The organism is Streptomyces sp. NPDC006384 (assembly GCF_042870695.1).
Lineage (GTDB): Bacteria > Actinomycetota > Actinomycetes > Streptomycetales > Streptomycetaceae > Streptomyces.
Genome location: NZ_JBIAHR010000003.1, coordinates 56,291 through 249,912, shown reverse-complemented (window position 1 = coordinate 249,912; position 193,622 = coordinate 56,291). Strand labels below are relative to the sequence as shown.

Sequence of the window (193,622 nt, the reverse complement as noted above, 5' to 3'; positions counted from 1 at the left end):
CAGGACGGGCCCGTCGTCCCCGTTCCCCGCCTGCTTGGAGTCCCGTACGGGGACGAGTCCGGGGAGGCCGTGGGCGACCTCGACGCAGTCGCCGCCGTCGCCGTTGCTGTAACTGCTCTTGTGCCAGCGTGCGGAGCCCAGGTCAGAGCCGTTGCCTGCCATGTCGACGGCCCTCAGCCGACGCGGTACTCGTCGACGAACGCCTGCCAGGCGCGGGGTCGGAAGAGCAGGACGGGCCCGTCGTCCCCGTTCCCCGCCTGCTTGGAGTCCCGTACGGGGACGAGTCCGGGGAGGCCGTGGGCGACCTCGACGCAGTCGCCGCCACTGCCGTTGCTGTAACTGCTGCTCCGCCAGTGGAGGCCGGTCAACTCAATCCCCTTGTTTGCCGCGTCGGTAGTCATCAGCCACTTCCTCGATCAGGGCGAGGGACGCCTCGGGTGGTAGGGCGGTGGCCCTGAGCCGATCGTACGACTTGCGGTACTCCCTCACGAGAGCCGGTTCGTCAATGGTGTCTCCGGTGTGCAGGGACTCGGTGTAGACGAGTGGCGGAGCGTCGGGAAAGGTCATCAGCTTTGCCGTGCCGAGCATGAACGGATGCGGTCGCCCGGTGTTCCACGGCAGCACTTGTGGAGTGATCCGCGGCCGACGCGCCAGTTCCGCGATGTGCTCCAACTGCTCGGCCATCTCCGCCGGAGGCAGGATGGGACGCCGGAGCAGCGACTCGTCGAGGATCACCCAGTACTCGGGCGTCGCTCCCTCGTCGTCCAAGAGGCGCCCTCGGGCCAGTCTGGCCTGGACCTTCTCCTCCGTTGTCCTGACGGACTCCAGAGGGTGCGTGGCGCGTACGACGGCATAGATGTACGGGCCGGTCTGGAGCAGTCCCGGGAAGAGCGTTGGGCACCATTCCTCGATGACGTCCGCGTGCCGCTCCGCCTCCAGCACCCGCTCGAAGTACTTGGCGTGACCCTTCCGGCGGGCCTTGTGCACGTCCTCGCAGCGTCGGGCGAAGAAGCCGTCGGTGCCGAGCATCCGGTCCACGTGCTCGGCGAGTTCGCGGGGCATGCGGCGCTCGCCGCGTTCGATCTCGCTGAGGTGGCTCAGCCCGTAGAAGCTTCCCTCCGCCAACTGGCCGAGGGTCAGGCCCGCTTGCTCGCGTTTCCAGCGCAGTTCCTTGCCGTAGAAGCTCGGGACGCTTTCCGACCCGTCGATGTCCTTGCGTCGCACGCCGCCCACCCGTCTTTCCGTTGCCGCGACTCCACCGGTACCGCGTCCGGTTCCGCGGGTCGCGGCCGGGAACGGTTTCCTCTTCCACGATAGGGAGGGCGGCTCCATGCTGTGACCGATTCGTCACCCAGAGCACGGAAGGTGTACGTCCATGCAGTCACCACCCCCTTCTCCCGAACCCGCCCCCACGGCCTACGACGTGACGCTCTGCGCCGAGGCCCTGCGCGACGCCCTGGCCGTCCACGGCATCACGCTGCCGTCCCTCCGCGTCGACCTGCCGGGCTTCGCGGGCGCGTACCGCCCGCCGGCCGGGCTGATCGCCCTGGGGAACTGCAACGTGGCGACGGCGCGGCGGCTGACGGAGGTTCTCCGGAAGGCGGCGGAGGGGTGAGCGGACGGGGCGAGGGCCTGACGGACCTCAGGATCGAGCTCCTGGCTCTGCCCAAGGCGGTGCCCGAACTGCGCCGGGCAGTCGGGGAGTACGTGGACGCCGGGGTGCGCGCCGAGGCGCAGCTCTGCGTGACGGAGCTGGTCGCGAACGTGGTGCGGCACGTGGGGGAGGGGACGCCGGTGCACGTGCGGGTGGCCGGGCGTACGCCGGGTGCGCCCACGCGCATCGAGGTCACCGACCCGGCGGCACATGTCCTGCCGGTGCTTCACCACGCCGGTGCGGAGGACGAGGCCGGGCGCGGGCTGTCGCTGGTGGACGCGGTGGCACGCAGGTGGGGTGTGGAGTGCGGGGGCGCGGGCGGGAAGACGGTGTGGTGCGAGGTGGTCGGGGCGGAGACCGGCGCCGTACGCGAGTGAGGCCGGGGATTCCCCCCGGCCTCGTCGGTGAAGCGCCCGCGTCAGGGCATGGGGTTCTCGAGCGTCACGACGACCGTGTCCTGCGGGGGCACGGGCATGTGGCTGTCGGCCAGTGCCGGGCTCGTGGCGGCGGCGGTGGCGCCGAGCACGAGGGCGACGGTGGCGAGCAGCTTCTTGGCGCGGGTCATTTCCAACTCCTGTGAGTTCGGAGGAAGTCCGGACAGGAGGTGAGAGCAGAGACGTCGAGTGCGTGTGTTCGAGCGCTTCGAACGTTTGGTGCCAGATGTTGGCCGGAAGTGATCACAGACATGCATCGGCCGCGGCGGCTCCCCCTCCGCGCCGCCGCGGCCGATCCCCGTGCGGGAAAAGGTCTACTTGCCGTCCAGGCCCAGGGCGGGCGGCGCGGGCATCGCGTTGTCCATCGTGGTGATGGCGTCCTTCGCGGGCGGAGTGGGCATCGCGTTGTCCATCGTGGTGATGGTCTCGCCCTGCGCCGGCGGAGTGGGCATCGCGTTGTCCAGAGTGGTGGCTTCCGTGTCCTTCTTCGGGTCGCTCATGGTCTGTGTTCCTTCGCTGCTGTGTCGGCTGGTGAGGAACACCCGCCCGGTAGCTCCCCCGCGGGCCGCCGGACGGGCGTTCGGAGCCGCACGATACTGGCAGGGCTCCTGGTCAGACCGTCTCCCCCTGCTGACGGTATGACAGGAAGAACAATGCACGAGGGAGATAAACGAATGCTGAACGCCTTCAGGACGCCGTGACCGGGGAAAGCAGCGCGCGAGCCTCGTCAGCCTCTGATGCACCGCACTGCTGAAAGAGATTGAGCGCATCTCGCCAGCAGGCTCTGGCCCGGTCCGCCTGGCCGAGCTCGGCAAGGGCGCGGCCGAGGAGCAACAGAACGTTCCCACGCATCCGGTCACCACCGATGCACCCCAGTGCCAAGGCCTGTTCGGCGTGCTGTGCCGCCTGCGCCGGACGCTGAGCGGACAAGTGCACCTGAGCGATACGGAAGTTGGTCGTGCCCTGCCAGAGGCGCTGTCGATGGACCTCGAAAATGCGCAGAGCGTCGGAGAACTGGCTGAGAGCCTCTGTGTGGCGGCCCGCACCGATCAGCGCTATGCCCAGGGTGAAGTGGCCGTTGGCGAGACGCATGGTCCGGCCGATGTCGAGCTGAGCGGTCAGACCTCTGTTCGCGATCGCCACCGCCTTCTCGGTGTTGCCCATGCCCAGATGTGCGCGGGAAAGGTTGCAGAGGCTGAGAGCTTCACCGGCACGGTTGCCGGCTGCCTGGTAGCCCTCGATGGCTTGCTCCAGGAAAATTCGCCCGTCCGCGTACCGGCCTTGATGCAGAGAGATGAGTCCCCGGTCGTTCGCGACCCAGCTGACGGCGGTAGTGTCCCGAGCCGACTCTGCGAGTGCCATGGCCAGCTCCGCTTGCTCGGCGGCCTGCTGGATGCGCCCGGACACCAGAAGCACGTTGGTGAGGGTCGTACGGGCTCTGCCCTCGGCACGTGGATCCCCACCGGCCCTGGTGGCGTCGCACATCGCCCTGGCCGTCGTCTCGTACTGGTGGGAATTCGCCCCGGACTCCGTCAGGTCCTTGGCCGCCCACAGCAGGTCCACCGCTCGCCGCAGCCTGTCCGTCCCGGCGGCCTGCCGTACGCACGCGAGCAGGGGAGCCGCCTCGCTGTACAGCCAGTCCAGGGCCGCCGAGCCCTCGGTGAACGTCAGCCCCGGGTGCTCGGTCGGCTCCAGGCCGTCCACCAACCGGTCCCCCGGGCGTTCGATCGCGTACACCGCCGCCGCCGTGGCCAGGTAGAAGTCCAGCAGCCTGGACAGCGCCGCGTCCCGTTCGGTCGGCGGGTGTTCGTCCCTCTCCGCGCATGCACGCGCGTAGAGGCGGACGAGGTCGTGGAAGCGGTAGCGTCCCGGTGCCGCCGACTCCAGCAGGGACGTGTCCACGAGGGACTCCAGCAGGTCCTCCGTCTCCTCCGCCGGCAGGTCCAGCACCGCCGCCGCGGCGGCGAGGGAGATGTCGGGGCCGTCGGCCAGTCCGAGGAGCCGGAAGGCACGGGCCTGGGCCGGTTCCAGTTGCCCGTAGCCCAGTTCGAACGTGGCCTTGACCGCGAGGTCGCCGGCCCGCAGCTCGTCCAGCCGGCGCCGCTCGTCCGCCAGTTTCGCCGCGAGGACGGACACCGTCCAGGTGCGCCGGGCCGCGAGGCGGGAGGCGGCGATGCGGATGGCCAGCGGCAGGAAGCCGCACGCCCCCACCACGTCCAGGGCCGCCTCCCGCTCCGCGGCGACCCGCTCCTCGCCCACGATCTTCGTGAAGAGGGTCAGCGCCTCCTCGGGGGACATCACGTCCAGGTCGACCAGATGCGCCCCGGCGAGGTCCACCATCCGCGCCCGGGACGTCACCAGCGCCGCGCACCCCTCCGTGCCGGGCAGCAGCGGGCGCACCTGGGCGGCGTCGCGGGCGTTGTCCAGCAGCACCAGGACGCGGCGGCCGTCCAGGACGGAGCGGTAGAGGGCGGCGCGCTCCTCCAGGGAGTCGGGGATGGCCGAGTCGGCCGTGCCCAGGGCGCGCAGGAAGGCGCCCAGCACCGTCTCCGGTTCCGCCGCCCGCGCGCCCGCGCCCTGGAGGTCGACGTAGAGCTGTCCGTCCGGGAAGGCGGCCCGCGCCCGGTGGGCGACGTGCACGGCGAGGGTGGTCTTGCCGACGCCGCCGATGCCGGCGAGGGCGGAGACGGCCATCACCCGGCCCTCGGCGCCCGACGCCGAGGCCAGCACCTCGCTCAGCTCCCGCACGAAGGACGCGCGTCCCGTGAAGTCCGGTACGGAGGCGGGGAGCTGGGCGGGGCGGACCGGGGGAGCGGCGGTCTCCGGGGCGGGGGCGGACGTCTCCGACAGGGCCGGGTCCGCCCGGAGGATGCGCTGTTGCAGCTCGCGCAGGCCGGGGCGCGGGTCGACGCCCAGCTCGTCGGCGAGCAGCCGCCGCGTGTCCGCGTACACGGCCAGCGCCTCGGCCTGGCGTCCGCTGCGGTACAGGGCGAGCATCAGCAGCTCCCGCAGCCGTTCGCGCAGCGGGTGCGCGGCGGTCAGCGCGGTCAGCTCCGAGACGGCCTCCGCGTGACAGCCCTGCTCCAGGTCCATGTCGAGCCGCGTCTCGACGAGTTGGAGCCGCCACTCCTCCAGCCGGACCCGCTGCGTATCGGCGTACGGGCCGGGGACGCCCGCCAGTGTCTCGCCGTCCCACAGCGCCAGCGCGCGCCGCAGCGTCTCACGGGCCCGGCACAGGTCGCCGGCGGCCCGCGCCTTCTCCGCCTCGGCGGCCAGGTCCTGGGCGAGCGACAGGTCCAGGGCCCCGCCGACCAGTCCCCGCACGGCGTACCCGCCCGACTCGCTGACCAGCACCCCGGGGTCCAGGATCTTCCGCAGCCGCGACGCGTACGTGCGCACCGCCGCCAGCGCCTGCGACGGCGGTTCCTCTCCCCACAGCGCGTCGATCAGCTCGGCCGCGGTGGCCGTACGGCCCTCGCGCAGCAACAGGGCGGCCAGCAGCGCGCGTTGCTGCGGGGAACCGGTGGGCAGCGGCTCGTCGCCGCGCCAGGCGCGCACCGGCCCGAGCACGCCGAACCGCAGCGCGGCCGGCGGCCCCGGTTCCGCCGCCACCGCGGAAAGCCGCTGCCCCGGAGCGCGCGGTCCACCGTCCATGCCGTCCCCCTAGACATCCTGAGCAACTACGCCAGTTTGCCCTGTGGACGGCGACCGCGTCAGCCGTCGGAGACGCCGATCACAGCACCCTCACCTCTCCGGGACCGCCCGCGCCGCCGGCGGCCCAGGAAGACCGAGGAGGTTCGGGGCATGGAGGGACGGAAACCGCCCGGTGGGGAGCGGGACGCGCGCCGTGCCCCGATCATGGCGCTCGTATGCTCGGAGGATGACGACTTCCGCGACCTCCGGAACCGGGCCCGACGACCCCACCGGCGCCGCCGGCCCGGCCGGTCCCACCGAGAACTCCCTGCGTCGCGCCCTCAAACGCGCCCGGGACGGTGTCGCCCTCGACGTCCGTGAGGCCGCGGTGCTGCTCCAGGCCCGCGGCGAGCACCTCGCCGACCTCACCGCGTCCGCCGCCCGGGTGCGCGACGCCGGCCTGGAGGCGGCGGGCCGCCCCGGCGTCATCACCTACTCGAAGAGCGTCTTCGTCCCGCTCACCCGCCTGTGCCGGGACAAGTGCCACTACTGCACCTTCGTCACCGTCCCCGGCAAGCTGCGCCGCGCCGGGCACGGGATGTTCATGTCGCCGGACGAGGTGCTGGACATCGCCCGCAAGGGCGCCGCCCTCGGCTGCAAGGAAGCCCTCATCACCCTCGGCGACAAGCCCGAGGACCGCTGGCCCGAGGCCCGCGAATGGCTCGACGCGCACGGCTACGACGACACGATCGCCTACGTCCGCGCGATCTCGATCCGCATCCTGGAGGAGACGGGCCTGCTGCCCCACCTCAACCCGGGCGTGCTGACCTGGACGGACTTCCAGCGCCTCAAGCCGGTCGCGCCCTCCATGGGCATGATGCTGGAGACGACCGCGACCCGCCTGTGGTCCGAGCCCGGCGGCCCCCACCACGGCTCCCCGGACAAGGAACCGGCCGTGCGCCTGCGCGTCCTGGAGGACGCCGGACGCTCCTCCGTCCCCTTCACCTCCGGCATCCTCATCGGCATCGGCGAGACCTACGAGGAGCGCGCCGAGTCGCTGTTCGCGCTGCGCAAGGTCTCCCGCGCCTACCACGGCGTCCAGGAGCTGATCATCCAGAACTTCCGCGCCAAGCCCGACACCGCGATGCGTGGCATGCCGGACGCGGAACTGGACGAGCTGGTCGCCACGGTGGCCGTCGCCCGGCACCTCATGGGCCCCGCCGCCAACATCCAGGCCCCGCCCAACCTGGTGGACGCCGAGTACGAGCGTCTGATCGCCGCCGGCATCGACGACTGGGGCGGCGTCTCCCCGCTCACCATCGACCACGTCAACCCCGAGCGTCCCTGGCCGCAGATCGAGGAACTCGCCGGCAGGTCCCGCGCGGCCGGCTTCGAACTGCGCGAACGCCTGTGCGTCTACCCCGAGTTCGTGCGGCGCGGCGAGCCCTGGCTGGACCCGCGCCTGCTGCCGCACGTCCGCGCGCTCGCCGACCCGGACACCGGCCTGGCCCGCGAGGACGCGGTGGTCGAGGGCCGCCCGTGGCAGGAGCCGGACGAGGCCTTCGAGGCGTCCGGCCGCACCGACCTGCACCGCACCATCGACACCGAGGGCCGCACCTCGGACCGCCGCGACGACTTCGACGAGGTGTACGGCGACTGGGGCGCCCTGCGCGAGGCGGCCGCCCCCGGCATGGCGCCGGAGCGCATCGACACCGACGTGCGCGCCGCGCTCGCCACGGCCGCCGACGACCCCACCAGGCTCACCGACGACGAGGCGCTGGCCCTCCTGCACGCCGACGGCCCCGCGCTGGACGCCCTGTGCAAGGTGGCCGACGACGTGCGCCGCTCGGCGGTCGGCGACGACGTGACGTACATCGTCACCCGCAACATCAACTTCACCAACGTCTGCTACACCGGCTGCCGCTTCTGCGCCTTCGCCCAGCGCCGCACGGACGCCGACGCCTACACCCTCTCCCTGGACCAGGTCGCCGACCGCGCCCAGCAGGCGTGGGAGGTCGGCGCGGTCGAGGTCTGCATGCAGGGCGGCATCCACCCCGACCTGCCCGGCACCGCGTACTTCGACATCGCGAGGGCGGTGAAGGCCCGCGTCCCCGGCATGCACGTGCACGCCTTCTCCCCGATGGAGGTCGTCAACGGCGCCACCCGCACCGGCATGCCGATCCGCGAGTGGCTCACCGCCGCGAAGGAGGCCGGCCTCGACTCCATTCCCGGCACCGCGGCGGAGATCCTCGACGACGAGGTCCGCTGGATCCTCACCAAGGGCAAGCTGCCGGCGGCCACCTGGATCGAGGTGATCGAGACCGCCCACGAACTGGGCATCCGGTCCAGCTCCACGATGATGTACGGCCACGTCGACCAGCCCCGCCACTGGCTCGGCCACCTGCGCACCCTCGCCGGCATCCAGCAGCGCACGGGCGGCTTCACGGAGTTCGTGACCCTGCCCTTCGTCCACACCAACGCGCCCGTCTACCTCGCGGGCATCGCCCGCCCCGGGCCGACCGTGCGGGACAACCGCGCGGTCACGGCGATGGCCCGCCTCCTGCTCCACCCCCACATCCCCAACATCCAGACGAGCTGGGTGAAACTGGGCACCGAGGGCGCGGCGGAGATGCTCCGCTCCGGGGCGAACGACCTCGGCGGCACGCTCATGGAGGAGACGATCTCCCGCATGGCGGGCTCCTCCTACGGCTCCTACAAGTCGGTCAAGGACCTGATCGCCGTCGCCGACGCGGCGGGCCGCCCGGCGAAGCCCCGCACCACCCTGTACGGCGAGGTCCCCGAGGAACGGCGGCGGGCGGCCGCGGCCTCCGACGGACACCTGCCGGAACTGCTGCCGGTGCTGGACTGACGATCTACAGGAGCTTCCGGCCGCCGGACCGCCCAGCCGGCCGCCGGACCGCCCAGCCGGCCGCCGGACCGCCCAGCCGGCCGCCGGACCGCCCAGCCGGCCGCCGGACCGTCCGACCGGCCGCCGGACCGAGGCACGGGCCGCTCACAGTACGATGATCGGACCCCCGGTGTGTCGGGGGATTCTCGTCACTGAGGAGATGTGTGCCCGTGCCTGCCCGACTGCCTTCGTGGGCCTGGGTCACCGGTCTGACCGCGGGCGCGGTCGTGGTGGTGACCGGACTGGCCGTACAGGCGGACGGCGGACCGCACCCGACCGCGGCGGCCGTCCGGCCCGCGGCCTCGGGGACCGGGGACGCCAAGCCCTCCCCGCAGGAGACGGCGGCCCCGCCCGCCGTACCGGACGGCTCCGGCACCGGGCGGCGCATCGTCTACTCCCTCGGCCAGAAGCGGGTCTGGCTGGTCGACGCCAGCGACACCACCCGGCGCTCCTTCACCGTCTGGCCGGGCACGGTCAGCCCCGACCCCGGCAGCTACACGATCGGCAGCCGCACCGAGGCGACGACCGGCTCGGACGGGGTCCAGGTGGAGAACATCGTCTACTTCGCCCTCGCGGACGGCATCTCGGTCGGCTTCTCCAACGCCGTCGACGGCTCCTCGCCCCCGCCGCCCGCCTCCGGCGCCAGGACCGGCGGCGTGCGGCTGCACAAGGCGGACGGCGCCGCCCTGTGGGCCTTCGGCATCAAGGGCACCACCGTCGTCGTGGTGAAGTGACCTACCGGGTCCCGTCGGCCGCGAAGTGGTCGACGAGCAGCACGACCCCGCTGAGCAGGAAGATCCGGGTCGCGGCGTCCAGCCCGTTCCACTGCTCGGACTGCCACATGGCGAACCACTCCCCGCCGATCCCGATGAACCCGGCCCCGAACAGCAGCATCACCATCAGCAGCCCGTACGTGGAGTACCGCCGCGCCCGTACGCGGTCACGCCGCACCCACAGCCAGGTCCCGTAGGCCAGCACGAGCGCGGCGGCGGTCTCCCAGACGATGATCAGCACGTACGCGGCGTCCTGCACCCACCGCGTGGTGATCGCCCGCCACATCAGGTCCTCGTCCCGGAACGTGGTGTCCATCGCGAGCACATGCCGGACGAACTGCTGGTTGGTGCCGAAGTCGGTGATGTTCCCGAAGGCGACGAGCGCCATGTAGAGGGTGACGGTGGCGGTCAGCGCGGCGGCCGTGACGGGCAGGGCGCGCGAGGTGATGGGGGTCGTCATGCGGTGTACTTCCCCACGCCGTAAGGGAGTTCAACGCCCGGCGGCTGTCCCCGTCCGGCCGGACGGGCCGTGTTCCCGGCCCTTTCCGGCCTCTTCCGTCTCCCGGAGCGGCCGTCCGCGTTCGGCTACTGTGCTGCGCGTCGTACATACGCGCGGTGCCGCGGGAGGTCGGGTGGGCGGGACAGCCGGTGGTGCCCTGTGGGGGCGGGCCGAGCAGCAGGACTTCCGGAGCCGGGTGCGCGGGACGCTGCTCGGCGCGGCCGTCGGGGACGCCTTCGGGGCACCCGTCGACGGGCTGGACCTCGACGCCATCGAGGAGGCGTACGGCCCCGGGGGCCCGGCCGGCCTCGTCCCCGCCCACGGTCGGCGCGGCGCGGTCACCCACCTCACGCAGCTCGCCCTGTTCTCCGTCGACGGCCTGATCCGCGCCCAGGTGCGGCGCGACACCGGGGCCTGGCACCCGCCGACCGACCTGCACCGGGCGTACCGGCGCTGGCTCGCCACCCAGCACGACTGGGGGCCGGACGAGCGCCGCGAGGACGACGGCTGGCTGGCCCGCGAGGAGTGGCTGTACGTCCGGCGCGACCCGCCGCGCTCGCTGATGCTCGGCCTCGGCGACGCCGTCATGGGGACGCCGGCCGCGCCCAGGAACCCGGGGGAGCGCGGGCCGGAGGCCGCCGCCCGGTCGGCGCCGTTCGGGCTGCTGGTCGGGTGGGAGCCGCAGCTGGTCGCCCAGCTCGCCGTGGAGTGCGCGGCGCAGACCCACGGCCACCCCGCCGGATACCTGGCGGCGGGCGCGTACGCCGTGCTCGTGCACGGGCTGGCGCGCGGGGAGAGCCCGGACCCGGCGGTGGAGCGGGCGCTCGCACTGCTCACCGCGTACCCCGGGCACGAGCCGGTCGCGGACGCGCTGCGGCACGCGCTGGGGGCGGTGCGGCAGGGGATACCGACGGCGGCCCGGGTCACGGAGCTGGCCGGCGGGGGCACGGCGGAGGGACAGGTGGCCGCCGCCGTGTACTGCCTCCTCGTCGCCGAGGACGTACGGCACGGGCTGCGGCTGGCCGTGAACCACGGCGGGCCCTCCGCCGCGACCGGCGCGCTGACCGGCGGGCTGCTCGGCGCCCTGCACGGGGAGACGGCCCTCCCGCCGGCCTGGCTGGCCGAGCTGGAGGGCCGTCCGACGATCCTGGAACTGGCCGACGACTTCGCCATGGAGATGACCCAGGGCCCCGCCCTTCACGGCCCGGACGGCTCGTCCCCCGGGTGGCTCGCCCGCTATCCGCGGTGCTGACGGCCCCGTCCGGCAACCGGATCCGCGTCCGGGAACCGCGCCGGGCCCGTGCCGGGGACACTGTCACACCGCTGTGACGGGAGTGTCCCCGTGAGGTGAGGGACGGTGGACGTGCCGGTCGCGCGGATGCGAGGGTGTGGGCGGAGGACCAAGGCCGACGAGGCGCCGCGCGGGCCTGTCCGCGGGCCGGCGCGCGGCGGCGTCGTCATCGTGGACGAGGGGGGCGTACTTCATGCTGGGTGGGCTCGGGGAGTCGGATCCGCGCCAGGTCGGCCCCTACCGGATCCTCGCCCGGCTCGGCACCGGCGGCATGGGCGAGGTGTACCTGGGCGCCGATACGCGTCCGGGGCCGGCCGGCGGGGAGCCGGAACTCGCGGCGGTGAAGGTGATCCGCGCCGACCTGGGCGGCGATCCGGCCCTGCGGGACCGGTTCCGCAAGGAGATCGCGACGGCGCGGACGGTCGAAGGCCGGTTCACCGCACGGCTGTTGTCCGCTGACATGGAGGCCACCGAGCCGTGGATGGCCACCGAGTACGTGGCCGGCCCGACCCTGGACCGCGCCGTCCGGGAGACCGGCCCGCTGCCTGTCGGGACGGTGCTCGACCTGGGGCTGGCCCTGGCCCGCGCCCTGCGCGGCATCCACCGGGCACGGGTCAGGCACCGGGACCTGAAACCGGCGAACGTCCTGCTCGGCGCCGACGGGCCCCGCGTCATCGACTTCGGCATCGCCCGTGACTTCGGCGCGAGCACGATGACCGCCACGGGCGCGATGGTGGGATCGCCCGGATACATGTCCCCCGAGCACGTCCTCGGCGGCAGCCACGTCGTCGCGGCGTCGGACGTCTTCTGCCTCGCCGCGGTGCTGTGCTTCGCGGCGACGGGCGAGACGCCCTTCGGGTCCGGGCCGGTGGCCGCCGTGCTCTACCGGATCTCGCAGGCCGACGCGGACCTCGGCGCGGTGCCCGGGCCGGTGCGCGACCTGATCGCCGACTGCCTGAGCGCCGACCCGTTCGCCCGGCCCGACGCGGTGGCGCTGGAGGCCCGTTTCAGGGCGGCGGTGCGGGAGGCGGGCGGAACGGACGACGGCACCGTGGTCTGGCCCCCCGCGGTGCGGTCCCTGGTGGACGCCTACGGGCAGGAGCTCGCCCGGGTCGTCGCGCATGCGGGACCGGTGCCCGGCCGGGCCCCCACCATGCCGGGCGCCTCGCCCGTCCACAGCGCGGAGACCGCCACCGGGCCACCGGCGCCGCCGGTCACCGCGCCGCCGCCGGGACGCCCGGGCGGGCCGTCCCGGCGGACGCTGGTGACGGTGATCGCCGTGGCCGCGGCGGTCGGGGTGCTCGGGGCGTTCGCGCTGCGCGCGGCGCAGAACTCGCAGGACCCGGACCGGCGGGAGGCCGGCGGGGGCGGTGCCTCGCCCACCGCTTCGGCGTCGGCCGCCGAAGCGGTCGAGAAACCCTCCGGACTCGGGGAGTACGGCGTCGACGGCACCCGGCACTTCCCGGCCGACCCGTCCGCCCGGCCCGAGGGCTGGCGGCCGTGGAACACCAAGCTGCCCGGACGCCCCCGGTACTGCGCGCTGAACCCGGAGATCCTGGTCTGCCGCACCGTGGACGGCGGCCTGGTCGCGGTGGGCGCGGCCGACGGCGAGCAGCGCTGGAAGGCGCCGTCGACCGCACCGGGGGAGAAGGCGGCCGAGACCCCGATGAACGGCACCCGGCTGCCCGGCGGCGCCAAGGAGCCGCTGATCCACGGGGACACGGTGGTCTCCTACGCGGGCGGCAAGGTGCGCGGCAGATCCGTGTCGGACGGGCGGCTCCGCTGGGAGCGGGCCCTGTCGGTGGGCGAAGTCACGAACCGGGCACCGCTGTTGGCGGGCGGCGGCGCGGTGTTCCTGACCGCCCACGACGAGAGCGGGGTCGTCGTGCACGCCTTCGACACGGAGACCGGCGCACCGCTGTGGCACCGGACCCTGTCCACCCGTACGGGGACCGGTTCGGCCGGCTCCCACTACATGGCGCTGGCCTACGCGGACGGCCGGGTCGTCGCCTCCACCGACAGCGGTGTGACGGGCTTCGACGCCCGGACCGGGGCGACCACGCACGCCGCCGTCGAAGGGGGGTGCGAGAACATCCGGGTGGTGGGCGAGCGGGTGCTGTGCAGCACCGGTACCAAGACGGTGGCGCTCGACACGAAGAAGTACGCCCCCGCGGGCACTCCTGCCTTCGATCCCCTCAACGACTGGCCGGGCGCCGAGTACGAGGGCGCCCACACCCTGGCGTGGGTGGACGGCACCACCCCCTACCGGCTCGAACAGCTCGGCACCCCGGGCAGCGTCGTCCTCCAGAAGAAGGGCGAGGCGCGCGCCCGCACGGTGGGCGGCAGGCCCCTGCCGGCCGGGGCACGCGCCTCGGCCGCGGTGATCGTCGGCAGCACGGCGGTGGTCGCGGACAACCGGTACCTGTACACCCTGCCGGTGGCCGGCGGGGACGGCGTGCGGTACGAGATCGAGCACGCTCCCGGGAACGGACTGAGGTGGCCGGGCGCGGAGTTCGGCATGGAGGAGTGGGAACCGCGCCTGATCTCCCTCGGCGGAGTCCTGTTCCTCGCCTTCCACGACGGCACCGTGCGCTCCTTCGAACTTCCGACGGCCTGACCCACCGCTTCCGACCGAACTGGAGTGCTTCCACGTGCTGCGCCCGCTCGACGCCCACGCCCCGTACGGCATCGGCTCCTACCGGCTGCTCGGCACGCTGGGGTCCGGGGGGATGGGCACGGTGCACCTGGCGTTGCCCGAGGGCGGCGGGCCCGGTGATCTGGTCGCGCTCAAGACGGTCCGCCGGGACCTGGAGCTCCAGCCGGACTTCCGGCTCCGGTTCCGCCGCGAGGCGCAGGCGGCGGGGGCGGTGCGCAGCCCCTACGTCTCCGCGCTCGTCGCCGCCGACCCGGACGCCGACCGGCCCTGGCTGGCCACCGAGTACGTGGTCGGACCCCCGCTCGACGAGGCCGTCTCCCGCGCGGGAACCCTGCCCGTGCCGGTGGTCAGGGAACTGGGTGCCGACCTGGCCCGCGGGCTGGCCGCCGTGCACGGGGCACGGCTCGTCCACCGCGACCTGAAACCGGCCAACGTCGTCCTGGGCGCCGCCGGGCCCCGGCTCATCGACTTCGGCATCGCGCAGGCCTACGACGCCACTGCGCTCACCGCGACGGGCATCATGGTCGGCTCCCCCGGCTTCATGTCGCCCGAACACGTCGCGGGCGACCGGTCGGTCACCGCCGCGTCGGACGTGTTCTGCCTCGGGGCGGTCCTGTGCTACGCCGCCACCGGGCAGGGCCCCTTCCACGACGACGAACTGGCCGCGGTCGTCCACCGCATCGCGCAGGGCCGGCCCGACCTGTCGCGGGTACCCGGCGAGTTGCGCGAGCTGATCGCCGCGTGCCTCCACCCAGATCCGGCCGAGCGGCCGACGACCACGCGCCTCGTCCGCGAGCTGGACCCGGCCGCCGCGAACGCCCGGCCCGGCGTCGCCCCCGAACCCCGCACCGCGCCCTTCCCGTGGCCGGCCGGGGTCGCCCGGCTGATCGGCGAGTACGAGATCACGGTGGGCAGGGCCCTGGCGGCGCCGCCCGCGCCCCGGCACGCGCCCGGACCGGCCGCCGCCCCTCCACCAGCAGGCACCCCGGAACCCGGTCCACCGCCCGCCGCGCCGTCCCCCTCCGGGCGGAAGGGCCGCCGACCGCGCCTGGCGGCGGGGGCCGGCTCGGTCGTCGTGGCAGGCGTGGTGACGGCCGTCCTGATCGCCACGCTCGGCGACGACGGCACCGGCGGAGGCGGGGGCGGAGCGGCGGGCACCGCCGCTCCGACGGGCGGCGCGGCGCCGCGGGTCTTCGTCAGCAGCGACATGAGCGACTTCGGGGCCGACGCGATGGACCGCTCGCACCTGTCCGCCGACTGGTCCCCCTGGACCGCGTCGTTCGAGAGCGACGGGACGCCGCGCGGCTGCCTGCTGATCGACACCGCCCTGGTGTGCAGGCTGCACCGGGACGGGGGCGGGATCGCCCTGGAGGCACGGGACGCGGGCGACGGAGGCCTGCTGTGGCGCTACCCGGCCGAGGGGGCGGCGCCGGCGGGCGCGGGCACGGCCGAGCCCGGGCTGGACGGGACGTACGCCTACGTCCCGGCGGACGAGTCGGGCGGTGTCACCGTGCTGCGGCTCAAGGACGGCGAGCCCGTGGCCGACGTGGGCGCGGAGAAGGGGTGGGTGCCGGTCAAGGCCCGCGCCCACGAGGGCCGGGTGTTCGTCGCCTACCGGGCGGGCGGTGACACGGGCGGTGCGCTGGTCCGCGCCTTCTCGGCCACGGGCGACCGCCGGCAGCTGTGGCGGCGGAGCGTCGACGGGGCCGACCCCCGTTCGCTGGAGATCGCCGGTGACGCCGTGCACCTGCGGGGCGGTGACCGGACCCTCGGGCTGGCCGCCGCGAACGGCCGGACCCTCGCCGAAGCCCCCGAACGCTGCGAGCCGCTCGGGCAGGGAGCCGGGCACCTGTCCTGCCCCTCCGGCGTCCGCGAGGGCGGGACACTGCGCAAGGTGACCGGCGGCCACCGGGGCGAGCGCCCGCTGGCGCTGAGCCGCACCGGGGTCCTGCTGTCCGGCAAGGAGGGAAAGGAGGGAGGCGCACCGGACGGCGCGGAGGCGGAACTGATCGCCCGGGACCTCGCCACGGGCCGGACGCTGTGGTCGCAGCCCTGGTCCGGGACGGGGACGGTGCGGGTCGCCGGGGACCGGCTGGTCGTGGCCGACGCGGAAGGCGTCAGCACGCCCGGCCTCGCCGACGGGGCCGGCCTGCTCCCCACCACGTTCAGCGGCTGGCCGCAGAGCGGGGACGGGCCGACCAGCACACTGGTCCACGGCGGTGCGGTCTTCGTCACCTTCGAGGACGGTTCCGTGGTCTCCACGTACGCCCCTTAGCGCCTGCCGGACAGGTGCTGAGGGGCGCACACGGGGACCGGGGCCCGCGGCGGGCGGCCGGAGCCGGCTCAGTCCGTGGACGACCGCGCCGTCCCCACCACACCTCCCGCCTCGCCCGCGGGCGCCGGGACCGCGGCCGCCGCGCCGGAGGAGTCGTCGTCGCCGTCCGTGTTGACCTTCTCGATGATCGCGAGCCGTTCCGGCGTGTCCTCCGGCCGGAGATAGCCGATCAGGACGTACAGGACGAGGGAGACCGCCAGCGGGATCGACACCTGGTACTCCAGCGGCACCCCGCCGTCCACGTTCCAGTGGATCGGGTAGTTGACCAGCCAGAAGGCGAGCAGGCCCAGCGCCCAGCTGGTGAGCGCGGCCGTCGGCCCGGAGCGGCGGAAGGGCCGCAGCAGTCCGAGCATCATCGGGATCGCGATCGGGCCCATCAGCCCGGCCACCCACTTGATGACGACGGTGATGATGTCCTTGAACGTCGGCGAGTCGACCTGGGTGGCCACCGCCATGGACAGCGCGAGGAAGACCACGGTGGTCAGGCGGGCCGCGAGCAGCCCGGACCGGGTGCCCCAGGCGCGGGCCCGCGCCGACAGCACCGGCGCCACGTCGCGGGTGAAGACGGCCGCGATGGCGTTGGCGTCCGAGGAGCACATGGCCATGGTGTGCGAGAAGAAGCCGACGATGACCAGGCCCAGCAGGCCGTGCGGCAGCAGCTGCTCGGTCATCAGCGCGTAGGAGTCGGAGCCGTCCGGCTTCTGCGACTCGACCAGCAGCGGCGACATCCACATCGGGAAGAACAGCACCAGCGGCCAGACCAGCCACAGCACCGCCGACAGCCGCGCGGAGCGGGTGGCCTCGCGGGCGTCGCTCGTGGCCATGTAGCGCTGGGCCTGGTTGAGCATGCCGCCGTTGTACTCGAAGAGCTTGATGAAGAGGTAGGCGAGCAGGAACACCGCCCCGTACGGGCCGACCAGCGGATCGGCGTGCCCCTGGAGTTCGGGTTCGTCCCAGACGCCGAAGAAGCCGCCGTGGTCGCCGAGCTCCATGACGACGGCCACGAACATCGCGACACCGGCCAGCAGTTGGATGACGAATTGGCCCAGCTCGGTCAGCGCGTCCGCCCACAGGCCGCCGATCGTGCAGTAGACGCCGGTGACGACGCCGGTGATCAGGATGCCCTGGTTGATGGAGATGCCGGTGAAGACCGACAGCAGCGTGGCGATGGCCGCCCACTTCGCCGCCACGTCCACGATCTTCAGCAGCATGCCGGACCAGGCCAGGGCCTGCTGGGTGGGCAGGTTGTAGCGGTTCTTCAGATACTCCAGGGGAGAGGCCACGTGCAGCCGGGAGCGCAGCCGGTTGATGCGCGGCGCGAACAGGGTGGCGCCGATCGCGATGCCGAGCGCGATGGGGAACGACCAGGTGACGAAGGACGTGACGCCGTAGGTGTAGGCGATGCCCGCGTACCCGGTGAACATCACCGCGCTGTAGCCCGACATGTGGTGCGAGATGCCGGACAGCCACCAGGGCATCTTGCCGCCGGCCGTGAAGAAGTCGCTGACGTTGTCCACGCGTTTGTGCGACCAGACGCCGATCGCCACCATCACGGCGAAGTAGCCGATGAGCACGGACCAGTCGAGACCGTTCATGTGCCCCCCTTCCGGGGTCCGCCTTGTGAACTCCGCTCAGCTGGTTGGCACTTCGTATGAGCGGGGAGAGGGCGAGGCGCGCCGTGAAGTGCCCGCTCATCGTGGTTGCGTCGGCGCGGGCACGACAAGAAAGCGGAGAGTCAAGAGCAGGTAAAAAGGTTCGGCTTGCTGACCTGCGTTCATCCACATGAACGGCGGGGAGGGGGCGGCCGCGCATGCGGGAGCCCGCCGGGAACGGCCGCCCCGGCGGGCTCCCGGCGGGCCCCGGCCGGTTCCCCGACCGGCCTCCCGGCCGGCTCTCCTACTCCTGCGTGTCCTGCAGCTCGTCCTCGAGCACGTCCTCGAGCCGGTCCCTGACCTGGCCCTCGAGCTGCTCCTGGAGCTCGTCCGGACACGTGGTGCCGCGCGGCACCGTGTACGGCGCCGCCAGCCGGTACGTACCCGCCTCGGGGGCGATCAGCACCGTCCACCTGTCGCCCTCGGTGGTCTCCTCGGTCTCCATCAGACAGCCGTGGGCGTTGTCGTACGTCTTGGGCGAACCCTCGGGACGGTTCTCGGAGGCCTTTGTCTCCTGCGGCGGCTCGAGCTTCCTGCCCTCGGCGTCGACGAGGCTCAGCCACGGCGAGTAGGGCATCCGGACCAGGACGGGGCCCGCCTTCTTCACGTCGATCGTCCACGCGCCCTGCTCGGCGCGCTGCACGACCGCGTCCGGCTCGGCCAGCGGGGACGGGTCGGTCACCTGGAACAGCTGCCAGTTGTCGTCGCCCCAGATCTGCTCCAGGTAGGGCAGACCCCGCTGCACCAGCTCCCGCTCCCGCTCACCGCCGTCGCCGTCCGGCTCGTCCTTGGGCAGCACCACGAAGTGCACCGCCCAGCGCCGCAGCCACTCGTGGTAGTTCGCCGAGTTGAGCGTGTCGTCGTAGAAGAGGGGGTTGCGCTTCATGTCGGCCTGACGGTTCCAGCCGCGGGCCAGATTCACGTACGGGGCGAGCGCCGAGGCCTCGCGGTGGGAACGGGCGGGCACGACCTCCACCCGGCCCTTGTCCGCGCCGACCTCCTGCAGCTCGTTGACGAGCGGCGCCAGCTCACGCGCCCAGGAGGCGGCCGGCGTGGTGTGGACGATGTCGTCCCCCGACTTGTAGCCGATCCAGCCGACGAAGCCGACGATCGTCACCACCAGCGCGTACCACTTGCGCGAGCGCGGCACCGTGAACGGCAGCGCCGCCACCAGCGCGGCACCGGCGAAGAGCATCGACAGACGCGTGATGTTGGAGCCGATCTGGGAGCTGATCAGCCAGACCAGCAGTACGGACAGCCCGTAGACCGCCGCCGTGATCCGCACCGTCTTCCACGCGGGCGGCACGAACACGAACACGAACCCCGCGTACAGCAGCGGCAGGACCGCCGAGCCGAAGGACATCGGCTGCGTGCCGGAGAACGGGAACAGCCAGGACGACAGCGCCACCACCGCGCTCGGCGCCAGCCCCAGCGCCCAGGCGCCCGGCCGCCGCTTCTGCAGGAACAGCGCCACCGCCACCAGGCCCACGAACAGACCCGACACCGGCGAGGCCATGGTGGACAGCGCGGCCAGCGGCGCCGCGCACAGCGCCTTCGCCCAGCGCCTGTGACGCCAGCGGTGCGGCCAGCAGAACACCGTGGCCACCGCGCCCAGCGCGAACATCGTGCCCAGCCCGAACGTCACCCGGCCCGAGACGGCGTTGGCCAGCAGCCCGAACAGGCCCGCGAGCGACGCCCACAGCGGATTGCGGACCACCCGGCTGCGGACCAGGATCAGCGTCAGCAGCCCGGCGGACAGCGTCCCCGCGATCATCATCGTGGTGCGGACACCGAGCACCGACATCAGATACGGCGACACCACGCTGTACGACACCGGGTGCATGCCGCCGTACCAGGCGAGGTTGTACGCCGAGTCCGGGTGCCGGCCGACGAACTCCGCCCACGCGTCCTGCGCCGCCAGGTCGCCGCCGCTGTTCGCGAAGGTGAAGAACCAGAGGATGTGGAGGAGCCCGGCCAGCGCGGTGACGGACAGCACGGGGTGGCGCAGCACGCGCTCGCGCACGGCCACGACGACGGCCCTCACCGCGGAGGACGCTTCCGGCTCGGCCCGCCCGGGATCACGGTCGCCGTCCGCCGGGCCGGACCCGTCCGCCCCGGCGTCCTTGCGGGGCGCGGGTACGTGTGGGCGCGGGCCGGTGTCCGGGCCCGGTCCGGTGTCGTCGGCGCGTCTCGGCTCCGCAGTGGCCACCTGAAGGCACTCCCCGTGTCCCGTCTCCTGCTTGCGGCCGCGTACGTCCCGTGCTCCTGACGACTCTCCACGGCCGCGTTTCCGCGACCCGGCGACCTGCCCCGTTTCGTGACGCTAACACGCACCCCGTCCGGCAGTCGCCGGACGGGGTGCGCGGTATGTGCCGACCTGTCCTGCCCGGGGTCAGCCGAGCCGGGTCAGCCGGGCCGTGAGACCGGGCTCCGCGAGGTCTTCCTGGAGGGCGACCGGTACCTCGACGGCGTCACCGCCGCTGCCGTCGCCGACGACGAGCGTACCGACCTCGGTGCCGGCCTTCGCCGTGTGCGGCACCGAACCGTCGCCGGGGCCGTCCAGCCGCAGCTTCACGGTCAGGCCGGACCAGCCGACGGCGGAGACGTCCTCGGTGGCGACCACCGGTGTGGTGCCGCCCAGACCGTCGTCGACGTGCCCGACGACATCGCCCTTGCGCACGAAGGTCTTCGAGGTGAGCGTGTCCTGCGCCGCCTCGATCAGCTTGCGCACGACGCCGGTGACCTCGTCGATGTTGGCGACGCCGTTCCGCCCGAACTGGCCGAGGGCCGCGCCGATGATCGTCCGGTTCTCGCCGCCGACGTTCTTCTCCGCGGCGAAGAGGATGTTGCCGCCGGCCGCGGTGGTGGTGCCGGTCTTGATGCCGATGGCCACGGTCGGAACGAGCCCGAAGTAGTTGTTCTGCTTCTCGCCGTTGAGGTCGACGTAGCTGGGCTGCTTGGAGATCTCCTTGAAGACCGGGTTCTCCATCGCGGCGCGGCCCAGCTTCACCAGGTCCTCGGCGGTGGAGACGGTCGTCTTGTCGAGGCCGCTGGGGTCCGTGTAGGTGGTGTTCTTCATCCCCAGCTCCTCGGCGGTCTTGTTCATCTTCGCGACGAACGCGTCCTCGGAGGCGCTGCCGGTGTCCCAGCGGGCCAGCAGCTTGGCGATGTTGTTGGCGGACGGCAGCATGACCGCCTGCAGTGCCTCGTACTCGGTGATCTTCTGTCCCTCGGAGACCCTCACCACCGACTCGTTCTCGGCCTTGCCGGTCTCGTAGTGCTTCTGCGCGGCCGCGTCGACGGTGATCTCCGGACCCTTCTCGCCCGGCTTCAGCGGGTGGTCGCGCAGGATCAGGTAGACCGTCATGACCTTGGCGATGCTGGCGATCGGCACGGGCTTCTGGTCGCCGGACGTGCCGAAGGTGCCGATGCCGTTGACGTCCATGGCCGCCTGCCCCTGACCGGGCCAGGGCATCGAGGGCTTGTCGCCCTCGAAGGAGAGGGTCTCCTGCGCGGTGAGGTGCAGCGTGGGCGCGGGCAGCGGGCGAACGGCCTGGACGATGCCGAACACGATCACCAGCAGCAGGACCAGCGGGGACCAGATCTTGACCCGGCGCACGGTCGTCCGCAGCGGGGTCTCCGGCGGCGGCGGGGTGTTCGTCAGCTCCGCCAGCAGGTCCAGCGGCGGCTTCGGCGGCAGCGGCTGCTGCGTGGTCCGCTCGGGGCCGATCTGCGGCACGGCCGCGGTGGCGTCGGCCGGGGTCGTACGGGGCTCCTCGGCGTCGGGCCGGGGGGACTGCGGGGACTGCGGGGACCGGGCGGGCAGCGCGGACGGAGAGGACTGCGCGGGGCCGGCGGGCGGTGCGGGCCGCGGAGGCTTGCGGGTCGCCGGGTCGTCCGGGTTCCGCAGCGCGACGAACTTGCTGGTGCGCTCGGACTCGCTCTCGGGCGCGGCCTTGCCGCTCGCCTTCCCCTCGCTCCCTTCGGCCTTCTTATCGGCCTTGTCAGCCTTGTCGGCCTTTTCGGTCTTGTCGCCCTCGTCCGTCTTCCGGTTCTTCGGGGCCGCGTCGCCCAGCTTCAGCATGGTCGTCGGCTGGTCGACGGCGGGCGCGGAGGGGCGCGGTGCCTTGAAGACGGCGGTGGGCTGGTCGACGGGGGTCTCGCCGGACTCGTCGGCGTCCTGGGCCTCGGGCTCGTCCTGTGCGGCAGGGGCGGGCTCGTCCTCGGCCGAGGGTGCCGCGCCCTCACGCCCGGGGCCGTCCGTGTCCTCGGCGGCGGGCGCGTCGGCGTCCTCGTCCGCGCGGGGCCGGTCGTCGTCGGCGTCGGCGGGGGCCTCGTCGACGCCCTCGGCGGCGTCCTGTGTCCCCTCCTGTGCCTCCGGCGTCTCCGGTGCGTCCACGGCGGCGTCGGCGTCCTCGCCGGACCGGGAAGCGGCGCTCCCGGCCTCGTGCCGGGTGTTCGCGGCCGCCCGCTCGTCCGCGGTCGCGACCCACGCCGCCACGGCCTCACGCAGCCGCCCGTCGCCGGACGTGTCCGACGGCTCCGCGGAGCGCTCCCCGGCGGACCCGTCCGCGCCGGCGTCACCCTCCGCGTCCGTCTCGTCGTCCGCCCCGGTGTCCGTGCCGGCATCCGCGCCGGTGTCCGCCGCCGGAACCGTCAGCACCCGGGTGGCCGTGTCCACACCCCCGTGGGACGTCGCCGCCCCGCCGGACTCCCCGGCCCCGGCGGAGGCCGCGGGCTTCGCGGCGTCGCGCGCCACCGCCAGCCGCGGATCACGCGCCTCGCTCGCCTCGGTCCTGGCCTCGGGAACCGGACCCGCGCTCCCCGACGTCGGTTCTTCCGACGACTCGCGCTGCTTCGACCTGTCGGGGGACTCGCCCGCCACCGATGCCTCCTCCATGCGCCGCACGTTCCGCGTGCGCTACCGAAACCATGTACCAGTGTCCTGTGTACGGGGGGAACCCACGCGGTAGACGAGAACGACATACCTACTGGTTCCACTACGAACCGGTCACGCACCCTCGACAGACCAATGTGAGAGGGGTCACCCTGTCTGTCATCCACGCGGGGAGGCATGGATGGGCAGGAGCCGCAGAACACTTCCGGAGGAGCTTCTGCTGCTGGCGTTGGACCCGACCACGGGTACCACCGCGCAGCCGCAGTCGCTCGACCTCGGTCTGGCCGGAGCACAGCTGGTGGAGCTGGCGCTGGCCGGACGAATAGCCCCAGACGGGGATCGTATCGCCGTGGTGGCCCCACGGCCGACCGGAGATCCGACACTGGACTGCGCGTTGGAGCTGCTGCGAAGGCGTGGCGCTCCCGTACGGGCGGTCCACTGGATAGGCGGGCCCCGGCTGGGGCTCCGCCAGACCTACCTCTCACATCTGGAACGGTGCGGCATGGTGCACGCCGTGGAAGGCCAGATGTGCGGAGTACTGCCGACGACTCGCTACCAGGCGACGGACACGGCGATCAGCCGGGAGATCAAGGCCCGGCTGGACTCGGCGATCCGCACCGGCGTACCGCCGGACCCGCGGACCGCGGCGCTCGCCGCGCTGGCCCACGCGGTCGGACTCGGCAAGCACCTCTACCCGGGCAACGAAGGACGCTCGTCGCGGTCCCGCCTGCGGGACCTCATCCGGCACGACCCCATGGGCGGCCTGGTGGCGCACGCGGTGATGGACGTCCAGAACGGTGCGGCGGCGCAGCCGCGCCGCAGCCCGGCGGCCGGCAGGCAGGCCGCGGGACCGGGGGCGAGGACCGCCCCGGAACCGGCCCGTGGCGTCCCGGCGCAGCCACGCCACGGGTCCATGGCGCGAGCGGCGGCCCACTGACCGACCGCACCCGCGCCACACGCGCCACCGGAACCGCACCACCGCAGCACCACACCGCGGCACCCGTACGACGCACCACCGCACCACGCACACGCACCACCGCACCGCCAGTCCCCGAGACCCGGTAACCGGGAGCCGCAGGGTCCGCGCGGGGCGGCGGGGCCGGCCGTACGTCCGGAACACCCGGACGGACACGGCACGGTCCCGCCGCCCCGCGCGGCCGCATGTGCGGATGTGACGGCAACGGACCCCAACCGTCCCCCGGGCGGCGGATATCGACCGTTTGCCAGCGGCGGAAAGCACCTTGGTGGCAGTCTGCTCAGCAGCAGATACGCAAAGTGGCAGGATGAGTCACGCAGCCGGAGGTGCACGTCCCGTGGCGTCCAATGTCAATCCCACCGTCAGGCGGCGCCGGCTGGGCCAGGAGCTGCGCAGGCTCCGTGAGCTCAAGGGCATGACGGCCGAGGAGGTGGCGGAGCGGCTGCTGGTCTCGCAGTCGAAGATCAGCCGCCTGGAGAACGGCCGGCGCAGCATCAGCCAGCGCGACGTCCGCGACCTGTGCGGGGTCTACGAGGTCGAGGACCAGCGGATCGTCGACTCGCTGATGCAGATGGCCAAGGACTCGCGCCAGCAGGGCTGGTGGCACGCCTTCGGGGACATCCCGTACAGCGTCTACATCGGCCTGGAGACCGACGCCGAGTCGCTGCGCACCTACGAACCCCAGATCATCACCGGCCTGTTGCAGACCCGTCCGTACGCCGAGGCGCTGATCCAGGGGGCGTTGCCCGAGACGTCGGTCGCCGACATCGAGAAGCGGGTCCAGGTCCGCATAAGGCGTCAGGAACGCATCACCACCGAGACCAACCCCCTGCGCCTGTGGGTCGTCCTCGACGAGGCGTCGCTGCACCGGGTGGTGGGCGGCAGGCAGGTGATGCGCGAACAGCTCGAGCACGTCGCCGAGATGTCGCAGCTGCCCCACATCACCGTGCAGGTGCTGCCGTACGACGTCGGGGCGCACCCCGGCATCAACGGCCAGTACTCCATCCTGGAGTTCACCGACACGGCCGACTCCAGCGTCGTGTACATCGAGGGCGTCACCAGCGACCTGTACCTGGAGAAGGCGCAGGACGTGCAGAAGTACACGGTGATGTACGAGCACCTGCGCGCCCAGGCCCTCAACGTGGAGCAGTCGCGTCAGCTCATCGAGGACACGGCGAAGAAGTACGCGCGCTGAGAAGTGGCGGGATGCTACACCCCGGTGCACCGGACCGGAGGCACCTGTGGAATATGCCATCCGGTCGGGTGAACGGCTTCTTCGGAGCGGAGAGCCAGCGAGTAGCGTCGATCACGCCAACGATCACACGACATTGGCGTACACCGTGCTGCGGGCGAACGTGCCCGCGGCGCGGCGACAGCAATCGGCAACTCGCCATCGGAGCAGACATGGCAATTCTTCAGGGCGCCACGGAATCTTGGACCAAGTCCTCCTACTCCGGAGGAAACGGCGCGTGCGTCGAGGTCAAGTCCCCGGTCGTGTCGGCGCTCGCCGTCCGCGACTCCAAGACCCCCGAGGGGCCGGTCCTGGCGTTCCCCGCGGACGCGTGGAACGCCTTCGTGACCTCGGTCAAGGAGTAACGACTCCGCGTACGACCGGACCGGTGCCGCCGGCCGGGCCCTCTCGTCCAGTTCGCCGACCTTGCCGAGAGGGCCCCGTCCACCCCGGCGGCACGGTCACCTCACCGGGAACGCCACGTCGCACACCGGGTCCTCCGGTCCGGCCGCGTCCCAGTCGGCGAAGTACACCTCACGGCACGGCCCGTCCACGGTCAGCCCTCTGGCGGCGATCCATGCCTCCACCGCCTCGAAGGCCGCCAGGATCTGCGGATGGGCCACCTGTGCCTTGGTGATCCGGGTGAAGGCCAGCCGCCGGGCCGGCTCCACCCGCACCCGTGTCTCCCACGCGCGTCCGTGCTCCTCCACCCACGCCCGCGCGGCCGCTTCGTCGGCGACCGGCACGCACGACTCCGCCGGACCGTCGCTCTCCATCGTCACCTCGGAGTGGTAGGCGACGAACGGCGCCGCCGTCACGCCCCCGCAGCCGCGGGCCGCCTCCTCCAGCCGCCCCAGCGAGGCACCGATCCACGTCGGCAGCTCGTCCGCCAGCGTGTGCCGCGTCTCGGTGATCAGCACCTGCCCGGGCACGTCCACCGTCTCGACCGCGAACTTCTCGTACACCTCGGAACTCCTTCCCGAAAGCCGTGCACGGAGGTACGCGGCGAGCGCCCGCTGTCCGGCGACCCGCGCCTCCACGTCCGCCCAGTACGCACCGAGCAGCGCGGCGGCGTCCGGGCCGTCGGCACGCACCACCTCGGCGATCTGGGCCAGCGGCATGTCCAGCTGCCGCAACAGGGCCACCAGCCGGGCGTGTTCGACCTGCCCGGCGCGGTAGTAGCGGTAACCGGTGACCTCGTCCACATGGGCGGGCGCCAGCAGGCCCAGACGGTCGTACAACCGCAGGGCCTTGGCCGACAGCCGGGCCCGCGCGGCGAACGCCCCGATGGTCAGCAACCCGTCGTCGCGTGCGTCGTCCACGTCGCCATCCTCCGTCACCGGGCGGCTCTTCCCGCCCGGCGACGACGAGGCTGGGCCCTGCCCCAGGGGGAAGGTCAACCGGCCCGTCCGGACAGACCGGTCAGCCGGCGAGGAGTTCCTCGACGGCCGCGACGACCTCCGCCGACTCCGGCTCGGTCTGCGGCGAGAAACGCGCCGCGACCTTGCCGTCCCGGCCGATCAGGAACTTCTCGAAGTTCCAGCGGACGTCCCCGCTGTGCCCCCCGGCGTCGGCGAAGCCGGTCAGGCGGTCGTACAGCGGATGCCGGTTCTCCCCGTTGACGTCCACCTTCTCGGTCATCGGGAAGGTCACCCCGTACCTCGCCGAGCAGAACTCGGCGATCTCCTCCGCGCTGCCGGGCTCCTGCCCCATGAACTGGTTGCACGGCACGCCGAGCACGATGAACCCCTGCTCCGCGTACCGCTCGTGCAGCCGTTCCAGGCCGGCGTACTGCGGGGTCAGCCCGCACTTGGAGGCCACGTTGACCACCAGCACGACCTTCCCGGCGTACCGGCCCAGACCGGCGTCCCCGCCCTGGAGGGCGCCGATTTCGACGTCGAGGGGGAGGCCGTCGTCACCGCGCGTGTTCTGTGAGCTCGTCATGGACGGATGCTAGTCCGGCGCCGTGCCTTCTCCGCCCGCCGCCTCGACGAGTGTCTCCCCGGCCGGCGTGCGCGAGTACAGCACCGACCGGCCCGCCCTCCCCCAGTGCTGAACGCCTGGGGCCCCCATCGCTCCACCAGCCCCGCGTCCAGCAGCACCCGCAGATGCCGTCCGACCGAACCGAGGCCCTGCCCGGTCACACCGACCAGCCGGCTGGTGCTCATGGGCGTGCCGAGCAGCGTCAGCACTCCCGCGAGGGCCGGCCCGAGCAGCGCGCCGAGGGCGGCGGGCACGCGCCGGGCCCCGCCGTCCGCGAGGGCGCCCGCGCACGGACAGACCGCCGCGTACCGCTCGGGCTCTTCCCACGACACCCAGCCGTGCCGCTGCGGAGCGACCGGCACGAGGATCAGCTCGGCGCCGGACAGCTCGCGGGGCGGGTACGGGTTCAGATTGATCTGGAGCCGGTTGTCGCCACGCCTGTGCCTGCTGCTCGCGACCGGCCTGCACGGCACGGCGGCCTGCCTCGCCCCGCGGCTGACCCGCCGCCCGCCACGCGCCGCCGGCCGCCCCTCCGTGCGGGCCACCTGGCGCGCCAACGCCCTGCTGTGGTCCGCCCGACCCCGCCGCCACGTCTACCTGGCCCTGTGGATCCCCAACGGCCTCGTCGTCGGCTGCGAGTCCCTCTACGTCTCCTACGACCCCCACGCCGCAGGCACCCTGTTCGCCTGCGCCGCGCTGGGCATGATCGCCGGGGACGTGACGGTCGGACGGCTGCTGCCGGCCCGGCTGCGCCCGCGCCTCCCTCGCGGTGACGTTCACCCTGACGGCGGCGAGCCGGCGGGACGCTCCCGACGGCGGCCTGCTGCCGACGCGGGCGGCGGTGCGGTCCGCGTAGGGACGGGGCCCGGGTGTCGTCAGTGGCTGTGGCCGGGCAGCCGGAACCGGTGGGGCCGGTGGGCCGCCTCGCGGGGACGGTCCGCCGTGTCCCCCATGGTGCCGGCGCGGTCCTCGCCCACCGGGCGGCCGGCCCGCTCGTCGCGCTCCGACGCGGCCCGCGCGGCGGCCGCCCGGTTCCCGCGCCGCTTCTTGCTGCGGTGACGCGCCAGCACCGCTCCGGCCGTCAGCATCCACAGGCCAAGGCCGAAGATCAGCGTCAGCGCGACACCGCCCAGGAACGCCCCGAGCGTGTTGATCGTGAACGGCTCGCTCCCCAGCAGGGACACCGTGTACTCGGGCCCGCCGGACAGGTTGTACGCGATCAGCAGACCCGCGAAGGCGGCGGCGCCCGCCATGAGCAGAAGACCCAGCAACACCATGGTTCTCACCTCGTCGTACGCCGTGCGGCGTGAGGGGATGTGCTCCGAACGGGTTACCAGAGAGCGAGGGTGATAAAACGCCGCATACTGCTCATGTCCGTACTTGCTCCGTACTCGCTCCCAGGGCATGGCGGGCGTGAGGGTGGCGGCGGATGGGTACTGGTGTCGAACCTTTCACCCGCACGAGGCAAAATCTGTCACGACCGATGTAGACATGCGTCAATGGCAGCGTTAATCTGTTGGCTGTACTCAAGAAGGTCAGTGAGGCGTGGCAGAGGCGAACTGCCCGCAGGATCCACAGGACAGAGGCCGGTATCGCAGTGAACCGGCCGGTGGTGTTACAACTCCCTCGGGGCCTTGGTGCCGTACGGCACCAAGGCCCCTCGACGCATTCCCCCATCAGAGGTGCAGATGACCGCAGAAACCCCGCTCGACCGTATCGACGACGACGACTACCCCGCCTACACCATGGGACGAGCGGCGGAGATGCTCGGCACCACGCCCGCTTTCCTGCGGGCCCTCGGCGAGGCCCGGCTGATCACGCCCCTGCGCTCGGAGGGCGGCCACCGCCGCTACTCCCGCTACCAGCTGCGTATCGCAGCCCGTGCCCGCGAGATGGTCGACCAGGGCACCTCCATCGAGGCGGCCTGCCGCATCATCATCCTGGAGGACCAGCTCGAAGAGGCCCTGCGCATCAACGAGGAACTGCGACGCGGCGACGTCGGGGCCGGCGCGTCCGGCACTTCCCGTACTTCTCGCACGTAATGCCACCGTCCCGGAGTGCCCAGGACGGGCCGCGCATAGAATTCGGACCCATGCCTAAGCCTGACGAGCTGATCGTTGACATCGCCACCCTCGTGGAGTCCGGGCGGAACAGTCGGATGTCCCTGACCGTGGTCACCGGAGGCGCCGTCATCACCGGCCGCCTGGCTCCCGAAGCCGTGTGGCGGCAGAGGGTGTCGGAGGTGCTGACGGACTCCTCCGACCTGAGCGAGTTCTCCGCCGTCTTCGACGCCCCCGTGAAGCAGGACGGACCGCCCACGCATCTGCACTTCCACGTCGCCCGGATCCTGCAGGGCACGGTGGGCATCCCGGAGACGGGCGGGATGTACCGGGTGGCGATCGAGGACGTCAGCGCCTGGACCGTCGGCGACTTCAGCTACTCCGACCACTGAGGACCACTGAACCGCCGCACCGCCGAACCGCCGCACCGCCGAGCAGCCGGCCGCCGTGCCGGGACGGCACGGCGAACGGTGAGGGCCCCGCAGGCGCATGCCTGCGGGGCCCTCACCGTTGCCGGCTCACCGGTGTTCCCGTCCCGCTCCGCCCGGGGAGACGCGTACACGGGAGCCCCGGGCCCTGCGGAAATCCGCCGGAGTGTGTCTACGCCCCCGCGGCCGCACGCAGGCCCCCGGACCGCCCGGCCGACGGGGAGACCGAGGCGGGACGGCGCCGCCCGCGCGAGGCGGAGCCGCGCTTCTTGACGCGTTCGGCCACCGGCGCGGTGATGACGACCGGGACACCGGAGGGGGCCTGGGCCCCGGTGATGCGCTGCAGGGCCTCGCCGCCGGCCCGGACCTGGGTGGTCTGCGGGACGATGCCGGCCGTCGCCATCAGGCGCGTCATGGCGCGCCGCTGGTTCGGGGTGACCAGGGTGACGACGCTGCCGGACTCGCCGGCGCGGGCGGTGCGGCCGCCGCGGTGCAGGTAGTCCTTGTGGTCGGTCGGCGGATCGACGTTGACGACCAGGTCGAGGCTGTCGACGTGGATGCCGCGCGCCGCGACGTTGGTCGCCACCAGCACACCGACGTGCCCGCTCTTGAACTGCGCGAGCGTGCGGGTGCGCTGCGGCTGCGACTTCCCTCCGTGCAGGGCGGCGGCCCGTACCCCGCTGTTCAGCAGGTGCTCGGTGAGGCGGTCGACGGCGTGCTTGGTGTCCAGGAACATGATCACGCGGCCGTCGCGCGCGGCGATCTCGGTGGTGGCCTCGTGCTTGTCGGCGCCGTGGACGTGGAGCACGTGGTGCTCCATCGTCGTCACCGCGCCCGCCGACGGATCGACGGAGTGCACGACGGGGTCGTTCAGGTACCGGCGCACGAGCAGATCGACGTTGCGGTCGAGCGTGGCCGAGAACAGCATGCGCTGCCCCTCGGGACGCACCTGGTCGAGCAGGTCGGTGACCTGGGGCATGAACCCCATGTCGGCCATCTGGTCCGCCTCGTCGAGAACGGTGGTCCCGACCTGGTCCAGCCGGCAGTCACCGCGCTCGATGAGGTCCTTGAGACGCCCGGGGGTGGCGACGACGATCTCGGCACCGCCGCGCAGCGCACTGGCCTGCCGGCCGATCGGCATCCCGCCCACCACCGTCGCCAGCCGCAGCTTCACGGAACGGGCGTACGGCGTGAGCGCGTCGGTGACCTGCTGCGCCAGCTCGCGCGTCGGTACGAGGACCAGCGTCAGCGGCTGCCGGGGCTCGGCGCGCCGCCCGGCCGTACGGGCCAGCAGGGCCAGCCCGAAGGCGAGGGTCTTGCCGGAACCGGTGCGGCCCCGGCCGAGGACGTCGCGGCCGGCGAGGGAGTTCGGCAGCGTCGCGGCCTGGATCGGGAACGGCACGGCCACGCCCTGCCGGCCGAGCTCGACGAGCAGCTCCGCGGGCATGTCGAGCTCGGCGAAGTCCGTCACCGCGGGCAGCGCCGGGGTGAGCGTGTGCGGGAGGGCGAACTCGCCCTGCGGTGCGGCGGGGCGCCGGCCACGGCCGCCACCGGCTCCGCCTCCGCCGGCGCGGAACGGCCTCGAAGGCGCCGTGCCGGTGCCGCGGGGGCTGCCGCCGCGGGCGCGGGCGGAACGTTCGTTCGTACGGGTGTGGTTCATGCGGAACCTTCCTCGATGCGGCACATATCAAGGAATTCCCGCAGCGGAAAGCGGCACGGAGAATTGCAAGAATGAGCCGAATGAAATGCGAAAGCGATCTGGCCGCCGATGGTCCGTGCGGGCGCAGACGCTGAAACGGGTGACGTGCGGGAGTGTGATATCCGGCCGCCCGGCCGTGCAGGCGCGGCCACGAAGGGACGTATGTGTCCACGTACCCCTGGTGAAAGGCCGGCCCCGTGTGCGGCGGTCCCCAAGAATCCCTGCCGGTCATCCCTGCCGGTCGTTCCTGCTTGCCGTCCGCAGGGGAAAACACTGCGGAACATGCACGCAGCTGGGGCCCGCACCCCAAAGGATGCGGGCCCCAGCTGCAGTTATGCGCGCCGGCGTCAGGCGAGAACGATGTTCTCGGCCGTCGGGCCCTTCTGGCCCTGCGCGATGTCGAAGTTGACCTTCTGGCCTTCGAGCAGCTCACGGAAGCCCTGGGCGGCGATGTTCGAGTAGTGGGCGAACACGTCGGGGCCGCCACCGTCCTGCTCGATGAAGCCGAAGCCCTTTTCCGCGTTGAACCACTTCACGGTACCAGCAGCCATGTCATTTCTCCTTCGGGGCAGTGCGTCGACATCCGCCTTGTGCGGACACCGTGTCGCCGCGATGATCAACCCGCCCGGAAAAAGACCGGAAATACACAATCGCTTCCGGCGGCACGGAGGCCGTCCGGGAGCGATTGAAGTTTCGGGAACCACAACTGCAACTGAGAACGACAGTAGCACGATGCGGCACCCGGTGCGGCGCTCGATGAGCAAGGAATAATTCCCCTCAGTCCGCTCCTGCAGGGAAACTGCCCACGCGTCCCGCCAAATTCTTACTCGGCGGATACAGATAGAGAAATAACCCCGTGTGCGGATCGCGCAGGACCACGTGGCACGAGGTCCTGCGCAGCGGCGGACAGAGCAGCGGCGAGCGGGAACGGCCCGGCAGCGGGCGAACGGCCCGGCGGCCGGGGGAACGGACCAGTGGCCGGGGGAACGGCCCGGTGTCCCTCCGCGTCGTTCCTCTCCGGGGGCGCGGCGGTCGTGTCCCGGGAAAGAGGGGACCGGATGCGCACCGACGGCTTCGCCGAGTGGGTCGGGCGGTTCGAGGACGAGCGTGAGCGCAGACGCGCCCAGGGCGATCCGGACTGGAGCCGGACCGCGACGCTCCATCCGGCGGTGTGGGCCGGCATCCAGCGCTTCCAGGTCGGCGAGGACGGTGACGGCGCCGACCTCGTCGGCAAGGCGGAACGGGCCGGCGACGCCGACTACACGCGGGCGGTCCGGCTCTTCGTCGCCGAGGAGCAGAACCACGCCCGTCTGCTCGCCCGGCTGCTGGCCGCGGGCGGCGTGCCGACCCTGACCGGCCACTGGAGTGACACGGCCTTCGTACGGCTCCGGCGCCTCATGGGCCTCCGTACGGAACTGCTGGTGCTGATGATCGCGGAAGTGGTGGCCCTGCGTTACTACCGGGCCCTGCGCGACGGCACCGACGACGCGCTCACCACGGACGTGGCGGGACGGATACTCGCCGACGAGCAACGCCACGTCCCGTTCCACTGCGAACGCCTGCACGCCTCCCTCGCGGAGCTGCCCCGCGCGATGCGCCGCCCGGTGATGACCCTGTGGCGCCTCCTGCTGCTCGCGGCCTCCCTCGTCGTCGCCACCGACCACGGCCCGGCACTGCGCAGGCTGCACGTCGGACGCCGGCGATTCGTGGCCGACGTCATGGCGTCGTCCCGCACGGTGGTCTCCGCGGTGCTGGCACCCCGCCCGGACACACGGACGAGCGCGGGCCTCCCTCCGGCCGGGCCATGAGCAGTGGCCGACGAGGGGCGAGCCCCGAAGCCCGTGACTCCGCAGGACGACCGCACTCCTGGAGTCCGCGGCTGCGGCACTCCGCCGCTGCCGCCCCTCACACCAGCTCCGTCTCCCACGGCTCGAAGGGCGGCTCGACCACGTAGCCGGGATCGCAGACCATGCGAACCCACTGGGCGGCGCGGTACTGGGCGTCGTCATGGTTGACGACCTCGCCCCGCTCGTCCACCCGCAGGACGTTGGCGAAGATCGCGAAGACCTGCTCCAGCGCCGAGCCGTAGGCCATGAGCTCCGGCTTGTAGTCGATGCCGTCCAGCAGCTCCACGTCGAGAGTGCCGTTGGCGAGGTAGAAGGCGAACAGACGGATCGACCCACGGACGTCTGCCGGCAGATGGTGTTCCATCAGCTCATGATCCCGGAGCGGGGGTGCGAAGTCACCGGTCCGGAAGATCGCCTGCGCACACCCGCTTGAGGAGTGCGATCCGAGCGCGGTCCGACTGTTGTCGTCGACCGGCGCGACGGCCGGCGGGATTCGCTGGTGTGTGTCCCCGTCCGACGGCGTTGATGTCAGCTGTGGACGATGGATGCCTTCTCGTCCGTGGCTCCGGCCAGACCGATCGGCGAAGGCCGTTCCCGGCCGCTACGGCTGAGGGTGTGCCGGCACAAGCCTTCAGCCGTTCAGGTGTCACCCTGTAGCACCGGGCGCTACCTTGGGTGATATGGGCGTTCAGCCTGAGATCACCCAACGGGATCTACGCAGCCGGTCCCGAGAGATCATGGATGCCATACAGGGCGGTCAGTCGTTCACCGTCACCCGCGACGGACATCCGATCGGCGAGCTCGTCCCGCTGCGTCGACGCCGTCGGTTCGTCTCCCGCCAGGAGTTCGCCGCGATGTCCAGGACCGCTCCCGGCATCGACCTGGACAGGTTCCGCGCCGATCAGGACGCCACGGCCGACGCCTACCTGGACGATCCCTATGACCGCTGACCGCCCGACGCATCAGCAGGGCCTCCTCGACACCAACATCATGATCCTGCGCCGCTGGGTGGCCCCGAGGAGCTACCGGACGAAATGGCGATCACCGTCGTCACCCTGGCCGAGTTGTCCGCCGGCCCGCACGAGGTGCGTCGCAACGACGAACAGAGCGGTTACGACGAACACGCCGAACGCGCCCGCAGGCTCGACGTCCTGCAACGCGCCGAGAACGAGTTCGATCCCATCCCCTTCGATGCCGAAGCGGCCCGCATCTACGGCCGTATCCGCGCCGCAGTGATCGGCGCCGGCCGCAAGCCACGTCGTCGGGTGGCCGACCTGATGATCGCTGCCATCGCCGTGGCTGAGAACCTTCCCCTCTTCACCGCCAACCCCGACGACTTCAAAGGCCTGGACGACCTTCTCACCGTCGTGCCGGTCACCCGCCCGAGGGTGCCCCACGAAGGCTGACGGCGGGGTGGTGCGGTGCGAGCACACCGGGCACGGCTGTGATCACACAGCAGGGCCGGCCCGAGGGACCAAGCCCTTCGAACCGGCCCTGCGCCGTGTGCCGTGTGCCGTGTGCCGTGTGCCCCGGCAGGATGCGAACCTGCGTCACCCGCTTCAGGAGATCCCTCCGGGTGGGGCTGTGACCTGGGGAAACGGTCACCGTTGAGTGCTTGACGTGGAGAAATACGCCTCGCCGGTTCTCACCCGTTCGCGGTACTTCCCGGCCTCATGTGTGCCGTAGATGTGCTGCGGACGGCCGGCGTTTCGGGATCGTCAGGGCAGGATCCCGGCCAGGCCGGCCGCCCTTCGGTCTGCCGACAGGCCGGTCCCACGGCTGCGGCAGGCGGTGTGGCTCTCGGAGGGCTGAGCGGACGGACCGGACGCCGTTAACCTGGGGCCGGTAGAAGCCCCGTCGCGACATTCGACACGGCGGGGCGGGCCGTGGAGGTCTGCGACACGGTCATGGCGGCCGACGCCTACGTCCTCTCCTGCCGACTCCCGGCAACCTGATCAGCGAGACCCAGCCAGGAGGGCATAAAGGCACGGTTCGATGACATGCGTAAACGCATCTCTTCGGCTTTTGCCGGTTCTCGGTGTTTCCCATCCTCACGTGTGCTGGATCTGTGTCGGCCCCGGCCGTCCTGGAATGTCTATCGAGTGAGTTTCGCCGGGTCGATGGTGAGGGGGAACGGCTCGTCGATCCGGACGGTCCGGCCCGGCAGGATGGTGGCCAGGTCACGGTAGCCCGGGCCATTGCGCACAGTGGTGTGGAGGGTAGGAGAGGGCTCCAGGTCGATGCGCCAGTAGTGATCGATACCGGCCGCGGCGTACAGGGCGGGCTTGAGTTTGCGGTCGGTGAGGCGGGTGGCCGGTGAGGCGATCTCGACGACGAGGAGCACGGCAGCGTTGTCGAGGACGACGCCCGCCTCGGCGGCTGCTTCGGCGTCCGCCACGACCAGGTCGAGGATGAGCAGGCCGTCGGGCACGCTGATGTTCACGGCTTCCAGGACCTCGACATCCGCACCGGCCTCTTCGGCGGCCTGCTCCAGCAGGGCGGCGAGACGGCGGGAAGCCCGCTGGTGGGGCACGCTGGGGGCGGGAGACATCAGCAGTGCCCCTCCGACGAGCTCGACCCGCTGATGCGTGTCCTCGCCGAGAGCGAGGACATCGTCCAGGGTCCAGGGGCCCACGTGGTCGTACGCGACACGCATGCCTCCACCCACCTTCCGATGCCTGTGACCATGGTGGCAGCTGCACGGCTTCATTCGCGCCCTGTCGCCAGTGCTTCGGCCGCCGCTGAAGAAAACCGGCCGAGTTCCACCGCCCCCGCCCTCTCAGGAGCGCGGGGTTGCTTGCGTGCCGGCCGACCTGAGGGAACGCCTTGATCGTTCAGGGGGTATTCAGGGGACGGAGCCGCGTAATAAAGGCGTATCCAGCCTGTCGGCAACACGTGGGCAGACTGGGAACAGTGGGCACAAGGAAGGCCCCGGACCGCATCTGACCTGCGGTTTCCGGGGCCTTTACCCTGGTCGGCCTGGTGCCCCCGGCAGGATTCGAACCTGCGACACCCGCTTTAGGAGAGCGGTGCTCTATCCCCTGAGCTACGAAGGCGGAGCGTGTTGCGTGGTGGCACGGTGCTGCTGTGTCACCGCGGACAGTGTAGCGGGTGACGTTGCCGGGGGAAGGCGGCCCGGGGGCCGGTCGTCCGTCGTCCGGTCCGGGCTCACCTGCGGGTGATGCGGACCTGGTGGTCGCCTTTCAGATTCGCGCCCGAGACCGTGATCCTGATGCCCCGGCGCGGGTCCTCGAAGGTCTCGCCGGGGGTGAAGGCGGCGTCCGAGAGTTCGGCGTGGACGTTGGGGCTGCGGGTGCAGCCTCCGCTGTCCCTGCGGGAGTCGTAGACCCTCACCGGGCCCATCCCGGTGTCCACGTCGGCGTCGATCCGGTAGATCAGCACGCCCTCGCGGCAGACGGCCTCGTCGTTGCCGTCGCGGGTGCGCAGCTCGACGGCGTAGCCGGTCTTCCCGTCGAGGGGGACGACGACGAGCTTGTCGCCGCCCTTGCGGGCCAGCGGCGTCAGTGTGTACTGCGTCGTGCCGGGCGCCGACGCGCAGTGCACCTGGGAGGGGTCCAGCCAGCCCAGCTTCCACTTGTGCCAGCCGAGCAGGTCGTTGTTGGCGCCCCAGTCCTCGCTCATGATGTCCCAGTGGCCGACCGCGCCGCCGCCCTCCTGGGTGTAGAGGTCGGGCAGGCCGAAGACGTGGCCGTTCTCGTGGGGCAGGACGCGGTAGCCGGTCTTCTCGTAGGAGCCGGAGCCGTCGTCCTGGCGGGAGTAGACGAAGGACGCGTTCGCCACCGGGACGCCGTCGGCGACCGGGGCCTCGGCGTTGCCGGCGAAGGTCACGGACAGCACGGTGTCCAGGGCGGAGGGGCCGGCGTTCGGGGTGACGAGCACGTTCAGCAGGTCGTACGCGCGGAAGTCCACCTCCGCGTCGGCCACCGACACCAGGTCCTTGACCAGTTCGCGGTAGCCGGGGTCGAAGGGGGCGCCGCGCTCTATGCCGTACTCGGCGAACGGCCTGGGCATGCGCAGCCAGTCGCGGACCGGTGTCTCGGGGCGGTAGTCGAGGCGGCCGTAGGAGCTGGTGCGGAACCACTGGCGGGTCTGCGGGAAGAACTCGGCGAAGCGGTCCATCGCGCTGCCCTCGCCGGGGGCGTCGGAGAAGTCGATCATCAGGTTGAGGGCGCGGACGGTGCCGGTGGAGCGGACGTAGCCGGGGGCGGTCGGGACGCCCTCCGACATCTGGATCTCGGAGCCGCCGCTGATCATGCAGGGGCCGTGGGCGGAGGAGCGGGACAGGGTGGCCGGGCCCGGGCCGGACGACGCGGTCTCGGGGGCGAGAGGGCCGGTGCCCGCCGAGGTGCTGACCGCGAGCGTCAGCAGGGCGACGGTGGCCAGCGCGGCCGGCCGGCGCGGGCGTATCCGACGGCTCGGCGGCTGCGCCTGCATGCGGACCTCCCGGGCCACGGCAGCCGCCGGTCACCGGCTGCACCCCTGCGATCACCCTGTGCCGGGGCGGGCGCGGACGCGCGTTGGAGCGGCCCGATCGTGGGTTTCCCGCGGGTAGCTCCCGGCGGGGTCCGGGGGAGCGGCATTCGCTCCGCGCCGCGGGGTACGGGCGGCCCCGGGCACCCCCCCCTGCGGATGTGACGCAGGTCACTGGGAAAGGTGGCGGTGGGGGAAATAACCGGGGAGCGTCTCCCCGTTTACCCCTGTGTCCGAGCGAAGCGGGGAGTCTCTCCCCGGATCGCGTCGGATCATGCCGGATCGTGGCAGCGGGCCTCTCAGGTCTCATACGTGCCACGCGCTTCACAGCTCTACAGCCCCACCGACGTGCCGACGGCACGGTCGGTCCCGTCCGTCCGAGGAGTACGCCGTGCAGACCGCCACCCCCGTACCGCGCAAGGTGACCCGGCCCCGCGCCGACGCCCTGCGCAACCGGGAGCGGATCGTCACCGCCGCCCGGGAGATGTTCGTCGAGCACGGTCCCGATGTGCCGCTCGACGAGATCGCCCGCCGGGCCGGCGTCGGCAACGCCACGGTGTACCGCAACTTCCCCGACCGGGACGCCCTCGTCCGCGAGGTCGTCTGCTCGGTCATGGACCGCACCGCACGGGCCGCCGAGCTCGCGCTCGCGGAGACCGGCGACGCGTTCGAGGCGCTGGAGCGCTTCGCGCACGCCGCCGCCGACGAGCGGATCAGCGCCCTGTGCCCGATGGTGAGCAGCACGTTCGACCAGCACCACCCCGACCTGGAGGCCGCGCGCGGCCGGGTGGAGCAGCTCGTCGCCGAGGTCATGGCACGGGCGACGGCGGCCGGACAGCTCCGCCCCGACGTGGGCGTGGGCGACCTGATGATCGCCGTGGCCCAGCTCAGCCGGCCCCCGGCCGGTACCGAGTGTCTGCGCGCCGACCGGTTCGTCCACCGCCATCTCCAGCTGTTCCTGGACGGGCTGCGGCCGCCCGCCCGCTCCGTCCTGCCGGGAACGGCCATGACCATGGAGGATCTCCGGCGCCCCTGCGACTAGTACGTACCGCGGCCGCGTGCTGCGACCGGTACGCGACCGCGTCCGGCGTCGGCGCCGGCCGCGTACACCGGTGCAAGAACCGGTGCCGGAGCCGGACTTGAACCGGCACCGGTGCGTTCCGGTGGCTTTCCAGGACCTTCCCGATCCGTTTCCCGACAACCCGACATCCGGACATCCGGGCGTCCGCCCGGCGGGCGAACGTCCCCGCGGCCGTCACCGTGGACGCGCCGTCCCTTTCGCTTTCTCTCTGCCGTTCTTCCGCTCTTCCGTTCTTCCGACAACAACGTCCCGAAGTGGGTATCTCCATGTCCGAAACAGCCGTCAAGGCTCCCGGCGTCCCGGACGCCGGCCGCTGGAAGGCGCTCGTCTTCATCGCGCTCGCCCAGTTGATGGTCGTTCTCGACTCGACCATCGTGAACATCGCCCTGCCCTCGGCGCAGCAGGACCTCGGCATCTCCGACGGCAACCGGCAGTGGGTCGTCACGGCCTACGCCCTCGCCTTCGGCGGTCTGCTGCTGTTCGGCGGCCGGATAGCCGACCTGTGGGGACGCAAGCGGACCTTCGTGCTCGGTCTGGCCGGTTTCGCCGCCGCCTCCGCGCTCGGCGGCGCGGCCACCAACGAGGCGATGATGTTCGGCTCCCGCGCCCTCCAGGGCGTGTTCGGCGCCCTGCTCGCGCCCGCCGCGCTGTCCCTGCTCGCCGTGATGTTCACGGACGCCAAGGAGCGCGCCAAGGCGTTCGGCATCTACGGCGCGATCGCCGGTGGCGGTGCGGCCGTCGGTCTGATCCTCGGCGGTTTCCTCACCGAGTACCTGAACTGGCGCTGGACCTTCTTCGTCAACGTGCCGTTCGCCGTCGTCGCCGCGGTCGGCGCGTACCTGGTCGTCCGTGAGCCCGAGGGCGGCCGCAACCGCTCCCCGCTCGACGTCCCCGGCGTGATCCTGTCCACCCTCGGCCTGGTCGCGCTCGTCTACGGCTTCACCCGCGCCGAGTCGGCCGGCTGGAGCGACGGCCTGACGATCGGCATGTTCGTCGGCTCGGTCGTGCTGCTGGCCGCCTTCGTACTGGTCGAGAGCCGGGTCAAGGCCCCGCTGCTGCCGCTGCGCGTGGTCACCGACCGCAGCCGCGGCGGTATCTACCTCTCGCTGGGCCTCGCCATCATCGGCATGTTCGGGCTGTTCCTCTTCCTGACCTACTACCTGCAGATCGTGAAGGGCTACTCGCCGGTGAAGACCGGCTTCGCCTTCATGCCCATGGTCGTGGGCATGATCACGGGCTCCACCCAGATCGGCGCCCGGCTGATGACCCGCGTCGCGCCCCGTCTGCTGATGGGCCCCGGCTTCCTGGTCGCCGCCGTCGGCATGCTGCTGCTGACGCAGCTGGAGGTCGGCACCTCCTACGCCGCGGTGCTGCTGCCCGGCATGCTGCTGCTCGGCCTCGGCATGGGTACGGCGTTCATGCCGGCCATGTCCCTGGCCACCCAGGGCGTCCAGCCGCGGGACTCGGGCGTGGCCTCCGCGATGGTCAACACCTCGCAGCAGGTGGGCGGCGCGATCGGCACGGCCCTGCTGAACACGATCGCCGCCTCGGCCACCACGTCCTACATCGCCGACCACATCGGCGGCGCGCGTGTCCGGTCCCAGCAGGAACTGGTCCGGCTGGAGGGCATGGTGCACGGTTACACCAGCGCCATCTGGTTCGCCGTCGGCATCCTCGTCGCCGCCGGCCTGATCGCGCTGACCTTCGTCAACGCCGGCCGTCCGGGCAGCACGCCCGTCACGGGGTCCGGTTCCGGCGAGGGCGCGGAGGACGAGCTGCCGGTGCCGGTCGTCGCCCACTGACACCGGCCGGTGACACCCCTCGGGACCTGAGCGCCACCCGCACCACCCGTGCGCAGGGGAGGGGACGCCCCGTACGCACGGTTCCCCGCGGACCTGCCCGGCCGCCTGAGCGACCCCGGTCCGCTCAGCGCAGCCAGGGCAGGTCCGCGCCCGCTCCGGCGGGCTGGAGACCCTCGGCGATGATCCGCATGATCTCGCCGAGGGACTTCTGCTGTTCGGGGGTGAGCCGGTCGAACACGGCCTGGCGCACGGCGTCCACGTGCCCCGGCGCGGTCCGCCTCAGGACCGCGTACCCCTCGTCCGTGAGCACCGCGAACTGGCCGCGCTTGTCGGACGGGCAGTTCTCGCGGCGGACCCAGCCGCTCTTCTCCAGGCGGGCGACCGCGTGCGAGAGACGGGAACGGGTGATCTTCGCGTGCTTGGCCAGTTCCGTCATCCGCAGGCGCCGCCGCGGGGACTCGGCGAGCTCGACCAGCAGCCCGTAGTAGACGTGCGGCATGCCCGCGTCGCGCTGGAGCTGACGGTCGAGGTGGTCCTCGAGGAGGGTGACGGCCTGGATGTAGGAGCGCCACACGAGCTGCTCCTCGTCGGTGAGCCAGCGGGGCTGGGGCTCCTCTGCGGGGGACGGGATGGGTGCCGTATTCATGTATTCCACCCTACGAGATGGTTTCTTGAAGGTTAAACAAAAAAGGTCCGTGGCAACCCCGGACCGGCGCATGCCGTCTTCAGGGTGGGGGGCGGGTGGGGGTCCCGGGCGGGGAGGTGGCGCCGGAAGTGACGGGCGTCTCACATGCGCAGGGGTGGCGGGGGTCGACGGGGGTGGGAGGGGCACCCGTGAATCCCGTTCTGACCTGGGTGTCCGCACGCCCCGTCGGCACCGGTTCTCCGTGTGTGGCGGGACAGGGTACTGCATGATCAGAAAAATCGGGGGGCGGGTTGGGAATTCTGTCCGGATTCCAGTCGTTGTTTCCATCGGATGCAGGGCACCCGAGGAGAGTCCCGAGGGAGTCCGGAGACGGATTCCGACCCAGCACAGACGGAGATCCGGAGACCCACCCCGCACAGTGCCGAACGTCCGCAGGACCGTCCGCTGAACCACTCATCGCAAGGGAGCACGCATGGCAACCCGTGCCGTCGCCCGTCGTAAGTCCGCCACCGGCGGGACGACCGACAGGGCAACCAGCGTCCGCGCAGGCGGCGGCGAGCTCGCCGACCGCGATCTGGTCGGCATGTACCTCGACGAGATCGCCCGGACGCCCCTGCTCGACGCCGCCAAGGAGGTCGAGCTGTCCCAGACCATCGAGGCGGGTGTGTTCGCACGGCAGGTCCTCGAAGGCTACGAGGAGACCGGGGCGGACGCCACCCGGGAGGAGCTCCAGGCACTGGTCGACGCGGGCGAGCGGGCGAAGGACGTCTTCATCCGTTCCAACCTCCGCCTGGTCGTCGCGGTCGCCCGCCGGTACCCGCGCAGCGGCCTGCCGCTCCTCGACCTGATCCAGGAGGGCAACGCCGGCCTGGTCCGCGCGGTCGAGAAGTTCGACTACCGCAAGGGTTTCAAGTTCTCCACGTACGCCACCTGGTGGATCCGCCAGGCCATCACCCGCTCCATCGCCGACCAGTCGCGCACCATCCGGCTGCCCGTCCACCTGGTGGAGGAGCTGGGCCGGATCCGGCGCGTGCAGCGCGAGTTCAACCGCGAGCACGGCCGTGAGCCGGAGCCCGCGGAGATCGCCGCCGAGCTCGGTTCCACGCCGGAGCGCGTCACCGACGTGCTCGACTGGGCCCGCGACCCCGTCTCGCTGAACATGGCGGTGGACGACGAGGGCGAGACCCAGTTCGGCGACCTGCTGGAGGACACCTCCGCCGTGTCGCCCGAGCAGTCCGTGATGACCCTGCTGCGCAGCGAGGAACTGGACGACCTGATCGGCCGCCTCGACCCGCGCACGGCCTCCATCATCAAGATGCGCTACGGCATCGACGACGGCCGCGAGCGCACCCTCACCGAGGTCGGCAAGGAGCACGGGCTCACCCGTGAGCGGATCCGGCAGATCGAGAAGCACGCGCTGCTGGAGCTGAAGAAGCTCGCCCGGGACACCGGCTTCGAGGCGGCGGCCTGACCGTCCCGGGTCCGGCGCGAACACGGCCGTACGACCCCGCATCAACCGGCGGAGTCCGGGAACAAGAATCCCGGACCCGGCGGTTCGGGCCCGGAACCCGGCCCGGACCGCGCACACTGGACCATGTCCCGACGCACTCCCCCCGGCGCCGGGACCTTCCCGAGCCGGGCTCGGCGCTCCTCCCCCCCCGGAGCGCCGGGCCCGGCTCTTGCCGTACCGGTGGCACGGGGTGCGGGGGCGGGGGAGTCCGGGCGGGCTACGCCGGTGGCTGTCCGGCCGCGCGGCCCAGGCGGGCTCCCAGCTCCGCCGCGCAGCGCACCAGCTCCGGTGGTTCCTGCACCCGGAACTCCACACCGAGCATGGCCAGCCGTACCGCCGTCCACTGCACCGCGTCCGACACGGTTGCGCGCAGGACGCAGGACTCCCCGTCGTCCAGCGGCTGCGGTGTCCCGAGCCAGCCCGGCAGCCGGGCCGCGACGGTGGCCGCCGGCGCGGCGAAGGTGACCACCAGCTCGTAGGACTCGGAACGCCGCTGCATCGACCGGCGCAGATACTCCGCCGCGCTCCCCGTCGGCAGTTCCCGCGGAGCGAACCGCGCCCCGGTCGCGAACGGCTCGCTCACCCGGTCCACCCGGAAGGTCCGCCAGTCGTCGCGGTCGAGGTCGTAGGCGACCAGGTACCAGCGCCGTCCCGTCGACACCAGCCGGTACGGCTCCGTCAGGCGCCGTGACTCGCTGCCGTCCCCGGCGCGGTAGGCGAACCGCAGCCGCTCCCGCCCGGCCACCGTGGAGGCCATGACGGTCAGCGTCTCGGGGGCGATGCTCGGCCCGTCCCCGCTGGTCAGCGGCGTGGTCGCGGCCTGGAGGGTGGTCACGCGGTGCCGCAGCCTGGACGGCAGCACCTGCTCCAGCTTGGCCAGCGCCCGCACCGACGCCTCGTCCAGCCCCTCCACCGCGTGGCCCGCCCCGGCGCGCAGGCCGACCGCGATGGCGACCGCCTCCTCGTCGTCGAGCACGAGCGGCGGCAGCGCCTTGCCCGCGACGAGCCGGTAGCCGCCCTCGGAACCCATGGTCGCCTGTACGGGATAGCCCAGGTCGCGCAGCCGTTCTATGTCCCGCCGGACCGTGCGGCGGGAGACCCCGAGCCGGTCGGCGAGCTCGCCGCCGGGCCATTCGCGGGGCGTCTGGAGGAGGGACAGGAGCGTCAGGAGCCGAGCCGGAGTGTCCGTCGTCATGCGTCCGAGGATGCCGCAGAACTAGGACACGAACCGTCCTACTGGGCGCATAGCTTGCCCGCATGACCTTCACGCAGACCTCGGACACCACCGTGGACCCGTCCCCGGGCCCGAACCCGAACCCGGACCCGGACCCGAACCCGGACCCGGACCTGGATCCGGCCCCGGGCCCGGACCGGCCCGCGGCGGCCGGCGACCGCCGGCGCTGGTTCGCCCTCGCGATCGTGATGACGGCGGCGTTCATGGACCTCGTCGACGTCACGATCGTCAACATCGCGATCCCGTCGATCCGGCACGGCGAGGGCGCCTCCTTCAGCCAGATCCAGTGGATCACCGCCGGTTACGCCCTCGCCTTCGCGGCCGGCCTGATCACCGGCGGACGGCTCGGCGACATCCACGGCCGCAAGCGGGTGTTCCTGATCGGCGTCGGCGGCTTCACCGTGGCGTCCGCGCTGTGCGGCCTCGCCGTGAACCCGGAGATGCTGGTCGCCTCCCGCCTCCTCCAGGGCGCCATGGCCGCGCTGATGGTGCCGCAGGTGCTGTCGATCGTGCACGCCACCTTCCCGGCGCACGAACGGGGCAAGGTGTTCGGGCTGTTCGGCGCGGTCGTCGGACTCGGTGCCGTGTCCGGGCCGCTGCTGGGCGCCCTGCTCACCGAGTGGAACCTCTTCGGGCTGGAATGGCGGCCCATCTTCCTGATCAACCTGCCGGTCGGCATCGCCGGCCTGATCCTCGGCAGCCGCTTCATCACCGAGTCCAGGGCCCCGCGCGCCCTCAGGCTGGACCTGGTCGGCGTCGCCCTGGTCACCCTCGGCCTGCTGATGCTGATCTACCCGCTGACCCGGGGCCGCGAGCTGGGCTGGCCGCTGTGGGGACACGTGTCGATGGCCGGCGCGTTCGTGGTCCTCGCGGTGCTGGTGGCGTACGAGCGGCGCAAGAGCGCGCGGGACGGGTCCCCGCTGGTCGAGCTGTCGCTGTTCCGGGTGAAGAGCTTCGCGGCGGGCATCGCCGTACAGACCGTCTTCGGGGTCGGGCTCGGCATCTTCTTCCTGGTGTGGACCCTGTACATGCAGGAGGGCCTCGGCTGGACCCCGTTGCGGGCCGGGCTGACGGGCGTGCCGTTCTCGGTCGCGGTGTCCGTGGCGGCGGGCGTGTCGGTGCAGAAGCTGGTCCCGCGCTTCGGGCGCAAGGTGCTCCAGGCGGGCGCGCTGGTGATGGCCACCGGGGTGCTGCTCTACATCTGGGAGGCCGGCCGGTACGGACCCGGCATCACGTCCTGGCAGATGGCGCTGCCCCTGGTCGTCATGGGCGCCGGCATGGGGCTGATCGTCGCCCCGCTGACGGACGCGGTGCTGTCCCAGGTGCCGCGCGAGCACGCCGGGGCCGCGTCCGGGCTGATCAACACCGTGCAGCAGATGGGCAACGCGCTCGGACTGGGCCTGGTGTCGGTGGTCTTCTTCGGCACGATGGACGACCACACGGCCGGACCGGCCGCCGGGGAGGCCGTCGGGACGGCCTACGCGGACGCCTTCCAGAACGCGCTGGGCTGGGTGGCCGCGGTGCTGGCCGCCATCTTCCTGCTGATGTTCGCCCTGCCCCGGCGGCCGGCCCGGCACGTGGAGGGCGCGGCGGCCGGGGAGGAGCCCGCGGAGGCGGAGAAGAGTCCCGCACTCGTCTGACGGCCGGGTGGCGCACGGCGGATGCGGGGACACGGGTGGGGCCCGGCGCTTCGGTGCCGGGCCCCACCCGCGTCCCGCCGCCTTCGGCGCCACTTCCCACGCGCATGCCCGTTCATGCCCGTTCCTGTCTGTTCGCTTCCGCTTTCCTGTTTACATTCCGGAAAACCGGGCGTAGCCTCCGGTGAAACCACATGTTCGGGCGCAAGCGGAGGTGAACAGGCATGTACGCACCGGAGCGGCAGCAGGAGATCCTCCGGCTCGCCCGGGACGGCGGCCGGGTGGACGTCGTGTCGCTGGCCGAGGAGTTCCAGGTGACGGCGGAGACCATCCGCCGCGACCTCAAGACCCTCGACCGCGCCGGCCTGCTCCGCCGGGTGCACGGGGGCGCGATCCCCGCCGGGCGCCTCGACTTCGAGCCGGACCTCGCCGAGCGCGAGTCCACGGCGGCCGGCGAGAAGGAGCGCATCGCCAGGGCGGCCCTCGCGGAGCTGCCCGCCGAGGGCACCGTCGTCCTCGACGCCGGTTCGACGGTGGCAGGCCTGGCCGCCGCCCTCCCGAGGGAGACACGGCTCACCGTCGTCACCCACAGCCTGCCCGTCGCGGCCCGCCTCGCCGACCACCCCGGCATCCAGCTCCACCTGGTCGGAGGGCGCGTGCGGCACCGTACGCGCGCCGCCGTGGACGCCTGGGCGCTGCGCGCGTACGGCGAGATCCGCGCCGACGTGGCCCTGGTGGCCGCCAACGGCTTCTCCGCCGAGCACGGCCTGACCACCCCCGACCTCGCCGAGGCCGCCGTCAAACGGGCCGCCGTCGCCGCCGCCCGGCGCGTGGTGCTGCTCGCCGACTCCTCCAAGCACGGCCAGGAGCACTTCGCCCGCTTCGCCGCCCTGAGCGACGTGGACCTGCTGATCACCGACAGCGGGCTGAGCCCCGACGACGCCGCCGCCATCGAGCACGGCGGCACGGAAGTAGTACGCGCATGATCCTCACGGTCACCCCCAACCCGTCCCTGGACCGCACCTACGAGGTCCCCTCCCTCGACCGCGGCGAGGTCGTCCGCGCCACCGGCGAACGCGTGGACCCGGGAGGCAAGGGCGTGAACGTCTCGCGCGCGGTCACCGCCGCCGGCCGGCGCACCGTCGCCGTGCTGCCCCTCGGCGGCGCCCCGGGCGCGCTCGTCGCCGACCTGCTCGACGCACAGGGCATCGAGGTCGCGCCGGTGCCGATCGCCGGGGCCACCCGCTCCAACATCGCGCTCGCCGAGGCCGACGGCGTCCTCACGAAGATCAACGCCCCCGGCCCCGAACTGACGCCGGCCGAACAGGAACTCCTCCTGGAGACCGTACGGCGCCAGTCGCGCGGCGCCGACTGGATCGCCTGCTGCGGCAGCCTGCCCCGCGGACTCGCCCCGTCCTGGTACGCCGCCCTGGTCGCCCGGGCGCACGCCGCCGGTGTCCGCATCGCCCTGGACACCTCCGGGCCCGCCCTGCGGGAGGCGCTGCGCGAGCGGCCCGACGTGGTCAAGCCGAACGCCGAGGAGCTCGCCGAGGCCGTCGGACGTCCCCTGACCACCGTCGGCGACGCCCTGAAGGCCGCCGAGGAACTGCGCGCACTGGGCGCCCGTGCCGTGCTCGCCAGCCTGGGCGCCGACGGCCAGCTGCTCGTGGACGACGCGGGCACCTGGTTCGGCGGCGCCCGCGTGGACGCCGTACGCAGCAACGTCGGCGCCGGTGACTCCTCGCTCGCCGGCTTCCTCGTCGCCGGCGGCGGCGGGCCGGACGCCCTCGCCTCCGCCGTCGCGCACGGCGCCGCGGCCGTCCGGCTCCCCGGCAGCGTCATGCCGACACCGGCCGACCTGGACCCGGCCGCGGTGACCGTCACGGCCGAGGTGCCGGTGGACCGCGCGCTGAGGGAGCCGGTGTCATGACCGGTCCGCGCGGCCTTTCCGCTTCCCGCCTCCGTACCCCCGTCTCCTCCCCCGTCCCCACCCTCGCCCGTCACTCCGTGTTCCGGGCGACACGCGAGCTAAGGAGCCCGCGATGAGCGACATGATCACCGCGGACCTGGTCGACCTCGACCTGTCCGCCGACACCAAGGAAGCGGCGGCCCGCGCCCTCGCCGAACGCATGGCGGCCCAGGGCCGGGTGACCGACCTGGAGGGCTTCCTCGCCGACGTCGCCGCCCGCGAGGCGCAGATGCCGACCGGCCTGGACGGCGGCATCGGCATCCCGCACTGCCGCAGCGAGCACGTCACCGAGCCGACCTTCGCCTTCGGCCGCAGCACGCCCGGCATCGACTTCGGCGCGGCGGACGGCCCGGCCGACCTGATCTTCCTGATCGCCGCTCCGGCGGGCGCCGACGACGCGCACCTGACGATCCTGTCCTCCCTGGCCCGGCAGCTGATGAACGCCGAGTTCACGGCCGCGCTCCGCTCGGTGGGCGACGCCGCGGCCGCCGCGGCGCTGATCCGCGGGGAGGAACCGGCCGCGGCCGGTGAGGGCACCACCGGCGAGGACGCCGTCGCCGAGGGCACCACAGGCGAGGGCGCCACCGGCGAGGACTTCGCCGGCGAGGACTCCGTGGCGGGCTCGGCGGCGGCCTCCGCCGAGCCCGCCACGGGCAGCACGGAGACCGGCGGGGCCGGCACCCCGGGCGACGGTGCGGCGGAGCCCGGGCGGCCCTTCCGCATCGTCGCCGTCACCTCCTGCCCCACCGGCATCGCCCACACCTACATGGCGGCCGAGTCGCTGGAGAACGCGGCCCGCGAGGCGGGCGTCGAACTCACCGTCGAGACCCAGGGATCGGCCGGCTTCACCCGGCTGGACCCGGCGGTGATCGAGGCGGCGGACGGCGTGATCTTCGCCCACGACGTGCCCGTGCGCGACAAGGACCGCTTCGCCGGGAAGCCCACCGTCGACACCGGCGTCAAGGCGGCCATCAACCGCCCCGGCGAACTGATCACCGAGGTCCGCGGAAAGGCGGCCCGAGGCGAGGTCACCACCGCCTCCCCGGGAGCGACGCCCGTCGAACGCGGCGGCGAATCCGGCGACGGTTACGGCACCAAGCTGCGCACCTGGCTGATGTCCGGCGTCAGTTACATGGTCCCGTTCGTCGCGGCGGGCGGTCTGCTCATCGCCCTCGGCTTCGCGATCGGCGGCTACGAGATCGACAAGGCGCCGTCGGTGATGGACCACTTCGTGTGGTCGCAGGCCGACAGCTGGGCGGCGCTGCTGTTCCAGATCGGCGGCGTGGCCTTCGGCTTCCTCGTCCCGGTCCTGGCCGGATACATCGCCTACGGCATGGCCGACCGGCCCGGTCTCGTCCCCGGGTTCGTCGGCGGTTCCATCGCGCTGACCATCAACGCGGGCTTCCTCGGCGGTCTGGCGGCCGGCCTGATCTCCGGTGCCGTGGTGATGGCGATCCAGCGGGCGCGGATACCGGCGGCGCTGCGCGGCATCATGCCGGTGGTGGTGATCCCGCTGATCTCCTCGGCGATCGTCGGATTCCTGATGTTCGTCGTCATCGGCAAGCCCATCGCGTCCGCGCAGAAGGCGATGACCGACTGGCTGAGCGGACTGTCCGGCACCAACGCCGTCCTGCTCGGCGCGCTGCTCGGCCTGATGATGTGCGTCGACCTCGGCGGCCCGGTCAACAAGGTCGCCTACGCCTTCGCCACCTCCGGCATCGCGGTCGCCGACCCCAGTGGTCCGGCGATGAAGATCATGGCGGCGGCCATGGCGGCCGGTATGGTCCCGCCACTGGCGATGGCCCTGGCCACGACCGTGCGCGGCCGGCTCTTCGACACCACCGAGCGTGAGAACGGCAAGGCGGCCTGGGTGCTGGGCGCGTCCTTCATCTCCGAGGGCGCGATCCCGTTCGCCGCCGCCGACCCGCTGCGGGTCATCCCCGCCTCGATGGCGGGCGGCGCGCTCACCGGCGCCCTGTCGATGGCCTTCGGCGCGACGCTGCGCGCCCCGCACGGCGGCGTCTTCGTGGTCCCGCTGGTGGGCAACCCGCTGCTCTACCTGGTCGCCGTCGCGGCCGGCGTGTGCGTCACCACGGCCCTGGTGATCGTCCTCAAGGGCCTGCGCGGGCAGGCGCCCGGAGCGACGGCCCCGGGTGCCGACGGCGCCGACGCGTCCGCCCCGGCCGCGGGAACGAAGCGGCCGGTGGCGGCCTGAGACGGCGCCGCCCCGCAGGCACCGTGCGACGCGGCCGGGCCGGGACCGACCAGGACCCCGCCCGGCCGCGGCATGTCCCCCCGGCCCGCGGCTCACTGCCCGCGGTGTGCGGCTCACGGCCCGCTGCCCGTTTGCCCGCTGCCCGTTTGCCCGCGGCTCGTGGTCCGGGCCGCCCGTACGTCAGGAGACCTGCGCGGCCCGGTCCTCCATGGCCCGGCGGGCCGCGTCCTCGTCGGCGTACACCTCGCACATGTGCCGCCCGTCGGGGGTGGCCGTGTGCTCGACCTCCCAGAGGGAGACCTCGACGCCGTCACCGAGCAGGAAGGCGTGCTCGTAGAGGGAGAAGCCGATCCCCGCCCGGCCCGTGCGGCAGGGGCTGCCGAAGGCCTGCGTGATCCGGTGCGCGGTCGCCGTGGCCAGCAGGGCGGCGGTGTCCGCCCCGGGCCGGTCCGTGTTCTCCGCGCGGCGCAGCAGCCGGCGGGCGTGGTCCGCCGCACCGCCCTGGACGTACGCGTGCCGGGGGGCGGGGTAGGGGACCGGGGACATCCGCACCTGCACCGGCAGTTCGAAGTCGGGCGTCTCCGGGGGCAGCGCCAGCCGGGCGGTGGCCGCGCGCAGCTCCTCCTCGTCGACGTACACCTCGTGCTGCGCCTCGCCGCCGGGAGCGGTGTTGTGCACGAGCTCCCAGAGTGTGAGCGCCGAACCGTCGGCGAGCAGCCAGGTGTGCCGGTACGTCTCGCGGTGCAGGCCCGCGCTGTGGTGCGCGGAGTGCAGCGAACCGTCGTACGCCAGCGCGCAGTCCAGCTGCCGTATCGTCTCGTCGGGCAGCTCGAACGAGTTCAGGGCGCGGCCGAGCAGCCGCATGAGGTGCTCCTCCGGAGACCCGGGGGACTCGGATGGTTCGTACGCTGCCGTGTCGTACGGAACGCTCAAGGTTTCTCCCGGCGTTGCTGCATGTCACCTTGTGGGTGCATACCGTAGCCCCTCGGTCGGACATCGTGTCCGGGAACCGGGAAAACGTACGCACGAAAAACGCGCGGGCCGCGCGAGGGGTTCCCGCGCGACCCGATGAACCGTCAGGAAGCCGTGGTCAAAGGGGTGCCGGCGCGGTCAGACAGCGCTGCCGGCGACCCACTCGCCCCAGCCCATGTTCCAGCCGTTGAGGCCGTTGTCGGGCTTGATGGTGTCGTCCGGGGAGTTCTTGACGATCACGAGGTCTCCGACGAGGGAGTTGTCGTAGAACCACTTGCCCGGTGTGTCGCCCCGGCCGCCCTGGACGTCCCGCAGACCTATGCAGCCGTGGCTGGTGCCCTGGGCGCCGAAGGGCGGGTTGCTCTTGCTGTACCAGTAGTTGCCGTGGATGAAGGTGCCGCTGGTGCTCAGCCGCATCGCGTGCGGCACGTCCGGGATGTCGTACTCGCCGCCGAAACCGACCGTCGAGCCGTCCATGTGCGTCTGCAGGGACTTCTCGGAGATCACCATCTGCCCGTTGTACGTCGGGTTCTCGGCGCTGCCCGCGGAGATCGGGACCGACTTGAGTGTCCTGCCGTCGCGTACGACCGTCATGGTCTGCGTGTCGACGTCGACCGTGGAGACCTGTGAACGGCCCACGGTGAAGGTGACGGTCTTCTTCTGCACGCCGAAGACGCCGTTCGCGCCCTCCACCCCGTCCAGGTCGATCTTCATCGTGACCTTGGAGCCGGCCTTCCAGTACTCCTCGGGACGGAAGTCGAGCCGCTGCGAGCCGAACCAGTGCCCGACCACCTTCTGCCCGCTGCTGGAGGTGACCGTGATGTGCGACTGCACGGCCTTCCTGTCGCTGATCTCCTTGTCGAACTTGAACGACACCGGCATGCCCACGCCCACCGTGGTGCCCTCGTCCGGGGTGTACGTGCCGATGAAGCTGTTGGCCGGGGAGACGGTGGTGAAGGTCGCGTCGGCCGCGGACGGCAGCCCGTTCGTGTCCTTCGCGCTCGCGCTGATCCGGTACTTCGTGCCGCGCTCCAGCTGCTCCTTCGGCTTCCAGCTCGTGCCGTCGGCGGACAGCGTCCCCGGTACGGACGCGCCCGTGCCCGCCACCGTCATCCGCACCTCGGTCAGCCTGCCGTCGGTGACCTTCACGCCGGTCGCGTTGATCGACGCGCCGGTCGAACCGTCCTTCGCGGAGATCACGACCTTCGCCGCGGAGGTCCTGACCGAGCCGGCGCCGTCCTTGCCGGCGCCGTCGCCCTCGGCGCCGGCGCTCGCGCTGCCGCCGCAGGCGGTGAGGGTGAGGGCACCGGCCACCAGGGCGGCACAGGCCACCAGTGCGCGTCGCGCTGACATGTCCGGCGTTGTCACGGGCTGCTCCAGGTTCGCATGAGGTGCTGTTCGCTTCAGCCCTGGAGAGGTGACGGGCGGCCGGCGAGGTTCCCACCGACCATCGGAAAAGCCGATCGGTGACAGAATCGCGACAAAGGCCCTCCCCCGACGAGCAGTTGCCCACCCCCGCCCCGTGCCCACCCCCGCCCGGTGCCTGCTCCGCCCGCGACTGCTGCGGCGGCGGCTGTGGCTCCCCGGCGCCCGTCCTCGCTACGGCACCCCGCCCTCGCCTCCGTACAGCTCACCGTAGGACGGCCACGTCCCGCCGGGTCCGTCCACCGGTACGGCGGCGCGCACCGCGCGCACGATCGCCCGGGTCACCACGTCCGCGCCCGCCGCCAGCACCTCGTTGAACCCGAGCGGCCGCCCCTCGTCCAGGGAACGGTCCCCGGTCGCCAGGGTGAAGACCGTGTCCCCGTCGTTGAGCAGATGCACCGGCCGTACGGCGCGTGCGATGCCGTCGTGCGCCGTGCCGGCGAGCTTCTGCGCCTGCGCCTTGGACAGGCCGGCGTCGGTGGCGACCACGGCGAGCGTGGTGTTGAGCGGGGGCGGTGCGTTCCGCGCCGCGGCCTCGGCGAGACGCCGCCGCGCCGCCTCGTGCACGTCCGCCGCCGGATACGCCACACGCCGTCCCTCGAACAACTCCCCGTACAGCACTCCCGTTTCCGGATTCACCGCCGAGCCCACCGCGTTGGCCACCACCAGCGCGGCCACCGTGATCCCCGAGTCCAGCACGGTGCTCGCGGTGCCGATCCCGCCCTTCAGGAGACCGACCACGGCCCCCGTGCCGGCCCCGACACAGCCCTCGGCCACGGGCGCGCCCGGCGCGCTCGCGTGGGCCGCCTCGACGGCAGCCCGGCCGGTGGCCGCGTCCGGCCTGGCCCGGAAGTCACCGCCGCGCCCCAGGTCGAAGACGCAGGCGGCGGGCACCACCGGCACCACGTGCGCCGGGTCCGGCCCGACGCGTACTCCGCGTCCCCGTTCCTCCAGCCAGGCCATCACACCGGACGCCGCGTCGAGCCCGTAGGCGCTGCCGCCGGTCAGCACCACCGCCTCGACCTCCCGCACCAGGTTGCGCGGATCGAGCGCGTCGGTCTCCTTGGTGCCGGGGCCTCCGCCGCGCACGTCCACCGCGGCGACCGCCCCGCCCTTTGGCGCCAGCACCACCGTCGTCCCCGTGAGCCACCCGCCGCCGGTGCGCGTCGCATGCCCGACGCGGATCCCGGGGACGTCCGTCAGTGCGTCGACAGTCATGGGTCTCCTCCGTGGAAGCTCCGCCGTTCACGGCGGGAAGGAGAGCCGTACCCTGGAGGGATGAGTACCACGCCCGCACCCGAGCCGCGCACGCCGAAGCCCGCGCTGGTCTTCGACGACCCGCTCGACCAGCAGTCCTCGGACGACACCGACCGTGGGTGGGGCGAGCGGCAGGAGAGCGACGGCGCGGCCGATCTGAAGCGCTTCCTGGACGAGAAGCCGCCCCACCACCTGTGAGCCGCGCCGGCGACCGTCCGTCGTCGGCGGTCCCGTCCCCCTACGAACGGTCGTGGCCCGCACCGCGCTGCGCCACCAGCGCGTCGCGGATCTCCTTGAGCACCTCCAGCTCGGACATCTCGACGACCTCCTGCGCGCCCTCCCGCGCCTTGCGGCGGGCCTCCTGGCGGGCCAGGTACCTGGACATGGGCAGCACCATCAGGAAGTAGACGACCGCCGCGGTGATCAGGAACGACAGGGTGGCGCCGAGCACCGAGCCCCACAGGATCCGGACGCCGGTCGCGCTGTCGCCGGTACCGGTGCACGGGCCCTTGAGACAGGAGCTGTAACTGTCCAGGTTCTGCGTGCCGAACGCGCCGACCAGCGGATTGATGATGCCCTTCACCACCGAGTTGACGATGTTGGTGAAGGCGGCGCCGATGACCACCGCGACCGCCAGATCGACGACGTTCCCGCGCATCAGGAAGGCCTTGAAGCCCTGCAGGACGCTCGATTCCCTCTTCTCGCTCACCTCGACGGCACTCCTCACATGAACAGGTTGTGGAACAAAACGCTCCGCAACCTATGCCGATGCCGGGCAGTGCTGTCCAATCCACTGACACCATCGAGGGACTTGACATTGTCAGCACAATGTCACCGCCAGCCGCGCCCGGCTTCCCGCGCCGACCAGCCGGTGCGCGGTCGAGGGCGGCACCGACAGCACGACCAGCGCCCCGGCACCCGGCGCCGCGGTCTCCGGCGCCGCGATTTCCGGTGCCGCCTCCGCCGGCTTCGGCACCTTCACCACCAGAGCACTTCGTGCGATCACCGACGCGTCGCCGCCCACGCCACCCGCCCCGTCCTCGGTCGCGACGACGTCGACCCGGTCGCCCGGCGCCAGCAGCCGCACCGTCGCGGCGTCGGCGATCCTTACGGGCGCCGCCACCGTCCGCGCGGCCGGCCGCTCACGCGCCCCGTCGGCCACCGGATGCCCGCGCGCCCGGCCGGCGCCCTGCGCGCCCGCGTCCCGGGCGCCCGGGAGCGGGCCCGCCGCCACCAGCGCCGCCGCGGTGACCGCGAGCCCGGCGGCCACGGCCCGCCGCCGCTGCCGCACCAGCCGGTGCAGCCCGTGACGTCCGCCGCGCACCCGCACCGGATCGAAGAGCGGCACCTCGCGGACGGGCGGCGTGTCGGCGCCGAGCGGAAGGGGGAAGGGAACGGCGGAACGGGACACGGTGACCACCACCTGTGACGGGGGAACGGCTTGCCCACCCACGATGGGGCCTCACGCCGTCTTCCGCCGGAGCCTGTGGACCACCGGCCGGTCGGGGAAAACCCCCTCACCCGAACGGGACGTTCCGCACACCCGCCCCGACGGCGCCCCGCACCGCCACGCCCCGCACCGCCACGCCCCGCCCCGCCGCGTCCGTGCCCCGCCGCGTCCGTGCCTGTTGCCCGTGCCCGTACCTGTTACGGCAGCGTGATCCCCGGATCCATCCCGCCCAGCGCCTGCCCGCACGGGCAGTCCCGCTCTTCGGTGGCCGGCAGCGCCGCCACCGCGTCGAAGAGCACGCCCCGCAGCCGGTCGACGTTGGCGGCGAAGACCCGCAGCACCTCCTCGTGCGAGACGCCCTCGCCGCTCCCGGCCCCGGCGTCGAGGTCGGTGACGAGGGTCAGGGAGGTGTAGCAGAGCTCCAGCTCACGGGCGAGCGCGGCCTCCGGATGGCCGGTCATGCCGACCACCGACCAGCCCTGCGCCCGGTGCCACAGCGATTCCGCGCGGGTCCCGAAACGCGGTCCCTCGACCACGACGAGGGTCCCGCCGTCCACCGGCTCCCACTCCCGGCCCCGCGCCGCCTTCAGCGCGGCGGCCCGCCCGGTGGGGCAGTACGGGTCGGCCAGCGACACGTGCACCACCTTGGGCACCGTGCCGTCCGGCAGCGGCATCCCGTCGAAGTACGTCGAGGGACGGGACCGCGTACGGTCGACGAACTGGTCCGGCACCAGCAGCGTGCCCGGCCCGTACTCGGGGCGCAGGCCGCCCACCGCGCAGGGACCGAGGACCTGGCGCACGCCGACCGAGCGCAGCGCCCACAGGTTGGCCCGGTAGTTGATCCGGTGCGGCGGCAGATGGTGGCCGCGTCCGTGCCGGGGGAGGAAGGCGACCCGCCGGCCGGCGACCTCGCCGAGGAAGAGGGAGTCACTGGGCGGCCCGTACGGGGTGTCCACCCGGACCTCGCTCACGTCGTCGAGGAAGGAGTAGAAACCGGAGCCGCCGATCACGCCGATCTCGGCGTCAGCCTTGTTCGCCATGGCCGCAGCCTAGCCGGGCCCGTACAACGCCGAGGACCCCGTCGTCGGACGACGACAGGGTCTCGGGGGAAGTCCTGGGAGCCTTACGCGGCGGTGCTGCTGGAGGCCGACGAAGCCGAGGACGACGAACCGGCGCTCGACGACGAGCCCGAGCCCGAGTCCGAGGACGACGACTTCGAGGACGACGCCGGCGAGCTGCTGGACGAGCTGCCGCGGCTGTCGTTGCGGTAGAAGCCGGAGCCCTTGAAGACGATGCCGACCGCGGAGAACACCTTCTTCAGGCGCCCCTGGCAGTTCGGGCACTCGGTCAGGGCGTCGTCGGTGAACTTCTGCACCGCCTCGAGGCCCTCGCCGCACTCGGTGCACTGGTACTGGTACGTCGGCACTGTCTTCCTCCTGGCACTCTCACTCGATGAGTGCTAACGACGCTCCATACTGACGTATTCCGCAGGATCAGTCCACTGCGGCGGACCCGCGGTGACCGACGCCACGTGCGGACGTGCCGCCGCCGGGCGGTGTCGCCAGCCGCGAGCGCAGGGCCACCAGCACCACCAGCGCGAGCACCGTGCCGCCCATCGGCACCAGGAATCCGGCGCCGTCCCAGAGGCGGTCCTCCAGCTGCCCGGCGATCGTGACGGCCGCCGCCTGGCCGAGCGCCACGGCGCCGGTCAGCCAGGTGAACGCCTCTGTGCGGGCGCCCGCCGGGACCAGGTCCTCGACCAGCGTGTAGCCGGTGACCAGGGCGGGTGCGACGCACACGCCGACGAGCAGGCCGAGGCCGGCCAGCAGGAGCAGCGAGTGCGCGGCCCACAGGCCGGAGGCGGTCAGGGCGAGGGCGGTGTAGCCGACGAGGAGGCGCCGCTGCGGGGACGCCTTCCAGGCGATGGCGCCGCAGGCCAGGCCGGAGAGCATGTTGCCCGCGGCGAAGACGCCGTACAGGACGCCGTTCATGCCGGGCTCGCCGACCGACTCGGTGAACGCGGCCAGCGAGACCTGCATGCCGCCGAAGACCGCACCGATACCCAGGAAGATCACCGCCAGTACGCGCACGCCGGGCACGCGCAGCGCCGGGACGTGCTCCGCGCGCTCGTGGCCGCCGTCACCGCCGCCGACCCGCGGCTGGGTGCCCTTCTGCGCGGCGAACAGCAGGCCGCCCACCAGGGTCAGCGCGGACTCGGTGACCAGGCCGGCGGCCGGGTCCACGCCCGTGCACAGGGCGGTCGCCACCAGCGGACCGAGGACGAAGGTCAGCTCGTCCGTGACGGACTCGAAGGCCGCGGCCGTGCTCATCAGCGGGGAGCCGCCCAGCTTCACGCCCCAGCGGGCGCGCACCATGGGCCCGATCTGCGGCACCGAGGCGCCGGTCGGCACGGCCGCCGCGAACAGCGTCCACAGGGGGGCGTCCGTGAGCGCGAGCGCGGTCAGGGCCAGGCCGGACGCGGTGTGCACCAGTACGCCGGGGAGCAGGACGGCACGCTGTCCGAAGCGGTCGGCGAGCCGCCCGCCGAAGGGGGCGAACAGGGCCATGGAGACACCGGTGACGGCGGCCACGGCGCCCGCGACGCCGTACGAGCCGGTGGTGTGCTGCACGAGCAGCACGAGGGAGATCGTCAGCATGGCGAACGGCTGGCGCGCGGCGAAGCCCGGCAGCAGGAACGTCCAGGCGCCGCGGGTGCGCAGCAGCTGCCCGTATCCGGGGCGGGAGGAGGCGGTCTTCCGCTTCCCCTCCGGCGACTTCTTCGAGGAGGTGACCGTGGATGCCACGGCCCGTGCCTTTCTGCCGCCTGGTGGCGCCGGTCCCGCGTCGTGGCTGTGGCCTTGCGGCCGTCGCCCCGTGACTGTCGCCGTGCGGCGGAGACCTCGTGGCCGACGCCACACGGCTGTCGCCGTGCGGGGCGCCGGGAGCGCCGAGAGCTGTCCTCTTGCGCGGACTGCGGTAGATACCGGGGCCCGCCTCACGGGGCGTTCCGGCCGCCATACGGTCGCGCCAGCTCTGCTTCAGGCAGAGTTGGTCCGATCAGATGCGGCCTTCATCCTACAGGCGACCACCGGGTCCGTGACCTGTGAGAGCGCACACCCGCCGCCCCTCTCACCCGCCCCTTCACCTGCCCTTCGTGCCCGTCCCCGTCCCCGTGGTGCCCAGCCAGCCGGCGAGCTTGCCGCCCTGGCCGACGGCGCGCAGCCGGGCCTCGGCCGCGTCCCGGACGGGGTCGGTGGCGACCACGAGGAGCTCGTCGCCGCGCCGCAGCCCCGTCGTCGGCAGCGGGACGAACGACTTCCCGTCCCGCACGACCAGGGTGACGGCGCTGCCGGCGGGCAGCCGCAGCTCGCTGACCTCGACGCCGTGCATCCGGGAGCCCTCGGGGATCGTGACGGACAGCAGGTGCCCGCGCAGCCGCTCCAGGGGCGCCGACTCGATGCCGAGGTCGGCGGCCTCGTCGCCCTTGCCCAGGTGCAGCTTGCGGGCCAGCCAGGGCAGCGTCGGGCCCTGGACCAGGGTGTAGACGGCGACCAGGACGAAGACGACGTTGAAGATCCGGCGGCTGCCCTCGACGCCCTCCACCATGGGGATGGTCGCCAGGACGATGGGCACGGCGCCGCGCAGCCCGGCCCAGGACATCAGGGCCTGTTCCTGCCAGGGCACCCGGAAGGGCAGCTGGCACAGCACGACGCTCAGCGGGCGGGCCACCATGGTCAGCACCAGTCCGATGACCAGCGCGGGGACGATGTCGTCGCCGAGCTCGTGCGGGGTGACCAGCAGGCCGAGCAGCACGAACATGCCGATCTGGGCGATCCAGCCGAGCCCGTCGGCGAAGCCGCGGGTGGCGGGCCAGTGCGGCAGCCGGGAGTTGCCCATGACCATCGAGGCCAGGTAGACGGCGAGGAAGCCGCTGCCGTGCGCCATGGCGCCGGCCGCGTAGGCGGCGACGGCGATGGCCATGACGGCGATCGGGTACAGACCGGAGGCGGGCAGCGCCACGTGCCGCAGCCCCCACGAGCCCAGCCAGCCCACCGCGACCCCGATGGCGGCGCCGATGGCCAGCTCCAGGGCGATCTCGCCGAGCAGCACGTACCAGTGCTCGATCGGGCCGGCCGTGGAGAAGGCGACGACGAGGATGACCACCGGGGCGTCGTTGAAGCCCGACTCGGCCTCCAGCGTGCCCGTGATGCGCGAGGGCAGCGGGATCCTGCGCAGTACGGAGAAGACGGCCGCCGCGTCCGTGGAGGACACCACCGCGCCGATGATCAGCGCCTGCCGCCACTCCAGCCCGGTCAGGTAGTGCGCGCCCGCGGCGGTCACCCCGACGCTCACCGCGACTCCGCCCAGCGCCAGCGCGGAGGCGGACGGCAGGACCGGCCCGATCTCCTTCCACTTCGTGCCCAGGCCGCCCTCGGCGAGGATCACGACGAGGGCCGCGTACCCGATGACCTGCACGAGTCCGGCGTTGTCGAAGTGGATGTGCCCGATGCCGTCCTGGCCCATGGCGATGCCGATGGCCAGATAGACGAGCAGGCTGGGGAGCCCGCTGCGCGAGGAGACGCGGACCGCCGCGACGGCGACGAGCAGGACGAGCGAGCAGACGAGCAGGAGCTGGTTGAGGTGGTGGACAGTCAGCGGCCGTTCCCTTCCCTGGCGCACGGGGCCCGCGCGCGTGAGGCACATGCGGGGCGTACGAGTACAAGGCTGCACGGCGCACGCGTACATGGCACACGAGGCCGCGGGACTCCACGGCCGACTACTTCGTTACCTTACCTAACTCTTGACGATTTCTTGACGCTCCCCTCGGCGGGATCGAACGTCCGTGCGCGGCGGTAGCCGACTCCGCGTCAAGGGGGAGTGGGCCCTGCGCCTACAGTTGCTCCAGCGCTCAGTACGAAGCACAGCCCGCCCCTGCCGCTCGTGTTAGGACAGCAAGGACAGCGATGCCCCCCACCAACACCGCCTCTTCGGGTCAGCAGCCCGGCAAGTCCGGCAGGAAGAAGGGGCGCAAAGCACGCCTTCTCGCCCTCGTGCTGGTGCTGGCCGTCATCGGCGGCCTCGCCTACGGGGCGTACTGGTCGATCAGCACTGTCCGCGCCTCCTTCCCGCAGACCAAGGGGTCCCTCACGCTCGAGGGCCTGTCGGGCCCGGTCGACGTCAAGCGCGACGGCTACGGCATCCCGCAGATCTACGCCTCCTCCGACGAGGACCTGTTCATGGCGCAGGGCTACGTCCAGGCGCAGGACCGGTTCTACGAGATGGACGTGCGCCGCCACATGACGTCGGGCCGCCTGTCGGAGATGTTCGGCAAGAGCCAGGTCGACAACGACGCGTTCCTGCGCACCCTGGGCTGGGACCGGGTGGCGAAGAAGGAGTACGACGAGAAGCTGTCGGACTCCACCAAGAAGTACCTCCAGGCGTACGCGAAGGGGGTCAACGCCTACCTGAAGGGCAAGGACGGCGCGGACATCTCCCTGGAGTACGCGGCGCTCGGCTTCACCAACGACTACAAGCCGCAGGAGTGGACGCCGGTCGACTCGGTGGCCTGGCTGAAGGCGATGGCCTGGGACCTGCGCGGCAACATGCAGGACGAGGTCGACCGCGCCCTGATGACCAGCCGCCTCGGCCCCGAGCAGATCGCCGACCTGTACCCGGCGTACCCCTACGACCGGAACAAGGCGATCGTCCAGGAGGGCCGGTACGACGAGGTCACCGAGACGTTCCAGGGCGGCGGCGACGGCTCCACGGACGGCAGCGGCACCGGCACGGGCATCGGCAGCGGGACCGGCGCGTCCGGCGCGGGCACCGGCACAGGCACAGGCACCGGCACCGGCAGCGGAAGTGCCCTGGAGAGCCAGCTCGCGGGCCTGCAGAACGTCCTGGACGACCTGCCCACCGCCGTCGGCGTCAACGGCAACGGCATCGGCTCCAACTCCTGGGTCGTCTCCGGCGAGCACACCATCACCGGCAAGCCCCTGCTGGCCAACGACCCGCACCTGTCGCCCTCGCTGCCCTCCGTCTGGTACCAGATGGGCCTGCACTGCCGCACCGTCTCCGCCAAGTGCCAGTACGACGTCTCCGGCTACACCTTCGCGGGCATGCCCGGCGTCGTCATCGGCCACAACCAGGACATCGCCTGGGGCCTGACCAACTCCGGCGCCGACGTCACCGACCTGTACCTGGAGAAGGTCACCGGCGACGGCTACCAGTACGACGGCAAGACCGTGCCCTTCAAGACCCGCGAGGAGACCATCGAGGTCGCCGGCAGCAGGTCCCGGACGATCGTCGTCCGCGAGACCAACAACGGGCCCCTGCTGTCCGACCGCGACGACGAGCTGGTGAAGACCGGCAGGAAGGCCACCGTCGACGCCGCGGCGCCCGACCGCGCCGACGGCTACGGCGTCGCCCTGCGCTGGACGGCGCTGGAGGCCGGCACCACGATGGACGCCGTCTTCGCGATCGACCGGGCCAAGGACTGGGACGGCTTCCGCGAGGCCGCGGCCCTGTTCGACGTGCCCTCCCAGAACCTGGTCTACGCCGACACCGAGGGCAACATCGGCTACACGCTGCCCGGCAGGATCCCGGTCCGCGCCAAGGGCCACGACGGCTCCGTCCCGGCGCCGGGCTGGGACTCCGACTACCGCTGGACCGGCGAGTACATCGACCAGGACGAACTGCCCCACGAGTACAACCCCGACCGCGGCTACATCGTCACCGCCAACCAGGCCGTGGTCGACGAGGACGAGTACCCGTACACCCTGACCACGGACTGGGGCTACGGCACCCGCAGCCAGCGGATCACCTCCCTGATCGAGCAGAAGATCAAGGACGGCGGCAAGCTCTCCACCGACGACATGCGCCAGATGCAGCTGGACAACAGCAGCGAGATGGCCAAGCTGCTGGTGCCCCAGCTGCTGAAGATCGACGTCGGCGACAAGGACGTCCGCGAGGCGCAGAAGCTGCTGGAGGGCTGGGACTACACCCAGGACGCCGACTCGGCCGCCGCCGCCTACTTCAACGCGGTCTGGCGCAACATCCTCAAGCTCGCCTTCGGCAACAAGCTGCCCAAGGAGCTGCGGGTCGAGGGCCAGTGCCTGTGGGTCGACCCGGTCAACACCACCAGGCCCGCCGACGAGGTCGGCAAGGTCTACGAGTGCGGTCAGCGCGACGCCGACCAGGCGCAGCCGGACGGCGGCGACCGCTGGTTCGAGGTCGTGCGCCGGCTGATGGACGACCCGAAGAGCGACTGGTGGACGACGCCCGCCAACGGCACCCGCAAGGGCGCCGACCACAACCGTGACGACCTGTTCGAGCGCGCCATGGTCGACGCCCGCTGGGAGCTGACCGCCAAGCTCGGCAAGGACATCGACTCCTGGAACTGGGGCCGGCTGCACCGCCTGTTCCTGAAGAACCAGACCATGGGTACCGAGGGCCCCGGCTTCCTGAAGTACGCCCTCAACCGCGGCCCGTGGAAGCTCAGCGGAGGTGAGGCGGCGGTCAACGCCACCGGCTGGAACGCGGCGGGCGGCTACGGGGTGGTCTGGGTGCCGTCCATGCGGATGGTGGTCAACCTCGGCGACCTCGACAAGTCGCGGTGGATCAACCTCACCGGCGCCTCCGGCCACGCCTACAACGACCACTACACCGACCAGACGGACAAGTGGGCCGAGGGCGAACTGCTGCCGTGGGCGTTCACGAAGAAGGCGGTCGACGACAGCACGAGCGACACCCTGGTGCTCAAGCCGTAGGACGGGCACCGGAGTACCGGAGTACCGGAGTACCGGAAAGAGGGAGCGGCCCCCACCCACACGTGGGGGCCGCTCCCTCTTTCCGGCATCCGCGGGCGTCAGCGGAACCTGTGCACCCCCGACGGCGTCACCACCGCGTCCACCGGCCGGTCGTGCGGCTCCGCGGGCACGTGCGCGACGACCTCCCGGTCGTACAGCAGCACCAGCAGCGCGGGCCGCGCGCCCGCCCGCTCCAGCCGGGCGAGGACCCGGTCGTAGGAACCGCCGCCGCGGCCCAGCCGCATGCCGCGCCCGTCGACCGCCAGCCCGGGCAGCAGCACGACGTCGGCGCCGGTCACCGCGTCCGGGCCCAGACGCCCGCCGGCGGGCTCCCACAGGGCCATCCGCCCGCCGTGCCGCACGCGCGCGAGAGAGTCCCCGCCGGTGTAGAGACCCCAGTCCAGGTCGTTGTCGGGCAGCAGCGCCGGCAGCAGCACCCGTACGCCCCGCGCGCACAGCGCGTCCAGGAGGGCGCGGGTGCCCGGCTCGGCGCCCACGGAGACGTACGCCGCCACCGTGCGCGCCCCCGCCACCTCCGGCAGCGCCAGCGCCCGCGCGGCGAGCGCCTCGCCCGCCGCGCGCACGTCGTCCGCCGCCAGACCGCCCCTCACCATGAGGAATTCCCGCCGCAGGGCCCGCTTGCCGGGCCCGTCGGCATGTTCGCCGAGCGTCAAATGTCACTCCTGTCCTGTTCTTGTCCGCTCATATGAGCGCAGGTGTTCCGGAGTCACAGATTCCTCCCAAAGCCACCGGATAGGGTGACCGCCATGACTCAGTCCCACCCCAGGATCAGCAAGGCTGTCATCCCCGCAGCCGGGCTCGGTACCCGGTTCCTGCCGGCGACCAAAGCCACTCCCAAGGAGATGCTGCCGGTCGTCGACAAGCCGGCGATCCAGTACGTGGTCGAAGAGGCCGTCTCCGCGGGCCTCGGCGACGTTCTCATGGTCACGGGCCGCAACAAGCGCCCCTTGGAGGACCACTTCGACCGCAACTACGAACTGGAGTCCGCCCTCCAGAAGAAGGGTGACGCGGACCGCCTGGCCAAGGTCCAGGAGTCCAGCGACCTGGCGATGATCCACTACGTCCGCCAGGGCGACCCCAAGGGCCTCGGCCACGCCGTGCTGTGCGCCGCCCCGCACGTCGGCGACGAGCCCTTCGCGGTCCTGCTCGGCGACGACCTGATCGACCCGCGCGACCCGCTGCTGCAGCGCATGATCGACGTGCAGCAGCAGTACGGCGGCAGCGTCATCGCCCTCATGGAGGTCGAGCCCGAGCAGATCCACCTCTACGGCTGCGCCGCCGTGGAGGCCACCGGGGACGCCGACGTCGTCAGGGTGAGCGGACTGGTCGAGAAGCCCGACCCCGCCGACGCCCCCTCCAGCTACGCCATCATCGGCCGCTACGTCCTCGACCCGCACGTCTTCGACATACTCCGCAAGACCGAGCCCGGCCGCGGCGGCGAGATCCAGCTCACCGACGCCCTCCAGCAGCTCGCCGAGGACGAGAAGGTCGGCGGCCCGGTGCACGGCGTCGTCTTCAAGGGCCGCCGCTACGACACCGGCGACCGCGGCGACTACCTGCGTGCCATCGTCCGGCTCGCGTGCGAACGTGAGGACCTGGGCCCCGACTTCCGGACCTGGCTCCGCAGTTACGTAGCCGAGGAGATGTAACGACGTTGAGCGGCACCGAGCACCGTGACACCGGTCACGACCACACCACCGCGGACTTCGGCCCCGACCGGCTGTGGTCGGTGCAGGAGCACCTGGACGACATCCTCGCCACCGTCCGGCCCCTGGAGCCCATCGAGCTGAACCTGCTCGACGCCCAGGGATGCGTCCTGGTCGACGACATCACGGTGCCGGTGTCGCTGCCGCCCTTCGACAACAGCTCCATGGACGGCTACGCGGTGCGGGTCGCCGACGTGGCGGGGGCGAGCGAGGAGTTCCCCGCCGTCCTCGAGGTCGTCGGCGACGTCGCCGCGGGCCGGACCGACCCGCCGTCCGTGGGCCCCGGCGAGGCCGCCCGCATCATGACCGGCGCCCCGCTGCCGCCCGGCGCCGAGACCGTCGTCCCCGTCGAGTGGACCGACGGCGGCCTCGGCGAGGGCCCGGTCACCGCGATGCGGGCCGCCGGCCTCACCCCCGAGGACGCCGGGGGCGCCGAGGGCCAGGTCCGTGTGTACCGGCCGGCCGCGGCGGGGGCGCACGTGCGCGCCGCGGGCAGCGACGTGAAGTCCGGCGACCGCGCCCTGGCGGCCGGCACGGTGCTCGGCCCGCCGCAGATCGCCCTGCTCGCCGCCATCGGCCGCGGCAGGGTCCGGGTACACCCGCGCCCGCGCGTCGTGGTGCTGTCCACCGGCAGCGAACTCGTCCAGCCCGACGAGGCGTTGGCCCACGGACAGATCTACGACTCCAACAGCTTCGCCCTCACCGCCGCCGCCCGCGACGCCGGCGCCATCGCCTACCGCGTGGGCGCCGTCGCCGACGACCCCGAGACGCTGCGGGACACCATCGAGGACCAGCTCGTCCGCGCCGACCTCATGGTCACCACCGGCGGTGTCAGCGTCGGGGCGTACGACGTGGTCAAGGAGGCCCTCGCCCACGTCGCCGACGAGGACGAGCCGGGCAGCGGCGTGGAGTTCCGCAGGCTCGCCATGCAGCCCGGCAAGCCCCAGGGCTTCGGCTCCGTCGGCCCCGACCACACCCCGCTGCTCGCCCTGCCGGGCAACCCGGTGTCGTCGTACGTCTCCTTCGAGCTGTTCGTGCGCCCCGTGATCCGCACCCTCATGGGCCTCACCGACGTCCACCGCCCCACCACCACCGCCACCCTCACCGCCGACAAGGCGCTGACCTCGCCGAAGGGCCGCCGGCAGTTCCTGCGCGGCTCCCTCGCCGACGGCTCGGTCACCCCGGTCGGCGGCGCCGGCTCCCACCTCGTGGCCGCCCTCGCGCACGCCGACGCGCTGATCGTCGTCCCCGAGGACGTCGAATCGGTCGAGCCCGGCACCGAGGTCGAGGTGGTCCTGCTCCGCTGACCCCGCCCGGATGGCGGTACCGTGTCGCGCACAGCAGGCCCGCGCGCCGCCCGCGCCGGGCCCGGACCGGGAGCGCCACACAGCATGAGCACGCAGGACCGACCCACCCAGGACGCCCAGGCCCCGCAGGACCGGCTGACGCACATCGACGAGGCGGGCGCCGCCCGGATGGTCGACGTGTCCGCCAAGGACGTGACCGCGCGCACCGCACGCGCGAGCGGACGCGTCCTGGTGGCGCCCCGCGTCGTCGAACTGCTGCGCGGCGAGGGCGTCCCCAAGGGCGACGCCCTCGCCACCGCCCGGATCGCGGGCATCATGGGTGCCAAACGCACCCCCGACCTGATCCCGCTCTGTCACCCCCTCGCGCTCTCCGGTGTGAAACTGGACCTGTCGGTCGCGGACGACGCCGTGGAGATCACCGCCACGGTGCGGACCACGGACCGCACGGGCGTCGAGATGGAGGCGCTCACCGCGGTCACCGTCGCCGCGCTCACCGTGATCGACATGGTCAAGGCGGTCGACAAGGGAGCGGTCATCACGGACGTGCGCGTGGAGGAGAAGACGGGCGGCAAGTCGGGCGACTGGAGCCGGACATGACACCGGACGCACCGACGGGCGGCGCCCCGCGCGCGCCGTACCGCGCCCTGGTCGTCACCGCCTCCAACCGGGCCGCCGCCGGGGTCTACGAGGACAGGGGCGGCCCGCTGGTCGCCGAGGGCCTGCGCCGCCTCGGCTTCGCGGTCGACGGCCCGCAGGTGGTTCCCGACGGCGACCCCGTCGAGGCGGCCCTGCGCGCGGGCGTCGAGGCGGGCTACGACGTGATCGTCACCACCGGCGGCACCGGCGTCTCGCCCACCGACCGCACCCCCGAGGCGACCCGGGCGGTGATCGGCCACGAGGTCCCCGGCATCGCCGAGGCCATCCGCGCCCACGGCCGCGACAAGGTGCCCACCGCGGCGCTCTCCCGGGGCCTGGCCGGGGTGGCGGGGCGGACGCTCATCGTCAACCTGCCGGGTTCCACCGGCGGCGTGAAGGACGGACTCGCGGTCCTGGAACCCCTGCTGGTCCACGCCGTGGACCAGCTCCGCGGCGGTGACCACCCCGGGCCCGGCAGCAGTGGGGGTGCGCGCTGAACGGCCCGTCCTGGCCCGTCGAGCTGGTGGACGGCGACATCGTCCTGAGGCCCATAAAGCTGCGCGACCAGCGGGCGTGGCGCGAGGTCAACCGGCGCAACCGCGACTGGCTGCGCCCCTGGGAGGCGACCGTCCCGCCGCCCGCGCCCGGCGGACCGCCCGCACAGCGGCCGACGTACCGCCAGATGGTCCGGCATCTGCGGTCCGAGGCCAACGCGGGCCGGATGCTGCCCTTCGTCATCGAGTACCAGGGGCGGCTGGCCGGCCAGTTGACGGTGGCCGGGATCACCTGGGGCTCCATGTGCTCCGGCCACGTCGGCTACTGGGTGGACGAGGCGGTGGCCGGGCGCGGGGTGGTGCCCACGGCGGTCGCGATGGCCGTCGACCACTGTTTCCGCACCGTCGGGCTGCACCGGGTCGAGGTCTGCATTCGCCCCGAGAACGGGCCCAGCCGCCGGGTCGTGGAGAAACTCGGATTCCGCGAGGAGGGACTCAGGCCGCGTTATCTCCACATCGACGGCGGCTGGCGCGACCATCTCGTGTTCGCCCTCACCGCGGAAGAGGTCCCGGAGGGTCTGCTGCGGCGCTGGCACCGGTCGCGCGAGCGGCCAGGCGGCCGGGAGCAGGCACGGGAGCGGAGCTCACGCGACATCCCGGGCAATCCGGCTCGGCCGGGCAACGGGAATTGAATAAACGTTCGAATTGCTCGGGGTGTGATCATATCGAAACGGGTAATTCGGTGATCTGGCGGTCGGGTGATCGCATCGGTCGTAAAAAAAGTTCGAAATATCAGCCAGATCGTGCGACACACCGGCCCAATTGGCGGATGGCCCCATCCAAACCCCTCTACCGTGTGAGGCGTGAGCAGCAGCGGCCTCATCTACGCAGTCATCGTCGGGGCCTGGGCCGCCTACTTGGTGCCGATGTGGCTCCGTAGGCAGGACGAGCTGAACGAAGCCCGTCCGACGGAACGCTTCAGCACCGCCATCCGGCTGCTGTCCGGACGGGCGGGCATGGAGCGCCGGTACGCCAAGGACCGGCGGACGCGCTCCGCCGGCGAGGCGGAGCCCGACACCGACGCCCCGGACGCCGTCACCGACTCGGTGGACGTCCGGGCGTTCGCCGTGTCCCAGACCCGCCGGCACCCCCGGCCGGCCGACACGGGGACGGACGTACGCCCGGACCGTGCCGCGTCCGGTCAGGACCCCGTGACCGGTCAGGACCCCGTGACCGGTCAGGACCCCGCGTCCGGCACCGCACCGGCCCGCAGGCAGGTGCCCCCCGCCCGGCGCGGCCCCGGCTCGGCCGCCGCCGCCCGCGCCCGGCGCACCAAGGTGCTCGCACGGCGCCGGCGCACCACCGTGGTCCTCTTCCTGGCCTTCACGCTCGGCTCCGTCGTCGCGGCGGTCGGCGGGCTGGCGTTCCTGTGGGCGCCCGGGGTGCCCGCCGTGCTGCTCAGCGCGTACATCGCCTACCTGCGGTCCCAGGAACGCCGCCGGTTCGCCTTCCACATGGACCGCCGCCAGGCCGAGGCCGCCGCGCGTCGGCTGCGCGAGCGCGACCGCCGTCCGCGACGGCGCGCCCCCGCCGACCTCACCGACGACCCCGACGCCGAGGAGCCGGACGAGGCACCCGACGCCGAACCCGACCCCGGCCTGTCCGCGCTCGCCGCGGACCGCCGCGCCCTGGTGGAGCAGACCGACCACGCCGAGTGGGTCGACCAGCAGCGCGAACGGCAGCGGCGCCCCGGCAAGGGCGACAGCTGGGACCCCGTGCCGGTGCCCCTGCCCACCTACGTGACCGCGCCGGTCGCCCCCCGTGCCACCTCCGACGTGGACCTCGCGACGCCCGACGCGTGGAGCTCGGCCCGCTCCAGCGCCGTCGCCCCGGGCCAGGAACCCACGGCGCCCCGGCCCGAACCCGACCGCGCCGCGGCCGACCGCGCCCCGTCCGGCGATGCCGAGGACCGGCAGGACACCCCCGGCCGCAGCGGCACCCGCCGCGCCGTGTCCGCCCGGCGCTCCCGCGAGCGGGGCCGCACACCGCTGTTCGACCAGTACGAGGACGGCGACCGTCCCCGCGCGGCCAACGAGTAGCGCGCCCGGTACCCGCCCCCCGTCCCGCCCCGCCCGGGCTCCGGGAAGGGATTTTTGAGCAGGCCGATCGGGGTGCTAAAGTTTCACTCGTTGCAAGGGCCTGTGGCGCAGTCCGGTAGCGCACCTCGTTCGCATCGAGGGGGCCAGGGGTTCAAATCCCCTCAGGTCCACGCAGCATGAAGCCCCTGTCGGTGATCACCGACAGGGGCTTCATCGTGTCCCCCGGAGCCCCGCCCCCCGCAGGGGCCGGGCATGCCGCCCGTGTGCGCCCTACGGGACCTGGAGGGCCTTCGCGTAGCAGAGGCTCTCCTCGTGGAAGCGGTAGTAGCCGAACTTCTCGCAGGGCTCGTAGCCGCTGGAGAGGTAGAGGGCGACGGCCTCCGGCTGCTTGGTGCCGGTCTCCAGGACCATGCGGGTCCGGCCGGCCGCGCGGGCGTCCTCCTCCAGGGCGGCCAGGATGCGCCGGGCCAGCCCCCGGCCGCGCATCTGCTCGATCACGAACATCCGCTTCAGTTCGGCGTCCCCGTCCCGGTTGCCCTCGTCGTTGGCGTCCTGACTGCGCCAGCCGCCGGAGGCGACCGGGACGCCGTTCTCGTCGTACGCGATCAGGTACAGGCCGTTCGGCGGCGCGAAGTCGGACGGGTCGAGGTGCGTGGCGTCGCCGCCGTCGCCGTAGCGGGCGTCGTACTCGGCCTGGACCTCGTCGTTCAGTTTCACGGCGTCGGGGTGGTCGAAGGGGACCCGGCGTATGTTCATTCTTCCTACCGTAAATCTATGCGCAATCCGGAGACGGACATCGTCCAGTGTGCCGGTATCGTGCGCTGATGCTCACCGTGACCTCCGTGAACGTGAACGGTCTGCGCGCCGCCGCGAAGAAGGGCTTCGTGGAATGGCTCGCGGGCACCTCCGCCGATGTGCTGTGCCTCCAGGAGGTGCGGGCCGAACCCCAGCAGCTGCCCGAGCACGTCCGCGCACCCGAGGGCTGGCACGTCACCCACGCCCCGGCCGCCGCCAAGGGCCGCGCCGGCGTCTCCCTCTACAGCCGCCGCGAACCCGACCGCGTCCGGGTCGGCTTCGGCTCCTCCGAGTTCGACTCCAGCGGCCGGTACGTCGAGGCCGACCTGCCCGGTGTGACGGTCGCCTCCCTCTACCTGCCCTCCGGCGAGGTCGGCACCGAACGCCAGGAGGAGAAGGTCCGCTTCATGGACGAGTTCCTCCCCTACCTCAAGGAGCTGCGCGAGCGCGCCGCCGCCGACGGCCGCGAGGTCGTCGTCTGCGGCGACTGGAACATCGCCCACCGCGAGGCCGACCTGAAGAACTGGCGAGCCAACCGGAAGAACTCCGGATTCCTGCCGGAGGAGAGGGAGTGGCTCGGCCGGGTCCTGGACCCGGCCGACGGCGGCTACGTGGACGTCGTACGCGCCCTGCACCCGGACGCCGAGGGCCCGTACTCGTGGTGGTCGTACCGGGGCCGGGCCTTCGACAACGACGCAGGCTGGAGGATCGACTACCACCTGGCCACCCCGGGGCTGGCCGCCGGGGCGGTCAAGGGGTACGTCGAGCGGGCCGCCACGCACGCCGAACGCTGGTCGGACCACGCGCCGGTGACCGTCGTCTACGGGCGCTGACCCCCGCCGGACCGCTTGTGCAGCCGGCGGTCCAGGGCGAGGGAGAGTTCCGCCTCCACCACGCTGCGGGCCAGGGGGCGCAGGCGGTGGAGGTCCTGCTCGGGGGCGTGGCGCAGGATCAGGTCGGTGAAGAGGGCGGCGAGGGCGTCGGCGTGCTCGCGGACGCGCCGGCCGGCGTCGAGGACCTCGGCGAGGGGGATGCCCTCGCGGACCAGGGCCGAGGAGACGTCCAGCAGGCGGCGGCTGATGTGGACGAGTTCGTCGCCGTCGGTGCCGAGGTAGCCCAGCTCCATCGCGGCGGCGAGGTTCTCCGGGGTGACCTCGCCCTCGAAGCGGGCGGCTAGCTCCTCGGGGGTGAGGCGGACCGGTGTCTCCTCGGTGGGCTCGCCGACGCCGAGCAGATCGCCGACGTCGCGGCCGTGCTCGAAGGCGTCGGCGAGTTCCGCGATGCCGGTGAGGGTGTGGCCGCGTTCCAGGAGGGCGGCGATGGTGCGCAGGCGGGCCAGGTGGTGGTCGTCGTACCAGGCGATGCGGCCCTCGCGGCGGGGTGGCGGGAGCAGTCTGCGCTCGCGGTAGAAGCGCAGGGTGCGCACCGTGATGCCGGCCAGGCGGGCCAGTTCCTCCATGCGGTACTCGCGCTTCTCGGTCACGCCCCGACCCTAAGTCGTACCATCGGTAACTTTCCCCCGCCCGCCCCCTACCCATCGGTACGGAGCTGTCCTACGCTCCCACCGTGCCAGTGTTCACTGGCAGGGTTCTAGGCGACGCGTGGAGGCTTCTTCGATGGCCGAGCACGAGCAGGTTCGAGAACACGTGCGGGTGGCGGTGGTCGGGTCCGGCTTCGGCGGGCTGGGCGCCGCGGTGCGGCTGCGGCGCGAGGGGATCACCGACTTCGTCGTCCTGGAGCGGGCGGGGAGCGTCGGGGGGACCTGGCGCGACAACAGCTACCCCGGGTGCGCCTGCGACGTGCCGTCCCACCTGTACTCCTTCTCCTTCGCGCCCAATCCGGACTGGCCCCGCACCTTCTCCGGACAGGAGCACATCCGGGCCTACCTGGAGCACGTGACCGACACCTTCGGGCTGCGCCCCCACATCCGCTTCGACTCGGAGGTGAAGCGGATGACGTGGGACGGCGGGCAACTGCGGTGGGAGATCGAGACGGTGGGCGGGAATCTCACCGCCGACGTCGTCGTCTCCGCGACCGGGCCGCTGTCCGACCCGAAGGTGCCGGACATCCCGGGGCTGGACTCCTTCCCCGGCAAGGTCTTCCACTCCGCCCGCTGGGACCACGGGTACGACCTCACCGGCAAGCGCGTCGCCGTGATCGGCACCGGTGCCTCCGCCATCCAGATCGTGCCGTCGATCCAGCCGAAGGCCGGCCGCCTCACCCTCTTCCAGCGCACCCCGGCCTGGGTGATGCCCCGCATGGACCGGGCGATCAGCGGCGCCGAACGCGCCCTGCACCGGGCGCTGCCCGTCACCACCAGGCTGCGCCGCGGGCTGCTGTGGGGCATCCGGGAACTCCAGGTGCAGGCCTTCACCAAGCACCCGGACGAACTGGGCTTCGTCGAGCAGATCGCCAGGCGCAACATGACGTCGGCCATCAAGGACCCGGCCCTGCGCGCCAAGCTCACCCCCGACTACCGCATCGGCTGCAAGCGGATCCTGCTGTCGAGCGAGTACTACCCGGCGCTCGCCCGGCCGAACGTGGACGTCGTCGCGAGCGGGCTCGGCGAGGTGCGCGGCTCCACCCTCGTCGCCGCCGACGGCACCGAGGCCGAGGCCGACGTGATCGTCTTCGGCACCGGTTTCCACGTCACCGACATGCCCATCGCCGAACGGGTCGTGGGCGCCGACGGGCGGACCCTCGCGGAGTCCTGGAAGGGCGGCATGGAGGCCCTGCGGGGCGCCTCGGCGGCCGGCTTCCCCAACTTCATGACGGTCATCGGGCCCAACACCGGCCTCGGGAACTCCTCGATGATCCTCATGATCGAGTCCCAGCTGAACTATCTGGCCGACTATCTGCGCCAGTTGGACGTCCTCGGCGGCAGGGTCGCCCTGGACGCCCGGCCCGCCGCGGTGCGGGCCTGGAACGACCGGGTGCAGGAGCGCATGAAGCGCACCGTGTGGAACACCGGCGGCTGCACCAGCTGGTACCTGGACGCCCAGGGCCGCAACACCACCGTCTGGCCCGGCACGACCGCCGAGTTCCGGCGGGCGACGCGGCGGGTGGACCTCGCCGAGTACGAGGTGCTGCGCGCGCCCGCGGTCCGCGAGGTCCCGGCCGGCCGGGGCGCGGAGGCCGGCGCGTGAGCCGTCCCGGTCACGCCCCCGTACCCGCGATGTCCCCCATGTCCGCCGCGTCCGTGAGGGCGCACGCCGTACACGTCGAGGAGAACGCATGAGCAGGGTGAGCCTGGAAGGACGGGTCGCCGTCGTCACCGGGGCGGCGCGGGGCGTCGGGGAGCTGCTGGCCCGCAAGCTGTCCGCGCGCGGCGTGAAGGTGGCGCTGGTGGGGCTGGAGCCGGACGGGCTGAAGCAGGTCGCGGCCCGGCTGCACACCGACAGCGAGGTCTGGCACGCCGACGTCACCGACCACGAGGCGATGGCCCGGGTCGCCGGCGAGGTCGAGGAGCGGTTCGGCAGGGTCGACATCGTCGTCGCCAACGCCGGTGTCGCCACCGGCGGACCGTTCGCCGACTCCGACCCGGTCTCCTGGCGGCGGGTCATCGAGGTCAACCTGATCGGCTCGGCGGTGACGGCCCGCGTCTTCCTGCCGGCGCTGATGCGCCACCGCGGCTACCTGCTCCAGATAGCGTCCCTGGCCGCGATCACGCCCGCGCCGATGATGACCGCATACTGCGCCTCCAAGTCGGGCGTGGAGGCGTACGCGCACAGTCTGCGCGCCGAGGTCGGCCACCGGGGGGTGAAGGTCGGCGTCGGCTATCTGTCCTGGACCGACACGGACATGGTGCGCGGCGCCGACCAGGACGACGTCATGCGGGAGTTGAGGCAGCGGCTGCCGTGGCCGTCGAACAAGACGTACCCGCTGGGTCCGGCCGTGGACCGGCTGGTGGAGGGCATCGAGCGCCGGGCGGGCCACGTGTACGGGCAGTGGTGGCTGCGCGGCATGCAGGGGGTGCGCGGGTACCTGCCGGGCCTCATCGGCACCGTCGGCCGACGGGAGGTGCGGCGCTTCGCGGACCGGCTGGACGGCATGCGTACGGGCCTGGTCGGCGCGGGCGGAGCCGCCGACGAACAGCACCGGACGACGGTCGCCACGGAGCGTCACTGATCGACATGCGCAGGGTCACCGCCCGTGTGAATCTGATCGGGCCCGGCCGATCCGGCCGGCCCGAAACACCACAGGAGTGAACCCACATGGGTATCAAGGACCAGTTCCAGGACAAGGCCGAGCGCATGCAGCAGCAGGGCAAGCAGCGTGCCGAGCAGGGCAAGCAGCGCGCCGAGCAGGCCAAGGACCAGATGCAGGACCGCGACCGCCGCCGCGACGCCGACGAGTCGGACCCGGCCTCGCGCCGCCGCGACGCCGACGAGCGCTTCGAGAGCAGCTACGACGCCTGACGCGTCGCCGCCGCACCGGGAAGGCGCCCTCCGTACGACGGAGGGCGCCTTCTGCGTGCGCCGGTACCCGTGCCGGCGCGGGGCGTCACGCCCGCGGTGGCAGGGGCGGCCGGGAGCGGTCCGGTACGTCGTCGTAACCGGGCGGTGTCGCCGGCGGTTCGGTCTCCAGCAGTTCGAGCGCGAGCCGTACGGCCTCGTCCAGTACGGGGTAGCGGCCCTCGGCCCAGTCCAGCGGGGTGCGCAGCACCTCCACGTCGGGGTCGACGCCGTGGTTCTCCACGGACCAGCCGTACGCGTCGAACCAGGCCGCGTTCATCGGCACCGTGATCACCGTGCCGTCGCCCAGGCGGTGCCGGCCGGTCATGCCGACCACTCCGCCCCAGGTGCGCTGGCCGACCACCGGACCGAGCCTCAGCAGCTTGAAGGCGGCGGTGATCATGTCGCCGTCGGAGGAGGTCGCCTCGTCCGCGAGCGCCACCACCGGGCCGCGCGGCGCGTTGGAGGTGTACGACACCGGCTGCGCGTCGCGGGTCAGGTCCCAGCCGAGGATGGTGCGCGTCAGCTGCTCGATGACCAGTTCGCTGATGTGCCCGCCCGCGTTGCCGCGCACGTCCACGATCAGCGCGGGCCGTGACACCTCCATGCGCAGGTCGCGGTTGAACTGGGCCCAGCCGGAGCCGCCCATGTCGGGGATGTGCAGGTAGCCGCAGCGTCCGCCGCTCAACCGCCGAACCACCTCGCGGCGTTTGGTCACCCAGTCCTGGTAGCGCAGCGGCCGCTCGTCGGCCAGGGGGACGACGGCGACCCGGCGGGCGGGGCCGCCCTGCCCGCCCTCGGCCGGGTCAGGAGGGCCCGAAGGGCCTTCCGCGGAAGGGGGGTGGTGGGCGACGGGCTGGGAGAAGGTGAGTTCCACGGTCGTGCCGCCCGCGCCGGCCAGCAGCGGAGCGGGACCCGCCACCGGGTCGACCGGGCGGCCGTCGACGTGGGTCAGGGCGGCGCCCTCGCGGATGCCCGTGCCGGCCAGCGGGGAACGGGCCTTGGAGTCGGAGGAGTCGCCGGGCAGGATCCGCCTGACGATCCAGCGGCCGTCCCGGCACACGAGGTTGGCGCCGAGCAGTCCCTGCCGGCGCTGGTAGTGCGCCGGTCCCTCGTCGCGGCGGGCGGCGGCGACATAGGCGTGCGAGGTGCCCAGTTCGCCGAGGACCTCGCGCAGCAGATCGGCGAACTCGTCGGGGGAGGCGACCCGTTCGACCAGCGGGCGGTACTGGTCCAGCACCGCGTCCCAGTCGATGCCGCACATGCCGGGGTCCCAGAAGTAGGCGCGGATCAGGCGGCCCGCCTCGTCGTACGCCTGGCGCCACTCGGCGCCCGGATCGACGACGTGCAGGATGCGCCGCAGGTCGATCCAGGTCGTCGAGTCCCCGTCGCCCGGCTCGGTCGCCGGTACGGCGCGCAGGTCGCCCTCGTCGAGCACGACCAGCCGGGTGCCGTCGCCGCTGACCTGGAACCCGTCGAGGTGACCGACCAGTTCGGTCCGCTTCGCCTTGGCGAGGTTGAAGTGCTCCAGGGTGGGGCGTTCGCTCGGGTCGTCCGGATTGGCGAAGGTCTCGCCGAGGGCGCCCGAGATCGGCCAGCGCAGCCAGACCAGGCCGCCGCCCGCCACGGGGCGCAGCGCCGAGTACTTGGAGGCGGCCACCGGGAACGGCGTCACCCTCGCCTCCAGTCCCTCCGCCTCCACGGTGACCGGGGCGCCCTCGCCCGGCTCGTCCTCCAGCGGGTCCAGACCGCCGGCGGCCGGCCGGCCCTCCGGGTTCAGCGCGAAGGGGGAGGGGGTCGCGGAGGAGAGGGGCACCAGGTACGGGCGGCAGCCGAGCGGGAAGGACAGGTCGCCGGTGTGCACGTCGTACACCGGGTCGAAGCCGCGCCAGGACAGGAAGGCGAGATAGCGGCCGTCGCTGGTGAACACCGGGTTCTCGTCCTCGAAGCGGCCGTTGGTGACGTCGACGACGACCGGGGCGTCCGTGCCGCCGATGCGGGCCAGCTTGATCTGCCGCAGCGTCCGCCCGATCCCCGGGTGGGACCAGGTGAGCCAGGCCCCGTCCGGGGAGAAGGCGAGGTCGCGCACGGGGCCGTTGTCGGAGCGGACCAGCTCGGTGACGCCGCCGTCGGCCGCGTCGGGGGCCGGCTCCACCGGTCCCGCCGTCTCCGCCGTGGCCCCGGCGGCGGGCGGCCCGTCGGAGGCGCCGGCGGCCGGATCCGGCGTCCCGGCGATCTCCGCGTCCCCCTCCGGGACGTCGAGCAGCAGCAGCCGGCCGTCGTGGGAGGCGACGGCGAGGCGCTCGCCCGCCGGGTCCGAGACCATCTCCAGCACCCGGCCGAGCCGCCCCGGGGCCAGCCGCCGGGGCGCCCGGCTCCCGGTCGCCCGCGGCAGGTGGGCGATCTCGACGGCGTCCTCGCCGTCCGCGTCCGTCACGTACGCGATCCGTCCGCTCGCCCCGAGCATCTCCGGCAGCCGGACCCGCACCCCCGGGGTGTCGGCGATGGTGCGGGCCGGGCCGTCGCGGTGGGTGAGCCAGTACAGGCCGGAGCGGACGACGACGGCGCTCGCCCGGCCCGTCTCGTCGACGGAGACGCCGCCGACGTGCTGCGCGGCCGGCACCTGGTACGTACGCCGTCCCGCGCGCGGCCCGCTCAGCCGGACGTCGAGGCGGCGCGGCACCGAGCCGGGCGACAGGTCGTCGACGATCCACAGGTCGCCCGCGCACTGGTACACCACGCGCGTGCCGTCGCTGGAGGCGTGGCGGGCGTAGAAGGCGTCGTGGTCGGTGTGGCGGCGCAGGTCGGAGCCGTCGTGGGCGCACGAGTAGAGGTTGCCGACGCCCTCGTGGTCGGAGAGGAACGCGATCCGGCCGCCGGCGAACACGGGGGAGTGCAGATGGCCGTCCAGGTCCTCGAGCAGGCGCCGGCCGTGCAGCCAGAGCCGGCCCGTGGCGCCGCCCCGGTAGCGCTTCCAGGCGGCGGGCTCGTGCGGCGGGGTGCCGGTGAGCAGGAGCGTTCGGCGCTCGCCGTCCAGGTCGGCCACCTGGATGTCGGTGACCGGGCCCCAGGGCAGTTTGCGGCCGGGGTCGCCGTCGAGGGAGATCTTGTGCGCCCAGGTCAGATGGGAGAAGGGTTCGCCGTGGGAGGCGACGGCGAGGATCGCGCCCCCGCCGCCGCCGGGCTCGGGGGGCGACCAGCCGCAGACCCGGGTGTCGAAGCCGCCCCAGTGCGTGAGCTGCCGTGCGGGGCCGCCGTCCACCGGCACCAGGTGGACCTCCGGCACCAGGGTGCGCCAGCTGGTGTACGCGATGTGGCGGCCGTCGGGCGAGAAGCGGGGGTGGCCGGCCTTGGTGCGGTCGACGGTGAGCCGCCAGGCGCGGCCCGGGCCGTCGAGGTCGGCGAGCCAGAGGTCGTCCTCGGCCACGAAGCACAGCCGGTCGCCGCTGAGGTGGGGAAGGCGCAGATAACTCACCTCTCCCATGCTTTGCCGCGGTCGGGACACCGGCAACTCGTCCGGCCGCTTACGTGGACCCGACAACCGTGACCCACGACACGAACGAAACCGTTTCGTTTCGCTAGTGGGCCGGGGTAGATTGCTCACATACGAAACGGTGCCGTTCCGGCACTCGGAACGGCACGGCACGGAACGGAGAGGGGGAGCGAGATGACCGGGGCCGCCACCGCGCGCCGCAGTCGGATCACCCCCGAGCGCGAGGCCGAGCTGTACGGCGCCGTGCTCGACCTGCTCCGGGAAGTCGGCTACGACGCCCTCACCATGGACGCCGTGGCCGCCCGCACCCGGTCCAGCAAGGCGACGCTCTACCGACAGTGGGGCGGCAAGCCCGAGCTGGTCGTCAAGGCCATGCGGCACGGCAAGCCCGGCGAGGTCGGCGAGATCGACACCGGCACCCTCCGCGGCGACCTGCACGCCCTGATGGCCCGCGAGGACGACTGCACCATGGAACAGAACTCCGCGCTGATGCGGGGCGTGGCCATGGCGCTCCACCAGAACCCGGATCTGCGCCAGGCGTTCCGGGAACAGCTCATCGAACCGGAGATGGCGGAGTTCCGCCGGCTGCTGCAACGCGCGGTCGACCGGGGCGAGGTCAGCGCGGACCGTCCCGCACTGGACTTCCTCGTCCCCATGCTGGTCGGCGCCTTCGCGACCCGCACGCTGCTCGAGGACCAGCCGCCCACCCGGGCGTTCCTCATCTCGTACATCGACGCCGTGATCCTCCCCGCCCTCGGCGTCCCCACCTCCTGACACGTCCCCGCAGACCGAGCCCACCTGACGCCTCCGCTCACGTCGTCGGGCCGACCACACCTGCCCTGAAGACTCACGACCTGACCGGGAGTACGCCCTCGTGGCCACGTTCCTCTACAAACTCGGCCGGCTCGCCTTCCGGCGACGGCACTTCGCCGCCCTGATATGGGTGGCGCTGCTGACCCTCGCCGGCGTCGGCGCGGCCAGCGCCCCGCCCGCCGGCAACGCGTCCTTCTCCATCCCCGGCACCGAGGCCCAGAAGGCCTTCGACCTGCTCGAACAGCGCTTCCCGGGCCAGAGCGCCGACGGAGCGACCGCACGCGTCGTCTTCAAGGCACCGGCCGGACAGAAGATGACGGACGCCGGCAACAAGGCGGCCGTCGAGAAGACCGTCCACACGCTGGCGGACGGCTCCGAGGTCGCCTCCGTCGCCGACCCCTACCAGGCCGGCGCCGTCAGCAAGGACGGCACGATCGCCTACGCCTCGGTGTCGTACGACGTCTCCGGCATGGAGCTGGAGGAGTCCACCAAGGAGGCCCTCGAGGACGCCGCGCAGCAGGCGCGCGACGCCGGGCTGACCGTCGAGATCGGCGGTGACGCGCTCCAGGCGGTCCCGGAGACCGGCACGACGGAGATCATCGGCATCGCGGTCGCCGCCGTCGTCCTCGTCATCACCTTCGGCTCGCTGATCGCCGCCGGGCTGCCGCTGCTCACCGCCCTGATCGGCGTCGGCATCGGCGTCTCCTCGATCACCGCGCTGGCCGGTGTGCTGGACCTGGGCTCCACCACCTCCACCCTGGCGATGATGATCGGCCTCGCGGTCGGCATCGACTACGCCCTGTTCATCGTCTCCCGCTACCGCGCGGAACTCGCCGAGGGCCGCGAACGCGAGGAGGCGGCCGGCCGGGCCGTCGGCACCGCGGGCTCCGCCGTGGTCTTCGCCGGCCTCACCGTGGTCATCGCGCTCGTCGGCCTCGCGGTCGTCAACATCCCGATGCTGACCAAGATGGGCATCGCCGCCGCCGGCACGGTCGCCATCGCGGTCCTCATCGCCCTCACGATGATCCCCGCGCTGCTCGGCTACGCGGGCCGCCGGGTCAAGCCGGCCGGCGAGAAGAGCAGGCTGCTGGGCGGCGCCCGCGCCGCGGACAGGGCGAAGGCCGGCCGGCCCAACCTGGGCACCCGCTGGGCGCGCTTCGTCGTCCGCCGTCCCGTCGCCGTCCTCCTGCTCGGCGTCGTCGGCCTCGGCGCCGCCGCGGTCCCCGCGGCCTCCCTCGAACTGGGCCTGCCCGACGACGGCTCCCAGCCCACGTCCACGACCCAGCGCCGGGCGTACGACCTGCTGTCGGAGGGCTTCGGCGCCGGCTTCAACGGCCCGCTGCTGGTCGTCGTGGACGCGAAGGGCAGCGACGCCCCCAAGGACGCGTTCACCGCCGTCTCCGACGGGATCAAGGGCCTGGACGGCGTCGTGGCGGTCACCCCGCCCGCGCCCAACAAGGCCGGCGACACCGCGACGATCACCGTGATCCCGGACTCCAAGCCGTCCTCCGTGCAGACCGAGGACCTGGTGCACGCCATCCGCGGCGCGGGTGACGGCATCCGGGCCGACACCGGCGCGGAGACCCTGGTCACCGGCGCGACGGCGATGAACACCGACGTCAGCCAGAAGCTCAACGACGCGCTGCTGCCCTACCTGGTCCTGGTGGTCGGCCTGGCCTTCCTCCTGCTGATCGTGGTCTTCCGCTCGGTCCTGGTCCCGCTGAAGGCGGCCCTCGGCTTCCTGCTCTCCGTCCTGGCGGCGCTCGGCGCGGTCGTCGCGGTCTTCCAGTGGGGCTGGCTGGCCGGCCTGATGGGCGTCGAGGAGACCGGCCCGGTCATGTCGATGATGCCGATCTTCATGGTCGGCGTGGTCTTCGGCCTGGCGATGGACTACGAGGTCTTCCTGGTCACCCGCATGCGGGAGGCGTACGTCCACGGCGAGCAGCCGAGCGAGGCGGTCGTCACCGGCTTCCGGCACGGCGCGCGGGTGGTGACGGCCGCGGCGGTCATCATGATGGCGGTCTTCGCGGGCTTCATCGGCTCCAGCGAGTCCATGGTCAAGATGATCGGCTTCGGCCTGGCGATCGCCGTCTTCTTCGACGCGTTCGTCGTCCGCATGGCCATCGTCCCGGCCGTCCTCGCCCTGCTCGGCAGGAAGGCCTGGTGGCTGCCGAGGTGGCTGGACCGCGCCCTGCCCAACGTGGACGTCGAGGGCGAGGGCCTGCGCACCGCCGCCGACCGCGGGCACACCGACCCCGACGAGGACCGGGTGCCGGCCCGCGTCTGACCCACCGCACCCGGCGGACCGGCCGGTGAGGACCCCGTGGGAACGGGGTCCTCACCGGCCGCGGTCACGTGCGCCGCCGGGGCGGCGCACCGGTCCCGCACGCGGGGCCGTGCGCGCGGCGGCGACGAGGCGCACCCTGGAGACAGGTGGTGTTCCGGAGGTGATCGTCATGATGCACACCGCTGTGGGATGGCACGTCGAGCTGGAGTTCATGGAGGACGAGCAGCACACACGCGCGGTCGCGATGGTGCGGCTGCCCGACGGCTCGGAGGTACGGGCGCACGGCCACGCCAGCCGTCACCGGGCGGACCCCCTGCAGCCGAGAGTCGGTGAGGAGGTCGCCGGCGCGCGGGCGCTGAACGAGCTCGCGATGCGGCTGCTGACCAAGGCGCACGACGAGATCGACGAGGCGTCGGGGAGGACCTCCCACCCGATCCACGTCTGAACGGGCCGCACGGGACCCGGCGTCCTCCCGGCGCCGGGTCTCAGCCCGCGTCGAGCGACGCCCGCACCGCCCGCACCAGGGCCTGGGCCCGCGGATCGGCCGTCACGCTCCGGCGGAAGCCGTTGGTGACGTAGCCGAAGGCGATCCCCGTCTCCGGGTCGGCGAAGCCGAGGGAGCCGCCGCGGCCGGGATGCCCGAAGGAGCCGGGGGACAGGAACGGCGACGCGCTGCCGTGCAGCATGTAGCCGAGGCCGAAGCGGGTGCCGACCACGAGCACCCGGTCCGGACCCGCCGACTCCTGCGCACGGGCCCGTTCCACCGTCGCCGCGTCGAACAGCCGTACGCGGCCCGTCGGGCCGTCCACCTCGCCGATCAGCGCCGCGTAGAAACGGGCCAGCGCGTCGGCCGTGGCGAAGCCGTTGGCCGCCGGGAACGCCGACGCCCGGAACGCCGGGTCGTTCTGGTCGGGGAACGGCGTGATCGCGGCGAAGGCGCGGCGGGTGAGCGAGTCCGGGTCCTGGTACGCCTCGGTGACCGCGCGCCTGGGGCGTATCCGCGGCCCGCCGGAGGGCTCCGGTTCCTCGAGGCGGCCGACCCGGCCGGCGCGGCCCGAGGCCTCCTCCCCGGCGGGCAGGCCGAGCCACAGGTCCAGGCCCAGCGGGCCGGCGATCTCGTCGGCGATCCACTCGCCCGTGCCCCGCCCGCCCGTCACCTCGCGCACCAGTCCGTCGAGCAGCCAGCCGTAGGTCAGCGCGTGGTAGCCGTGGTCGGTGCCCGGCTCCCAGACGGGTGCCTGGGCGGCGACGGCCTCGGGGCCCCGCAGCGGGTCGAGGGCCTCCTCGGGGGTGAGCGGACGGTCCAGCACCGGCAGCCCGGCCCGGTGGTTCAGCAGGTGCCGGACCAGCACCCGCTCCTTGCCCTGCGCCTTGAACTCCGGCCAGTACTCGCCCATCGGCGCGTCCAGGTCCAGCTCCCCGCGCCGGTGCAGCAGCAGCGGCACGGCGGCGGCGACGCCCTTCGTCGCCGAGCGCACGACCTGGGCGGTGCCCCGGCGCCACGGCTCGGTGCCGTCGACGTCGCGCGTGCCGGCCCACAGGTCGACGACCTTGCGCCCGTCCCGGTAGACGGCGACCGCCGCGCCCCGGTCCCCGAGCGCCGTGAAGTTCCGGGCGAACGCGTCCCTGACCGGCTCGAAACCCCCGGCCACCGTGCCGTGCACATCCCTGTCCGCGTCCACTGCCCCACGTTCCTTCCCGCTGCCCGGCCCGCCGCCCGATCGCCTGCGGCAGTGGGTGCAACAGCCGCCGGACGCCTGTGATTCCTCGGGTACGCGTCGTCACCGGCCACGGGTCGAAGCCGGAGGCGGTTCCGGGCGGGGGTCTCGTCGTCCCGTCGGCGGGACACCGGGAGCGGAGCGTGAGGGACCGCACATGCCGGAAATGTGTCGTTCCGAAAAAACAGGACATCCGGAGGAAGGCGGGTGCACGGCTCCCGCCCAGGTGGCACAGCGTGAAGGGCGGCCCGATGTCCGTAGTCGAGCAGTACGCGCGAGCCCACATCCTGACGGACGCGGACCGCCCGGACGAGGACGACGGCGGTGCCATACCGGTCGTCCTGCGCTACGACCCCGGCCGCGACCCCCGCTCGGTCTGCGTCGGCCTGCCGGGGCGGGGCCGCAGCGGCGCCCCGCGCGAGTGGCGGTTCGCCCGGGGTCTGCTGGAGCAGGGGCTGCGCGCGCCCGCCGGGAGCGGTGAGGTGCGGGTGTGGCCGTGCGGACGGGTGCAGACCGTCGTCGAGTTCCACTCCCCGCAGGGCTGCTCCGTGGTCCAGTTCGACTCCAAGACCCTCCTGCGCTTCCTGCGCCGCACCCACGCCGCGGCCGCGGAGCCGGTGGCGCACTGAGCGGTTCCTCCGGTTCCTCCGGTCCCGCCGGGGGCCTGAACGCCGCCCGCCTCAGCCGCCGGCCCCCAGCCCCCCGCCTCAGCCCAGCCTCAGCCGCCCGCCTTCAGCAGCGCCGCCACGAGGGGCCCCGCGGTGTCGCCGCCGTGGCCGCCCTGCTGGACGACGCCCGCCGCGGCCAGGTCGTCCCGGTACGCGGTGAACCAGCCGTTCGGCTTCTCCTGGCCGTCGACCTCCGCCGAGCCGGTCTTCGCGCCGACGTCACCGCTCACCCCGGCCATCGCCCGGGCCGCCGTGCCGGACGCGGCCGTGTAGGACATCAGCTCGCGCAGCTGCCCCAGCGTGGACGCGGACATCGTGCGCGGGGCCGTGGCCAGCCTGCGCCCGTCGACCGACGGGGAGACCAGGTACGGCTGGTGGAAGGTGCCCGTCCGCACGGTCGCCGCCACGGACGCCATGGTGAGCGGACTCATCCGCACCCCGCCCTGCCCGATGAGGGAGGCGGCCATCGGCGCCGCGCTCTGCACCGGCACCGAGCCGTCGAAGGTGGGCACGCCGACCGCCCAGTCGTTGCGGGAGAGACCGAAGACCTGCTGGGCCTGTCTGGTGAGGTCGTCGTCGGCCAGTTCGGGGGCCTGGCTGATGAAGGCGGTGTTGCAGGAGCGGGCGAAGCTCGCCCTGAACGTGCCGTCCGCGATCTCGAACTCGTCGTCGTTCTGGAACTTCCAGCCGCCGTAGCTGAAGTACTTCGGGCACGGGTGCGGCTCGTCGGCCGACGCCAGGCCCTTCTCGAGGAGCAGCGAGGCGCTGATGACCTTCATCGTCGAGCCGGGGGCCAGAGCGCCCTGGAAGGCGGTGTTGAAGCCGTGGCCGCCGTTGGCGACCGCGAGGATCTCGCCCGTCGAGGCGCGCAGCAGCACGACCGAGGCCCGCGGGCTGCCGGCCACCTGCCGTTCGGCGGCGGCCTGCAGACCCGGGTCCAGGGTGGTCCTCACGGTGCCCGGCGTGCCCTCGCTCAGCTCCAGCAGGGTCTTGTCGGACACCTTCGCCGCTCTGGACTCCTTGCCGCGGACCGCGCGCAGCTCGATGCCGGCCGTGCCGCCGGCCTTCTTGCCGTACTTCTCGCGCAGCCCGTCCAGGACGGTGCCGAGCGACGGGTACTTCGCGGCGGTGATCTCCCCGCCGTCCCGGTCCAGTGCCTTCACCGGCGGCGTCCCGGCCTCGCCGGTGACCAGCCGGTCCCCGTCCCTCAGCTCGGGATGGACGACGGCCGCGTGCCAGTCGACGCGCGGCTCGCCGTCACCGGCCCGGCGTACGACGGTCAGCGCGCTGTCGTACGCGAGCGCCCTGCCGACCGCCTCGTCCCGCTGCCCGGCGCCGTCCGCCGCCCCGCCCCGGTACACCACCGTCGCCTTGACGGAGAACGGGACCCGGGCGCCGGCCGGGGTGCCCGCGGTGAGCGTCGTGCCGGTGGCGCGGGCGTCCTTCGTCCAGCCGGTGAGCAGGGCCTTCGCGGCCTCGGCGTCGTCGGTGGCGGCAGCCGCGGCGGCGACGTCGCCCCGCTGCCACGCCGTGAGGAACCGCTGGGCCGTGGTGGTGACCTCGGCCGCCGTCAGCGGGCCGGTCCTCACCTTCCGCCCGGCCGCCGCGGAGGCCGTCCGTCCGCTCTCGTCGGCCACGGTCCCGCCGCCGTACAGCGCCCACGCGCCGACCCCCGCGCCGGCCACGGCCACCACGGCCACGCCGCCGACCAGGGCAGATGACGTCCTGCGCCGCCCGGCGGCGGCCCTTCTGCTGCCCACTGTGCCCCGTTCCTCCGTCGTGCCCGCGGTCCCCGGGCCGCCCGGTCGCCGCCCACTGCCGCGACGGCGACCAGCCTAGGACGTACGTGCCGGCCCGGCCCGCCTCAGCCGCCCGCCCGCAGGACGTCCGCCACGATCGGGCCGGCCGCGTCGCCGCCGTGGCCGGCTCCCTCGGCCATGGCCGCCGCGGCGACGTCGCCCCGGAAGCCGGTGAACCAGCTGTCGGACACGGACTGCCCGTCGACCTCCGACGATCCGGTCTTGGCACCGATGTCGCCGCTGAGCCCGGCCATGGCCTCACGGGCGGTGCCCTGGGTGGCGGTGATCCGCATCATCTGCTTCAGCTGCGCGGCGGTGGACCGCGGCAGTCCCTTGGCGGTGGCCAGCTGCCGGCCGTCCAGCTCGGGGGAGACCAGATACGGCTGGCGGAACTCGCCGGTGACGGCGGTCGCCGTCACCGACGCCATGTTCAGCGGGTTCATCTGGACCTGGCCCTGGCCGATGGCGTTCGCCGCCCGGTCGGGACCGCTGACGGCGGGGACGCGGCCGTCGAAGGAGACGATGCCGGTCTGCCAGTTGTCGCCCTTGAGCCCGAAGCGCTCCTCGGCCTCCTGTGTCAGGGAGGCGTCCGTGAGCGGTTCCTCGTCGATGAGCTTGATGAAACCGGTGTTGCAGGAGCGCATGAAGGTGTTCGCGAGCGTGGCGCTCAGGTCGGCCTTCATGCCGGTGAGGTTCTTGAAGGTCTGGCTCTGCCAGGTCGCCGTGTCCGGGCAGGGGGCGGGGCCGTTCATCGAGGTCACGCCGTTGTCGATGAGCATCGCCGCGGTGATGATCTTCATGGTGGAGCCGGGGGCGACCCGGCCCTCGAACGCCGCGTTGAAGCCGTCCGCGCGGTTGTTCGCCACGGCCAGCACTTCGCCGGTGCTCGGCTTGACGGCGACCACCGAGGACTCCTCGAACCTGCCGACCGCCCGCTCCGCCGCCGCCTGCACGTCCGCGCTGAGCGTGGTGCGCAGCTTGCCGGGCTCGCCCTCGGTGATCGTGAGCAGCGGGGTGTCGGGGGCCCCGGTGGCCTCGTGCCGGACCACCAGCTCGACGCCGGGCGTGCCGCCCGCCTTGTCGCCGTACTTCTCGCGCAGCTTGGCGAGAACCGGGCCGAGCGAGGGGTACTTCTCCTTCGTCAGCACGCTGCCCTCGCGGCCGACGGCCTGGATCTGCGGGGTGGCCGACTCCTCGGTGACCAGCGTGTCGCCGTCCTTCAGCCGCGGATGGACGACGGACGGCTTCCAGTCGACCAGCGCCCGCCCGGTGGTCCGCCCGCGCACCACGGTCAGCTCGCTGCGGTACGTCAGCGGCTCGGTCACGCCCTTGTGGGACACCTCGGCCTTCACCGTGAACGGCACGGTCATGCCGCTCACGCTCACCTGGCCGGGTGTGATCTCGACGCCGGTGATGCGGGCGTCCTCGGCGTAGGCCGTCAGCAGGGAGGCGGCGGCCGCGCTGTTGTCCGTGAGCTGCGCCGCCGTCGCCGCGTCGCCCTTCTCCCAGGCCGCGAAGAACTCCTCCGAGGTCTCCTTCACCTCGTCGGCGCTCGGCGGCCCGCTCCTCGGGGCCCCGGCGGACCCCGCGCCGCCGTCCCCGTCCAGCGCCGACACGACGTTGTAGGCGCCGTACCCGGCCCCGCCCACCATCACGGCGAGCGCGCCGCCTACGACGGCGACCTTGACCCCCCTGCCCATACGGCAAGTCCCCTCTTCGTCGGTCCCCCCTGCGCGTACTCGGACGCGTTCAGAAGTAGTTGCAGGGGCACTCTATGGGCCGGTGGAGGCCGAAGGTACGGACGTTTCGGGAAGGTGGCCGAACGGATACCGCCCCGTGCGGGCGGGGCCGGACGGGGCGGCAGGGGGCCGGGACGCCCCGGGCCGGGCCTCAGACCCAGGTGTCCAGCCACATCCGCGACCGCCAGTCGTCCATGGGGATCGCCTGGCCCGTGTAGAGCGGCCAGAAGTAGATGAAGTTCCAGGCGATCAGCAGCACCAGCACGCCCGCGCCCGTCGCCCCCACGACCCGCCGGGTGTCGCCGCAGCCCGGCCGGCCCACGACCGCCCCCAGCAGCATCGCCACCGCCAGGCACAGGAAGGGCAGGAAGACGACGGCGTAGAAGAGGAAGATCGTCCGCTCCTGGTACAGGAACCAGGGCAGGTAGCCGGCCGCCAGCCCGCAGGCGACGGCACCCGCGCGCCAGTCGCGGCGGAAGGCCCAGCGCCACAGGACGTACAGCAGGGCGAAGCAGCCGATCCACCACAGCAGCGGGGTGCCGATCGCCAGCACCTCGCGGGCGCACTTCTCGCCCGCGTCGGCCGGGCAGCCGTCCGTGCCGGGCGCCGGCGACTCGTAGAAGTAGGACACCGGGCGGCCCAGGACCAGCCAGCTCCACGGGTTGGACTGGTAGGTGTGCGGCGAGGTCAGGTGGGTGTGGAAGTCCAGCACCTGCGTCTCGTAGTGCCACAGGCTGCGCCACCAGTCGGGGAAGAGCCACGACCAGGAGCTGTCCCTGCCGTCGGTCGCCGCCCAGTTGCGGTAGTAGCCACCGCTGCCGTCGGCGGCGGAGAAGATCCACCCGGCCCACGACCAGACGTACGTGATCAGCGCGACCGGCACCGTCGACAGGAACGCCCAGCCCAGGTCGTGCCGCAGCACCGCCAGGTGCGGCCGGCGGGCGCCCGCGACCCGGCGGGAGCCGACGTCCCACAGCACGGACATCACGCAGAACGCCGCCATGATGTACAGGCCGTTCCACTTGGTCGCCGCGGCCAGGCCCAGCATCAGCCCCCCCGCCAGCCGCCACGGCCGCCACCCGAGCCGGAAGGTCTCCGCGATGCGCGCGTCCGGCCGGACCAGGCCGTCGTCGTCCACCGGCAGCGCGGCGGCGAGCTTCGCCCGGGCCCGGTCCCGGTCGACGACCAGGCAGCCGAACGCGGCCAGCACGAAGAACATCAGCACGCTGTCCAGCAGCGCGGTGCGGCTCATCACGAACGCCAGCCCGTCCAGCGCCATCAGCGCGCCCGCCAGACAGCCCAGGAACGTGGACCGGAACAGGCGGCGCCCGATCCGGCACAGCAGCAGCACCGACAGCGTGCCGAGCAGCGCCGTCATGAACCGCCAGCCGAACGGGTCGAACCCGAACAGCAGCTCGCCCAGCCCGATGACGTACTTGCCGACCGGCGGATGCACGACGTACGCCGCGTCCGTGGGGATCGGGACGTCACCGCCGGTCTTCAGGATCAGGTCGTTGGCGTTCTTGTCCCAGTTGACCTCGAAACCGCGGTGGACCAGCGCCCAGGCGTCCTTGGCGTAGTACGTCTCGTCGAATATCACCGCCTTCGGGCTGCCCAGGTTCCAGAACCGCAGCACACCCGCCAGCAGTGTCACCAGCAGCGGGCCGCCCCAGTCCGACCAGCGGACGATCCGGCCGGCCGCCGTCTTCGACAGGCCGAGGAAGGCCCACAGCCGCGGGCCGGGACGCGTGTACGGCGGAACCAGCCGGTCGCGGACGTCACCCCCGGGCCGCCCCGCCGAGTAGCCGAAGCGGCGCAGCCGCTGCTGCCAGGCAGGCCCCTGCTCGTGCGGGGCCCGGTCCTGCCGGAGGTCCGTGGAGGACGCGGTACTGGTCACCGCGCCATCGTAGGGAACCGTTCTGTGCGCGTCCCGCCCACGGCCCTCCCCGGTCCGGATGCGTCCTCGTCCGTCCGCCCCTGGGAGGATGGGGGTGTGACTGGAACCCTTGTACTGGCGGGCACCCCCATCGGCGACGTCCGGGACGCCCCGCCCCGGCTCGCCGAGGAACTCGCGGGCGCCGACGTCGTCGCCGCCGAGGACACCCGGCGGCTGCGCCGGCTCACCCAGGCGCTGGGCGTCACCCCCAAGGGGCGCGTCGTGTCGTACTTCGAGGGCAACGAGTCCGCCCGTACGCCCGAACTGGTCGAGGAGCTGGTGGGCGGTGCGCGGGTGCTGCTGGTGACCGACGCCGGCATGCCGTCGGTGTCCGACCCGGGCTACCGGCTGGTCGCCGCCGCCGTCGAACGCGACGTCAGGGTGACGGCCGTGCCCGGACCGTCCGCCGTGCTCACCGCGCTCGCCCTGTCCGGGCTGCCGGTCGACCGCTTCTGCTTCGAGGGCTTCCTCCCGCGCAAGGCCGGCGAACGGCTCGGCCGGCTGCGCGAGGTCGCCGCCGAGCGCCGCACCCTCGTCTACTTCGAGGCCCCGCACCGCCTCGACGACACCCTCGCCGCGATGGCCGAGGTGTTCGGCGCCGACCGGCGGGCCGCCGTGTGCCGGGAGCTGACCAAGACGTACGAGGAGGTCAGGCGCGGCGGACTGGGCGAGCTGGCCGCGTGGGCCGCCGAGGGCGTGCGCGGCGAGATCACCGTCGTGGTCGAGGGCGCCCCGGAGAAGGGGCCCGAGGAGACCGGCCCCGAGGAGCTGGTGCGCCGGGTGCGGGTGCGCGAGGAGGCCGGGGAGCGGCGCAAGGAGGCGATCGCCGCGGTGGCCGCCGAGGCGGGCGTGCCCAAGCGCGAGGTGTTCGACGCGGTGGTGGCGGCCAAGCACGCCGACGCGTGACGGCGGCCGGGCGGCGCGGACGCCGGAGGGCGTGAGACCGGGTCCCGGAGGGCGTGACACCGGGCCCCGCGGGCGTCCGCGCCCCGCGTGGCGGCGGGCGGTCCGCCCGCGGGCCGTGGTCCGGCACGCCCCTTCCGTAGGATCGGAGCATGCCTTCGAACGCCTCGGACCGGACCGACAGGAACGACGCCCCGCCGCTCCCCGAACCTCTGCGGGTACCGGTCGCCGACTCGCACACCCACCTCGACATGCAGGCGGGCACGGTCGCCGAGGGCCTCGCGAAGGCCGCCTCCGTCGGCGTCACCACTGTCGTCCAGGTCGGCTGCGACCTCGCCGGCTCCCGCTGGGCGGCCGAGACCGCGGCGGAGTACGACGCCGTCCACGCCACCGTCGCCCTGCACCCCAACGAGGCCCCGCGCATCGTCCACGGAGACCCCGACGGCTGGTCGCGGCAGGGCGCCCGGCGGCCCGGCGGGGACGCGGCGCTGGACGAGGCGCTCGCCGAGATCGACCGCCTCGCGGCACTCCCGCAGGTCAAGGGCGTCGGCGAGACCGGCCTCGACCACTTCCGCACCGGCCCCGAGGGCAAGGAGGCCCAGGAGAGGTCCTTCCGCGCCCACATCGAGATCGCCAAGCGGCACGGCAAGACCCTGGTCATCCACGACCGCGACGCCCACGCCGACGTCCTGCGCGTCCTGAAGGAGGAGGGCGCCCCCGAGCGCACCGTCTTCCACTGCTACTCCGGCGACGCGGAGATGGCCCGGATCTGCGCCGAGGCCGGCTACTACATGTCCTTCGCCGGCAACGTCACCTTCAAGAACGCCCAGAACCTGCGCGACGCCCTCGCCGTGGCCCCGCAGGAACTGGTCCTGGTGGAGACCGACGCCCCCTTCCTGACGCCGGTGCCCTACCGGGGCCGCCCCAACGCGCCCTACCTCGTGCCGGTCACGGTGCGCGCGATGGCCGCCGTGCGCGGCACCGACGAGGACACCCTGGCGACGGCCCTCGCGGCCAACACCGCCCGCGCCTTCGCCTACTGACCGGCGCCCCGTCCGCACCACGGGACCCGGCCGCCCCCGCCGCCCGGGGCGGCCGGCGCGCCGCCCCGGCTACCCTTGCGGGGTGAGCAGCCCCACCCCCGACGCCCTTCTCGGGCCCGCCGACGTCCGCGAACTCGCGGCGGCGCTCGGCGTGCGCCCCACCAAGCAGCGCGGCCAGAACTTCGTCATCGACGCCAACACGGTCCGCCGTATCGTCCGCACCGCCGAGGTACGCCCCGACGACGTGGTGGTCGAGGTGGGACCGGGTCTCGGCTCGCTCACCCTGGCCCTGCTGGAGGCCGCCGACCGGGTCACCGCCGTCGAGATCGACGACGTCCTCGCCGGCGCCCTCCCCGCCACCGTCGCCGCCCGCATGCCCGAGCGCGCCGGCCGCTTCGCGCTGGTCCACTCCGACGCGATGCAGGTGACCGAGCTGCCGGGCCCCGCCCCGACCGCGCTCGTCGCCAACCTGCCCTACAACGTCGCCGTGCCCGTCCTCCTCCACATGCTCGACACCTTCCCGAGCATCGAGCGGACCCTCGTCATGGTCCAGGCCGAGGTCGCCGACCGCCTCGCCGCAGGCCCCGGCTCCAAGGTGTACGGCGTCCCCTCCGTGAAGGCGAACTGGTACGCCGAGGTCAAGCGGGCCGGCTCCATCGGCCGCAACGTCTTCTGGCCCGCCCCGAACGTCGACAGCGGCCTCGTGTCACTCGTCCGGCGGACCGAGCCGCTGAAGACCACCGCGTCCAAGGCGGAGGTCTTCGCCGTCGTCGACGCCGCGTTCGCCCAGCGCCGCAAGACCCTGCGGGCCGCCCTCGCGGGGTGGGCCGGTTCGGCGGCCGCCGCCGAGGCCGCCCTCGTCGCCGCGGGCGTGTCCCCGCAGGCGCGCGGAGAGGCGCTGACCGTGGAAGAGTTCGCGCGTATCGCCGAACACAAGCAGTGACGGAGAGTGACGAGCAAGTGAGCGTGACGGTCCGGGTCCCCGCCAAGGTCAACGTCCAGCTCGCGGTCGGCGCCGCCCGCCCCGACGGCTTCCACGACCTGGCCAACGTCTTCCTCGCGGTCTCCCTGTACGACGAGGTCACCGCCACCCCGGCCGACGGGCTGCGCCTCACCTGCGAGGGCCCGGACGCCGACCGGGTCCCCCTGGACCGGACCAACCTCGCCGCCCTCGCGGCCGAGGCGCTCGCCGTGCGCTATGGCCGCACCCCCGACGTCCACCTGCACATCGCCAAGGACATCCCCGTCGCCGGCGGCATGGCGGGCGGCAGCGCGGACTGCGCCGGCGCGCTGGTCGCCTGCGACGCCCTGTGGGGCACCGGAGCCTCGCGCGAGGAGCTGCTGGAGATCTGCGCCGAGCTGGGCAGCGACGTGCCGTTCAGCCTGGTCGGCGGCGCGGCGCTCGGCACCGGGCGGGGCGAGAGGCTGACGGAGCTGGAGGTCGGCGGCGACTTCCACTGGGTGTTCGCGCTGGCCTCGCGGGGGCTGTCGACCCCGGCCGTCTACCGCGAATTCGACCGGCTGGGGGAGGGCCTGGAGATTCCGGAGCCGGTCGCCGACCAGGCGGTCCTCGACGCCCTCGCCAAGGGCGACCCGGCCGCGCTCGCCGTGGCCGTCTCCAACGACCTCCAGCCGGCCGCGCTCTCCCTCTTCCCCGAACTGTCCGACACCCTCGCGGCGGGACGGGCGGCCGGCGCGCTGGCCGCCCTGGTCTCGGGGTCGGGGCCGACGACGGCCTTCCTCGCCGCCGACGCGAAGTCCGCGTCCGACATCGCCGGGGTGCTGCGGGCGTCGGGGACCTGCCGCGACGTGCGCACGGCGGTGGGGGCGGCGGCGGGGGCGACGGTGGTGTGAGAGGGCTCGGCTTCAGTACCCGTCGATGGCGGTCAGGTCGATGTCGATCGGGTAGGGGACGTCGACTTTGATGCGGTCGTGATGAATGCCGGTCAGCGCGTAGGTGCCCGTGGTCTGTCCGAGCTCGTACACCTGGATCACAGGACGGCTGTCCGGGCTGACCATGTCGACCAGCCAGAAGTGGCGAATCCCCGCTGTGGCGTATTTGTGGGGCTTGGTGTGCCGGTCCCGTGACTCGGACTCCGGCGAGACCACCTCGACTGCCATCACGACCTCGTCTCCCTCGAAACGCGTCTGGAGAGGTCCTCGTCTCGCCTCTGCCTTGACGATGGAGATGTCCGGCTCCGGGCCGTTGCGCCGGTCCAGTACGACGGTCATCTCACGGGCGACCTTGAGATGCGACGGAATCGTGCTCCGTAGGCCGGTCACCAGCAGGTCGATGGCCGCAAAATGGAACCAGCGCTGTGGACTCACGAAAACCAGGCTCCCGTCGATCAACTCGGTGTGTCGCGGGAGATCGGGCAGTGTGAACAGGTCGTCCACGGTGTAACCGTCCGTCGGCGGCATCGGCCAACGCGACTGCTCGACGAACTCGGCGGTCATTGTTCCTCCCATATGCGGGATCCTGCTGCCTGCCCTCCAAGGTAACCGGGGGATACGACACACGTCATCACAAAGAGTGACGACCCCCGCCCGCGTCACCCCACCCCCCGGAGGGCCTACGCTTGAAGGCTGATCGTCCCCCAGGCAGGAGAGAAATGGCCGTCAATCTGGTCAATGTCGAGAACGTGAGCAAGGTGTACGGCACCCGTGCCCTGCTCGACGGCGTGTCCCTCGGCGTCTCCGAGGGGGACCGCATCGGCGTCGTCGGCCGCAACGGCGACGGCAAGACGACCATGATCCGGATGCTCGCCAGGCTGGAGGAGCCCGACACCGGCCGGGTCACCCACTCCGGCGGGCTGCGGCTCGGCGTGCTCACCCAGCACGACTCCCTCGACCCGGAGGCCACGGTCCGCCACGAGGTCATCGGCGACATGGCCGACCACGAGTGGGCGGGCAACGCCAAGGTCCGCGACGTGCTGACCGGCCTGTTCGGCGGGCTCGACCTGCCCGGGTTCCCGCAGGGCCTCGACACCGTCATCGGTCCGCTCTCCGGCGGCGAGCGGCGCCGGATCGCGCTGGCCAAGCTGCTCATCGACGAACAGGACCTGATCGTCCTCGACGAGCCCACCAACCACCTCGACGTCGAGGGCATCGCCTGGCTCGCCCGGCACCTGCGCGAGCGCCGCTCCGCGCTCGTCTGCGTCACCCACGACCGCTGGTTCCTCGACCAGGTCTGCACCCGCATGTGGGACGTCCAGCGCGGCGTCGTCCACGAGTACGAGGGCGGCTACTCCGACTACGTCTTCGCCCGCGCCGAGCGCGAGCGCATCGCCGCCACCGAGGAGACCAAGCGGCAGAACCTCGTCCGCAAGGAACTGGCCTGGCTGCGGCGCGGCGCCCCCGCCCGCACCTCCAAGCCCCGCTTCCGCGTCGAGGCCGCCAACGAGCTGATCGCCGACGTGCCCCCGCCCCGCGACAGCAGCGAGCTGATGAAGTTCGCCTCGTCCCGGCTCGGCAGGACCGTCTTCGACCTGGAGGACGTGACCGTCCAGGCCGGCCCCAAGGTGCTGCTCAAGCACGTCACCTGGCAGCTCGGCCCCGGCGACCGCATCGGCCTCGTCGGTGTCAACGGCGCCGGCAAGACCTCCCTGCTGCGCGCCCTCGCCGACGCCGCGTTCAGCGACGGCGAACAGCAGCCGGCCGGCGGGCACGTGCGCGTCGGAAGGACCGTCAAGCTGGCCTACCTCTCCCAGGAGGTCGCCGAACTCGACCCCGCCTGGCGGGTGCTGGAGGCCGTGCAGCGCGTCCGTGAGCGCGTCGACCTCGGCAAGGGCCGCGAGATGACCGCCGGGCAGCTGTGCGAGACGTTCGGCTTCGGCAAGGAGAAGCAGTGGACGCCGGTCGGCGACCTGTCCGGCGGTGAGCGGCGGCGGCTGCAGCTGCTGCGCCTGCTCATGGACGAACCCAACGTCCTCTTCCTCGACGAGCCCACCAACGACCTCGACATCGAGACCCTCACCCAGCTCGAGGACGTCCTCGACGGCTGGCCCGGTTCGATGATCGTCATCTCCCACGACCGGTTCTTCATCGAGCGCACCACCGACCGGGTCTTCGCCCTGCTCGGCGACGGTGCCCTGCGGATGCTGCCGCGCGGCATCGACGAGTACCTGGAGCGACGGCAGCGGATGGAGGAGGCCGCGGCGGCAGGCGCGCCCGCCCCCGTGACGAAGCCGGCCTCCGAGGTGCCCGAGAAGAGCGCCGCCGACGTGCGCGCGGCCAAGAAGGAGCTGCAGAAGATCGAGCGGCAGCTCGACAGGATCTCCGAGAAGGAGAGCAGGCTGCACGCGCAGATCGCCGAGAACGCCACGGACTTCGCGAAGGTGGCCGAACTCGACGCCGAGCTGCGCGAACTGGCCGGTCAGCGGGACGAGCTGGAGATGCGCTGGCTGGAACTGGCCGAGGACGCCTGACCCGGCGCGGACCGTCGCGCGGGCGGGGCGCGCGTGATGTGAAGAGGGCGCGAAGGCGCGTAACGGAGGCATCACGGGCCGGTTCTCCCTTGGGAACAGGGGAGAACGCGGCCCGGTGCGCTGTCGGTGGCGGGTGATAGAAAGGGCCGTCTGAAGACTGTCTGAGCGACCGCCCGACAGCGCCTCCGAGGCCAGCGCGTACCTCGGGGCGTGGCGGAAAAGCACTAAGGGGGAACGCGCTGATGAGCCAGCCGCCCAACCAGCCGCCGCAGCCGGGCGGTTTCGGAGCGCCGCAGGGTCCGCCGCCGGGCGGTGGTTTCGGAGCACCGCAGACGCCGCCCCCGCAGGGCGCGCCGCAGACGCCGCCGCCCCCGCAGGGCCCGCCCTCCGGAGCGCCGCAGCCGGGGTACGGGTACCCGCAGCAGCCCGGCCCGTACGGGCAGCCGGGCCCCTACGGGCAGCAGCCGGGACCGTACCACTCCGGTCCGTACGCCCAGCCCCAGCAGCCGGGTCCCTACGGGCAGCAGCCCGGCTACGGCTACCCGCAGCCCCCGTTCCCCGGCGGCCCCGGCACCCCGCCGCCCGGCGGTCCCGGCTCCCGCAACCCCTTCAAGCGCAAGCCGGCCCTCGTGATCGGCGCCGCGGTCGCGGCCCTGCTCGTCATCGGCGGCACCGTGTGGGCGGTCACCGGCACCGGTGACGACGGCAAGGACAAGAAGCCGGTCGTCGGGAAGAGCGACGACGCCGAACCCACGGACTCGGGCAGCGCGCCGGTCGACTCCGGTGACGGCAGAGGCGACGGCGACGAGGGCCCGAAGGACCTCAACGAGGGCCGCAAGGCGGGCGAGTCCCGGGTGCTCTGGTACAAGGAGGCGCCCGACGCCCCCGGTTCCGGCGCCGACGCCGAAGGCATGTGGATCACCGACAAGGCGGCGGTGAAGGCCGCGTACAAGCAGGTCTTCGCCTACCGCACCGGTGACGGCAGGCCGGCCTGGGACCCGGTCACGTTCCCGCACGAGATCTGCGCGGTCACTCCCGGGAAGACGGCCCAGAACAAGATCGTCGTCGCCCACATGAGCGGTTCCAGCGACCGCGCCGAGTGCAACCAGCTCCAGGAGATCGACCTCGCCACCGGCAAGCAGGGCTGGAAGCAGGAGGTCGAGGACGGCGAGCTGTTCGACTCCACGAGCTCCATCGAGCTCACCGTCAGCGGCAACGTCCTGATGGTCGGCCGTTCCCAGTCCGGCACCGCGTACGACGTGACCAGCGGCAAGAAGCTGTACGACAAGAAGCGTTACGGCGACGCCTGCTTCCCCGCCGGATTCGCGGGCAGCGCGACCAGGCTGGTGCAGGTCGCCTCCTGCGGCGCCGGCGGGGACAACGAGCACGACGAGATGCAGGGCCTCGACCCGAAGACCGGCAAGGTCCTGTGGACCTACAAGTACGAGAAGGGCTGGCGGATCGCGCGCGCCTACTCCGTCGACCCGCTCGTCGTCTACGCCACTCACGAGGAGAAGGAGGCCTGGAACATCTCCAGCTTCTCGGCCGCCGGCCGGCTCCAGGCGCAGGTCGGCGTCGACGAGGACTTCGCCCCCGAGTGCGGCTGGGCCATCCTCGAACGCGACCTGCAGGGCTGCGCGGGCGTCGTCGTCGCCGGCAACACCCTCTACCTGCCGACCAAGGCGACCACCGGTGCCAACGAGATCGTCGCGGTCGGTCTCGCCGACGGCAAGGAGAAGTGGCGCGTCAGGTCCCCGGCCGACGAGACGATGGTGCCGGTGAAGACCGAGGGCGACGCGCTGATCGCCTACGTCGAACCCTCCTACGACGCGGGCGGCCAGGTGCTGTCGATCCCGACGGGCGGCGACAGCCACACGCCGGCGAAGCTGCTGCAGAACCCCCAGGGCGCCGCGGAGATCGAGGACGGTTTCTACTCCCCGGACCTCGACTGGGCCGACGGGCGCTTCTACATCTCCGCCACCCGCCTGAACGGGAACGACGACGCGAAGGAGAAGTTGATGCTCGCCTACGGCAAGTGACCTTCTTCGCCGTCCCCTTCGTCCTCTTCGCCCGTTCCTGACGGGCCGGCCGGCCCGTCCACTCCGCTCCCCGAGGTACCCACGCCATGACCCAGCCGCCGCCCCCGCCGCCCCACCAGCCCCCGCAGGGCGGAGGCTTCGGGCCGCCGCAGGACCAGCCGCCGCAGCCGACCCCGCCCGCCACGCCGCCGGCCGGTACGCCGGACCTCGGCAAGACCCCCCAGCCGGGCTACGGCTACCCGCAGGCACCGACGCCGCCGCAGACGCCTCCGGCGGGCCCGCCGCAGCCGGGGTACGGCTACCCGCAGGCGCCGCCGCAGCCCCAGCCCGGGTACGGCTACCCCGGCGGGCCGCAGCAGCCGGGGCCGTACGGGCAGCCGGCCCCCGCCTACGGCCAGCCGCCGACCCCCGCCTACGGGCAGCCGGCCCCCTACGGGCAGCCGTACCCCTACGGGCAGTACCCCGGCCAGCCCGGTCACGGCCACCCGCAGGCGACCGTGCCGATGCAGCCGCAGGCAGGCGGGCCGGGCGGCCGACGCGGGATCGGCGCGCAGGCCGCGATCATCGTGTCGGCCGTCGTCGCGATCGCGCTGATCATCGGCGGCGGTGTCTGGTACGCGAACTCCTCCGGCAAGGACGACGACAAGAAGACCACCGCGAACGGCAAGGGCGGCAAGCAGGAGAAGGGCGGCGGTGGCGGCACCTCCTCCGGCGGCAAGGAGAAGGTTCCCGCCGACCCCGCCGCCAAGGTGCTCTTCCAGGTCCCGGCCCCCGAGGTCACGAAGGAGCAGTCGACCATCTCGGTCACCGGCTCCTGGCTCACCGACAAGGTGTACGCCAAGAGCGGCGTCGGCGAGGTCGTCGGCTACGACCCGGCCAAGGGCACCAAGCTGTGGACGGTCGACCTGCCCGGCCCGGTGTGCGAGGCCACCAGGCACGTCACCGCGGACAACCGGACGGTGGTCATCAACAAGCCCGCCATGCCCACCAAGGACACCCCGCAGGGCTGCACGCAGGTCACCGTGATCGACCTGGCCGCCGGCAAGCAGGTGTGGTCCAAGAGCGCCAAGGACGGCGACCGGCCGATCTCCTTCAACAACGTCACCGTCAGCGGGGGCACTGTCGCCGCGGGCAGCACCAGCGGCGGCGTGGCCTGGGACCTCGCCACCGGCAACGTGCTCTGGTCCCCGAAGGAGACCGACTCCTGCTACGACGCCGGCTACGGCGGCGGCGAGAAGCTGGTCGCGGTGCGCAAGTGCGGCAGGTACGACAAGCCGCAGCTGAACATCCAGACCATCGACCCGAAGAGCGGCAAGGTGCTCTCCGAGTACAAGATGGACAAGGGCATCGAGTACGCGGGCGTCGTCTCGACCAACCCGCTCGTCGTCGTCGCCGACGTCGGCGACTCCGCCGGTGACGGCAGCGGCATCTCGGACTTCTTCTCCATCGACAACAAGACCGGCAAGCTGCGCACGCGCATCTCCGCGCCCGGTGACGCCTTCGCGGCGAGCTGCGAGACGATCACCGAGGTCGAGGACTGCCACGGACTGGCCGTCGGCGGCGACCGGCTCTACATCCCGACCGAGGAGCACGAGGGCGGCGGCAAGTCGATCAGCCGCACCAACGAGATCGTCGTCTTCGACCTGGCCACCGGCAAGCAGACCGGGCAGCGTGCCGACGCCGGTGACGGCTACACGATCACCCCGCTGCGCATGGACGGCGCCAACGTGCTCGCCTACAAGCGCACGTACTCCAAGGGCGGCCAGATCGTGAGCATCGACGGCGGGACGTTCAAGCAGACGACGCTGCTGGAGAACCCGGAGGACGAGGCGGTGCAGGACGTGGAGCTGAGCATGTCGCCGGAGTACTCCGAGATCATCTACTCGCAGGGGCGCCTGTACATGTCGGAGGTGTACGCCAGCGAGCTGAGGAGCGGGGACGACAAGGAGTACCTGGCGATCGCGTTCGGTACGAACGGCTGACGCCGGACCGCCGGTTCGCCGGGTCGCACGGCCCCGCCCCTGAGGGGCGGGGCCGTGCGCCGTCTTGCGGGGGATTTCCACGTTCCGGACCGGTTCTTGCCGGTAGGGGCAGCGCGAGGCCGCCCCAGCGTGTAGCTTCCGGGGGGCAGGAAGGGCGGGGTCGGGGACTGGGGTGACTGGGGGGTTGCTCGATGGGAGTGCGGCTCATGGTGGTCGACGACCACCGATTGCTCGCCGAGGCGCTCGCCTCGGCGCTGAAGCTGCGGGGGCACCGGGTGCTCGCCGCGGCGGCACCGGCCGCGGGGGCGGCGGAGCTGGTGATCAGCCGGGCGCCGGAGGTGTGCCTGCTGGGGACGGCGACACCGGCCGAGCCGGGGATGTTCGACCCGGTGGTGCGGATCAAGCGGGAACGGCCGCAGGTGGCGGTGCTGGTCCTGGGGCCGGTGCCCAGCCCCCGCGGGATCGCGGCGGCGTTCGCGGCGGGGGCGTCGGGGTACGTCCGGCACGACGAGCGCATCGAAGGGGTCGAGCGGGCGATCATGAAGGCGCGGGCGGGGGAGGCGGCGGTGGCGCCGGCGCTGCTGCAGGGGGCCTTCGGCGAACTGCTGAACCCGGCCGCGCAGCCCGACGACGAGGGGCAGCGCCTGCTGGCGATGCTCACGCCGAGGGAGGTGGAGGTCCTGGTCCGGGTCGCCGACGGGCAGGACACGCGGCTGATCGCGGCCGGGATGGGCATCGCGCCCTCGACGGCGCGGACGCATGTGCAGCGGGTCCTGATGAAACTGGGCGTCGGCTCACGCCTCGAGGCAGCCGCCCTGGCGGCCCGCACAGGCCTGCTGGACCACGCGTCCGCCTCCGGCGGTTGACGGGGATGCCCGCGGCGGCCTGTGCGGGTGGGTCGCGGGTGGGGTGTGGGGTGTGGGGTGCCTGCGGCGCCGCCGGGCCTCAAGGGCCTGAGGGGTGCCCCCCCGGGGAGGGCACCCCGTAGCGCCGGGCTGCGACACCCCCGCCCGCACCCGCGCCGGGTGACCGAGGGACGCCGGGACACGTGGCCCGCCCCTCGCCGGGTGCGTCACCGCACCCGCGTCACTCCCGCGCCGCCTCCTCGGCGGAAGGCGGCGGCGGAGCCGTCGGCCGCAGCTTCAGCCACGCCAGGAAGAACAGGCCCAGCGCCAGCATCCCCAGCCCGGTCCACAGATTGATGTTCACCCCCTCCGCCTTGTCGATGTCGGCGTCGGACGCCGTGAAGCCCGCGATCGTCACGATGACGCCGTAGACCACGAACAGTCCGCCGATGATCCGCCGGATGTCGAACAGCCGCGCCGCGGTGACGGACTTGGTCTCCAGCTCGGAGACCTCGTCCTGGACGTTCTTGCCGGAGTGGGAATCGGACATGCTCTCTCAATCCTCCCGCGATCAGAACGAGAACGGGATGTAGCAGGCGGCGGCCAGCACGACCGCGCCCCAGCCCAGCAGCGCCGGCTTGCGGTACCACGCGTCGTCGCCCTCGGCGGGCGCCTCGGTCATGCCGGGGGAGACGGTGCCGTAGACCAGGCCCTGGAGCTCGGCGGTGGGCTTCGGCGCGGTGAACAGGGAGACGGCGACCATGACGACCGCGCCGGCCACGAAGCCGGCGATCGCGGAGACGAAGTTGGCGCCCTGGTCGGAGGGGATGTCGACGATGCCCTGCTTGTAGACGACGAAGTAGTTCACCATCGCGGCCGTGGTGCCCGCGACCAGGCCCCAGAAGCCGGACTTCATGGACGCCCGCTTCCAGAACATGCCGATGATGAAGACCACGAACATCGGCACGTTGAAGAAGGAGAAGAGCGTCTGGAGGTAGCTCATGATGTTCGAGAACGACGAGGCCAGGAACGCCGTGCCGATGGAGGCCAGGACGCCGATCACCGTGATCAGGCGGCCGAAGCGGACGTAGTAGTCGTCCTCGCGGTCCTTGACGACGTACCGGGCCCAGATGTCGGTGGTGAAGACCGTGTTGAAGGACGACACGTTCGCCGCCATGCCCGCCATGAACGCGGCCAGCAGGCCGGTCACCGCGATGCCGAGGACGCCGTTGGGCAGCAGCTGCTGCATCAGGTACGGGATCGCGTCGTTGTACTGGAGGTCCGAGCCGGGCGTGCCGATCTTCGGGACGAGCACGGCGGCGACCAGGCCCGGGATCATCACGACGAAGACGATGAAGATCTTCGGGAAGGCGGCGATCAGGGGCGTGCGCTGGGCCGCCGAGAGGTTCTTCGCGGACAGGGCGCGCTGCACCTCGGCGAAGTTGGTCGTCCAGTAGCCGAAGGACAGGACGAAGCCGAGGCCGAGGACGATGGTCAGCCAGTTGGCGCCCAGCGGGTTGTCGCTGCCGATGCCCGTGCCGCCCCAGGACGTCATGAAGTCGCCGCCGTGGGTCCGGGTGAGGGAGTCCGAGAGGCCGTCCCAGCCGCCGACCTTCTTCAGGCCGAGGACGGTGATCGGGATGAGGCCGGCCAGGATCACGAAGAACTGCAGGACCTCGTTGTAGATCGCCGAGGACAGGCCGCCCAGCGTGATGTACGCGAGGACGAAGAAGCCGGCGACCACGATGGCCACCCACTGCGGCCAGCCGAGGAGGGCCTCGACGACGATCGCGAGGGCGTAGAGGTTGACGCCGGCGATGAGGATGGCGGCGACGGCGAACAGGGCCGAACTCAGCAGGTGCGAGGCCCTGTCGAAGCGCATCAGCAGGAACTCGGGCACCGAGCGGACCTTGGAGCCGTAGTAGAACGGCATCATCACCAGGCCGAGGAAGACCATCGCCGGGATGGCGCCGATCCAGTACCAGTGGGTCGTGTAGACGCCGTACTGGGCGCTGTTGGCGGCCATGCCGAGGATCTCGGTGGCGCCCAGGTTGGCCGCGACGAAGGCGAGGCCGGTGACCCAGGCGGGCAGCGAGCGGCCGGACAGGAAGAAGTCCAGGCTGGTCCTGACCGAACGGCGGGCGGCGAAGCCGATGCCGAGCACGACGACGAAGTAGATCCCGAGGATCGAGTAGTCGAGCCAGTTGGTGGGGAGTCGAAGCTCCGCGGCTAGATATGTGGGGGTTTGCATGCGAACTCGCTTCGTTGCGCGAACTGGTCCGGAGCGGAACCTACGCCTCCGCGTTCAGTAATTGAACACTTCTGGTGATGTTCTTTGTTTGATTGTGATGATCGGGTTGCTGGTGAGTTGTGATGTGTTATGTTCGATTGTGTTGGGTGATTGGGTGTGGGCGCAGAGGAGAGCGGCAGTGAAGAAGACCTCGACCCGGCTGGCCGACGGTCGCGAGCTCGTCTACTACGACCTGCGCGACGACACCGTGCGCGACGCCGTGGACCGCCGCCCGCTGGAGCCGACCGTCACCACCTCCGAGATCCGCCGCGACCCGCTGCTCGGCGACTCGGTCGCCGTCGCCTCCCACCGCCAGGGCCGCACCTACCACCCGCCGGCCGACGAGTGCCCGCTGTGCCCCTCGCGGGGCGGGCGGCTGAGCGAGATCCCCGACGCGTCGTACGACGTGGCGGTCTTCGAGAACCGCTTCCCCTCGCTGGCCGGCGACTCCGGCCGCTGCGAGGTCGTCTGCTTCACCTCCGACCACCACGCCTCCTTCGCCGACCTGAGCGAGGAGCAGGCCCGGCTCGTCCTCGACGCCTGGACGGACCGCACCGCGGAGCTGTCGCACCTGCCCTCCGTGGAACAGGTCTTCTGCTTCGAGAACCGCGGCGCCGAGATCGGCGTGACGCTGGGTCACCCGCACGGGCAGATCTACGCCTACCCGTTCACCACGCCCCGCACCGCGCTGATGCTCCGCTCCCTCGCCGCGCACCAGGAGGCGACCGGCGGGGAGAACCTGTTCGACGCGGTGGTGGAGCGGGAGTCGGCCGGCGAGCGGGTCGTCCTGGAGGGCGAGCACTGGGTGGCCTTCGTGCCGTACGCGGCGCACTGGCCCTACGAGGTGCACCTCTATCCCAGGCGCCGCGTGCCCGACCTGCTCGGGCTCGACGAGGCGGCGCGCACGGAGTTCCCCCAGGTCTATCTGGAACTGCTGAGGCGCTTCGACCGGATCTTCGGGGAGGGCGAGCCCCCGACGCCGTACATCGCGGCCTGGCACCAGGCCCCGTTCGGCGCGCTGGAGGACTTCGAGGGCGTGACGCGGGACGACTTCGCGCTGCACCTGGAGCTTTTCACTATTCGCCGTACGTCCGGCAAGCTGAAGTTCCTCGCGGGCTCCGAGTCCGGCATGAACGTGTTCATCAACGACGTGCCCCCGGAGCGCGCGGCCGAGCGACTGCGAGAGGTAGCGAGTTCATGAGCGGTAAGTACCTGGTGACGGGCGGGGCCGGCTATGTCGGCAGCGTGGTCGCCCAGCATCTGCTGGAGGCGGGCCACGAGGTCACCGTCCTCGACAACCTCTCCACCGGGTTCCGCGAGGGAGTCCCGGCGGGCGCCACGTTCGTCGAGGGCGACATCCGCGACGCCGCCAAGTGGCTGGACGCCTCCTTCGACGGCGTGCTGCACTTCGCCGCGTTCTCGCAGGTCGGCGAGTCGGTCGTGAAGCCCGAGAAGTACTGGGACAACAACGTCGGCGGCACCATGGCCCTGCTGGAGGCCATGCGCACGGCGGGCGTGCGCCGGCTGGTCTTCTCCTCCACGGCCGCCACCTACGGCGAGCCCGAGCAGGTGCCGATCGTCGAGACCGCGCCGACGAGGCCCACCAACCCGTACGGCGCCTCCAAGCTCGCCGTGGACCACATGATCACCGGCGAGGCGGCGGCCCACGGCCTGGGCGCGGTCTCCCTGCGCTACTTCAACGTCGCGGGCGCCTACGGCGAGTACGGCGAGCGCCACGACCCCGAGTCGCACCTGATCCCGCTGGTCCTCCAGGTCGCCCAGGGCAGGCGCGAGGCGATCTCCGTCTACGGCGACGACTACCCGACGCCGGACGGCACCTGCGTGCGCGACTACATCCACGTCGCCGACCTCGCCGAGGCCCACCTCCTCGCCCTGGACGCGGCCGTCCCCGGCGAGCACCTCATCTGCAACCTGGGCAACGGCAACGGCTTCTCCGTCCGCGAGGTCGTCGAGACCGTCCGCCGGGTCACCGGCCATCCGATCCCCGAGGTCGTGGCCCCCCGCCGCGGCGGCGACCCGGCCACCCTGGTGGCGTCGGCCGCCACCGCCCGCGAGAAGCTGGGCTGGAACCCGACCCGCGCGGACCTCGCGGGAATCGTCGCCGACGCGTGGCAGTTCGCGCAGCGGCACGCGAAGTAGACCTGCAGTACGTGGAGAAGGACGGAAGGGCGAGGGGTCAGGGCATGAGCGAGGCTGTCGCGCAGGCGGTCGGCGAGCGGTTCCGCGAGCTGTACGGGACCGGACCGCAGGGGGTGTGGGCGGCGCCCGGCCGCGTCAACCTCATCGGCGAGCACACCGACTACAACGACGGCTTCGTCATGCCGTTCGCCCTTCCGCACACCGCGGTCGCCGCGGTCTCCCGCCGCGACGACGGCGTCCTGCGGCTGCACTCGGCGGACATCGACGCGGGCGTCGTCGAGCTGCGCGTCGCCGACCTGACCCCCGGCACGGACCGGTCCTGGACGGCGTACCCCTCGGGCGTCGTCTGGGCACTGCGCGAGGCCGGGCACGAGATCACCGGCGCCGACGTCCACCTCGCCTCGACCGTCCCCTCGGGCGCGGGCCTGTCCTCGTCGGCGGCCCTGGAGGTCGTCGTCGCCCTCGCCCTGAACGACCTGTACGGGCTCGGCCTGCGCGGCTGGCAGCTGGCCCGCCTGTGCCAGCGCGCCGAGAACGTCTACGTCGGCGCGCCGGTCGGCATCATGGACCAGACCGCCTCCGCCTGCTGCGAGGCCGGGCACGCCCTGTTCCTCGACACCCGCGACCTGTCCCAGCGTCAGATCCCCTTCGACCTGGCCGCCGAGGGGATGCGCCTGCTCGTCGTCGACACCCAGGTCAAGCACTCCCACAGCGAGGGCGAGTACGGCAAGCGCCGCGCCGGCTGCGAGAAGGGGGCCGCCCTGCTGGGCGTCGACGCGCTGCGGGACGTGCCGTACGGGGAACTGGACGCGGCGCTGGAGCGGCTGGGCGACGAGGAGGAGGTGCGCCGCCTGGTCCGCCACGTCGTCACGGAGGACGAGCGCGTGGAGCGGGTGGTGGCCCTGCTGGAGTCCGGCGACACCCGCGCCATCGGCCCGGTCCTCGTCGAGGGCCACGTCTCCCTGCGGGACGACTTCCGCGTCTCCTGCCCGGAGCTGGACCTGGTCGTCGACACGGCCCTGGAGGCCGGCGCGCTGGGCGCGCGGATGACCGGCGGCGGCTTCGGCGGCTCGGCGATCGTCCTGGCGGAGGCCGGGGACGTCGACGGCATCACCAAGGCGGTCGAGGACGCCTTCGCCGCGGCCGGCCTCACCGCCCCCCGCGTGTTCGAGGCGGTGCCCGCGGCGGGCGCGCGGCGGCTCAGCCCAGCCGCTTGACCAGCGTGTACTCGGTGATCCCCGGCGGATAGTCGGGGATCACGCACACCACCTCGTAGCCCAGCTTCCGGTAGAAGTCCGGGGCCTGGAAGTCCCAGGTCTCCACGCGCGCCGCCGCACAGCCCCGTTCCTCGCGCGCCGTCCGTTCCGCCTCGCCCAGCAGGGCCGTGCCCAGGCCCCGGCCCCGGCAGCGGTCGTCCACCCACAGATAGGTCACGTGCAGCCACGACGCCCACGTGTGCCCGACGAGACCGCCCGCGAGACCCCCGCCCTCGTCCAGCACCCAGACGTGCAGCGGGAATTCGCGTTCGTGAGGGGTGCCGCGCAGGGAGCGCAGGACGGAAGAGGCGGCCGTGTTCGTCCTCCGCAGGCGGGTGCGCAGCAGATCCCGCCGCGCTCTGTCCACTTCCGTCACAAGGCGAAACATGCGGCTCACCATAAACGCGCCCGGCTGTCAGTTCTGCAAATAACCTTCCGCTCCCGGCGCCCGCCCGTACTCTGATGCACAGCACCGGTGGGGGCCGGTGCCGTTCAGGGGGCGAGACAGCCGGGTGCGGGGCTCCGGGGCGGGGCGGTGGAAGCACGGCGGCGGCCGTGCCGCCGCGGTGATCCCTCCCGGCGACCGGACACGAAGGCACACGGATACGGGGCCCCGGGTTCCGTGCCCGCGCCGGTGTCGCCCCTGGACCGGGCATCCCCTGCTCCTCGGGAGCTCGGGGAAGGGGGTTTTGTTCAGTGGTGCGCATCCGAGTCCTGGTCGTCGACGACCACCGCATCTTCGCCGAGTCGCTCGCCGCCGCCCTGGCCGCCGAGCCGGACGTCGAGGTCTCCGCGGCCGGCAGCGGTCCGGCCGCGCTGCGCTGTCTGGAGAGAGCCGCGGCCGAGGGCCGGCGGTACGACGTACTGCTCGTCGACGCCGACCTGGGCGGCCACGCGCCCGCGGCGCGCCCGGCGGCACCCGTGCGGGACGGCGAGGCGGACGGACCGGTGGACGGCATCTCGCTGGTCGCCGGGGTGCGCGCGGCGCATCCCGGGGTGCGGATCGTGGTCCTCGCCGAGAAGGACGACCCCCGGCGGGCCGCCCTGGCGCTGAGCGCCGGCGCCGGCGGATGGGTCGCCAAGGACTGCTCCCTGTCGCGGCTGCTCAGCGTCGTGAGGGGCGTCCTGCGCGACGAGACGCATCTGCCGCCCGCCCTGCTCACCGGCGTCCTGCGCGAGCTGACCGCCGCCCGCAGGCACCGCACCGAGAGCGAACGGCTGGTGGAGTCGCTGACCCCGCGCGAGCGGGAGGTGCTGCGCTGCATGGTCGCCGGCCTGGGCCGCAAGGCCGTCGCCGAACGGCTGTACCTGTCCCCGCACACGGTGCGCACCCACATGCAGAACGTCCTGGGCAAGCTGGGCGTCCACTCCACCCTCGCCGCCGTGGCCCTGGCGCGCAGGGCCGGAGTCGGACCCGTCGACCTAGCCGGGGATGTTGTCGAACGGGGCGGTCAGCTGGCGTAGCAGCGCGGCCAGCTGACCGCGCTGGGCGCGGGAGAGCTCGGCGAGGATCGCGCGCTCCTGGTCCAGCAGGCCGGCCAGCGCCTGGTCGGCGCGGTCCCGTCCCTCGTCCGTGAGCCGCACCAGCACACCGCGCCGGTCGCTGGGGTCGGGCAGGCGCTCCACCAGGCCCTTCTTGGCGAGGCGGTCGATACGGTTGGTCATCGTGCCGGAGGTGACCAGCGTCTGGGTGAGCAGCTGGCCCGGCGAGAGCTGGTACGGGGCACCGGCGCGGCGCAGCGCGGTCAGCACGTCGAACTCCCACGGCTCCAGCTGGTGTTCGGAGAAGGCCAGCCGACGCGCGCGGTCCAGGTGCCGGGCCAGCCTGCTCACCCGGCTCAGCACCTCGAGCGGCTCCACGTCGAGGTCCGGGCGCTCCCGGCGCCACGCTGCGACCAGCCGATCGACCTCGTCCTCCATGACGATCAGTGTAGTGGTTGTGTCGACATGAAGTCTCTTGAGGTCAACCATCTTGACGTCGAGACAAAAGTGGGGTGACGCTGGGCACCCGCCCCGCACGGCCACCCCTGGAGGCACCATGCCCGCCGCCCCCGACTGGGACCCCGCCCAGTACCTGCGCCACGCGGACCACCGCGCCCGCCCCTTCACCGACCTCCTCGCCCGGATCCCCCGCCTCCCCGCCGCCCGCCCCCGCATCGCCGACCTCGGCTGCGGCCCCGGCAACGTCACCGTCCTGCTCACCCGCCGCTGGCCCACCGCCCGCGTCACCGGCTACGACAACTCCGCGAAGATGCTCGCGCGGGCCGAGGAGCACGCCGGCCCCACCCCGGGCGGCGGACACCTCGGCTTCGCCCGCGCCGACGCCCGCACCTGGACCCCGGCCGAACCGCACGACCTGATCGTCAGCAACGCCACCCTCCAGTGGGTACCCGGCCACGCCGACCGCCTCACCGACTGGATCGCCGCCCTGCGCCCCGGCGGCACCCTCGCCTTCCAGGTCCCCGGCAACTTCGACGCCCCCAGCCACCGCCTGATGCGCGAACTCGCCGCCGCCCCGCGCTGGCGCGACCGCCTCACCGGCGTCCTGCGCCACGAAGAGGCCGTCCACACCCCCGAGGCCTACCTGCGGCGGCTGACCGGCGCCGGCTGCGCCGCGGACGTCTGGGAGACGACCTACCTCCACCTGCTGACCGGCGACGACCCCGTCCTCGACTGGGTCGGGGGCACCGCGCTGCGCCCCGTCCTCACCGCGCTCGCCGACGACCCGAAGGCCCGGGACGCGTTCACCGAGGAGTACCGCACCGCCCTCCGCGCGGCCTACCCGCCCGGCCCGCACGGCACCCCGTTCCCCTTCCGCCGGATCTTCGCCGTCGCCACCAAGGAGGCCTGACCCGTGATCACCGCACTCGACCACGTCCAGCTCGCCGCCCCGCCCGGCTCCGAGGACCTCCTGCGGGCCTACTACGCGGGCACCCTCGGCATGACCGAGATCCCCAAGCCGCCGGCCCTCGCCGCACGAGGCGGCTGCTGGTTCCAGGCCGGCCCCGTCCAGCTCCACCTGGGCATCGAGAACGACTTCCGGCCCGCGAAGAAGGCCCACCCCGGAATCAGGACGGCCCGCATCGAGGCGTACGCCGCCCGGCTGGCCGCGCACGGCGCCCCGGTCACCTGGGACGACGCCCTGCCCGGCCACAAGCGGTTCTTCACCGAGGACCCCGTCGGCAACCGGCTGGAGTTCCTGGAACCGGCCGGCTGACCGGCGGCGCTACGCCTTCCGGTGCCCTATCAGCCGCGGCTTCGGCTCCAGGCCGTCCAGACCGTGCCACGCCAGGTTCACCAGGTGCGCCGCCACCTCCGCCTTCTTCGGCTTGCGCACGTCCAGCCACCACTGGCCGGTCAGCGCCACCATCCCCACCAGCGCCTGCGCGTACAGCGGGGCCAGCTTGGCGTCGAAACCGCGGTTCTTGAACTCACGGCCCAGGATGTCCTCCACCTGGGTGGCGATGTCCGAGATCAGCGAGGCGAAGGAACCCGTCGACTGCGGGATGGGGGAGTCCCGGACCAGGATGCGGAAACCGTCCGTGTACTCCTCGATGTAGTCCAGGAGCGCGAACGCGGCCTGCTCGCACAGCTCACGCGGATGCCCGGCCGTCAGCGAGCCGGTCACCATGTCCAGCAGCCGCCGCATCTCACGGTCCACTACCACCGCGTACAGCCCCTCCTTGCCGCCGAAGTGCTCGTACACCACCGGCTTGGACACCCCGGCCTTCGCCGCGATCTCCTCCACCGACGTGCCCTCGAACCCCTTCGCGGCGAAGAGGGTGCGGCCGATCTCCAGCAGTTGCTGGCGACGCTCGGCACCGGTCATCCGGGTCCGACGCGCACGCCGGGGCTTCTCGTTGCTCGGGGTACTGCTGGAGTCGGTCGCCACGGCATCAATCATGCCGCCTTCGCCGTTTCCCTCCGGCGGCGGGAGCCGCCTTCGCCCGTGTTGCGGCGCGAATCGATACGCGAGCGTGACGGCCACCGCACGTCGTACGCCCATCCCAGCCGCTCGAACCAGCGGATCAGCCGCGCCGACGAGTCCAGCTGCCCCCGCATCACCCCGTGCCGCGCCGACGTCGGATCGGCGTGATGCAGGTTGTGCCAGGACTCGCCGCAGGACAGGATCGCCAGCCACCACACGTTGCCCGAACGGTCCCGCGACCTGAACGGCCGCTTGCCGACCGCGTGACAGATCGAGTTGATCGACCACGTCACGTGGTGCAGCAGCGCCACCCGGACGAGCGAGCCCCAGAAGAACCCGGTGAACGCACCCCACCAGGACATCGTCACCAGCCCGCCGATCAGCGCCGGCAGCGCCAGCGACACCGCCGTCCACAGCACGAACTGCCGGGAGATCGCCCGCAGCGCCGGGTCCTTGATCAGATCCGGCGCGTACTTGTCCTGCGGCGTCTGCTCCTCGTCGAACATCCACGCGATGTGCGCCCACCACAGACCCTTCAGCAGCGCCGGCACCGTCTCGCCGTACCGCCAAGGCGAATGCGGATCACCCTCCGCGTCGGAGAACTTGTGGTGCTTGCGGTGGTCGGCCACCCAGCGGACCAGCGGCCCCTCGACCGCCATCGACCCCGCGACCGCCAGCGCGATCTTCAACGGCCGCTTCGCCTTGAACGACCCATGGGTGAAGTGCCGGTGGAACCCGATCGTGATCCCGTGGCAGCCCAGGAAGTAGAAGAACACCAACAGGCCCAGATCCAGCCAGCTCACCCCCCACCCCCACGCCAGCGGCACCGCCGCCACCAGCGCGAGGAACGGGACGACGATGAACAGCAGGAGCGTCACCTGCTCGATCGTCCGCTTCTGCTCACCACCGAGGGTGGCGGGAGCGGACGGACCGCCGTCGGGAGCCTTCGGAGCGTCCGGGATCAGATCGGAACTCGTGGTCATGCGCGTCCTCCGGGGTCGGGAACGTGGCCGTACCGGGCTGCGGGAACACGCCTCGGAAACCACGCACAGCTTCCTACGGTTCCGTAACCTACGGCGACGTAAGTATCGCAGCGCGTCGCCGCGCGGCAAGAGCCCGAGAACCTGCGCGTCCGGGTCGACACCTATCCTGGAGAGCGGTCGGACAGCGCGGTCCGCTCAGTTTTCTTCCCGGACGACCAGCCCCGTAAGCGGCGCCCGCCGCGCGAGACGCCGTCCGGGTTCCCTCCCAGACGAGCTTCAACACTGCAAGGAGCCGCACCTGTGAGCAGTGCCGACGACCAGACTGTGTCCCAGGCGACCACCAGCGCCGAACTGCGGGCCGACATCCGCCGACTGGGCGACCTCCTCGGAGAGACCCTCGTACGGCAGGAAGGCCCCGAACTGCTGGACCTCGTCGAGAAGGTACGCCGACTCACCCGAGAGGACGGCGAGGCCGCCGCCGAACTGCTGCGCGGCACCGAACTGCAGACCGCAGCCAAGCTGGTCCGCGCCTTCTCCACCTACTTCCACCTCGCCAACGTCACCGAACAGGTCCACCGCGGCCGCGAACTGCGCGCCCGCCGCGCCGCCGAGGGCGGACTGCTCGCCCGCACCGCCGACCGCCTCAAGGACGCCGATCCCGAACACCTGCGCGAAACCGTCCGCAACCTCAACGTGCGCCCCGTCTTCACCGCGCACCCCACCGAGGCCGCCCGCCGCTCCGTCCTCAACAAGCTGCGCCGCATCGCCGCCCTCCTCGACACCCCCGTCATCGAGTCCGACCGACGCCGCCTCGACACCCGCCTCGCCGAGAACATCGACCTCGTCTGGCAGACCGACGAACTCCGCGTCGTCCGCCCCGAACCCGCCGACGAGGCCCGCAACGCCATCTACTACCTCGACGAACTCCACGCCGGCGCCGTCGGCGACGTCCTCGAGGACCTGACGGCCGAACTGGAGCGCGCCGGCGTCAAGCTCCCCGACGACACCCGCCCCCTCACCTTCGGCACCTGGATCGGCGGCGACCGCGACGGCAACCCCAACGTCACCCCCCAGGTCACCTGGGACGTCCTCATCCTCCAGCACGAACACGGCATCAACGACGCCCTGGAGACGATCGACGAACTCCGCGGACTCCTCTCCAACTCCATCCGCTACACCGGAGCCACCGAAGAACTCCTCGCCTCCCTGAAGACCGACCTCGACAAGCTCCCCGAGATCAGCCCCCGCTACAAGCGCCTCAACGCCGAGGAGCCCTACCGCCTCAAGGCCACCTGCATCCGGCAGAAGCTCGAGAACACCAAGCAGCGCCTCGCCAAGGGAACCCCCCACGAGGACGGCCGCGACTACCTCGGCACCGCCGAACTCCTCGCCGACCTGCGGATCATCCAGACCTCCCTGCGCGAACACCGCGGCGGACTCTTCGCCGACGGCCGCCTCGCCCGCACCATCCGCACCCTCGCCGCCTTCGGCCTCCAGCTCGCCACCATGGACGTCCGCGAACACGCCGACGCCCACCACCACGCCCTCGGCCAGCTCTTCGACCGCCTCGGCGAGGAATCCTGGCGCTACGCCGACATGCCCCGCGAGTACCGCACCAAGCTCCTCGCCAAGGAGCTGCGCTCCCGCAGGCCGCTCGCCCCCACCCCCGCGCCCGTCGACGCGGCCGGCGAGAAGACCCTCGGCGTCTTCCAGACCGTCAGGCGCGCCCTGGAGGTCTTCGGCCCCGAGGTCATCGAGTCCTACATCATCTCCATGTGCCAGGGCGCCGACGACGTCTTCGCCGCCGCCGTCCTCGCCCGCGAGGCCGGACTCATCGACCTCCACGCCGGCTGGGCCAAGATCGGCATCGTCCCCCTCCTGGAGACCACGGACGAGCTGAAGGCCGCCGACACCATCCTCGAGGACCTGCTCTCCGACCCCTCCTACCGGCGCCTGGTCGCCCTGCGCGGCGACGTCCAGGAGGTCATGCTCGGCTACTCCGACTCCTCCAAGTTCGGCGGCATCACCACCAGCCAGTGGGAGATCCACCGCGCCCAGCGCCGCCTGCGCGACGTCGCCCACCGCTACGGCGTACGCCTGCGCCTCTTCCACGGCCGCGGCGGCACCGTCGGCCGCGGCGGCGGCCCCACCCACGACGCCATCCTCGCCCAGCCCTGGGGCACCCTCGAAGGCGAGATCAAGGTCACCGAACAGGGCGAGGTCATCTCCGACAAGTACCTCATCCCCTCACTGGCCCGCGAGAACCTGGAACTGACGGTCGCCGCCACCCTCCAGGCCTCCGCCCTGCACACCGCACCCCGCCAGTCCGACGAGGCCCTCGCCCGCTGGGACGCCGCCATGGACGTCGTCTCCGAAGCCGCCCACCAGGCATACCGGCGCCTCGTCGAAGACCCCGACCTGCCCGCCTACTTCTTCGCCTCCACCCCCGTCGACCTGCTCGGCAGCCTCCACCTCGGCTCCCGGCCCTCCCGCCGGCCCGACTCCAACGCCGGACTCGACGGACTGCGCGCCATCCCCTGGGTGTTCGGCTGGACCCAGTCCCGCCAGATCGTCCCCGGCTGGTTCGGCGTCGGCTCCGGCCTCAAGGCCCTGCGCGAAGCCGGCCTCGACACCGTCCTGGAAGAGATGCACCAGCAGTGGCACTTCTTCCGCAACTTCATCTCCAACGTCGAGATGACCCTCGCCAAGACCGACCTGCGCATCGCCCGGCACTACGTCGACACCCTCGTCCCCGACGAACTCAAGCACGTCTTCGACACCATCGAGGCCGAACACGAACTCACCGTCACCGAGGTCCTCAAGGTCACCGGCGAGAACGAACTGCTCGACGCCGACCCCGTCCTCAAGCAGACCTTCGCCATCCGCGACGCCTACCTCGACCCCATCTCCTACCTCCAGGTCGCCCTCCTCGGCCGCCAGCGCGAAGCCGCCGCCGCCGGACAGGAACCCGACCCGCTCCTCGACCGCGCACTCCTCCTCACCGTCAACGGCGTCGCCGCCGGCCTCCGCAACACCGGCTGACACCCCGACACCCGAGAACGACGGTGCCCCCGCGCTCACCACGAGCACGGGGGCACCGCCCTGTCCACGGCACGATCACCGAGGACACCTCACGAGTTGTACGCGCTCTGCGCCCGCTCCAGCCCCTCGGTCACCAGACACTCCACCGCGTCCGCCGCCCGGTCCACGAAATAGTCCAGCTCCTTGCGCTCCGCCGACGAGAAGTCCTTCAGCACGAAGTCCGCCACCGGCATCCGCCCCGGCGGCCGCCCGATCCCGAACCGCACCCGGTGATAGTCCGGCCCCAGCGACCTCGTGATCGACTTCAGCCCGTTGTGCCCGTTGTCCCCGCCACCCAGCTTCAGCCGCAGCACCCCGTAGTCGATGTCCAGCTCGTCATGGACCGCCACGACGTTGCCCACCGGCACCTTGTAGAAGTCCCGCAGCACCGTCACCGGCCCGCCCGACACATTCATGAACGACATCGGCTTCGCCAGGACCACCCTCCGGCCCGCCGGCCCCGGCGGACCGATCCGCCCCTCCACCACCTGCGCCTGCGTCTTGCCGTGCCGCTTGAACCGCGCCCCGATCCGCTCCGCGAGCAGATCCACCACCATGAAACCGACGTTGTGCCGGTTCGCCGCGTACTCGGGCCCCGGATTGCCCAGACCGGCCACCAGCCAGGGCGCACCCGCGTCCGTCGTCACGTCCATCTCTCCCTCACCGCCCGTCCGTCCACACATACACGTCGGCCGCTGCCCCGCACGGGAACAGCGGCCGACCACACGATGACCGTGGGAAGAGGATCAGGCCTCCGCGGCCTCGTCGCCCGCACCCTCGGCAGCGGGCTCCTCGGCCTGCGCGGCCAGAACCTGCAGGACGACCGTGTCACCGTCGACGGCCAGCTTGGTGCCCGCCGGCAGCGGAATGTCCTTGGCCAGGATGGAGGCACCGGCCTCCAGGCCCTCGACGGAGACGGTGACCGACTCGGGGATGTGCGTCGCCTCGGCCTCGACCGGCAGCGCGTTCAGCACGTGCTCCAGCAGGTTGCCGCCCGGAGCCAGCTCACCCTCGGTCTGCACGTAGATCTCGACGCCGACCGTCTCACCGCGCTGCACCAGCTGCAGATCGACGTGCTCCAGGAAACCCTTGATCGGGTCACGCTGCACCGACTTCGGGATCGCCAGCTCGTTCGTCTTGCCGTCGATGTCCAGCGCGATCAGCACGTTCGGCGTACGCAGCGCCAGCAGCAGCTCGTGACCCGGCAGCGTCAGGTGGATCGGGTCGGAACCGTGCCCGTACAGAACACCCGGAACCTTGTGCTCGCGGCGGATACGACGCGCGGCACCCTTGCCGAACTCGGTACGCGTCTCGGCGGTGAGCTTCACCTCGGACATGATCACTCCTCGTAGAGGTAGAAACGGACGTGGTCACCCGGCCACGAACGGCCTGCTACGAAGAGCGCGTCGATAACGGACAGCCACACCCACGTCTTCACGAAGACGAGTACGGCCTCCCTCGCCGAGCAACTTCAGCAGTCTACTCGGAGAGGAAGGCCGTACCCAAAACGATCACCACCGCGCGATCCCTACCGCACGGATCCCTACTGCTCGTCGAACAGGCTCGTCACCGAACCGTCCTCGAACACCTCACGCACCGCACGCGCGATCGTCGGCGCGATCGACAACACCGTGATCTTGTCCAGCTCCAGCTCACCCGGCGTCGGCAGCGTGTTCGTGAACACGAACTCACTCACCTTCGAGTTCTTCAGCCGGTCCGCCGCCGGACCCGACAGCACACCGTGCGTCGCCGTCACGATGACGTCCTCCGCACCATGCGCGAACAGCGCGTCCGCCGCGGCACAGATCGTGCCACCCGTGTCGATCATGTCATCGACCAGCACACAGATCCGGCCCTCCACATGACCCACGACCTCGTGCACCGTGACCTGATTCGCCACGTCCTTGTCACGCCGCTTGTGCACGATCGCCAGCGGAGCACCCAGACGGTCGCACCACCGGTCCGCCACCCGCACCCGGCCCGCGTCCGGAGACACCACCGTCAGCTTCGCACGGTCCACCTTCGCGCCCACGTAGTCCGCCAGCAGCGGCAGCGCGAACAGATGATCCACCGGCCCGTCGAAGAAACCCTGGATCTGGTCCGTGTGCAGATCCACGGTCAGGATCCGGTCCGCACCCGCGGTCTTCATCAGATCCGCCACCAGACGCGCCGAGATCGGTTCACGCCCCCGGTGCTTCTTGTCCTGCCGCGCGTAACCGTAGAACGGCACGATCACGGTGATGGAACGAGCCGACGCACGCTTCAACGCGTCGATCATGATCAACTGCTCCATGATCCACTTGTTGATCGGCGCCGTGTGGCTCTGGATCAGAAAGCAGTCCGCACCACGCGCAGACTCCTGGTACCGCACATAGATCTCGCCGTTCGCGAAGTCGAAGGCCTTCGTCGGGACGACCCCGACACCCAACTGCTGGGCGACCTCCTCGGCAAGCTCGGGGTGGGCGCGGCCGGAGAAGAACATCATCTTCTTCTCGCCGGTCGTCTTGATCCCGGTCACAGCACTTTCTCCTCAGAGGTTTCGCAGCTGAGCCTCACAGGCTCTTTCCGGCTGGGTGCCGGAGGCGTCTCAGCTGGTGGGGTGCGGATGTGCACCTATCACGGTACGCCGTGTTCGACGCACCGGTTTCCGGTCAGCCCTCGCCACCGGTCTCCCGGGACACCGCCTCGGCCGCCTTCGCCGCCGCGCTCCCCGGACGCTTACGGGCCACCCAACCCTCGATATTCCGCTGCTGGCCACGGGCCACGGCCAGCGAACCGGGCGGCACATCCTTCGTGATCACCGAGCCGGCGGCCGTGTAGGCACCGTCCCCGACCGTGACAGGAGCCACAAACATGTTGTCCGAACCCGTCTTGCAGTGCGACCCCACCGTCGTGTGGTGCTTGTGCTCACCGTCGTAGTTCACGAACACGCTCGCCGCACCGATGTTGGTGTACTCACCGATCGTCGCGTCACCCACGTAGGAGAGATGCGGGACCTTCGTCCCCTCACCGATCGACGCGTTCTTCGTCTCGACGTACGTACCGACCTTCGACCTCAGCCCCAGCCGCGTACCCGGACGCAGATACGCATACGGACCCACCGACGCCTCCGGACCCACCTCGGCACCCACCGCCACCGTGTTGTCCACCCGCGCACCCGCACCCACACGCGTGTCCGTCAGCCGCGAGTTCGGCCCGACCTCCGCACCCTCCGCCAGATGCGTCGCACCGTGCAGCAGCGTCCCCGGGTGCACGACCACGTCCCGCTCGAACGTCACCGTCACATCCACCCACGTCGTCGCCGGATCGACGACGGTCACGCCGGCCAGCATCGCCCGCGTCAGCAGCCGGTCGTTGAGGACCCGGCGGGCCTCGGCCAGCTGCACCCGGTTGTTGATCCCCGCGATCTCCCGGTGATCCCCGGCCACCGACGCACCGACCCGGTGACCGGCCTCACGCAGGATGCCGAGCACATCGGTCAGGTACTCCTCGCCCTGGCTGTTGTCCGTCCGCACCTTCCCCAGCGCGTCCGCCAGCAGCCGCCCGTCGAACGCGAACACCCCGGAATTGATCTCCCGGATCGCCCGCTGCGCCTCCGACGCGTCCTTGTGCTCCACGATCGCCGTCACAGCACCCGACGCCTCGTCCCGCACGATCCGGCCGTACCCCGTCGCGTCCGGCACCTCGGCCGTCAGCACCGTCACCGCGTTGCCGTCGGCGGAGTGGGTCGCGGCCAGCGCCCGCAGCGTCTCACCGGTCAGCAGCGGAGTGTCACCGCAGACGACCACCACCGTGCCGTCCACGGCACCGCCCAGGGCCTCCAGCCCCATCCGGACGGCGTGCCCGGTGCCGTTCTGCTGCTCCTGCACGGCGGTACGGACGCCGGGGGCGACCTCGGCGAGGTGCGCGGTGACCTTCTCGCGGGCGTGCCCGACGACGACGACCAGGTTCTCGGGCTCCAGCTCACCGGCCGCGGCGAGCACATGGCCGACGAGGGAACGTCCGCACAGCTCGTGCAGGACCTTGGGTGTGGCCGACTTCATACGGGTGCCCTCACCCGCTGCGAGAACGACGACGGCTGCCGGGCGAATGGCGCTCACGGGATGCCCTTCGGCTTTGAGGGGGAGGGGGTGGACATCCGCAGGATACCGGGGTGGCTGGTGGGGGGTATGAGTGCGGGCCCTGACGGTGGCTTTCGCCGGTCAGGACCCGAACCCAAGAGATGCTCCCGGGGGAGGACTCGAACCCCCATGATCAGAGCCAAAATCTGACGTCTTGCCCTTAGACGACCCGGGATTACCGCTATGTCCGATTTGCTAGATCGGCCGCGGAGGCAGCACCTACTATGCCGTACCACCAGCCCTCGATGCGACGGTGTAGGTCGGCGCTTTGGAGGACAGCGATCCTGAGGCAGCCGTGGTAGCTCTCGCCGGTGTTGGTGCGGTTGGTCTTGGGGTTGTGCTTCTTGAGACTCGTTTTCAGCAGGTCGCCAACCTCGATGCCGACATGCTGTGCCCAGTAGGCCTCGGATTCGGGGATGTCTGCTGACTCGTGGATGTTGACCGAGAACCTGCGATGCTCGGCTGCCACGCCGAGTAGGTCCAACCAGGCGAGGAAGACTCGAATCATGTTCGGGTCGCTGTTCACGAAGATGACGCGACGGTGAGACCCGGGTTTGGCTTTCGCTCCCTCTGACCAGTACAGCCCCACGCCGACCAGGAACAGTTCGCGCTGGGTGATGGGTCCGATCTCGGCGTACGCGTTGTTTGTCAGCTCTTTACGAGCGGCAGTGCGGTTCTCCAGCGCGCGCTGCACTCCGCGTCGCGCCTCTGACATGTCGGAGCGGCGCTGGCGCTCCGGTGTCGGGAGATCCCTGACCCAAAGGGATACCGAGCTCTTCGAGCAGCCCAACTCGGCCTGGATCTGGTTGTAGGTCCAGCCTTGGAGTCGCAGTTCGCGTGCCCGTTCTCGAAGGTCGTCCTTCGCTCGGGGGCGCTTCGTCCACTCAGGGGGCGGTTCGCCCTCGACGAGGCGTTGGAGCATCTCTTTGTTGTGGACCTGAAGTTCGTCCCGGATCTGCCGGAGGCTGTAGCCGGCCCGGCGCAACGCCACCGCCTTCTCCCGGAGGCCGTCGAGGTCGGCGTACCTGCCTTGTGAATGTGCCATAGGCATAGCGTCGGCCGGTTTTCTCGGCTGTGGGGCCGAACGGGGGAGGGTTCACCAGTTCGAGGGATATCGCGTCGTATCGCTTGGTGAAAGTCACCGGAAATGGGGACGGGGGCGCCCGTAGGCTGGTGGGTATGACCACGACGGGGGAAGACCAGGCACCGGCCCGGGGCGGGCCTTGGTGGTGGGACAGGCGGCGCGGTGCGGTGCTCGATGTGGGCCTCGGTGTCGTGTCCGCGTTGGAGTGTGCGGCGGAGGGGGTTCCGTTCGCGCGGGATGCCGGGATTCCGTGGGCGGCGGGGGTCGTCTTCGGGCTGCTGGCCGGTTCGGTGCTGGTGGTGCGGCGGAAGTGGCCCATCGCGGTGGTGCTGGTGGCGATCGCCGTCACGCCGGCGGAGATGGGTTTCCTGCTGGGTGTCGTCGGCCTGTACACGCTGGCCGCGTGCGAGCTGCCGCGCCGGATCATCGCGGCGCTGTCCGGGATGTCGCTGCTGGGGACGTTGATCGTGACGTACGTGCGGCTGGGGCAGGACATGGAGCGGGAGGATCTGGGGATCGGGGGCTGGTTCCTGCCTTTCGCGTCGATCACCACGTCGCTGGGGATGACGGCGCCGCCGTTGCTGCTGGGGCTGTACGTGGGGCAGCGGCGGCGGTTGATGGAGAGCCTGCGGGAGCGCGCGGACAGTCTGGAGCGGGAGTTGCAGCTGCTCGCGGAGCGGGCGGAGGAGCGCGCGGAGTGGGCGCGTAACGAGGAGCGGACGCGGATCGCGCGGGAGATGCACGACGTGGTGGCGCACCGGGTGAGTCTGATGGTGGTGCATGCGGCGGCGTTGCAGGCGGTGGCGCGGAAGGATCCGGAGAAGGCGGTGCGGAACGCCGCGCTGGTGGGGGACATGGGGCGGCAGGCGTTGACGGAGCTGCGGGAGATGCTCGGGGTGTTGCGCGCGGGTCCGGAGGGTGCGCGTGTGGAGCGGGCGGGGGTGCCGTTGGCGGCGGTGGGGGTGGCTGCCGCGGCGGCTGCTTCGCGGGCCGTGGGGGAGGGGGAGGGTTCTGGGGAGGGGCCCTGTCTGTCGGATCTGGAGGAGTTGGTGGGGCAGTCGGCGGCGGCGGGGATGGTCGTGGCGTTGTCGGTGGAGGGGGAGGAGCGGTCGTACGCGCCGGAGGTGGAGGCGACGGCGTTCCGGGTGGTGCAGGAGGCGTTGACGAACGTGCACAAGCATGCGGCGGGTGCGAAGACGTATGTGCGGCTGGCGCATCGGGCGTCGGAGATCGCGATGCAGGTGGAGAACGGTCCGCCGCCGGAGGTGTCGTCGGCGTCGTCGGCGCGGTTGCCGTCGGGGGGCAACGGTCTGGTGGGGATGCGGGAGCGGGTGTCCGCTCTGGGGGGTGTGTTCGTGTCGGGGCCGACGGATGCGGGGGGTTTCCGGGTGTCGGCGGTGATTCCGGCGTCGTAGCCGGAGGGAGGGTTGCGGGGGGTCAGGCGGGGGTGGCGGTGAGGCGGGTGGGCTGGGTGCCGCCGATGAGGGTGGCGAGGGCGTGGTCGATGTCGGGGCCGAGGTACCAGTCGCCGGTGTGGTCGAGGGCGTAGACGCGGCCTTCGGCGTCGATGGCGATGAGGGCCTGGGTGTCGGTCTCGGTGCCGAGGGGGCAGAGGGGGGTGGCGAGGGCGCGGCCGAGGTCGCCGAGGGTGCGGGCCATGTGGAGGCCGTGGAGGGGGTCGAGGTGGAGGGTGGCGGGGGCGATCTGGCGGCCGGGGCCGGTGGGGTTGATGTGGAGGCCGCCGAATTCGGCCCAGGCTTCGACGGCGGCGGGGAAGACGGTGTGGCGGTGGCCTGCGGGTGAGGTGTGTCCGCGCAGGGTGTCGGCCCAGATCTCGGCCTGTTTGATGTCCCAGCGTCCGGGTTGCCAGCCGGCGTCGCGCAGGGCGGCGTCGACGGGTACGGGGAAGCGGGTGGTGGAGGTGCGGTCGGCGTGCATCTGGCCTTGGTTCGTGTCGGTGGTGGGGTGCGGCGGGGGTGGGTCAGTCGTCGGTGGTGGGGTCGACGATGCGGACGCCGAAGTGTGCGCTGAGGGCGGTGCAGGCGCGGCAGGGTGGTGCGAAGGTGCCGTGGAGGGGGTCGCCGTCCTCGCGGATGCGGCGGGTGGTGAGTTTGGCGTGTTTGAGGGCTTTGCGGGCTTCGCCGTTGGACATGGGCCTGCGGGAGGCGCGTTTGCTGCGGGCGGCGTCGGCGGCGGTGAGGTGCCGGGAGATGAGGACGGTCTCGGCGCAGCGGCCGGTGAAGCGGTCGCGTTGTCCGCTGGTGAGGGTGTCGAGGAAGTCCTGGACGAGGTGGTGGAGGGCGGGGGGTGTGTCGGCGCGGACGGGGGTGCCGGTGAGGGTGGTGCCGCGGACGGAGAGGGCGGCGGCGACGGTGGGGAGTATGCCGTCGCGGCGGTGGCGCAGGGTGGGGGTGTGGGGGGTGTCGGTGGCGCTCCAGTCGATGCGGGGGTCGCCGGTGCGGAGGTCGTCGGACCTGCCGGTGTGTGGTCCCGTCTGTGTGGCGCTCATGGTTCTTTTTCCCCTCCTGTGCATCCCCCCGAAGGTCACAGGGTGCCAAATGGTGTGGGTGGTGTGGAAGCGGGGGCGTGTCGACACGCGTGGGTGGGGGCGTTCCGTCACGGGAGGGTGACGGCTGGTCACGGTGGGGTGACGGGTGTGGTGGCCGGGGCCGGTGACCGGTGTCGGTGTACCGCTTAGGCTGTCGGCACCGCGTGTGGGTGCGGTGTTTTTGGACAGTGCAAGTGGATCAGACAGACGCCGCAGGGGGCTACCGCCATGACGACAGGTCGGCTGGGGCAGACCGTGCCGCCGAACGCGGCCTATGCCGGGCAGGTCGTGCATTTCCCGGATCCGGTGAGGGCGGCTCGTCATCCGAGGGGGGTGCGGGTGGATGAGCGGGGGTATCCCGTTTTTTCGCCGTATGCCCGTGCGGTGGCGGAGATCGCGGAGCCGCCGGCGGGGTTCGGGGTCGATGAGCTGCGGTTGACGGACTATGTGTCGGCGAACGCGGCGTTGTCGGCGTCGGGGCACGAGTTGTGGGACACGGTGCCGGCGGTGGCGACGCCGCACGGCTGGACGTGGCATCACGTGGTGGGGTCGCGGCGGTTGGAGCTGGTGCCGGTCGAGGTGAAGGCGTTGCTGCGGCATCACGGGGGCATCGCGACGGCGGTGGTGGATCAGGGGAAGCGGGGGACGCGGCCGTTGCAGGAGACGCGGCCGGTGCACTTCCGGCTGCCGAAGTCGGGTGTGGCGGTGTCGGAGCAGCAGGTGCAGGGGGTCGAGGAGGATCTCGGGTACCGGTTGCCGGGTGCGTACCGGTCGTTCCTGAAGGCCGCGGGTGGTTGTGCGCCGGTGGGTACGGCGTTGGACGCGGAGTTGGGTCTGTTGGTGGACCAGCCGTTCTTCACGGTGCGTGAGGAGGCGGCGGTCAATGATCTGGTCTATGTGAACAAGTGTCTGCGGGACCATCTGACGAAGGATTTCCTGTGCGTCGCGTTCGTGCAGGGTGGTCTGCTCGCGGTGAAGGTGAAGGGCGAGCGGGTCGGTTCGGTGTGGTTCTGTGCGTACGACGATGTGCGGGATGTGGATCCGTCGTTGTCGCCGGCGGAGCGGGTGGAGCGGTTGCTGTTGCCGTGCGGTGAGGATTTCGACGCGTTCCTGTCGCGGCTGGCGGGGTCTCCGCCGGAGTTGGAGACGGTGGCGAATCTGATGGTGGACGGTGGTTTCGCGCGTGCGGTGCCGGTGGGTTCGGCTGTGTCGTCGGCGTCTTCCGCATCTTCCGCATCTTCCGCACCTTCTGCGTCTTCTGCGTCTTCGGTGGGGGAGTGACTGGCGATGGTGACGTTCGCGCAGGCGCAGGAGCGTGCGGAGGAGTGGGTCAACGGTGATCTCCCGGCGTATCAGCACCGTGAGGTGCGGGTGCGGGAGTTCGGGCTCGGGTTCGTGGTGTGGGCCGAGGACCGTGCGGACGGGCCGCGTTCGGACGGGGGCGCGCAGCGGCTGGTGATCGCGCGGGACAGTGGTGAGGCGACGCTGTGGCCGGCGTTGGCGGTGGGTGAGGTGATCCGCCGTTACGAGGAGGAGTACGGCCGTCCGGAGGCGGCGGAGGAGCCGGTTCCGGCGCCGCCGGCGCGGGTGGATCTGAATCAGACGTCGTTCCTGCTGACGCCGCCGGAGTGGTTGCAGGAGGCGGCGGACAAGCTCGGTGTGCCGGACGGGCGCGGCGGGCGTGGCACGGACGACGGCGACGTTAGCGGCGACGGCACCGGTGCCGGTGGTGAGGCGGCCGGTGCCGGGGAGGATGCCGGGTCGGGGCTCGCGCGGACGCAGGCGGGGGTGCCGTCGGGCGGGCCGTCGGGAGACGGGGAGTCCGCCGGTGGGTCTTCCGCCGGTGGGGCTTCTGCGGCGCCGGGCGGGGGTGCGGCGTGGCCCGCCGCTCCGGCGGACGCGGGTGACGTGTCCGGGGCGGGGAGCGGTGCGCCGGGCGTGCCGGCCGGGGCGACGCCGTGGGCGGGGACGGACACCAACGCGGACACCGGTGAGGACCGTTCGGTGCCGTTGCCCGAGACGGTGTTCGCGCCGCCGTTGAGCGAGGCGGGCGGTACGCCGCCGTCGGTGACGCCGGACGCGAAGACGGCGTTGATGTCGGGCGGCAGTCAGCTTCCGCCGACGGCGCTCGCGCCGGCGGTCGACGTTCCGGACGCGCCGGTGCCGTCGGCGGGCGGGGCCACGCCGCCGACCGTGCCGCCGGTGCGCGCGCCGGGCGCGGGGGAGATCGCCGACGCGGCGACGAGCAAGGCGGTGCCTTCGAAGCGCGGCGGCGGTGCGACTCCGCCGCCTCCGCCCGGTGCTCCGGGTGTGCCGGGGGTGCGGCCGGGGAGTACGCCGACGCCGGCTCCGGGGGCGCCCGCGCCGGGTGGTCCGGCGGGTGGGTATGTGCCGACGCAGCTGGTGTCGTCGCTCGGTCCGGAGGGGCCCGGTGCTCCCGGTGTTCCCGAGGCCCCGGGGGGCACGGCGGGTGGCCCGGCCGGTCCGGGTGCGCCGCCTTTGCCGCCGAACGCTCCCGGCGGGACGCCCCCGGGCGGGGTGCACCACGCCGCGACGATGCTGGCCGACCCCGGCCGGCCGGGCGGCGGGGCGCCGAAGCCTCCAGGCCCGCCGGGTGCTCCCGGCGTCCCGGGTACGCAGGGCGGTCCCGGTGCACCGCCGCCTTCGGCTCCTCCCGTGGGTCCGGGTACGCCGCCGCCTCCGGTTCCTCCGGGGCCGCCGGGTTCCTCGGCCGGTGGGCACGGCGGTGTGCACCAGGCGCGGACGGTGCTGGCCGGGCCTTCGGTGGGTGGCCCCGGTGTGCCTCCGCCTCCGTCCGCCCCTGGTGTGCCGGGGGTCCCCGGTGCCGTGCAGCCCGTGCCGCCGGGCGCGACGCCTCCTGGGGCGGTGCCTCCGGGTGCGATGCCGCCGGGTGCGATGCCGCCGCCTGGACAGCCGGTGCCGGGTCGGCCGGTTCCCGGGCAGCCGCCGGCGTACGGCTATCCGCAGCCGCCGGCCGGCGTGCCGATCGTCGGTCCCGGCTACCAGGCCGTGCTGCGCTACCGCGCGCAGGACGGTTCCGAGCAGCAGCTGATCCGGCGTTCGGCGCCGGGTGTGCCGCATCCGGAGTGGCAGATCTTCCACGAGCTGCGGGCGATGAACGTGCCGCCGGACCAGGTGCTGGAGCTGCACACGGAGCTGGAGTCCTGCGAGCTGCCGGGCGCGTACTGCGCGCGGATGATCCGGGAGCAGTGGCCGCAGGCGCGGATCACCTCGATCGCGCCGTACGGCACCGATCACGCGAGCCGGCAGCAGGGCATGCAGCAGCTCCTCGCCCATCAGGGCGAGCTGCACCAGGTGGCCGACGGGCCGGCGCGTCCGGCGCCGGTGCGCGCGCCGCTGCCGCCGGTGCAGCCGGCGCCGCCGATCCCGCCGGAGGGCATCGGGCAGGAGCTGGCGGCGGCGTTCGGGCCGGGTGTCTTCCGGTTCGAGCAGGCCGCGGTGGACCGCCAGGGGGTGCCGCCGGTGGTGGCGCACACGCTGGTGGTGGCGGGGCTGCCGGTGGACATGGGCCCGTTCTTCTGGGCGCAGGCCCAGCCGGGCCGTCCGGTGCCGACGCTGGCGGAGCTGGCGGCCGAGCGCGGGGTGCAGCCGGCGTCGGACGCGGGTTCGTACCTCGTCGTGGGCAGTGACTTCGGCAAGGCGGTCTGTGTGCAGTACGGCACGGCGCACATCGTGGCGGTGCCGGTGGAGGCGGGGCCGGGCGGTGCGCCCGTGCCGCCGCAGTTCGTGAACACCGGGCTGCCGGAGTTCGCGCGCTGTCTGGCGCTGCTGGGCCGGATGTGGCGGCTGCGGTACGGGCTGAACCAGGAGCAGGCGGGCCGTTGGACCGTCGACTTCCAGGCCCAGCTCGCCGCGCTGGACCCGGCGGCGCTCGGGTCGCCGGAGAGCTGGTGGTCGGTGCTGCTGGAGCAGATGTGGGACGGGCTGTTGTGAGGCGGCGCCGCTGACGCGGAGCGCGGACCGACGACGGGCCGGGCCGGGTCACCCCCAGGGGGTGCCGGTCCGGCCCGTCGGCGTTTTCGGGCGGGCGGGGCACCGGCAGGTGCGGCTTTCGTGCGGAGTGTCGCGTTATGAGGGTTTACGTCCGATCCGTAAAGATGTCCGGACATCGCGGAAGTCTGTCGGTGGATCGGGCGAAACAGGGGTTCCGGCATGAGCAGCGCATCGGCGTCTGGGCACGGCTTCGAGACCGTACGGGGGCGTGGTTACCGTCCCGGGCAGGTCGACGCGTGTGCCGAGGCGCTCTCGCGGGAGCGCGACGCCGCCTGGGAGCGGGCCGCCCGTCTCACCGTGCTGGCCCGTGAGATGGGCGCGGAACGGGACCGGCTGCGGGAGACGGTGGCGGGGCTGGTGCCGCAGACGTACGAGACGCTCGGGGAGCGCGCACGGTTGATCTTCCGGCTCGGGCTGGAGGAGGCCGACGCCCTGCGGGAGCGCGCACGGTGTGCGGCGCGGGAGCTGGAGGACGAGGCGCGGGCGTACGGGGAGGGAGTGCTCGAGGCCGCGCGGGCGTACGCCGACGCGGTACGGGCGCAGGCCGACGAGCGGGCCCGGCGGCGGCTGCTCGCGGCGCGCGCGCAGGCCGACGACGTGCGGATCGCGGCCCGGCGCGAGGTGCGGGCCGGGCGCGGCGAGGCGCTGGCCGTGCTGCGGGAGGCGCGGCGGCGCGGCTCGGCGCTGCTCGCCGCGCAGCGGGACGAACAGGCCGCGCGGTGGGCGCGGGCCGAGCAGGAGGAGGCCGGGCGGGCGGCCGCGCTCGACGCCCACCACGAGGAGCTGTTCGCACGCGCCGGGCAGGCGCTGGCGGAGGCGGAGCGGGCCCTGGCCGGCGCGGAGCGGGAGGCCGCGTTGCGGCAGGAGGAGGCGCGGGAGCGGGCGGAGGAGATCGTGGCGGGGGCGCGGGAGCGGGCGGAGCGGATCGCGCGGGAGACGGAGCGGGTGCTGCGCGAGCACGGGGAGCGCTGGGACGAGGTGCAGGACCAGATCAGCGCGTTCCGCGGCCGCCTGGGCACCCTGACGGGCCGCGGCGTGGAGTGAGGAGCCGCCGGCCGGCCGGCGCGGGCTGTCAGTCCTTCAGTACCGGGAACTTCCGCGGGGCGACCACCAGCAGCACCAGGAACGCCAGCGCCGCCGCTGCCGCCGCGCCCAGGTAGACCGCGTGGACGGCCTCGGCGATCGCGTGCCGTACGGGTTCGGCGGGGGCGCCCGTGTCCAGCGCCCGGGTCACCGAGTCGAGGTCGCTCGCCCCGCCGAGCCGTGCGGCCAGTACGCCGTTGGCGACCGCGCCGAAGAGGGCCGCGCCGACGGTCTGGCCGGTCTGCCGGCAGAAGAGGACGGACGCGGTCGTCGTGCCGCGTTCCGACCAGCCCACCGTCGACTGGACGCCGACGATGAGCGGGAGCTGGAACAGGCCGAGCGCGGCGCCGAGGAGCAGCATCAGCAGCGTCGGCTGCCAGGCCCGGCCGGGGTAGGGCAGGAAGGGGAAGGCGAGCAGGATCAGCGACGCGGCGCCGATGCCCAGCATCGCCGTGTTGCGGAAGCCGATCCTGCGGTACACGTGCTGGCTCAGCGCGGCCGACACGGGCCAGGTCAGCGTCCACACGGACAGCACGAACCCGGCGGCCACGGGCGCCAGTCCCAGCACCGACTGGGCGTAGGTGGGCAGGAAGACGGTCGGGGCGACCATCAGCAGGCCCAGCGCGCCGAGCGCGAGGTTCACCGCGGCGATGGTGCGGCGCCGCCACACCCAGCCGGGGATGATCGGTTCCGCCGCCCGGCGCTCGATCACCACCACGGCCGCCAGCAGCACCAGTCCCGTCCCGAACAGAGTGAGGGAGGGCGCCGACAGCCACGGCCAGGCCACGCCGCCCTGCACCAGCGCGGTGAGCAGGACGCCGCCGCAGGCGAACACGGCCAGCGCGCCCGCCCAGTCGACCCGGGGACGCGCGGCGGGCGGCACCCGCCGCGGCTCGTGCAGGTGACGGACGATCAGCCACAGGGCGAGGGCGCCGACCGGCAGGTTGACGAGGAAGATCCAGCGCCAGTCGGCGTAGGCGGCCAGCACGCCGCCCAGACCGGGACCCGCGATCGCCGACACCGCCCACACGGTGGACAGCCGGGCCTGGATCCTGGGCCGTTCCTCGAGCGGGTACAGGTCGGCGGCGAGGGTCTGCACCGTGCCCTGCAGGGCGCCGCCGCCCAGGCCCTGCACGATCCGGAAGGCGATCAGCGCGGCCATGTTCCACGCGAGCGCGCACAGCAGGGAGCCGAGCAGGAAGACGGCCGCGCCCGCGACCAGCACCGGTTTGCGGCCGAAGGTGTCGGAGAGCTTGCCGTAGACGGGGAGGGTGACGGTGACGGCCAGCAGGTAGCCGGAGAAGAGCCAGGAGAAGAGGGAGAAGCCGCCGAGGTCGCCGACGATCTGCGGGACCGCGGTGGAGACGATGGTCGAGTCGAGGGCGGCCAGCGCCATCGCGAGCATCAGCGCGGCGACGACGGCACCGCGCCGCTCCGTGCCGCCGCCGGGTGCGGTCTCGCGTACCGCCGGTCTGGTGCCGCCCACTGCGGGCCTCCCCCTCGTGCTCACCGGGCCGCTTTTTGAGTGCCCTGTGCAACCATCTGCCGCCCACAGCTTGCCACTTGCCCCTCACACGGCGGGAGGGAGGAGGCCGAGCGTGTCACAGGGAGGAGGCCGGGTGCGTCCGAGGGATGAGGGCGACCCCTAGGAGAACTCCGCCGACGGGTGGACTGCCCTTAGGGGTACCTCCGTACTACGGCAGGGGCAGGGTTCGTACCGGCGGAGGACGATACGGGCCCCGGTGCGTCCTTAATCTGGCTTTACGCCGCGGGGGGCGGTGAACCGGACCCACGGGGGTGGGGTTTTCCCCAGGGAAAGAGTGCGCCGAGCACCAGCGCGCCCGGACCCCGGGTCCGGCCAGACTCTCCGACGTGACCAGCGACAGCTTCGGCGGTGGCGCCCGGCGCGCACCGCGGGCACCGGCGGCTCATTCGATGACCGACATAGGAGACTTGACATGACATCGGCCGTAACGATTCCCCGGCACGGGAGCACTGGAGGGCGTACGGCCGTCGCCGCGCGGGCGCGGCAGGTCGTCAAGGCCTACGGCAGCGGGGAGACCCGGGTCGTCGCCCTCGACCACGTCGATGTGGACATCGCCCGCGGGCAGTTCACCGCGATCATGGGCCCGTCGGGCTCCGGCAAGTCCACGCTGATGCACTGCCTGGCCGGTCTCGACACCGTCACCGGCGGGCAGATCCACCTGGACGAGACCGAGATCACCGGTCTGAAGGACAAGAAGCTCACGCAGCTGCGCCGGGACCGGATCGGCTTCATCTTCCAGGCGTTCAACCTGCTGCCGACGCTGAACGCGCTGGAGAACATCACGCTGCCCATGGACATCGCCGGCCGCAAGCCCGACAAGGCGTGGCTGGACCGGGTCGTGGAGACGGTGGGCCTGGCCGGGCGGCTCAAGCACCGGCCGAACCAGCTCTCCGGCGGCCAGCAGCAGCGCGTCGCCGTGGCGCGGGCGCTCGCGGCCCGGCCGGAGATCATCTTCGGCGACGAACCGACCGGGAACCTCGACTCGCGGGCCGGCGCCGAGGTGCTGGGCTTCCTGCGCCGGTCGGTGGACGAGCTGGGCCAGACCATCGTGATGGTCACCCACGACCCGGTCGCCGCCGGCTACGCGGACCGCGTGCTGTTCCTCGCCGACGGCCGGATCGTCGACGAGATGTACGAGCCGACCGCGGAGGCCGTCCTGGACCGCATGCTGCGTTTTTCCGGGGGGAACCCCCGGACCTCCGACTCCGACGCCCGGGGGCGCACGTCATGACCGTCCTGAAGACCTCGATGCGCAACTTCTTCGCGCACAAGGGCCGGATGGCGCTGTCGGCGGTGGCGGTGCTGCTGTCGGTGGCGTTCGTCTGCGGCACGCTCGTGTTCACGGACACCATGAACACCACGTTCGACAAGATCTTCGCCGTCTCCTCCGCGGACGTCACGGTCGCCCCGAAGGACGCCGAGGGCGAGGACACCCCGCAGAACGGGGTGCCCGCGTCCGTGCCGGCGTCCACCCTGGAGCGGATCCGCTCCGCCGAGGGCGTCGAGTCGGCCGAGGGCGCCGTCGTCTCGATGAACGTCACCCTCGTCGACGCCGACAACGACAACGTGGGCGCCACCAGCGGCGCCCCGACCATCGCCGGCAACTGGACCGAGAACGACCTGCGGTCGATGGAGATCACCTCCGGGCACGCCCCCCGCGGGCCCACCGAGGCGATGATCGACGCCGACACCGCCGACAAGCACGGCCTGAAGATCGGCGACGAACTGCGCACCATCGCGCAGACCGGCGACTTCAGGACCCGCATCACCGGCATCGCCGCCTTCACCGTCACCAACCCCGGCGCGGCCGTCGTCTACTTCGACACTGCCACCGCCCAGCGCGAACTGCTCGGTGCCACCGGCAGGTTCACCCAGTTCAACGTCACCGCCGCGGACGGCGTCTCCGACACGCAGCTCAAGCGGAACGTCGCCGAGGCCCTGGGCGGCGACTACAAGGTCCGGACGGCGAAGGAGACCTCCGACGAAGGCCGGGAGGAGATCGCCGAGTTCATGGATGTCATCAAGTACGCCATGCTCGGCTTCGCCGGGATCGCGTTCCTGGTCGGCATCTTCCTGATCATCAACACCTTCTCCATGCTGGTCGCCCAGCGCACCCGCGAGATCGGCCTGATGCGGGCCATCGGCTCCTCCCGCCGGCAGGTCAACCGCTCCGTGCTCATCGAGGCGCTGTTCCTCGGCGTCGTCGGCTCGCTCCTCGGTGTCGCGGCCGGTGTCGGGATCGCCGTCGGCCTGATGAAGCTGATGTCCGCGGCGGGCATGAACCTGTCCACCGACGACCTGACCGTGAAGGCGGCCACCCCGGTCGTCGGCCTGGTCCTCGGCGTCGTCGTCACCGTCCTCGCCGCCTACCTGCCGGCCCGCCGCGCCGGCAAGGTCTCCCCGATGGCCGCCCTGCGCGACGCCGGCACACCGGCCGACGGCAGGGCCGGACGGATCCGCGGCCTGATCGGCCTGGTCCTCACCGCCGCCGGCGCCGCCGCCCTGTACGCGGCCGGTACGGCGGACAGGGCGAGCGAGGGCGCGTCGATGCTGGGACTGGGCATCGTCCTCACCCTGATCGGCTTCGTCGTGATCGGCCCGCTGCTGGCCGGCGGGGTCGTACGGGTGATCAGCGCGGTGCTGCTGCGGGCCTTCGGCCCGGTGGGCCGCATGGCCGAGCGCAACGCCCTGCGCAACCCGCGCCGCACCGGCGCCACCGGGGCCGCGCTGATGATCGGCCTGGCGCTGGTGGCCTGCCTGTCGGTGGTCGGCTCCTCGATGGTCGCCTCGGCCACCGGCGAGCTGGACAAGACGGTCGGCGCGGACTTCATCGTCCAGGGCAACCAGCGGATCGTGCCGCAGGCCGAGAAGAAGATGCAGGACACGCCCGGCCTGGAGCACGTCACCCGCTACAAGACGCTCGACGCCACGCTGACCTCCCCCGACGGCCGGAAGGACGACGGCGGCCTGATCGCCGCCGACCCGACCTACGCGCAGGACGTGCGCCGCCCGACCACCGCCGGCGACCTGGCCGCCGCCTACGGCCCTGACGCCATGTCGGTCGGCTCCGACTACGCGAAGAAGCACGGCGTGCGCGTCGGCGACACGGTCTCCGTCGCCTTCGAGGGCGGCGCGACCGCGAAGCTGAAGGTCGCCGCGATCACCGACGACGACACCGCCATCGACCAGGGCGCCCGGTACGTCAGCATCGACACGATGCGCAAGTACCTGCCGGCCGACCGCGTCCCGCCGAGCACGATGATGTTCGCCAAGGCGGAGGACGGCCAGGAGAGCCAGGCGTACGCGGCGCTGAAGAAGTCGCTGGACCCGTACCCGCAGTACCAGGTGCGCGACCAGACCGACTACAAGCAGCAGCTCGAGGACGAGGTCGGCCAGCTGCTGAACATGGTCTACGGCCTGCTCGCCCTCGCGATCGTCGTCGCGGTCCTGGGCGTGGTGAACACCCTGGCGCTGTCGGTGGTCGAGCGGACCCGCGAGATCGGCCTGATGCGGGCGATCGGACTCTCCCGCCGTCAGCTGCGCCGGATGATCCGCCTGGAGTCCGTGGTCATCGCCCTCTTCGGCGCCCTGCTGGGGCTCGGGCTGGGCATGGGCTGGGGCACCACGGCCCAGAAGCTGCTCGCCCTGGAGGGACTGAACGTCCTGGACATCCCCTGGCCGACGATCATCGGCGTGTTCATCGGCTCGGCCTTCGTGGGCCTGTTCGCCGCCCTGGTCCCGGCGTTCCGGGCGGGCCGGATGAACGTGCTGAGGGCCATCGCCACGGAGTAGCCCGCCGGCCGCCGCGCACGGGGGCCGCGGGAGAGGAAGCCCGGCGCCGGAGTCCCACGGGACCCCGGCGCCGGGCTCCCCGCCTGCCCGGCCGGCTCCGCCTCCGCCGAGCCGGTGTGCCGCGGGGCGCTTCCAGCCCACCGAGCCGGGGGCGGGTGGGCACAGGCCGGGGTCCAGGTGGGCGGAGTCCCCTGGTACCCGGGCCGCACGCCGGGGCACCCGTCCACGGATGGGGCGTTGTCCACAGCCCCCGCGCCCGCCCGCGCAGCGACGTACGCTGGGAGACCCCCGGCCCGCAGCGCGCGCCGGGCCCGTCGTGTTGTACGTACACCCCCGGACGGAAGCGCCCCTTTCATGAGCCTGCACGGTCTGCTCGACGCCGTCGTCAAGGACGCCGCCCTCGCGGAAGCGATCACCGCGGCCGCCGACGGCAACCGCATGCACGTCGACCTGGTCGGTCCCCCCGCGGCCCGGCCCTTCACGGTCGCCGCGCTGGCCCGCGGGACGAGCCGCCCCGTCCTGGCGGTGACGGCGACCGGGCGCGAGGCGGAGGACCTGGCCGCGGCCCTGCGCTCGCTGCTGCCGCCCGAGGGCGTCGTCGAGTACCCGTCCTGGGAGACGCTGCCGCACGAGCGGCTCAGCCCGCGCAGCGACACCGTCGGCCGCCGCCTGGCCGTTCTGCGCCGCCTGACCCACCCCCGCGACGACGACCCGGAGACCGGCCCGGTCCAGGTCGTCGTCGCGCCCGTGCGTTCCGTGCTCCAGCCGCAGGTCAAGGGCCTGGGCGACCTGGAGCCGGTCTCCCTGCGGAGCGGGCAGAACGCCGATCTGGACGAGGTCGTCGAGGCCCTCGCCGCCGCCGCGTACGCGCGCGTGGAGCTGGTCGAGAAGCGCGGCGAGTTCGCCGTGCGCGGCGGCATCCTCGACGTGTTCCCGCCCACCGAGGAACACCCCCTGCGCGTCGAGTTCTGGGGCGACGACGTCGAGGAGATCCGTTACTTCAAGGTCGCCGACCAGCGGTCCCTGGAGGTCGCCGAGCACGGGCTGTGGGCCCCGCCCTGCCGCGAGCTGCTGCTGACGCCCCAGGTCCGCGAGCGGGCCGCCGCCCTCGCCGAGGACCACCCCGAGCTCGGCGAACTGCTCGGCAGGATCGCCGAGGGCATCGCCGTGGAGGGCATGGAGTCCCTGGCGCCGGTCCTCGTGGACGACATGGAGCTGCTGCTGGACGTGCTGCCCAAGGGCGCCATGGCCGTCGTCTGCGACCCCGAGCGCGTGCGGACCCGCGCCGCCGACCTGGTCGCGACCAGCCAGGAGTTCCTCCAGGCGTCCTGGGCGGCCACCGCGGGCGGGGGCGAGGCGCCGATCGACGTCGACGCGGCCTCCCTGTGGTCCCTCGCCGACGTCCGGGAGCGGGCGCGCGAGCTGGACATGATGTGGTGGTCGGTGTCGCCGTTCGCCGCCGACGACGCCCTGGACGACGCCGACACCCTCAAGCTGGGCATGCGCGCCCCCGAGACCTACCGCGGCGACACCGCCAGGGCGCTGGCCGACACCAAGGGCTGGCTGTCCGACGGCTGGCGCGCCGTCTACCTCACCGAGGGCCACGGCCCGGCCGCCCGCACCGTCGAGGTCCTCGGCGGCGAGGGCATCGCCGCCCGCCTCGACAACGACCTGGACGAGCTGAGCCCGTCCGTCGTGCACGTCTCCTGCGGCTCCCTCGACCACGGCTTCGTCGCCCCGGCCCTCAAGCTCGCCGTGCTCACCGAGACCGACCTGACCGGCCAGAAGGCCGCCGGCCGCGAAGGCGCCCGGATGCCGGCCCGGCGCCGCAAGACCATCGACCCGCTCACCCTGGAGGCGGGCGACTACATCGTCCACGAGCAGCACGGCGTCGGCCGCTACATCGAGATGGTGCAGCGCACCGTCCAGGGCGCCACCCGCGAGTACCTGGTCGTGGAGTACGCCCCCGCCAAGCGCGGCCAGCCCGGCGACCGGCTCTACATCCCCACCGACCAGCTGGAGCAGATCACCAAGTACGTCGGCGGCGAGGCCCCCACCCTGCACCGGCTCGGCGGCGCCGACTGGACCAGGACCAAGGCCCGCGCCAAGAAGGCCGTCAAGGAGATCGCCGCCGACCTGATCAAGCTCTACAGCGCCCGCATGGCCGCCCCCGGCCACGCCTTCGGCCCCGACACCCCCTGGCAGCGCGAGCTGGAGGACGCCTTCCCCTACGCCGAGACCCCGGACCAGCTCACCACCATCGCCGAGGTCAAGGAGGACATGGAGAAGACGGTCCCCATGGACCGCCTGATCTGCGGCGACGTCGGCTACGGCAAGACCGAGATCGCGGTCCGCGCCGCCTTCAAGGCCGTCCAGGACGGCAAGCAGGTCGCCGTCCTCGTGCCGACGACCCTGCTGGTGCAGCAGCACTTCGGGACGTTCAGCGAGCGCTACGCCCAGTTCCCGGTGACCGTGAAGGCGCTGTCCCGCTTCCAGACCGACACCGAGGCCAAGGCCGTCCTGGAGGGGCTGCGCGAGGGCTCGGTGGACGTCGTCATCGGCACCCACCGCCTGTTCTCCTCCGAGACGAAGTTCAAGGACCTCGGCCTGGTCATCGTCGACGAGGAGCAGCGCTTCGGCGTCGAGCACAAGGAGCAGCTGAAGAAGCTCCGCGCCAACGTCGACGTGCTCACCATGTCCGCGACCCCCATCCCGCGCACCCTGGAGATGGCGGTCACCGGCATCCGCGAGATGTCCACGATCACCACCCCGCCCGAGGAGCGCCACCCGGTCCTGACCTTCGTCGGCCCCTACGAGGAGAAGCAGATCGGCGCCGCCATCCGCCGCGAACTGCTGCGCGAGGGCCAGGTCTTCTACATCCACAACCGCGTCGAGTCCATCGACCGCGCGGCGGCCAAGCTGCGCGAGATCGTGCCCGAGGCGCGCATCGCCACCGCCCACGGCCAGATGTCGGAGCAGGCGCTGGAGCAGGTCGTCGTCGACTTCTGGGAGAAGAAGTTCGACGTGCTGGTCTCCACGACCATCGTCGAGTCCGGCATCGACATCTCCAACGCCAACACCCTGATCGTCGAGCGCGGCGACAACTTCGGCCTCAGCCAGCTCCACCAGCTGCGCGGCCGCGTCGGCCGCGGGCGGGAACGCGGCTACGCCTACTTCCTGTACCCGCCGGAGAAGCCGCTGACCGAGACCGCGCACGAGCGGCTCGCCACCATCGCCCAGCACACCGAGATGGGCGCCGGCATGTACGTGGCCATGAAGGACCTGGAGATCCGCGGCGCCGGCAACCTGCTCGGCGGCGAGCAGTCCGGCCACATCGCGGGCGTCGGCTTCGACCTGTACGTGCGGATGGTCGGCGAGGCCGTCGCCGACTACCGCGCCTCCCTGGAGGGCGGCGTGGAGGAGGAGCCGCCGCTCGAGGTCAAGATCGAGCTGCCGGTCGACGCGCACGTCCCGCACGACTACGCCCCCGGCGAGCGGCTGCGTCTGCAGGCGTACCGGTCCATCGCCTCCGCGGGCAGCGAGGAGGACGTCAGGGCCGTACGCGAGGAACTCGTCGACCGCTACGGCAAGCTGCCGGAGCCGGTGGAGAACCTGCTGCTGGTGGCGGGGCTGCGGATGCTCGCGCGGGCGTGCGGCGTCGGCGAGATCGTGCTCCAGGGCAACAACATCCGTTTCGCTCCGGTGGAGTTGCGCGAGTCGCAGGAGCTGCGCCTCAAGCGCCTGTACCCGGGCACGGTCATCAAGCCCACCGGTCACCAGGTGCTGGTGCCGCGCCCGAAGACCGCGAAGGTGGGCGGCAAGCCGTTGGTCGGACGGGAACTGCTGGCGTGGGTGGGGGAGTTCCTGACGTCGGTCCTGGGGTCCTGACCACCGGCCGCGGCCCGGCGAAGAGCGGCCGCGGCCCGTCGGAGGCCTGTCGCGGAGAAGCCGTCCACGGACCCGGGTCCGTGGACGGCTTCGGTGTGCGCGGTGTGAGAGGACGTTCTCCTACGGCCGGTCGCCGCCCTGGTCGCGCCCGAAGCCGAGCTTGCCCTCGGCCTGCTGCTGCGCGGCGTCGACCTGCTTCTCGTACTTGCCGCCGGTCCTCTGGTTGACCTGGCGTTCGGCGGCGTCGGACATCTTCCGGGAACGGTCCTTGTCCTTGCCTGCCATGCTCTTCATCTTGTCGAGGAAGCCCATGCGGCGCTCCTTCCGGGACGTGACTCCTCTCCGACCGTACGCCAGATATGCCGGTCATGCCCAATAAGGACCTCTATGGTCTGAACCTCTCCCTCGCTACGGTGGTCCTGAACCGCAAGGAAAGGGGCGCTTATGAGGCGGCACAGCAGGATTCGTACCGGACGGTCCGCGGGCGCGGCCCTTGTTCTCGTCCTGGTCGCGGGCTGCGGGGGATCCGACGGCGCCGGCACCCCGAAGGACGGCGGCGGCGACACCGCGGCGCCGGCCGCGGGGAAGGCGGTCAGCCCCCTGCACAACCCCGACGGCACCCGGCCCGGCCTCGCCCCGGTCACGGGCGACACCGACCGGAAGGCGGCCCGCGAGCTCATCGAGAAGCTGAGGACCAAGGGCCGCGGCCCCAAGACCGGTTACGACAGGGACGAGTTCGGCTACGCCTGGATGGACACGGCCGACGGCGTACCGCTGGCGCGCAACGGCTGCGACACACGCAACGACCTGCTGAAACGCGACGGCCAGGAGGTGCGCTTCCGGTCGGGCTCGAACTGTGTGGTCATCGCCATGACGCTGCACGACCCGTACACCGGCACCACCATCGACTGGCGCAAGCAGGAGGCGAGCGAGGTGCAGATCGACCACGTCGTGCCGCTGTCGTACAGCTGGCAGATGGGGTCGTCGCGCTGGCCGGAGAGCAAGCGCGAGCAGATCGCCAACGACCCGCTCAACCTCATCCCCGTCCAGGGCCGGGCCAACTCCGCCAAGAGCGACTCCGGACCCGCCACCTGGCTGCCCCCGAGCAAGGGGATCCGGTGCGCGTACGCCGTCCGGTTCGCCCAGGTCGCCGTCAAGTACGAGCTGGCGGTGACCGCGCCGGACCGGGAGGCGATGCTGCGGCAGTGCGGCGGCTGAAACCGCCGGTGAGCGCGGTGCCGTGGGCGTGACGGCGCACGGCGGGGGCTTCCGGTGTTCGAGGAGCGGTGGAGCGGTGCGCGGGCCGGTCTCGCCGCGGCGCCGGTCAGAACTCGCCGTTGCCGAGGATCTCGCCCTCGGCGTCGTAGACGGTGACGAGACCGTTGTCGCTGTCCTTCCAGTCGGCGAACGCCGAGGCGATGAGCTTGGCGGGTCCCGTGCCCTCGCCCATGATGCCGCCGGTGAAGTCGGTGTAGACGTCGGCGGTGTCGAGGATGTCGTTCTGCTCGTCCGCGCCCTGGACCTTGGTGACGTGGGAGACGGCCTGCTTCTCCGTGGCCGTGCCGTTCTTCTCCACGAACGCCTTGAACCGGTCCGCCTGCGAGGCCTTCCCGGTCCCCTTGTCCTCGGCGGGCTCGCCCTCGGCCGCCTCGGCGCCGGACGAGCCGCCCGCCGCGCCGGACGAGCCGCCCGCCTGCGTGCCCCCGGTCTTCTCGGCGGCGGCGGAGGTCCGGCCGTCGCCCTTGCCGTCGCCGCCCCCCTCACCGGAGTTCGCCGACACGGCGCCGATGACGACGAGCCCCACCACGGCACCCAGCGCGACCTTGGTCTTCATACCCATGTCTCAGTCCCCTCCCAGAGGGCGGCCGCTTCCTGTCACGGTCGCCCGTTGGCGAGGTCAATAAGACCAGAACCTGTGAACCGAGTCAACCAGGTTCACAGAGTGGGGCGTGTACACGATCGTGAACGTCTCCGCGCACGCCGTCTCGGTATGCTCGTCGCCACACACGGGACGAGGGGAGCCGCGCGGGTGCAGGACAACGCGACAGAAGTGACCGCCGCCGGGATCGCACGGCTCGCCGGCGTGGGCCGCGCGGCGGTGAGCAACTGGCGGCGCCGGCACGCGGACTTCCCCCAGCCCGTCGGCGGCACCGAGACCAGCCCCTCCTTCGCCCTCGCCGACGTCGAGGCATGGCTGCGCGCCCAGGGCAAACTCGCCGAGGTCCCCCTGCGCGAACGCGTCTGGCAGCGACTCGCCGGCCACCCCGAGGGCCCCGCCACCGCCCTGGTCCACGCCGGCTGCGTCCTCCTGCTCATCCACGACCGCCCCACCGACTGGCTGGACATCGGCGCCGGCTCCGACGAACGCCTCGCCGCCCTGCTCCCCGCCGCCCTCGATCAGGTGCTCGCCCCCCGCTTCGGCGACGACCGCGCCCGCACCCTCCCCACCCCGCAGACCCCCGCCCTGCTGCCGTCCGTGCCTCTCCTGCGCGGCGTCGCCGAACTCGCCGCCGACCAGGGCGCCCGGCAGGCCTACGAGTTCCTGCTCGGCCGGCACCTCGACGCCAACCCGCGCCACCACACCCTCACCCCGGCCCCCCTCGCCGAGCTGATGGCCGAACTCGCCGGCCCCGCCCGCACGGTGCTCGATCCGGCCTGCGGCACCGGCACCCTGCTGCGCGCCGTCGGCACCCGGCCCGGCCAGGAGCGGTACGGCCAGGACAGCGCCCCCGGACTGGCCGCGCTCACCGGACTGCGGCTCGCCCTGAGCACCACGGCCACCGTGCGCGTCGCCGACGGCGACACCCTGCGCGCGGACGCCTTCCCCGGCCTGCGCGCCGACGCCGTCCTGTGCCACCCGCCCTTCAACGAGCGCAACTGGGGACACGACGAACTCGCCTACGACGCCCGCTGGGAGTACGGCTTCCCGGCCCGCACCGAGTCCGAGCTGGCCTGGGTCCAGCACGCCCTCGCCCGGCTGAAGGACGACGGCACGGCCGTCCTCCTCATGCCGCCCGCCGCCGCCTCCCGCCGCTCCGGCCGCCGTATCCGCGCCGACCTGCTGCGCCGGGGCGCCCTGCGGGCCGTCGTCGCCCTGCCGGCCGGCGCGGCGCCGCCGTACAGCCTCCCGCTCCACCTGTGGGTGCTGCGCCGGCCCGGGAAGGCGCCCGCGCGGCCCGAGGTGCTGCTCGCCGACGCGGGGGAGCACGCCGGCGAGGGACGCGGCGGCCCGGACTGGCGGGCCGTGCGGGAGACCGTCCTCGACGCGTGGCGCGACTTCGACCGCGCCGGACACTTCGACGAACGCCCGGGCCGGGCCCGCAGCCTGCCCGTCATCGAACTCCTCGACGACGACGTCGACCTCGCCCCGGCCCGCCACCTTCCCCCGCCCACGGCCACCGACGGCGCCGAACAGCTCACGGACGTGCGCGCCCGCCTCGGCGAGACACTGCGGCTGGCCGCCGACCTCACCCCGCCCCCCGCCGGGACCGCGCCGTCGCCGCCCCGCTGGCCGCTGACCACCGTCGGCGAACTCGCCCGCGGCGGCGCCCTGCTGATGCGCGCCGGCACCAGCGGCGGCCACGCGCGCGTGCCCGTCCTCACCGATATCGACGTCCTCGCCGGCACCGCCCCCTCCGGCACCCTCCCGGAGAGCGACGAGGAACCCGTCCTCACCGAGGCGGGGGACGTCGTCCTGCCGGTCCTCGGCGGCGAATCCGTGACGCGGGTGATCGACGACGCCACCGCCGGCGCCGCCCTCGGCCGCCACCTCGTCCTCCTGCGCCCCGACCCGGCCGCACTCGACCCCTGGTTCCTCGCCGGATTCCTGCGCGGCACCGCCAACAACCGCCGGGCCAGCAGCTACGCCTCCACCGCCACCCGCCTCGACGTGCGCCGCCTCCGCCTCCCCCGGCTCCCGCTCGACGCCCAGCGCCGCTACGGCGCCCGCTTCCGCGCCCTCGACGAGTTCGAACGGTCGCTGCGGCACGCGGCCCGCCTCGGCGAACAGCTGGTGCGGGGGATGTACGACGGGCTCACGGACGGCACGGTCACCCCCGACTGACGCCCCGCGCGCGGGAAACGGCCGGCACGGCAACGGTCACGGCAACGGTTCGGTACAACCCGGAGCCGGTTGTCCGCGTCGGCCTATACGCTCGTCACACACTGGGCCGTCCGGTGTACGTCCGTCCGATCAGGTTGCCGGGAGAAGTCATGCACGGCCAGGGCCATGTGCCGCCACCGCCGCCGCGCCGCCCCAGGACCGCGGCGCTGGTGCTGCTGCGCGTCCTCTTCGTGGCCCTGCCGCTGCTGAGCCTCGGGTTCCTGGCGTGGATCTCCACCCTGTACGCGGCCATCGTGACCCGCAGGCCGCGCGACTGGTGGGCGTTCGCGGCGACGGCCGTCGTCATGGTGATCAGCTTCGGCCTCATGGCCACCGACCACACCGACGACTTCAGCACCCCCCAAGGCACCGCGGGCATGATCATCCTGCTGCTCAACGCCTGTGTCTGCGCCGGCTACTTCCTGTACGCCCACATCCGGCACCACCAGGAGCCGCTCCACGCCGGCCACCTGCCGCCCGGCCACCCGGCCGCCGGATACGGCCACCCGCACCCCGCCTACCCGTACACCCCCGCCCCTGTGCCCGCGCCGGCACCGCCGTACCAGGCCCGGCACCCCCACACGCCCGTGGCACCGCCCCGGCAGACCCCCGTGGCACCCCCGCCGGCGCCCGTCACCCCGCCCCCGCAGCCCGCCCGCATCGACCAGGTCCGCGCCGAACTCGACGAGCTCAGCGACTACCTGCGCAGGCACGACGGCGGCAGCGGCGGCCACCAGGGAGGGCGGTGACCGTGACGGCGGGACGTGTCGTCGCCGGCCGCTACGAACTGTCCACCCTCATCGGCCAGGGCGGCATGGGCCAGGTCTGGACGGCCTACGACCAGCGCCTCGACCGGCGCGTCGCGGTGAAGCTGCTGCGCCCCGACAAGGTGGCCGGCCAGGAGGCCGACGAACTGCGCCGCCGCTTCGTGCGCGAGTGCCGGGTGACCGCCCAGGTCGACCACCCCGGCCTCGTCACCGTGCACGACGCGGGCAGCGAGGGCGAGGAACTGTTCCTCGTCATGCAGTACGTCGACGGCGCCGACCTCTCCGACCACCTCGCCGAGCACGACCCCTACCCCTGGCAGTGGGCCGTCGCGGTCGCCGCCCAGCTGTGCGCCGTCCTCAGCGCCGTGCACGCCGTGCCGATCGTCCACCGCGACCTCAAGCCGCGCAACGTGATGGTGAAGCAGGACGGCACCGTCACCGTCCTCGACCTCGGCGTCGCCTCCGTCATGGACGCCGACACCACCCGCCTCACCCACACCGGCACCCCCATAGGCTCGCCCGCCTACATGGCCCCCGAGCAGGCCATGGGCGGCGCCGTCGGCCCCTACACCGACCTGTACGCGCTCGGCGTCCTCCTGCACGAACTCCTCAGCGGCGACGTCCCCTTCGCCGGCTCCACCGCCCTCGGCGTCCTCCACCGGCACCTGTACGAACCGCCGCTGCCCGTGCGCCGCCTCCGCCCCGAGGTCCCCGAGGCGCTCGAAGCCCTCGTCCTGCGCCTGCTCGCCAAGGACCCCCAGCACCGCCCCGCCTCCGCCCAGGAGGTCTACGAGCACCTCGCACTGCTGCTGCCCGCGCGTGGCATGCCCACCGGCGGCCCCCTCGACCCCACCCGCCCCTTCGTACGCCCGCACGCCCCCTGGCCCGACCGCGCCCGCACCCCCGCGCCGCAGCCCGCCCCGCCCCAGCCCGCCCCCGAGGCCGGCAAACCGGACGTCGCCCGCGCCGTCGACGACGTCAAACGCCTCCTCGGCGAGGGCCGCATCACCCAGGCCGTCGACATCCTCGGCGCGATCCTGCCCGCCGCCGCCGAACAGCACGGCGAACGCTCCCCGGTCGTGCGCACCCTGCGCAAGCAGTACGCCGCCACCCTCCTGGACGACGGCCAGTACCGCCGCGCCCTGCCCGAACTGCGCCGCCTCGCCGACGAACGCGCCGCCGAGGCCGGCCACGCCGACCCCCAGTCCCTGCGCCACCGCTACGACGCCGCCCAGTGCCTGGAACAGCTCGGCGAACCGGCCGCCGCCCTCGCCGAGTACCGCGCCCTGCTGCCGTACTACGAGAACCAGTACGTCGCCGGCGACCCCGACCTCGCCCACGACGTCCGCCGCCGCATCGGTCACCTCCTCCTCGCCCTCGGCGACCGCGCCGCCGCCCACGAGACCCTGGTCCGCCTCCTGCACGACCTGGAGCGCACCCACGGCCCCGGACACCCCCTCGCGGCCGAGGTCCGGCGCACCCTCCAGTGGCTCGGCCAGGTGCACGGCTGACGCACACCGTCTCGGAGAAGGCGCGGCGGTGCCCGAAGTCCCCGCGAATCGTTGGTCGAATGGGTTGGCCAGAGCCGGGCCACTGCCTACCATCGATCACCGCAAGACCTTGTGCACCCGCCCGCCGCCCGACCACCACCCCTGGTGGAGGCGCTGCGCGCCGCACTGTCCCTTGCAATCTCCAACGGGAGGTTCCCTTGCACCGCCGCCGTCGCACCGCGCTCCTGTTCACCGCCGCGATCGCCGCCGCGTCCCCCCTGCTCACCGCCTGCGGGAACGACGCGCACCCCGGCGCCGCGGCCGTGGTGGGCGACCAGCGGATCACCGTCTCCCAGCTGGAGACGAGGGTCGGCGAGGTGCGCGAGGCGCAGCGGGCCGCCGTCCCGGACGAGACCCGGTACCAGCAGGTCGTCGCCCGCACCGGCACCCTCGCCCGCGACACCCTGCACGGCATGGTCCTCGACCGGGTCCTGCACCACGCCGCCCAGGACGCCGGCGTGACCGTCACCCGCAAGGAGGTCCAGCGGATGCGCGCCGGCCTCGAGGAGCAGGCCGGCGGCGCCGAGCAGCTGGAGACCGCCTGGCTGCAGCAGTACGGCGTCGCCCCCGAACGCCTCGACGACAACCTCCGCGTCCAGCTGGAGGCCCAGAAGCTCGCCGAGCACCTCGGCACCGACACCAGCCGCCCCGAGTTCTGGCAGGCCCTGTCCAAGGCCTCCCGGCAGCTCGACGTCGACCTCAACCCGCGCTACGGCACCTGGGACGTCAGCAAGAGCAGCCGTGCCGACGCGAAGACGCCGTGGGTGCGCGAGGTCACGGCGGCGGAGAGCCCGCAGACGGCGTGACGGTCCCGCGCGGGGGCCGCCCGCCTGCGGACGGCGGGCAGCCCCTGTCCGCGGACGACCGGCAGCCCCCGCCTGCGGACGACCCGCGGGCCGGCCGAAGGCGTGCGTTACGTTCGGACGGTGAACGCAACCAGCTCCGACCCCGCTCACGGCACCGCCCCCGGCCCGGGCCGCATCGTCCTGCTCACCACCAGCCACCGCGTCGCCCCCGGCCTGCTCTCCTGGCCCGCCTGGCAGGCGCTGCGTACGGCCGACCGCGTGCTGTGCGCCGACGGCACCCACCCGCAACTGCCGTACCTGCGCGAAGCCGGCGTACACGTCGAGGAGACGGCCCCGACGGCCGAGGAACTGGTCGCCGCCTGCGCGGGCGGCCGCACGGTGGCCGTCGTCGCGACCGGCGAGGGCGAGCCGGCGCTCACCGACGGACTGGCCCGCCTGGCCGGCTCCGGCCGTATCGCCATGCCCGAGCTGGAACTGCTCCCCGCCTCCTACGACCTCCCGGGCGCCCGCCTCCTCGACCTCGTCCAGGTCATGGACCGCATCCGCGTGGAATGCCCCTGGTCCTCGCGGCGCACCCACGAGGGCCTGGCCAAGTACGCCATCGAGGAGGCCTACGAACTCGTCGAGGCCATCGAGGACGGCGACCGCGACGAACTGCGCGAGGAACTCGGCGACGTCCTCCTCCAGGTCGTCTTCCACGCCCGCATCGCCGAGGAGGACCCCGATGCGCCGTTCTCCGTCGACGACGTCGCGGCCGGCATCGTCGCCAAGCTGATCCACCGCCACCCGCACGTCTTCGGCGACGAGAGCGCGGCCACCCCCGAAGAGGTCAGGGAGCACTGGCTGCGCACCAAGGCCGAGGAGAAACGCCGCGCCTCGGTCACCGAGGGCGTACCCCTCGGCCAGCCCGGCCTCGCGCTCGCCGCCAAACTGGCCTCCCGGGCGCGCACCGCGGGCCTGGAGGTGCCGCTCCCCGAGGGCGAGGGCATCGGCTACGAACTCCTCGCCCTCGCCGCCCGCGCCGAGGCCGAGGGCACGGACCCGGAAGCGGCCCTGCGCGCGGCGGCCCGCGCCTACCGCGACGCGATCAGGGAGGTCGAGGCATGACCGGCCGCCCGGCCGCCCCCGACGGCCCGGTGCCCGAGCTCTTCAGCTGGGAGTTCGCGAGCGACCCCTACCCCGCCTACGCCTGGCTGCGCGAGCACGCCCCCGTCCACCGCACGACCCTGCCCAGCGGCGTGGAGGCCTGGCTGATCACCCGGTACGCCGACGCCCGGCAGGCCCTGGCCGACCAGCGGCTGTCCAAGAACCCGGCGCACCACGACGAGCCCGCCCACGCCAAGGGGAAGACCGGCATCCCGGGCGAGCGCAAGGCCGAGCTGATGACACATCTGCTCAACATCGATCCGCCGGACCACACCAGGCTGCGCCGGCTGGTCAGCAAGGCGTTCACCCCGCGGCGCGTCGCCGAGTTCGCGCCCCGGGTGCAGGAGCTCGCCGACGACCTGATCGGCCGGTTCGCGCCGGCCGGAGAGGCCGACCTCATCCACGAGTTCGCGTTCCCGCTGCCCATCTACGCCATCTGCGACCTGCTCGGCGTCCCCCGTGAGGACCAGGACGACTTCCGGGACTGGGCGGGCATGATGATCCGACACGGCGGCGGGCCGAGGGGCGGCGTCGCGCGCTCGGTGAAGAAGATGCGGGGCTACCTCGCCGACCTCATCCACCGCAAGCGCGCCGCGCTGCCGCCCGAGCCCGGACCCGGCGAGGACCTCATCTCCGGCCTCATCCGCGCCTCCGACCACGGTGAGCACCTCACCGAGAACGAGGCCGCGGCGATGGCTTTCATCCTGCTTTTCGCCGGTTTCGAAACCACCGTCAACCTCATCGGCAACGGCGCCTACGCCCTGCTCACCCACCCTGAACAGCGGACCCGGCTGCAGTCGTCCCTCGCCGCGGGCGAGCGCGGCCTGCTGGAGACGGGAGTCGAGGAACTCCTGCGCTACGACGGCCCGGTCGAGCTCGCCACCTGGCGCTTCGCCACCGAGCCGCTCACCGTCGGCGGACAGGACATCGCCCCCGGCGACCCGGTCCTCGTCGTTCTGGCCGCCGCCGACCGGGACCCGGAGCGGTTCGCGGACCCGGACACCCTGGACCTCTCCCGCCGGGACAACCAGCACCTGGGGTACGGCCACGGCATCCACTACTGTCTCGGCGCCCCGCTCGCCCGGCTGGAGGGCCAGACGGCGCTCGCCACACTGCTCACCCGCCTGCCCGACCTGTCCCTCGCCGCGGACCCCGCCGAACTGCGCTGGCGCGGCGGGCTCATCATGCGGGGGCTGCGCACCCTGCCCGTGTCGTTCACTCCTGTGCCCTCCGGCCCCGTGCCGTCGCCGCCCGACACGCATCCGGCGCCGACGCAAAGGTGACACGCGCTCAGCTCTGTGATCTTCACGTGATCTGCGCGGCATGAACTTGTGACAACCGATCATATGCCTATACGTTCACGGATCAGCGTGGCGACGAGCCTCGTCCGCCACGCGGTCCCCGTCGTCTCGTGAAAGGTCGTCGCATGCTCTCCGGGAACGGTCGTCACCGCCGACCCCGCCAGGCCCCCGCCCTGGTCGTCGCAGCCGGCGTGACCGGCTCCGCCATCGCGATCCCTCTCCTGGGGGCCACCGGCGCCCACGCGGCCGACGGAACGAGCTGGGACCGGGTCGCCGAGTGCGAGACGGGTGGCGCCTGGAGCCAGAACAGCGGCAACGGGTACTACGGCGGCCTGCAGCTGTCCCAGGACCTCTGGGAGCAGTACGGCGGACTCGCGTACGCGCCGAGCGCCGACGAGGCCAGCCGCTCGCAGCAGATATCCGTGGCCGAGAAGGTGCTCGCGGGGCAGGGCGTCGCCGCCTGGCCGACCTGCGGTCCGCTCGCGGGCCTGGGCGGCGGCGCGGGTGCCGCGACGGGCGGAACCGGAACCTCCGGTGACGGGTCGTCGGCGGGGGAGAGGGCGCCCGGCGCGTCCGGCTCGACCGACCCCTCCGAGACCACCGCTTCCCCTGAGGCCACCGAAACCGCCGGAAGCGCCGGGAGCGCTGCGAGACCGTCCTCCCCGGCCTCCCCCTCCCCCTCCTCCACCCCGGCCCCGTCGGCCTCCACGTCCGCCACGGCTGACGTCCCGTCGGACAACAGCGACAAAACGGCCAAGGGTGACACGCCCGGCACGTCCGCCACGCCCGGACTTCCGGCCGACGGTGTCACCCGGGACTCCGGCGGCGCGGGCACGGAGGCCCCCGAAAGCGACGCTGCGGACAAGTCGGGGCAGAACGGCGCCGTTTCGGGGCTCGTCGACACCGAGGAGTCCCCGGCCGGCCGGCACCGCGGCGGCAGCGCCGACGAGGGTGCGGCGGCCGGCCGCGAGGACGCGCCGTCGGGGCGGCACGCCTCGCGCGGCGAGGGCGGCGCCCGCGACCTCACGGACGGCGCGTACACGGTCCGTTCGGGCGACAGCCTCTGGGGCATCGCCGACTCCCTTGACGTCTCCGGCGGGTGGCACGCCCTCTACGCCGAGAACGAGGAGGTCGTCGGCGCCGACCCGAACCACATCCTGCCCGGTCAGACGCTCACGGTCACGGGCGAATCGGTCGAAAACCAGGGGTAGTTCGCGTCACGGTTAGAGGCTGTATGTCCGTTTTGGATCTCGTGAGAGATAGGTCTCAGAAGCCGTGATCGTCTTTGAAAAACCGCGGAGCGCGTGTCTACGGTCATGACCGCTCGCCACCGCGGGCCCCGTCCGTCGCAACGCCGAATCCTGCCAGCGGCGGTACGGGAACAGTCGTCGCGTCAAGCGCCGCAGGCAGGAGCGGGGGACCCAAGGTAAGTCGCCGCACCGGGGCAGTCGATCCGGAGCGGCTAGGGGTGGAGCCGAGTTCCGTGAGGGACCCGGCCGGGCAACTCAACCGGCCCGAACCCGACAGCTCACCTCGCAGGCGTCGGTGAGGGGATCAACCATGCTGTTTTCCGGCAAGGGCAAGCACCGTCGTCCGTCCAAGGCCACCCGTGTCATCGCCGTCGCCGGCGTCACCGGTGCCGCCGTCGCCGCCCCGCTGATGGCGGCCGGCAACGCCTCCGCCGCCACGGCCTCCGAGTGGGACGCCGTCGCCCAGTGCGAGTCCGGCGGCAACTGGTCCATCAACACCGGCAACGGCTACTACGGCGGCCTGCAGTTCTCGGCCTCCACCTGGGCCGCCTACGGCGGTACGCAGTACGCCGCCACCGCCGACCAGGCGTCCAAGTCGCAGCAGATCGCGGTCGCCGAGAAGGTCCTCGCCGGCCAGGGCAAGGGTGCCTGGCCCGTCTGCGGCACCGGCCTGTCGAGCGCCGCGTACACCGGCGGCTCCGGTGAGAGCCAGAGCGGCGGCTCCTCGCAGTCCTCCGGCGGCTCCCAGAGCTCGCAGGGCACCCAGAACCAGAGCGGCGGCTCCGCCGAGCGCTCCACCGAGCAGAAGGCCTCGCGCTCCTCCGAGCGTCCGGCCGCCGAGAAGACCGCGCCGAAGGCGGAGAAGAAGGCCGAGAGCGGGACCGTCACCACCCCGACCGGCAAGAAGGTCGAGAAGGGCGACGGCGAGTACAAGGTCGTCAAGGGCGACACCCTCAGCACGATCGCCGCCGAGCACGACGTCGACGGCGGCTGGGCGAAGCTGTTCGAGCTGAACGACGACATCCTCGACGACGCCGACCTGATCTACCCGGGCCAGCAGCTGCACCTGAAGTAAGCGGCGGCCCGCCCTCCTCCCGCCCCGGTGCGTGTTCCCCCCCCCCGTGCGCACCGGGGCGGGTTTTTCACGCTCCGGGAGCCGGGGGCCCCGGATTTCCGTGAACCGCCTTTGTTCCGTTCGGAAACAATTTACTCTCGGTTCTGTCCAACAGGTGGGTGGCCGGCTGGCCGATCGCCCGTCGCCGGTTAGGCTCGTCCCGCAGAGCCGCTGCGGTCCTCGCGGATCCGCGTCGCACCGAAGCGCCACACCGAAGCGTCACATTGAAGAAGGAGATGCTCGTGCCGTCCATCGACGTCGTCGTAGCCCGGGAAATCCTGGACTCCCGAGGCAACCCCACGGTCGAGGTCGAGGTCGGCCTCGACGACGGCAGCACGGGCCGTGCCGCCGTCCCGTCCGGAGCCTCCACCGGTGCCTTCGAGGCCATCGAGCTCCGTGACGGCGACCCGGCCCGCTACCAGGGCAAGGGTGTCGAGAAGGCCGTCCTCGCCGTCATCGAGCAGATCGGCCCGGAGCTGGTCGGCTACGACGCCACCGAGCAGCGCCTGATCGACCAGGCCATGTTCGACCTGGACGCCACCGACAACAAGGGCTCGCTGGGCGCCAACGCCATCCTCGGCGTCTCCCTCGCCGTCGCCCACGCCGCCTCCGAGGCCAGCGACCTGCCGCTCTTCCGCTACCTGGGCGGCCCCAACGCGCACCTGCTGCCGGTGCCGATGATGAACATCCTGAACGGCGGCTCGCACGCCGACTCCAACGTGGACATCCAGGAGTTCATGATCGCCCCGATCGGCGCGGAGTCCTTCTCCGAGGCGCTGCGCTGGGGCACCGAGGTCTACCACACCCTCAAGAAGGTGCTGAAGGGCAAGGGCCTGGCCACCGGCCTCGGCGACGAGGGCGGCTTCGCCCCGAACCTCGGCTCCAACCGCGAGGCCCTCGACCTCATCCTCGAGGCCATCAAGGAGGCCGGCTACACCCCGGGCGAGCAGATCGCGCTCGCGCTGGACGTCGCCGCGTCCGAGTTCTACAAGGACGGCTCCTACACCTTCGAGGGCAAGGAGCGCTCGGCCGCCGAGATGACCGAGTACTACGCCGAGCTGGTCGAGGCGTACCCGCTGGTCTCCATCGAGGACCCGCTGTTCGAGGACGACTGGGAGGGCTGGAAGACCATCACCGACAAGCTCGGTGACAAGGTCCAGCTCGTCGGCGACGACCTGTTCGTCACCAACCCCGAGCGTCTGGCCCGCGGCATCGAGGAGGGCGCCGCCAACGCCCTGCTGGTGAAGGTGAACCAGATCGGTTCGCTCACCGAGACCCTGGACGCCGTCGAGCTGGCCCAGCGCAACGGCTTCAAGTGCATGATGTCCCACCGCTCCGGCGAGACCGAGGATGTCACCATCGCCGACCTGGCCGTCGCCACCAACTGCGGCCAGATCAAGACCGGCGCCCCGGCCCGCTCCGAGCGCGTCGCCAAGTACAACCAGCTGCTGCGCATCGAGGAGATCCTCGACGACGCCGCGGTGTACGCCGGCCGCAGCGCCTTCCCGCGGTTCCGCTCCGCGGACCAGTAGGCACGGCGCTCCGCGGGCCAGTAGGCACGGCGGGGGTGGAGTGCCATCCCTGTAGCAGCGTCGTACGTACGTCCCCGTACTCGGTCCCGTACCGTGTGCGGGGACGTACGCACGTATGAGGACGCACGGAAGCGGAGGCGGGGACATGGCGGTGAAGGACCGGGACCGTTTCTCCACCGCGACCAGGATCCGGGTCCTCGGGGAGCAGACCGCGGCCCGGGTCTACCGCTCGCAGACCAGGCGCCAGGCGCGCCGCTCCCGGCTGACCGGCCGGGCGGCGCTGCTCGCGATGGTGCTCTGCTCGCTGGTCGTGGCACTCGCCTACCCGATACGGCAGTACGTCGCCCAGCGCGCCGAGATCGCCGACCTGCGCGAGGAGCAGGCGCGGACCCGCGAGCGGGTCGAGGACCTGCGCGACCTCAAGGCACGCTGGCAGGACGACGCCTACGCCGAGCAGCAGATCCGGCTGCGGCTGCACTACGTGATGCCGGGGGAGACGGGCTTCGTCGTCGTCGACCCGGACGCGGCGGAGCAGGCGCGCGCCGAGCTCGGCGCCGCCGACCGCCCGTGGTACCGCAACGTGTGGGAAGGCGTCGACAAGGCCGACGCCGCCGCCCACCGGCAGTGACTCAACAGGAAGACCAGCAGAAGACCGTCATGCAGACACCCCCGCCCACCACCCCGCGCACCGAGCCCACCGACGCGGACGTGGAGGCCTTCAAGCAGCAGCTCGGGCGCCCGCCGCGCGGACTGCGCGCCATCGCGCACCGCTGCCCGTGCGGACAGCCGGACGTCGTGGAGACGGCGCCGCGGCTGCCCGACGGCACGCCCTTCCCCACGCTGTACTACCTGACGTGCCCGAGGGCGGCCTCCGCCATCGGCACGCTGGAGGCGAACGGCGTGATGAAGGAGATGACCGAGCGCCTCGCCACTGACCCCGAGCTGGCCGACGCCTACCGGGCGGCGCACGAGGACTACATCCGGCGGCGCGACGAGATCGAGGAGCTGACCGGCTTCCCGAGCGCGGGCGGCATGCCGGACCGGGTGAAGTGCCTGCACGTGCTGGTCGCGCACTCGCTGGCGGCCGGGCCGGGCGTCAACCCGCTGGGCGACGAGGCGATCGCGATGCTGCCCGAGTGGTGGCGCAAGGGACCGTGCGTGTCCCGCACGGACGAGTGCGTGTCCCGTACGGACGGGGAGGAAGCCCAGTGACCCGGGTCGCCGCCGTCGACTGCGGTACGAACTCCATCCGGCTGCTGGTCGCCGACGCCGACCCGGCGACGGGCGAGCTGACCGACCTGGACCGGCGCATGACCATCGTGCGGCTCGGCCAGGGCGTCGACCGCACCGGGCGGCTGGCGCCCGAGGCGCTGGAGCGGACGTTCGCCGCCTGCCGCGAGTACGCCGGGGCGATCGAGCGGCACGGCGCGCGGCGGCTGCGCTTCGTGGCCACCTCCGCCTCCCGGGACGCGGAGAACCGGGACGAGTTCGTGCGCGGGGTGCTGGACATCCTCGGCGTGGAGCCGGAGGTGATCTCCGGTGACCAGGAGGCCGAGTTCTCCTTCACCGGGGCCACCAGGGAGCTGGCGGGCCGCGACCACCTCGACAAGCCCTATCTGGTCGTCGACATCGGCGGCGGCTCGACCGAGTTCGTCGTCGGCGACGACCATGTGCGCGCCGCCCGCTCCGTGGACGTCGGCTGCGTGCGGATGACCGAGCGGCACCTGGTCCGGGACGGCAAGGTCACCGACCCGCCCACCGGGACGCAGATCGCGGCGATGCGGGCCGACATCGAGGCGGCCCTGGACCTCGCCGAGGAGACGGTGCCGCTGCGCGAGGCGCGCACGCTGGTGGGGCTGGCCGGCTCGGTGACGACGGTGTCCGCGATCGCGCAGGAGCTGCCCGCGTACGACTCGGCGGCCATCCACCACTCCCGCGTCTCCCGCGAGCGCGTCCGCGAGATCACCGAGTGGCTGCTGCGCTCCACCCACGCCGAACGCGCCGCGGTCCCCTCCATGCACCCGGGGCGCGTCGACGTGATCGGCGCGGGCGCGCTCGTCCTGCTGTCGGTCATGGAGCGGACGGGCGCGGAGGAGGTCGTGGTGAGCGAGCACGACATCCTCGACGGCATCGCCTGGTCCTTGACCTGATCGCCTACAGGCCGCGGTGGACGTCCCGCCGGTCGCCCACCTCGACGACGAGGACGACGAGTTCGCCGTCGTCGATCTGACAAGCGATCCGGTGGCTTCCGACCCGGAGCCGGCAGAGCCCGGACGGGCCGGTGAGCTTCTCGACGTCGGCATCCTGGCGGTACGGGTCGTCACCGAGCGCGGTCAGTGCGGTCAGGACGCGCATGGCGTCGGGTCGGCTGATGGCCCGAAGCCGGCGCTGTGCCGCCGTGGTGAACCGGAAGGCGTACTTCACGCCGCCTCGCCGTCCTGCTCGGTGAACAGGTCCGCCAGCAGTTCCGCCATGGTCACGACTCCCCGAGGAGCGCGTAGTAGACCCGGCGCACCCGGTCGAGGCCGGCCGCCTCGTCGATGAGCCCGGCGTCCCGGGCGCGCTCCAGTACGGCGACGCAGCGGCGGGCGATGTCCCGGTGGAGGGCGGCGGCCTCGCTGTCCGGGCCCGGCGGCAGTTCCAGGGCGAACGCCCAGGCGCTCTTCACCTGCAGCACGTCGGCCGTGATCCGGTGCATCGCCACCAGCGGCGGGGCGGTGTCCGCCGACGTCGCCGGCGCCCTGCTCGTCACCGCAGGCGTCGTCGCCGGCCTGCGCCGGCCCGGCCGGGGACGGCGCGGGCCCCACGGTGCGGCGGACGGGTCGCCGGACGAGCGGGCCGCGAAGCGTTCGAGCGGCCCGCGGGGAGCGGAAAAACGCCTGGCGGGACCGTATCGCGAGAAACTTCGTGAAGTTCTTCACAAGGAATTGGGCCCCGCAGGGCGACGAACGGCTGCCGGTTGACCTTTTTGGGGGCTCAACTGCCGTTTGAACACGTTCAGGAGAGCGGCGCGGAAGTGGCCGGGACGGTCCCGCCGAGGGGCCGGCCGAGGGGTCGGCCGAGGCGGTCCGGGGCCCGGACGGGCAGCTCAGGTGGCATTGACAACGTGGCGGGCCGCATGACGGTTCCGCGCGCCGGCCATGATCTAGGTCACGTGGGCGGAGGAGTGTAACACGACCCCTGTCGGAGCTTGTGAAGGGGCGCACGAACCACCCCCCTGGGGCAGGTGGATACTCGATGCCATGAGCACCACGGAGCGTCCCAGGATCCTCGTAGTAGGCGGTGGGTACGTAGGCCTGTACGCAGCTCGACGCATCCAGAAGAAGATGCGTTACGGCGAGGCGACCGTCACCGTCGTCGACCCGCGGTCGTACATGACCTACCAGCCCTTCCTCCCCGAAGCCGCCGCCGGCAACATCTCCCCGCGGCACGTCGTCGTACCCCTGCGACGCGTGCTTCCCAAGGCGGAGGTTCTCACCGGCCGGGTCACCACCATCGACCAGGACCGCAAGGTCGCCACGATCGCCCCCCTGGTGGGCGAGGCGTACGAGCTGCCCTTCGACTACCTGGTCATCGCCATGGGCGCGGTCTCCCGCACCTTCCCGATCCCCGGCCTCGCCGAGCAGGGCATCGGCATGAAGGGCATCGAGGAGTCCATCGGCCTGCGCAACCACGTCCTGGAGCAGCTCGACAAGGCCGACTCCACCACCGACGAGGAGATCCGCCGCAAGGCGCTCACCTTCGTCTTCATCGGCGGCGGTTTCGCCGGCGCGGAGACCATCGGTGAGGTCGAGGACATGGCGCGCGACGCGGCCAAGTACTACCGGAACGTGTCCCGCGAGGACATGCGCTTCATCCTCGTCGACGCCGCCGACAAGATCCTCCCCGAGGTCGGCCCGAAGCTCGGCCAGTACGGCAAGGAGCACCTCGAGGGCCGCGGCGTCGAGGTCTACCTGTCCACCTCCATGGACTCCTGCGTCGACGGCCACGTGGTGCTGAAGAACGGCCTCGAGGTCGACTCCAACACGATCGTCTGGACGGCCGGCGTCAAGCCGAACCCGGCCCTCGCCCGCTTCGGCCTGCCGCTCGGCCCCCGCGGTCACGTCGACTGCGAGCCGACCCTCCAGGTCAAGGGCACCGACTACATCTGGGCCGCCGGCGACAACGCCCAGGTCCCGGACCTGGTCGGCCGCAAGAACGGCAACCCCAACGCCTGGTGCCCGCCGAACGCCCAGCACGCGCTGCGCCAGGCCAAGGTCCTCGGCGACAACGTCGTCTCCGGCATGCGGGGCTTCCCGCAGAAGGAGTACAGCCACGCCAACAAGGGCGCGGTCGCGGGCCTCGGCCTGCACAAGGGCGTCGCGATGATCGTCATGGGCAAGATGAAGATCAAGCTCAAGGGCCGTCTCGCCTGGTACATGCACCGCGGATACCACGGTCTCGCGATGCCGACCTGGAACCGCAAGATCCGCGTCTTCGCGGACTGGACGCTCGGCATGTTCCTCAAGCGCGAGGTCGTCTCCCTCGGCGCGATCGAGAGCCCGCGCGAGGAGTTCTACGAGGCCGCCAAGCCGGCCCCGGCCGCCGCGCCGAAGGCCGGCACGAGCGAGAAGCCCGCGGAGAAGACCGAGGCCAAGGCCTCCTGACCCCCGGTCACCCGCAGCCGTAACAGCTCCCCCCGAAGGGGCCGTCCGCCATCCGTGGTGCGGGCGGCCCCTTCGGCGTTGCACCGGAGGAGCGAAAGCCGGAGTGCGTGCACGCTTTTTGCCGGTTCGTGACGCGCGCCGGGGAGTGTGCGGCGCGCGCCCAGGTGTTTTCGTGGTGACGGAACATTCCGGGATCGCTCGTCACGGAGGTACGCCATGGCTGACGCCGCGCTGCGGCTGCAGGACCTCTTCGCACAGCTGCTGGGAGCCCCCCTCCCGGTGCGGATCCGCGCCTGGGACGGTTCGCAGGCGGGGCCGCCGGACGCCCCGACGCTGGTCGTGCGCCGCCGCAGGGCGCTGCGCCGGCTGCTGTTCAAGCCGGGCGAGCTGGGCCTGGCGCGGGCCTGGGTGGCCGGCGACCTCGACATCGAGGGCGATCTCTACACCGCGCTGGACCTGCTCGCCGGGCTGGTGTGGGAACGCGACGAGGACGCCCCCGGGGTCGTCGCCTCGCTGCGGGACCCCGGCGTGCGGGCCGCCGTACGCGGTCTGGTGAGGCTCGCCGGGCCGCCGCTGCCGCCCGCGGCGCCGCCGGAGGAGATCCGCAGGGGCCGCGGCCACCTCCACACCAGGCGCAGCGACAGGCGGGCCGTCAGCCACCACTACGACGTCGGCAACGACTTCTACGAACTCGTCCTCGGCCCGTCCATGGTGTACTCCTGCGCCTACTGGCCCGCCCCCGAGTCCGAGGGCGGCACCCTGGAGACCGCCCAGCGCGACAAGCTCGAACTCGTCTGCCGCAAACTCGGCCTGAAGCCCGGCCGGCGCCTCCTCGACGTGGGCTGCGGCTGGGGCTCCATGGCCGTCCACGCCGCCCGCGAGCACGGCGTCGGCGTCGTCGGGGTCACGCTGTCGCAGGAGCAGGCCGCCTACGCGCGCAAGCGGGTCGCCGACGAGGGCCTCACCGACCGGGTGGAGATCCGCGTCCAGGACTACCGGGACATCACCGACGGGCCGTACGACGCGATCTCCTCCATCGGCATGGCCGAGCACGTCGGCGCCGAGAGGTACCTGGAGTACGCCCGGATCCTGTACGCGCTGCTCGAACCCGGCGGGCGGCTGCTGAACCACCAGATCGCGCGCCGCCCCCGGCAGGACGAGACCGCCTACAGCGTGGACGGGTTCATCGACTCCTACGTCTTCCCCGACGGCGAACTCGCCCCCCTCGGCACCACCGTCACCCAGCTGGAGCGCGCCGGGTTCGAGGTGCGCGACGTGGAGTCGATCCGCGAGCACTACGCGCTCACCCTGCGCCGCTGGGTCGCCAACCTGGAGTCCGAGTGGGCGACGGCCACCCGGCTCGTCGGCCCCGGCCGCGCCCGCGTCTGGCTCCTGTACATGGCGGCCTCCGCGCTCGCCTTCGAACGCAACCGCATCGGCGTCAACCAGGTCCTCGCCGTCCGGACCCCCGACCCGGGTGTCTCCGGGATGCCGCTGCGGGCCCGCACCTGGGGTGCTCCCGCCCCGGACTGATCCGGACCCGACCCCTGAGGGCCGGGCACCCCGTCACGGGGAGCCCGGCCCTCAGGGGACGCGGTGAGGTCACTCGGCCTTGATGGCGTTCAGCATGTTCAGCCGGGCGGCGTTGCGGGCCGGCCACATCGCGGCCAGGACGCCCACCAGAGCGGCCAGCACCAGGAAGATCCCGATCCGGCCCCAGGGCAGGACCAGCGCGTACCCCGGGATCTGGTCGGCGACGGTCTCACCGACCGCCCAGCCGAGGAACGTGCCGAGACCGATGCCGACCACCGCGCCGAACACCGAGATCACGACGGCCTCCAGCCGGACCATCCGCTTCACCCGGCGCCGGTCCAGACCGATCGCGCGCAGCATGCCGATCTCCTGCTGCCGTTCGAAGACGGACATCGCGAGGGTGTTGACGACGCCCAGCACCGCGATGACCAGGGCCATCGCCAGCAGGCCGTACATGACGTTCAGCAGGGTGGTGATGGCGCCGCCGAACTCGTCGCGGATGTCCTGCCGGTCCATCACGGTGATCGCGGGGTTGTCGCCGAGCGCGTCGATGAGGGCCTTCTCGTTGGCGGCGGTCCGGCCGCCGTCGACCTTCACGAAGATCTGCCTGATGGCCGGCTTCGTCTGGTGCCGGTCCACGACCGCGCGGTCGACGAGGACGGGGGAGAGGAACTCGCTGTCCTTGTAGACGGCGCCGACCGTCAGCGTGGCCTTCTCGTCGTCGTCGAAGGTGACGGGGACGGTGTCGCCGGTCTTCCAGCCCCTGCTCTTCGCCGTCGTCTCGGCGACCGCGATCCGGCCCTCGGCGAGCGAGCCCGCGCTGCCGCTGACGACGTCGACGGCCAGGACCTTCCCGATGTCGCCCGGGGTGACCGCCGAGGCGGACACGTAGTCGCCGTCGACCCGGAGGCGGGCGTCCTGCTGCGGCGAGACCGCGGACACGCCCTCGGCCTTCTCCAGCGCCGTCACCGCGGTCCGGTCGAGGTCGTCCCCGTTGGCCATCGTGACCATGTAGTCGGCCTTGATGTTGTCCGTGGTCATCTTGTCGACGGCCGCGCCGACCGTGACGCCGAGCACCGACAGGCCGGTCACCAGCGTCAGCCCGATCGCCAGCGCCGAGGCGGTGGCGCCGGTGCGGCGCGGGTTGCGGACCGCGTTCTGGCCGGCCAGCCTGCCCGCCACCCCGAAGGGGCCGACGAGCAGCGGACGGACGAGTGCGATCACGGGCCGGGACAGCAGCGGGATCAGGACGATCACGCCGATCAGCGCGAGGAACGCGCCCGCCCCGATGTACATCCGGCCGTCGTCGCCGCCGGCCGAGGCACCCGCCACGATCCCCGCCGCGCCGAGGGCGGTGACGGCCGCGCCGATGGTGTTGCGCAGCACCAGCGACTTGGTGGTGGCCACCGCGTGGACGCTGTTCATGGCCGCCACCGGCGGGATCTTCGCGGCCCGGCGGCCGGGCAGCCAGGCGGCGAGCATCGTGATCAGCACGCCCACCGCGAACGCCGCGACCACCGGCGTGGCGGACAGGACCAGCGGACCGGCCGGCATCTTCATGCCGAACGCGGCCATGCCGGAGCGCAGACCGACGGCCAGACCGACGCCGAGGGCGAAGCCGACGGCCGAGGCCACCAGGCCCACCAGCGCGGCCTCGGCGAGCACCGAGCGGGTGACCTGCCTGCGGGACGCGCCGACGGCGCGCATCAGGGCGATCTCCTTGGTGCGCTGGGCGACCAGCATCGTGAACGTGTTGGAGATCAGGAAGATCCCGACGAAGAGCGCGATGCCCGCGAAGCCGAGCAGGACCTGCTTGAGGTTGCCCAGGCTCTGTTCGATCTGGTCGGCCTGCTCGTCCGCGAGCGCCTGGCCGGTTCGGGCCTCGGCGTTGTCCGGCAGCAGCGGCTCGACCGCGCCGAGGATCTTCGCGTCGTCCGCGCCGGGGGCGGCGGTGACGGTGACGCTCGCGAACCAGCCCGGCTTCAGGTACTGCTTCTGGGCGACGGCGGTGTCGAAGAGGACCAGGCTGCCGCCGGCGTTGACGGCGCCGTCCTCGGTGGTGAAGACACCGCTGAGGGTGTACTCCTTCACCGGACCGTTGGTCGCGACGCGCACCCGGTCGCCGACCTCGTACTCGCCCTTGGCGGCGGACTCCTCGTCCAGGGCGATCTGGTCGTCCCTCACCGGGCCGGAGCCGTCGGTGAACGTGTAGGCGGCGTCCTTGCCGTCCTTGCCGGGGGCGAAGTTGGAGCCCTTGTTGGACCAGCCGACGCCGATGAGCTTCCCGTCGGGGCCGGCGACGCCGGCGAAGCCCTCGACGCGGCCGTACACCCCGGCGACGCCGTCCACCGCGGAGATCCGGTCGAGGACCTCGCCGGAGAGGCCCGGCTCCTGGCGGGGGTCGTCCGGGTCGGCATGCGAGGTGACGGCGACGGCGACGTCGTCGTAGCTCTTCGCCGACTGGTTGCGGAAGGCCTGGGAGAGGGTGTCGGCGAAGACCAGGGTGCCGGAGACGAACGCCACGCCGAGCATCACGGCGAGCACGGTCATCAACAGCCTGGCCTTGTGCGCGAAGACGTTGCGCAAGGCGGTACGGAACATGGGTCTACTTCGTCCAGACGTGCGGGGTGGAAGGCGGGCGGAGCCGTCGGCGGACGCGGCCCCGGGCGTCGGGCGACGCCGGCCGGGACGGTCCGGGCGCCGAGGCGCGGCCGGGGCGGCCCAGGCGTCGGATGTGTCGGCCGGCGGGCCCGGCGTCGAGGGGGCCGGCCGGGGCGGACGGAGTCAGCTGGTGCGGCCCTTGGCGTCGAAGCCGGGGGTCTGGGGATTTCCCCCAGGAAGACGCAGCATGCGGTCGAGCACCGTGTCCGCCGTCGGCCCGTGCACCTCGTCGACGATGCGTCCGTCGGCCAGGAAGACCACCCGGTCCGCGTAGGCGGCGGCGACCGGGTCGTGGGTCACCATCACGACCGTCTGCTTCAGCTCCCGCACCGAGTTGCGCAGGAAGCCCAGCACCTCGGCGCCGGAACGGGAGTCGAGGTTCCCGGTCGGCTCGTCACCGAAGATGATCTCCGGGCGGGAGGCCAGCGCGCGGGCCACGGCGACGCGCTGCTGCTGGCCGCCGGAGAGCTGGGAGGGACGGTGGCCGAGCCGGCCGGACAGACCGACCATCTCGATCACCGAGTCCAGCCACTGCTTGTCCGGCTTGCGGCCCGCGATGTCCATCGGAAGGGTGATGTTCTCCAGCGCGGTGAGCGTCGGCAGCAGGTTGAACGCCTGGAAGATGAAACCGATCTTGTCCCGGCGCAGCTTGGTCAGCTGCTTGTCCTTCAGCGAGCCCAGCTCGGTGTCGCCGATGCGCACCGAACCGGAGGAGAAGGTGTCCAGTCCGGCGACGCAGTGCATCAGCGTCGACTTGCCGGAGCCGGAGGGGCCCATGATCGCGGTGAACTCGGCCTGCCGGAAGTCGACGGAGACCCGGTCCAGGGCGACCACCCGGGTCTCACCGTGGCCGTAGATCTTGGAAAGCTCCGTGGCGCGCGCGGCCACGGTGGTGGCCCGGCCGGCGGGGGGTGCGGTGGTCACGGGAAGGGTTCTCCTGTCGGTACGACGGCTGCTCGGGGACGTCATCCATCGTTCCGCCCGCCCGGCGCCGCGGAGTCAGCCGCTGTTCCGGTTTCCGGGGGCGACCGTGGTCGGACGGCGCGGACCGGTGTCATACCTGCGGATGACGGGCGACCCCGACGTGAGAACGGGGCGGGTGCCCTGGCCGGGACGGTGAAATCCCGTCAATCCGCGTACGCGGGGGAGCGCGGCGCGCAAGGCTGCTGGCAAGTGCTGATGGCCTGCCCAGGCACCTGATGACCCTTCAGGCGCCAATAAAATAAGACAACATCGGGCTGCCCGGCCTCTACAGGGCAGGGACGTCCCGATAGGGTCGAGGCACTCGAAGCGGAGCCCATGGCCTGCCCGGATGGTGGAATGCAGACACGGCGAGCTTAAACCTCGCTGCCCCTTCGCGGGCGTGCCGGTTCAAGTCCGGCTCCGGGCACTCACCGCGCTCCCGCGTCCCGCCTCGGCGACGAGGCCGTGGACGCCGGCACTCCTCCGCGCGGCGGAAGCTCAGCGGGAGCACGCGCGCGTCACGCGCCGCCGTCACCCGCCGCCGTCACCCGCTTCCCGTCGTCTGAGCCGGCCGAGCCGCGGACCGCGGACATCCCTCTGTGCGTTGCCGGCCTCCCGGGTGCCGGCCTGTCCCGCTGCCGCCTTCCCGCCCGCCCCGGGCCCGTCCGGCGGGCACTGCAGCAACCTGACCGCCCCCTGCACCAACATGTCACCGATCTCTGTGGAGTGTGACCGTCGGCGCTGAGAAAGTCTTCGTGAGAGGGAAATCGAGGGGGAACAGTGAAGAAGAATTTCCATTCGCTCGTCGTCGGCTCCATCGCCCGTGTGGGCGTGGTCGCCGGTACCGCCCTGCTGATCGGCGGATCGCCCATGGCGGCCGGCAGTGCCTTCGCCGAGGACCGGGCGCCGGTCGTCCCGCATTCTGCGGAGATGAACGGCGAGCGGATTCCCGGGGAAATCCGGCAGATGATCGAGGACATTCGGGAGCACCTTCCCGAGCTCCCCGGTCCCGTCTCCGGAATCCCCGGTCCCGTCACCGGCCCCCCCGGCCCCGTCAACGGCTGGCAGTGACCGGTCGGTCGGCTCTCCGAGGTCTGCGAGGGATTGTGGGCAACAACCGTGCGGCGACCTTCAAGCCGCGAGATCTGGACGAGGTGCCGTCGGTGGACGCGCTGCTCGTCGAACTGGGAACCGGACCGTTCGTCAGGGACTCCCTGACGGCACCGGTCGGGCGCAACGACTCCTGGGCGGGCACCACCGCCGGCGGGCGCAAGGTCTTCGTCAAACACCTGGTCGGCCCCGCTGCCGATGTCCGGGCGCGCATGCGGCGCCTGCTGTCCTTCGAGTCCTTCGCCGAGACCCTGCCCACGGCCGCGCTGCGCGGCCCGGCCTTCCTGGGCGCGGACGAGGAGGCGGCCCTGGTCGCCTACGACCTCGTCGAGGACGCGCGCAGCGGTGCGGAGCTGATGATCGACGAAAGTTTCGGGACCGGACTCGCCGAGCGCGTCGGGCGGGCCATCGGGCTGCTCCACGAGGCGCCGGCCGGCAGCTCCCCCGCGCTCGACGAGTCCCGGCCGCCCCATCCGCCGGAGGGTTTCCTGCGGGGACTGCCGCTGCCGGTCTTCGAGTCGCTGAGCTTCGCCGAGCTCCAGGGCTGGCGGCTGATGCAGACCGACGAGGGCCTGGTCAGGGCCATCGGGGAGCTGCGTGCCAGGGAGCGGGAGGCGCCCCGGGTGCCGTCCCACTGCGACCTGCGGGTCGACCAGTTCCTGGTGCGGGACGAGGACTTCCTGGTGACGGACTGGGAGGAGTTCAGGCTGGCGGACCCGGCCCGTGACGTGGGCGCCTTCGCCGGCGAGTGGCTGCACCGCTCGGTACTGGACATCGTCACCACCCGTGGCGACGTGGCCTTCCAGGACGTCGAACTGACGCACGAGACCGTCCTCGGTCGCGGCGTGGAGAAGATGCAGCGGCTGCTGCCCCTGGTGACCGCCTTCTGGCGCGGCTACCGGCAGGCGCGTCCCACGGTGGACGGGCAACTGGCCACGAGGGCCACCGCGTACGCCGGCTGGCACATGCTCGACCGGCTGATGGCGGGCGCGTCCCGGACATCGAGGCTCTCCGGCATCGAACGGGCGGCGGCAGGCATCGGCCGGGCCGCGCTCATCGACCCCGAGAGGTTCGTGACCACGCTCGGCTTCACGGACCTCGCCGAAGAAGCCGAAGAACACGAGGTGGCCGCATGATCCAGGCACCGGAACAGGTCGTTCCCGGCACACTGCCCGCCCGGCTGCGGGAAGCGCTCGGGCAGGTGACCGTCGCCGACGGCGGCACCCGGGCGCAGGTGGCCGGCCGGGAGGTCACGGCGGACAGCCCGCGCGAGATGCGCCGGCTGCTGGCCGAGGCGCTGTACGACATCCTGCACGCGGGACAGTTCGTGGAGAAGGGGAAGCTGTCCTTCCGGCTGCGGGACGAGGCCTTCGAACGCGTCCTCGGCGCGGCGGTGCCGCACGAGCGGAGCGTCGCCCGCGCACGGCTGCACGTCCCCCCGCAGGACGACGGCCCCGACGCACGCGCCCTGGTCGAACGAGACGGTGTGCGGGTGTGGGTGCCGGCGCACGCCATCCGCACGGACGGCGGACTCACGGCGGGGCAGGTCGTGACCCTCGGCGTCCCCGCACGCCGGCCCGCTCTGTCGCCCGGGTTCTTCGTGGTGGACGGTTCGCTGCCGCGCAGCCCCCACCGGGAGGTGCTGCGCGTGTACGTCCACGTCACACGATGGCAGGACGCCGCCGGGGTGTGGGCTCGCGCCCTCGGTCGCCTCGAGGAGCGCGGGGTCGCGTACCGCTCGAAGATCCTGTCCGCCAAGGCGCTGTACCCCCGGCGCGACGCACTGGTCGTGTACCTCGGACAGGAGTCGTGGCCCGAGGTGCCGGCTCTCGCCGAGGCGCTGTCGGGGACACCCGGCGTCGGGAGCGAGACGTCCGTCTTCACCGAGACCGTGGCGCCCGGCGTCGCCGTGGCCCGGGAACCGGAGGACGACCGTCCCGGTATGTCCGGCCTGAGCTTCGGCCAGCACCGTGCCACCGCCCTGGCCCGCGCCCTGCTCGACGGCGCGGCCGGTGCGGTCGGCCTGGAGCGCGCCGTCGTGGCGCGCTTCACCGAGGCGGGCATCGACCCGGCCCGCCCGGCGCACAACAGCGCCCCGTCCGAACGTCCCGCAGTGCCGTCCGGCCTACGGGTTCCAGGTTCCGTGCCCGCCTGACCAGGCACGCACGGACGTCGACAAGGAGAGATTCATGGACAAGTCCATGGCCATCATGGAGCTCGTCTCGCACTACGACGCCTACGCGGACGTCGACGAGCTGAACATCACGGCGGCGGCCGACGCCCCCGCCACGACCCCGGTCTGCGCGGCCAGTGTCGCCAGCTCCAGCTGGTGTGCCGCGTCGGCGAGCGCGGTCAGCGGTGCCACTTACGAACTGACCTGCTGACCCGCCCCTTGAGCCTGCCGGTGACCGCCGGCGGTACACAAGGAGGAATCCCGTGGAGAAGACCACCGCGATCATGGAGCTGATGGCCGGTTACGAGGCCTACAGCGACGCTCGTGAGCTGAACGTGACGGCCGCTGCCGAGGCGCCCGCCACTTCGCCCGCCTGCATCGCCAGTGCCACCGCCAGCTTCGTCGCCAGCCAGTTCTCGGCCAAGACGATCTCCGGCGGCTGCTGAACCGAGGAACCCTCCGCATTCCGTCGCCTTTCCGTCCGCGGGACACCCTTGTCGAAAAAAGGGTGCCGAATCAACGGAAAACATGCCGAACGCATGGGTGGCGGAATACCGAAGGAACCGCTTCGAAGCGGTTCCGAAGAAAAAGAGAAACGCAAAACAAAAGGGAGAGATTCATGGACAAGTCCATGGCCATCATGGAGCTCGTCTCGCACTACGACGCCTACGCGGACGTCGACGAGCTGAACATCACGGCGGCGGCCGACGCCCCCGCCACGACCCCGGTCTGCGCGGCCAGTGTCGCCAGCTCCAGCTGGTGTGCCGCGTCGGCGAGCGCGGTCAGCGGTGCCACCTACGAACTGACCTGCTGACCCGCCCCTGAACCTGCCGGCACGGGCCGGCAGCGCTCCTTCACGGAGCACATGAAGAGAGGGAAATCCCATGGAGAAGACCACCGCGATCATGGAGCTGATGGCCGGTTACGAGGCCTACAGCGACGCTCGTGAGCTGAACGTGACGGCCGCTGCCGAGGCGCCCGCCACTTCGCCCGCCTGCATCGCCAGTGCCACCGCCAGCTTCGTCGCCAGCCAGTTCTCGGCCAGGACGATCTCCGGCGGCTGCTGATCGTGGCTCGCCGGCCGGCCGGCCACGGAACGTCCGCGTCACCGTGTCCGGCCGCCCGGCGGTCTTCACCTCCCGGCCCTCCCCTCTCGGGGCCGGGGAACAACCCCGTTCACCCGCGCACCAGATGGGAACCGACCGATGGCGCACCAACAGGACAGCGGAGATCTGCTGGAGATGGCGGACCTCCTCACCCCCGCCGCGATCCGGGCCGCCGCCACCCTGCGTCTCGCGGACCGTCTCGACGGCCCGGCCGACGTGGTGAAGCTGGCGGAGATCACCGGCACCCGTGCGGACCTGCTGGAACTGCTGCTGCGTCACCTCACGGACCGGGGTGTGCTGACCCTCGGCGACGACGGCACCCACACCGTCACCGAACTCGGCGCCCGGCTCCGCTCGGACCACCCGGAGAGCCTGCGCGCCCACCTGGCGCAGGACGGCCTGTACGGAAGGGCCGAACTGGCCCTGGTCGACCTCACGCACACGCTGCGCACCGGAGAGCCGGCCCACGCGGCGGTCTTCGGACGCGGCTACTGGGAGACCGTCAACGAGGACCCCGCCTTCGTCGAGGCGCTGGAGCAGACCGAGGAACGGCCGCAGCTCGGCTGGGGTGCGGAGCTCATCTTCGACAGCTACGACTGGCGGCAGGTCCGGCGGGTGGTCGACGTCGGCGGTCACAGCGGCGCCGTCCTCATGGAACTGCTGCGCCGGCAGCCCGGCCTGCACGGCACACTGGTCGACCTCAAGAACGTGGCCGAGGTCGCCGGCCGGCGGTTCGCCGCCGCCGGTCTGGCGGACCGCGCCCGGGCCGTGGTCGGCAGCTTCTTCGATCCGCTGCCCACGGGCGGCGACGTCTACCTGCTGTCGGCCATCCTCGCCGACTGGTCGGACGAGCGGGCGGTCGCGATCCTGCGCCGCTGCGCCGAGGCGGCGGGACCGGCCGGCAAGGTCCTCGTCGCCGAGGTGAACCTCCAGGTGCCGCGGGACGCCCCCGGCTCGGCGGCCCTGGAACTGTGGCTGCGGGCCACGATGCCCGCCCCCGTCCGCACCGTCGGGCAGGTGAAGGCCCTCGCCGAGGCCGCGGGCCTGCGCCCCACGTGGGAGGGCCCCGTCACCCCCGTACGCTCCCTCCTCGAGTTCACGCCGTGCTGAGCTTCGACGACGTACGCAAGAGTTTCGGCGGCCGGCGCGTCCTGGACGGCCTGACCTTCGACGTGCGGCCCGGCGAGCTGTTCGGGTTCTGCGGAGCCAACGGCGCCGGCAAGACGACCGCCATGCGCATCGCGCTCGGGGTGGTGCGCGCCGACCGGGGGGCGGTGCGCTGGAACGGCGCCGAGGCGGACGCCCACTCCCGCCGCCGCTTCGGCTACATGCCCGAGGAGCGCGGCCTGTACGCCAAGATGACCCCCCTCGACCAGCTCGTGTACCTCGCACGGCTGAGCGGCGTCCGGCCCCGCGAGGCCAAGCGCCGCGCCGCCGAGTGGATCGACCGCCTCGGGGTGGAGGCCGGTCCCAGGGCCCCGCTCGAGAAGCTGTCCCTCGGCAACCAGCAGAAGGTCCAGCTCATCGCGGCGCTCATCCACGACCCGGCCGTCCTGGTCCTGGACGAGCCCTTCTCGGGGCTCGATCCGGTCGCCGTGGACGCCATGGCCGACGTGCTGCTGGAGCGCGCCCGTGAGGGCGTGCCGGTCGTCTTCTCCAGCCACCAGCTGGAACTGGTGGAGCGCCTGTGCGACCGCGTCGGCATCCTGTGCGGCGGCCGTCTGGTGGCCGAGGGCACCGTGCAGGAGCTGCGCCGCGCCGCCGGCCGGGGGCGGGTGCTGATGTCGGTGCGCGACGTGACACCGACGTGGGCGAGGAGCCTGACCGGGGCGCGGGTGCTGGCCGAGGAGGACGGGCTGACCAGCCTGGAGCTGGAGTCCGACCGGGCGGCGCAGGAAGCCCTGGCCGCGGCGCAGGCAGCCGGGCGCGTGGAGTTCTTCGGCCGGCGGGAAGCGGGCCTCGTGGACATCTTCAGGGAAGCGGTGGAGGCATGAACCGGCGTGCCGACCTGGAACTGGTGCGCGTCGTCGCCGCCCGTGAGATCGCGCGGCAACTGCGCAACAAGGCCTTCTGGGCGTCGGTGATCGTGACCGCCGCGATGATGGCCCTCTCGTTCGCCCTGACCGGCGTACTGAAAGGCGACGGCGACGGTCCGCCCTCCGTCGCCGTGGCGGGGGAGCGCGGCACGGTCGCCTCGGCGCTGCGCACCGACGTCACGGTGAAGGAGTACCCGGACACGGACGCCGCCCGCGCGGCGGTGCGCGACGGCACGGTGGACGCGGCGGTGCTGCCCGGCGGTGAGGTGCTGGTGCTGCGCGGGCTGGACGCGGATCTCGGGCGCGTGATCCGGCAGGCCGAGCAGACCGCCGCCCACGTCGAGCAGATGGCGGAACTCGGCGCGGGGCCCGGCCAGACCGCACGGGCGCTCACCCCGCCGGCCCTGCGGGTCAGCGCGATCGACGCGGACGCGGACGCGGAGCGGGAACGGACGATGACCGCCGGGATCGGTGTGCTCCTGCTGTTCGTCCTGATGCTGCTGTCCGGGCTGGGCATCGCCCAGGGCGTCGCGGAGGAGAAGTCCAGCCGCATCGTGGAGGTGCTGCTGGCCAAGGCCCGCGCCTGGCATCTGCTGACCGGCAAGATCGTCGGCCTGGGCGCCGCGGCCCTGGTGCAGATCCTGCTGATGGCGATCGCGACCCTGGGGGCCGCGATCGGGTTCGGGGCGCTGACCGCGCCGCTCGGCGCCATCGGCACCGCCGCCAACCTGCTGCTGTGGTTCGCCCCGGGCTACGTCCTGTTCGTGACCCTCTACGCGGTGGCGGGCGCGCTGGTCTCCCGGCAGGAGGACGTCAACCACGTCATCGGGCCGGTGAACATGCTCCAGATGCTGAGCCTGGCCGGACCCGCCCTCGCGGCGCGCGGCGCCGAGGACGACACGGCGCTGACCGTCGTGTCCCTGGTGCCCGGCCTGTCCTGGGCCGCGATGCCCATGCGCATGGCCACCACCGACGTGCCCTGGTGGCAGGTGGGAACGGCGTTCGCGCTGATGCTGCTGGCGATCGTCGCCCTCGTCCGGTTCGGCGGCCGCGTCTACCGCGGCGGCCTGCTCCGGTACGGCGGGATCGTCAAGGTCGGAGAGGCGCTGCGCGGTGCGGCGCACTGAGAGCTCGGTACGGGAAGGTCGAGGAGGGGAGCCGGGTATGGGACACGTGGTCACCGGGCACGGGGACACACATGCCGAGGAGGCATGGCGGTTGCACGTCCTGCGGGAACTGGCCCGAGGCAAGGGGGTGCAGGTCGGCGTCATCGCCGTGCTCGCCCTGGCCTCCGCCGGAGCGACGCTGGCGCTCCCGATGGTGGTGGGCCGGCTGCTGGCCGTGATCCAGAACGGGGACAACCCGGTCTGGTGGGTGCTGGCCATGGTCGCGGCCGGCTTCGGCTCGGCCGCCGCCGGAGCACTGGCCACGTATCTGCTGAGCGGAATGGGACGGCGGCTGATCCTGCGGCTGCGCGTGCGCACCATGCGGCACGCCCTGGAACTGCGGCTGCGCGACGCCCAGGCGGAGGGCCCCGGCAACCTCGTCTCCCGCCTGACCGCCGACGCCGCCATGGTCAAGAACCTCATCGACATCGGGCCGATGCAGCTGCCGATGGCCGGCATCACCGTCGTGGGCACGCTCGTGATCATGGGGCTGCTCGACTGGGTCCTGCTGCTGATCACCGTCGCGGCGTTCCTGGTGGCGGTCGGGCTCATCACCCTCGTGGTCAGGGGACTGCGCCGCACCTACACGGCGGTCCAGGGTGAGGTCGGAGGGCTGGCGCAGCACTTCGTCGCCGCGCTCGGCGCGCTGACCATCATCAAGGCCTACCGCGCGGAGAGGACCACCGGCGACCGGCTCGCCGAGCGGGCCGGCCGGGTGGCCCAGCTGGAGGCCGTCGCGGCCCGCATGGAGTCGCTGATGGTGCCGATCATCACCCTCGGCCAGCAGGTGGCCCTGGTCAGCGTGGTGATCGGAGGCGGCAGCCGGATGATGCACGGTCACCTCAGCCTGGCCGACTTCGTCTCCTTCCTGCTCTACCTCCTCCAGCTCACCGCGCCGCTGATCATGGCGGCCTCGGGCGTGAGCGGTCTCCAGACGGGCCTGGTGGCCCGCAAGCGGTTCGAGGCCCTGTTCGCGCTGCCGACGGAGACCTCGGCCCGGGCCGCCACCGCCGCCGGGCCCCGGCCCCACCCGGTCCCCGGGCGGGCCGTGTCCGCGGCGCCGGCGGCCGTGCGCTTCGAGAACGTCGGTTTCGGCTACGGCGACCAGCCGGTCCTGCGGGACGTCGGCCTGACGGTCCCCGCCCACGGGCTCACCGCCCTGGTCGGCCTGTCGGGATCGGGCAAGACCACCGCGCTGGGCCTGATCGAGGGCTTCATGGAACCGGACAGCGGCCGCGTCGAGGTGCTGGGCCGGGACCTGGCCGACTGGCCGCTCACCGACCTGCGCGCCCGGATCGCCTACGTGGACCAGTCGTGCACGCTGCTCCAGGACACCGTCCGCGAGAACTTGCTGCTGGGGCACGAGCGGACGCCCACCGACGCGGAGCTCATGGCCGCGCTCGACCGCGTGGGTCTCGGGGAGGAGATCCGCCGCCTGCCGCAGGGCCTGGACACCGTCCTGGGCGGTGCGAGCGACCTCTCCGGCGGACAGCGCCAGCGGCTGGCGCTCGCGCGGGCCGTCCTGTCCGACGCCCCGCTGGTGCTGCTCGACGAGCCGTCGTCGCACCTGGACTCCATCAACGAGCAGAAGCTCCGGGACGTCGTGGACGCACTCGCCGCCGACCGCGCGGTCGTGGTCGTCGCCCACCGCATCTCCACCGTCCAGCACGCCGGCCACGTGATCGTGCTCGACGGCGGCCGGGTCGTCGACCAGGGGACCCACCTGGGCCTCCTCGACCGCTGCCCCGACTACGCCGACCTGGTGAGCGGACAGACCCTCAGCACCGCGTCCCGATGAGACCCATGACGACGACCCCGGCCGCCGGCCGGCGGCCAGACCGGCCAGGAGCGGCCCAGTGACTCAGCGATCCACGCCCACGTACTCGATCCTCATGCCCTTCGCCCCGCCGCGGCCGGAGATGATCCTGCCCTACGCGGCGCTCACCCAGTGGAGCGCCGCACACCGGCTGTGGCAGGGCCAGGCCATGCTCAACCAGCCGCACCAGGCGTTCGCCTACGCCGCCGCGGCCGGCTTCCGGGTGCCGACCGGGCTGGGCGTGACCCTCATGCCGTTCACCCACCCCTACGAGGCGGCGCTCCAGGCGCAGTCGGTGGCCGCGGCGACCGGCCACCCCGTGGTGGCCGGCTTCGGGCCGGGCGCGGCGGTGCTCCAGCGCAGCATGCGCGGCGCCCCCTACCGCAGCCCGCTGACCGCGTCGCGCGAGTACCTCACGGCGGTACGCGGCCTGCTGGCCGGCGAGTCCGTCGCCCAGGACGGCACCTACTTCACCTGCCACGGCAAGCTGCTGCCGGTGCCGCGTCCGCCCGTCGAGGTGGGACTCGGGGTGCTGCGCCCCGGGATGGCCCGGCTGGCCGGGGAGGTGGCCGACACGGCCATCACCTGGCTCACGCCCGCCGCCTACCTGCGCGACACCATCGTCCCCGCCCTGCGCGAGGGCGCCGAGGCCGCCGGGCGCGCGATCCCCCGGCTGGTGTCCGTTGTCCCGGTCGCCCTGGCCGCACCGGACCGGGACCCGGCCGCCCTCGCCCTCGCGAGCAACCTCGGCCACCTCCAGCTGCCGCACTACGTCGACATGCTGCGCCGCTCCGGCATCGACGCCGACACCGACGACCCCGCCGCCGGCGCCGCCGCCCTGGTCGCGGGGCGGGCCTTCCTGTACGGGGAGCCGAAGGTGCTCGCCGAGGAACTCGCCGCGTTCCACGAGGCGGGGGTCGACGAGATCGTCCTGAACGTGACGGGAGTGAACGCTGTCCACGGCGGCCAGAGCGCGCTGCGCGAACTGGAGCGGATCCTCTCGGAGGTGACCTCGTGAGCGGTCACCTCCGAGAGCCCGGACCGGCCGCACCGCCCCAGGCGCCCGGCACCGAGCCTCCCGCCCTGAACGTCGACCGGCTGCTGGTGGTCACCGCGGGCTCCGCGTTCGCGACCGGCATGCCGTACTGGGTGGACTGGCTGCGGCTGTCCTATCCCGGCCTCGAGATCAAGCTCGTCCTCACCCGGAGCGCCCGGCGCTTCGTCACCCGGCAGGCACTGGCCGGGCGGCTGCACCGGGTCGGCGAGGTGCTGTTCGACGAGTGGCCGGAGGACGAGGCGACGGCACGCCACGTCGAATGGGCCGAGTGGGCCCAGGCGGTGATGGTCTATCCCGCGACGTTCCACTTCACCGCGCGACTGGCACTGGGGCTGGCCGACTCCCCGGCCCTGCTCGCCTGCCACTGCACCCGGGCCCCCGTGGCGGTGGCCCCCGCGCTGCCTCCCGGCGGGCTGGAGAGCGCCGCCTTCCAGACCCACTGGGCGGCGCTGGCCGCCCGGCCGAACCTCGTCCTCGTACCTCCGCACCCCGGCATCAGCCTGACCACCGGTCGGGCCGAGGCGTGGGTGCCACCGCTGTTGCCGGAGGCCGTCAGCATGCTGGAACACCGCCGCGCCGAGCTGGAGGCGGGTCCGCCCGGACCGCCCGCGACCCCGGCCCAGTTCGCCGCCGACCTGGCCCGGTCATGAGCGGGCGGGAAGCGGTGTCCGTGACCGCGTCTGCCGCGTCCTCCGCGTCCGCCGCGTCCGAGGAGCTGGAGTACGGCACCGATCTGCTGCGCACCCGGGTCAGTGCCGTGCCCGGTGGGCACGAGTGGACCAGGACCACGGGACGCCTGGCGCCGGACCCCTTCCGGTCCGCCACCGGGCTCGGCGACCGGCTGGCCATGGCCGACGGCAGGGGAGCCGTCCGGCTGGCCGTGGGGCACGGCAGCCCGACGAGCCGCACGTACCGGATCGCGGGCGGGGAGTCGGTGGCGAACGGACTGCTGTCCTCCGGCCCGCTGCCCGAGCTGCGGGAACCGATGCGCGGACTCGGCCTGGCGCTGCGCCGGCTGCACGCCGGCGGCCCGCCGGCCCGGGGCACCGGCACGGGGCCGTGGCCCGGGCCGCCGCGCGGGCTTCTCCGCCTCGACACCTGGCTGGCGGGCCGGGCCCCGGTCGCCCGCGCCGCCTACGTGGGCGCCCAGCTGCGGGGCCGGCTGGGACCCGAGCGCTGGGGCCGGGTCACCGACTGGTGCCACCAGGTCCGCGAGGACCCCGACGTGACCCTGGTGCACGGCGCCCCCGGGCTCGGCTCCCTGATCGCCGGGGACGGCACCGGGTCCGCCGCCCTCCTGACGGGCGAGGACCTGGCCGTCGCTCCCTGGTACTTCGACCTCGGCTGGGTGCTGGGCGAACTGGTCGAACTGAGATGGCAGCTGGGCGGCGACCAGCAAGGCTGGCAGCTCCTGCTGGAGGCGCTCTTCGAGGGGTACGGCCGCGATGCCGGAGAGCAGTGGAACCGGCTCGCGGCGCTGCGCATCCTGCTGCACGTCCACGACATCGCGGCCTACGTCGGCTGGCACACCGCCGGGTTCGACCACTACGCCACGTTCCTGACGTTCCTGGTCGACCTGTGACCGTGCCTGCCCGCCCGACGGCGCACCCCACTCCCTTCGCACCGCACTCCTTCACGACCCACGGGAGACGCACGCCATGAACGCCAGTCGTCCGCAGCCGGGCCTGATCCGGTTCACCCTGCCGAACGGGCTCCGGACGGTGCTGGACTGCCGGTTTCCGCAGCCGAGGGTGGCCGTGGCCGTGCACTACGGCACCGGGTTCCGGTCCGAGCCGCCCGGCCGGGAGGGATTCGCCCACCTCTTCGAGCACCTGATGTTCCGTGGCAGCGCCAGCCTCCCCGAGGGACGCTTCTACGACCATGTGCACCGGTTCGGCGCCCACGCCAACGGCACCACGCACCAGGACTACACCGACTACTACCAGGTGGTCCCGGCGCAGGCGCTGGAGAAGGCCCTGTTCGCGGAGGCGGACCGGATGCGCGCGCCGCTCTTCACCGAGGCCGCACTGGCGGAGCAGCTCGTCGGTGTGGAGCAGGAGATCCGGCAGGCGGTGCACGACCGGCCCTACGGAGGCTTCCCCTGGCCGCTGATGCCCGGGGTGCTGTTCCGGCGCTTCGCCAACGCGCACGACGGGTACGGCGACCCCGAGCGGCTGCGCGCCACCACGGTGGCGGACTGCGCGGAGTTCTTCGCCGCCCACTACGCGCCCGGCAACGCCGTGCTCACCGTCGTCGGCGCGGCGGACCCCGGAGCGGTCCGCGCACTGGTGGAGCGGCACTTCGGGGAGATCGAGGCCCGCCCCCTGCCGCCGGAGCCCGTGCTCGCCGAGCCCCTCCCCGCGAAGGAGCGGTGGGCGGAGGGGACCGAGCCGGGATTCGCGGCTACCGCGCTGGCCGCCGGATACCGGCTGCCCGACCCGGGCACGGACCTGCCGGGCTACCTGGCGCACGCGGTACTGGCCCGGCTCACCGCCGAGCAGGGCCCGCCGGCAGCCGGCCTGCCCCCCGTCAGCACGAGCTGCGGCTTCTTCGGACCCCTGGACGCCAAGGACCCCGACGCGCTGGTGGTCACGGCGCTGCTGCGGTCCGGCACCGACCCGCGGGACGTGGTCACCGCTCTCGGCCGGCGATGGGCCGGCTGGGCGGACGGGCCTCCGGCGGACGCGGTGCGGCGGACGGCCGGGCTGATGGTGAGCGAGCATCACCGGCTGTACGCGGACCTGGAGGCCCGGTGCCGCGCCCTCGGCCGGCTGGAGATCCTCTTCGGCCGGGCCGAGCTCCTCGACCTGCTCCCCGAGCGTCTCGCCGCCGTCGGCCCCGCCGATGTCGCCCGCGCCGCCGGCGGACTGGCCGGCTCCGCCGCGTCGGTGCTGGTGCTGCGCCCCGGCACCGAGCGCACCCGGCCTCGGCGGCCGTTCGCGGACGGAGCCGGCCCCGCGGACACCGGGGACGGGAGCGGCGCCCGGCGGAACCCGGCCGGGGCCCTGCCCGCGGCCCGGCCGCCGGCGCCGTACGGCGTGCCGTTCTGGCCGGCGCAGCCGGACCCGCACGAGGTGACGTGGGAGAACGGAACGCGCGTGGTCGCTGTCGCCGACCGGCGGGCGCCCTGCGTGGAGGCGCGGCTGCGGCTGCCCCTGGGGCCGGCCGGCTGGGCGGACCCGGCGGGGACCGAGATCCTGCTGCGCGCCGCACTCGCCCGCATCCGCGCCACGGAGCGCGCGGCGGCCCTGGGCGCCACCCTGGGGGCGACCGTGGACGGGCAGTGGCTGGACGTCACGGGCTGCGCGCCCGCGCAGCGGCTTCCCGCCTGGCTGGCGCTGCTCGCCGAACTCGTCGCCCCGCACGCCGGACCCGCCGGCCCGGAGGCCGTGCCCGCCGTGCCACCGGCTGCCCGGCCGCCCGCGCAACGCCTCGTCGACGACGCCCTGCGCCGGCACTGGCTCGCACCGGACACGGTCGGCGAACTCCCCGGTCGTGCGCGGGGCGGGGACCGGCGGCCGCTCGGAGATCCGCGCGGCGGCGTCCTCGTCCTGCTCGGCGACCTGGACCCCGGGCAGGCGGTCGCCGCGGCGGCCGGCGCGCTCTCCGGCTGGCGGTCCGGCCGCCCGGCCCCCGCGGAACCCGAAGCCGTGCGGCGGCCGTCGGCGGGCGGACGGCTGCTGGTCCTGCGGGATCCGGCCGGACCCGAGGTGCATCTGACCCTGTGCGCACCCGAACGGCGGGCGCCGGACGGGCGCGCCGCGCAGACCGAGGCGGCCCGCTACCTGGCCACGGCGGTCTTCGGCGGCTACTTCGGCTCCCGGCTGGCCCGGCGCCTGCGCGCGGTGACCGGCGCGGGAGGCGAGGCCTACAGCGGGCGGGACATGATGCTCGGGACCCCGCGTGTCTTCGTACGGGCGCGGGTGGCGCCCGGTTCCGCCGAGGGGCTGCTCGCGCGGCTCCGCGAGGAACTGCGCCGGGCCGGGGAGGAGCCGTTCGCCGTGGCGGAGGTCGAGGCGGCGCGGGAGTTCTGCGCCGCGCAGGCGCTCGGCGCCTTCGACTCCCCGGCGGCGCAGGCCGACCTGCTGCGCCAGCTGACCGCCACGGGCCGGGACCCGGGGTGGCTGACCGCGCTTCCGCGCCTGCTCACCGAGGTCCCCGCGCAGGAGGTGGCCCGGGCCGGCCGCGAACTCTTCGCGGACGCCGCCATGGACACGGTGCTGCTCGGCGCCGTGGGGCCGGACCTGGCGCCGCTTCCGGCCGGCGCCTGAGGGGCCCGGGACGGAGGTACGGACCCGGTGTACTGCCGAGGGGTACACCGGGTCCGTACGTGATCGTCGATCCTAGGCCCTGACGTCACCCTTCCGCTCCGGGCACCGGCGGATCTCAGTGGGCGGCGGGGTCGGCGAGGGCGGCGATACGGCGCAGTTCCGCGAGGTGTCCGGCGAGCGCCTCCCGGCCCGCCTCGGTCAGGGCGAGCCAGGTGTGGGTGCGGGAGTTCACGGGGGCCTTGCGCACGGTCGCGTAGCCGGCCGTCTGCAACACCTTGACCTGCTTGCTCAGGACGGAGTCGCTGACCGCGAGGGCGTCACGGACGACGGAGAACTCCAGGGAGTCGACCGCCGCGAGCATGGCGCAGATCTGCAAGCGGTGCGCCGGGTGGATCACTTCGTCCAGACCGGGCACGGTCACGCCTGCCGCTGCAGGTCACGGCGCAGCGCCTCGTCGTTGCGCCTGGTGACGTACACGGTGAGGACGAGCGCCACGAGTCCGGCCACCGACATGGCGCCGGGCACGTCCGCGGCCAGCTTCAGGCTGAGGCCCAGGGCGCCGAGGGCGAGGAGGAGCACCAGGTACAGGCCGTTGAGGCCACGGGTGCCGGGGGCGGACACCGAGCGGTTGACCGAGATGCCGCGGGAGCGGGCGACGCTCAGGGTGAGCGCCGCGGGGAGGACGACGCCACCGGCGATGACACCCGAGGGCACCATGCTTCCGCCCATGTCGATCGACGCGAAAACGATGCCCACGCCGAGGCCCAGCCCGGCGTGGTACCACCAGGGCGCGGTGGCGCGGTCGGCGAGCGCGGCACGGGCGGAGGAGGCGCTGTCCAGGGCCGAGCGCGCGGCGGCGGGGTCTTCCGGGATGCTGTTTTCCATGGTGGAAAGTGTACCCCGACTTTCCATCATGGCAAGTGCTTTTCGCGTGTCCGGTCATCCGGTCCGGAAGGGTCCGGAAGGTGGTCAGACCCAGCCCCGTTCGCGGGCGAGCAGGGCCGCCTGCGGACGGCTCGCCGCCTCCAGCGACTGCAGGATGCTCGCCACGTAACGGCGGTAGGTGCGCACGGACACCCCCAGCTGCCGGGCGCCGATCTCGTCCTTGGCGCCGCGGCACATGGCTTCCAGGACCTGCTGCTCGACCTCCGGCAGCCGCTCCGGTTCGCCCTGGTCGCCGAGCGAGGCCAGTTCCGTACCGGTCGACCAGGTCCCCTCGAACAGCGCGACCATGTTGGCCACCAGCCCCGGTTCCTGGGCCACCAGGGCGCCGCGCGAGCTGTCCGCGGGATCGACCGGCGTCAGCGCGATGTGGCGGTCGTAGACGAGGACGCGGGTGGGTATCTCCTCCACCACGCGTATCTCCGCTCCCAGGGAGACCAGTTCACGCAGGTAGTCGGCGGTGAGGGGATCCTCCAGCGCCTGGGTGCGCACGATGTTCCTGATCCGCACGCCCCGCCTGATGCATCGCAGGTCCAGCGGCCGGGCGTGCTGGATGTTCTCGTGCGTCAGCTTCGTGTACGGCTCGGCCGACAGGATCTCCTCGCGGGCGAAGAAGGCGAGGGTGTCGATCTTGCTCCGGATGGTGTCCAGGTTGTCGAGCTTCTCCACGTCGGGCGCCTCGGCCGGCACCGAGTCCTGCTCGGCTCGGAAGGACGCGATCAGGTGCCGGGCCTGGGTGACGGCCCGCATCTCGTCGTGCAGCTGCCTCAGCCGCATGCCGGTCAGATTGTCCACGACCAGTTCGGGGACTCCCGGCAGCAGGCCGCCGTCGGCACCCTCCGTGACGACCGTCAGGGAGAGGAGACGTTCCAGCGCGCTCTCGATCTCGTGGAGCGGTGCGTGTACCGGTGGCTGGAGTTCGCTGGGTCTCGCACCCGGGTTTCTCAGGAGATGGCGGTAGAGCTGCTCCTCCAGCTCCGACAGCCCCAGGACCGACATCGAGCCGACAGACATGCGACATCCCCCTACGTCGTTTCAGCGATCGTGCCCGTACCCGTGGTCAGCGGGCCACACAGCGTGGCTGAAAGCGCGATCATAGGGGAATCGGCGACTCCGCGGCAGTCGCGGTTCCGCATCCTTCCTCCGCCCTTCGGCGCGGTGCGAAGCGGCCCGGAACCGTAGGCAGCGGAGCGCGGGAGGCCGGGACCGGCCTCGCCGGGGCCTGCACCGGCTTCCCGGTCGGGTGAACGCCGGGCGCGGTCCCCGGCAGTGAGGGGAATCGCCCCGGCCCGTAGCGTGTTGCGCGACAAGGCACGGGAAAGATCCTCCCCAAGCAGTAGGGTCAATCTTTTGCCGTTCCATTACTCTTGGACCAAGGCTGCGCAGTGTGGCCATGGAGGAGTGAAATGAGGAGCAGAAACCCGGTCTTCTCGCGACGGGGGTTCAGCCGCGACAACGGCTACGCGGGCTTCAACGCCGCGCCGCAGGCCGGGGGACCCGCCGTCGCCACGCAGGGCAACCCGTACGCGCAGGGCAATCCGTACGCCCAGCCCGCCGGCAACCCCTACGCGCAGAACCCGTACGCCCAGCAGGACCAGCAGTACGGCACGCCGCCGCAGGCACCGGCGACCACCGGCCGGATGACGATCGACGACGTCGTCGTCCGCACCGGTTCCACGCTCGGTGTCCTCATCGTCACCGCCGCGCTCGCCTGGGCGCTGCTGCCGGTCGACGACGCCAACATCGGCCGTTCCTACGGCATCGGTATCGGCGCCGCGCTGATCGGCATGGTGCTGGCGTTCGTCCAGTCCTTCAAGCGCAAGGCCTCGCCCGCGCTGATCCTCACCTACGCGGCGTTCGAGGGCGTGTTCCTCGGCGTCGTCTCCAGCGTCGTCGACAACCGCATCGCGGACGGCGCGGCCATGCAGGCCGTGATCGGCACGATGGCGGTCTTCGCCGGTGTGCTGATCGCCTACAAGGCCGGCTGGATCCGGGTCAACCGCCGCTTCTACGGCTTCGTGATGGCGGCCACGCTCGGCTTCGTCCTCCTGATGATGGTGAACCTGCTGTTCGCCGTCTTCGGCGGCGGTGACGGCCTCGGCTTCCGCAGCGGCGCCCTCGGTGTCGTCTTCGGCGTCGTCGGCATCATCCTCGGCGCCTGCTTCCTCGCCCTCGACTTCAAGCAGGTCGAGGACGGCATCGCCTACGGTGCCCCGCGCGAGGAGGCCTGGTTCGCCGCCTTCGGCCTCACGCTGACGCTGGTGTGGCTGTACCTGGAGTTCCTGCGGCTGATCGCGATCCTGAACAGCAGCGACTGACGACACCGCCGCGCACCGCACGCCGGAGCGCCGCGTGAAGGGGCCCCGGGCAGACTGCCCGGGGCCCCTTCGTCGTCCCCACGCGCCGCCCTCCCCCTCCGGGCCGCCGTGGCCGGACACCCGCCCGTTGGCGACGGTCCGGGCACGCCGCGTACGCTCGCGCCGTGGTTGATACGACGCCTTTGACCCGTGCCGTGGACGACTTCGCCGACCGGCTGAGGGCCGCCCCGCAGAGCAGACTGCAACGCGGGGCCGCCGCCGAGGCGCTGGCGCTGGCCAGGGAGCTGGCCCGGCGTGCCCAGCTCGTGGAGGAACCGGACGCCGAGCCGAGGGAGATGCCGGACGCGGGGATGTTCGCCGCGGCCGACCAGATCGCCGTCGCCGCGCACGACCTGGCCGTCGTCCTCGCGGACGCGGACCAGGTGGCGGAGGCGGTGCGGCTGGTCGAGGAGGCCCGCGGCCGGGCCGGGGTGTGAGGACGCGGGAGCGCACCGGAGCGCCCGTGACCGGCCGGCGGGAACGCCCGTGGCCGGCGGCGGCGCCCGTGACTACAGGGACGCGATGACCCGGTCCGCCAGGATGTAGACGTTCTCCTCGCCGCAGGCGAAGGTCAGCGCGTAGGCGCCGGAGATGCCCGAGCCGCCCAGGAGGTACGGCGCGTCGCCCGCCCGCAGCGCGGCGGCCAGGCGCTCCGCGGTCTCGCGGTGGCCCGGCGTCATGCACAGGGTGGTGCCGTCGGCGAACACGTACACGTCGAGCGTGCCCAGCGGACCCGGGCGGACGTCCGCCAGCGCGATCCGGGAGCCGGCCAGCTCCTCCAGCACGGCGACGGTGCGCTCGTGGTCGTTCACGTCCGGCGCCGGGCCGGGGACGAAGTCCGGGTGCGAGGGGTGACGGCGGCGGGCCGCGGCCAGCTCGGCGGACTCCCCGGCCGGCTCGTCGGCGTCCGTGCCCGGCTCGGTCACCGGCTCCATGCCCACCAGGTCGGCCTGGCGGGGCAGGAACAGCTCACTGTCGGACAGGCCGAGCAGCAGCGGGGCGTCCGAGGCGTCGCGGGACTCCTGGGCGGCCCAGAAGGCCCGCGCCTCGGCGAGTTCCCGCTCGCGCTCCTCGGCCAGCGCCTCGGCGACGGCGGCGCGTATCTCCTCGGCGTCACCGGCCGTGCGGGCGGCCGGGACCCGGCTCCGCGCGGCGGCGCGGCTCTCGGCCAGCTCGGTGTGCAGGGCCGCGACCTGGCGGCGCAGCACGAGGACAGCGCGCAGGACGGCGACGCCCACGGCGCCGGTGGCGGCCGTGGTGAGCAGCAGGGCGATCGGCATGGTGCTCACTGACGTACTCCCGGTTCAAAGTCGACCCCCGACTTCCTACCTCAGCTTGAAGGGCGAACTAACCGCCTGTCAGTGCGTAACGTCACGAAACGGACTGGGCTTTGGGCCCGGCTGAGGCGGGTGCGGCTGGCCTGACCTGCGTAAACCGGGGGGATGGGAGAGGTAGGTCACATCCTGGGGCAGTTTGGGTCACGAAACGGCCCGGAATCCCGGTGCTCGCGGGATTCCGGGCCGTTGGTGACGCTGGGTCCCCGGAGGGCTACCGACGGCTCCTCGGCGGTCCGGGCGGCCGGTTCAGCTCAGGCGCTCGATGACCATGGCCATGCCCTGGCCGCCGCCGACGCACATCGTCTCCAGACCGAACTGCTTGTCGTGCCACTGGAGGGAGTTGATCAGCGTGCCGGTGATGCGGGCGCCGGTCATGCCGAAGGGGTGGCCGACGGCGATGGCGCCGCCGTTGACGTTGAGCTTCTCCAGCGGGATGCCGAGGTCGCGGTAGGAGGGGATGACCTGCGCGGCGAAGGCCTCGTTGATCTCGACCAGGTCGATGTCGCCGATGGTCAGACCGGCGCGGGCGAGGGCCTGCCTGCTCGCCTCGACCGGGCCCAGGCCCATGATCTCGGGGGAGAGGCCGGAGACGCCGGTGGAGACGATGCGGGCGAGCGGGGTCAGGCCCAGCTCGCGGGCCTTGGTGTCGCTCATGATCACGAGGGCGGCGGCGCCGTCGTTGAGCGGGCAGCAGTTGCCGGCGGTGACCAGGCCGTCGGGGCGGAAGACGGGCTTGAGACCCTGCACGCCCTCCAGGGTGACGCCGGCGCGCGGGCCGTCGTCCTTGGAGACGACGGTGCCGTCGGGGAGGGTGACCGGGGTGATCTCGCGCTCCCAGAAGCCGTTCTTGATGGCCTCCTCGGCGAGATTCTGCGAGCGGACGCCGAACTCGTCCATCTCCTGCCGGGTCACGCCCTTCCAGCGGGCGAGGTTCTCGGCGGTCTGGCCCATCGCGATGTAGGGGTCGGGGAGCAGGCCGTCCTCGCGCGGGTCGTGCCAGGTGGTGCCCTCCTGCTGCGCCACCTCGGCGGTACGGGCCTCGGCCTCGGCGAAGAGGGGGTTGCGGGTGTCCGGCAGGCTGTCGGAGTTGCCCTTGGCGAAGCGGGAGACCATCTCGACGCCGGCCGAGATGAACACGTCGCCCTCGCCGGCCCTGATGGCGTGCAGCGCCATGCGGGAGGTCTGCAGCGAGGAGGAGCAGTACCGGGTGACGGTGCAGCCGGGCAGGTGGTCCATGCCCATCTCGACGGCGACGATCCGGCCGAGGTTGTTGCCCTGCTCGCCGCCGGGCAGACCGCAGCCGAGCATCAGGTCGTCGATGTCCTTCGGGTCCAGCTCCGGGACCTTGGCGAGGGCCGCCTGGACGATCGTGGCGGCCAGGTCGTCGGGGCGCAGGTCCTTCAGGGAGCCCTTGAAGGCGCGGCCGATCGGGGAGCGGGCGGCTGAGACGATCACGGCTTCGGGCATCACGGCTCCAAGGGGCGTCACGGGAACGGGCGGCTGGTTGGGAAGTTACCCGGACGTATGGCCCGGGTCACGGGTGCGGCGGTGTGACATGGACCGCAACTTTCTAAGCGCTTGCTTGGGCATCCGGCGGTCGGACGGACGCGATGCGATGCGATGGGTGCGGGTGCGGGTGCGGGTGCGGGTGCGGGACGTGGCCGGGTGCGGGGCGCGGGTGGCCGGTCGCGTGGTTCCCCGCGCCCCTCCGGGGCACGGCGCGGCCGGCACGGCCGTACCCCCGCCTACCTCGGCCGGACCGGCGTCGCCGGCTCCGCCTCCGTCACCCGCCGGCGCCGGCGGCGCTTGAGCAGGGCCCACGGACCCCGCGGGCCCGCGGGCATCGCCGCCGCGACCTCCGTGCCCGCCTCGTCCACCGCCTCCGCCGCCGCCCGGGCCACCGGCAGGAAGCCCTCACGGCGTGCCGCGTCGGGACGTTCCTCCTCCGCGGGCCACAGACCGAGCGCCGCGCAGACCGACGGCAGCACCGCCATCGCCGCCGTCGCGTACCCCTCCGCGGACGGGTGGTAGTTGTCCGGGCCGAACAGCTCCCGCGGGTTCTCGGCGAACTCCGGGCCCAGCAGGTCCCCCAGCGACACCGTGCGCCCGCCCTGCTCCACCACGCCGATCGTCTGCGCCGCGGCCAGCTGCCGCGAGGCCCGCCGGGCCAGCCAGCGCAGCGGCTGCCGCACCGGCTCGATGGTGCCGAGGTCCGGACAGGTGCCGACCACCACCTCCGCGCCCGTCGTGCGCAGCCGCCGTACCGCCGCCGCCAGGTGCCGCACCGAGCGGGTGGCCGGCATGCGGTGGGTGACGTCGTTCGCACCGATCATGATCACGCAGACGTCGGGTGCCCGGCCGGGGTCGGCGAGCACCAGGGCCACCTGCCGGTCCAGGTCGTCCGAACACGCCCCCGGCAGCGCGACCGAGACGAGCTCCACCGGCCGCTCGGCCACCGCCGCGAGCCCCGACGCGAGCAACGCGCCCGGCGTCTGCCCGGCCCGGTGCACGCCCTGCCCGGCGGCCGTCGAATCACCCAGCATCACCAGCCGCAGCGGCGGCTCGCCCGCCGTCGTCAGGGAGGCCCCGTACAGCCCCTCCGCGTTCGGCACCCGGTCGGGCGTGCCGATGCCCACCCGGCGCCGGGCCAGCTGCACCTCCGCCAGCAGCAGACCGACCGTGGCCGCACCGGCCAGTCCGATACCGCCGCCGCCGTACGCCGCGCCGGCCGCGATCCGCCGGGCCACCCTCGCCCTCGACAAGCTCGTCATACGTCGCCGCCACCTCCTTCGAGCCGTACACCCACTGCTTGCCCCGTACGGACGGTCGCCCAATCTCGACGGGGAGTGAACGCCCGGTACCGGGCACCGGCGCGCCGGCAGGCCATAGGCTGGCGGAACCCACCACGACCACATCTTTCGCGGCATCCGGAGACCACGGTGCAATTCCACGACTCGATGATCAGCCTCGTCGGCAACACCCCGCTGGTGCGGCTCAACAGCGTGACCAAGGGCATCAGGGCGACCGTCCTGGCCAAAGTGGAGTACTTCAACCCGGGCGGCTCGGTGAAGGACCGCATCGCCCTGCGCATGATCGAGGCCGCGGAGCAGAGCGGGGAGCTGCGGCCCGGCGGCACCATCGTCGAGCCGACCAGCGGCAACACGGGCGTCGGCCTCGCCATCGTGGCCCAGCAGAAGGGCTACCGGTGCATCTTCGTCTGCCCGGACAAGGTGTCCACCGACAAGATCAACGTGCTGCGCGCGTACGGCGCCGAGGTCGTCGTCTGCCCGACGGCGGTCGCCCCCGAGCACCCGGACTCCTACTACAACGTCTCCGACCGGCTGGTCCGCGAGACGCCGGGCGCCTGGAAGCCGGACCAGTACTCCAACCCGCACAACCCGCTCTCCCACTACCACTCGACCGGCCCCGAGCTGTGGGAGCAGACGGAGGGCAGGATCACCCACTTCGTCGCCGGCGTCGGCACCGGCGGCACCATCTCCGGCACCGGGCGCTACCTGAAGGAGGCCAGCGAGGGCCGGGTCAAGGTGATCGGCGCCGACCCCGAGGGCTCGGTGTACTCCGGCGGCTCCGGACGCCCGTACCTCGTGGAGGGCGTCGGCGAGGACTTCTGGCCGACGGCCTACGACCGGGAGATCGCGGACGAGATCGTCGCCGTCTCCGACAAGGACTCCTTCCAGATGACCCGCCGCCTCGCCAAGGAGGAGGGCCTGCTGGTGGGCGGCTCCTGCGGCATGGCCGTCGTCGCGGCGCTGAAGGTGGCCGAGCGGCTCGGCGAGGACGACGTGGTCGTCGTCCTGCTGCCGGACAGCGGACGCGGCTACCTCAGCAAGATCTTCAACGACGAGTGGATGAATCAGCACGGCTTCAGTGAAGAACCGGCAACGGAGCCGACCGCAGGAGACGTGCTGAAGCAGAAGGAGGGAGGCACCATTCCGAACTTCGTGCACATGCACCCCGATGAGACTGTTGGGGCCGCGGTGGAGGTACTGAGGGAGTTCGGGGTGTCGCAGATGCCGGTGGTGACCAAGGGAGCCGGGCATCCCGACGTGATGGCCGGAGAAGTGATCGGGGCCGTGGAGGAACGAGTGCTGCTGCACGCGCTTTACGCCGACCACGCCGGGTCGGACGATCCGCTGGACAAGCACATGAGTCAGCCACTGCCGGTAGTCGGATCCGGAGAGCCGGTGGCGCGGATGATGTCCGCACTGGAAGGCCGGGACGCAGTGGTGGTCCTTGTGGACGGCAAGCCCACGGGGGTGGTCACTCGACAAGACCTGCTGGCCTTCCTCGCCGACACCGACTGACAGCCGTTCCTGCTGTACAGCAACAATGCTGCCCGGATGGTCGGAGTACCCCGGCCATCCGCCAGGTTGCCACCGTCCCCGTATCGGCGACCCGGTCGACGCCGACAAGAGCGCTGACGTCACATGGCCGCAGAAGCCGTTGCCTGCTGCCGGTTGAGTATTTCCAGGACCGGCCGTGGAGAAGGTCAGGGAACTGAGCGGCTGGACCCCTGTCTGTCTTCGAGTCGGCCCATCACGAGGCGTGAGTGAGTTTCAGCTTTGCTGAGTACCCGGCTTGCGGGGAATGACTTTGATCAGTCCGGCGTCGAACGGTGCCCGTTTCGAGCGTCCCTTCGGGATGGGGAGAATGATCGCCGCATGCATGATCCGTCCGATGGCCGTGCGCTTCTGCGTCAAGTCCGTCCCGGCCCACTTCGACCGGTTCCAACCCGAGAAGGTGTTTCTCGCGGCCTCCATGGCCGAGTGCTCCCTGCGGTCCTCTTCCAGGGCCTCGATCTGCTCTTCGAGCTGCGGCGTCAACCGGTAGAACTGGTCGTCCGACACGGTTCCCTCCACCCACTTGGACTCGAGGGAGCCCTTCTTGGATTTCAGGGCGGTCAACCGCTCTTCGCCCTCCCACGGAGTGGTCTTCGCCTTCGTACTGGACCTGAGTGCTTGATCGCCTGAGATGCGGGCGTAGTCAATGCCCGGTGTTCGGGCACCCAGCCACTGTTCGAAGGTCAGACCCTGCGCGAGGGCCCGCGTCAGGTCTGGATTCAAGAAACTGCGCGAGGTGCTGGCCACGGCGGACGCGGCGATCGTCCTGGTCGAGGGCAGGCCGACCGGCGTGGTGAGCCGCCAGGACCTGCTGGCGTTCCTCGCCAGGGGCGGGAAGTAGAACGGCTCCGTCCGGACTTCGCGGAAGTGGAACGCGCACGTCATGTCCGCGCAGCACGCGCTTAACACGGACTCGGCAGAGTGAGGGATGTCGGCGAGAGGGCGACGGGGACACCTCCCAGGCGTTGAGCACGGGAGGAGACTTCCCGCCCCGGCCGGCAGCGAACGGCGTCGAGGACCTTCCGGAGCGGCTCCCGGACCTCCACGGACGCCACGGACGCGCCGCCCGGCCGTGAGGCCCGGCACCGCGTCCCCCGCGGGGACCGCCGTCGTCCCGCCCCCCGGTGACGGGGGTGCGGCGGTCCCCGCGGAGTCGTTCCTCAGTCGTCCTTCCAGGCGTCGTCCTGCTCGGTACGGCGGCGCCCGAAGAGGCCCGGAGCGGTCCGGGCGGCCTGCACGACGTTGACCCCGACGATGCCCGCCCAGGCGGTCAGCAGCCCGGGGAGGCCGGCGATGCCGCCGCCGATCGCCGAGAGCGGGACGGCGAGGACCAGCGAGACGATGCCGAAGCCGAAACGCTCCCCGAAGGAGTCGGTGGGCCTCGGCGAGCGGCTGTCGCGGACCGCCGTCATCTGCTGTTCGGCGAGCTGCCGGCGCACCCGGCGTTCCACCACGCCGTCGATGCGCTGGTCGACCTTCTCCAGGAACGAGTCGACCAGTGCGGACTCGTACTCCTCGCCCAGCTCCCTGCGTGTCTGCAGGGTGGCGGCGAGCTCCTTCTTGAGGTCGGCGTCCTGCGCGTCCATTCCCGTCATGCCCTCCACCGTAGGGAGCCGGGGTGAAGGCGTCACTGGGGACAGCCCCCGTCTCCGGGCGGGGGGAAACGGCCGGTACGGAGGGGAGGGCGGGGTGCTCGGCGGCGCGGGGCGCGGTGCTCGCTGTATAACGGTATGCAGGATTCGGGGCGTGAATAGGGTGAGGGGGAGCACGCCATGAGCGGGACCAGCGGGGCCGGTGGGGCCGGCGGGATCAGCGGGACCAGTGGGGCGGACGGTCCGGCCGCGCGGCTTCAGGCGCTCTTCGAGGGATGCCGGCTGACGCCGACACAGCGGCGCATCGCGCACAGCATGGTGCGGCGCGCGTCCGACGTGCCCTTCCTGTCCAGCGTGGAGCTGGCCGAGCTGGCCGGGGTCAGTCAGCCGTCCGTGACCCGTTTCGCCGTGGCCCTCGGCTTCGACGGCTACCCGGCGCTGCGCCGGCACCTGCGCGAGGCCGCCCCCGCGGGCCCGGCGGCGGACACGGGCTCCCGCAACGAGTACCAGCAGGCCGTGGAGGCCGAGATCGCGAACCTGCGGCATCTGGCGGAGGCGCTGGCCGACCCGGGGCCGGTGCGGGAGGCGGGCCGGGTCCTCGCGGGCAGCCGGCCGCTGCCGGTGCTCGGACTGCGGGCGGCGGCCGCGCAGGCGCACGGCTTCGCCTACTTCGCGGCCAAGGTCCACCCCGATGTGCGGCTCCTCAACGAGGGCGGCACGATGCTCCACGACCGCATCGACGCCGCCGTCCGGGCCGGGGCGGACGCCCTGCTCTGCTTCGCCCTGCCCCGGTATCCGCGCGAGGTCGTCGACACGCTCGCCCACGCCAAGGAGGCGGGGCTCACGGTGGTGACCGTCGCCGACTCCGCCTTCGCACCGGTCGCCGAGGCGACCGACCTGCTGCTGCCCGCCGCCGTCGGCACGGGCCTCGCCTTCGACACGGCCTGCGCGCCGATGCTGCTGGGCCGGATGCTGCTGGAGGCGATGTGCGACGGCCTGCCGGACGCGCAGGCCCGGCTGGAGGAGTTCGACGCGAAGGCGGCGGCGCGGGGCCTGTTCGTGGAGTGACCCGGAGGGCGGACGCGTTCTCAGATTCGTCTCAGCTTGCCCCGTTACAGTACGGCGCCTGGCACAGCCTTCGGAGGCATCGCACAGCGGACAGAACCGGGACGGGAGGCAGGAACGTGGCTCGCGGAGGACAGGGACTGGCTCGGGTCGCCGTCGTCGTACGGGCGGGGGCGGCACCACTGTGGTGGCTGGGCGTGCTCGCGGCCGGCATCGGCGCCCTGGTGCCCGGACCGACCGGGCGCCGGATCGGGGTCCTGGCCGGTGCGGCGCTGTTCGTCGTGGCGGCGGCCCTCGTGGCCTTTGTACGCCGCAAGCGGTACGCCGCCCTGGCCGCGTCGGCCGTCCGCGCGGGTAAGCACGACGTGCTCCAGGACCGCGCGGTGACCGTCCGCAACTGGCGCCGGGGCCACCGCTGGTGGCTGCTGCTCGCCTTCCTCGCCGCGCTCGGCAGCTCCTTCGCCGTGCCCGCCGCGGCCGGGCTGCTCATGGCCGGCTGCGGCGTGGGCCTGTGGCTGAAGTCGGCCTGGATCGGCCGCCGCGAGCAGGACGGGGACGCCCTGCTGTGGGTCCGCGTGGACTGGCTCGCCCGGGGCGCCGGCCGTCCGGCGGGCAAGGCCGTCAAGTCCTACCGCAGCACGGGCATCGCGGCCGGCGACGCGGCCCCGGGCGGGGCGAGGCGCAAGACGCCGGCGCTGGTCTGACCGGGAGCGCTGCGGCACCCCGCGAGCGGCGGGGCGCGGCACCGTCCGGTGAGCGGCGGGGGCGTGCCACGGTGCGGCCCCGCCGCTCACCGGGGTGGGCTCCGCCGCGCCTGCCTACCGGCCGCGGGAGTCACCCGCGCCCGCGCGGCGGAGGGCGTCGGTCAGGGAGGCGGCATGCTCCCCTCCCGCCTCGGCCACGATCTCCCCGACGCTCTGGGCCTCCCGCACGGTCGCGAAGGCAACGCCCCCCGAACCGTCCGCCACGAACCCGTACACCCCGGGCCGCGCCAGCGAGTTGTACGCGTAGTGGTGCGCGAAGTAGTACGCCCCCGTGTCCAGGACCGCCGCGTAGTCCCCCTGTTCCAGCAGCGGCAGCGCACGCCCCGCCGCCAGCAGGTCGCCCGCGAAGCAGGCCGGTCCCGCCACGTCCTGCACCACGTCCGGCCCTTTCTTCGGCAGCCCCTCGGCGTCGTACGCGGCGATCCGCAGCGGCCACGCCTGCGGCGCGTACACCGTCCGCGTCGCCACCTGCACGCCCGCGTGCGTCACCGCGACCGGCCGGCCCCCGGCGCTCTTGGCGTACTCCACGCGGGCCACGACCGTGCCGTGCTCGGCCAGCAGCGACCGCCCGAACTCGGTGACCAGCCCGTACCGCCCGTCGAACAGTCCCGGCACCGCCTCGCGCAGCACCCGCGCGTACTGCGCGTACGTCGGGGTCGTCTCCTCCGAGGCGAAGTTCACGGGCAGCCCGCCGCCGATGTCGAGGGTGTCCACCTGACGGCGCCCGGCCCGCCCGTTGATCTCCTCGGCGAGCGCGTACGCGGCGGCCACCCCCTCGGCCATCAGGGACAGCGGGACCCCCTGGGAGCCGGTGTGCGCGTGCAGCCGGGTCAGCCACGGGCGGTCCAGATACGCCCGGACCACCCACTCGCGCGCCCCCTCGTCGCGCAGCGCCACGCCGAACTTCGAGGTTGCCGTGGCCGTGGACAGCGCCTCGATGGAGCCGGCCCCCACCTGCGGGTTCACCCGGAGCCCGAGCGGGGAGCGGCTCGGTGACGCCGCCATCAGGGCGTCGATGCGCTCCAGTTCCTGCGGGTTGTCCGCGTTGACGGCGATGCCCAGCGCCAGCGCCTCGCGCAGCTCGTCCGGCGTCTTGGCGGGCGAGTCCAGCACGGTCCGTTCCGCCGGGACGCCCGCCGCCCGGGCCAGGGCCAGCTCGCCGGGGCTCGCGACCTCGGCGCCGATGCCCTCCTCGTGCAGCAGCCGCACCACCGGGACCAGCGGCGTCGCCTTCACCGCGAAGGCGTGCAGCACGGGTGTCCCCGGTGCCGTCACCGCTTCGAACGCCGCCCGCAGGGCCGCCGCCGACTCCCGGATGCCGGCGATGTCCAGCAGTCCGGCGATCGGGGCGTCGGGCCCGAGCAGCCCCTGCTCCACGGCCGCCCGCACCGCCCCGTCCCGCCGGGCGGCCCGCACCGCGCCGGTGCCGTCCATGTCCCCGTCCGTGCTCGTGCTGTCGTTCACGCGCTCCTCCGTCCCCTCGTCCGCCTGCCGGTCCTCCTGCCCGTCCGGCCAGGCATCCAGCCAAACACCCGCGACGCGTCCGGTGCCGGGACACGGACCTATTGACTAGCTTTATTCACAGGGCGAGGATATGAATATCCGCAGTATTCATCCGCCGGGAGCAAGCCACCAGGAGGCAGACCATGTCCGGATCCCGCCCGCCCGTCTCCCCCCACCACCCTCAACCGAGGCCCTCCGGGCCGTCCCCCAGGCTTGTCCGAGCGCCGCGCGGCACCGAGCCGAGCGCCCTGGGCTGGCAGCAGGAGGCCGCCCTGCGGATGCTGCAGAACAACCTCGACCCCGAGGTCGCCGAGCACCCCGACAAGCTCGTCGTCTACGGCGGCACCGGCAAGGCCGCCCGTGACTGGCGCTCCTTCGACGCCATGGTCCGCACCCTGAAGACCCTCAGGCAGGACGAGACGATGCTCGTCCAGTCGGGCCGCCCGGTCGGCGTCATGCAGACCCACGAGTGGGCCCCGCGCGTCCTCATCGCCAACTCCAACCTGGTGGGCGACTGGGCGAACTGGGAGGAGTTCCGCCGCCTGGAGCAGCTCGGCCTGACCATGTACGGGCAGATGACGGCCGGCTCCTGGATCTACATCGGCACCCAGGGCATCCTCCAGGGCACCTACGAGACCTTCGCCGCCGTCGCCGCCAAGAAGTTCGGCGGCACCCTCGCCGGGACCATCACCCTCACCGCCGGCCTCGGCGGCATGGGCGGCGCCCAGCCGCTGGCCGTGACGATGAACGACGGCGTCGCGATCTGCATCGACTGCGACCCGCGCGCCATCGAACGCCGCATCGAGCACCGCTACCTGGACGTGAAGGCCGACAGCCTCGCCCACGCCCTCCGGCTCGCCACCGAGGCCCGCGACGCCCGGCGCCCGCTCTCCATCGGCCTGCTCGGCAACGCGGCCGAACTCCTGCCGCGGATGCTCGCCGAGGGCGCCCCCGTCGACATCGTCACCGACCAGACCTCGGCCCACGACCCCCTGTCGTACCTCCCCGTCGGGATCGCCTTCGAGGACATGGCCGACGCCGCCGCCAAGGACCCGGCCGGCTTCACCACCCGCGCCCGCGAGTCCATGGCCCGGCACGTCGAGGCCATGGTCGGCTTCCAGGACGCCGGCGCCGAGGTCTTCGACTACGGCAACTCCATCCGCGGCGAGGCCCAGCTCGCCGGATACGACCGGGCCTTCGCCTTCCCCGGCTTCGTCCCCGCCTACATCCGCCCCCTGTTCTGCGAGGGCAAGGGCCCCTTCCGCTGGGCCGCCCTCTCCGGCGACCCCGCCGACATCGCCAGGACCGACAAGGCCGTCCTCGACCTCTTCCCCGAGAACGAGTCCCTGGCCCGCTGGATCAGGATGGCCGGTGAGCGCGTCCACTTCCAGGGCCTGCCCGCCCGCATCTGCTGGCTCGGCTACGGCGAACGCGACAAGGCCGGCGAGCGCTTCAACGACATGGTCGCGAGCGGCGAACTGGCCGCGCCGATCGTCATCGGCCGCGACCACCTCGACTGCGGCTCCGTCGCCTCCCCCTACCGCGAGACCGAGGCCATGCTCGACGGCTCCGACGCCATCGCCGACTGGCCGCTGCTCAACGCCATGGTCAACGTGGCCTCCGGCGCCTCCTGGGTGTCGATCCACCACGGCGGCGGCGTCGGCATGGGCCGATCGATCCACGCCGGGCAGGTCACGGTCGCCGACGGCACCCCGCTGGCCGGAGAGAAGATCCGCCGGGTCCTCACCAACGACCCCGGCATGGGCGTCGTCCGACACGTCGACGCCGGGTACGACATCGCGGAGTCCGTCGCCGAGCAGCGGGGCGTACGGGTGCCCATGCGCGAGGGCGACGGGACCCACGAGGCGCACGAGGGTGACGGCGCGTGAGCTTCCACAGCATGTGGGCGGAGCTGCTGCCGGTCGGCCGCAGCTCCGCCTCCGGCGGCTACCGCCGCTTCGCCTGGACCGGCGCCGACGCCGACTGCCGGGCCTGGTTCCGGCAGCAGGCCGAGACCCGCGGACTGGCCTACGAGACCGACCGCAACGGCAACCAGTGGGCCTGGCTGGGCGACCCGGCCGCGGGCGACGCCGTCGTCACCGGCTCCCACCTGGACTCCGTCCCCGACGGCGGCGCCTTCGACGGCCCCCTCGGCGTGGTCTCCGCCTTCGCGGCCCTGGACGAACTGCGCCACAGGGAAGCGCGGATCACCAGACCGCTGGGCATCGTCAACTTCGGCGACGAGGAGGGCGCCCGCTTCGGCCTCGCCTGCGTCGGCTCCCGGCTCACCGCCGGAGCCCTCACCGTCGAACAGGCCCACCGCCTCACCGACGCCGACGGCATCACCCTCCCTCAGGCCATGGAGTCCGCCGGCCACGACCCGGACGCCATCGGCCCCGACCCCGAACGCCTCGGCCGCATCGGCGCCTTCGTCGAGCTCCACGTCGAACAGGGCCGCGCCCTCGACCTGTCCGGCGACCGGATCGGCATCGCGTCCGCCATCTGGCCGCACGGACGCTGGCGGTTCGACTTCCGCGGCGAGGCCAACCACGCCGGCACCACCCGCCTCGCCGACCGCCGCGACCCCATGCTGTCCTACGCCGAGACCGTCCTCGCCGCCCGCCGGGAGGCCGAACTCGCCGGTGCCGTCGCCACCTTCGGCAAGGTCGCCGTCGAGCCGAACGGCGTCAACGCCGTCCCCTCCCTCGTCCGCGGCTGGCTCGACTCCCGCGCCGCCGACCAGGAGAGCCTGGACACCGTCGTCACCGGCATCGAGCGGGCCGCCCGCGAGTACGCCACCGCCCACGGCGTCGACCTCGACGTCGTCCGCGAGTCCTTCACGCCCGTCGTCGAGTTCGACCACGCCCTGCGCGACGAACTCGCCCGCATCCTGGGCAGCGACACGGAACTGAAGGTCCCCGTCCTCGGCACGGGCGCCGGACACGACGCCGGAATCCTCTCCGGACGCGTCCCGACCGCCATGCTGTTCGTACGCAACCCCACCGGCGTCTCGCACTCCCCGGCCGAGTACGCCGCCGAGGACGACTGCGTGGCCGGGGTGACCGCACTCGCCGACGTACTGGAAGGGCTGGCCCGCACGTGACCCCCACCCCGCGGACGTACTGGCTGGAACACGCCTGGCTCGGCACCTACGTCGAGCCGGGCGTCGCCGTGGACGTGAGCGACGGCCGCATCACCGCCGTCCGCACGGACACCCCCGCCCCGCCGCCCGGCGCCGAGATCCTGCGCGGCCTCACCCTGCCGGGACTCGCCAACGCGCACTCGCACGCCTTCCACCGCGCCCTGCGCGGCACCGTCCAGGTCGGCTCCGGCACCTTCTGGACCTGGCGCGAGGTCATGTACTCGGTCGCCGACCGGCTGACCCCCGAGACCTACCGCGACCTCGCCCGCGCGGTGTACGCCGAGATGGCCCTGGCCGGCATCACCGCCGTCGGCGAGTTCCACTACCTCCACCACGCCCCCGGCGGCACCCCCTACGCCGACCCCAACGAGATGGGCGAGGCCCTGATCGAGGCCGCCGCCGACGCCGGCATCCGCATCACCCTCCTCGACACCTGCTACCTGTCCTCCGGCTTCGGCGAGCCTCCCAGCACCCACCAGCTCCGCTTCTCCGACGGGACGGCGGACGCCTGGGCCGAGCGCTGTTCGGTTCTCGGGGAACGGGACCACGCACGGATCGGTGCCGCGGTCCACTCCGTACGGGCCGTGCCCGCAGGCCAGTTGGCGACGGTGGCGCGCTGGGCGGAGGAGCGGCGGGCCCCGCTGCACGTGCACCTGTCCGAGCAGACCGCCGAGAACGACGCCTGCCTGCGGGCCCACGGATGCACCCCGGCCCGCCTCCTCGCCGACCACGGCGTGCTCGGCCCCCGCACCACCGGCGTCCACAACACCCACCTCACCGACGAGGACATCGCCCTGCTCGGCGGCAGCCGCACCGGCACCTGCATGTGCCCGACCACCGAACGCGACCTCGCCGACGGCATCGGCCCCGCGGCCGCCCTCCAGCGGGCCGGCTCCCCGCTCTCCCTCGGCTCCGACAGCCACGCCGTCATCGACCTGCTGGAAGAGGCGCGCGCCATGGAGCTGAACGAGCGGCTGCGCACCCGCACCCGCGGCCACTGGACCGCCGCCGCCCTGCTGCGCGCCGCCGGCGCCGACGGCCACGCCGCCCTCGGCTGGGACGACACCGGCCGCATCGAGGCAGGCGCCCGTGCAGACCTCACCACGATCGCCCTCGACTCGGTCAGGACAGCCGGACCGCTGCCCAGGCTCGGCGCCGAGACGGCCGTATTCGCCGCGACCGCGGCGGACGTACGGCACACGGTCGTGGGCGGACGGCACGTCGTGCGCGACGGGGCGCACACCCTCGTGCCCGACGTCCCCCGGGCTCTCGCGCGGGCCGTGGAAGCCCTGCGCGCATGACCACCCGCCCCCGCCCCCACGAGGACGCCACGGACCCCATGAGCAGCAGCACCGTCATCACCAACATCGCCGCACTCGTCACCAACGACCCCTCCCTCGGCGACGGGACCCCCCTCGGACTGGTCCGGGACGCGGCCGTCGTCATCGAGGGCGACCGCATCGCGTGGACCGGTGGATCAAGCAAAGCACCCGCCACCGACAACCGCGTCGACGCGGGCGGCCGGGCCGTCCTCCCCGGCTTCGTCGACTCCCACTCCCACCTCCTCTTCGCGGGCGACCGCACCGAGGAGTTCAACGCCCGCATGTCCGGCCGCCCCTACAGCGCCGGCGGCATCCGCACCACCGTCGCCGCCACCCGCGCCGCCACCGACGAGGAACTCGAGGCGAACCTCACCCGTCACCTCGCCGAGGCCCTCCGCCAGGGCACCACGACCTTCGAGACCAAGTCCGGCTACGGCCTGACCACCGCCGACGAGTCCCGCGCCCTGCGCATCGCCGCCCGCCACACCGACGAGGTGACGTTCCTCGGCGCCCACATCGTCGCCCCCGAACTCGCCGGCGACCCGGCCGCCTACGTCGACCTCGTCACCGGCGAGATGCTCGACGCCTGCGCCCCGCACGCCCGCTGGATCGACGTCTTCTGCGAGCAGGGCGCCTTCGACGGCGACCAGGCCCGCGCCATCCTCACCGCGGGCAAGGCCAAGGGCCTGCACCCGCGCGTCCACGCCAACCAGCTCTCCTACGGCCCCGGAGTGCAGCTCGCCGTCGAACTCGACGCCGCCAGCGCCGACCACTGCACCCACCTCACCGACGCCGACGTGGACGCCCTGGCGAACAGCCGCACCGTCGCCACCCTGCTGCCCGGCGCCGAGTTCTCCACCCGCGCCCGGTGGCCCGACGCCCGCCGCCTCCTCGACGCCGGCGTCACGGTCGCGCTCTCCACCGACTGCAACCCCGGCTCGTCCTTCACCTCCTCCGTCCCCTTCTGCATCGCGCTCGCCGTGCGCGACATGGGGATGACCCCGGACGAGGCCGTCTGGTCGGCCACCGCCGGCGGCGCCGCCGCCCTGCGCCGCGACGACATCGGACGCATCACCCCGGGCGCCCGTGCCGACCTGACCCTCCTCGACGCCCCGAGCCACGTCCACCTGGCCTACCGGCCCGGCGTGCCCCTGGTCGAGGCCGTGTGGCGGCGCGGCGTACGCGTGGTGTGACGCCGCCGCCCGCGGGGACCGCGCGGGAGCGACGGCGGACGCCCGTCGCCCCTGCGCTACGGTCACGGCCGGGGAGAGGGGGACGGATGACGAAGCACTGGTCGGCTCCGCTGCCGGTGAACCTGCTGCTCGGGATCCCGGGCGTGGTGCCCGTCCGGCTGCTGTGGTACTACCTGCCGAACGGGCCGCTCGCGACGGCCGGCCTGACGACGCGTGAACCCACCGAGAACGACGGCGTGCTGGGCCGGCTGCTGATCGCCGCCCCCGTCGCCGCGCTCTTCGGCATGCTGTGGTGGCTGGCCAACGCGCCGCTGCGGCGCAGGACGGCGCTCACCCCCGGGACCTACCGGCTGCTCAGCGTCCTGGCCCCGCTCCTCCCGACGGCCGCCCTGTTCGTCAACACCCGGACGGGCGACTGAGGAAGAGCCGGCAGGCACGGAACCCGGGAGGAGACCCGGAGAGGGGCGGTCCGGACCGGACCGCCCC

General features: G+C 72.7%; 166 protein-coding genes, 4 tRNA genes, 3 pseudogenes and 1 riboswitch. Of the genes and pseudogenes, 103 read left to right on the top strand and 70 right to left on the bottom strand.

Features of this window, described 5'->3' with window-relative positions; translation table 11 throughout:
* The 3 genes from ACFYOJ_RS05275 to ACFYOJ_RS05265 form a co-directional block, all read right to left on the bottom strand.
* The coding region (locus ACFYOJ_RS05275) for a DUF397 domain-containing protein (RefSeq protein WP_388596211.1) at positions 1 to 162 on the bottom strand (162 nt) is incomplete at its 3' end.
* An 11-nt stretch (positions 163 to 173) separates the two neighbouring features.
* Positions 174 to 401, bottom strand: a complete 228-nt coding sequence (locus tag ACFYOJ_RS05270) for a DUF397 domain-containing protein (protein WP_356553487.1) — start codon at positions 399 to 401, stop codon at positions 174 to 176.
* Positions 370 to 1,224: a Scr1 family TA system antitoxin-like transcriptional regulator gene (locus tag ACFYOJ_RS05265; protein WP_388596182.1), complete on the bottom strand. Its 855-nt coding sequence runs from the start codon at positions 1,222 to 1,224 to the stop codon at positions 370 to 372. Before ACFYOJ_RS05265 ends, ACFYOJ_RS05270 begins: the two co-directional genes overlap by 32 nt.
* 151 nt (positions 1,225 to 1,375) lie before the next feature.
* Here ACFYOJ_RS05265 and ACFYOJ_RS05260 point away from each other — a divergent pair, with 151 nt between their 5' ends.
* On the top strand, positions 1,376 to 1,615 hold the full coding sequence (locus ACFYOJ_RS05260; protein ID WP_356553491.1) for a hypothetical protein: 240 nt from the start codon (positions 1,376 to 1,378) through the stop codon (positions 1,613 to 1,615).
* On the top strand, positions 1,612 to 2,031 hold the full coding sequence (locus ACFYOJ_RS05255; protein WP_356553493.1) for an ATP-binding protein: 420 nt from the start codon (positions 1,612 to 1,614) through the stop codon (positions 2,029 to 2,031). Before ACFYOJ_RS05260 ends, ACFYOJ_RS05255 begins: the two co-directional genes overlap by 4 nt.
* Positions 2,032 to 2,072: 41 nt before the next feature.
* Here the strand turns inward: ACFYOJ_RS05255 and ACFYOJ_RS05250 are convergent, their stop codons facing one another.
* From ACFYOJ_RS05250 to ACFYOJ_RS05240, 3 genes are all read right to left on the bottom strand, one after another.
* Positions 2,073 to 2,219, bottom strand: a complete 147-nt coding sequence (locus ACFYOJ_RS05250; protein WP_356553495.1) for a hypothetical protein — start codon at positions 2,217 to 2,219, stop codon at positions 2,073 to 2,075.
* Between the two features lie 183 nt (positions 2,220 to 2,402).
* Positions 2,403 to 2,588 (bottom strand): hypothetical protein, encoded by a 186-nt coding sequence (locus tag ACFYOJ_RS05245; protein ID WP_356553496.1) that lies wholly within the window; start codon positions 2,586 to 2,588, stop codon positions 2,403 to 2,405.
* A 187-nt stretch (positions 2,589 to 2,775) separates the two neighbouring features.
* Complete coding sequence (locus ACFYOJ_RS05240) at positions 2,776 to 5,742, bottom strand: BTAD domain-containing putative transcriptional regulator (protein WP_356553498.1); 2,967 nt, start codon at positions 5,740 to 5,742, stop codon at positions 2,776 to 2,778.
* Between the two features lie 226 nt (positions 5,743 to 5,968).
* On the opposite strand from ACFYOJ_RS05240, the gene ACFYOJ_RS05235 reads away from it, so the two are divergent.
* Positions 5,969 to 8,590: a bifunctional FO biosynthesis protein CofGH gene (locus tag ACFYOJ_RS05235; protein WP_356553499.1), complete on the top strand. Its 2,622-nt coding sequence runs from the start codon at positions 5,969 to 5,971 to the stop codon at positions 8,588 to 8,590.
* A 209-nt stretch (positions 8,591 to 8,799) separates the two neighbouring features.
* Entirely contained in the window at positions 8,800 to 9,363 is a 564-nt protein-coding gene (locus ACFYOJ_RS05230) for a hypothetical protein (protein ID WP_356553501.1), read from the top strand.
* Position 9,364: 1 nt separating this feature from the next.
* On the opposite strand, the gene ACFYOJ_RS05225 is transcribed toward ACFYOJ_RS05230, so the two are convergent.
* Positions 9,365 to 9,862 carry a DUF2165 domain-containing protein gene (locus ACFYOJ_RS05225; protein ID WP_356553502.1) on the bottom strand — a complete coding sequence of 166 codons (498 nt, stop codon included), beginning with the start codon at positions 9,860 to 9,862 and terminating at the stop codon, positions 9,365 to 9,367.
* 172 nt (positions 9,863 to 10,034) lie between these two features.
* Between ACFYOJ_RS05225 and ACFYOJ_RS05220 the strand changes: the two genes are divergently transcribed.
* The 3 genes from ACFYOJ_RS05220 to ACFYOJ_RS05210 all read left to right on the top strand — a co-directional run bounded on the left by ACFYOJ_RS05220 (position 10,035) and on the right by ACFYOJ_RS05210 (position 16,123).
* Positions 10,035 to 11,153 (top strand): ADP-ribosylglycohydrolase family protein, encoded by a 1,119-nt coding sequence (locus ACFYOJ_RS05220; protein WP_356553503.1) that lies wholly within the window; start codon positions 10,035 to 10,037, stop codon positions 11,151 to 11,153.
* Between the two features lie 232 nt (positions 11,154 to 11,385).
* A complete protein-coding gene (locus tag ACFYOJ_RS05215; RefSeq protein WP_356553505.1) occupies positions 11,386 to 13,809 on the top strand; it encodes a serine/threonine-protein kinase in 2,424 nt (807 codons plus the stop codon).
* 34 nt (positions 13,810 to 13,843) lie between these two features.
* Positions 13,844 to 16,123, top strand: coding sequence for a protein kinase (locus tag ACFYOJ_RS05210; RefSeq protein WP_356553506.1), 2,280 nt, complete (start codon positions 13,844 to 13,846; stop codon positions 16,121 to 16,123).
* A gap of 68 nt (positions 16,124 to 16,191) precedes the next feature.
* Here ACFYOJ_RS05210 and ACFYOJ_RS05205 read toward each other — a convergent pair whose 3' ends face one another.
* The 3 genes from ACFYOJ_RS05205 to ACFYOJ_RS05195 all read right to left on the bottom strand — a co-directional run bounded on the left by ACFYOJ_RS05205 (position 16,192) and on the right by ACFYOJ_RS05195 (position 22,735).
* Entirely contained in the window at positions 16,192 to 17,778 is a 1,587-nt protein-coding gene (locus ACFYOJ_RS05205; RefSeq protein ID WP_356553507.1) for a sodium:solute symporter family protein, read from the bottom strand.
* A gap of 301 nt (positions 17,779 to 18,079) precedes the next feature.
* Positions 18,080 to 20,044: an MFS transporter gene (locus ACFYOJ_RS05200; RefSeq protein WP_356553509.1), complete on the bottom strand. Its 1,965-nt coding sequence runs from the start codon at positions 20,042 to 20,044 to the stop codon at positions 18,080 to 18,082.
* A 183-nt stretch (positions 20,045 to 20,227) separates the two neighbouring features.
* Positions 20,228 to 22,735 carry a D-alanyl-D-alanine carboxypeptidase gene (locus ACFYOJ_RS05195; RefSeq protein ID WP_356553511.1) on the bottom strand — a complete coding sequence of 836 codons (2,508 nt, stop codon included), beginning with the start codon at positions 22,733 to 22,735 and terminating at the stop codon, positions 20,228 to 20,230.
* Positions 22,736 to 22,913: 178 nt separating this feature from the next.
* Here ACFYOJ_RS05195 and ACFYOJ_RS05190 point away from each other — a divergent pair, with 178 nt between their 5' ends.
* From ACFYOJ_RS05190 to ACFYOJ_RS05180, 3 genes are all read left to right on the top strand, one after another.
* The gene (locus ACFYOJ_RS05190) at positions 22,914 to 23,669 is read left to right on the top strand and encodes a GPP34 family phosphoprotein (RefSeq protein ID WP_356553512.1); all 756 of its coding nucleotides are present in this window, start codon (positions 22,914 to 22,916) and stop codon (positions 23,667 to 23,669) included.
* A 376-nt stretch (positions 23,670 to 24,045) separates the two neighbouring features.
* Positions 24,046 to 24,903 (top strand): helix-turn-helix transcriptional regulator, encoded by an 858-nt coding sequence (locus ACFYOJ_RS05185; protein WP_356553514.1) that lies wholly within the window; start codon positions 24,046 to 24,048, stop codon positions 24,901 to 24,903.
* 209 nt (positions 24,904 to 25,112) lie between these two features.
* Positions 25,113 to 25,304, top strand: a complete 192-nt coding sequence (locus tag ACFYOJ_RS05180; protein ID WP_356553516.1) for a DUF397 domain-containing protein — start codon at positions 25,113 to 25,115, stop codon at positions 25,302 to 25,304.
* 96 nt (positions 25,305 to 25,400) lie between these two features.
* On the opposite strand, the gene ACFYOJ_RS05175 is transcribed toward ACFYOJ_RS05180, so the two are convergent.
* The 3 genes and pseudogenes from ACFYOJ_RS05175 to ACFYOJ_RS05165 all read right to left on the bottom strand — a co-directional run.
* Positions 25,401 to 26,279 (bottom strand): MerR family transcriptional regulator, encoded by an 879-nt coding sequence (locus ACFYOJ_RS05175; protein ID WP_388596178.1) that lies wholly within the window; start codon positions 26,277 to 26,279, stop codon positions 25,401 to 25,403.
* Positions 26,280 to 26,361: 82 nt separating this feature from the next.
* Positions 26,362 to 26,883 (bottom strand): glutathione peroxidase, encoded by a 522-nt coding sequence (locus ACFYOJ_RS05170; protein WP_356553519.1) that lies wholly within the window; start codon positions 26,881 to 26,883, stop codon positions 26,362 to 26,364.
* Positions 26,884 to 26,892: 9 nt separating this feature from the next.
* Positions 26,893 to 27,356 (bottom strand): annotated as a pseudogene (locus ACFYOJ_RS05165) (ArsR/SmtB family transcription factor); the annotation flags it as partial.
* Between ACFYOJ_RS05165 and ACFYOJ_RS05160 the strand changes: the two are divergent.
* Positions 27,349 to 27,684, top strand: a pseudogene (locus ACFYOJ_RS05160) (MFS transporter); the annotation flags it as partial. The pseudogenes ACFYOJ_RS05165 and ACFYOJ_RS05160 overlap by 8 nt on opposite strands.
* A 113-nt stretch (positions 27,685 to 27,797) precedes the next feature.
* Here ACFYOJ_RS05160 and ACFYOJ_RS05155 read toward each other — a convergent pair.
* Positions 27,798 to 28,199 (bottom strand): hypothetical protein, encoded by a 402-nt coding sequence (locus tag ACFYOJ_RS05155; RefSeq protein ID WP_356553521.1) that lies wholly within the window; start codon positions 28,197 to 28,199, stop codon positions 27,798 to 27,800.
* A gap of 411 nt (positions 28,200 to 28,610) precedes the next feature.
* Between ACFYOJ_RS05155 and ACFYOJ_RS05150 the strand changes: the two genes are divergently transcribed.
* Together ACFYOJ_RS05150 and ACFYOJ_RS05145 are read left to right on the top strand one after the other, a co-directional pair.
* Positions 28,611 to 28,964 (top strand): MerR family transcriptional regulator, encoded by a 354-nt coding sequence (locus ACFYOJ_RS05150; RefSeq protein ID WP_356553522.1) that lies wholly within the window; start codon positions 28,611 to 28,613, stop codon positions 28,962 to 28,964.
* A gap of 50 nt (positions 28,965 to 29,014) precedes the next feature.
* A complete protein-coding gene (locus tag ACFYOJ_RS05145) occupies positions 29,015 to 29,374 on the top strand; it encodes a hypothetical protein (protein ID WP_356553524.1) in 360 nt (119 codons plus the stop codon).
* Positions 29,375 to 29,582: 208 nt separating this feature from the next.
* On the opposite strand, the gene ACFYOJ_RS05140 is transcribed toward ACFYOJ_RS05145, so the two are convergent.
* A complete protein-coding gene (locus ACFYOJ_RS05140) occupies positions 29,583 to 31,070 on the bottom strand; it encodes a DEAD/DEAH box helicase (RefSeq protein ID WP_356553526.1) in 1,488 nt (495 codons plus the stop codon).
* A 386-nt stretch (positions 31,071 to 31,456) separates the two neighbouring features.
* The gene (locus ACFYOJ_RS05135) at positions 31,457 to 31,660 is read right to left on the bottom strand and encodes a cold-shock protein (protein ID WP_067022479.1); all 204 of its coding nucleotides are present in this window, start codon (positions 31,658 to 31,660) and stop codon (positions 31,457 to 31,459) included.
* Positions 31,661 to 32,167: 507 nt separating this feature from the next.
* On the opposite strand from ACFYOJ_RS05135, the gene ACFYOJ_RS05130 reads away from it, so the two are divergent.
* Entirely contained in the window at positions 32,168 to 32,917 is a 750-nt protein-coding gene (locus tag ACFYOJ_RS05130) for a ferritin-like domain-containing protein (protein ID WP_356553528.1), read from the top strand.
* A gap of 97 nt (positions 32,918 to 33,014) precedes the next feature.
* Here the strand turns inward: ACFYOJ_RS05130 and ACFYOJ_RS05125 are convergent, their stop codons facing one another.
* Complete coding sequence (locus ACFYOJ_RS05125; protein WP_356553530.1) at positions 33,015 to 33,320, bottom strand: hypothetical protein; 306 nt, start codon at positions 33,318 to 33,320, stop codon at positions 33,015 to 33,017.
* 316 nt (positions 33,321 to 33,636) lie between these two features.
* On the opposite strand from ACFYOJ_RS05125, the gene ACFYOJ_RS05120 reads away from it, so the two are divergent.
* On the top strand, positions 33,637 to 33,906 hold the full coding sequence (locus ACFYOJ_RS05120) for a prevent-host-death protein (protein ID WP_356553532.1): 270 nt from the start codon (positions 33,637 to 33,639) through the stop codon (positions 33,904 to 33,906).
* Positions 33,896 to 34,362 (top strand): annotated as a pseudogene (locus ACFYOJ_RS05115) (type II toxin-antitoxin system VapC family toxin). Before ACFYOJ_RS05120 ends, ACFYOJ_RS05115 begins: the two are co-directional and overlap by 11 nt.
* A 689-nt stretch (positions 34,363 to 35,051) precedes the next feature.
* Here ACFYOJ_RS05115 and ACFYOJ_RS05110 read toward each other — a convergent pair.
* From ACFYOJ_RS05110 to ACFYOJ_RS05100, 3 genes are all read right to left on the bottom strand, one after another.
* Positions 35,052 to 35,612, bottom strand: a complete 561-nt coding sequence (locus ACFYOJ_RS05110; protein WP_356553534.1) for a Uma2 family endonuclease — start codon at positions 35,610 to 35,612, stop codon at positions 35,052 to 35,054.
* A 324-nt stretch (positions 35,613 to 35,936) separates the two neighbouring features.
* Positions 35,937 to 36,012, bottom strand: a tRNA-Arg gene (locus ACFYOJ_RS05105).
* A gap of 112 nt (positions 36,013 to 36,124) precedes the next feature.
* Positions 36,125 to 37,411: a M6 family metalloprotease domain-containing protein gene (locus tag ACFYOJ_RS05100; RefSeq protein ID WP_388596175.1), complete on the bottom strand. Its 1,287-nt coding sequence runs from the start codon at positions 37,409 to 37,411 to the stop codon at positions 36,125 to 36,127.
* A 427-nt stretch (positions 37,412 to 37,838) separates the two neighbouring features.
* Here ACFYOJ_RS05100 and ACFYOJ_RS05095 point away from each other — a divergent pair, with 427 nt between their 5' ends.
* Both ACFYOJ_RS05095 and ACFYOJ_RS05090 read left to right on the top strand, forming a co-directional pair.
* Positions 37,839 to 38,489, top strand: a complete 651-nt coding sequence (locus ACFYOJ_RS05095) for a helix-turn-helix domain-containing protein (protein WP_356558895.1) — start codon at positions 37,839 to 37,841, stop codon at positions 38,487 to 38,489.
* A 305-nt stretch (positions 38,490 to 38,794) separates the two neighbouring features.
* Positions 38,795 to 40,330, top strand: coding sequence for an MFS transporter (locus tag ACFYOJ_RS05090; RefSeq protein WP_356558897.1), 1,536 nt, complete (start codon positions 38,795 to 38,797; stop codon positions 40,328 to 40,330).
* 124 nt (positions 40,331 to 40,454) lie between these two features.
* On the opposite strand, the gene ACFYOJ_RS05085 is transcribed toward ACFYOJ_RS05090, so the two are convergent.
* Positions 40,455 to 40,976: a MarR family transcriptional regulator gene (locus tag ACFYOJ_RS05085; protein ID WP_356558899.1), complete on the bottom strand. Its 522-nt coding sequence runs from the start codon at positions 40,974 to 40,976 to the stop codon at positions 40,455 to 40,457.
* A gap of 472 nt (positions 40,977 to 41,448) precedes the next feature.
* Between ACFYOJ_RS05085 and ACFYOJ_RS05080 the strand changes: the two genes are divergently transcribed.
* Positions 41,449 to 42,447 (top strand): sigma-70 family RNA polymerase sigma factor, encoded by a 999-nt coding sequence (locus tag ACFYOJ_RS05080; RefSeq protein ID WP_356558901.1) that lies wholly within the window; start codon positions 41,449 to 41,451, stop codon positions 42,445 to 42,447.
* Between the two features lie 256 nt (positions 42,448 to 42,703).
* Here ACFYOJ_RS05080 and ACFYOJ_RS05075 read toward each other — a convergent pair whose 3' ends face one another.
* The gene (locus ACFYOJ_RS05075; protein WP_356558903.1) at positions 42,704 to 43,681 is read right to left on the bottom strand and encodes a YafY family protein; all 978 of its coding nucleotides are present in this window, start codon (positions 43,679 to 43,681) and stop codon (positions 42,704 to 42,706) included.
* 62 nt (positions 43,682 to 43,743) lie between these two features.
* Between ACFYOJ_RS05075 and ACFYOJ_RS05070 the strand changes: the two genes are divergently transcribed.
* From ACFYOJ_RS05070 to ACFYOJ_RS05055, 4 genes are all read left to right on the top strand, one after another.
* Positions 43,744 to 45,360, top strand: coding sequence for an MFS transporter (locus ACFYOJ_RS05070; RefSeq protein ID WP_388596173.1), 1,617 nt, complete (start codon positions 43,744 to 43,746; stop codon positions 45,358 to 45,360).
* A gap of 221 nt (positions 45,361 to 45,581) precedes the next feature.
* Entirely contained in the window at positions 45,582 to 46,343 is a 762-nt protein-coding gene (locus ACFYOJ_RS05065; RefSeq protein ID WP_356558905.1) for a DeoR/GlpR family DNA-binding transcription regulator, read from the top strand.
* Positions 46,340 to 47,287: a 1-phosphofructokinase gene (gene pfkB, locus ACFYOJ_RS05060; protein ID WP_356558907.1), complete on the top strand. Its 948-nt coding sequence runs from the start codon at positions 46,340 to 46,342 to the stop codon at positions 47,285 to 47,287. The genes ACFYOJ_RS05065 and pfkB overlap by 4 nt, the downstream gene beginning before the upstream one ends.
* A 112-nt stretch (positions 47,288 to 47,399) precedes the next feature.
* The gene (locus ACFYOJ_RS05055) at positions 47,400 to 49,541 is read left to right on the top strand and encodes a fructose-specific PTS transporter subunit EIIC (RefSeq protein WP_388596172.1); all 2,142 of its coding nucleotides are present in this window, start codon (positions 47,400 to 47,402) and stop codon (positions 49,539 to 49,541) included.
* Positions 49,542 to 49,721: 180 nt separating this feature from the next.
* On the opposite strand, the gene ACFYOJ_RS05050 is transcribed toward ACFYOJ_RS05055, so the two are convergent.
* From ACFYOJ_RS05050 to ACFYOJ_RS05040, 3 genes are all read right to left on the bottom strand, one after another.
* Positions 49,722 to 50,474 carry a DUF6227 family protein gene (locus ACFYOJ_RS05050; protein WP_356554548.1) on the bottom strand — a complete coding sequence of 251 codons (753 nt, stop codon included), beginning with the start codon at positions 50,472 to 50,474 and terminating at the stop codon, positions 49,722 to 49,724.
* A 177-nt stretch (positions 50,475 to 50,651) separates the two neighbouring features.
* On the bottom strand, positions 50,652 to 51,881 hold the full coding sequence (locus ACFYOJ_RS05045) for an Ig-like domain-containing protein (protein WP_356554546.1): 1,230 nt from the start codon (positions 51,879 to 51,881) through the stop codon (positions 50,652 to 50,654).
* A 231-nt stretch (positions 51,882 to 52,112) separates the two neighbouring features.
* A complete protein-coding gene (locus tag ACFYOJ_RS05040) occupies positions 52,113 to 53,156 on the bottom strand; it encodes a P1 family peptidase (protein ID WP_356554545.1) in 1,044 nt (347 codons plus the stop codon).
* A gap of 60 nt (positions 53,157 to 53,216) precedes the next feature.
* On the opposite strand from ACFYOJ_RS05040, the gene ACFYOJ_RS05035 reads away from it, so the two are divergent.
* Positions 53,217 to 53,393: a hypothetical protein gene (locus tag ACFYOJ_RS05035; RefSeq protein WP_356554543.1), complete on the top strand. Its 177-nt coding sequence runs from the start codon at positions 53,217 to 53,219 to the stop codon at positions 53,391 to 53,393.
* Between the two features lie 40 nt (positions 53,394 to 53,433).
* Here the strand turns inward: ACFYOJ_RS05035 and mscL are convergent, their stop codons facing one another.
* The 6 genes from mscL to ACFYOJ_RS05005 form a co-directional block, all read right to left on the bottom strand.
* On the bottom strand, positions 53,434 to 53,904 hold the full coding sequence (gene mscL, locus ACFYOJ_RS05030) for a large conductance mechanosensitive channel protein MscL (RefSeq protein WP_356554541.1): 471 nt from the start codon (positions 53,902 to 53,904) through the stop codon (positions 53,434 to 53,436).
* A gap of 111 nt (positions 53,905 to 54,015) precedes the next feature.
* Positions 54,016 to 54,543 (bottom strand): RcpC/CpaB family pilus assembly protein, encoded by a 528-nt coding sequence (locus ACFYOJ_RS05025; protein ID WP_388596209.1) that lies wholly within the window; start codon positions 54,541 to 54,543, stop codon positions 54,016 to 54,018.
* Positions 54,544 to 54,842: 299 nt separating this feature from the next.
* Positions 54,843 to 55,685, bottom strand: coding sequence for an S-methyl-5'-thioadenosine phosphorylase (locus ACFYOJ_RS05020; protein ID WP_356554538.1), 843 nt, complete (start codon positions 55,683 to 55,685; stop codon positions 54,843 to 54,845).
* Between the two features lie 83 nt (positions 55,686 to 55,768).
* Positions 55,769 to 56,071 carry an FmdB family zinc ribbon protein gene (locus ACFYOJ_RS05015; protein ID WP_356554536.1) on the bottom strand — a complete coding sequence of 101 codons (303 nt, stop codon included), beginning with the start codon at positions 56,069 to 56,071 and terminating at the stop codon, positions 55,769 to 55,771.
* A 67-nt stretch (positions 56,072 to 56,138) separates the two neighbouring features.
* Positions 56,139 to 57,449, bottom strand: a complete 1,311-nt coding sequence (locus ACFYOJ_RS05010; protein ID WP_356554534.1) for an MFS transporter — start codon at positions 57,447 to 57,449, stop codon at positions 56,139 to 56,141.
* Positions 57,450 to 57,786: 337 nt separating this feature from the next.
* On the bottom strand, positions 57,787 to 59,349 hold the full coding sequence (locus ACFYOJ_RS05005) for a potassium/proton antiporter (protein WP_356554533.1): 1,563 nt from the start codon (positions 59,347 to 59,349) through the stop codon (positions 57,787 to 57,789).
* A gap of 260 nt (positions 59,350 to 59,609) precedes the next feature.
* Between ACFYOJ_RS05005 and ACFYOJ_RS05000 the strand changes: the two genes are divergently transcribed.
* Complete coding sequence (locus tag ACFYOJ_RS05000) at positions 59,610 to 62,414, top strand: penicillin acylase family protein (protein ID WP_356554531.1); 2,805 nt, start codon at positions 59,610 to 59,612, stop codon at positions 62,412 to 62,414.
* Between the two features lie 98 nt (positions 62,415 to 62,512).
* Here ACFYOJ_RS05000 and ACFYOJ_RS04995 read toward each other — a convergent pair whose 3' ends face one another.
* Complete coding sequence (locus ACFYOJ_RS04995) at positions 62,513 to 63,067, bottom strand: 5-formyltetrahydrofolate cyclo-ligase (protein WP_388596207.1); 555 nt, start codon at positions 63,065 to 63,067, stop codon at positions 62,513 to 62,515.
* Between the two features lie 153 nt (positions 63,068 to 63,220).
* On the opposite strand from ACFYOJ_RS04995, the gene galU reads away from it, so the two are divergent.
* From galU to ACFYOJ_RS04960, 7 genes are all read left to right on the top strand, one after another.
* Positions 63,221 to 64,123, top strand: coding sequence for a UTP--glucose-1-phosphate uridylyltransferase GalU (galU, locus tag ACFYOJ_RS04990; protein ID WP_356554527.1), 903 nt, complete (start codon positions 63,221 to 63,223; stop codon positions 64,121 to 64,123).
* Positions 64,124 to 64,128: 5 nt separating this feature from the next.
* On the top strand, positions 64,129 to 65,487 hold the full coding sequence (glp, locus tag ACFYOJ_RS04985) for a gephyrin-like molybdotransferase Glp (RefSeq protein ID WP_388596168.1): 1,359 nt from the start codon (positions 64,129 to 64,131) through the stop codon (positions 65,485 to 65,487).
* Positions 65,488 to 65,571: 84 nt separating this feature from the next.
* Positions 65,572 to 66,084 carry a cyclic pyranopterin monophosphate synthase MoaC gene (gene moaC / locus ACFYOJ_RS04980; protein WP_356554526.1) on the top strand — a complete coding sequence of 171 codons (513 nt, stop codon included), beginning with the start codon at positions 65,572 to 65,574 and terminating at the stop codon, positions 66,082 to 66,084.
* Positions 66,081 to 66,620 carry a MogA/MoaB family molybdenum cofactor biosynthesis protein gene (locus ACFYOJ_RS04975; protein ID WP_356554525.1) on the top strand — a complete coding sequence of 180 codons (540 nt, stop codon included), beginning with the start codon at positions 66,081 to 66,083 and terminating at the stop codon, positions 66,618 to 66,620. Before moaC ends, ACFYOJ_RS04975 begins: the two co-directional genes overlap by 4 nt.
* Positions 66,621 to 66,646: 26 nt before the next feature.
* Positions 66,647 to 67,309, top strand: coding sequence for a GNAT family protein (locus ACFYOJ_RS04970; RefSeq protein WP_356554523.1), 663 nt, complete (start codon positions 66,647 to 66,649; stop codon positions 67,307 to 67,309).
* Between the two features lie 171 nt (positions 67,310 to 67,480).
* Positions 67,481 to 68,716, top strand: a complete 1,236-nt coding sequence (gene glpR / locus ACFYOJ_RS04965) for a gephyrin-like molybdotransferase receptor GlpR (protein ID WP_356554521.1) — start codon at positions 67,481 to 67,483, stop codon at positions 68,714 to 68,716.
* A gap of 96 nt (positions 68,717 to 68,812) precedes the next feature.
* Positions 68,813 to 68,886: transfer RNA gene (locus ACFYOJ_RS04960), tRNA-Ala, on the top strand.
* Positions 68,887 to 68,986: 100 nt separating this feature from the next.
* On the opposite strand, the gene ACFYOJ_RS04955 is transcribed toward ACFYOJ_RS04960, so the two are convergent.
* On the bottom strand, positions 68,987 to 69,472 hold the full coding sequence (locus ACFYOJ_RS04955; RefSeq protein ID WP_356554520.1) for a GNAT family N-acetyltransferase: 486 nt from the start codon (positions 69,470 to 69,472) through the stop codon (positions 68,987 to 68,989).
* 68 nt (positions 69,473 to 69,540) lie between these two features.
* Here ACFYOJ_RS04955 and ACFYOJ_RS04950 point away from each other — a divergent pair, with 68 nt between their 5' ends.
* Positions 69,541 to 70,344, top strand: a complete 804-nt coding sequence (locus ACFYOJ_RS04950) for an exodeoxyribonuclease III (protein WP_356554519.1) — start codon at positions 69,541 to 69,543, stop codon at positions 70,342 to 70,344.
* Here the strand turns inward: ACFYOJ_RS04950 and ACFYOJ_RS04945 are convergent.
* Positions 70,332 to 70,994 carry a MerR family transcriptional regulator gene (locus ACFYOJ_RS04945; RefSeq protein ID WP_356554518.1) on the bottom strand — a complete coding sequence of 221 codons (663 nt, stop codon included), beginning with the start codon at positions 70,992 to 70,994 and terminating at the stop codon, positions 70,332 to 70,334. The genes ACFYOJ_RS04950 and ACFYOJ_RS04945 overlap by 13 nt on opposite strands.
* A 133-nt stretch (positions 70,995 to 71,127) precedes the next feature.
* Here ACFYOJ_RS04945 and ACFYOJ_RS04940 point away from each other — a divergent pair, with 133 nt between their 5' ends.
* The 3 genes from ACFYOJ_RS04940 (at position 71,128) to ACFYOJ_RS04930 (ending at position 73,929) form a co-directional block, all read left to right on the top strand.
* Positions 71,128 to 72,657: an NAD(P)/FAD-dependent oxidoreductase gene (locus ACFYOJ_RS04940; protein ID WP_356554516.1), complete on the top strand. Its 1,530-nt coding sequence runs from the start codon at positions 71,128 to 71,130 to the stop codon at positions 72,655 to 72,657.
* 88 nt (positions 72,658 to 72,745) lie between these two features.
* Positions 72,746 to 73,639: an SDR family oxidoreductase gene (locus tag ACFYOJ_RS04935; protein WP_356554515.1), complete on the top strand. Its 894-nt coding sequence runs from the start codon at positions 72,746 to 72,748 to the stop codon at positions 73,637 to 73,639.
* Positions 73,640 to 73,725: 86 nt separating this feature from the next.
* A complete protein-coding gene (locus tag ACFYOJ_RS04930) occupies positions 73,726 to 73,929 on the top strand; it encodes a hypothetical protein (RefSeq protein WP_356554513.1) in 204 nt (67 codons plus the stop codon).
* Positions 73,930 to 74,014: 85 nt separating this feature from the next.
* Here the strand turns inward: ACFYOJ_RS04930 and ACFYOJ_RS04925 are convergent, their stop codons facing one another.
* Complete coding sequence (locus tag ACFYOJ_RS04925; RefSeq protein WP_356554511.1) at positions 74,015 to 77,449, bottom strand: S41 family peptidase; 3,435 nt, start codon at positions 77,447 to 77,449, stop codon at positions 74,015 to 74,017.
* Positions 77,450 to 77,632: 183 nt separating this feature from the next.
* Here ACFYOJ_RS04925 and ACFYOJ_RS04920 point away from each other — a divergent pair, with 183 nt between their 5' ends.
* From ACFYOJ_RS04920 to ACFYOJ_RS04910, 3 genes are all read left to right on the top strand, one after another.
* A complete protein-coding gene (locus ACFYOJ_RS04920) occupies positions 77,633 to 78,232 on the top strand; it encodes a TetR/AcrR family transcriptional regulator (protein WP_356554510.1) in 600 nt (199 codons plus the stop codon).
* A 100-nt stretch (positions 78,233 to 78,332) separates the two neighbouring features.
* The gene (locus ACFYOJ_RS04915) at positions 78,333 to 80,558 is read left to right on the top strand and encodes an MMPL family transporter (protein WP_356554509.1); all 2,226 of its coding nucleotides are present in this window, start codon (positions 78,333 to 78,335) and stop codon (positions 80,556 to 80,558) included.
* Between the two features lie 169 nt (positions 80,559 to 80,727).
* Complete coding sequence (locus ACFYOJ_RS04910) at positions 80,728 to 81,003, top strand: DUF1876 domain-containing protein (RefSeq protein ID WP_356554508.1); 276 nt, start codon at positions 80,728 to 80,730, stop codon at positions 81,001 to 81,003.
* Between the two features lie 40 nt (positions 81,004 to 81,043).
* On the opposite strand, the gene ACFYOJ_RS04905 is transcribed toward ACFYOJ_RS04910, so the two are convergent.
* Positions 81,044 to 82,240, bottom strand: a complete 1,197-nt coding sequence (locus ACFYOJ_RS04905; RefSeq protein ID WP_356554506.1) for a serine hydrolase domain-containing protein — start codon at positions 82,238 to 82,240, stop codon at positions 81,044 to 81,046.
* Positions 82,241 to 82,527: 287 nt separating this feature from the next.
* On the opposite strand from ACFYOJ_RS04905, the gene ACFYOJ_RS04900 reads away from it, so the two are divergent.
* Positions 82,528 to 82,905, top strand: coding sequence for an SsgA family sporulation/cell division regulator (locus tag ACFYOJ_RS04900; RefSeq protein WP_356554504.1), 378 nt, complete (start codon positions 82,528 to 82,530; stop codon positions 82,903 to 82,905).
* An 89-nt stretch (positions 82,906 to 82,994) separates the two neighbouring features.
* Here the strand turns inward: ACFYOJ_RS04900 and ACFYOJ_RS04895 are convergent, their stop codons facing one another.
* The 3 genes from ACFYOJ_RS04895 to ACFYOJ_RS04885 form a co-directional block, all read right to left on the bottom strand.
* Positions 82,995 to 84,704 (bottom strand): penicillin-binding transpeptidase domain-containing protein, encoded by a 1,710-nt coding sequence (locus ACFYOJ_RS04895; RefSeq protein ID WP_356554502.1) that lies wholly within the window; start codon positions 84,702 to 84,704, stop codon positions 82,995 to 82,997.
* Between the two features lie 104 nt (positions 84,705 to 84,808).
* On the bottom strand, positions 84,809 to 86,443 hold the full coding sequence (locus ACFYOJ_RS04890) for a penicillin-binding transpeptidase domain-containing protein (RefSeq protein ID WP_356554500.1): 1,635 nt from the start codon (positions 86,441 to 86,443) through the stop codon (positions 84,809 to 84,811).
* Between the two features lie 190 nt (positions 86,444 to 86,633).
* On the bottom strand, positions 86,634 to 88,379 hold the full coding sequence (locus tag ACFYOJ_RS04885; RefSeq protein WP_356554498.1) for a phospholipid carrier-dependent glycosyltransferase: 1,746 nt from the start codon (positions 88,377 to 88,379) through the stop codon (positions 86,634 to 86,636).
* Positions 88,380 to 88,475: 96 nt separating this feature from the next.
* Here ACFYOJ_RS04885 and rsmI point away from each other — a divergent pair, with 96 nt between their 5' ends.
* From rsmI to ACFYOJ_RS04865, 4 genes are all read left to right on the top strand, one after another.
* Positions 88,476 to 89,324: a 16S rRNA (cytidine(1402)-2'-O)-methyltransferase gene (rsmI, locus tag ACFYOJ_RS04880; protein WP_356554496.1), complete on the top strand. Its 849-nt coding sequence runs from the start codon at positions 88,476 to 88,478 to the stop codon at positions 89,322 to 89,324.
* Between the two features lie 149 nt (positions 89,325 to 89,473).
* The gene (locus tag ACFYOJ_RS04875) at positions 89,474 to 90,364 is read left to right on the top strand and encodes a TatD family hydrolase (RefSeq protein WP_356554495.1); all 891 of its coding nucleotides are present in this window, start codon (positions 89,474 to 89,476) and stop codon (positions 90,362 to 90,364) included.
* 82 nt (positions 90,365 to 90,446) lie between these two features.
* Positions 90,447 to 91,307 (top strand): 16S rRNA (adenine(1518)-N(6)/adenine(1519)-N(6))-dimethyltransferase RsmA, encoded by an 861-nt coding sequence (gene rsmA, locus ACFYOJ_RS04870; RefSeq protein ID WP_356554494.1) that lies wholly within the window; start codon positions 90,447 to 90,449, stop codon positions 91,305 to 91,307.
* 17 nt (positions 91,308 to 91,324) lie between these two features.
* Positions 91,325 to 92,218: a 4-(cytidine 5'-diphospho)-2-C-methyl-D-erythritol kinase gene (locus ACFYOJ_RS04865; protein WP_356554493.1), complete on the top strand. Its 894-nt coding sequence runs from the start codon at positions 91,325 to 91,327 to the stop codon at positions 92,216 to 92,218.
* A gap of 12 nt (positions 92,219 to 92,230) precedes the next feature.
* Here the strand turns inward: ACFYOJ_RS04865 and ACFYOJ_RS04860 are convergent, their stop codons facing one another.
* Entirely contained in the window at positions 92,231 to 92,821 is a 591-nt protein-coding gene (locus tag ACFYOJ_RS04860) for a Uma2 family endonuclease (protein ID WP_356554492.1), read from the bottom strand.
* A gap of 155 nt (positions 92,822 to 92,976) precedes the next feature.
* Between ACFYOJ_RS04860 and ACFYOJ_RS04855 the strand changes: the two genes are divergently transcribed.
* From ACFYOJ_RS04855 to ACFYOJ_RS04840, 4 genes are all read left to right on the top strand, one after another.
* Positions 92,977 to 94,791 carry an ABC-F family ATP-binding cassette domain-containing protein gene (locus ACFYOJ_RS04855; RefSeq protein WP_356554490.1) on the top strand — a complete coding sequence of 605 codons (1,815 nt, stop codon included), beginning with the start codon at positions 92,977 to 92,979 and terminating at the stop codon, positions 94,789 to 94,791.
* A gap of 242 nt (positions 94,792 to 95,033) precedes the next feature.
* Positions 95,034 to 96,830, top strand: coding sequence for a PQQ-binding-like beta-propeller repeat protein (locus ACFYOJ_RS04850; protein WP_356554489.1), 1,797 nt, complete (start codon positions 95,034 to 95,036; stop codon positions 96,828 to 96,830).
* An 86-nt stretch (positions 96,831 to 96,916) separates the two neighbouring features.
* Positions 96,917 to 98,812, top strand: a complete 1,896-nt coding sequence (locus ACFYOJ_RS04845; protein ID WP_356554487.1) for a PQQ-binding-like beta-propeller repeat protein — start codon at positions 96,917 to 96,919, stop codon at positions 98,810 to 98,812.
* Positions 98,813 to 99,003: 191 nt separating this feature from the next.
* Positions 99,004 to 99,678 (top strand): response regulator transcription factor, encoded by a 675-nt coding sequence (locus ACFYOJ_RS04840; RefSeq protein WP_356554486.1) that lies wholly within the window; start codon positions 99,004 to 99,006, stop codon positions 99,676 to 99,678.
* Positions 99,679 to 99,898: 220 nt separating this feature from the next.
* Here ACFYOJ_RS04840 and ACFYOJ_RS04835 read toward each other — a convergent pair whose 3' ends face one another.
* Entirely contained in the window at positions 99,899 to 100,207 is a 309-nt protein-coding gene (locus ACFYOJ_RS04835; protein WP_356554485.1) for a hypothetical protein, read from the bottom strand.
* 21 nt (positions 100,208 to 100,228) lie between these two features.
* The gene (locus tag ACFYOJ_RS04830) at positions 100,229 to 101,908 is read right to left on the bottom strand and encodes a sodium:solute symporter family protein (RefSeq protein WP_356554483.1); all 1,680 of its coding nucleotides are present in this window, start codon (positions 101,906 to 101,908) and stop codon (positions 100,229 to 100,231) included.
* A 178-nt stretch (positions 101,909 to 102,086) separates the two neighbouring features.
* On the opposite strand from ACFYOJ_RS04830, the gene galT reads away from it, so the two are divergent.
* The 3 genes from galT to galK are packed head-to-tail and all read left to right on the top strand — an operon-like array spanning position 102,087 to position 105,324.
* Positions 102,087 to 103,148, top strand: coding sequence for a galactose-1-phosphate uridylyltransferase (galT, locus tag ACFYOJ_RS04825; protein WP_356554482.1), 1,062 nt, complete (start codon positions 102,087 to 102,089; stop codon positions 103,146 to 103,148).
* Complete coding sequence (gene galE, locus ACFYOJ_RS04820; RefSeq protein WP_356554480.1) at positions 103,145 to 104,107, top strand: UDP-glucose 4-epimerase GalE; 963 nt, start codon at positions 103,145 to 103,147, stop codon at positions 104,105 to 104,107. Before galT ends, galE begins: the two co-directional genes overlap by 4 nt.
* Positions 104,108 to 104,151: 44 nt before the next feature.
* Complete coding sequence (gene galK, locus ACFYOJ_RS04815) at positions 104,152 to 105,324, top strand: galactokinase (RefSeq protein WP_356554479.1); 1,173 nt, start codon at positions 104,152 to 104,154, stop codon at positions 105,322 to 105,324.
* Here the strand turns inward: galK and ACFYOJ_RS04810 are convergent.
* The gene (locus tag ACFYOJ_RS04810; protein WP_356554477.1) at positions 105,308 to 105,763 is read right to left on the bottom strand and encodes an N-acetyltransferase; all 456 of its coding nucleotides are present in this window, start codon (positions 105,761 to 105,763) and stop codon (positions 105,308 to 105,310) included. The two genes, galK and ACFYOJ_RS04810, sit on opposite strands and share 17 nt — an antisense overlap.
* A gap of 296 nt (positions 105,764 to 106,059) precedes the next feature.
* Between ACFYOJ_RS04810 and ACFYOJ_RS04805 the strand changes: the two genes are divergently transcribed.
* Positions 106,060 to 106,827 carry a response regulator transcription factor gene (locus tag ACFYOJ_RS04805; protein ID WP_356554475.1) on the top strand — a complete coding sequence of 256 codons (768 nt, stop codon included), beginning with the start codon at positions 106,060 to 106,062 and terminating at the stop codon, positions 106,825 to 106,827.
* On the opposite strand, the gene tamR is transcribed toward ACFYOJ_RS04805, so the two are convergent.
* Entirely contained in the window at positions 106,786 to 107,283 is a 498-nt protein-coding gene (tamR, locus tag ACFYOJ_RS04800) for a MarR family transcriptional regulator TamR (RefSeq protein ID WP_356554474.1), read from the bottom strand. The genes ACFYOJ_RS04805 and tamR overlap by 42 nt on opposite strands.
* Before the next feature lie 118 nt (positions 107,284 to 107,401).
* On the opposite strand from tamR, the gene ACFYOJ_RS04795 reads away from it, so the two are divergent.
* Both ACFYOJ_RS04795 and ACFYOJ_RS04790 read left to right on the top strand, forming a co-directional pair.
* Entirely contained in the window at positions 107,402 to 108,214 is an 813-nt protein-coding gene (locus ACFYOJ_RS04795; RefSeq protein WP_356554472.1) for a trans-aconitate 2-methyltransferase, read from the top strand.
* A 3-nt stretch (positions 108,215 to 108,217) separates the two neighbouring features.
* Positions 108,218 to 108,580 carry a glyoxalase gene (locus tag ACFYOJ_RS04790; RefSeq protein WP_356554471.1) on the top strand — a complete coding sequence of 121 codons (363 nt, stop codon included), beginning with the start codon at positions 108,218 to 108,220 and terminating at the stop codon, positions 108,578 to 108,580.
* Positions 108,581 to 108,589: 9 nt separating this feature from the next.
* Here the strand turns inward: ACFYOJ_RS04790 and ACFYOJ_RS04785 are convergent, their stop codons facing one another.
* Together ACFYOJ_RS04785 and ACFYOJ_RS04780 are read right to left on the bottom strand one after the other, a co-directional pair.
* On the bottom strand, positions 108,590 to 109,267 hold the full coding sequence (locus ACFYOJ_RS04785; RefSeq protein WP_356554469.1) for a TetR/AcrR family transcriptional regulator: 678 nt from the start codon (positions 109,265 to 109,267) through the stop codon (positions 108,590 to 108,592).
* The gene (locus tag ACFYOJ_RS04780) at positions 109,264 to 110,274 is read right to left on the bottom strand and encodes a fatty acid desaturase (RefSeq protein ID WP_356554467.1); all 1,011 of its coding nucleotides are present in this window, start codon (positions 110,272 to 110,274) and stop codon (positions 109,264 to 109,266) included. The genes ACFYOJ_RS04785 and ACFYOJ_RS04780 overlap by 4 nt, the downstream gene beginning before the upstream one ends.
* A gap of 300 nt (positions 110,275 to 110,574) precedes the next feature.
* Here ACFYOJ_RS04780 and ppc point away from each other — a divergent pair, with 300 nt between their 5' ends.
* Positions 110,575 to 113,316, top strand: coding sequence for a phosphoenolpyruvate carboxylase (ppc, locus tag ACFYOJ_RS04775; RefSeq protein ID WP_356554465.1), 2,742 nt, complete (start codon positions 110,575 to 110,577; stop codon positions 113,314 to 113,316).
* 89 nt (positions 113,317 to 113,405) lie between these two features.
* Here the strand turns inward: ppc and pth are convergent, their stop codons facing one another.
* From pth to ACFYOJ_RS04745, 6 genes are all read right to left on the bottom strand, one after another.
* Positions 113,406 to 114,008 carry an aminoacyl-tRNA hydrolase gene (gene pth, locus ACFYOJ_RS04770; RefSeq protein WP_356554463.1) on the bottom strand — a complete coding sequence of 201 codons (603 nt, stop codon included), beginning with the start codon at positions 114,006 to 114,008 and terminating at the stop codon, positions 113,406 to 113,408.
* 93 nt (positions 114,009 to 114,101) lie between these two features.
* Complete coding sequence (locus ACFYOJ_RS04765) at positions 114,102 to 114,692, bottom strand: 50S ribosomal protein L25/general stress protein Ctc (protein WP_356554462.1); 591 nt, start codon at positions 114,690 to 114,692, stop codon at positions 114,102 to 114,104.
* A gap of 206 nt (positions 114,693 to 114,898) precedes the next feature.
* A complete protein-coding gene (locus ACFYOJ_RS04760; protein WP_356554460.1) occupies positions 114,899 to 115,873 on the bottom strand; it encodes a ribose-phosphate diphosphokinase in 975 nt (324 codons plus the stop codon).
* Between the two features lie 133 nt (positions 115,874 to 116,006).
* Positions 116,007 to 117,455 carry a bifunctional UDP-N-acetylglucosamine diphosphorylase/glucosamine-1-phosphate N-acetyltransferase GlmU gene (gene glmU / locus ACFYOJ_RS04755; RefSeq protein ID WP_356554458.1) on the bottom strand — a complete coding sequence of 483 codons (1,449 nt, stop codon included), beginning with the start codon at positions 117,453 to 117,455 and terminating at the stop codon, positions 116,007 to 116,009.
* Positions 117,456 to 117,580: 125 nt separating this feature from the next.
* Positions 117,581 to 117,651 (bottom strand) — tRNA-Gln (locus ACFYOJ_RS04750).
* A 6-nt stretch (positions 117,652 to 117,657) separates the two neighbouring features.
* Positions 117,658 to 118,521, bottom strand: a complete 864-nt coding sequence (locus ACFYOJ_RS04745; protein WP_356554457.1) for a hypothetical protein — start codon at positions 118,519 to 118,521, stop codon at positions 117,658 to 117,660.
* A 134-nt stretch (positions 118,522 to 118,655) separates the two neighbouring features.
* Here ACFYOJ_RS04745 and ACFYOJ_RS04740 point away from each other — a divergent pair, with 134 nt between their 5' ends.
* Positions 118,656 to 119,975 carry a histidine kinase gene (locus ACFYOJ_RS04740; protein ID WP_356554455.1) on the top strand — a complete coding sequence of 440 codons (1,320 nt, stop codon included), beginning with the start codon at positions 118,656 to 118,658 and terminating at the stop codon, positions 119,973 to 119,975.
* 22 nt (positions 119,976 to 119,997) lie between these two features.
* Here ACFYOJ_RS04740 and ACFYOJ_RS04735 read toward each other — a convergent pair whose 3' ends face one another.
* The gene (locus tag ACFYOJ_RS04735) at positions 119,998 to 120,498 is read right to left on the bottom strand and encodes an SUKH-3 domain-containing protein (protein ID WP_356554454.1); all 501 of its coding nucleotides are present in this window, start codon (positions 120,496 to 120,498) and stop codon (positions 119,998 to 120,000) included.
* 43 nt (positions 120,499 to 120,541) lie between these two features.
* Complete coding sequence (locus ACFYOJ_RS04730; protein WP_356554452.1) at positions 120,542 to 121,069, bottom strand: YwqJ-related putative deaminase; 528 nt, start codon at positions 121,067 to 121,069, stop codon at positions 120,542 to 120,544.
* 267 nt (positions 121,070 to 121,336) lie between these two features.
* On the opposite strand from ACFYOJ_RS04730, the gene ACFYOJ_RS04725 reads away from it, so the two are divergent.
* From ACFYOJ_RS04725 to ACFYOJ_RS04715, 3 genes are all read left to right on the top strand, one after another.
* Positions 121,337 to 122,389, top strand: a complete 1,053-nt coding sequence (locus tag ACFYOJ_RS04725; protein ID WP_356554451.1) for an SMI1/KNR4 family protein — start codon at positions 121,337 to 121,339, stop codon at positions 122,387 to 122,389.
* A 6-nt stretch (positions 122,390 to 122,395) separates the two neighbouring features.
* Positions 122,396 to 125,083 carry an SUKH-4 family immunity protein gene (locus ACFYOJ_RS04720; protein ID WP_356554449.1) on the top strand — a complete coding sequence of 896 codons (2,688 nt, stop codon included), beginning with the start codon at positions 122,396 to 122,398 and terminating at the stop codon, positions 125,081 to 125,083.
* Positions 125,084 to 125,302: 219 nt separating this feature from the next.
* Positions 125,303 to 126,187, top strand: a complete 885-nt coding sequence (locus tag ACFYOJ_RS04715; protein WP_356554448.1) for a cellulose-binding protein — start codon at positions 125,303 to 125,305, stop codon at positions 126,185 to 126,187.
* Between the two features lie 28 nt (positions 126,188 to 126,215).
* Here the strand turns inward: ACFYOJ_RS04715 and ACFYOJ_RS04710 are convergent, their stop codons facing one another.
* Positions 126,216 to 127,712 carry an MFS transporter gene (locus tag ACFYOJ_RS04710; protein WP_356554447.1) on the bottom strand — a complete coding sequence of 499 codons (1,497 nt, stop codon included), beginning with the start codon at positions 127,710 to 127,712 and terminating at the stop codon, positions 126,216 to 126,218.
* A 472-nt stretch (positions 127,713 to 128,184) separates the two neighbouring features.
* Here ACFYOJ_RS04710 and ACFYOJ_RS04705 point away from each other — a divergent pair, with 472 nt between their 5' ends.
* From ACFYOJ_RS04705 to mfd, 3 genes are all read left to right on the top strand, one after another.
* Complete coding sequence (locus tag ACFYOJ_RS04705) at positions 128,185 to 129,003, top strand: ABC transporter ATP-binding protein (RefSeq protein ID WP_356554445.1); 819 nt, start codon at positions 128,185 to 128,187, stop codon at positions 129,001 to 129,003.
* Positions 129,000 to 131,564 (top strand): FtsX-like permease family protein, encoded by a 2,565-nt coding sequence (locus ACFYOJ_RS04700; protein ID WP_356554443.1) that lies wholly within the window; start codon positions 129,000 to 129,002, stop codon positions 131,562 to 131,564. Before ACFYOJ_RS04705 ends, ACFYOJ_RS04700 begins: the two co-directional genes overlap by 4 nt.
* A 354-nt stretch (positions 131,565 to 131,918) precedes the next feature.
* Positions 131,919 to 135,452: a transcription-repair coupling factor gene (gene mfd, locus ACFYOJ_RS04695; RefSeq protein ID WP_356554442.1), complete on the top strand. Its 3,534-nt coding sequence runs from the start codon at positions 131,919 to 131,921 to the stop codon at positions 135,450 to 135,452.
* A gap of 120 nt (positions 135,453 to 135,572) precedes the next feature.
* Here mfd and ACFYOJ_RS04690 read toward each other — a convergent pair whose 3' ends face one another.
* Positions 135,573 to 135,764: an antitoxin gene (locus ACFYOJ_RS04690; protein ID WP_356554440.1), complete on the bottom strand. Its 192-nt coding sequence runs from the start codon at positions 135,762 to 135,764 to the stop codon at positions 135,573 to 135,575.
* 132 nt (positions 135,765 to 135,896) lie between these two features.
* Here ACFYOJ_RS04690 and ACFYOJ_RS04685 point away from each other — a divergent pair, with 132 nt between their 5' ends.
* Positions 135,897 to 136,670, top strand: a complete 774-nt coding sequence (locus ACFYOJ_RS04685) for an HNH endonuclease family protein (RefSeq protein ID WP_356554439.1) — start codon at positions 135,897 to 135,899, stop codon at positions 136,668 to 136,670.
* 106 nt (positions 136,671 to 136,776) lie between these two features.
* Here the strand turns inward: ACFYOJ_RS04685 and ACFYOJ_RS04680 are convergent, their stop codons facing one another.
* Positions 136,777 to 137,292, bottom strand: coding sequence for a hypothetical protein (locus tag ACFYOJ_RS04680; RefSeq protein WP_356554437.1), 516 nt, complete (start codon positions 137,290 to 137,292; stop codon positions 136,777 to 136,779).
* Positions 137,293 to 137,481: 189 nt separating this feature from the next.
* Here ACFYOJ_RS04680 and ACFYOJ_RS04675 point away from each other — a divergent pair, with 189 nt between their 5' ends.
* The 12 genes from ACFYOJ_RS04675 to ACFYOJ_RS04620 all read left to right on the top strand — a co-directional run bounded on the left by ACFYOJ_RS04675 (position 137,482) and on the right by ACFYOJ_RS04620 (position 151,170).
* A complete protein-coding gene (locus ACFYOJ_RS04675; protein ID WP_356554435.1) occupies positions 137,482 to 139,515 on the top strand; it encodes an N-6 DNA methylase in 2,034 nt (677 codons plus the stop codon).
* Between the two features lie 149 nt (positions 139,516 to 139,664).
* Entirely contained in the window at positions 139,665 to 140,303 is a 639-nt protein-coding gene (locus tag ACFYOJ_RS04670) for a hypothetical protein (RefSeq protein ID WP_356554433.1), read from the top strand.
* A 38-nt stretch (positions 140,304 to 140,341) separates the two neighbouring features.
* On the top strand, positions 140,342 to 141,832 hold the full coding sequence (gene pkaE, locus ACFYOJ_RS04665) for a serine/threonine protein kinase PkaE (RefSeq protein ID WP_356554557.1): 1,491 nt from the start codon (positions 140,342 to 140,344) through the stop codon (positions 141,830 to 141,832).
* A gap of 197 nt (positions 141,833 to 142,029) precedes the next feature.
* The gene (locus ACFYOJ_RS04660; protein ID WP_356554431.1) at positions 142,030 to 142,677 is read left to right on the top strand and encodes a SurA N-terminal domain-containing protein; all 648 of its coding nucleotides are present in this window, start codon (positions 142,030 to 142,032) and stop codon (positions 142,675 to 142,677) included.
* A 120-nt stretch (positions 142,678 to 142,797) separates the two neighbouring features.
* The gene (locus ACFYOJ_RS04655) at positions 142,798 to 143,784 is read left to right on the top strand and encodes a nucleoside triphosphate pyrophosphohydrolase (protein ID WP_356554429.1); all 987 of its coding nucleotides are present in this window, start codon (positions 142,798 to 142,800) and stop codon (positions 143,782 to 143,784) included.
* Positions 143,781 to 145,106, top strand: a complete 1,326-nt coding sequence (locus ACFYOJ_RS04650) for a cytochrome P450 (protein WP_356554427.1) — start codon at positions 143,781 to 143,783, stop codon at positions 145,104 to 145,106. Before ACFYOJ_RS04655 ends, ACFYOJ_RS04650 begins: the two co-directional genes overlap by 4 nt.
* A 143-nt stretch (positions 145,107 to 145,249) precedes the next feature.
* Positions 145,250 to 146,335, top strand: coding sequence for a transglycosylase family protein (locus ACFYOJ_RS04645; RefSeq protein WP_356554425.1), 1,086 nt, complete (start codon positions 145,250 to 145,252; stop codon positions 146,333 to 146,335).
* Positions 146,336 to 146,512: 177 nt separating this feature from the next.
* Positions 146,513 to 146,681: riboswitch (cyclic di-AMP (ydaO/yuaA leader) on the top strand.
* Positions 146,682 to 146,684: 3 nt separating this feature from the next.
* Positions 146,685 to 147,449 (top strand): transglycosylase family protein, encoded by a 765-nt coding sequence (locus tag ACFYOJ_RS04640; RefSeq protein ID WP_356554424.1) that lies wholly within the window; start codon positions 146,685 to 146,687, stop codon positions 147,447 to 147,449.
* A gap of 281 nt (positions 147,450 to 147,730) precedes the next feature.
* The gene (gene eno, locus ACFYOJ_RS04635; RefSeq protein WP_356554422.1) at positions 147,731 to 149,020 is read left to right on the top strand and encodes a phosphopyruvate hydratase; all 1,290 of its coding nucleotides are present in this window, start codon (positions 147,731 to 147,733) and stop codon (positions 149,018 to 149,020) included.
* A 145-nt stretch (positions 149,021 to 149,165) separates the two neighbouring features.
* The gene (locus ACFYOJ_RS04630) at positions 149,166 to 149,648 is read left to right on the top strand and encodes a septum formation initiator family protein (RefSeq protein WP_356554421.1); all 483 of its coding nucleotides are present in this window, start codon (positions 149,166 to 149,168) and stop codon (positions 149,646 to 149,648) included.
* A gap of 29 nt (positions 149,649 to 149,677) precedes the next feature.
* Positions 149,678 to 150,232, top strand: a complete 555-nt coding sequence (locus ACFYOJ_RS04625) for a DUF501 domain-containing protein (RefSeq protein ID WP_356554419.1) — start codon at positions 149,678 to 149,680, stop codon at positions 150,230 to 150,232.
* Complete coding sequence (locus tag ACFYOJ_RS04620) at positions 150,229 to 151,170, top strand: Ppx/GppA phosphatase family protein (protein ID WP_356554417.1); 942 nt, start codon at positions 150,229 to 150,231, stop codon at positions 151,168 to 151,170. The genes ACFYOJ_RS04625 and ACFYOJ_RS04620 overlap by 4 nt, the downstream gene beginning before the upstream one ends.
* A gap of 4 nt (positions 151,171 to 151,174) precedes the next feature.
* On the opposite strand, the gene ACFYOJ_RS04615 is transcribed toward ACFYOJ_RS04620, so the two are convergent.
* The gene (locus ACFYOJ_RS04615) at positions 151,175 to 151,444 is read right to left on the bottom strand and encodes a type II toxin-antitoxin system RelE/ParE family toxin (RefSeq protein ID WP_356554415.1); all 270 of its coding nucleotides are present in this window, start codon (positions 151,442 to 151,444) and stop codon (positions 151,175 to 151,177) included.
* A gap of 52 nt (positions 151,445 to 151,496) precedes the next feature.
* Entirely contained in the window at positions 151,497 to 151,772 is a 276-nt protein-coding gene (locus ACFYOJ_RS04610; protein WP_356554414.1) for a hypothetical protein, read from the bottom strand.
* 490 nt (positions 151,773 to 152,262) lie between these two features.
* Here ACFYOJ_RS04610 and ACFYOJ_RS04605 point away from each other — a divergent pair, with 490 nt between their 5' ends.
* The gene (locus tag ACFYOJ_RS04605) at positions 152,263 to 153,666 is read left to right on the top strand and encodes an NAD(P)/FAD-dependent oxidoreductase (protein ID WP_356554412.1); all 1,404 of its coding nucleotides are present in this window, start codon (positions 152,263 to 152,265) and stop codon (positions 153,664 to 153,666) included.
* 216 nt (positions 153,667 to 153,882) lie between these two features.
* Positions 153,883 to 155,199, top strand: coding sequence for a class I SAM-dependent methyltransferase (locus tag ACFYOJ_RS04600; protein WP_356554410.1), 1,317 nt, complete (start codon positions 153,883 to 153,885; stop codon positions 155,197 to 155,199).
* 69 nt (positions 155,200 to 155,268) lie between these two features.
* On the opposite strand, the gene ACFYOJ_RS04595 is transcribed toward ACFYOJ_RS04600, so the two are convergent.
* Entirely contained in the window at positions 155,269 to 157,800 is a 2,532-nt protein-coding gene (locus ACFYOJ_RS04595; protein WP_356554408.1) for an FtsX-like permease family protein, read from the bottom strand.
* Between the two features lie 183 nt (positions 157,801 to 157,983).
* Positions 157,984 to 158,784 carry an ABC transporter ATP-binding protein gene (locus ACFYOJ_RS04590; protein WP_356554406.1) on the bottom strand — a complete coding sequence of 267 codons (801 nt, stop codon included), beginning with the start codon at positions 158,782 to 158,784 and terminating at the stop codon, positions 157,984 to 157,986.
* A 382-nt stretch (positions 158,785 to 159,166) separates the two neighbouring features.
* Between ACFYOJ_RS04590 and ACFYOJ_RS04585 the strand changes: the two genes are divergently transcribed.
* The 16 genes from ACFYOJ_RS04585 to ACFYOJ_RS04510 all read left to right on the top strand — a co-directional run bounded on the left by ACFYOJ_RS04585 (position 159,167) and on the right by ACFYOJ_RS04510 (position 173,558).
* Positions 159,167 to 159,250 (top strand) — tRNA-Leu (locus ACFYOJ_RS04585).
* Between the two features lie 353 nt (positions 159,251 to 159,603).
* Positions 159,604 to 159,894 (top strand): hypothetical protein, encoded by a 291-nt coding sequence (locus ACFYOJ_RS04580; protein ID WP_356554405.1) that lies wholly within the window; start codon positions 159,604 to 159,606, stop codon positions 159,892 to 159,894.
* Positions 159,895 to 159,929: 35 nt separating this feature from the next.
* Positions 159,930 to 161,069, top strand: coding sequence for a class V lanthionine synthetase subunit LxmK (gene lxmK, locus ACFYOJ_RS04575; RefSeq protein WP_356554403.1), 1,140 nt, complete (start codon positions 159,930 to 159,932; stop codon positions 161,067 to 161,069).
* Entirely contained in the window at positions 161,066 to 162,088 is a 1,023-nt protein-coding gene (locus ACFYOJ_RS04570; RefSeq protein ID WP_356554402.1) for a T3SS effector HopA1 family protein, read from the top strand. The genes lxmK and ACFYOJ_RS04570 overlap by 4 nt, the downstream gene beginning before the upstream one ends.
* 34 nt (positions 162,089 to 162,122) lie before the next feature.
* Positions 162,123 to 162,317: an LxmA leader domain family RiPP gene (locus ACFYOJ_RS04565; protein WP_239766123.1), complete on the top strand. Its 195-nt coding sequence runs from the start codon at positions 162,123 to 162,125 to the stop codon at positions 162,315 to 162,317.
* Positions 162,318 to 162,369: 52 nt separating this feature from the next.
* Positions 162,370 to 162,552 (top strand): LxmA leader domain family RiPP, encoded by a 183-nt coding sequence (locus tag ACFYOJ_RS04560; RefSeq protein WP_356554400.1) that lies wholly within the window; start codon positions 162,370 to 162,372, stop codon positions 162,550 to 162,552.
* A gap of 173 nt (positions 162,553 to 162,725) precedes the next feature.
* Positions 162,726 to 162,920 carry an LxmA leader domain family RiPP gene (locus ACFYOJ_RS04555; RefSeq protein WP_239766123.1) on the top strand — a complete coding sequence of 65 codons (195 nt, stop codon included), beginning with the start codon at positions 162,726 to 162,728 and terminating at the stop codon, positions 162,918 to 162,920.
* A gap of 70 nt (positions 162,921 to 162,990) precedes the next feature.
* Positions 162,991 to 163,173, top strand: coding sequence for an LxmA leader domain family RiPP (locus tag ACFYOJ_RS04550; RefSeq protein WP_356554398.1), 183 nt, complete (start codon positions 162,991 to 162,993; stop codon positions 163,171 to 163,173).
* 138 nt (positions 163,174 to 163,311) lie between these two features.
* Positions 163,312 to 164,322, top strand: a complete 1,011-nt coding sequence (locus tag ACFYOJ_RS04545; RefSeq protein WP_356554396.1) for a methyltransferase — start codon at positions 163,312 to 163,314, stop codon at positions 164,320 to 164,322.
* The gene (locus ACFYOJ_RS04540; RefSeq protein ID WP_356554394.1) at positions 164,316 to 165,206 is read left to right on the top strand and encodes an ATP-binding cassette domain-containing protein; all 891 of its coding nucleotides are present in this window, start codon (positions 164,316 to 164,318) and stop codon (positions 165,204 to 165,206) included. Before ACFYOJ_RS04545 ends, ACFYOJ_RS04540 begins: the two co-directional genes overlap by 7 nt.
* Entirely contained in the window at positions 165,203 to 166,375 is a 1,173-nt protein-coding gene (locus tag ACFYOJ_RS04535) for an ABC transporter permease (protein WP_356554392.1), read from the top strand. Before ACFYOJ_RS04540 ends, ACFYOJ_RS04535 begins: the two co-directional genes overlap by 4 nt.
* Before the next feature lie 37 nt (positions 166,376 to 166,412).
* Positions 166,413 to 168,212 carry an ABC transporter ATP-binding protein gene (locus ACFYOJ_RS04530; protein WP_356554391.1) on the top strand — a complete coding sequence of 600 codons (1,800 nt, stop codon included), beginning with the start codon at positions 166,413 to 166,415 and terminating at the stop codon, positions 168,210 to 168,212.
* 94 nt (positions 168,213 to 168,306) lie between these two features.
* The gene (locus ACFYOJ_RS04525) at positions 168,307 to 169,248 is read left to right on the top strand and encodes an LLM class flavin-dependent oxidoreductase (RefSeq protein ID WP_356554555.1); all 942 of its coding nucleotides are present in this window, start codon (positions 168,307 to 168,309) and stop codon (positions 169,246 to 169,248) included.
* Complete coding sequence (locus ACFYOJ_RS04520) at positions 169,245 to 169,937, top strand: flavoprotein (protein WP_356554389.1); 693 nt, start codon at positions 169,245 to 169,247, stop codon at positions 169,935 to 169,937. The genes ACFYOJ_RS04525 and ACFYOJ_RS04520 overlap by 4 nt, the downstream gene beginning before the upstream one ends.
* 20 nt (positions 169,938 to 169,957) lie before the next feature.
* Positions 169,958 to 170,869: a hypothetical protein gene (locus tag ACFYOJ_RS04515; RefSeq protein ID WP_356554387.1), complete on the top strand. Its 912-nt coding sequence runs from the start codon at positions 169,958 to 169,960 to the stop codon at positions 170,867 to 170,869.
* Between the two features lie 76 nt (positions 170,870 to 170,945).
* Positions 170,946 to 173,558, top strand: coding sequence for an insulinase family protein (locus ACFYOJ_RS04510; protein ID WP_356554385.1), 2,613 nt, complete (start codon positions 170,946 to 170,948; stop codon positions 173,556 to 173,558).
* Positions 173,559 to 173,673: 115 nt separating this feature from the next.
* Here ACFYOJ_RS04510 and ACFYOJ_RS04505 read toward each other — a convergent pair whose 3' ends face one another.
* The 3 genes from ACFYOJ_RS04505 to ACFYOJ_RS04495 form a co-directional block, all read right to left on the bottom strand.
* Positions 173,674 to 173,973, bottom strand: a complete 300-nt coding sequence (locus ACFYOJ_RS04505) for a transcriptional regulator (protein WP_356554383.1) — start codon at positions 173,971 to 173,973, stop codon at positions 173,674 to 173,676.
* Between the two features lie 2 nt (positions 173,974 to 173,975).
* Positions 173,976 to 174,443: a hypothetical protein gene (locus tag ACFYOJ_RS04500; protein ID WP_356554382.1), complete on the bottom strand. Its 468-nt coding sequence runs from the start codon at positions 174,441 to 174,443 to the stop codon at positions 173,976 to 173,978.
* Between the two features lie 84 nt (positions 174,444 to 174,527).
* Positions 174,528 to 175,514: a LuxR C-terminal-related transcriptional regulator gene (locus tag ACFYOJ_RS04495; RefSeq protein ID WP_356554380.1), complete on the bottom strand. Its 987-nt coding sequence runs from the start codon at positions 175,512 to 175,514 to the stop codon at positions 174,528 to 174,530.
* Positions 175,515 to 175,906: 392 nt separating this feature from the next.
* Here ACFYOJ_RS04495 and ACFYOJ_RS04490 point away from each other — a divergent pair, with 392 nt between their 5' ends.
* Together ACFYOJ_RS04490 and ACFYOJ_RS04485 are read left to right on the top strand one after the other, a co-directional pair.
* A complete protein-coding gene (locus ACFYOJ_RS04490; protein WP_356554379.1) occupies positions 175,907 to 176,818 on the top strand; it encodes a Bax inhibitor-1/YccA family protein in 912 nt (303 codons plus the stop codon).
* 164 nt (positions 176,819 to 176,982) lie between these two features.
* Positions 176,983 to 177,294 (top strand): hypothetical protein, encoded by a 312-nt coding sequence (locus tag ACFYOJ_RS04485; RefSeq protein ID WP_356554378.1) that lies wholly within the window; start codon positions 176,983 to 176,985, stop codon positions 177,292 to 177,294.
* Positions 177,295 to 177,366: 72 nt separating this feature from the next.
* Here ACFYOJ_RS04485 and ACFYOJ_RS04480 read toward each other — a convergent pair whose 3' ends face one another.
* From ACFYOJ_RS04480 to ACFYOJ_RS04470, 3 genes are all read right to left on the bottom strand, one after another.
* Entirely contained in the window at positions 177,367 to 178,146 is a 780-nt protein-coding gene (locus tag ACFYOJ_RS04480) for a hypothetical protein (RefSeq protein WP_356554376.1), read from the bottom strand.
* 294 nt (positions 178,147 to 178,440) lie between these two features.
* Positions 178,441 to 179,661, bottom strand: coding sequence for an acetyl-CoA C-acetyltransferase (locus tag ACFYOJ_RS04475; protein WP_356554375.1), 1,221 nt, complete (start codon positions 179,659 to 179,661; stop codon positions 178,441 to 178,443).
* 278 nt (positions 179,662 to 179,939) lie between these two features.
* On the bottom strand, positions 179,940 to 180,965 hold the full coding sequence (locus ACFYOJ_RS04470; protein ID WP_356554374.1) for an SGNH/GDSL hydrolase family protein: 1,026 nt from the start codon (positions 180,963 to 180,965) through the stop codon (positions 179,940 to 179,942).
* A 168-nt stretch (positions 180,966 to 181,133) separates the two neighbouring features.
* Between ACFYOJ_RS04470 and ACFYOJ_RS04465 the strand changes: the two genes are divergently transcribed.
* Entirely contained in the window at positions 181,134 to 182,519 is a 1,386-nt protein-coding gene (locus ACFYOJ_RS04465; protein ID WP_356554372.1) for a cystathionine beta-synthase, read from the top strand.
* Between the two features lie 252 nt (positions 182,520 to 182,771).
* Here the strand turns inward: ACFYOJ_RS04465 and ACFYOJ_RS04460 are convergent, their stop codons facing one another.
* Together ACFYOJ_RS04460 and ACFYOJ_RS04455 are read right to left on the bottom strand one after the other, a co-directional pair.
* Positions 182,772 to 183,302 (bottom strand): hypothetical protein, encoded by a 531-nt coding sequence (locus ACFYOJ_RS04460; protein WP_356554370.1) that lies wholly within the window; start codon positions 183,300 to 183,302, stop codon positions 182,772 to 182,774.
* Positions 183,303 to 183,715: 413 nt separating this feature from the next.
* Complete coding sequence (locus tag ACFYOJ_RS04455) at positions 183,716 to 184,141, bottom strand: hypothetical protein (RefSeq protein WP_356554554.1); 426 nt, start codon at positions 184,139 to 184,141, stop codon at positions 183,716 to 183,718.
* 186 nt (positions 184,142 to 184,327) lie between these two features.
* Between ACFYOJ_RS04455 and ACFYOJ_RS04450 the strand changes: the two genes are divergently transcribed.
* Entirely contained in the window at positions 184,328 to 185,215 is an 888-nt protein-coding gene (locus ACFYOJ_RS04450; RefSeq protein ID WP_356554368.1) for a MurR/RpiR family transcriptional regulator, read from the top strand.
* 116 nt (positions 185,216 to 185,331) lie between these two features.
* Complete coding sequence (locus ACFYOJ_RS04445; RefSeq protein WP_356554367.1) at positions 185,332 to 185,916, top strand: hypothetical protein; 585 nt, start codon at positions 185,332 to 185,334, stop codon at positions 185,914 to 185,916.
* Positions 185,917 to 186,030: 114 nt separating this feature from the next.
* Here ACFYOJ_RS04445 and ACFYOJ_RS04440 read toward each other — a convergent pair whose 3' ends face one another.
* Positions 186,031 to 187,410 carry a diaminopimelate decarboxylase gene (locus tag ACFYOJ_RS04440; protein ID WP_356554552.1) on the bottom strand — a complete coding sequence of 460 codons (1,380 nt, stop codon included), beginning with the start codon at positions 187,408 to 187,410 and terminating at the stop codon, positions 186,031 to 186,033.
* Between the two features lie 212 nt (positions 187,411 to 187,622).
* On the opposite strand from ACFYOJ_RS04440, the gene hutU reads away from it, so the two are divergent.
* The 5 genes from hutU (at position 187,623) to ACFYOJ_RS04415 (ending at position 193,555) form a co-directional block, all read left to right on the top strand.
* Positions 187,623 to 189,368 (top strand): urocanate hydratase, encoded by a 1,746-nt coding sequence (hutU, locus tag ACFYOJ_RS04435; RefSeq protein WP_356554365.1) that lies wholly within the window; start codon positions 187,623 to 187,625, stop codon positions 189,366 to 189,368.
* Positions 189,365 to 190,582 (top strand): allantoate amidohydrolase, encoded by a 1,218-nt coding sequence (locus ACFYOJ_RS04430; protein WP_356554364.1) that lies wholly within the window; start codon positions 189,365 to 189,367, stop codon positions 190,580 to 190,582. The genes hutU and ACFYOJ_RS04430 overlap by 4 nt, the downstream gene beginning before the upstream one ends.
* On the top strand, positions 190,579 to 191,922 hold the full coding sequence (locus ACFYOJ_RS04425; RefSeq protein ID WP_356554362.1) for a formimidoylglutamate deiminase: 1,344 nt from the start codon (positions 190,579 to 190,581) through the stop codon (positions 191,920 to 191,922). The genes ACFYOJ_RS04430 and ACFYOJ_RS04425 overlap by 4 nt, the downstream gene beginning before the upstream one ends.
* Before the next feature lie 38 nt (positions 191,923 to 191,960).
* The gene (hutI, locus tag ACFYOJ_RS04420; protein WP_356554550.1) at positions 191,961 to 193,136 is read left to right on the top strand and encodes an imidazolonepropionase; all 1,176 of its coding nucleotides are present in this window, start codon (positions 191,961 to 191,963) and stop codon (positions 193,134 to 193,136) included.
* Between the two features lie 86 nt (positions 193,137 to 193,222).
* Positions 193,223 to 193,555 (top strand): hypothetical protein, encoded by a 333-nt coding sequence (locus ACFYOJ_RS04415; RefSeq protein WP_356554361.1) that lies wholly within the window; start codon positions 193,223 to 193,225, stop codon positions 193,553 to 193,555.
* Positions 193,556 to 193,622: the final 67 nt, after the last annotated feature.

Bases quoted from the DNA above. Each gene is read 5' to 3' on its own strand.
- ACFYOJ_RS04850 (WP_356554489.1), top strand. From the start codon at position 95,034: ATGAGCCAGCCGCCCAACCAGCCGCCGCAGCCGGGCGGTTTCGGAGCG.
- ACFYOJ_RS04535 (WP_356554392.1), top strand. From the start codon at position 165,203: ATGAACCGGCGTGCCGACCTGGAACTGGTGCGCGTCGTCGCCGCCCGT.
- ACFYOJ_RS05125 (WP_356553530.1), bottom strand. From the start codon at position 33,320: ATGGAACACCATCTGCCGGCAGACGTCCGTGGGTCGATCCGTCTGTTC.
- ACFYOJ_RS04555 (WP_239766123.1), top strand. From the start codon at position 162,726: ATGGACAAGTCCATGGCCATCATGGAGCTCGTCTCGCACTACGACGCC.
- ACFYOJ_RS04925 (WP_356554511.1), bottom strand. From the start codon at position 77,449: ATGGGAGAGGTGAGTTATCTGCGCCTTCCCCACCTCAGCGGCGACCGG.
- ACFYOJ_RS04995 (WP_388596207.1), bottom strand. From the start codon at position 63,067: ATGGTGAGGGGCGGTCTGGCGGCGGACGACGTGCGCGCGGCGGGCGAG.
- ACFYOJ_RS05245 (WP_356553496.1), bottom strand. From the start codon at position 2,588: ATGAGCGACCCGAAGAAGGACACGGAAGCCACCACTCTGGACAACGCG.
- ACFYOJ_RS04680 (WP_356554437.1), bottom strand. From the start codon at position 137,292: ATGGGTATGAAGACCAAGGTCGCGCTGGGTGCCGTGGTGGGGCTCGTC.
- ACFYOJ_RS05070 (WP_388596173.1), top strand. From the start codon at position 43,744: ATGACCTTCACGCAGACCTCGGACACCACCGTGGACCCGTCCCCGGGC.
- ACFYOJ_RS05065 (WP_356558905.1), top strand. From the start codon at position 45,582: ATGTACGCACCGGAGCGGCAGCAGGAGATCCTCCGGCTCGCCCGGGAC.
- ACFYOJ_RS04725 (WP_356554451.1), top strand. From the start codon at position 121,337: ATGACGACAGGTCGGCTGGGGCAGACCGTGCCGCCGAACGCGGCCTAT.
- ACFYOJ_RS04855 (WP_356554490.1), top strand. From the start codon at position 92,977: ATGGCCGTCAATCTGGTCAATGTCGAGAACGTGAGCAAGGTGTACGGC.
- ACFYOJ_RS04715 (WP_356554448.1), top strand. From the start codon at position 125,303: ATGAGCAGCGCATCGGCGTCTGGGCACGGCTTCGAGACCGTACGGGGG.
- ACFYOJ_RS04490 (WP_356554379.1), top strand. From the start codon at position 175,907: ATGAGGAGCAGAAACCCGGTCTTCTCGCGACGGGGGTTCAGCCGCGAC.
- ACFYOJ_RS04890 (WP_356554500.1), bottom strand. From the start codon at position 86,443: ATGGGCAGGGGGGTCAAGGTCGCCGTCGTAGGCGGCGCGCTCGCCGTG.
- ACFYOJ_RS05120 (WP_356553532.1), top strand. From the start codon at position 33,637: ATGGGCGTTCAGCCTGAGATCACCCAACGGGATCTACGCAGCCGGTCC.
- moaC (WP_356554526.1), top strand. From the start codon at position 65,572: ATGAGCACGCAGGACCGACCCACCCAGGACGCCCAGGCCCCGCAGGAC.
- ACFYOJ_RS04930 (WP_356554513.1), top strand. From the start codon at position 73,726: ATGGGTATCAAGGACCAGTTCCAGGACAAGGCCGAGCGCATGCAGCAG.
- ACFYOJ_RS04955 (WP_356554520.1), bottom strand. From the start codon at position 69,472: ATGAACATACGCCGGGTCCCCTTCGACCACCCCGACGCCGTGAAACTG.
- ACFYOJ_RS04735 (WP_356554454.1), bottom strand. From the start codon at position 120,498: ATGCACGCCGACCGCACCTCCACCACCCGCTTCCCCGTACCCGTCGAC.
- ACFYOJ_RS05110 (WP_356553534.1), bottom strand. From the start codon at position 35,612: ATGCGTGTCGCGTACGACCACGTGGGCCCCTGGACCCTGGACGATGTC.
- pfkB (WP_356558907.1), top strand. From the start codon at position 46,340: ATGATCCTCACGGTCACCCCCAACCCGTCCCTGGACCGCACCTACGAG.
- ACFYOJ_RS05035 (WP_356554543.1), top strand. From the start codon at position 53,217: ATGAGTACCACGCCCGCACCCGAGCCGCGCACGCCGAAGCCCGCGCTG.
- ACFYOJ_RS05055 (WP_388596172.1), top strand. From the start codon at position 47,400: ATGAGCGACATGATCACCGCGGACCTGGTCGACCTCGACCTGTCCGCC.
- ACFYOJ_RS04510 (WP_356554385.1), top strand. From the start codon at position 170,946: ATGAACGCCAGTCGTCCGCAGCCGGGCCTGATCCGGTTCACCCTGCCG.
- ACFYOJ_RS04920 (WP_356554510.1), top strand. From the start codon at position 77,633: ATGACCGGGGCCGCCACCGCGCGCCGCAGTCGGATCACCCCCGAGCGC.
- ACFYOJ_RS04875 (WP_356554495.1), top strand. From the start codon at position 89,474: ATGCCTTCGAACGCCTCGGACCGGACCGACAGGAACGACGCCCCGCCG.
- ACFYOJ_RS05075 (WP_356558903.1), bottom strand. From the start codon at position 43,681: ATGACGACGGACACTCCGGCTCGGCTCCTGACGCTCCTGTCCCTCCTC.
- hutI (WP_356554550.1), top strand. From the start codon at position 191,961: ATGAGCAGCAGCACCGTCATCACCAACATCGCCGCACTCGTCACCAAC.
- galE (WP_356554480.1), top strand. From the start codon at position 103,145: ATGAGCGGTAAGTACCTGGTGACGGGCGGGGCCGGCTATGTCGGCAGC.
- tamR (WP_356554474.1), bottom strand. From the start codon at position 107,283: ATGGAGGACGAGGTCGATCGGCTGGTCGCAGCGTGGCGCCGGGAGCGC.
- ACFYOJ_RS04670 (WP_356554433.1), top strand. From the start codon at position 139,665: ATGCACGGCCAGGGCCATGTGCCGCCACCGCCGCCGCGCCGCCCCAGG.
- ACFYOJ_RS04860 (WP_356554492.1), bottom strand. From the start codon at position 92,821: ATGACCGCCGAGTTCGTCGAGCAGTCGCGTTGGCCGATGCCGCCGACG.
- ACFYOJ_RS04440 (WP_356554552.1), bottom strand. From the start codon at position 187,410: ATGGACGGCACCGGCGCGGTGCGGGCCGCCCGGCGGGACGGGGCGGTG.
- ACFYOJ_RS04415 (WP_356554361.1), top strand. From the start codon at position 193,223: ATGACGAAGCACTGGTCGGCTCCGCTGCCGGTGAACCTGCTGCTCGGG.
- ACFYOJ_RS04455 (WP_356554554.1), bottom strand. From the start codon at position 184,141: ATGGACGCGCAGGACGCCGACCTCAAGAAGGAGCTCGCCGCCACCCTG.
- ACFYOJ_RS05085 (WP_356558899.1), bottom strand. From the start codon at position 40,976: ATGAATACGGCACCCATCCCGTCCCCCGCAGAGGAGCCCCAGCCCCGC.
- ACFYOJ_RS04570 (WP_356554402.1), top strand. From the start codon at position 161,066: ATGATCCAGGCACCGGAACAGGTCGTTCCCGGCACACTGCCCGCCCGG.
- ACFYOJ_RS04650 (WP_356554427.1), top strand. From the start codon at position 143,781: ATGACCGGCCGCCCGGCCGCCCCCGACGGCCCGGTGCCCGAGCTCTTC.
- ACFYOJ_RS05260 (WP_356553491.1), top strand. From the start codon at position 1,376: ATGCAGTCACCACCCCCTTCTCCCGAACCCGCCCCCACGGCCTACGAC.
- ACFYOJ_RS05240 (WP_356553498.1), bottom strand. From the start codon at position 5,742: ATGGACGGTGGACCGCGCGCTCCGGGGCAGCGGCTTTCCGCGGTGGCG.
- ACFYOJ_RS04595 (WP_356554408.1), bottom strand. From the start codon at position 157,800: ATGTTCCGTACCGCCTTGCGCAACGTCTTCGCGCACAAGGCCAGGCTG.
- ACFYOJ_RS05190 (WP_356553512.1), top strand. From the start codon at position 22,914: ATGGGCAGGAGCCGCAGAACACTTCCGGAGGAGCTTCTGCTGCTGGCG.
- ACFYOJ_RS04685 (WP_356554439.1), top strand. From the start codon at position 135,897: ATGAGGCGGCACAGCAGGATTCGTACCGGACGGTCCGCGGGCGCGGCC.
- pth (WP_356554463.1), bottom strand. From the start codon at position 114,008: ATGGACGTGACGACGGACGCGGGTGCGCCCTGGCTGGTGGCCGGTCTG.
- ACFYOJ_RS04525 (WP_356554555.1), top strand. From the start codon at position 168,307: ATGCCCTTCGCCCCGCCGCGGCCGGAGATGATCCTGCCCTACGCGGCG.
- ACFYOJ_RS04830 (WP_356554483.1), bottom strand. From the start codon at position 101,908: ATGCAAACCCCCACATATCTAGCCGCGGAGCTTCGACTCCCCACCAAC.
- ACFYOJ_RS04605 (WP_356554412.1), top strand. From the start codon at position 152,263: ATGAGCACCACGGAGCGTCCCAGGATCCTCGTAGTAGGCGGTGGGTAC.
- ACFYOJ_RS04545 (WP_356554396.1), top strand. From the start codon at position 163,312: ATGGCGCACCAACAGGACAGCGGAGATCTGCTGGAGATGGCGGACCTC.
- ACFYOJ_RS04935 (WP_356554515.1), top strand. From the start codon at position 72,746: ATGAGCAGGGTGAGCCTGGAAGGACGGGTCGCCGTCGTCACCGGGGCG.
- ACFYOJ_RS04740 (WP_356554455.1), top strand. From the start codon at position 118,656: ATGACCACGACGGGGGAAGACCAGGCACCGGCCCGGGGCGGGCCTTGG.
- ACFYOJ_RS04470 (WP_356554374.1), bottom strand. From the start codon at position 180,965: ATGACGAGCTTGTCGAGGGCGAGGGTGGCCCGGCGGATCGCGGCCGGC.
- ACFYOJ_RS04500 (WP_356554382.1), bottom strand. From the start codon at position 174,443: ATGGAAAACAGCATCCCGGAAGACCCCGCCGCCGCGCGCTCGGCCCTG.
- ACFYOJ_RS04690 (WP_356554440.1), bottom strand. From the start codon at position 135,764: ATGGGCTTCCTCGACAAGATGAAGAGCATGGCAGGCAAGGACAAGGAC.
- ACFYOJ_RS04705 (WP_356554445.1), top strand. From the start codon at position 128,185: ATGACATCGGCCGTAACGATTCCCCGGCACGGGAGCACTGGAGGGCGT.
- ACFYOJ_RS05000 (WP_356554531.1), top strand. From the start codon at position 59,610: ATGCCCCCCACCAACACCGCCTCTTCGGGTCAGCAGCCCGGCAAGTCC.
- ACFYOJ_RS05020 (WP_356554538.1), bottom strand. From the start codon at position 55,685: ATGGCGAACAAGGCTGACGCCGAGATCGGCGTGATCGGCGGCTCCGGT.
- ACFYOJ_RS04475 (WP_356554375.1), bottom strand. From the start codon at position 179,661: ATGCCCGAAGCCGTGATCGTCTCAGCCGCCCGCTCCCCGATCGGCCGC.
- ACFYOJ_RS04785 (WP_356554469.1), bottom strand. From the start codon at position 109,267: ATGATTGATGCCGTGGCGACCGACTCCAGCAGTACCCCGAGCAACGAG.
- galK (WP_356554479.1), top strand. From the start codon at position 104,152: ATGAGCGAGGCTGTCGCGCAGGCGGTCGGCGAGCGGTTCCGCGAGCTG.
- ACFYOJ_RS04810 (WP_356554477.1), bottom strand. From the start codon at position 105,763: ATGGTGAGCCGCATGTTTCGCCTTGTGACGGAAGTGGACAGAGCGCGG.
- ACFYOJ_RS04780 (WP_356554467.1), bottom strand. From the start codon at position 110,274: ATGACCACGAGTTCCGATCTGATCCCGGACGCTCCGAAGGCTCCCGAC.
- ACFYOJ_RS05225 (WP_356553502.1), bottom strand. From the start codon at position 9,862: ATGACGACCCCCATCACCTCGCGCGCCCTGCCCGTCACGGCCGCCGCG.
- ACFYOJ_RS04450 (WP_356554368.1), top strand. From the start codon at position 184,328: ATGAGCGGGACCAGCGGGGCCGGTGGGGCCGGCGGGATCAGCGGGACC.
- ACFYOJ_RS05250 (WP_356553495.1), bottom strand. From the start codon at position 2,219: ATGACCCGCGCCAAGAAGCTGCTCGCCACCGTCGCCCTCGTGCTCGGC.
- ACFYOJ_RS04645 (WP_356554425.1), top strand. From the start codon at position 145,250: ATGCTCTCCGGGAACGGTCGTCACCGCCGACCCCGCCAGGCCCCCGCC.
- ACFYOJ_RS05170 (WP_356553519.1), bottom strand. From the start codon at position 26,883: ATGACGAGCTCACAGAACACGCGCGGTGACGACGGCCTCCCCCTCGAC.
- ACFYOJ_RS04495 (WP_356554380.1), bottom strand. From the start codon at position 175,514: ATGTCTGTCGGCTCGATGTCGGTCCTGGGGCTGTCGGAGCTGGAGGAG.
- ACFYOJ_RS04845 (WP_356554487.1), top strand. From the start codon at position 96,917: ATGACCCAGCCGCCGCCCCCGCCGCCCCACCAGCCCCCGCAGGGCGGA.
- ACFYOJ_RS04940 (WP_356554516.1), top strand. From the start codon at position 71,128: ATGGCCGAGCACGAGCAGGTTCGAGAACACGTGCGGGTGGCGGTGGTC.
- ACFYOJ_RS04900 (WP_356554504.1), top strand. From the start codon at position 82,528: ATGTCCGTAGTCGAGCAGTACGCGCGAGCCCACATCCTGACGGACGCG.
- ACFYOJ_RS04765 (WP_356554462.1), bottom strand. From the start codon at position 114,692: ATGTCCGAGGTGAAGCTCACCGCCGAGACGCGTACCGAGTTCGGCAAG.
- ACFYOJ_RS05155 (WP_356553521.1), bottom strand. From the start codon at position 28,199: ATGGTGTTGCTGGGTCTTCTGCTCATGGCGGGCGCCGCCGCCTTCGCG.
- ACFYOJ_RS05180 (WP_356553516.1), top strand. From the start codon at position 25,113: ATGGCAATTCTTCAGGGCGCCACGGAATCTTGGACCAAGTCCTCCTAC.
- ACFYOJ_RS05195 (WP_356553511.1), bottom strand. From the start codon at position 22,735: ATGGAGGAGGCATCGGTGGCGGGCGAGTCCCCCGACAGGTCGAAGCAG.
- ACFYOJ_RS05130 (WP_356553528.1), top strand. From the start codon at position 32,168: ATGCGCACCGACGGCTTCGCCGAGTGGGTCGGGCGGTTCGAGGACGAG.
- ACFYOJ_RS04835 (WP_356554485.1), bottom strand. From the start codon at position 100,207: ATGTCCGATTCCCACTCCGGCAAGAACGTCCAGGACGAGGTCTCCGAG.
- ACFYOJ_RS05140 (WP_356553526.1), bottom strand. From the start codon at position 31,070: ATGAACCACACCCGTACGAACGAACGTTCCGCCCGCGCCCGCGGCGGC.
- ACFYOJ_RS04630 (WP_356554421.1), top strand. From the start codon at position 149,166: ATGGCGGTGAAGGACCGGGACCGTTTCTCCACCGCGACCAGGATCCGG.
- ACFYOJ_RS05135 (WP_067022479.1), bottom strand. From the start codon at position 31,660: ATGGCTGCTGGTACCGTGAAGTGGTTCAACGCGGAAAAGGGCTTCGGC.
- ACFYOJ_RS04530 (WP_356554391.1), top strand. From the start codon at position 166,413: ATGGGACACGTGGTCACCGGGCACGGGGACACACATGCCGAGGAGGCA.
- mfd (WP_356554442.1), top strand. From the start codon at position 131,919: ATGAGCCTGCACGGTCTGCTCGACGCCGTCGTCAAGGACGCCGCCCTC.
- ACFYOJ_RS04565 (WP_239766123.1), top strand. From the start codon at position 162,123: ATGGACAAGTCCATGGCCATCATGGAGCTCGTCTCGCACTACGACGCC.
- ACFYOJ_RS05040 (WP_356554545.1), bottom strand. From the start codon at position 53,156: ATGACTGTCGACGCACTGACGGACGTCCCCGGGATCCGCGTCGGGCAT.
- ACFYOJ_RS05080 (WP_356558901.1), top strand. From the start codon at position 41,449: ATGGCAACCCGTGCCGTCGCCCGTCGTAAGTCCGCCACCGGCGGGACG.
- ACFYOJ_RS05005 (WP_356554533.1), bottom strand. From the start codon at position 59,349: ATGTGCCTCACGCGCGCGGGCCCCGTGCGCCAGGGAAGGGAACGGCCG.
- ACFYOJ_RS05145 (WP_356553524.1), top strand. From the start codon at position 29,015: ATGCCTAAGCCTGACGAGCTGATCGTTGACATCGCCACCCTCGTGGAG.
- ACFYOJ_RS04550 (WP_356554398.1), top strand. From the start codon at position 162,991: ATGGAGAAGACCACCGCGATCATGGAGCTGATGGCCGGTTACGAGGCC.
- galU (WP_356554527.1), top strand. From the start codon at position 63,221: ATGACTCAGTCCCACCCCAGGATCAGCAAGGCTGTCATCCCCGCAGCC.
- ACFYOJ_RS04910 (WP_356554508.1), top strand. From the start codon at position 80,728: ATGATGCACACCGCTGTGGGATGGCACGTCGAGCTGGAGTTCATGGAG.
- ACFYOJ_RS04700 (WP_356554443.1), top strand. From the start codon at position 129,000: ATGACCGTCCTGAAGACCTCGATGCGCAACTTCTTCGCGCACAAGGGC.
- ACFYOJ_RS04840 (WP_356554486.1), top strand. From the start codon at position 99,004: ATGGGAGTGCGGCTCATGGTGGTCGACGACCACCGATTGCTCGCCGAG.
- ACFYOJ_RS04600 (WP_356554410.1), top strand. From the start codon at position 153,883: ATGGCTGACGCCGCGCTGCGGCTGCAGGACCTCTTCGCACAGCTGCTG.
- hutU (WP_356554365.1), top strand. From the start codon at position 187,623: ATGTCCGGATCCCGCCCGCCCGTCTCCCCCCACCACCCTCAACCGAGG.
- ACFYOJ_RS04950 (WP_356554519.1), top strand. From the start codon at position 69,541: ATGCTCACCGTGACCTCCGTGAACGTGAACGGTCTGCGCGCCGCCGCG.
- ACFYOJ_RS05205 (WP_356553507.1), bottom strand. From the start codon at position 17,778: ATGAACGGTCTCGACTGGTCCGTGCTCATCGGCTACTTCGCCGTGATG.
- ACFYOJ_RS04720 (WP_356554449.1), top strand. From the start codon at position 122,396: ATGGTGACGTTCGCGCAGGCGCAGGAGCGTGCGGAGGAGTGGGTCAAC.
- ACFYOJ_RS04795 (WP_356554472.1), top strand. From the start codon at position 107,402: ATGCCCGCCGCCCCCGACTGGGACCCCGCCCAGTACCTGCGCCACGCG.
- ACFYOJ_RS05215 (WP_356553505.1), top strand. From the start codon at position 11,386: ATGCTGGGTGGGCTCGGGGAGTCGGATCCGCGCCAGGTCGGCCCCTAC.
- ACFYOJ_RS05090 (WP_356558897.1), top strand. From the start codon at position 38,795: ATGTCCGAAACAGCCGTCAAGGCTCCCGGCGTCCCGGACGCCGGCCGC.
- ACFYOJ_RS04730 (WP_356554452.1), bottom strand. From the start codon at position 121,069: ATGAGCGCCACACAGACGGGACCACACACCGGCAGGTCCGACGACCTC.
- ACFYOJ_RS04745 (WP_356554457.1), bottom strand. From the start codon at position 118,521: ATGGCACATTCACAAGGCAGGTACGCCGACCTCGACGGCCTCCGGGAG.
- ACFYOJ_RS04625 (WP_356554419.1), top strand. From the start codon at position 149,678: ATGCAGACACCCCCGCCCACCACCCCGCGCACCGAGCCCACCGACGCG.
- ACFYOJ_RS05100 (WP_388596175.1), bottom strand. From the start codon at position 37,411: ATGCAGGCGCAGCCGCCGAGCCGTCGGATACGCCCGCGCCGGCCGGCC.
- ACFYOJ_RS04640 (WP_356554424.1), top strand. From the start codon at position 146,685: ATGCTGTTTTCCGGCAAGGGCAAGCACCGTCGTCCGTCCAAGGCCACC.
- ACFYOJ_RS05270 (WP_356553487.1), bottom strand. From the start codon at position 401: ATGACTACCGACGCGGCAAACAAGGGGATTGAGTTGACCGGCCTCCAC.
- ACFYOJ_RS04975 (WP_356554525.1), top strand. From the start codon at position 66,081: ATGACACCGGACGCACCGACGGGCGGCGCCCCGCGCGCGCCGTACCGC.
- ACFYOJ_RS05150 (WP_356553522.1), top strand. From the start codon at position 28,611: ATGACCGCAGAAACCCCGCTCGACCGTATCGACGACGACGACTACCCC.
- ACFYOJ_RS05235 (WP_356553499.1), top strand. From the start codon at position 5,969: ATGACGACTTCCGCGACCTCCGGAACCGGGCCCGACGACCCCACCGGC.